Below are 227,309 nucleotides of genomic sequence, written 5' to 3' on the forward strand. Positions count from 1 at the left end.
TTGTTCATCTTCGCTCCTTGATGGCTTCGATGAACCAGAAATCCTCCATTGCTAAAAACCCTAAATCTGTCCGGTGGGCGCTGACGTCAGACAATATTCAAAAATCGCGCCAATCCGGTGGAATTATTCCTGCCCCGATTTCGATCGGGAGCCGCAATTCCACCAGGAGCGCAAAATGAAAGCTGCCATCTTCTTTCGCGACGGGTCGACGCAAAAAGCCCTGACCCTCTATATTGCCTACGCCCGCAAAGTCCGCGCATCCGGCCTGGCCCTGGTGGCGTCATGGTGAGCCTCGCCGTTCCTCAGGCGCTGGATGCCACCTTCACCGAGGCGCATTTCGGCGGAAACATCCTCGCCTCCCGCGACGAGCTGTCCGAAGAGACCGGGTTCGCCGACCTGGTCGAGGATCTGGGGGTCACGTCCCTGCGCTATCCCGGCGGCTCGCTGACCGAGAACTACTTCGACATCACCGACCCCGATGCGGAGATCGTGGTGAACGAGGGCGGCCAGGAATGCAGCTTCATCGCGCTGTCGGACTTCATGGCCTTCGCAGCTTCGGAGGGGCTGTCGGTGGTCATCGTGCTGCCCACGCGCGATTTCCTGTCCGAAGAGACCGATGCCAACGGCGACCGGTACGTCGACCTCGACGAAGAGGCGCTGCGCGGCTTCGTCAATGACGTGGTCAGCGGTGTCTATGGCGATGCCACGATCGACGCTTTCGAAATCGGCAACGAATACTGGGGCTCGGGCGAGATGTCGTCGGTCGAGTACGGGCGTCTGGCCGCCGAGATGACCCGCATCATCGACGACGAGCTGGCGCAGATGGCCGATGCGCATCCCGAGGCCGAGGAGATCGACCTGATCGTGCAGTCGGGCTACAATTACAACTATGCCTCGCTGACCGACGATTACGCGGAATATCCCACCGCCGAAGAGGTGGTCGCGGCGCTGCACGAAGATTACGGCACGTCCTTCGGCGACGAGATCATCGGCTCCTCGGGCTCGGTCAACTGGACGCTCGTCGCCAACGAGTTGATCCTCCAATCCTTCGAGACCGAAGAGGCGAAGGAGGCCGTCGACGGCGTGGTCACTCATCTCTATTCCAAGGGCAGCGTGAACCCGGCCAACCGCACTTTCCAGCTCGACATGGTGGATCAGACCTGGGGCGAGGAATTCGAGGATATCGACATCTACGTTACCGAGTGGAACCAGGCAGGCAATTCCGGCCATTACGACCGCGAGGAAGATTACGGGCTCTACCAGTCGCACGAGATGCTGAACACGCTCGAGGAGATGGTCTATATGGGCGTCGACCAGGCGCAGGTCTGGCCGTTGCTGCAGAACACCGCCAACGCGTTGTGCGAGGGCTTCACCTACGACGAATTGACCGCCCCGGGCGAGATGTTCTCGATGATGGCCGAGAGCCTTCCCGGCAAGGCCATTCTGGATTTCGACGAGACCAGCCGCGAGACCGAGGCCGAGGGCGAGAACGCCGATGTGCACGGATTCTACGGCGACGGCGAGGTGGTCTTCTTCATCGCCTCAATCGCCGATGAGACCGCCGTCGAGGAAATCGACCTGTCATCGATGTTCACGTCGATTTCCTCGGCCACGATCACTGTTCTGGGCGTCGCCGAGGAGCAATCGCCGGGCGACAACAGCTCCGACGCGGTGCTGACCGAGATCCCGCTCGAGGAGGTCTTTCAGGACGGTGTGCTGGTGGCCGAGCTCAAGCCCGGCGAGATCATGCACGTGGTCGTCGACGCCTTCGAGCCGACCGAGGACTTCGACGAGGTGATGCAAGAGGTGGATGCCGATCCGCAGAACGTGGTTCCCGCGCCCGAGCCCGCCGCGGATTTGCCCGAGCCCATGGTCGCCGATGCAGCGGATGACAGGAACACAATCACCGCCGACGATGTCGATGCGCTCATGGGCGCCGGCAGCGCCGTCACCCAGGCGGCCGACGATGACGCGGATCAGGACGACGACAGGGATCGGGACGAGGATGGAGACGGCGGCGGCGATGGCGGCGGCATGGGCGACATGGGCTTCGTGCTTCTGCTTCCGCTCCTGGCGCTCTTCGGATTGGGCTGAGACGGGATGCGACGAAACAAGGGCGGCCAGGGCCACCCTTGTTTTGAATTGATTGTTTCGAAATCAAAAGGGGGACGCCAATTGGCGCCCCCTTTTGATCCTATTTCATTTTTGTTTCAGGCGAAGAGGTGGCTGAGAGCGCATTGGATAATGGCGCTGATCGTCACCGCCATGCAAATGGTCACGAGCGTCGAGGACCCAAACTCATTATCGTCGGTCGCTTGGGTCTCGTTCTGTCTCTCGAATGCAAGGTCGCGTTCGAGTTTTGTCTGAACCTGAGAGAGGGAGCCGGACAGAGGATCGATGTCGTCGAATACGCTTTTGGCGGAGAACGAATGAAACCCTGGGCGGGACGGCAGGATGAAAGCGTTCTGCGAGATATGTTTCATGGGTCTGCCTTGCATTGCGGGTCCCCGGTAGAGGATCGATTGAGAGTGAAATGTTTGAGTGAAGATCCGAATGTGTCTCTTCATGAAAATGACATTAAATGACCGGGTATGTGGCGCGAAGCCGTGCGAACGGGATTGCGCGGGTCCGATAAGGGCATGAATTGCGCGCAATCGTATATATGCGCGTTGCGTCTGGCGCATGAGGCTCTCGAAGGGGCGGGGGATCGGGGCATGCGCGGCGCCGTGCCAGCGTTCCGGACGCGCTGGGCAGTTCGGAAGCCCGATTTGCGAGCGGTGCCGTCAAGCGTGAGGGGGAGAGACCCGCGACTTCATGCCGGACAAGACAGGTGAGCGCGAAGCTGCAGGCCCTTGCCGCTTGAAGAGGGCTGGCGGCGCCGCGTCGGTCCGGGCTGCATCTCGCGAGAGTCGCAAATTTTGTATCCCAAAGCGTGATGAAATTTTGTGCGACTGTCTATGGGGCTTTGCTGCGCATCCATCGTCGCCATGCGTGAGAATTTGCATTTAGAAGAAGAAAATATCGAATTTACAGGTGGATAGTCTCGAGGAATGGCCGCTGAGCGTGAGGCGTCTCCAGAATCTCAAGGCATGCAACCCCAGGGATTCTGCACGCTAAAAGGCGCAAATCCCTTGCGCGAATCGCAGATGATCTGAATTTTGGTATACATTGAGGGGCGTGAAGACGCGCCGGCTCAACCATCTGAGGAGGATGGCGCGGCGGAGAAGCAGGACGGTTCGGGGGCCCATGCGCCGCCTTTCCCGAATGCGGCTCGCGCTCCGGCCAGGCTCCGGAAACCCAGCAGGAGGGTAAGGTTCGAAATGTCTGTCATCTCTCGAATTCAGGCCGGTGTCGCGGCGCTCATGGTCACGGCGTCCCTCGCAGGCGCCGAAGAGGCCACGATTTCGGCGGTCTATTCGCTGCCGGCCACCAACGATCTCATGAAAAGCTATCTCGCATTCGTGGAGGACGTGAACGCCAACGGCGAGGGCGTCCTGCAGATCGACCTGCGCGGCGGTACGGAGATCATTCCCCGCAACGAGCAGATGAACGCGGTTTCGCGCGGGATCATCGACATGTATATGGGCCCGGCAGGCTATTATCAGCGCCAGATCCCCGAGTTGACGCCGCTCGATGCGGCCTCGGTGCCGGCGGACAAGCTGCGCGCGGCGGGTCTGCACGACGCCATCGACGCGGCCGCGCGCGAGCGGGCCGGCGTGGCGTTCCTCGGCGCGATGGGCACGGGCTACGCGTTCCAGTTCTACACCATCAACGAGCCCAAGGTCATGGAGGACGGCACCGTTGATCTTTCGGGGATGAAGATCCGCGGCGGGTCGAGCTACGACCCGATGTATTCCGCGCTCGATATCGCGCGGGTCGATATCCCGGCGGGCGATATCTACACGGCGCTCGAACGCGGGCTTGTCGAAGGCATCGGCTTCACCACCATCGGCGTCAGTTCGGGCGGGTGGCAGGAATTCCTGAAATACCGCATCTTCCCGACCTGGCGGCAGGGCAACACGATCCTCGCCATGAACGCCGCGAAGCTCGACGGGCTGACCGATGCGCAGCGTGACTACCTCATGGAGATGGTCATGAAGCACGAGATGCTGGCCTACGAGGCGGCCAAGGAGCTCGAGAAGAAAGACACCGAAGCGGTCCATGCCGCGGGCGTGCAGGACGTGGTGCTGGAAGGGGCGGGCGAGGCGCAGATCACCGGCGCGTTCCAGGATACCTTCTGGGAGACGTTGAAAGAGACGCTGGGCGAGGAGACCTCGAACGCGTTCCGCGCCATCGTCGACAAGGCCAACGCCAGCTGAACGCGGGCCGTGCCCCGGGAGAACTCCATGCAGACCTTCTGGTCCCTTTTCGACCGGGTGTTGAACCTCTTGGCCCTGATCGCGGCGGCGATCCTGCCCTTCGTCTTCGCCGCGATCATCTATGACGTGACCACCCGCACGCTGCGGGTGTTCCAGATCAACTGGGTGGTCGCGATCACCGAATACGCGCTGCTCTACGTGGCGGCGCTGGGCACGCCGTGGCTCCTGCGCGAAAAGGGCCATGTCTCGATGGAGGCGTTCCGCGCGGTGCTGCCCGAAGCCGTGAACCGCGTGATCGAGAAGATCGTGATCGTGCTTTGCACGGCGGCCTGCCTGGTGGTGGCCTGGGTCGCGGTGCCGGTGATGATCCAGAACATCGGCGTCACGGATATCCGGGCGAATTTCCTGACCCGCTGGCTGCTCTACGCGCCGATCGTGCTGTGTTTTGCACTCTGCGCCGTCCAGTTCGCACGGTTCCTGATCACCGGCACGTCGCTTTATCGCGGCATCGACGCCGATGCCGGGAACCTCTGAGCCATGGGCATGATGGAATGGTGGGAAGCGGCGATCGTCATGCTGGGCATGGTCATCACGCTCATGGCGATGTGCGTGCCGGTGGCCTTCGCGTTCCTGATCGCGAACCTCGTCGGCGCCTATATCTTCATGGGCGGCTGGATCGGGATCGAGCAGCTGGCGGCCAATACCGGCGAAGCGGTCTCGAGCTTCGTTCTGGTCACCGTGCCGATGTTTGTGCTGATGGGGAACCTGTTCTTCCATTCGGGTATCGCGCTCAAGATCATCGAGACGCTGGACAAGTCGCTGCGCAAGGCGCCGGGGCGGCTCAGCTATATCTCGGTGCTTTGCGGCACCATCTTCGCGGCGCTGTCGGGCTCCAACATGGCCAATACCGCGATGATGGGCAGCCTGCTCTTGCCGCAGATGGAAGCGCGCAAGTACCACCGGCACATGTCCATCGGGCCGATCATCGGCTCGGGCGGGCTCGCGCTTCTGATCCCGCCCTCTACGCTGGCGGTGCTGCTGGGCTCGATCGCGCAGATCAGCATCGCGGACCTGCTGCTGGCGGGCGTGGTGCCGGGCCTCGTTCTGGCGCTGCTCTACCTCGCCACGATCTGGGTTCAGCTGCGCCGGGGCGGGGACCGCGTGGCGCCCGCCTACGATGTCGAGACGGTGCCCACATCCGAGAAGATCCGGCTCGTCTGCATCTACATCCTGCCGATGTCGCTTGTCGTCTTCTCGGTGGTGGGGCTGATCCTGCTGGGCATCACCACGCCGTCCGAGGCAGCGGCCTTCGGGGTGCTGTCGGTGCTCTTCCTGTCGGCCTGTTACGGGCGGCTCAACGTGCCGATGATCGTCAAGTCGCTGGAAGGCACCTTGCGCGTCTCGGTCATGGTGTTCTTCATCATCATCGCGTCGAAGACCTTCTCGCAGGTGCTGGCCTTTTCGGGCGCCACGTCGGGCATGATCCGCTGGGCCACGGGGTTCGAGCTCGACGCGATCACCATGCTGCTGATCATGTTCGCGGTGCTTCTGGTGCTGGGCATGTTCGTCGACGCGATCTCGATGATGCTGCTGACCATCCCGATCTTCTTTCCCATCGCGCAGGCCATCGGCTTCGATCCGATCTGGTTCGCGCTGGTCATGCTGCTCGCCATCGAGATGAGCGGCACGACGCCGCCCTTCGGCCTCCTGCTCTTCGTGATGCAGGGCGTGGCACCGCGCGGCACCACCTATTGGACCATCGCCAAGGCGGCGGTGCCCTATCTGCTCTGCGATCTGATCCTGCTGGTGCTGCTGATCGCGGTGCCGTCGCTGGCGCTCTGGCTGCCCGAGATGAGGTTCTGAGCATGCAGGCGGCGGGATGGACCCGGATCGGCAAGGCGCAGACGCGGGACGGCGATGACCTACTGCTGCGGGGCGAAGGCCGCTTTGCGGGCGACGCGCGGGCCGAGGGTGCACTCTGGCTGCATGTCCTGCGCAGCGATCATGCCGCCGGTGAGATCCGCGCGCTGGACGTCGCCGCGGCGCGGGAGGCCCCGGGCGTGCATGCGGTCTATACCGGCGCGGATCAGGACGGCTTGCAGCCCTTCGCGCTGCGTTACGTGCCCGCGGGCTGCGAGGTGGCGCCGACGCCGTTCCTGCCGCTGGCCACGGATCGCGTGCGCTTCGCCGGGGAGCCGGTGGCGGCGATCGTCGCCGAGAGCCGGGACGCCGCCCTCGATGCCGCCGAGTTGATCCTGCTGGATATCGCCGACGCGCCCGCGGTGACCGATGCGCGCGCCGCTGCAGTGGACGGCGCGCCGCGGGTCTGGGCGGATCGCCCGAACCTCGTCTTCACGCAGGAGCTGGGCGACCGCGCGGCCTTCGAAGAGGCCTGCGCCTCGGCGGATCATGTGCTTACCGCGCGGCTCGAGATCAGCCGCGTCGCCGCCGTCGCGCTCGAGCCGCGCAATGCGCTTGCCACGCCGCTCGATGGCGGGCGGCTGCACCTGCGGACCGGCACGCAGGCGCCGCACCGCGTGAAGGGCGAGGTGGCACATGTGCTGGGCCTCGACCCTGGGCGGATCGTCGTCGAGGCGGAGCACACCGGCGGCAGTTTCGGCATGCGCAACGGCGCTTATCCCGAGGACGTGCTGGTGCTGATGGCGGCGGCGCGGCTCGGGCGCCCTGTGCGCTGGCAGGCGACGCGGTCCGACAGTTTCCTGTCGGACACTCAATCGCGCGAGATGTCGGTGGACGCGACGCTCGCCCTCGATGCCGACGGCCGCTTTCTGGCGCTCGGCGTCGACGGCTATGCGCCGGTCGGTGCGCAACTGGGGCAGATGGCGATGCATCCGATGAGCTCGAACATGCCGGGCATCGTCGGCGTCTACCGCACCCCGGTCCTGCACACGGTCATGCGCGGCGTCTTCGTCAACACGATGCACATGGCGCCCTATCGCGGGGCCGGGCGGCCAGAGGCCATCTACATCATGGAGCGGATGGTCGATCTGGCCGCCGCAGCGCTGGGCCTCGACCCGGCGGAGCTGCGCCGGCGCAACATGATCCCGGCGGCGGCCATGCCCTATGCCACGCCGCTCGGCTATGTCTATGACAGCGGGGATTTCGAGGCCGCTCTCGACACGGTGCTCACGGCGGGCGACTGGGCGGGCTTTGCGGATCGCCGGGCCGACAGCCAGGCGCGCGGCATGCTGCGCGGCATCGGCCTTGCGGCGGCCATCGAACCTGCGGGCGGCGGACCCAAAGGCGCGCAGCTGCCCGAGTTCGCGCGGATCGAACTCGACGCATCGGGCGCGAGGCTCGCCACCGGGTCGGGGGATGCGGGGCAGGGGCACGGAACCGTCTTTCGCCAGGTCCTGCATGATCTTCTGGGCTGGGACGGCGACGTGACCGTCGTCGCGGGCGATACCGATGCCGTCCCGAAGGGCGTCGGCACGTTCGGGTCGCGCACCATGGGGGCGGCCGGACACGCCATGGCGACGGCCGCGCGCGAGATCATCGCCAAGGCCACGGCCCAAGCGGCGCGGCATCTCGACGTGCCCGAAGGCGAGATCGCCTTCGCCGATGGCAGCTTCAAGGCCCGGGGCACCAACCGTGTCGTCACGCTTCATGAGCTGTGCACGGCGCAGGGCGCGCGTTTCGAGGCCGAGGCGTTCGTCGCCACCGATGCCGGCACCTTACCCAACGGCGCCCATCTCGCGGAGGTGGAGGTCGATCCCGAAACCGGCGCGGTGCAGGTCCTGTCCTACTGCGTCGCCGACGATGTGGGCACGGTCATCAACCCGCTTCTGGTCGAGGGGCAGGTGCATGGCGGCGTGGCGCAGGGCCTCGGTCAGGCGCTCTACGAGACGCTGACCTATGACGAAACGGGTGCGCTGCTGTCGGGCTCCTTTATGGATTACGCCCTGCCGCGCGCGGACGATCTGCCCTTCATCGCGGTGCATCACAGCCCGACGCCCACCCGGGCCAACGCGCTGGGCGCCAAGGGCGCGGGCGAAAGCGGCACGGTGGGTGCGCTGCCTGCCGTGATGAACGCGGTCTGCAATGCGCTCGCCTCGGCCGGTGCGGGGCCGATGGACATGCCCGCCACGCCTGCGCGGGTCTGGGCCGCGCTCAATCGAAAGGAGACGCCATGACATCCTGCGCAGTCATCGGGGCGGGGCCGGTGGGCACCACCATGGCGCTGGCGCTCATCCGCGCGGGCTTCGAGGTGAGCCTCTTCGAACGCGAGGCGAGCCTGCCCGCCGATCCCCGCGCCGCGACACTGCAGCCGCCAACGCTCGAGATGCTGAGCGCGCTCGGCACCGGCGCCGAGATCATCGCCAAGGGGCTTTCCGCGCCGGTCTTCCAGTTTCGCGACCGCGCCTCGGACGCGGTGCTGGCCGAATACGATTACGGACGGCTTGAGGGTGAGACGCCGTTCCCCTTCGCCGTGCAATGCGAGCAGTTCAAGGTCGCCGATACCAATGCCCGGGCCATCGAGGCCACGCGCCCCGGCACGCTGCGGCTCAAGACCGCCGTGACCGGGTTCGAGCAGGACGCGGACGGCGTGACCGTCCATGTCGAAACCCCCGAAAGCACCGCCGAGACGCTACGGGTCGATTACCTGATCGGCTGCGACGGTGGCCGCAGCCTGACGCGCAAGGCGCTCGGCATCGCCTTCGAGGGCTTCACCTACGAGGAACGCTTCCTCGTGCTGACCACGCCCCGGGACTTCTTCGAACGCGGCTTCCGGGTGCGCAACTACGTGCTCGACCCGGTGCAATGGTGCGCGCTTTTCAAGGTGCCGCATGAGGGCCCGCCGGGCCTCTGGCGGATCGTGTTTCCGGCGCCCAGCGTCAGCTCCGGCATCGACGCGGTGTCGGACGCCTATGTGCTGGCGCAGATCAGGGGGCTCGACGACACGCTGACGCTCGCCGATATCACCCACCGCAACATCTACGCGGTCAATCAGCGCGTCGCGGCGTCCTTCCGCAAGGGGCGCGTCTTCCTGGCGGGTGATGCGGCGCATGTGAACAATCCGCTGGGCGGGCTCGGCATGAATTCGGGCATCCACGACGCCGTGAACCTTGCCGGGAAACTGGTCGCGGCACAGGCGGACCCGTCCCGCGCCGAGGCGCTGTTCGATGCCTATGACGTGGAGCGCCGCGGCATCGCCGACCGCTATGTGCAGGCGCAGACCATCCAGAACAAGAAGCGCCTCGAGGCCAAGACCCCCGAGGAGCGGAAGGCGGCTGCGGACGAGCTGCGCGCCACCTGCGCCGATCCGGACCGTCATTTTGCCTGGGTGATGAACGCCTCGCTCATCGCCGGGCTGAATTCGCTGAAAGACCAGACAGGGAGCATTTCGTCATGAGCACCGGAACCGACGCGCTGGGCTATCGTCAGAAGATCGGGGTCGTGGTGCCCTCCACGAATACCATCGTGCAGCCCGAAACGGACGCCGTGCGCCTGCCGGGTGTGACCTATCACATCGGGCGGATCCCGATCAGCAACAAGAAGATCTCGACCGACAATTTCCTCGACCACGTCGCGGCGATGCGGGCGGGGATCGAGACGGCGACGGATCAGGTGATAAGTGCGGGCGTGGACCGGCTGATCATGGGTGTGGCGCTCGAGGCGTTCTGGGGCGGGCTTGAAGGTTCCGAGGATCTCAAGGCCAAGCTGGCCACCCATGCGGGCGTGCCGGTCATCCTGGGCTCGGACGCGGTGGCCGAGGGACTGCGCGCCTTCGGGGCGAAATCCATCGCGGTGCTGACGCCGCACATGCCCAAGGGCGACGAACAGGTGCGGAACTGGCTGGAGGAGGCCGGCTTCACGGTGCGCCGCCTGACCGGCCTGCAATGCGCGAGCCCGCGGGAGATCGCCGAAGTGCCCGAGGCGCGGATCCGCAGCGCGCTGCAGGACCTCGATGGCGACGACGTGGACGCGCTCGTTCAGGTCGGCACCAACCTTGCGGGTGCCGGGGTCTGCGCGGAGGCGGAGCGCTTGCTCGGTAAACCGGCGCTGTCGATCAATACCGTGAGCGCATGGTCGGCGGTCCGGTCGGCGGGGATCGCGGATCGCCTGCGCGGCCGTGGCCGCATCTTCGAGGAACATTGACGGGCAGGCGGCGGGGATCGCCTTGTCCCTAGCGCTTGCGAGGTCCGGCACGGCTTCGCGGTCTTGCCGCGGCGGGCGTTCTCTGCTCAGCATGCGGCGGTTCACGCGCCGCATGGCCGGGACCCGGCACTCGCCGCCATTCGAGCGCCGAACGCACGTAATAAAAGGGCCGGGCGCGCCCGCGACGAGGACGACCAATGACCGACACATCGCAGAGCTACGTCATCCCCTGTCCGCCGACCATCGCCCTGCCGGTCGCGGGATCGGAGGCGTGTTTTCCGGTGCGCCGGGTCTATTGCATCGGGCGCAATTACGCCGCCCACGCGATCGAGATGGGCCATGATCCGGATCGCGAGGAGCCCTTCTTCTTCCAGAAGAACCCGGACAATCTCGACCCGACGGGGCGCTTTCCTTATCCGCCGCAATCGCAGGACGTGCATCACGAGGCCGAGCTTGCCGTGATGCTGAAAGGCGGCGGGCGCGACATCGCCGTCGACGAGGCGCTGGATCATGTCTTCGGCTATGCCATTGCGCTCGACATGACGCGGCGGGACCTGCAGGGCGAGCAGAAGGCGCGCGGCCGCCCCTGGGAAATCGGCAAGGCGTTCGAGGCCTCTGCCCCGGTGGGGCCGGTGCATCCGGCCGCCGCGACCGGGCATCTCGATGCGGGGGCGATCACGCTGCATGTGAACGGCGTCCTGCGCCAGGAAGGCGATCTGAACCAGATGATCTGGAAGGTGCCCGAGCAGATCGCGTACCTCTCGCGCTATTACGAACTGGCGCCGGGCGACGTGATCCTGTCGGGCACGCCCGCCGGTGTGGGCCCGGTTGAGCGGGGCGATGTCATGACGGTCGCCATCGCGGGGCTGGGCGAGATGCGCGTCGAGGTGGTCTGACCGGCGCGCCTTCGGGCCGCGCTCAGGCCCGCCGCTTTGCCGCCTGCGCCGCGAGCGCCGCGTCAAGCGCCTCGGGCATCCATCCCTCCTCTACGGCGCGGGTCAGAAGCGCCGCTTGCGTCTCGGGGGCGAGCCCGCCCGCGGGCGGATCGCGGTCGAGATTGGTCGGGAAGGAATAGCCCTCTGCCGTGGCGGCGATGCTGGCGGCCAGCCCGGCGCGGCTCAACGTACCATCGCTCCAGCCGGTCTTGAGCGCGGGAAAGACCGCCCGGCACATGGCAGCGCGGTCCACGCTTTCCATCGCCCGCCCGAAGGCCGAGGAGACCTGCAACAGGTTCACCATGCGGTGCACGTCGGCGCTGCGATTGCTTCCGGCCGCATGAAATAGCGCCGGGTTGAAGAACAGCGCGTCGCCCTTCGAGAGCGGCAGCTGCACGTGATGCGCCTCGAAATGGGCGCGGAAATCGTCGCGCCGCCAAGCCGCATAGCCGGGTTTGTAGAGCTGCGAGAAGGGCAGAAGCTTCGTCGGCCCGCTCTCGACGGGCATGTCGCAATGGGCGATCCCGCCCTGCAGCGTCATCAGCGGCGACAGGTCGTGCACATGGGCGGGGTAGGTGGCGCAAACCTCGGCGGTCTGGAAGCCCAGGTGATAGTCGCGATGGGCCTGCTGCGCCGCGCCGCCGGGATGAACGAGGTTGATCTGCGCGGTCATCTGGTAAAAGGGGCCGAGCCAGGCCTCGCAGGCCGCATCGACGGCGGGGCTTGCGAAAAAGCGCAGGAAGGTCGCGGGCGCCGCGAGGCAGAGCTTCTGCAGGGAATTCCAGATCCGGTCGTTGCTGCCCGCGGCGGCGAAATGGTCGGCCCCGCCGCCTCTTGCGGCCTTCTCCTCGGCGATGATGCGGGTATAGATCCCGGTTGCGGTGTCGATTGCCGCTTGGTCGGTCAGGGCCGCTTTCAGCACGAAGACGCCCGCGCCCGAATGCAGGATCCGCGCCCATTCGGCCATCAGCGCGCGACGCGTCTCGGGTCTCTCCAGCATCGGCGCGCGGGCGACCATGTCGTAGACGGGGATGTTCTGCGCCACTTCCGCCGCGTGGGGCACCTCCGCCGGATCGACGCTGCGGGCCGTCAGCGCGGCGAAATCGGCCAGCGTGCAGCTGGCGGCGTCGTAATAGCCGCCGGGGCCTTGGGGGACGTCCTTCATGCCGGCCTCCTTGGTCCGATCGGCGGGCCCGCCGGCGCAGGGCGGGACTCAGCCCGCGTCGCGCCGGGCGATCCAGTCATGGTCGGGGTCGTTCTCGAAGCGCCATTTGCGCAGCGGGCCCGCCATCACGTTGAGGTAATACATCTCGTAGCCATAGGGCACGCCGCAGGGATGATGCCCGCGTGGGACGATCACCACGTCGCCATCGGACACCGCGATGGTCTCGTCGAGGCTGCGGTCGTCGGTATAGACCCGCTGGATGCCGAAGCCCTGGGCCGGGTTCAGCCGGTGGTAATAGGTCTCTTCGAGATAGGTCATGCGGGGAAAGTCGTCCTCGTCATGCCGGTGGCTCGGATAGGAGGACCAGTTGCCGTCGGGCGTGAACACCTCGGTCACCAGAAGCGAAGAGGCGACGTCGCGATCCTCCATGGCGATGTTGTTGATGTGGCGCGTGTTCTGCCCCTTGCCGCGCGGCGTGAGCGCGATCCCCTCCGGGCCGATCTTGCGCGGAGGGTAGGGGGCCGTGGCGGGAGCCGTGCAGACCGCGAGGACGCAATCGGTCGTGGCCTCGGCCTGCCAGTCGCTGTCGCCCGGCACGTAAAGGCAATGGGGCGGCGTTTTCTCGAAGACCGACAGGCGGTCGCCCATCTCGCCGAACTCTTCGCCCGCGGCGCGCAGATGGGCGCGGCCCTCCACCAACACGAGGATGGCCTCGCGCCCGCCGGTCTGTTCCGAGGCGCGGTCCCCCGGGGCGAGATGATAGAGGCCGAAGCCCACATATCCCCATCCCGCCCGCTCCGGCGTGATGTCATGGACATGCCCGTGCCGGCCCGTGGGCCTGAAGCGCAGCTTGCTCATACCGTCCCGCCGAGCGAGCCTTCGAGCTGGGCCAGTTCCTGACCGCCCGCCATGAGGTCCTGCAACTCGTCGGGCGTGATCTGCCCGCGCTGCGCGGTGCCGAGCGTCTTGCCGCGATTGAGAACGGTGAAGCGGTCGCCCACGGCCATGGCGTGGCGGACATTGTGGGTGATGAAGACCACCCCGATCCCGTCCTTGCGCACCCGGTCGATGGTCGCCAGCACGTTCGAGGTCTGCCGCACACCGAGCGCCGAGGTCGGCTCGTCGAGGATCAGCACCTTGGCGCCGAAATAGACCGCCCGCGCGATGGCCACGGTCTGACGCTCGCCGCCCGAAAGGGTGCCAACCGCCTGGTCCGGCGCGCGCAGGTTGATGCCCATCTTCTTCATCTGCTCCATGGTGATCGCGTTCGCGGTCTCCGTGTCGAAGCGCTTGAACGGGCCCGAGCCCTTGGTGGGCTCGCGCCCCATGAAGAAATTCCGCGTCACCGACATGAGCGGGATCATCGCGAGGTCCTGATAGACCGTGGCGATGCCCGCCTCCATCGAGTCGCGCGGGCTGTCGAAATGCATCTCGCGGCCTTCGAACATGATCGAGCCCTTGGTGGGCTTGTGCACCCCGGACATGGTCTTGATGAAGGTTGACTTGCCCGCGCCGTTGTCGCCCAGAAGGCAATGGCATTCGCCGGGCGAGACGTCGAAGGACACCCCGGCCAACGCGATCACGTTGCCGAAATGCTTCTCGATATTGTCCATGTGGATGATCGGGGCGTGTTCCGTGCGTGAGTTCATCTTACCGCTCCCCCGTGACGCGCTTGCGGATGAGGTTGTTGAACACGACCGCGATCAGCAGCATGCCGCCCAGGAAGACGAGATACCAATCCTGGTCGATATCGGTGTAGGTCAGCCCGATCAGCACCATGCCGAAGATGATCGCGCCGAAGAACGCGCCCAGGGCCGAACCGTAGCCGCCGGTCAGAAGGCAGCCGCCGATCACCGCCGCGATGATCGCCTCGAATTCCTTCTGGAAGCCGCGGCGGGCATCGGTGGACCCGGAATCGAGCACCGTGATGATGGCCACCATGGCCGCGCAGCAGGCAGTGATCATGAAGAGGCTCAGCTTCACCCGGCGCACCGGCACGCCCGAATTGGACGCCGCGTTGGCGTCGCCGCCCGAGGCGAAGATCCAGTTGCCGTAGGGCGTGCGAGTCAGCACGTAATTGGCGATCAGCGCGATCACCACGAACCAGAGGATCTCGACCGGGATGCCCTGCACCTTGGGCGTGCCGTTCTTGAACGTGTCGATCAGCCCGGCCTCGGCCAGCATGACGAAGAGCCCCGGGAAGGCCTCGCCCGAGAAGATCGGCGCGAGCCAGTCGCCCTCCACCGCCTCGCGCACGCCGCGCAGCTGGGTGGAGCCGTCGGTGGCCCATTTCAGACCCACCAGCGACAGGCCGCGCAGGATGAACAGGAAGGCCAGCGTGACGATGAAGGAGGGCAGGCCCGTGCGCAGCACGATCTGACCGTTGAGATTGCCCACGAGCGCCGCGAAGAGCAGCGTGAGCGGAATGGCGAAGAGAAGCGGGATGCCGAAGGTCACCACGCAGGCCCCGAAGAAGAGGCCCGCGAAGGCCACCATGGAGCCCAGCGACAGGTCAAACTCGCCGCCCACCATCAAGAGCGCCGCGCCGATGGCGAGGATGCCGAGCTGGGCCGCGGGCGACATGAAGTTCATGAAACCGGCAAGCGAGAACATCGCGGGATCGGCGGTGAACAGGAAAAAGACGGTGACGAGAATGACGCCCGCGATGGCGCCTAATTCCGGCCGTTTCATCAGGCGGGTGAACAGGGATTCCTGTTTGATCCGCTCGTCCGTCTGCGTGGTGGCTGTGCTGTCGGCGGCCATAATCCCCTCCCCTGGATCGGTGCCGATGCCGGGCGGGTGGGCCGCCCGGCACCCTGTTTGCTTAGCGGATGCCCTCGGCGGAGAGCTCCACCACCTGTGCGGCCTTGTCGGCGGTGATCAGGTTCGGACCCGACGGCACGTTGCCGCCCGGAATGAGGCCGTAATCGGCATGCAGCGCCAGGAAGACCACGGGCAGGTAGCCCTGCAGGTATTGCTGCTGGTCGATGGCGAAGGTCGCGTTCCCGTCCGCAACCGCTTGCAGGAAATTCGCCGACAGGTCGAAGGAGCCGACATTGACCTCGCCGGTGCGGCCAAGCGCTGCGACGGCGGCCACGGCGGGCTCCCCGGCCAGCGACGCGCCGAGCGCGATCACGGTGTCGACGTCGGGGTTCGAATCGAGCGACGCCTGCACCTTGGATTCGATTTCCGCCGGATCGTTGGTGGTGGGCAGGACCTCGACAGTGCCGCCGAAGCCTTCCGCGAAGCCCGCGCAGCGCTCATCGAGCGAGACGTTGCCGACCTCGTGGTTGATGCAGATGGCGCTGGTGCCGCCAAGCTCGGCCATCTTCTCGCCCGCCGCGCGGCCCGCGTCGAATTCTTCCTGGCCCACATGCAGAAGCGCGCCGAAGCTCTTGGCCGCGGCCCCGCCCGAATTCATCGAGATGACCGGGATGCCCGCGGCCACGGCGCGTTCGATCGAGGGGCCGAGCGCGTCGGCATCGGGCACCGAGACGACGATGCCGTCGGGCTCCTGGTTCACCGCGGCGTCGATCAGCTGGCTCATCGCCACCATGTCGAAGGTCTCGGGCGCGCGGTATTCCACGTTGGCCCCGGTATCGGCAGCCGCCTTCTCGACGCCGTTCTTGACGACCGACCAGAACGGGTCGCTGGCCTGGCCATGGCTGACGACGATGATGTCGGCGGCCAGCGCGGGCGTGGCGACAGCCAGAGACACCGCCGCAATGGCGGTTTTGACGAATGTATTCATGAGTCCTCCCAAAATAGACTTTGCAGTCCTGCAAGACCGTTCCCTCGGCCTTGCAAGGGATGAAAGCACAGGTCTAATATTATTGCAACCGGTTGCATTCCGTCGCGCGGCAGGTCTTCGGGCACACCGCGCCGGGCGGAAAAAGGAGTTTTGACGATGCCAGTGACCCTCAAGGACGTGGCCCTGCGCGCCGGCGTCTCGCGTTCGGCGGTCTCGCGGACCTTCACCGAGGGGGCCTCGGTCTCCGACAAGACCCGCGCCAAGGTCGAGCGGGCGGCGCGGGAGCTGGGCTATCACCCGAACGCGCTCGCCTCGTCGCTGACGACGGGGCGGACGAAGCTCATCGGGCTCATCTCGAACAACTTCCACAACCCGCTCTTCCTGCAGGTCTTCGACCTCTTCACCCGCAGCCTGCAGAACCGGGGCCTGCGCCCGCTCCTGGTGAACCTGACCGACACGACCGATCCCGATCAGTCGATCCGCCTGTTGCGGCAATATTCCGTCGACGGGGTGATCGTCGCCTCCTCGACCCTGTCGCCGGAATTCGCCCATGCCTTCCAGCAGGCCGGGCTGCCCGTCGTGCATTCCTTCGGACGCTTCGCGAGCGCGCCCAAGGTGCATGTGGTGGGCATCGACAACGTCGAATGCGGGCGGATGGCGGCGCGGACGCTGATCGCGCGCGGATACAAGCGGCTGGGATTTCTGGGCGGCCCGGCCACGGCCACCTCCACCATCGACCGCCGCAAGGGCTTCTGGGAGGTGATCGCCGAGACCGAGGGCGTCTCGGCCTCCGAAAGTTTCGCCAGCGCCTATTCCTTCGATGCCGGCCGCGCCGAGATGCTGAGCCTGATGCGCGCCCCGCTCTGCGAGGCCTATTTCTGCGGCGACGACGTGTTGTCCATCGGCGCGCTCAGTGCGTTGCGGGAAAACGGCATCGACGTGCCGGGCGACATTGGCATCATCGGGCTCAACGACATGGACATGGCCCGCTGGCAGCTCATCGACCTGACCACGATCCGCCAGCCCATCCGCGAGATCATCGACAGCTCGATCGAGCTGGTCGTGGCGATGCTCGACAATCCTCAGCGCCACCCCGAAGCACGGCTCTTCGCCTGCGAGGTGATCGAGCGCGGCACGCTCCGGCCGCGCCCGGAGTGATCAGCGGAACATCGGCGGGCGGGCATCGACCCAGGCCCCCTCGTGCCGCGCCGAGTCCACCGCTGCATGGACCGCCGCCATGGACCGCAAACCGTCCGCTGCCGAGGGCAAGCCGTCCCGCGCCTCGCCGCGGATGCGCGCGGCGAGGTCGACATAGATATTGGCCACGGCGAGCGGGAAGCCTTCGGGATGGGCAATCGCCACCCGGCAGAGCCGCGCGGCATCCGTGTGCAGCCCGGACTCGGCCTTTTCCATGATCTCCACACGGCCGCCGAGGCGCTGGTAATATGCCTGGTTCGGCTGCTCCGAGGCCCAGCGAAGCCCGCCGGTCTCGCCGAAGACCTGGATGTCGAGCCCGTGCATCCGCCCGAGCGCGATGGTCGAGGTCCAGAGCCGCCCGACGGTGCCCTTCTCGGTGCGGAAATTCACCATGGCATCGTCTTCGAGCACGCGTGCCGAGACGGTGGAGGCGAAATCCGCCGACAGGCTGCGCACCTCGTCGCCGAGGATGAAGCTTGCCAGGTGCAGTGCGTGGATGCCGCAATCGGCCATCTGCCCCGACACGCCGGCCTGCGCCGGGTCGTAGCGCCAGCGCACGCGCGGATTGGCGTCGTCGTCGCCCGCCGCGTGGTGCCCGTGACTGAAATTCGCCACGACGCAGCGCACCGCGCCGATCTCGCCCTTGGCGACCATGGCGCGCATCTGACGGACCATCGGATAGGCGCTGTAGCAGTAATTGACCGCGCAGATCCGCCCCGTGGATTCGGCCAGCCGGACGATCTCTTCGCCTTCCTCCACGGTCATGGTCATGGGCTTTTCGCAGAGCACATGAAAGCCTGCGTCTAGGAACGCCTTGGTGATCTCGAAATGCGTGGCATTGGGTGTGGCGACGGTCACGAGGTCGATCCGGTCGGGGCGATCCTTCTCGCCCGCCAGCATCTCCTGCCAGTTGCCGTAGGCCCGGTCGGGGGCGATGCCGAGGGATTGCGCATAGGCGCGGCCCTTCTCAGGATCGACGTCCAACGCCGCGGCTTCAAACGAGAAATTGCCATCGGCCTGCGCGCCGAGGCGATGCGCCGGGCCGATCTGGCTGCCTTCGCCGCCGCCGATCATGCCCCATCTCAATTTCGTCATGGCACGGGTCCTTTCTCAGTCGAAGCCGATGGAGCGCAGGTAAGCGGCGTTGATCTTCGCATCGCGCAGGGGATCGGTATCGGGCAGGGTCGGGTCGCAATCCTGCTCGACCGTGCACCAGCCCTCGAAGCCGTGCTCGAGGAGGATCTCACGCACGCGGGGGAAGTCGACGTCGCCATCGCCCAGATTGCAGAAGATGCCCTGGCCGCAGGCCTCGTAGAAGCCGGTGCCCTTGGCGATCACGTCCGCTTTAACATCGGGGTCGATATCCTTGAAATGCATATAGGAAATCCGTCCGATATGCCGCTCCATGAAGGCCACGGGGTCAAAGCCCGCATAGGAATGGTGGCCGGTGTCGAAACAGATCTTGAGGATGCTCTCGTCGACCTCGTCCAGAAGCCGCTCGAGCTCCGGCTCGAAATCCATGAAACCCGCCGCATGGGCATGGATGCCGACCGTCAGGCCGAACTCTTCCGTTCCCATCCGCGCCACCTGGGCGATGCGGTCGCGGAAGGCGGCCCATTCGGCGGGGTCCATCTGTAGGGCGGCCTCGGCCCGGCCCGCGGTCGGGGCGCGACGCGGCGAGATCGAATCGATCAGCACCAGATGCTCGGCCCCGTGCGCCTTGAGCGCGCGGCAGGTCCGCAACGCGGCGTCCCGCACATCGTCCCAGAGCGCGGGGTCGTGGAAGGCGCGGAACACGACGCCGCCAATCAGCGTCAGGTCATGCTCGGAAAGCGCATCGGCCAGGATCGCGGGATCCTCGGGCATGAAGCCCACCGGGCCCAGCTCGATCCCCTTGTACCCCGCCGCTGCGCAGTCGCTGAGCACGTCGCGCCATGCGGGGTTGCGCGGATCGTTCGCGAATTCGACGCCCCAGGAGCAGGGGGCATTGCCTATTCTGATGCTCATGGCTGAGCGTCCTTTCAGTGCGGTTGAGCGGATTGCCAGCGGCCCTCGGCCTGCGAGCGCCGGGCGGCCTCGGCCACGCGGGAGACGGCAAGGCCATCACGGAAGGCGGGCCACAGCGACCGGCCTTCGTGGATGGCCTGCAGGAAGTCGCGGGCCTCGATGATGATCTGGTCCTGATAGCCGGTGCCGTGGCCCGGCCCCTGGCAGAAGGGCAGGTAATCGGGATGCGCGGGGCCGGTCAGGATCTGGCGGAAACCGCGCGTGGCCTCGGGGCCGGACGCCTCGTAAAGCCAGAGCGAATTCTGGTCTTCCTGGTTGAAGCGGATCGCGCCCTTCGTGCCGTTGATCTCGTAGATGTAGCCCATCTTGCGGCCCGTTGCGACGCGGCTGAAGAACATGTGCCCCATCGCGCCGTTCTCGAACCGGCACATCATCTGCGCCTGGTCGTCGTTCCCGACCGGGTCGCCGCCGCGCGTCGGATGCACGGTCTCGATCTCGGCCATGACGGTGCGGATCGGACCGGCAAGCGCGAGGGCCGCGTTGATCATGTGCGGCGCGAGGTCGCCCAAAGCGCCGTTCGCGTCGCCCGTGGCGCGCCATGTCGCGGGCAGGGCCGGATCGGCGTAGAAATCCTCCACATGCTCGCCCCGGAACCAGGTGATCTCGCCGATGGTGCCCTCGGCGATGAGCCGTCGCGCGAATTGCGAGGCGGGCGTGCGGATGTAGTTGAAGCCGATCATGTTGACGATGCCCGCGCCGTCGACCGCCGCGACCATGGCCTCGCCGTCGGCGATGGAGGCCCCGAGCGGCTTTTCGCAGAAGACGGGCTTGCCTGCCGCGACGGCGGCGCGGGTGATCTCGAGATGGGTTTCGGGCGGCGAGGCGATGACGACCGCGTCCACGCGCGGATCCGCGACCAGCGCCTGCCAGCTATCGGCCGCGCGCGCGAAGCCGAAGGACTTGGCATAGCGCGCCGCCGAGGCGGGCGAAGAGGCCGCGACCATCTCGAGGCGGGGGCGCAGGGCGGTGTCGAACACGGCCCCCACGGCGGCATGGGCCACCGCATGGGCCTTGCCCATATAGCCGCCGCCGATGATCCCGATGCCAATCTCGGTCATGGCGCTCCTCCCTCGAAAAACGGTTTGCAACCGGTTGCAATACGCGTATCTATAAATCACTGATCCGGTCAAGCGCGATCGCGCATCGCGGGGCTGAAATCGGCATGTCAGGGAGGGACATCATGATCGGCGACACCATCCGCCTGACCACCGCTCAGGCGATCATTCGCTATCTGAACGCGCAATTCATCGAGATCGACGGTGCGCGCCAGCGCCTGTGCGGCGGCGGCTTCGGCATCTTCGGCCACGGCAACGTCACCTGTCTGGGTGAGGCGCTCTACGATCACCGCGACACGCTGCCCCTTTATCGCGGCCAGAACGAACAGAGCATGGGCTTCGCCGCCGCGGCTTACGCCAAGTACCACCTGCGCCGGCGCTTCATGTTCTGCACCGCCTCGGCGGGGCCGGGCACGGCGAACCTGCTGACCGCCTCGGCGCTCGCCCATGCCAACCGCCTGCCGATGCTGATGCTCTGCGGCGATACCTTCCTAACCCGGCTGCCCGACCCGGTGCTGCAGCAGCTCGAGCATTTCAACAACCCGACGCTCGGGGTGAACGACGCCTTCCGCGCCGTCACCCGCTACTGGGACCGGATCACCCATCCTGCGCAGGTCATCCAGTCGCTGCCCGCGGCCATCGCCACCATGCTGGACCCGGCCGATTGCGGCCCGGCCTTCCTCGGCCTGCCGCAGGACGTGCAGGGCTGGGCCTACGACTACCCGCTGTCCTTCTTCGAGGCGCGCACCCACCGGATCCGCCGCGTGACGCCCGATGCGGACGAGGTGGCCGATGCAGTGGCGGCGCTTAGGGCCGCCCAACGTCCGATCATCATCGCGGGCGGAGGGGTGCAATATTCCGGCGCGGTGGCCGAGCTCATGGCCTTCGCCGAGACGCACCAGATCCCGGTGATCGAAACCATCGCGGGGCGGGCGAACCTCACCGCCGAGCATCCGCTCAATATCGGCCCCGTGGGCGTCACCGGATCGGACAGCGCCAATGCCGTGGCCGAGGCCGCGGACGTGATCCTCTCGGTCGGCTGCCGCCTGCAGGATTTCACCACCGGCTCCTGGACGGCCTTCGCCAAGGAGGCGCGGATCGTGTCGCTCAACGCCGCGCGCCACGATGCGGGCAAGCATATGTCGCTGCCGGTCGTGGGCGATGCCAAGCTGGGACTGGCTGCGCTGGCCGAGGGCATGGCGGGCTACACCGCACCCGAGACATGGACCGGCTTCGCGCAGGATGAGCGGCGGAAATGGGATGCCTACGTCGCCGAGAACACCAAATCCGGCAACCGGCCCAATTCCTACGCCCAGGCCATCGGCGTCGTGAACGCGCTCTGCGATCCGCGCGACCGCGTCGTGGCGGCGGCGGGCGGCCTGCCCGCCGAGGTCACGGCGAATTGGCGCACGCGCGATATCGGCACGGTCGACGTGGAGTTCGGCTTTTCCTGCATGGGCTACGAGATCGCGGGTGGCTGGGGAGCGCGCATCGCGCAATCCGAGGTGGAACCCGACGCCGACACCATCGTCTTCTGCGGCGACGGCTCGTATCTCTTGATGAACTCCGACATCTATTCCTCTGTTCTGACGGGGAAAAAATTGATCGTCCTCGTGCTCGACAATGGCGGCTTCGCGGTCATCAACAAGCTGCAGAACAACACCGGGAACGAAAGCTTCAACAACCTCTTCGCCGATGCGCCGACGATCCCGCAGCCCTTCGCGGTGGATTTCGCCGCCCATGCCGCGGCGATGGGCGCGCATGCGGTCCATGTCGACAATCCCGAGCAGCTCGCCGAGGCGTTCAAGACCGCCAAGGCCGCCGACAAGACCAGCGTGATCGTGATGAATGTCGATGCCTATGAGGGCTGGACCGCGCAGGGCCACACGTGGTGGGAGGTCGGCACGCCGCATGTCTCGGAGCATGCCTCGGTCCGGGACAAACATGCGGAGATCGAGGCCGAGCGCGCCAAGCAGAGGCGGGGCGTCTGATGGCCGGGCTCTCGCCGGACGCTGTGCGCGCCGGGATCGAAAATCGCGCCTTCGTGATCCTGGGCCGGGCGGGCATGGACCTTTTCGCCCATCCGCCGGGGACCTCGTCCGAGGAGGCCGAGGAATTCCATTCGGGCCTCGGCGGGTCGTCCGCGAATATCGCCGCGGGGCTCTGTAAACTGGGCGCAAAAGCCGCGCTCGTGACGTCCGTCTCGGACGATGCGGTGGGACGCTTCTGCCTGAACCAGCTCAAACGTTACGGGGTCGAGACGCGCTACGTGAGCGCCGTGCGCGGCGAATTCCGCACCTCGCTCGCGATCTATGAAAGCCGCAACGAGGGCTTTCAGAACGTGATCTACCGCAACGGGGCCGCGGATTTCCAGATGACCGAGGCGGATATCGCCGCGCTCGATCTTACGCCCTTTGGCGCGATGGTCGCGACCGGCACCTGCCTTGCCGCCGAGCCGTCGCGCGCCGCGACCTTCGCGGGGTTCGCCCGCGCCGCGGCCGAAGGTCTGCCGGTCATCTTCGATATCGACTACCGCCCCTATAGCTGGCCGTCCCCGGAGGTTGCCGCCGAGGTGCTGAGCCGCGCGGGCGCCGCCTCGGACGTGATCATCGGCAACGACGAGGAATTCGACTTCATGGCGGGCGCGCCCGGGCAGGGCCTCGCCAAGGCCCGCGCGCTCGCCGCCGAAGGCGCCGCGATCGTGGTCTACAAGATGGGTGCGGGCGGCGCGATCACCTTCGCCGAGGGCGCGGAGATCCGCACCGGCATCTTCCCGGTCGAGGCGCTGAAACCCGTGGGCGCGGGCGACAGCTTCATGGCGGGGCTGCTCGCAAGCCTCGGCGAGGGGCGCGATCTGCGTGACGCGATCCTGCGCGGCTCGGCCTGCGCGGCCATCGTCGTCTCGAAACCCGGCTGCGCGCCCGCCATGCCCGACAGCGATCAACTCGCGGCGTTTCTCGCCGATCATCCCGGCCCGACGGAGGTCTGATCCCATGCATATCCCCCCCTTTGACAACCAGAACGCACCCATCGTCGATGTGGGCGACGCGCATGTGCCGCTCAATTACTTCAACATCGTCAAACTTAAGAAGGGCCAAAGCTTCGCCTATGACGTGCCGGGCTACGAGACCTGCATCGTGCCCGCGACGGGTCTCATCGCGGTCACCGTGGGCGGCTTCTCGGTCAGCGATCTGGGCGGGCGCGGCGTCGATGTCTGGGACGGCGAGCCCGAGGGCGTCTATGTGCCGACCGGGGCCGAGGCCGAGTTCACCTGTCTCTCCGACACCGCCGAGGTCTTCGTCGCGGGTGCCAGGTTCGACGAGGTGCTCGAACCCTTCGCCGTGCGCGCGGACGAGATCGACCTCGTGCAATACGGCTCGGACGACACCAAGACCCATCGCAAGATCAAGCACATCCTCGGCGCGAACCAGCACGACCGCGTGGGGCGGCTTCTGGTGTCCGAGCTTTATACAGTGGGGCAGGGCGGCTGGTCGGGCTTTCCGAGCCACAAGCACGACACCGACCGGCGCGAGAGCTCCGGCGGCGAGATGCTGGAGACCCGCCACGACGAGACCTACAATTTCCGCTTCCGCCCGAGTTATGGCTCGGGTCTGCAGATGCTGCAGCGCGCGGATAACGAGCCGGGCGATGCCTATCACATCGTCGACGGCTCCACGATGCTGATCGACAAGGGCTATCACCCCTGCTGCGTGCTGCCGGGCTACGAGATGTATTATTTCACCATCCTGGGCGGGCTCAGCCAGCGCAGCCTGAAGCAGTATTTCCAGCCCACCCATGCCGAACAGCTGCACACGATCCCGGGCATCATGGACATGGTGGCAAAGTTCAAATGACCGGCCCGATCTGAGCGCACGCCCCGCCCCGCCCCCCGGGCGGACGCTTCACTCCCATCCGCGGCCGGGGGCCGCAGAAACCCGAGACGACATGACACTCGCAACCCTCAAGGACGTTCTGCAACCGGCGATGACGGGCGGCTACGCGGTGGGCGGGCTCGTCTGCCTCGGCTGGGAGGATATGCGCGCCTATGCGCGCGCCGCCGAGGCCGAGGGCCTGCCGGTGATCCTGCAGGCCGGACCGTCCTGCCGCAAGCACACGCCGCTGCCGGTGTTGGGCGCGATGTTCCGCAAGCTGGCCGAGAGCGTTTCGGTCCCGGTCGTGGCCCATCTCGACCACGGCTACACCCTTGAAGAATGCCGCGAGGCGCTCGATGCGGGCTTCACCTCGCTGATGTATGACGGCTCGCGCCTGCCGCTGTCGCAGAACATCGACGAGACCGCGCGCATCGCCGAGATGGCGCATGCCGCGGGCATTTCCTGCGAGGGCGAGATCGGCTTTGTGGGCTATGCCGCGGGCGAGGGCAGCCAGGGCACCGACCCCGAGGAGGCCGCGCGCTTTGCCAGCGAGACGGGCGTCGATGCGATGGCGATCTCGGTCGGCAACGTGCATCTGCAGCAGAACCACGAGGGCGGTCTCGACGAGGACCGCATCCGCGCCATCGAGGCGGTGACCGATCTGCCCCTCGTTATCCATGGCGGCTCCGGCGTGCCGGTGGCGCAGCGCGCGGCACTCGCGCGGAGCTCCAAGATCGCCAAGTTCAACATCGGCACGGAGCTGCGCATGGCCTTCGGTACCGCGCTGCGCGCTGCGCTGGCCGCCGATCCGGAGCGGTTCGACCGCGTGCAGATCCTGTCCGAGATCGAAGCCCCGTTGCAACGGGCCGCGCAGACCGTCCTGCGGGCGCTGGCACCGGCACGCTGAACCGCAAGGCGCATTTTCGGGGCGGGGATGCTGGACAAGCCCGCGCCGCTGGCCTTTCCTGACAGGCGCGCGGGCGGGACGAGCCTGCCGCGGGTCGCATTACGGAGAGCAGGTCGATGTTCGCAACGCACAGCTTCAGGGCCGCGGTCGCCCATGCCGCCCCGGTCTATCTCGACCCCGCGGCCACGTCCCGAAAAGCCTGCGCGCTCATTGCCGAGGCGGCGCGGAACAGTGCGCGGTTGATCGCCTTTCCGGAAAGTTTCCTGCCGGGATTTCCGGTCTGGGCGGCCCTCTTCCGGCCCATCGAGACGCATGATCTCTTCGCCCGCTTCGCCGCCGCCTCGGTGCGCGCGAACGGGCCCGAGATCGCGGCGATCCGGCAGGCGGCGCGGGCGCATGGCATCCTCGTGTCGCTGGGGTTTTCCGAGGCGAACCCGGCCTCCATCGGCGGGCTCTGGAACAGCAACCTGCTGATCGACGAGACCGGCGCGGTGTTGGTCCATCATCGCAAGCTGGTGGCGACGTTCTTCGAAAAGCTCGTCTGGGCGCCGGGCGACGGGGCGGGTCTGCGCGTGGCCGAGACCTCGGTCGGTCGGGTCGGTGCGCTCATCTGCGGCGAGAATACCAATCCGCTCGCGCGCTTTGCGCTGATGGCGCAGGCCGAGCAGGTCCATATCAGCAGCTACCCGCCGGTCTGGCCCACCCGTCCGCCCGAGGATGGCGCGAATTACGACAATCGCGGCGCCAACATGATCCGCGCTGCGGCGCATTCCTTCGAGGCCAAGGTCTTCGGGCTGGTGGCGGCGGGGCTCCTTGATGCGGAGGCCAAGTCGATCATCGCGGACGGCGCGCCCGAAGTCGCGGCGATGCTCGAGGCCTGCCCGACCGCGCCCAGTTTCTTCGTCGATCCCACTGGCAAGCCCATCGGCGACGAGATGACCGAGGAAGGCATCGGCTATGCCGAGATCGACCTCGGCTTGGGGATCGAGCCGAAGCGCTTCCACGACGTCTCGGCCGGGTACAACCGCTTCGACGTATTCGACCTGCACGTGGACCGCACGCGGCACGTTCCGGTGACCTTCACCGAGATCGCAACCGATCCTGTGGAGCAGTCCTTGCCAGCGGGGGACGCGGAGGGCTGACGCCGCTCGAGCGCCGAAGGGCTCGGCGCCGATCCGTCAGGCCGGTTCCGGCACGCGACGCCAGGCGGCGGGGCCGGTCTTGTGGATCGAGTTCCCTTCTGTGTCGACCGCGACGGTCACGGGCATGTCCTCGACGCGCAGCTCGTAGATCGCTTCCATCCCGAGGTCCTGGAACGCGACGGGCCTGGCCTCCTTGATCGCCTTCGAGACGAGGTAGGCGGCACCACCCACGGCGATCAGGTAGGCCGCCTTGTGCTTCGCGATGGCCTCCAATGCGGCGGGGCCGCGTTCGGCCTTGCCGATCATCACCTTCAGCCCGGTCTCGCCGAGAATGCGGTCGGTGAACTTGTCCATCCGGGTGGAGGTCGTCGGCCCGGCAGGGCCGATCGCCTCGTCGCCCACGGCGTCCACGGGGCCCACGTAATAGATCGCGCGGCCCTTCAGATCGACGGGCAGGGGCTCGCCGCGATCCAGCATGTCGATCATCCGCTTATGCGCGGCGTCCCGCCCGGTATAGAGCGTGCCCGAGACCAGCAGCGTCTGGCCCGGCGTCAGCGATCCCACCACCTCGTCCGTCAGGTTGTCGAGGTCGATCCGCGTGGCATGGGCGCTGGCCTGATCGAGCAGGATCTCGGGCCAGTCGGACACATCGGGCGGCGTGAAGGTGGCCGGCCCCGAGCCGTCGAGCGTGAAATGCACATGCCGGGTGGCGGCGCAATTGGGGATCAGGCCGACGGGCAGCGAGGCCGCATGGGTCGGGAAGGACTTCACCTTCACGTCGAGCACCGTGGTCACGCCGCCGAGGCCCTGCGCGCCGATGCCGAGCGCGTTGACCCGCTCGTAGATCTCGACGCGCAGCTCCTCGGTCCTGTTCGCTGGGCCGCGGCGCAGCAGCTCGGCCATGTCTATGGGCTCGGAGAGGGCGGCCTTGGCGAGCGCCATGGACTTGTCGGCATTCCCGCCGACCCCGATGCCGAGGATGCCGGGCGGGCACCAGCCCGCGCCCAGCGTCTCCACCGTCTCCACGACCCAGTCCGCGACCGAGCCCGAGGGGTTCAGCGTGGTGAATTTCGACTTGTTCTCCGACCCGCCGCCCTTGGCCGCGACCTCGACCTCGATGGTGTCGCCGGGCACCATTTCCACGGTCAGCATGCAGGGCGTGTTGTCGCCGGAATTCTTGCGCGCGCCGAAGGGATCCACGACGACCGAGGCGCGCAGCGGGTTCTCGTCGCGCAGATAGCCCTGCCGCGTGCCCTCGTCGCAGATCTCCTGCAGGCCGCGCTTGAAATCGGTCTTCGCCTCGACGCCGTATTTCACATGGATGTTCGCGGCCCCGGTATCCTGACAGATCGGGCGCCGCCCGAGCGCGCACATCCGCGAATTGACGAGGATCTGCGCCATGGCCTGTTTCGCGCCGGGGTTTTCCTCGCGCTCCCAGGCGGCGGACATGGCGCGGACGAAGTCCTGCGGGTGGAAATACGAGATGTATTGCAGCGCTTCGGCGATGGAGGCGATGAGGTCGTCTTCGCGGATGACGGGCATGGCGGAGGGTTCCTGGCAGTGGATCACGTCTGTGCCGCCACCATCGCGATATTCGAGCGGCGCGACAACGGGGCTTTGTGGCATCTTCGGGGGTTTTTGGACGTCGCGGGGCCCCGCCTGCCGGGTGGGGCCGGATTGCGGGGTAACGGGCGGCGCATGTGATTTGCCCGGGACCATGCCGGCCAAGGGCAAGGCAGGCTGGTCCGACCGGCGGGCAGCAAGACAGAGGCCGCGCGGCGCGCTCAGGCGCTGAACATCACCGGCATCTCCGCCTCGCGCAGCAGGCCATGGGTCACCGCGCCGATCACGAAATCATAGGTGCGGGAATGGCCGTAAGCGCCGGTCACCACGAGGTCGGCGCCATGTTCGCGCGCATGCTCCATCAGGATCCGCGCGATGTCGGCGCCATGGCCGTGGCGATGCGCGGTTTCCGCCTTGAGCCCGTGCCGCGCCAGTGCTGTGGCGAGGTCGATGGCGTCATGGTCATGCAACGCGTCCCGGTTTCCGTCGACCCGCAGGATGCACACCTCGGCCCCGGGATCGGAGAGCGCGACCATGTCATGGGCCGCGCGGGCGGCCTCGCGGGTGTCGCTCCAGCCCAGAACGATGGAGCGGCCCACCGGCGGGCCGTCGAAATCGGGCGGCACGATCAGCACGGGCCGACCGCTTTCGCGGATCACGCGGGTCTGCGCATGGACCTGGTCGCCCCGGTCGATGGCCCGGTCCTCCTTCGGCATGATGACGAGATCGGCCGCATGGGCGCTTTCGATCATCCGGTCCGCGGCGGTGGTCGATTCGGCGCGCAGGCAGCGCCATTCGGCGGTGAAGGCGGCGCCTTCCGTATGGCGGCGAAACACCGCCTCGATCGCCTCGGCTTCCTCGTTCTGGCTGGCGTTGAAGGCGGCGAAGGTCGCGTCGGGCACATGCATGGCGATGCCGGGATAGACCAGCAGCGCCTCGATGGTGTGCAGACCGATCAGGTGCGCGCCATGCCGATCGGCCAGCGGGACCGCGCAGTTGAGGACCGCATCGGCGGTCTCATGGTTCATCAGGCAACAGAGCAGCGTTTTCATCACAGGCTCCTTCGCGGCTTCGGGCAGATGGCCCGCCGCACGATCACGGCTGCATTCCGCCGCACCGGATGACCCGGAGCGGCGCCGCTTTTCGGTCCATGCCCGCGGATCATCCGCGGTTGACCTTGATCTTCTGCACGAAGTTCCGCGCGCCGTCGGGCTTTGCGATCTTGAGCTTCAGAACGCCGTCCGTGAACGTCGCCTCGACCGCGCCGTCCTCGGGGGTGAAACCCAGCGGCATCTGCCGCCGGAACCGGCCGTAGCGCCGCTCGACCATGTGATAATCGGCGTCCTTCTGTTCGTGATCGCTGGATTTCTCGCCTTTCAGGGTCAGCACGTCGCCCGAGATCGAAATGTCGAGATTGTCCTCCTGCACGCCGGGCAGATCGGCGGTGATCTCCAGCGCGCCCTCGGTCTCCGCCACGTCGATGGCCGGGTAGGCGCCGGTGCCGATGGCGTCGAAGAAGCTGTCGGGCGACGCGAGGGGTTGCGTGCGGAAGCGCTCGAGAAGCTGGTTCATCTCGCGCTGCATCGCCTGGAAGAACGGCGCGGGCGCGAATGGTGCGACGCCGCGGGCCTTGGTCTCCGGGCCGGGGGCTTGGTCTGTGTCCATCTTGGTCTTCCTTTGTCTGCGGTGGGTCTGACGCGATGGAACCGTCTTAGCAAAAAGCCCGGCGCGCGCGTTGATCGCGATCAAGCAGCACGGCGATCGGGCAACGGAAAGCCGCCTTGAGCGCCACGAAAAAAGGCCCGGCGCTTGGTGGCCGGGCCTTGAGATTGCATGCGTGGTCGCGGGCGTCGCGGCGAAAGACCTAGTCGCAATCGCCGGTGGCAAGCGCCCTGAGCGCCGCCGGGCGCAGGAACACCACCCGGTGGATACCGTCGAGCGCGATCACCCGGCTCTTGCGCAACTGGCTCAGCACGCGGCTGACGGTCTCGGTCGTGAGCCCGAGGAAATCGGCGATATCGGCGCGACTCATCGGCAGGTCGACCCGGCGCTGACCGTCGCGATCCTGTCCCGTCCGTGCATCGAGCGCGATCAGAAAGGACGCGACCCGCTCTGCCGCGGATTTGCGCCCGAGCATCATGAAATGGTCCTGCATCGCGGCGATCTCGTGCAGCGCGGCCTCCATGAAGCGGGCGCGCAGGACCGGATCGCCGGTGGCGCAATCGATCTGCGTGATGCGGAAGGGTTGCAGCCGCACCAGCGACAGCGCTTCGCAATCGGTGTGGTGGCGGCCGTCGCAGGGAAAGCCCACGAGGTCGCCGGGCAGGCCGAAGGCGATGATCTGGCGCCGCCCGTCCTCCAGCAGGCGGTTGAGCGACACGACGCCCGCGACCACCTGGTAGATCCGCGTCACCGCGTCGCCTTCGCGGAAAAGATGCGCACCTGCGGCCAGCCGGGTTTCGGGCAGCGCGCAGGTCTCCGTCGGGAATTGGGCGAAATCGGCCATGTCCACGGCCTGGTTCGCATTTGTCACGTACATCGTCTCAGTCCCCCCAAAGGCTGCGAGAGGCAGACCTTTGCAAGCCGATGTCGCGGCGGTCCCCGGGGCGGTGTAACGGTTTGTATCAAAGTGTATCGCGCGGGGCTGGGACGGAGCGCTTGGCCGTCCGAAAGGGCGGTGCTGCATGCCCCGCGATCAATGCTGGCAGGGCCGCCCGCAAGGCGCTAGCCTGCGCCGCATGACAGCGCACACCATCCTTGTCGTGGACGACGATGCGGGGGTCCGCACGCTGCTTCGCGACGTCTTCGAAAGCGGCGGGTTTGCCGTCCTCGAGGCCGCCGACGGGGCCGCCGCGCTTGCCGCGCTGGAGCGCGGAGGCGTGCGCCTCGTGACGCTCGATCTGCAATTGGGATCGCGCGACGGGCTCGATGTGGCGAGCGAGATCCGCCAGCGCTCGGACGTGCCGATCGTGATGGTGACGGGACGCGATGACGTGGTCGACCGGGTGGTGGGGCTGGAGCTGGGCGCGGACGATTACATCACCAAGCCCTTCCATGTGCGCGAGGTCCTGGCCCGGGTGCGCAGCGTCCTGCGCCGTGCGGGCCAGCCCGAGGCGCCCGCCGATGCGGCATCGGGCACCATGCCCGGCCCGGTGGACGGCGCGGAGTCCGCCCCCGCCTTCGGCTTCGACGGGCTCAAGGCGATCCCGGACCGGTTCGAGCTGATCGACCGCGACGGCACGCGCTGCGACCTGACCAGCGGGGATTTCAAGCTGCTGTCGGCGTTCCTGCAGAATGCGGGCCGGGTGATGTCGCGCGACCGCCTGATGGACCTCATCGGCGGCGTGAGCTGGAGCCCCTATGACCGGACCGTCGACAACCAGGTCGCCCGGCTGCGCAAGAAGATCGAGCGCGATCCCGCCGATCCGCAGATCATCAAGACCGTGCGCGGCGTGGGTTACAGCTTCGCCGCCGAGGTGACGCGCCTTCAGCCCGATGCCGGGTCAAGCGCCGCCGCCAGCCGCCGCGCCAACGCGCCCTGATGATAGGGCTTGTGCAGGATCTCGAAGGCATCCGCGCCGGGCATCTGTTCCGAGACCACGTCGCTCGCATAGCCTGAAGTCAGGATCACCGGCATGTCGGGGAAGTCCGCGCGGATGCGCCGGGCCAGATCGAACCCCGAAAGCGTGCCCGGCATCACCACGTCCGACAGAACCGCGGACACCTTCAGACCGTCCTGCAGCATGCGCCAGGCGGCATCGCCGGTCTCGGCGATCTCGACCGCGTAACCGAGCGCGCCCAGCCGCTCCGCGGTGATGCGCCGGACATGCGGGCTGTCCTCGACCACGAGCACCCGCTCGCCCCGGCCCAGGGGCATCGACGGGTCCGCGTCGCCGCCGTGGCCCGGGCGGCTGGCCTCGGCGTCAGTGGGTAGCGCGGGCAGGTAAAGGCCGATCGCCGTGCCGTGCCCGGGCTCGCTGTAAAGCGTGATATGCCCGCCCGACTGCCGCACGAAGCCATGCACCATCGCGAGCCCGAGCCCGGTGCCGTGGCCCGGCGCCTTGGTGGTGAAGAAGGGCTCGAAGGCGCGGGCCTGCGCCTCTGCGGACATGCCGGTGCCGTCGTCGCTGACGAGGAGCCGCAGGTAATGGCCCGGCGCCACATGGGTCTCCTGCGCCATGTAGCTGTCGTCGATCTCGATCTCGTCGACCTGGAACAGGATGCGGCCGCCTTCGGGCATCGCGTCGCGGGCATTCACGGCGATGTTGACGATGGCGGATTCGAGCTGCACCGGGTCCACCTGCACATGCGGCAGGCCGGTGGGGCAGTCGACCCTGATCTCGTAGGTCTCGCCGAGGGTCTGGGACAGCAGGCGCGTGGTCTTCTGGCAGATGCGCCCGAGATCGACCGCTTCGGGCTTCAGGCTGCCCTTGCGCGCGAAGATCATCAGCTGGGCGGTCAGCCCCGCGCCGGTCTCCGCCGCTTCCATGGCCTGGGACAGGTAGCGCGCGGTGCGCGCATCCCCGGCGCTCGATTGCGCCAGTTCCAGATTGCCCATGATGACGGTCAGGATGTTGTTGAAGTCGTGGGTGATCCCGCCGGTCATCTGCCCCACCGCATCGAGCCGCATGCTGCGCGCGAGCGCGCTCTCGCTGGCGGCGCGGGCGGTCAGGTCGTGCAGGATCGCGACAAAGATCGGGTCGGGCCCCACCTTCGCCTCGCCTACCGACAGGTGCACCGGGAAGGTGCTGCCATCCTGCCGCTGCCCGGTCAGATCGCGCCCGATCCCGACGATGCGGGCGATGCCCGTTTCGCGATAGGCCGCCATGTAGCCTTCATGAGCGGAGGCCTGTTCCCGGGGCATGAGCATGGCCACGTTCCGCCCGACCAGCGCCTCGGGCGGGTAACCGAAGAGCGTATGGGTGGCGTGGTTGGCGCGCAGGATCCTGCCCTGCGCATCCGCGACGATGATCGCGTCGACCGCGGCATCCAGGATGGCGCTCAGGATTTCGCTGTCGGCGGCTTGGGGCAACGGGACCTCCGGTCGGGGATGCGCGCGGGCGCGGCGCGATTAGAGCCGAAGCTCAGGGCGGTGACAAATACTCCGTCAGATCGCTGAGGGTGACCACACCCACGAGGCGGCCTTCCTCCTGCGTGACGAGGAACTTGTGCTGCCCGGTTTCGGTGATGAGAGTGAAGACCTCCGCCAGCCGCATCGGCGCGCTGAGCACATGATCGGCGCGGGTCTCGACGAAGACATCGTTGGCCCGCGTGCTGGCCCAGTGCTCGCGGTCGATGGCCGCGACCATGCGGCGGTCGAGCCGGCCCAGCAGGACCCCGTCCTCGACCACCGGCAGCACCCCGCATCCGCGGCCGAGGATCACCCCGTCGATCACCCGCGCCAGCGTCATGTCGGGCGAGATGCAGACCGGATCGCGCGTCATAACGCCGCCCACGGTTGCGGCCCGCGGAGGCGGCGGAGGGGGCGGATGCGGAAACGCGCGCCAGCGGCGCATGAACGTGGACAGGGACATCGCGGCACCCGATGTGAAGGCCGTCATCCTAGCGCGCGGCGGCGCGCCCGGCTTGATCTTGCGCAAGCAAAACGGCGCGCGGGGCAGGGGACGGCCAGCCCGGCCCCTGCGCTTGATCGCGGTCAAGATGCCCGGCGGCGCGGTGTCGTAAGGCAGGTCGATGGTCCTGCCCGCGACATCCCTGCCGATCAGCCTTGTCGTCTTCGCCCTCGCGGCGGGCGTGGTCTGGATGACGGGCGCGCGCCTTGCCTATCTCGCCGATACCCTGTCCGAACGGCTGCGGCTGGCCTCGTCGCTGGTGGGTCTCCTGTTCCTGTCGCTCGCCACCTCGCTGCCGGAGGTGGCGACGACGCTGTCGGCGGCGGCGCGGCAGGACAGCGATCTGGTGCTGAACAACCTCTTCGGGGGCATCGCGCTGCAGACGGCCATCCTCGCGGCGGCGGATTTCCGGGTGGGCCGCGCGATCACCAGCTTTCCGCGCAAGGCCAACCACGCGCTCGAGGCGACGCTCGTGGTCCTGCTGCTGTCGCTGACGCTGATCTTCACGATCCTCGGCGACCGGGTGAGCGTTGCGGGGGCGGGGCTCGGCAGTGCGCTCGTGGCGCTGGCCTATCTCGGGGCCGTGGCGCTGTTGCGGCGCTATGACGACAAGTCGGACTGGGTGCCGGTGGACCTGCCCGATCCCGAACCGCTGCCGTTCCCGGCGCCGACCGGGCTGCATCTGGACAGCAACCGCGCGCTGGGCCTGCAGGTGGTGCTGGCCTGCGCGCTCATCCTCGTCTTCGGGCTGCTGCTGGTCGTCTTCGCCGCGCGGATCGCGGAGCAATCGGGGCTCGGCGCGAGCTTCATCGGGGTGACGCTGCTGGCTGCGGCCACCTCTCTGCCGGAGCTCACGACGAGCCTGACCGCCGTGCGGATCGGCGCCTACACGCTGGCCATCTCGAACATCTTCGGCAGTAACCTCATCATGGTCGTGCTGGTCTTTCCCGCCGATCTCATGGTCGGCGGCGCGCCGATCCTGAACCAGGCCTCGGCCACGGTGCGGCTGTCGCTGTGTTTCGGGATCCTCGTGACCGCGCTCTACATCGTGGGCATGATCGTGCGGCGGAAGCCCCGGATCGGAGCGGCGGGGCTCGATTCGATCCTCGTGCTTTTGGGCTTCGCGGGCAGTCTCTGGGCCTATTACCTCGTGCGCTGAGCGCGCAGATGCCATCCGGTCTTGACGAGTTCCGGCACCACCAGCAGCGGCAGCGCGAGCGCCAGGATCAACTGCCATTCCGCCCAGCCGATGGGCACGGTGTGCAGCAGTACCTGCAGCGGCGGCCAGTAGACGGCCAGCGCCTGCATCCCCATCGTCGCCGTCAGCGCAAGCAGGAGCAGCGGGTTCGACAGCCAGCCGATGCGCCAGCAGGGCGCGTGCAGCGAGCGGAAGGCGAAGACGCTGACCTTTTCGAAGACCACCATGCCGGTGAAGGCGGCGGTGCGGGCCAGCTCGACGCCGTGTTCCTGCAGCGAGAAGAACAGCCACAGGCTGGCCGAGCCGGAATAGAGCCCGAAGAGCGCGATCGTGCCGATCCCCGCCCAGCCGAGAATCGGGGCGTCGCGGCCGCGCGGCGGCTCTTCCATGTGGTCCGGTTCGGCCTTCTCGAGCCCGAGCGCCACAGCGGTCACCCCGTCGGTCACGAGGTTCATCCAGAGGATCTGCGTCGCCAGGAAGATCAGCGGCCCGCCAAGGGCGATATTGACCACCAGTGCCACGATCTCACCGGCATTGGAGGACAGGAGATAGCGCACGAACTTGCGGATATTGGCGAATTGCCGACGCCCTTCGCCGATGGCGGCGACGATGGTGGCGAAATTGTCGTCGAGCAGGACGAGATCGGCCGCCTCCCGCGCGACATCGGTGCCGCGGATGCCCATGGCGACGCCGATATCGGCCTGTTTCAGCGCGGGCGCGTCGTTCACCCCATCGCCGGTCATCGCGACGATCTGCGCGCGCGATTGCAGCGCCCGGACGATGCGCATCTTCTCGGCAGGGCGCGTGCGGGCGAAGAGGATGTCGTGTTCGAGCCTGCGGGCCAGCTCCGCATCGGACAGCGCCTCGAGGGCATCCCCGGTTAGCGTCTCGGCGGGGGCGAGCCCCACCTGGTCGGCGATGGCGCGCGCGGTGACCGGGCTGTCGCCCGTCACCATCAGGACCCGGATCGCCGCCGACCGGGCCTGCCCGATGGCGGCCTGCACCTCGGCCCGGGGCGGGTCGATCAGGCCCACGAGGCCCAAGAAGGTCATGCCGGCCTCCTCGGCGGCGATCTTGTCGGTTTCGCGGTCGGCGAGCGCGATCACCCGCAGGCCGCGTTCGGCCATGCCCTCATAGGCCGCGCGCATGGCCGCGCGGTCCGCATCGGTCATCTCGCGGGCCTCCGCGCCGTCGCGGACCCGGGTCGAGACCGCGCTCACCGCCTCCGGCGCGCCCTTCATCAGCAGCCGCAGCCCGCCCGCGTCGCGCACCACCACGCTCATGCGTTTGCGGTCGCTGTCGAAGGGGATCTCGGCAAGGATCGCGCCCTCGGGCGGGACCGGCTGCCAGCCCTTGTAGGCCAGCGTCACCAGCGCCGCTTCGGTGGGCGCGCCCGCCATGGTCCAGCCCGACGGGCCGCGGGTCAGCCGGGCATGGGTGCAGCCGATGGCCACCCGCAGGAGATCCGCCAGCACGGGGTCGTCGGTGACCCGAATGCGCGCGCCGTCGCGGGCGATATGACCGGTCGGATCGTAGCCGGTGCCCGTCACCGTGTAGCGCTGCGCGGGCGTCCAGATATCGGTCGCGGTCATCTTGTTCTCGGTCAGCGTGCCGGTCTTGTCGGTGCAGATCACCGAGGCCGCGCCCAGCGTCTCGATGGCCTGCAGACGGCGGGCGAGGGCGTGCTGGCGCACCATCGCCGCCGCCCCGAGCGCAAGCGTGATGGTGACCACCGCGGGCAGCCCCTCGGGCACGATGGCCACGGCCAGCGACAGGCCGGTCATCAGCATCTCGGTCATGTCGCGTCCGAGCGCGAGGCCCAGAAGAGCAATGCCCGAGGCGATGGCGAGGGCGGCGAGGCCCAGCTGCGTCGCAAGCCGCCCAAGATGCCGTTCGAGATGGGTCTTGTGCTGGGCCGTGCCGCCGGTCAGACCGGCGATCTGGCCGAATTCCGTGGCCGCGCCGGTCGCGGTGACCTCCGCCTCCGCACGGCCCGCCACGATAGCGGTGCCCGAGAACACCACCGACGACGGGGCGCCCTTGCTGACCGGCACCGATTCGCCCGTCAGCACGCTTTCGTCGACGCGCAGCGACACGCTTTCGTCGAGGGTCGCATCGGCGGGGACCGTATCGCCCGTCTCCAGAAGGATGAGATCGCCCGGCACCAGCTCGCGCGCCGGGATCACCTCTTCGCGCCCCTCGCGGATCACCGTCGCCTTGGGCGCCATGAGCGAGCGCAGCGCGGCGAGTGCCGTCTCTGCGCGCCATTCCTGCACGAAGCCGAGCGCTGCGTTCAGCACCACCACAAGCCCGATGGCGGCGGCGTCGATCCGTTCGCCCAACACCAGCGCGACCGCGGCGGCGATCACCAGAATCAGGATCAGGAAACTCGAGAATTGCCGCGCAAGGATCGTCCAGGGCCCCGCGACCGACGGGTCGGGCAGGGCGTTCCAGCCCGCCTTCGCCCGCCGCGCCGCCACCTCCGCGGCGCTCAGCCCCTGTCTGCCCGTCGCCTGCACCGCGCACTCCGATTCCGCCTGTTGCCGGGGCAGAGTAGCGGGGCGCGCCGGACATGCCCCATGATCGGGATCAATAAAACCCGCGCCGGCCTTCTCGAGACCGCGTGCGTCACTGGCGCGCGGTCCGCCGCCGATGGCGGATCATTTGATCCCGATCATATCGCCCGGGCGCGGCCTTGCTCAGGATGGCCCCGCATCAGGCTATCTGGAGGGCCCGCAAATGACCGACGCCGAGGACGATGTCGCCCAAACCCTCGGGATTTCCGGGACCGGTGCGCGCCGTCGGCGGTGGCGCATCGGTCTTGCGGCACTCGCGGTGATCCTGCTGGGGGGCCTCGGCGCCTTCGTCCTGACGCGCGGCGGTCCGGAGGTGGATTACCTGACTGCGCCGGTCGCGCGCGGGGATTTCGACGTGATCGTGTCGGCCACCGGGACGGTCGAGCCCACCAACCTCGTTGAGATCTCGAGCGAGCTTTCCGGCACGCTCGACAAAGTGCATGTGGATTACAACGACACCGTCGAGGTGGGCTCGGTGCTCGCGACGCTCGACACCACCAAGCTCGAGGCGCAGCTTGCGGTCAGCCGGGCGTCGCTCGATGCCGCGATCGCCCGGGTGGCGATGGCGCAGGCGACCCTGACCGAGGCGCGCGACGCCTTCGAGACCGCGCAGAGCCTTGAGGCGCGCGGCGTGACCTCGCACCAGACCTTCGTACGCGAGCAGGCGCGCTTCATCCGCGCGCAGAGCGAACTGCAATCGGCCCAGGCCGAGGTCGCGCTCGCCGAGGCCAATCTCGATCTGTACCAGGCGGAATACGACAAGGCCTGCATCTGTTCGCCGGTCGCGGGCACCGTGCTGAACCGGGCCGCCGATCCGGGCCAGATCGTGGCCTCGGCGCTCTCGGCGCCGATCCTCTTCACGGTCGCCGAGGACCTGCGCCAGATGGAGCTGCGCGTCGATGTGGACGAGGCCGATATCGGGCGTGTGCAGGTCGGTCAGCAGGCGGTCTTCACCGTCGATGCCTATGACGACCGTCGCTTTCCCGCCGAGATCGTGACAATCCGCTTCGCGCCCGAAACGGTGGACGGCGTGGTCACCTACAAGGCGGTGCTGACCATCGACAACGCCGATCTCGCGCTGCGCCCGGGCATGACCGCGACCGCCGACATCATCGTGGCCGAGGTGCGCGACGCGCTGACCGTGCCCGATGCCGCCCTGCGCTATGCCCCGCCCGACGCGGAGGCCGACGCGGCCCAATCGAAGAACCGCAGCGGGCTTCTGGGCATGCTGATCCCCGAGGCCGAGGATGGGCGGACGGGGCGTGCGGATGGCCGCACGGTCTGGGTGCTGGACGCGGACGGCCCCCGCGAAGTGCCGGTGACGCCGGGCCTGAGCGACGGACGGGTCACGCAGATCCTCGATGGCGCACTCTCGGCGGGGGACCGTGTGATCACGGATCGGCTCGATGGCTGAGCGGGCGGGACAGGCGCGGGCGCCGCTCATCGAGCTCGAGGGCATCACGCGCATCTACGGGCAGGGCGCGGCGGAGGTGCGCGCGCTCGACGGGATCGACCTGACGATCCGGGAGGGGGAATTCGTGGCGATCATGGGGCCCAGCGGTTCCGGCAAGTCCACGGCCCTGAACGTGATCGGGTGCCTCGACCGGCCCAGCGGCGGGCATTATCGCTTCTGCGGCACCGAGGTCGCGACGCTGACCCGCGACCAGCGCGCGCTTCTGAGGCGGCATTACCTCGGCTTCGTGTTCCAGGGCTACAACCTCCTGCCGCGGATGAGCGCGCTGCAGAACGTCGAATTGCCGCTGATCTACAAGGGTCTCAAGCGCGCCGAGCGCAATCGCGCCGCCATGGCCGCCCTGCGCCACATGGGACTCGGGGACCGGGCGCATCACGACCCATCGGAGCTGTCGGGCGGGCAGCAGCAGCGCGTGGCCATCGCCCGGGCGCTGGCGGGCCGCCCGCGCGTGATGCTGGCCGACGAGCCCACCGGCAACCTCGACACCAAGCGCTCGATCGAGATCATGGAGGTGCTGACCGCGCTCAACCGCGAGGAGGGACTGACCATCGTCATGGTCACCCATGAAGACGACATGGCGGCCTTCGCCGACCGCCTGATCTGGATGGTGGACGGCCGGATCGCGAGCGACGGCCCGATGGGCAAGGCGGCCTGAGATGCTGTGGGAAACCATCCGCCTCGCGCTTCAGGCCATCCTGCGCCACGCCACGCGCTCCTTCCTGACGGTGCTGGGCGTGGTGATCGGCGTGGGCGCCGTGATCGCCATGGTCACCGTCGGGCAGGGTTCGGCCGATCAGGTCACCGCGGATGTGGAGAAGCTGGGCGCGAACACGCTGATGGTGCTGCCGGGCGAGGACCCGCTGGGCGGCGGTCCGCCGGGCACCGCGCTGAAGATGTTCACCCTGCGCGACAACAACGCGCTCGAAGAGCAGCTGTCGGTCGTGCGCGTCTCCGCCCCGATCAGCCAGATGCGCGCCCGCGTCGTCTTCGGCAACGAGAACCGCCGCACCGACGTGGTGGGCACCGACAACCGCTATTTCGAGGCGGCGCAATGGGAATTCGCGCTGGGCCGGCCCTTCACCGCCGCCGAGCTGCAATCGGGCCGCCCGGTCTGCGTCATCGGCGAGACCGTGCGCGACACGCTGTTCGGCCGCGCCGACCCGATCGGGCAGAGCCTGCGCGCCAAGACGCTGTCCTGCGAGGTGGTGGGGCTTCTGCGGTCCAAGGGCGCGTCGACCTTCGGCACCGATCAGGACGATTTCGTCATCATGCCGCTGCGGACCTTCCAGCGCCGGATCGCGGGCAACAGCGATGTCTCGGTGCTGTTCGCGGCGATCCGCGAGGGCGTCGATACCGAGCGCGCGGCGCGCGAGATCGAGGCGCTGATGCGCCAGCGCCGCCGCATCGGCGCCGCCGAAGAGGACGATTTCGACGTGATCGACATGAAGCAGGTGGCCTCGATGCTGGCCGGCATCACCGACATCCTGACCGGCCTTCTGGCGGCGGTCGCCATGGTCAGCCTGCTGGTGGGCGGGATCGGGATCATGAACATCATGCTCGTCTCGGTCACCGAGCGCACGCGCGAGATCGGCATCCGCCTCGCGGTCGGCGCCGAGGCCCGGCAGGTGCTGATGCAGTTCCTCGTGGAGGCGGTGGTGCTGTCGCTCGTGGGCGGGCTGATCGGCGTGATCGCGGGGCTCGGCATGGGGTATCTGGGCGCGCGGGCGCTGTCCGTGCCCTTCGCGCCCGATCCGCTGATCGTGCTCGTGGCCTTTGCGTTTTCGGCCGGCGTGGGGGTGATCTTCGGCTATTTCCCGGCCCGCCGCGCGGCGCGGCTCGACCCGATCGAGGCGCTCAGGCATGAATGACAGGCTTCGGTACCGGCATCCGCTGCGGTGTCTTTGGGTCGCGCTGCTGCTGATGCTGCTGCCGCTGCTGGCCTCGGCTGCATCCGCCGCCGAGGCAGGCGCGTTCCAGCGGCTGCTCGACCGGCACGGGATCGACTACCAGGTGCCCGCGACCGGCAAGGCGATCCTCGTCAACATCCCCGCCTATGAGCTTGTCGCCTTCGAGGACGGCGCGCCGATCCTGCGCAGCCGCGTGATCGTCGGCACGCCCTGGACCCGGACGCCCCTGCGCGAGACCGAGACCAGCGTCGTGCGTTTCCGCCCCACCTGGCGGCCGACGCCGTCGATGGTGGCCAGCGGCGAATGCGCCGATTACGTGCGCCCGCCGGGCGAGGACAATCCGCTGGGCCTCGCGGCGGTGCGGCTGGAGCCGGGCTTCCTGGTCTATCTGCACGACACCAACCGGCGCGACCTCTTCGCGCAGGACGACCGCGCGCTGTCGCATGGCTGCGTGCGGGTGCAGGACTGGGACCGGCTGATCGCGTGGCTGCTGGACATGCCTCTGGCGGAGGTGCATCGCCACGCGAGCACCGGCGGAACCCATGATGTCGCCGTGCCGGGCGTGCCCGTCAGCCTGAACTACCTGCGCCGCTTTCCGGACGCCGAGGGGCGCATCCTCTGTCACCCGGATATCTACGGAAAGGATCCTGCGGGCTGCTGACGAAGGATGCGGGCCAGGGGCCGAGGTCGGGCGGTGCGCGCCGGGCAGGGTCGGTGCGAGACGGCGCCGATCTGAGACCGTGACGGCAGCACCGCGCGATCAGGATTTCGGTTTGCCGCGCGTCTTGCGCACGTAAAGCTCCATCCGATGATGCACGATCTCGTAGCCCATGGAGGCCGCGAGCGCGTCCTGCAGGGCCTCGATTTCCTCGGACTGGAACTCGACCACCTCGCCGCTGTCGACGTCGATCATGTGGTCGTGATGGTCGAGATCGGCATGTTCGAACCGGGCGGTGTCGCCCTCGAATTGCAGCCGCTGGATGACTCCGTGTTCCTCTAGCGCCGACAGCGTGCGGTAGACCGTCGACAGCGAGATGCCGGGCACCGCATCCGCCGCGCGGCGATGCAGCTCCACCGCGTCGGGATGGTCCTCGGACTGGGCGATGATATCGACCAGTGCGGCGCGCTGGCGGGTGATCCGGATGCCCGAATCCCGCAGCGCCTGGGTGAATTTTTCGGCCAATGCATCGCTGTCGCTCATAGGGTCTGAATGCACAAAGCGGCGGCAGGCATCAAGGGCTTTGTTGCGAATCGTTCGCAACTGACTTGACAGTTGCAAATCATTCCTAAATGCATAACGCAGACACCCGGCGCGGGATGGACCGCGCCGTCCAACAGACAGAGGAGACCCGCATGTTCCGCCGACCGACGCTTCCGGCCGTTTTCGTGACCGCGCTTGCCGCCAGCTGGGGCGCAGGCCCCGCCCTGGCCGAAGACAGGATGAAGGTCGTCACCACCTTCACGGTGCTGGCGGACATGGCCGCGAACGTGGCGGGGGATGCGGCCGACGTGGTGTCGGTCACCAAGCCCGGCGCGGAAATCCACGGCTACGAGCCCACGCCGCAGGACATCGTGCGCGCGCTCGATGCCGATCTGGTGCTGTGGAACGGTCTCAATCTCGAGCTGTGGTTCGAACAATTCCTGTCGAACCTGCGCGACGTGCCGTCGGTCACCCTGTCGGACGGGATCGATCCGATCTCCATCTCCAGCGGCTCCTACGAGGGGATGCCCAACCCGCATGCCTGGATGGGGCTCGACAACGCGCTGATCTATATCGACAACATCGCCGCGGCCTTCGCCGAGCAGGATCCCGACAACTCCGAGACCTATGCCGCCAATGCGGATGCCTACAAGGTCCAGTTGCGCGCGGCGATCGAGCCCCTGCGCGCGCGGATCGAAACCATTCCCGAAGACCAGCGTTGGCTTGTCACATGCGAGGGCGCGTTCAGCTACCTCGCGCGGGATTTCGGCATGAAGGAACTCTATCTCTGGCCCATGAACGCCGACCAGGTCGGCACGCCGCAACAGGTGCGCGCGGTGATCGATGGGGTGCGCGAGAACGATATTCCCGTGGTCTTCTGCGAAAGCACCGTCAGCACCGCGCCGGCCGAACAGGTGGCGCGGGAGACCGGCGCGGCATTCGGCGGCGTCCTCTATGTCGACAGCCTGAGCGTCCCGGACGGTCCGGTGCCGACCTATCTCGACCTGTTGCGCGTCACCGCGACCACTGTGGCCGACGGGCTTACGCAGGCCGCCACGAATTGAAACGTCGTTGAAATGAACCCGGAAGGACATGAGGCATCGAACGCGCCATGAAACATGAAACGCCCGATATCGACGCGGCAAGCATCGCGCTTCGCGTGCCGGAGCGTGACACCGGGCCGCGCGACACGACCCAGGGCGCGGCGGGGATTTCCGTGCGCGACGTGACCGTGACCTACCGCAACGGGCACACGGCGCTTTGGGATGCCACCTTTGACGTGCCGCGCGGCTCGATCACGGCGATCCTCGGGGTCAACGGCGCGGGCAAGTCCACGCTCTTCAAGGCGCTGATGGGCTTCGTGCCCGTGGCGCGCGGCGAGATCGCGCTGATGGGGCACCCGGTGGGCGATGCGCTGAAACGCAACCTCGTGGCCTACGTGCCGCAGGCCGAGGAGGTCGATTGGGACTTCCCGATCCTTGTCGAGGACGTGGTGATGATGGGCCGCTACGGCCATATGGGCTTTTTCCGCCGGGCGCGTGCGGCCGACCGCGCGGCGGTCGATGACGCGCTCGACCGGGTGGGCATGACCGAGTTCCGCCACCGCCAGATCGGCGAGCTGTCGGGCGGGCAGCGCAAGCGCGTCTTCCTCGCCCGGGCACTGGCACAGGAAGGGCGGGTGATCCTGCTCGACGAGCCCTTCACCGGGGTCGACGTGAAGACCGAGGAACGGATCATCGCGCTCTTGCGCGAATTGCGCGACGAGGGCCGGGTGATGCTGGTCTCCACGCACAATCTCGGCACGGTGCCGGAGTTCTGCGACCGCACCGTCCTCATCAAGGGCACGGTGCTCAATGCCGGGCCGACCGAGACGACCTTCACACGGCCCAAGCTCGAAGAGGCCTTCGGCGGCGTCCTGCGGCAGGTCACGCTGGGGCTCGGGGCCACCGAGTGATCCAGATGCTGCTGGAGCCCTTCACCTATGGCTACATGACCAACGCGATCTGGGTCTCGGCCCTGGTCGGCGGGGTCTGCGCCTTCCTGTCGGCCTACCTGATGCTGAAGGGCTGGTCGCTCATCGGCGACGCGCTGTCCCATTCGGTCGTGCCGGGCGTCGCGGGCGCCTACATGCTGGGACTGCCCTTCGCGCTGGGCGCGTTCATCTCGGGCGGGCTCGCGGCGGGGGCGATGCTGTTCCTCTCCGAGCGGTCCGGGCTGAAGCCCGATGTCATCATCGGCATGATCTTCACCTCGTTCTTCGGGCTCGGGCTGTTCATGGTCTCGGTGAGCCCGGTTTCCGTTTCGGTGCAGACCATCACCATGGGCAATATCCTCGCGATCACGCCCGAGGACACGCTGCAGCTTGCCATCATCGGCGTCGTGTCGCTGGCGATCCTGACGCTGAAATGGCGGGACCTGATGGTGACCTTCTTCGACGAGACCCATGCCCGCGCCATCGGCCTGCGCCCCGATCTGCTGAAGGGGCTGTTCTTCGTGCTGCTGTCGGCGAGCGTCGTGGCCGCGATGCAGACCGTGGGCGCGTTTCTGGTCATCGCCATGGTTGTGACGCCCGGGGCCACGGCCTACCTGCTTTGCGACCGGTTCGAGCGGCTGATCGTGACCTCGGTGGCGATCGGTGCGGGCACCAGCTTCGTCGGTGCTTACCTGAGCTATTTCCTCGACGGGGCGACGGGCGGCGTGATCGTCACGCTGCAGACGCTGATCTTCCTCGCCGCCTTCGTCTTCGCCCCGAAATACGGGCGGCTCGCCTCGCGCCGCCGGGCGGCCGAGGGCCTCTCGCGGGAGGGCACCGCATGAGCGCCGAAGCCCTTCTCCTGCCGTTCCAACTGCCCTTCATGCAGAACGCCTTCCTGATCTGCCTCGTAGTGTCGGTGCCCACGGCGCTTTTGTCGTGCTTTCTCGTGACCAAGGGCTGGGCGCTGATGGGCGACGCGGTTTCCCACGCGGTGCTGCCGGGGATCGTGCTGGCCTATGTCGCGGGCATTCCGCTGCTGATCGGGGCCTTCGCGGCGGGGATGACCTGCGCGGTGGCGACCGGATACCTTGCGGGCAACAGCCGGGTGAAGCAGGACACGGTGATGGGCGTCGTCTTCTCCGGCATGTTCGGGATCGGCATCGTCATGTATGTCTCCATCGAGACCAACGCGCATCTCGATCACATCCTCTTCGGCAACATGCTGGGAATCGAAGCGGACGAGCTTTGGACCGCGCTCGCCATCGCGGTCGTCGTCGCGGGCGGGCTGCTGCTGCGCTGGCGCGATCTCATGCTGCATGCCTTCGATCCGGCCCAGGCCCATGCGGCGGGTCTGCCGGTGGCTTGGCTGCATTACGGATTGCTGGCGGCGATTTCGCTGACCATCGTGGCGACGCTCTCGGCGGCGGGGCTGATCCTGTCGATCGGGCTTCTGATCGCGCCCGGGGCCATTGCCTTTCTCACCGTGCGGACGTTCCGCGCGATGCTCTGGGTGTCGGTCGCGGTCTGCATGGGGGCGATGAGCCTCGGGACCTATCTGAGCTTCTTTCTCGACAGCGCGCCTGCGCCGACCATCGTGCTGATCCTCTCGGCGCTTTTCGTGATGGCCTTTCTGCGTCGCCAGGTGACGACCCGCCGCGCCAGCCTGCGCGCGCGCGAGGCCGTGGCGGATTTGCCCGGCTGAACGCCTTTGCCCGCGCGCCGCTTGACTTTGCACGGGCAAGACGCCATGTGTCCCCCATCGCCGCGCTGCCGCGTGAGCTAGCCGCGCCCTTCCGTCATGACCGACGACCAGTGCGCACCCGGCGATACGACATCTCCAGTTCCCCATCACGCAGGGTTCCTGATGCGACGGCCAGAGCCGCGGGAAACGCCCGTGTCTTGTGAGGCCGCGCTTGACCCCACGTGCGCCGCAACCCTGCGGTCATGACCATGCACGGTCTGCCCCGGGAACCGGGATTCGGGCCTTGCGGCTTAAAGGATATCCTTTGTTCGATTTCGACATGCTCGGCCTCGCGCCGGCCCTCAACACCGCCCTTCAAAACAACAAACTGACGGAACCGACGCCGATCCAGAACAAGGCCATTCCGCTGGCGCTGGAAGGCCATGACATTCTGGGTCTCGCCCAGACCGGCACCGGCAAGACGCTGGCCTTCGGCCTGCCGCTGATCGACCACCTGCTGGCCGAGCCCGGCAAGCCCGAGCCGAAGCAGGCCAAGGCGCTGATCCTCGCGCCCACGCGCGAGCTGGTGAACCAGATCGCCGACAGCCTGCGCAGCCTCTCGCGCGAGACCCGCATCAAGGTCGCGACCGTGGTCGGCGGCCAGTCGATCAACCGCCAGATCTCCACCCTGTCGCGTGGCACCGACATCCTGGTCGCCACGCCCGGACGGCTGATCGACCTGATGGACCGCCGCGCGGTCGATCTCTCCTCGGTGCGCCATCTGGTCCTCGACGAGGCGGACCAGATGCTCGACATGGGCTTCATCCACGCGCTGCGGAAGATCGCGCCGAAGCTCGGCACGCCGCGCCAGACCATGCTGTTCTCGGCCACCATGCCGAAGCATATGGAGGAGCTTGCGGGCGCCTACCTGACCAACCCGCGCCGCGTGCAGGTCGCCCCTCCGGGCAAGGCCGCCGACAAGGTCACCCAATCGGTGCAATTCGTCGAGAAGGGCGCGAAGCCCGGACGCCTGCGGGACATCCTGTCGAATGACCGCGATGCCCTGACGCTCGTCTTCGCGCGCACCAAGCACGGCGCCGAGAAGCTGATGAAAGGCCTTGTGGCCGACGGCTTCAACGCCGCCTCGATCCACGGCAACAAGAGCCAGGGCCAACGCGACCGCGCCATCAAGGCGTTCCGCGACGGCACGATCAACATCCTCGTGGCGACCGACGTGGCCGCCCGCGGGATCGACATTCCGGGCGTGGCCTATGTCATCAACTACGAATTGCCGGACGTGCCGGACAATTACGTGCACCGGATCGGACGGACCGCGCGGGCGGGCCGCGAGGGCGAGGCGATCGCCTTCTGCTCGGCCGAAGAGGTGGAACTGCTCGAGCAGATCGAGAAGGTCATGAAGACCGAGATCCCCGTGGGTCACGGCACGCGGCCTGCGGCCATCCCGGGCGCCAAGCCCGGCGGTCGGCGCGGTGGCGGCGGCAATCGCGGCGGCGGCGGTGGCCGGGGTCGCGGCGGCAATATGCATGGCGCGGCCAAGGCGGCACCGGGCGGCGCACCGAAGAAGCATCGTCCGCGCCGGCGCAAGGCGGCATAAGGATCGCGAAGAGGCCTCGAACCAAGTTCGGGGCCTTTTCATTTGCAGTCTGACCTTAGGGACGTTGCGCGATCTGCCATGCGCCGAATGGTGTTGCGCCTGCCCGCGGGATGGCGCTGCAACCGTCGAACGGGCGCGCTTCATGCCAGCCGTATCCGCCTGCAGACCGAACGTCGCGCTTGCGTTGGCAAAGCGCCAGCCCGTCGCGCCGAAGGCGTACCGCCGCCACGAGATGCGCACCTTTGGTGCGCCGGAGCGGGCAGGCGCTGGGCGCGGCGGCTGCAAGCGGCCTTGATCCCGCGCCCGGGCATATCGACCATACGACGCTGCGGCCACCCAGCGACCGCCTGCCGCAGCCTTTCCGCTTGCCGGTCCCCGTGCGCGAACATACCATGAACAACATGGCAAAGCGCTCTCTCTCCGAAAAGCTCGCGATTCTGTCGGACGCGGCGAAATACGATGCCTCCTGCGCTTCCTCGGGCGGGGAGCGGCGGGATTCGCGCGACGGCAAGGGCCTCGGGTCCTCGGGCGGGGCGGGCATCTGCCACGCCTATGCGCCGGACGGGCGTTGCATCAGCCTGCTGAAGATCCTGATGACCAACTTCTGCATCTACGACTGCGCCTATTGCATCAACCGCGCCTCCTCGCGCGTCGAACGCGCGCGCTTCTCGGTCGAGGAAGTCGTGCATCTCACCATCGAATTCTACCGCCGCAACTACATCGAGGGGCTGTTCCTGTCCTCCGGCATCATCCGCTCGCCCGATGACACCATGGCCGACATGGTCCGCATCGCCCGCAAGCTGCGCGAGGAGGAGGGCTTTCGCGGCTATATCCACCTCAAGACGATCCCCTCCGCCAGCCAGGAGTTGATCGACGAGGCGGGCAAATGGGCCGACCGGCTGTCGATCAATATCGAGTTGCCGACCGAACAGAGCCTGAAGTCGCTCGCCCCCGAGAAGGACGCCCGCAACATCAAGCAATCCATGGCCGATGTGCGCTTGAAGCGCGAGGAAAGCCGGGCAGGCAAGAGCTGGCGTGGCAAGCGACCCGCGCGCTTCGCCCCGGCGGGCCAGTCGACGCAGGTGATCGTCGGGGCCGATCTGGCCGATGACCGCACCATCCTGACGCAAAGTTCGGACCTTTATGCCAGCTACGGGCTGTCCCGCATCTATTATTCCGCCTTCTCGCCCATCCCGGACCCCGCGAAGGCGCTGCCGATCAAGCCCGCGCCGCTGATGCGCGAACATCGCCTGTATCAGGCCGATTGGCTGCTGCGGTTTTATGACTTCCGGGTCGAGGAGATCGGGGGCGCGTCGGGCATGCTCGATCTCGACCTCGATCCCAAGACCGCCTGGGCGGTGGCGCATCGCGAGCATTTCCCCGTCGATATCAACCGCGCCCCGCGCGAGGCGCTGCTGCGCGTGCCGGGCTTCGGCACCAAAACGGTCAACCGGCTGCTGGCGGCGCGGCGGCGGGGGCTCGTGCGCTACGAGCATTTGGCCGCCATGGGGGCCATCGTGAAGCGCGCCAAGGCCTTCATCATCGCCCCCGGCTGGGCCCCGCGCGGGCTTCTGGAGGAAGAGCACCTGCGCGCGCGATTCGCCGCACCCGCCGAGCAACTTTCGCTCTTCTGATGCACGAGGTCGTCCTGCCCCGGATCGGCACGGTATCGGCCTGGCGGGCCGAGGCGCGCAAGCTCGCCCGCGCCGGCGTTCCACCCGAGGCAGTCCTGTGGCGGCGCGGCGGGGCCGCACCGGATCTCTTCGCTGGTGCGCCGCTGCAGGCCGAGGCGGCCCCGCGCGAGATCCGGGTATCGAAGGCCGCCATCGACGGGATTGAAAGCGCGCTGTACCACTCCGACCCCGAACGCTTCGCCCGCGCCTATCGCACCGTGCTGCGCCTCAGCGTGGGGCAGGCGGTCTGGGGCGACCGCAGCGATCCGGACATCGCGAAGCTCCTGGCCCAGGGCAAGGCCATCGGGCGCGACGTGCACAAGATGCACGCCTTCGTGCGTTTCCGCGAGGTGGCGGGTCAGGGCCCCCGCCGGGCCTTCGCGGCGTGGTTCGAGCCCGAGCATCCGTGCCTCGAACGCGGCGCGCCCTTTTTCGCCAAACGCTTCGGCGACATGGATTGGGTGATCGCGACGCCCGATCTGACCGCGCGCTTCGAGGAGGGCACACTGAGCTTTGAGGAGACGCGCGCGCCCGACCGCCCGCCCGAGGACGCGACCGAGGATCTCTGGCGCACCTATTACGCGTCGATCTTCAACCCCGCCCGGGTGATGGTGAAGGCGATGTGCGCCGAGATGCCCAAGAAATACTGGAAGAACCTGCCCGAGGCGGACCTGATCCCCGGCCTCATCGAAGGCGCGGAGGCGCGCGTGCGCGCCATGGCCGAGACGATGCCGGTGCTGGAGCCCGACCGCCGCGCGCGCGCGCTGTCCGACCACGCGGCCCAAGTACTGGCCAGGCCCGCCCCCGAGGGGCCGGTCGCCACGCTGGCCGAAGAGGTGCGGACCTGCACGCGCTGCGATCTCTGCCGTCATGCCACGCAGGCCGTGCCCGGGCAGGGGCCGCGCGATGCCTGCGTCATGATCGTCGGCGAACAGCCCGGCGATCAGGAAGATCTGCGCGGGCTGCCTTTCGTCGGACCGGCGGGGCAGGTCTTCGACCGGGCGGCGGCCGTGGCGGGCATGAACCGCAGCGCGGTCTTCGTCACTAACGCGGTGAAACACTTCAAATTCCAGGCGCGCGGCAAGCGGCGCATCCATCAGCGCCCCGATGCGGGCGAGGTCGAGGCCTGCCGCTGGTGGCTCGATCTCGAACGCGAACTCGTGCGACCGGGTCTCATCGTGGCCATGGGCGCCACCGCCGCCGAGGCGCTGACCGGCGACGGGCGCCACATGGCCCGGCGCCGGGGCCGGATCGAGACGCTGGAGGACGGCACGCCGGTGCTGATCGCCTGGCATCCCGCATATGTGCTGCGCCTGCCCGATGCCGATGCGCGCGCCCGCGCGGAAGCCGAGCTTGCCGCCGACCTGACCATCGCGCGCCAGATGGGCGAGGCGGGCCAGGCACCCGCGTCGCATGCGGCCGCCGCGGAAAAATCGCCCGAAATCGGGCACTTGCGTGAGCGGTAACGCTGCGCTGCAGAGACGAAAGTCCTTGCCCTCGCCGATGGGAAGCCTAGCCTCCGCGACAGGAGGACACAGGCGCCCGGGCGCGATGATCGGCGGATCGCAAGAAGCCTTCGCCGCTCAAGCCCTTGAAAGCGCATGCCTCTGGCAAAAGAAAAATACCCTAGGGAGGGCATCATGATTCAGAAAACAACGCGGCGCCACGCGCTTCGGACGCTTGCCGGTGCCGGTGCGGCGACGCTCGCGGCACCCCATATCGCATCGGCGGCGGCCCATGGCACCACCTGGAAGATCCAGACATCCTGGCCCGGCGGCGCGGGGCTGCAGATCTTCAAGGACTGGTGCGCCTCGATCGAGGAAAAGACCGGCGGCGAGCTGGCCTTCCAAGCCTTCGGCGCCAACGACGTCGTGGGCGACTTCCAGCTCTATGACGCGGTGAAGAACGGCGTTCTGGACGCGGTGAACCCCTTCACCATCTACGGTCAGGGCATCATTCCGGCAGCGACGTTCCTGACGTCCATCCCGCTCGGTCTGCGCAACCCGCACGAATTCGACGTGTTCTACTATGGCCTCGGCGGCCTCGACATCGCCCGCGAGCTTTACGCCGAGCAGGGCCTGATGTTCGTGGGTCCGGTCCATCACGGCCCGAACATCATCCACTCGAAGGTGCCGATCCGCTCCATCGACGATTTCGCCGGCCGCAAGATGCGCCTGCCGGGCGGCATGGTCGCGGAGATCTTCACCGAGATCGGGGCCGAAACCACGGTTCTTCCGGGCTCCGAGATCTTCCCGGCGCTCGAGAAGGGCACAATCGACGTGGCCGATTACGTGGGTCCCGCGGTGAACTACGCGCTCGGCTTCTCCCAGGTCACCGACTACATCGTCATGGGCCCTCCGGGCTTCATGTCGCTCTACCAGCCGGTCGACATCATGGACATCACCGTCGGCATGGATGCGTGGAACGCGCTGTCGCCGCAGATGCAGCAATTCGTCGAGATGGAGACGCATGTCTATTCCGACATGCACCATGCCGCGATCCAGGCCGCCGACCAGGAAGCCTGGGGCAAGTTCGAGGCCGACGGCACCGAGGTGACGCGTCTGACGCAGGACGACGTGGAGCTGATGACCGAAGTGGCTGTGCCGATCTGGTTCGACTATGCCAACCGCGACCCGAACGCGGCGCGGGTCTTCAAGATCCAGCTCGACTACATGATGTCGGGCTCGCTCGGCTATGTCGATCCGGCGCTGACGCAGGGTCTGACGCTCGATCTCTGAGGCGCGATCGCGACCTGAAACAGCCGCCCGGCACGCATCGTGCCGGGCGGTCTACATGTCAAAACACCAATAAAGGGGACAGGACATGCCCAGTTTGAGTTTCACGCTGCCGCATTGGCTCTATTGGGTGGGACTGATCGTCTTCCCGTTGATCGCCATGGCGCTCGCGAAGCGCCCGAAGGTGGTCCACAAGCAGTATTCCGTGGCGCTTGGCTACATGATCCTCGTGACCGGCGGCATGCTGGGTCTGCACCGGTTCTACGTGAAGAACATGCTGGGACTGATCTTCATCCCGGTCTTCCTCGTGATCCTCTACGCCAACGGCCAGCAGCAGACGGCGCGGACCGTCGTGTCGAACCTCGCCAACGAGGAGCGCGTCGCGCTGCGGGTGATCGAGCGCGAGGAGAGCCGGGTCTCGGAGGCGCGCGCCGATATCGCGGGGTTCCGCGCCGATCTGGCCGAGGCCGAGGAGGGGTCTTTCCAGCAGCGCGCCGCGGAACGCCGGCTGGAGCGCGCCGAGCGCACGATCGAGCAGGGTCAGGCCAGCCTCGACGAGGCCAATGCCGCGCTTGACGAACTGAACGAGCCGCTGGAGGCCGCGCGCGCCGAACGGGTGTTCTGGGACACGACGGTGGGGCGCAACGCGCTTTACCTGCTGCTCGTCATGATGGCCATCGACGCGCTGCTGATGCCTTGGCTGGTGCGCCGCGCCAATGCCAACCTGCCCGTCGAGGTCGAGACCGAGAACGACCGCAAGCTGCGCGAGGCGGGCATCGGCGTGATGGAGGAAGACTCGCGCTTCGTGAAGAACGGGCTCGACCGGGTCTGTCTCTTCGCCGGTGAATTCACTGCCTATTGGGCGGTGATCGCGGTCTTCGTCTACTATTTCGAGGTGATCTCGCGCTACGTCTTCGGCAGCCCGACGAACTGGGCGCATGAGGCGATGTACCTGATGTTCGGGATGCAATACCTCATCGCCGGCTCTTACGCGATGCTGACCGAGCAGCATGTGCGCGTCGATATCTTCTACGCGCCGCTGCCCAAGAAGAAGAAAGCCTGGGTCGATATCACGACCTCGGTGTTTTTCTTCATCTTCGCCTTCACGCTTCTGGCCACGAGCTGGATCTTCGCGATGGACGCGATCGCCGTGCCCTCCGGCAACGGTCTGATCAGCCAGTGGGCGCGCGGGGAAATCCCCACGGGCGAGATGCTGGCCAACTGGAACATGTCGCAATGGACGGACGGAAATATCCGCTGGGGCGAGATTTCCTTCAACGAATGGGAGGTGCCCTTGTGGCCCATGAAATGGGTGATGGTGATCGGAGCGCTGCTCCTCGTTCTGCAGGGGGTGTCGAAGCTGATGAAAGACATCCAGATCGCAATGCGCGGGGAGGCCTGATCCATGGGACTTGAGATCGGTATCGGGTGGCTCACCCTGATCATGTTCGGCACGCTGCTGGTGCTGCTGATGGCGGGCCTTCCGCTGGCCTTCGTCACCGGCGGCCTCGCCTGCGTGTTCCTCTTCATCCTGGGCGACGAACGCGCCCTCAACATCGTGCCGTCGCGCATCTTCCCGCTGATGACCAACTATCAGCTCTCGGCCATTCCACTCTTCATATTCATGGCCGCGATGCTCGAAAGGGCAGGGATCATCAACGATATGTTCGACGTGATCTACAAGGTCCTGGGCGGCGTGAAGGGCGGCTTGGCTGCAGCCACGATCCTCGCCTCCACGGTCCTTGCGGCCATGGTGGGCGTGATCGGGGCGGCGGTGGTGACCATGGGCATCATCGCGCTTCCGGCGATGCTCAACCGCGGCTACGATCCGAAGATCGCCATGGGGTCCATCATGGCCGGCGGCACGCTCGGCATCCTGATCCCGCCCTCGATCCTCGCCATCATCTACGCGGTGGTGGCCGAGCAATCGGTGGGCGAACTTTTCATCGGCGCGGTCATCCCCGGCCTGCTGTTGTCGGGCATGTATATTGTCTACGTGCTGCTGCGCAGCTTCATCAACCCGCAGGTCGGCCCGCCGATCCCGATGGAAGAGCGCATCTCGACCGCCGAGAAGATCAAGCTCTTGGGCAACATGTCGGCACCGATCATCCTGATCGCGCTGGTGCTCGGCGTCATCTTCTCGGGTGTGGCAACCCCGGTGGAAGCGGCGGGCATCGGCACGTTCGGGGCTTTCATCGTGGCGGCCATCCACCGCAAGCTCGACTGGCAGACGGTGCGCGAGGCGTCGCTGACGACGCTGAAGGCCTCGGCCATGGTGATCTGGATCATGTTCGGCGCGACGATCTTCGTGGGCCTCTACGTGCTCGAGGGCGGTCAGCAATTCGTGCAGGACAGCCTGGCCGCGACGGGTCTCGGCCCCTGGGGCATCCTGATCCTGATGCAGGTGCTGCTGGTGGTGCTGGGGATGTTCCTCGACTGGGTCGGCATCCTGCTGCTCTGCGTGCCGATCTTCGTGCCGATCATCAAGGCGCTCGGGGCCGCGGCCTTCGGCCTCGACGATCCCAACGATCTCGTGCTGTGGTTCGGCGTGCTCTACCTCGTGAACATGCAGATGAGCTTCCTGTCGCCGCCCTTCGGCTACGCGCTGTTCTACCTGCGGGGGGTGGCCCCGCCGGAGATCCCGATGACGGACATCTTCAAGGCCGCGCTGCCCTTCCTGGCCTTGCAGATCGTCGGTCTGGTGATCTGCATGCTGTTCCCGCAGGTGGTGATCTGGCTGCCGAACATCGTCTACGGGCCATGATGAGGTCCGGTGAGGACACGTAGGAAAGGGCGGTCTTCGGGCCGCCCTTTTTCTGGTTTGGGGAGCGGTGGGTTTTCACCCACCCTACGGGGTGGGACGTTGTGCCATGGGTTATGAGGTGAGAGACCCTCGGATCAGGCCCGAGGATGACGGTTTCCCGCATCCAGCCGACTGCAGTCCCTCCGAGCGCGGGACAAGGCTGCCTTGGCAGCCGCCGCGCTTCAGCGCCTGCCCGGCCTGGCGCACCACAGGTGCGCCAATGGGAGTGCCACGCCTTTGGCGTGGTGGGCTGGCGCTTTGTCGACGCCAGCGCTTGCGTTCTTATTGCGGAGGGCCGTGTCTAGCATAAAGCGCCTGCGTTCACACGTCGGAGCGTCAGCCCCCGGGCAGGCGCGTCGGCATGGCGCTGGTCGAGAAGTCCGCCCATTCATCACTCGAACACCGAAACCTTAGCGCGGAACACGGCTGCTTGCAGCCGCCATGCTCCAGCGCCTGCCCGGCCTGGCCCACCACGGGTGCGCCAGTCGGAGTGTCACGCCTTTGGCGTGGTGGGCTGGCGCTTCGGTGCCGTCCGCACCTGCGTTCGATCTGCGGAGAAACGTGGCGGGGAAAGAGCGTCTGCGTTCCCAAGTCGGAGCGCCAGCCCCCGGGCAGGCGCAGGACCGTGGTGCCTGTGGCCATGATCGCCCCTGCGTCGGTCGCGCGGCGCACCACACGCGCAGAGCAAAGACCGTCCCGGCAGCCGTCCCGCGTCGTCTGTCCCAACGTCCCAAGCCCCGGACCGATACTCCCGCACGAAAACCGCTGGTCTTTTCCCGGCCCCCGCTATACCCCGCGCGCAACTCTCGAGATATTGGATAGACGACATGGACCTGCGCAACGTCGCAATCATCGCTCACGTGGACCACGGCAAGACGACCCTCGTGGACGAGCTTCTCAAGCAATCCGGCGCCTTCCGCGAAAACCAGCAGGTGGCCGAGCGGGCGATGGACAGCAACGACCTCGAACGCGAACGCGGCATCACCATCCTCGCCAAGGCGACCTCGGTCGAGTGGAAGGATACCCGGATCAACATCGTCGACACGCCTGGTCACGCCGATTTCGGCGGCGAGGTGGAGCGGATCCTGTCGATGGTCGACGGTGTCGTCCTGCTGGTCGATGCCGCCGAAGGCCCGATGCCGCAGACGAAATTCGTGACCTCCAAGGCGCTGGCGCTCGGGCTGCGGCCCATCGTGGTGCTGAACAAGGTCGACAAGCCCGATGCCGAGCCCGACCGCGCGCTCGACGAGGTGTTCGACCTCTTCGCCAATCTCGGCGCCGATGACGACCAGCTCGACTTCCCGCATCTCTACGCGAGCGGACGCTCCGGCTGGGCCGATGCGGAGCTCGACGGGCCACGCAAGGACCTCAACGCGCTCTTCCAGCTGATCGTCAACCACGTGCCCCGCCCGCGCCAGCAGAAGCGCAAGGACGAGGATTTCCGCATGCTGGCAACGACGCTGGGGGCGGACCCCTTCGTGGGCCGCATCCTGACGGGCCGTGTCGAGAGCGGCAAGCTCAAGGTCGGCGCGACGGTGCAGGCGCTCTCCCGCGTCGGCCAGAAGATCGAGCAGTTCCGCGTCACCAAGATCCAGGCCTTCCGCGGCCTCGGCCAGCAGGACATCGAAGAGGCGATCGCGGGCGACATCGTTTCCATCGCCGGCATGTCGAAGGCCACCGTGTCCGACACGATCTGCGCGCTGGCAGTGGACGAGCCGCTCGATGCGCAGCCCATCGACCCGCCGACCATCACCGTGACCTTCGGCATCAACGACAGCCCGCTTGCGGGCCGCGACGGCAAGAAGGTGCAGTCGCGCGTGATCCGCGAACGGCTGTTCAAGGAAGCCGAGTCGAACGTCGCCATCAAGATCAAGGACACGCCGGGCGGCGAGGCCTTCGAGGTTTCGGGCCGGGGCGAATTGCAGATGGGCGTCCTGATCGAGAACATGCGCCGCGAAGGCTTCGAGCTGTCGATCTCGCGTCCGCAGGTCATCATGCGCGACGGCGAGAACGGCCTCGAGGAACCGGTCGAGGAAGCCACGATCGACGTCGATGACGACTATTCCGGCGCGGTGATCGAGAAGCTCACGGGCGCGCGCAAGGGCGAGCTGGTGGAGATGAAGCCCGCCGGTGTCGGCAAGACCCGGATCGTCGCGCATGTGCCGTCCCGCGGCCTCATCGGTTATCACGGCGAGTTCCTGACCGACACGCGCGGCACGGGCGTGCTGAACCGCGTGTTCCACGGCTGGACCCCGCACAAGGGCCCGATCCCGGGCCGCCGCGCGGGCGTTCTGATCTCTATGGAGAACGGCGAGGCGGTGGCCTATGCGCTGTGGAACCTCGAGGAGCGCGGCAAGATGTTCATCGGCGCGCAGGCCAAGGTCTACGAGGGCATGATCATCGGCGAGCACAGCCGCGAGAACGACCTCGAGGTGAACCCGCTCAAGGGCAAGAAGTTGACCAACGTCCGTGCCTCGGGCACGGATGACGCGGTGCGGCTGACCACGCCCGTGACGCTGAACCTCGAAGAGGCCATCGCCTATATCAACGACGACGAGCTCGTCGAGGTCACGCCGAGCGCGATCCGTCTGCGCAAGCGCTATCTCGACCCGCATGAGCGCAAGCGGATGTCGAAAACCGCCTGAGCCCCGGCAGCGTCGCGCCGGGGGCGGTCCGTCCGCCTTGCGCGACGCGCGTGCTAGCCGCTAGGCTCGGGCCATGCCCGGACCCGTGCGTTTTGCCATCCTGCCGTTGATCCTTTGTGCCGGTATCGCGCATGCGAACGGTGCTGCCTGCGAGAACGGTCTTGTCGCCGTCAAGGATGCCCCCGAAGCGCTGTCTGCGCGGATCTGCGCCGCCGCCGACCTGGCGATATCGCTTTTCGCGGAATGCGGGCTGTCGCTGGCCGCGCCGGTGGAGGTCTCGCTCAGGGACAGCATCGACCCGCCGTGTTTCGGCCTGTTTCATTGCGGCGAGAGACGCATCGAGCTTCTGACCCCCGAGGCCATGGCCGAAGGCCTGCGCGGCGAAAGCGTCTTCGCCCATGTGCCGCCCTTGCGGTTCTTCGACAGCGTCGTGGTGCATGAATTGGCCCACGCGCTCTACGATCAGGTGGACTGCCCGTTTGCCAGCTGCATGGCGACGGCGGAATACATGGCTTACGGCTATCAGATCGATAGCCTGACGCCGCAGGATCGGGCGCCGATTGCCGGGGCAGAGGGCGCGGACGAGCCGGTGCCCCGCGACATGATCAATCCGTTCATCGTGATGATGGCGCCCGACCGTTTCGCCACCGCCGCCTGGCATCATCTGCAACAGCGCGAGGATGTCTGCGCCTGGCGGCAGGGGATCATGTCAGGTGCGATCCTGTTCGATCACGAAAACCCCTGACGCAGTGGCGCGGGCGCCTTACCCCTCGGGCAATTCCACAAGGATCAGGTCGCGGTCCGATGCGTTGCGCGCATGGCTCAGCGCCTCCTGGTAGGCGTCCGAGCGGTAGCAGGCCTCCGCCGCCTCGAGCGAGGGGAAGCGCGCCACGACATGGCGTTCGCGGTCCTGGCCGTCCGCGGTTTTGTTGCCTTCCAGCACGACGTATTTGCCGCCGCGGGCCATGAATTCGCCGCCATGGGCGGCAATCGCGGGGCCCGCAAGCTTGGCGTATTCGCCATAGGCGTCGGCATCGGTCACGTGCACATGGGCGATCCAGAGTGCGGGCATCTCATTCTCCTCCGATGACGGCTTCCGCCGCCTTGATGGCCTGGTCTGCGTTCTCGGCCGAGGCGGCACCGCCCTGGGCCATGTCGGGTCGTCCGCCGCCGCCTTTGCCGCCAAGCGCCTCGACCGCCGCCTTCACCAGATCCACGGCGGACAGCGTCCCGGTCAGATCGTCGGTCACGCCCGCGGCCACGGCGGCCTTGCCGTCCGCGTCGGCCACCAGCAGGATCGCCCCCGATCCGATGCGCTGTTTGTGCGCGTCGATCAGCGGGCGCAGGTCCTTTCCGGAGACACCCGACAGCACCTGGCTGAGGAACTTCACACCACCCACGTCGCGCGGCTCCGCACCGCCGTCCTGTGAGCCACCGCCCCCCATGGCGATCTCGCGCTTGAGCTGGGCGACCTCGTTCTGCAATGCGCGCCGCTCATCGAGCAGGCTGCGCACCCGGCCCGGCAGGTCGGCGGGCGAGGTCTTCAATTCGCCCGCAAGGCGGCTGACCAACTGGTCCTGACCGCGCAGATATTCGAGCGCGGCCTCGCCGGTCAGCGCCTCGATCCGCCGCACGCCCGCCGAGGACGCGCTGTCGCCCAGCAGCGTGAAAAGCCCGATCTCGCCGGTGCGGCCCACATGCGTGCCACCGCAAAGCTCGATCGAATAGGTATCGCCGGCGGTGCCCTTCTGCGCCTCCGGATCGACGCCCATCGACACGACCCGCACCTCGTCGCCGTATTTCTCGCCGAAGAGCGCCTGTGCCCCCAGCGCGCGCGCATCGTCCGGCGTCATGATCCGCGTCTCCACCGGCGCGTTCTGGCGGATGTAGTCGTTCACCTCGCGCTCCACGGTCTCGATCTCGTCGCCGGTCAGCGCCTTGGCATGGCTGAAATCGAAGCGCAGCCGGTCGGGCGCGTTGAGCGAGCCACGCTGTGCCACGTGATCGCCGAGCGCGCGGCGCAGCGCCTCGTTCAGCAGGTGCGTTGCCGAATGGTTGGCGCGGATATTGGTGCGGCGGGCGTGATCGACCTCCAGCTTGGCGGCTTCGCCGGGGGCCAGCGTGCCCTCTGCGACCGTGCCGATATGGATGAAGACGCCGGCCACCTTGCGGGTGTCGGTGATCGTCGCGCGACCGTTCTCCGTCGCGATGGTGCCGGTATCGCCGACCTGGCCGCCGGCTTCGGCATAGAACGGCGTCTGGTTCAGCACGATCTGCACGGCTTCGCCCTTGGCGGCGGATTTCACCTCGGCGCCGTCCCGGACGAGCGCGAGGATCTGCCCCTCGGCGGTCTCGGTGTCGTAGCCGAGGAAATCCGTCGTGCCCTTGGCCTCGGCGATGTCGAACCAGATCTCCGCATCCGCCGCTTCGCCCGAACCGGACCAGGCGGCGCGCGCCTTGGCCTTCTGCTCGGCCATCGCGGCGTCGAAGCCCTCGGTATCCACCGTGCGCTTCTTCTCGCGCAGCGCGTCCTGCGTGAGATCGAGCGGGAAGCCGTAGGTGTCGTAGAGCTTGAAGGCCGCGGCGCCGGGCAGGGCCGCGCCCTCAGGCAGTTGCGCCAGTTCCTCGTCCAGAAGCTTGAGCCCGCGGTCGAGCGTCGACTGGAAGCGAATTTCCTCGAGCTTCAGTGTCTCCTCGATCAGCGCCTGCGCGCGGCCGAGCTCCGGATAGGCGCCGCCCATCTTCTGCAAGAGCGCCGGTACCAGACGGTGCATGACCGGGTCCTTCGCGCCCAGGAGATGCGCGTGCCGCATCGCGCGCCGCATGATCCGGCGCAGCACGTAGCCGCGCCCATCATTCGAGGGCATCACCCCGTCGGCAATCAGGAAGGAGGTGGAGCGCAGGTGGTCCGCGATCACCCGGTGATGCACGTTGCCGGGCCCGTCGGGCTCGGTCGAGGTGGCGTTGGCCGAGGCCTCGATCAGCGCGCGCATGAGGTCGGTGTCGTAATTGTCGTGTTTGCCCTGCAGAAGCGCGCCGATCCGCTCGAGCCCCATGCCGGTGTCGATCGACTGCATGTCGAGCTCGCGCATCGAGCCGTCCTCGAACTGCTCGTTCTGCATGAAGACGATGTTCCAGATCTCGATGAACCGGTCGCCATCTTCCTCGGGGCTGCCCGGCGGGCCGCCCCAGATGTGATCGCCGTGGTCGTAGAAGATCTCGGTGCAGGGGCCGCAGGGGCCGGTCGGGCCCATCTGCCAGAAATTGTCCGACGTGGCGATGCGGATGATGCGATCCTCCGGGATGCCCATCTTCTTCCAGATCTCGAAGGCCTCGTCGTCGGTGTGGTAGACCGTGGCCAGCAGGCGCTTGTGATCGATGCCGAATTCCCGGGTGATGAGCTCGTAGGCAAATGGGATCGCCTCGGCCTTGAAATAATCCCCGAAGGAGAAATTGCCGAGCATCTCGAAGAAGGTGTGGTGCCGCGCGGTGTAGCCCACATTGTCCAGATCGTTGTGCTTGCCGCCGGCGCGCACGCATTTCTGAGAGGTGGCCGCGCGGGTGTAGTCGCGATGCTCGACCCCGGTGAAGAGGTTCTTGAACTGCACCATGCCGGAATTGGTGAACATCAGCGTCGGATCGTTGCGCGGGACGAGCGGCGAGGAGGGCACGATCGTGTGTCCCTGCTTCTCGAAATAGGTCAGGAAGGTGGAGCGGATATCGTTCAGGCTGGGCATCGGGCGGGCATCCGTGATCCGGGGGTCAAAGGGTTGCGCCGAGATGTATCGCCGGGGGCGGCGGGTGTCCACAAGTGCCGGGTCCGATACGAAAACGCCCCGGACCGCGGGGCCCGGGGCGATGAAAGCCCGCAAGGGCTTGAAGAGCGGCGCGGCGGGGCGTCAGCCCTCCATCACCTCGCTGTCGTCTTCCTTGCCCAGATGGAATTCCAGCCCGTGGGCCGCACGGATCTTGTCCTCGATCTCCAGCGCCAGCGCGGTGTTCTCGCGCAGGAAGGTCTTGGCGTTCTCGCGCCCCTGGCCGATCCGTTCGTCGCCATAGGAATACCAGGCGCCGGATTTCTCCACGACCCCGGCCTTCACGCCGAGATCGACAAGCTCGCCCATCTTCGAGATGCCCTCGCCATACATGATGTCGAACTCGACCTGCTTGAAGGGCGGGGCCACCTTGTTCTTCACGACCTTCACGCGGGTCGCGTTGCCCACCACCTCGTCGCGGTCCTTGATCGCGCCGATCCGGCGGATATCGAGGCGCACGGAGGAGTAGAACTTGAGCGCGTTGCCGCCCGTCGTCGTCTCGGGGCTGCCGAACATGACGCCGATCTTCATCCGGATCTGGTTGATGAAGATCACCATGCAGTTCGAGCGGCTGATCGAGCCAGTCAGCTTCCGCATCGCCTGGGACATCAGGCGCGCCTGAACGCCCACGTTCGAATCGCCCATATCGCCTTCGAGTTCCGATTTGGGAGTCAGGGCGGCGACCGAATCGACCACCACCATGTTGACCGCGCCGGAGCGCACCAGCGTATCGGTGATCTCGAGCGCCTGTTCGCCGGTATCGGGCTGCGAGATCAACAGCTCGTCGAGATCGACGCCCAGCTTCTTGGCGTATTGCGGATCGAGCGCGTGCTCGGCGTCGACGAAGGCGCAGACGCCGCCCTTTTTCTGCTGCTCGGCCACGCAATGCAGCGTCAGCGTCGTCTTGCCCGAGGATTCGGGGCCGTAGATCTCGATGATCCGGCCCATCGGCAAGCCGCCGATCCCGAGCGCGATATCGAGCCCGAGAGAGCCCGTCGACGTCGCCTCGATGTCGCGCATCGCGTTGTCGCCGCCCATCTTCATGATGGAGCCCTTGCCGAATTGCCGCTCGATCTGCGCCAGCGCCGAATCGAGGGCCTTCTGCTTGTCTGCCGTCCGCTTGCTGTCCATGGAGAGTAGGTCTGCCATCTTGTGCCTTTCCGTCCTTATTCCACACCCGAAAGGGCGCGGCAATGACTGCGTCGTTCACCTCTTGTTCCGTTTTGTATGAGATCAAAGAGAGAACATTTCAAGAAAATTCGACAGACCTAGCTTTTTCCGCTTTTGGTTAACGGCTAGTTTACGGCGCAACGAAAAACGGCGAGCGGAGCGGGCGGATGTTGGTTTTCTGGAAAGCGCGGCTGGTGCTGCTGGCCGTGCCGAAAACCGGCACTTCGGCCTATGCCCGGGCGCTGGCGCCTCATGCGGGCATGGTCGTCAACGATCCGCCCGAGCTGAAACACGCGCCGGTCTATCGCTACAACCGATTCTTCCGCCCGATGTTCGAAAAGATGGGCGCCGAGCAGATGGATGTCATGGCGGTCATCCGCGAGCCGATCTCGTGGCTGGGATCGTGGTATCGCTACCGCCAGCGGCCCTTTCTCGACGGCAAGCGCGTGTCGACCAAGGACATCTCCTTCGATGCCTTCGTCGATGCCTATTGCCGGGGAGAGCGGCCGCCCTTCGCCAATATCGGCGATCAGTCGAAATTCGTCGAGCCGCGCCCCAACGGCACCGAGGTCACGCATCTCTTCCGCTACGAGGATCAGGGCCGCATCGTCGCATTCCTCGAAGACCGGCTCGGCGTGACGATCGACCTTCCGCGCGCGAACGTGTCGCCGCGTCGCGACCTCACGCTCAGCCCCGAGATCGAGGCGAAGCTGCGCCGCAAATGCGCCGCCGAGTTCGCCCTCTGGGACCGCATCGGCGACGCCTGACCGCGCGCGGCTATTGCGCCGCCATGGGCGCGGGTTTGCGTGCCAGCGCGACATGGGCATCGTATTGCGACAGGAAGACCTGCCCGTTCAGATGGTCGATGAAATGCGTGCCCTTGAGGCGGTCCATCACCGGGCCCTTCACCTCCGACAAGTGCAGGCCGATGCCAAGCTCTGTCAGCCGCGTATTGATTTCCTCCAGCGTCTCGAGCGCGGAGTAATCGACGGCGTTCACCGCCGAGAACATCAGCACGACGTTCTTCAGATGCGTATCCTCGGCGACGCGCGCCATCACCATGTCCTCGAGAAAGCGCGCATTGACGAAATAGAGGTTCTCGTCGACCCGCAGCGTCACCAGCGACGGGCAGCATTCCACCCGGTGGCGCAGGATGTTGCGGAAATGCTGGGTGCCGGGCAGGAGGCCCACCTCGGCCACATGCGGCTTCGTCGTCTTGTAGAGATGCAGGAACAGCGACAGGATCACGCCCGAGGCGACGCCGATCTCCACTCCGAAGGTCAGCGTCAGCACGATGGTGGCGGCGACGGCGGCGAAATCCTGGCGCGAATAGGTCCAGGTCTTCTTCAGGATCGTGAGGTCCACCAGCGACAGCACCGCGACGATGATAGTGGCCGCCAGAGTGGTCTTGGGCAGGAAATAGACCAGCGGCGTCAGCGCCACGGCGGCGATGGCGAGGCCCGCCGCGGTGAAGGCCCCCGCCGCGGGCGTGGCGGCGCCCGCGTCGAAATTCACCACCGACCGGGCAAAGCCGCCGGTGACCGGGTAGCCGCCGGTGAAGGCCGCGCCCAGATTGGCGGCACCGAGGCCGATCAGTTCCTGGTCCGGATCGATCCGCTGCCGCTTCTTCGCCGCGAGCGTCTGCGCGACCGAGATCGATTCGACGAAGCCGATCACCGAGATCAGGATCGCGGGCACCAGCAGCGCGCCGATGAGGTCCGGCGACAGGCCGGGCAGGGTCAGGGGCGGCAGGCTTTGCGGCACGTCGCCCACGATGGCCACGCCGCGCGCCTCCAGCGACAGCCCCCAGGTCACCAGCGTCGTCGCGAAGACGGCGGCCACCGGCCCGGCCTTGGTCAGGATATCGGCCAGCATCGGCTTCAGCCCCAGCGCCAGAAGGCGCGGTTTCAGCCCCTTGCGCACCCAGAACAGGAAGCCGGTCGCGGTGATGCCGATGAGCAGCGTGGCAAGGCTGGTCTGGTTCAGATGGGTCGCCAGCGACCAGATCATCTCGGGCAGGGTATGGCCATGCGCCTCGATGCCGAGGATATGTTTCAGCTGGCTCGTGGCGATCAGGATGCCGCTTGCGGTGATGAAGCCCGCGATGACCGGATGGCTCAGGAAATTGGCGATGAAACCCAGCCGGAAGATGCCGAGGATCAAGAGGAACCCGCCCGACAGGAACGCGAGCGTCAGCGCCGCCACGGCATAGCCCGCGGTGCCCTGTTCGGCGACCTGGCCCACCGCCGACGCCGTCAGCAGCGACACCACCGCCACGGGGCCCACGGCCAGCGCGTTCGAGGTGCCGAACACGGCGTAAAGCAGGATCGGCACGATCGAGGCGTAGATGCCCGCTTCGGGTGGCAACCCCGCCAGAAGCGCATAGGCCAGCGATTGCGGGATCAGCATGATCGTCACGATCACCGCCGCCACGCTGTCATTGGTCAGCGCCGCCTTGTCGTAGCGCCGCCCCCAATCGAGGATCGGCAGGTATTGGCGCAGCCGCTGGATCATCTCGGGCCTCGGTTCGGTCGGAAAAAGAAAGACGGGTCGGCGGGAGGAGAGGCCGACCCGTCAGAAGAGCCGGCGCGCAGGGATCGCGCCGGCGGAGCAGGACGGTGATCGGAGCTCAGAGCCCGTTCACCGGAACCTTCAGCATCGGCCGCCCGTCGCGGTCCTTGGGCACCTCGCCGGCGCGCATGTTCACCTGCAGCGAGGGAATGATGAGCTTGGGCATGTCGAGGGTCGCGTCGCGCTCGGTGCGGAACTTCACGAATTCCTCCTTGGTCTTGCCGCCGCCCACATGGATGTTGTGGGCCTTTTCCTCGGCCACGGTCGTCTCCCAACGGATATCGCGCCCGTTGGGACCGTAATCGTGGCACATGAAAAGCCGCGTGTCGTCGGGCAGGGCCAGCACCTTCTGGATCGAGTCGTACAGCGTCTCGGCATCGCCGCCGGGGAAATCCGCCCGCGCCGAGCCGCCATCGGGCATGAACAGCGTGTCGCCCACGAAGGCCGCATCGCCGATCACATGGGTCATGCAGGCGGGCGTGTGGCCCGGCGTGTAGATCGCACGCGCTTCCATGGTGCCGATCATGTAGGTGTCGCCATCCTCGAACAGCGCATCGAATTGCGACCCGTCGCGCTGGAACTCGGTGCCTTCGTTGAAGATCTTGCCGAACGTGTCCTGGACCACGAGGATCTTCGATCCGATGCCGATCTTCCCGCCGAGCTTGTCCTGGATATAGGGCGCGGCGGAGAGATGATCGGCATGGACATGGGTCTCGATGATCCATTGCAGATCGCAGCCCAGCTCGCGCACCCGCGCGATCAGCGCGTCGGCATGTTCATAGGTGATCCGGCCCGCCGCGTAGTCGATATCCATCACCGAATCGATGATGGCGCAGGCATTGGAGGCGGGGTCGCGCACGATGTAGCTGATCGTGTTGGTGGCTTCGTCGAAAAAGCCCTCGACCTCCGGGTGGAGGGTGGTTGGATCCGTCATGTCGGCTCTCCGTGGTCTCGGGGATCACTTGCGCGGGCAGGTGGACATGCCCAGCATCGTGTAAAGCGGGCAGGACCTCATCGCGGCGGTGCCCAGCATCACGAGGCCCACGAGCGCCGCGATCCATTTCAGCAGCCCGGCCTCGAAGGCCGGCACGCCTGACAGGAAAGCGAGATACAGCAGAACAAGACCGAGAATCCCGCGTGCGATCCGGTCGATGGTCCCGACATTGGTGGTCATGGCTAATCTCCGTTGCGTGTGAGGGGCAGGGGTCGGGAATGGCCTCTGCCGGGGTACTGGATAACTTTGTATTCGTTTTTATGAATATGTCAATAGAAAGCGGGCGCCGCCGTGTCGATATCCGGGTGGCCGACCTTTGGGTCGGCTCGCGATTTTGCATGACACGTTGCGACGCATTGGCTAACCTGCCGTGCCATGACCGATCAGCCGCGCTTCGAGCCATCCGGCAGGCCCCCTGCAGAGGACGCCATCCTTTCCTCGGGGCCGCCACGGGCCACCGCCTTCATCGTCACGATCTACGGCGATGCGGTGGCGCCGCGCGGCGGGGTCTTGTCCATGCGCAGCCTGATCGAGGTGGGTGCGGTGCACGGGCTCAGCGAAAGCCTCGTGCGGACCGCCGTGTCGCGGCTGGTGGCGGCGGGGCGTCTGGTGGGCGAAAGGGTCGGTCGAACCTCGTTCTACCGGCTGACGGAGGCCGCCGAGACCGAGTTCGCCGCCGCCGCGCGCGTTCTCTATGACCCGCCCGCCCCGGCCTCCGGATGGCTACTGGCGATGACCGACGCGCTGCCCGGCGAGGGCTGGGCGCAGATCGCCACGGGGCTCTGCGTGGCACCGGATCGCAGCGATATCGCGCGCCCTGACGCGCTGACCTTCGCGTCGGAGGTGATCGCGGGGGCCGCCCAGATGCCCGATTTCGCCGCGGCGCATTGGCCGCTCGGCGCGGTGGCCGAGGCCTACCGGGACTTCCTCGATCGCTTCGCGCCGCTTGCCGCCGATCCGGCCATGCTCGGGGCTGTGCCGCCCGAGGCCGCGCTCGCCCTGCGTCTGCGGCTGGTTCATGCCTTCCGCGCGGCAGCGCTCGCGGATCCGCGCCTTCCCGCACCGGCCTTGCCCGGGGACTGGCCCGGCGGCCCGGCGCGGGCGGCCTTCGTGACCGCCTATCTGGCGCTGGCGGACGCCGCCGATGCGGAGATCGCGCGCCGCTTCGAGGATGCAAGGGGCCCGCTTCCGCAAGAGACCGCGCGGACGCAGGCGAGGCTTCAGCGGCTTCGGCGTGAAAGCATCACGCATTGATAACGATCTTGAATTTGACCGTGACGCTTTAAACGGGTATACCTTCGCCACTCACATCCTTCCCCTGGAGGTCGCATGTACGCGCAGATGGTCAAATCCGAAGCATCCAACGGCGAAATGACGCCCGAGGAGCGCGCCTTTCAGGCCCGGATCGACGCGGGCGAGAAGATCGAGCCCAAGGAATGGATGCCCGAAGGCTACCGCAAGACGCTGATCCGCCAGATCGGCCAGCACGCGCATTCCGAGATCGTCGGCCAGCTGCCCGAAGGCAACTGGATCACCCGCGCGCCCACGCTGCAGCGCAAGCAGATCCTGCTGGCAAAGGTGCAGGACGAGGCGGGGCACGGCCTCTACCTCTATTCCGCTGCTGAGACGCTGGGTGTCAGCCGGGATGCGCTGACCGAGAAGCTGCTGTCGGGACAGATGAAATATTCGTCCATCTTCAATTACCCGACGCTGACCTGGGCCGATATGGGCGCGGTCGGCTGGCTCGTGGATGGCGCGGCGATCATGAACCAGGTGCCGCTGCAGCGCACGTCCTTCGGGCCCTATTCCCGCGCGATGATCCGCATCTGCAAGGAGGAAAGCTTCCACCAGCGGCAGGGCTACGCGATCATGATGAAGATGGCGCGCGGCACGCCCGAACAGCGCGAGATGGCACAGGACGCGCTCAACCGCTTCTGGTTCCCGTCGCTCATGATGTTCGGCCCGTCCGACAAGGATTCGGTGCATTCCGCGCAGTCGATGGCCTGGAAGATCAAGATGAACACCAATGACGAGCTGCGGCAAAAATTCGTCGACGAGACCGTGCCGCAGGCGGAATATCTGGGTCTGACCGTTCCGGATGAGACGATCCGCTGGAACGAGGAACGGGGCCATTACGACTTCGCCGAGCCCGACTGGGACGAGTTCTTCGAGGTGCTGAAGGGCAACGGCCCCTGCAACCGCGAACGGATCGAGGCGCGGCAGAAGGCCTGGGATTACGGGGCCTGGTTCCGCGACGGTCTGACCGCCTATGCCGAGAAATCCGCCGCCCGCCGCGCCGCCGCGCAGACCGCCGCAGAATAGGAAGCGCGAGAGATGACCAAATCCCAGACCTCGAGGGAATGGCCCCTGTGGGAAATCTTCATCCGTGGCAATCACGGGCTGAACCACCGCCATGTGGGATCGCTGCACGCGCCCGACGCCGAGATGGCGATCCGCAATGCGCGTGACGTCTACACCCGCCGCAAGGAGGGCGTGTCGATCTGGGTGGTACGTTCCAACGACATCACCGCTTCGAGCCCCTCCGAGAAGGGGCCGATGTTCGACCCGGCGGAAAGCAAGGCCTATCGGCACCCGACCTTCTACGACATTCCCGACGATGTGGGGCATATGTGATGGCCGAGGTGGTGGCGCTTGACACCCGTGATCCGCTTTTCGGCGATGACGGCGCGGCGGCCTTCGAGTGGCTGTGCCGTCTGGGCGATGCGACGCTGATCCTCGGGCACCGCTTGTCCGAATGGTGCGGCAAGGGCCCGGCGCTGGAGGAGGATATCGCGCTTGCGAATGTCTCGCTCGACCTGATCGGTCATACCGAGATGTGGCTGGCACTCGCGGGCGAGGTCGAGGAGAAGGGCCGCTCCGCCGACCACCTCGCCTATTTGCGCGACGCGATGAAGTTTCGCAATCCGCTGCTCGTGGAACTGCCCAATCGCGACATGGCCCTCACCACGATGCGGCAATTCCTGTTCGATGCGTGGCATTTCGAGATGCTGAGCGCGCTGGTGGACAGCCGCAGCCCGCGCGTGGCGGAGATCGCCGCGAAAGCGTTGAAGGAAGTCTCGTATCACATTGAAAGGTCGCAGGATTTGGTGATCCGCCTCGGCGATGGCACCGAGGAAAGCCGCGCCCGCATGCAGGACGCGCTGGAACGGCTCTGGCCCTATACCGGGGAGCTTTTCGCCGCGGATGCGGTGGATGCGGCCATCGCCGCGGCCGGGATCGGGCCCGCTGCGGATAGCTTGAAAGCGCCTTGGGAGGCACTTGTGACGGAGACGCTGGCCGAGGCGACGCTGACCCGGCCCGAGACGAAACAGGACGCGCAGACAGGCGGCAAGACGGGCCGTCACACGGAACATCTGGGTTTTCTTCTGGCCGAGATGCAGTTTTTGCAGCGCACCTATCCCGGGGCGGAATGGTGAGCACCGTTCTGCCCGATATCGCCACGGTGCGCGGCTGGCTCGACGAGGTGCCGGACCCGGAAATCCCGGTGATTTCCGTCACCGATCTGGGCATCGTGCGCGCTATCGACTGGCACGGCGACACGCTCGTGGTGGCGGTCACGCCGACCTATTCGGGCTGTCCTGCCGCCCGCGTCATCGAGTTGGAGATCGAGACGCATCTGCGCGGCAAGGGAGTGGAGAAGCTGCGCATCGACCGCCGTCTGTCGCCCGCCTGGACCACGGACTGGATCACCCCCGAAGCGCGCGAGAAGCTGAAACGATACGGCATCGCCCCGCCCATCGACGGCACGGCCAGCGACGGGCGCCTGCGTTCCCGCGCGGCGCGGATGGCCGGCGGCAACATGGCCGTCGAATGCCCCCGCTGCGGATCGCACGACACCGAGGAAGTCAGCCGCTTCGGCTCCACCCCCTGCAAGGCGGCGTGGCGCTGCACGGCATGTCTCGAGCTCTTCGATTACTTCAAGTGCATCTGAGAAGGTCCTGATATGGCACAGTTTCACCCTCTTGAAGTCACCGATGTCCGGAAGACGACACGGGACGCGGTGGTGGTCACGCTGCGGCCCAGGACCGGCGCGGCGGCGGCCTTCGATTTCACCCAAGGGCAGTACCTGACCTTCCGCCGCGACTTCGACGGCGAGGAGTTGCGCCGCTCCTATTCGATCTGCGCGGGGCTCGATGACGGGGTTCTGCGGGTGGGCATCAAGAAGGTCCCGGGCGGGGCCTTTTCGACCTGGGCCAATGACAACCTCAAGCCGGGCGACGTGCTGGAGGCGATGCCCCCGGCGGGCCGCTTCTTCACCCCGCTCGATCCCGAGGCGGGCAAGCATTACCTCGGGTTCGCCGGCGGCTCGGGGATCACCCCGGTCCTGTCCATCGTCAAGACCGTTCTCGCCCGCGAGCCCAAGGCGCAGTTCACGCTGGTCTATGCCAACCGGCAGACCGCCTCGATCATGTTCCGCGAGGAGCTGGAGGATCTGAAGAACACCTATCTCGGGCGCTTTTCGGTCATTCACGTTCTGGAAAACGAAGGCCAGGAGATCGACCTCTTCTCGGGCCGGATCGACGCCGAGAAGATGGAGGCGCTGTTTCGCCACTGGATCGACGCGGAGGCCGTCGACACGGCGTTCATCTGCGGGCCGGAACCGATGATGCTGACCATCGCGGAGAGCCTGCGGGCGCATGGTCTCACCGATGACCAGATCAAGTTCGAGCTGTTCGCCGCCAGCCCGCCGCGCCGCAACGCGCTGGTCCTGACGGATGCATCCGCGGCCGTCGAGGGCTGCGCGGTGGAGGTCACGCTCGACGGGGTGACGCGCAGCTTCACCATGCCGATGGACGGCACGCCGGTCCTCGATGCCGCACTCGCGCAGGATATCGAGGCGCCCTGGTCCTGCCGGGCGGGCGTCTGTTCGACCTGCCGCGCGAAGGTGACCGAGGGCGAGGTCGAGATGCGCACGAACCATGCGCTCGAAGACGATGAGGTGCGCGCGGGCTACGTTCTGTCCTGCCAATGCGTGCCGCTTTCGGCCAAGGTTTCGCTGACCTACGACGCCTGAGGCGCGGGGCGGCCCGGGGAGGATTGATGTTCGACGAAAAGGCGACGCCGCGGCGTCTGGAAAGTTATGTCGCGGGCGCGTGGCGCCGGAGCGAGGGCGCGCTGAGGCCGCTTCATCACGCGGCCACGGGGCAGGTCGTGGCCGAGATCGGGGCTGAGGGGCTCGATATGGCGGCCGCACTCGCCTGGGGCCGGGACGTGGGCGGGCCCGCGCTGCGCCGTCATACGCTGCACGAGCGCGCGCTGATGCTGAAGAAGATCGGCCTCGCGCTCATGGAGGGCAAAGAGGCCTTCTATACCGAGAATTTCTGGACCGGCGCCACGCGCCGCGACGGCTGGCCCGACATCGATGGCGGCATCGGCACGATGCTGACCTTCGCCTCCCGCGCGCGGCGCGAGTTTCCGAACGCGCATGTCATCCCCGAAGGACCCGTGGAGGCGCTGTCGGGCGATAACACCTTCTCCGCCCAGCATATTCTGACCCCGCGCCGGGGCGTCGCAATCCATATCAACGCGTTCAACTTCCCGGTCTGGGGCATGCTCGAAAAGATCGCGCCAAGCCTGATCGCGGGCATGCCCTGTCTGGTGAAGCCGGGCTCGCAGACCGCCTATCTGACCGAAAGGGTGGTGCGCGCGATCCTCGACATGGGCGTGCTGCCGGACGGCGCGCTGCAGCTCGTCTGCGGCTCCGTGGGCGATCTGCTTGATCACGTGGAGGGGCAGGACGTGGTGACCTTCACCGGCTCCGCCGCGACGGGGCGCAAGCTGAAGGCGCATCCGGCGATCGTCGAGAACGCGGTGCCCTTCACCATGGAGGCCGACAGCCTGAACGCCGCGATCCTGGGGCCCGATGCGGGACCGGACAGCCCGGAATTCGATCTCTTCATCCGCGAGGTTGTGCGCGAGATGAGCGGCAAGGCGGGCCAGAAATGCACGGCCATCCGCCGGGTGATCGTGCCGCGCGCCGTGGAGGATGCGGTCGCCGCGGCCCTGTCGGCGCGGCTGTCGGCGCTGACCATCGGTTTGCCCGAGGACGACGCGACGCGGATGGGCGCGCTGGCCTCGCTCGAGGACCGCGCGACGGTGCGCGACCGGATCGCCGCCTTGCAGGCCGAGACCGAGATCGTCGCGGGCGATCCCGACGAGGTGACGCTGGCGTCGGGCGATGCGGAGCGGGGCGCCTTCATGGCCCCGGTCCTGCTGCGCGCATCCGATCCCATGGGCGGCCACGCGATCCACGAGGTGGAGGCCTTCGGCCCGGTCGCGACCCTGATGAGTTACGGCGATGCGGAGGAGGCGGTGGCGCTGGCGGCCCGCGGCAAGGGCTCGCTCGTCTCCTCGCTTTTCACCAACGATGCCGCGATCGCCGCCGAGGTGGTTGGCGGCCTCGCGCCCTATCACGGCCGCGTGCTGATCGGCAGCCGGACCTCTGCCAAGTCCTCGACGGGCCACGGATCGCCGCTGGCGCCGCTGGTCCATGGCGGCCCGGGCCGCGCGGGCGGGGGCGAAGAGATGGGCGGCATGCGCGGCGTGAAGCACTTCATGATGCGCAGCGCGGTTCAGGGCGAGCCGGGGCTTCTGACCGCGGTCACGGGCGAATGGAGCGCGGGCGCGCCCGCGCGCGAAGACGTGCATCCCTTCCGCAAGTCCCTGAAAGAGCTGGCGCTCGGTGACCGGATCACCGCGGGCCCGCGCGAGGTCACAGAGGCGGATGTGGCGCATTTCGCCGCCTTCACCGGCGACACCTTCTACGCGCATATGGACAGCGACGCGGCCCGCGCGAACCCCTTCTTCGACGACCGGGTGGCGCATGGCTACCTGATCCTGTCCTTCGCGGCGGGCCTCTTCGTCGATCCCGATCCCGGGCCGGTTCTGGCCAATTACGGGGTCGACAACCTGCGCTTCCGGACGCCCGTCTATTTCGGCGACGCGCTGAGCGTGCAGCTGACCTGCAAGGCGATCAATCCGCGCGCGGAGGCCGATCACGGCGAGGTGCGCTGGGACGCGGTCGTCACCAATCAGACGGGCGCGGTGGTGGCCGAATACGACGTGCTGACCATGGTCGCGAAAAGCTAGGGCGGGGCCGCATTCCGACGCGGAATGCGGGGCGAAATCCGGCGCGGATTTCGATTGCGGCGGCGTTTGCGGCGCCACATCCGCCCTCCGCGCGCGCCCGGATTGCGCGTCGCGATCGGGCCCGCAATCGGCGCCCGATTGCGTTACCCGAGCCGGGACACCCCGCCCAGCATCAGCTCCGTGGCCAGCCGGGCGTAATCGCGGCGGCTGAGCGGTCCGTCGTCGCGAAACCACAGATAGGCCCAGTTGAGCATGCCGAGCAGCGACATGGTCACGGCGGGCAGGGGCGGCGCGTCGCCGTCCCCGAGACCCGGCGCGATCTGGGACAGGACCGCCGAGAACCGTCCGACGATCCGCCGTTCGATCGCGCGCAGGGCAGCGCGCTGATCCGCCGACAGGGCGGGGCCCGCATTGATCTGCACCTTGTGCTGATCGTCGGCGCCGCGATAGGCCTCGAGCATGGTCGCGACCAGCGTCTCGAGCCGCGCATCGGGCGGCGCCTCCGCATCGGTCGCCGCGGCAAGCGCGGCATCCAGCGCCGCGAGGTGATCGTGGATGATCGCGAAGATCAGCGCCGATTTCGACGGATAATAATGATAGAGCAGGGACTTGGAGACACCGGCCTCGCGCGCGATCTCGGCCATGGAGGCCTTCTCCATGCCCTGCGCGGCGAAGACCCGCGCGGCAACCAGCAGCAGCCCATGGCGCTTTTCCTCGAAATCCTGCGCGCGGGGGCGGGCCATGACTCAGACGCCGCGATTGTCGACGACGCGCCTGGCCTTGCCTTCCGAGCGCGCGACGCCGCCCGGGGTCGCGACGCGGATCTCCGCCGTCACGCCGATGACCGACTTGATATGCTGCGCAAGCTCGCGTGCGGAGGTGGCGCGGCCCGTCTCGTCGGCGGCCTGCGGCAGCGCCTCGGCATGCACGACCATCGCGTCCATGCGCCCCGCGCGCACGAGCTCGATCTGGAAATGCGGCGCGAGGCCCCGGCATTTGAAGAGCTGTTCCTCGATCTGGGTCGGGAAGATGTTCACGCCGCGCAGGATGATCATGTCGTCCGAGCGGCCGGTGACCTTTTCCATCCGCCGCATGCTGCGCGCCGTGCCGGGCAGAAGCCGGGTCAGGTCGCGGGTGCGGTAGCGCACCATCGGCAGGCCTTCCTTGGTCAGCGTGGTGAAGACCAGCTCGCCCATCTCGCCATCGGGCAGCACCGCGCCGGTCTCGGGGTCGATCACCTCGGGGTAGAAGTGATCCTCCCAGATATGCAGCCCGTCCTTGGTCTCGACGCACTCATTGGCGACACCCGGCCCGATGATCTCCGACAGGCCGTAGATATCGACCGCGTGCATGTCGAAGGCCTCCTCGATCTCGCGGCGCATGGCGTCGGTCCAGGGCTCGGCGCCGAAGATGCCCACATCGAGCGAGGTGTCGCGCGGGTCGATGCCCGCGGCGCGGAACGCATCGAGAATGGACAGCAGATAGGAGGGCGTGACCATGATGATCTGCGGTTTGAAATCCTGGATCAGCATGACCTGCCGTTCGGTCATGCCGCCCGAGACCGGGACCACCGTGCAGCCCAGCTTCTCCGCCCCGTAATGCGCCCCGAGCCCGCCGGTAAAAAGCCCGTAGCCATAGGCGATATGGGCCACGTCCCCCGCCTTGCCGCCCGAGGCCCGGATCGAGCGGGCGACCACGTCCGCCCAGACCTCGAGGTCGTTGCGGGTATAGCCCACGACGGTCGGCTTTCCGGTGGTGCCCGAGGAAGCGTGCAGCCGCGCGATCCGGTCCCGCGGCACGGCCAGCATGCCGAAGGGATAGGTGTCGCGCAGGTCCTGCTTGGTGGTGAAGGGGAATTTCGCGAGATCGGCGAGGCTGCGGAAATCGTCGGGATGCACGCCCGCCGCGTCGAACTTCGCCCGGTAGAAGGGCGCGTTGTCATAGGCGTGCCGCAAGGAGCGGTCGAGCCGCGCGATCTGCAGCGCTTCGATCTCGTCGCGGCTGGCGATCTCGATCGGATCGAGGCTGTCGCGGGGCGGGGTCAGGTCCTTCATGTCGTTCCTCCCTTGGAAACCTCGCGCGGCAGGAGCGGCTTGCCGAGGCTGCGCGACTGGCCGCGGAACTCCGCGATCACGGTGCCGTCCGCATTGGTGACGCGCACATCGTAGAGCCCGGAGCGCCCGGGCCGGGCAACCTCGCGGGCGGTCGCAGTGAGCCGCTCGCCGAGACGGCCCGGCGCGAGATAGGTGATCTGGTTCGATTGCGCGACAGTGACGTTGTCATAGCCGTTGCAGGCAAAGGCGAAGGCGCTGTCCGCGAGGGTGAAGATGAAGCCGCCATGGGCGATGCCGTGCCCGTTCACCATCGCCTGGGTGATCTCCATCGAGAGCGTGGCACAGCCCGGTGCGACGGCGTCGATGCGCATGCCGAGCCCGCGGCTGGCATGATCCTCGGCCCACATGGCCGCCGCGCAGGCCTCGGCCAGCGCCTGGGGCTCCGTGTCGGTCATGGCTTGTCCTCCCTCGGTTGCGGGAGAGTAATTAAACCGTCCGGTCGGTCAATGAATTTTTGGCGGGCGCGTTTCGGGGCGGCGGATCGCGGCCGGGGGCCGCGCTGGAGGCGCTGCCTCCAGACCTCCGGAGGTATTTCCGGTCCGATCGTGATGGGGGCCTGCGCCTTCGTGCGATCCGTGCGGGATCGGGGACGCGGCGGCTACATCTCCAGCGCCAGCTCGCGGCAGCCAGTCGCCAGAAGCGACGCCACATGTGGTGCGAAGGAGCGCCAGACATCCATGCGGAAGGAATGCGCCTCGTCCCGCCACAGCACCACGCCCTGTCCGTCGAACACCGTCCGGCGGCCCTGGCCCACACCGATGCCGTCGAGGTCGCGGGGCAGGCTGAGGGAGAGCAGGTCGCAGGCCCCGGGCCCGTCGATGGCGAAGGTCACTTCGCGGTCTGAAAGTTCCACGAGGCTGTGCGGCGCCGCATCATAGGCTGCCGCGCAATCCGCGGCGATGCCGGCCGCGTCGCCTTCGAGCGCGGTGAGCACCCATTCGTCGGGGCCGAGACGCAGCGCCTCGCGGCTTCGGGCATGCGCGCGATGGCCGATGGTCTCGGGCAGCGGCAGGTCCAGAACCCGCGCCAGCGTCGCCCGCGACGCGGGTTTGCAGCGCAGGGAAAACCGCGCGACCGGCGCGATCAGCGTCACGCGCGCAGCGGCGCTTTCGGCAAGGAGGCCGGGCGCGAAATCGGGAGAAAGGGCGAGTTCGGTCATGGTATCCTCCGCCGTCACAGCTTCAGCCGGGTGTTGTCGGGATCGTAGAATACGGTGCCCGTTACCTTGGCCGCGATAATGCGGTCGGGCATTGGGATATGGACGATCTCGCCCATCAGGTCGTGCCCGCCCGCCAGCAGCGCGAGGGCGATGGGGCGGCCCATGGCGACGCTGTCATAGGACGAGGTCACATGGCCCACCATGGTCATCGGCACCGCCTCTTTCGGATCGCGCACGATCTGCGCGCCTTCCTCGAGCTTGCTGTGATCCTCGGTCAGCAGGCCCACCAGCTGCTTGCGCCCGGGTGCCACGAGGTCGGGCCGGGCCAGACCGCGCTTGCCGACGAAATCGGGCTTGGCCTTGCCCACCGCCCAGCCGATCCCCGCATCATAGGGCGTGACCGTGCCGTCGGTGTCCTGGCCCACGATGATATAGCCCTTCTCGGCGCGCAGGACGTGCATCGTCTCGGTGCCGTAGGGGCAGATGTCGTATTGCGCGCCGGCGTCCATCAGCGTCTCCCAGAGGGCGCGGCCATGGCGGGCGGGCACGTTGACCTCGAAGCCCAACTCGCCGGTGAAGCTGATCCGGAAGAGCCGCGCGGGCAGGCCCGCGATCGTGCATTCGGCGACGGACATGTGCGGGAAGGCCTCGTCCGAAAGGTCGAGCCCTTCGGTCAGCGGCTCCAGCAGCTTGCGCGCATTGGGGCCGTTGAGCGCGATGGTCGCCCATTGCTCGGTCGTGGAGGTCAGCCAGACCTGCAGGTCGCCCCATTCGGTCTGGAGGTAATCCTCCATCATGTTCAGAACCCGCGCCGCCCCGCCGGTCGTCGTCGTGACGTGGAAGCGGTCCTGCGACATCCGGCCTATGACGCCGTCGTCGCGGATGAAGCCGTCATCGCCCAAGAGCAGGCCGTAGCGCGCGCGGCCCGGCGCGAGCTTGGTCCAGGGGTTGGTATACATGCGATTCATGAACTCGACCGCATCCGGTCCCACCACCTCGATCTTGCCGAGGGTGGAGGCGTCGAAGATGCCGAGGCTTTCCCGCGTGGCGCGGCATTCGCGGGCGACGGCCTGATCCATGTCCTCGCCGTTTTGCGGGAAGTACCAGGCGCGGCGCCAGAGGCTGACGGGCTCGTAGACCGCGCCGTTTTTCTCGGCCCAGCCGTCGATGGGGGTCTTGCGGGTGACCTCGAAATGGCCGCCCTTGTGGTAGCCCGCGAAGGCCCCGAAAGTCGTGGGCGTGTAGGGCGGGCGGAACGTGGTCAGGCCCACCTGCGGCTGCGGTTTGCCCAATGCATCAGCTGCGATGTTCAATCCGTTGATATTGGACATCTTTCCCTGATCTGTCGCCATGCCGTTCGTGGTGTAGCGCTTGACATGCTCGATGGAGCGCATGCCCTCGCGCACCGCAAGGCGCAGGTCCTTGGCGGTCACGTCGTTCTGGTAATCGACGAAGGCCCGCGCGCTGGAGGGGCTGCGATCCGTGGGCAATTCGATCTGCGTGACACCGGTGCCGGTGCGGTCATGGGTGACGCCGAGCGTGGGCGTCGCGCCGCTTTTGCCGAGCGCCTCGGCTGCCGCCGCGCCCATGGCAAAGCCGTCATTGAGCGCGGCCTCGATGCCCCAGAGCCCACGGCCCGCGCCCGCGATCTGGCAGGCCTCGGTCTTCACGTCGGGCAGGAAGGCGGTCAGGTCGTCGTTCCAGGCGAGCTTGCCCATCGTGTGGGAAAAGAGGTGTAAGGACGGCGTCCAACCCCCTGACATCAGGACACAATCGCAGAAGATGCGACGGCCGAACGCGGCCTTCCCATCCCTCATTCGGTTGATGCGGATCGACTTCACGCGCAGACGGCCATCGGTGCCGGAGACCGAGTGGTTCAGATGCATCTCGATGCCGCGCGCCGCGGCGGCCTCGACCAGGTCGGCGCGCAGATCGGCGCGGGTGTCGACGATGGCGGCGATCTCGCAGCCCTCGTCATGCAGGTCGAAGGACGCATACCAGGCGCTGTCATGGCTTGTGGCGACCACTGCGCGCTTGCCGACAAGCACCCCGTAGCGGTGCAGATAGGTCTGTGCCGCGCCCGCCAGCATCACGCCGGGCCGGTCGTTGCCGTCGAAGACGAGCGGTTTCTCGAGCGCCCCCTGCGCCAGGATCACCTGGCCCGCGCGTACCCGCCACATCCGCTCTCGCGGCATGTCCGGGTCGGGCGCGTCGAGATGGTCGGTCAGCTTTTCACAGAGCGCGACCATGTTCTGATGGTAATAGCCGATGGCCGTGGTCCGCGTCATGACCCGCACGCCGAGTGCCTTGAGTTCCGCCAGCTGCGCTTCGAGCCAGTCCCAGGCGGGCGCGCCGTCGATCACCGCCTGCGGCTCGCTCAGAAGCGTGCCGCCGGCCTCGGCGTTCTCGTCGACGAGGGTCACGCGCAGACCGGTCCGCGCCGCCGAAAGTGCCGCCGCGATGCCCGCAGGACCCGTGCCCACGACCAGCACGTCGGTGTGATGGTAGCGGGACGCGTAATGGTCGGGATCGCGTTCCGTGGGCGATCTGCCCAAGCCTGCCGCCTCGCGGATGAAGGGCTCGTAGACCTTGTCCCAGAAGGACTTCGGCCACATGAAGGTCTTGTAGTAGAACCCTGCGCTGAACAGCATATAGGCCGCATCGTTCACCGCGCCGAGATCGAATTTCAGCGACGGATAGGTGTTCTGGCTGTTGGTCTTCAGGCCCGGATAGATCTCCTGCACCGTGGCGCGGGTGTTGGGCTCGTAGCGGCCCGTGCCGCGCTTGGTGCCGATGAGCGCGTTGGGCTCTTCGGAGCCCGCCGAGACCGGGCCGCGCGGCCGGTGATACTTGAACGACCGGCCCATCAGGTGAACGCCGTTCGCGAGCAGGGCCGAGGCCACGGTATCGCCGCGGCGGCCCTCATAGGTCTTGCCGTCGAAGGTGAAGCTGACCGGTGCGCGGTGGTCGATCCGGCCCTTGCCGTAGACGCGGTAGGGGTTCATGCGCTGCGCTCCGTATCGTCGAGGACGGGACGCGGTTCGCCCGCCTTGTAGGTGGTCAGGAACTTGTCCGAGACGGTGTGGCGCAGCGCGTTGAAGAAACGCCCGCAGCCATGGACATGCTGCCAGCGTTCCGCATGCACGCCTTTGACGTTGTCACGGATAAAAAGGAAATCGCGCCATTCCTCGTCGGTCTGCGACGACGGATCCGCGGCGCGCACCACATGGGCCTGCCCGGCATAGGCGAATTCCAGCTCCGGCAGGGTTTCGTCGCAATAAGGGCAATGAATCAAGAGCATATCGGGCTTCCTTAATGTGCGACCGCGGCCGCGGCGGCCTCGTCGATGAGGCGACCGGTGGTGAACCGCTCCAGCGTGAAGGGCGCGTTGATGCGGTGTGGCTCGTCCTTGGCGACGGTCCAGGCCAGCGTGTGCGCGGCGCCCGGCGTGGCCTTGAACCCGCCCGTTCCCCAGCCGCAATTGACGTACAATCCCTGCACCGGCGTCTTGCCGAGGATGGCCGAACGGTCGGGCGTCACATCGACGATCCCGCCCCATTTCCTGAGCATCCGCATGCGGTTGAAGATCGGGAAAACCTCGCAGATCGCCGCGACCGTGTGCTCGATCAAGGGCAGGCCGCCGCGCTGGGAATAGCTGGTATACTGGTCCGTGCCGGAGCCGATCACCAGCTCACCCTTGTCGGACTGGCTGATATAGGCGTGCACGGTGTTCGACATCACTACGCAGGGGAAGATGGGCTTCACCGGCTCGGACACCAGCGCCTGCAGCGGGTAGCTTTCGAGCGGCATGCGCACGCCCGCACTGTCCATCAGGACGCTGGTGTGGCCAGCCGCGGAGACCGCGACCTTCTTGGCGCGGATGAAGCCGCGCGCGGTCTCCACGCCCTCGACCGCGCCGTCGGCACCCCGCCGGATCGCCGTCACCGGGCAGTTCTGAATGATGTCGACGCCGCGTGCGGCCGCGCCGCGCGCATAGCCCCAGGCCACCGCGTCGTGCCGTGCGGTGCCCGCGCGCTTTTGCAGGGCCGCGCCCATCACCGGATAGCGCGCATCGGGCCGGATGTTGAGCGGCGGGCAGTAGTCCTTGGCCTGCTCGGGCGTGAGCCAGCGGTTGTCGACGCCGTTCAGGCGGTTGGCGTGGATATGCCGCTTGAAGCTTTGGACGTCATGAACGTTATGGGCCAGCATCATCACGCCGCGCTGCGAGAACATGACGTTGTAATTGAGCTCCTGGCTCAGCCCCTCCCACAGATCGAGCGCGTGATCGTAAAGCCGCGCGCTTTCGTCATAAAGGTAGTTCGAGCGGATGATCGTGGTGTTCCGGCCGGTATTGCCGCCGCCGAGCCAGCCCTTGTCGATCACCGCGACATTGGTGATGCCGTGCTCCTTCGCGAGGTAATAGGCGGCCCCCAGACCGTGGCCACCCGCGCCGACGATGATGACGTCGTATTCATCCTTGGGCTGGCTGTCGGGCCATTGCTCCGTCCAGTTCTTGTTGCCGGAGACGGCGTTCTTCAGAAGCGACAGGGCGGAGAATCGGGTCATGGGCGGGGCCTCGCGCGACGGGGTGATCCTCTCCGCTCTAGACGAGGCGCGCAGGCGGGGACTGGAGAAATGCGACGCATCGGTTGTAGCATCGCGACATGCAGACCACCGATTCCAAGCTTCGCCCCCCATCGCGCCCACCGACGCGCCGCCTGCGCGTGGGGTTCCTGCTGGCCGACCGCTTCACGCTGTCGGCTTTCGCCAATTTCGTCGACGTGTTGCGGCTGGCGGCGGACGATGCAGATCGCTCGCGGCCGATTCTGTGCGACTGGGCGGTGTTGTCGCAGGACATGGCGCCGGTGCGCTCCTCCTGCGCGGTCAAGGTGCAGCCCGACATGCGCCTGCGCGCGGCGCCGCGCTTCGACTATATCGCGGTCGTGGGCGGGCTGATGGGCGAGGGCCGCGCGCTCGACCCCAAGGCTGTCGATTTCCTGCGCGCGCAGGCCGCGGCGGGCGTGCCGCTGATCGGGCTTTGCACCGGCGTGTTCATCCTGCACGAGGCCGGGCTCCTCGATGGTTACCGCGCCTGCGTGAACTGGTTCCATTACGATGAATTCGTTGCACGATTCGCTGGCGCGCAGCCCGTCTCGGACCAGATCTTCGTCGTCGATCGCGACCGGCTGACCTGTTCGGGCGGGCAAAGCACCGCGCATCTGGCCGCGCATCTGGTGGAGCGCCATGTGGGCCATTCGGCGGCGACGAAAAGCCTCTCGATCATGATCATCGACGAGGCCAAGAGCGGCGAGCGCCCGCAGCCGGGCCTGCCATCGCGCCGGGAGGCCTCCGACCCGGTGGTGCGGCGCGCGCTCCTCAGGATGCAACAGCATCTCGAGACGCCGGAGACCGTCCCGGAGATCGCCGCCGCGCTCGAGATCGGGCGGCGCAGTCTCGAACGGCGTTTCCGGCAGGATCTGGGTGTCTCGCCGTCCCGTGCGGGCCTCGAGATGCGGCTCGATCACGCCCGCGGCCTGTTGCGCCGCACCGGTGCCAGCGTGACCGATATCGCGCTCGCCTCGGGATTCTGCGACGCGCCCCACCTGATTCGCGCCTTCAAGGCGGAATGGGGCGCGACGCCCGCTGAATTTCGTTCCAAATCAATCGACTGACCTCACCCTGTCCGGGAAATCTTGGGTCGAGGATTCAGGTCTTCACCGATTCTTAAGGTCGCGTGCGGATAGTTCCGGCAGTCGCCTTGGACGGACTTCGGCCGCGTCCGGGCAGTGGTCGGTCGCGCATGCTTCGGCTGTGCGGCGGTAATTTGATTTGGGAACGTCTGAGCATGAATGGAACTGCCTTCACCTCCGCGCTGAGCGCCGTCAATCTGCCCGCCGGGGCCACCAACGGGGCCGAGGCGCCGCTCCACATCCTGGTGCTCGACGATCTGGAAGCCGATCGCGCGCGCCTGCGGCGGTTGTGCCGCAAGGCCGGCCTCGAATTTGTCCTGCACGAGGTCAGCGATCTCGCGGGGATGCGGGACCTGCTTGATCGGCAGGAAATCGACATCGCCTTTCTCGACTACCACCTCGAAATGCATACCGGGCTCGATGCGCTGAAGCTGCTGATCGGCCACGAGGATCAGGTCAACGCGATCCCGATCATGATCACCTCGGTCGACCGGCACGACATCGCGGTTGAGGCCATGCGCAAGGGCTGCGCGGATTACCTCACGAAAGAGGAATTGAGCGTCGATGCCCTGCGCAAATCGGTGACCTCGGCCTTCGAGCGGCGCCTGCTGATCGCCGCGCTGGGCGAGGCGCAATCGTCCCGGTCCGAGATGCATCTGTCGATCCTGCGCTTCGCGCGGACCTGCGGGCCGCAGATCCGCGAGGTTCTCGGATCGACTCTGATGCAGGTGCGGGCCCTGAAGCGCGCCCAGGCGACCGATGCGCAGGTCCGCGAAACGCTGATGGTGCTCGAGCAATCTTGCGGGGACATCTTCGCCTTCCTCGACGACGTGCAAAGCCTGATGGACGATCAGACGCGGCGGCGCGCCGAACAGGTGCTCGCGGCTCCGGTCGTCCACGACACTTGACGTCGATGATCGCGGCCTCCGCCCTGCCGCGCCCGGGGCTCCGGTTTTCTCTGCGCGGAAAGATCGTCGCGCTCGTGGTGGGATTGGTGCTCGTCTCCACGGTGATGATGTCGCTGAATTCCTACAACAAGGCGCGCGACCGCGAGCTTCTGATCGCGCTTCAGGGCATCGACGCGGTCGCCGCGTCGGGCGCCAGAAGCCTCGAGCGGGTGCTCGACCAGATGGTCAGCGATGCCCGCATCCTGGCCGATCTCGCCCCGGTGCCGTACCTGATTGCGCCGGCCGGGGCGGGGGATGCCGTAACGGACCGCCAAGGGATCACCGCTGATCTCTGGCGGTCGCGCCTCTCGGAGGTCTTCGTCAACGTGATCGAGAAACGGCCTCATTACACGCATGTGCGCTTGATCGGGCGTAGGGATGCGTGGCGCGTCGTCGCCCGCGTCAACCAGACCGAACGCGGTGCGGCGATCGTTGCGGCGCAGACGCTGCAATCGACGGGGCGCGCACCCTATATCGCGTTGTTGCGTGAAGAGACGAGGACCAACGGGTTCTTCGCGCGCGTCACGGACCAAATCGAGTCCGGCTTCGTGACCTCCGGCCCGACCCTGCGCTACGTCCAGCCGGTGACCGACGCGGCGGGTCGCCTCATGGGCGCGATCGTGATCAACGCCGATTATGCCGCCGTTCTGCGCGCCGCGAACCTGCCGCTGCAGCCCGGCACGCGCGTGACCGTCGTGAATGGTTCCGGAGACACCATGATCCTCACCCCCGAAACCCCGCACCCGCGCCTGCTTCGTGCAAACCGCGCTGCGGCGCCGCAGCAAGGACCGGCTTCGGCGGGTCATGCCTCCGTGGGCGACGAGCGCCGGATCGCCGGCACACCCGACGGCATCGTCCTCTCCAAGATCATTCGCGCTCCGGAGGACGAGCGCCGCTTCGCCTTGCGCGCTGAGACCGAAACATCGACCGCCACGCTCCTGCAAAGAGCGCAGAGCCAATTGCGCCACAACCTTCTGACCTCGGCGCTCATGGTGGCCAGCAGCGGGCTCATCGCGCTTGTCGCCGGTATGCGCCTGACGGATCCGCTCGTCTCCCTGCACCGGCGGATCGCGTCGGGCCAGACCGCGCCGGAAGCCACCGCGCGCTTCTATCAGAACCGCGACGAGATCGGCGATCTGGCGCGCGCATTCTCCTCCCTTTTTGAAGAGCTGATGCGCAAGACCCGGCACGCCATGGCCATCTTCGAAAACGCGGCCATCGCCATCGTGGTGATCGATCGGCACGGCAGGCTGGCGGATGTGAACCCCGCGGCCTGCGCGCTCTTCGGTCGACCGGCGGAGCGCATGGTCGGCTTGCCCTTGGTGGTGGTCCTGCCCGGCGCGGCGACGCATCCGGTCCTCTCGGGGCAGGGAAGAGAGCTGCCCGACGGTCCGATAGAGATGACCGGGATTGGACCTGGTGGTGCATCCGTAACGCTCGAGGTGACACTGCGGTGCGCCGATGGAGCGTCCGACGGCCAGTCGATTGCCATTCTGCGGGATGTCACCGAAATCCGCCGCGGCCAGGAAGAGGTCGCGCGGCTTCTGCTGAGGCTGCGTCAATCGAGCCAGGAACTGGATCAGTTCGCCTATGTCGCCTCGCACGATCTCAAGGCGCCGTTGCGGGTGATCGACAACGCATCGCGCTGGCTCGGCGAGGACCTCGAGCCGTACCTGACCGACGATACCCGCGAAAGCCTCGATCTTCTGCGCAGCCGCGTGCACCGGATGGAACGATTGCTCGACGATCTGCTGGCGCATTCCAGGGTCGGCCGCACCAGCATCGATACCGAGCTCGTCCGGGGCGACAAACTCATCGACGATGTCATTGCGCTGCTCGACGACAATAGCGGCATCCGGCTCGAGGTGGGCCCGGGATTCGACGCGATCGAAGTGCCGCGCATGCCGCTGACGACCGTGCTCACCAACCTTCTCAACAATGCCATCCGCCATCACGACCGGCCGCAGGGCTGCGCCAGGATCGAGGTTCGGTCGGTGGCTGATGGCAAGGAGTTCATCGTGTCCGATGACGGCCCCGGGATCGCACCGGACTATCACGACAAGATCTTCCAGATCTTCCAGACCCTGAAGCCGCGCGATCAGATGGAATCGAGCGGGATCGGACTCGCCATCGTGAAGAAATACGTCGATCTGTCCGGCGGCCGGATCACCGTGACCTCCGACGGCCCGCGCGGCACGACATTCCGTGTGTTCTGGCCGAACGCCGCATCGCTATCACGCGATGCGGAAAGGCTGGCATCGTGATGCGGGACAGGCACGGTTTGCTCAACATCATCCTGGTCGAGGATGATGACGGCGATGCCAAGGCGATCCGGCGGGCGCTCACGAAGGCGGGCATCGCCAATCCGGTGCGCCGGGTCACCGACGGGGTGGAGGCCCTGGCGCTGCTGCGGGGCGCGCAGGGTGCCGTGCCGGAGACCTTCATCATCCTGCTGGATTTGAACATGCCGCGGATGAACGGCATCGAGTTCATGGCCGAATTGCGCAGCGATCCCGCGCTGCGGCGGGCGGTCATCTTCGTCATGACCACCTCGCGCGACGATCGCGACCGCGCGGACGCCTATGATCGGCACGTCGCGGGCTACATCCTGAAAAGCAATGTGGGCGAGGACTTCCTCGATCTCGTCGGCACGCTCGATCGCTACTGGCATCTGGTGGAACTGCCCCGGATCGCGCCCCTGGAAGGAGCCTGAGGTGGGCGATTATGCCATCCTGATCGTCGACGACGACGATGGTGATCGCAAGATGATCACGCGTCTCCTCTCGAGGACCGGCCTTGGCTTGGTGATCGAGGAGGCGCGTTCGACCGAAGAGCTGAGCAGTATCGAGACCGAGCATCTCGACGCGGTCTTCCTCGACTATTTGCTGCCGGGCGCCTCCGGTCTCAACGTGCTGAGCAAGGTACGGTCGCGCTGGCCGCAGGCGGCGGTTTTCATGATCACCGGGCAGGGCGACGAGGATCTTGCGAAAAGCGCGATCCAGCTTGGGGCGGCGGATTACATCTCGAAGGCGTCGATCAACGGCGCGGCGCTGGAACGGATGCTGAAGACCGGGGTCGGTGCCGCGCGGATGCAATGGAAACTCGACGAACAGCGCCGCGACCTCGCGACCTTCTCCGAGGTGCTGGTGCACGATTTCAAGGCTCCGATCCGCGCGGTCAATTACCTTGTCGAGCAGATCGCCGAGGATATCGAGGCCGGGCAGATGGAGGATGTCCAGGAAAGCCTGCGGCTTCTGCAGAAATCCTCGCGTCACATGCTGGAGACGATCAAGAGCCTGTCCGACCATATCCGCTTCGACCGCGAGGAAGTCTTCACCGACATCGCCGGCAGCGACCTGATCGACCAGGCGCTGAACGCGCTGTCCCAGGACCTCGCCGAAGCGGGCGCGGTGATCGATCTCGATCAGGTCGACGCCACGTCCCGGATCTATTGTCGCGCACCGCAGATCGCCCAGGTGCTGCAGAACCTCATCGCGAACGCCACCAAGTTCTCTCGCGACGGGCCGCCGGAGATTTCCCTGCGCCTCGAAAGCGGTCCGAACGGGCATCTCTTCGAAGTGTCCGATCGCGGGATCGGCATTGCGAAGGACCAGACCGAACGCATCTTCGAACCGTTCAAGCGCGCGCCGGGGACCACCGGGATCGCCGGGACCGGGCTTGGCCTCGCCACCTGCAAGAAGGTCGTGCTGCGCCATGGCGGCCGGATCTGGTGCCGTTCCGAACCCGGCAAGGGCACGCAGATCGCGTTCGAATTGCCCTACGGCCCTGGCTGCGCGGCGGAGGACCGCTCGCGCGTCGGCTGACCTTTGTCAGCGCCGCCGCGGCGGCGTATCGCCGCCCCGGGCCTTTGCCCGCGCCGAGCCGCGCCGCTTTCCCATGGGCTGGGACGGATCCGCCGCGCCGGCGCGCGCGGTTCCGGCCGGTTTGGCGGCCTTGGACTTTGCGAATTTCGACTTCGCCGGGCCATGCGCCGACTTGGCGTCCTTGCGCGGCGCGCGCTGGTCCTCATGCGACGTTCGCGCGCCTTTGGAGGCCGGAGCCCGCCCGGCGCCCGGCTTCGCATCGGCCTTTTGCGATGCGGCACTTTCGGATGCTCCGCGCGCAGAAGACGGGGCCTTGGCATCTTTTCGCGAGGCGCGTGCGTCATCGTGCGAAGACGTATGCGCGCCTTTCGGGGAAGAGGTCCGCCCGGCATAAGGCTTGGGTTTTGCCCCGGGCGAGGTCGCGCCGCCCGATGCGTCCCGCGGCGCGGACGGCGCCTTGGCGCGCGGAGCGGCCGGTTTGGCGTACTCGCCGGCATCGCCCGCCGCACGGCGCGGTGCCGGGCGCTTTTCGGATGCGCGCGGCGCCTCGGCAGGGGCGGATTTGGCCGGCTTGGGCCTGCCAGGACGGGCGCTATCGGTGCGGGCCTCCTTGGCACCCGGGGCCTCCGTCCGGCGCGGACGCGCGGGCGCGGCCGGAGCACCGGACGCGGCCGCTTCGGCGGCATTCTCCATGCGGCTCGCGCGCACGTCGTTTTCCAGCACGCCGTCCGGGCCGAGCGCGGCCAGCAGGCCGGGCATCGCCGCTTCGGCGATTTCCACGCTCGTTTCCGTCTCGCCGACGCGGATCTTGCCGATCTGCTCCTTCTGCAGACCACCCGCACGGCACAGAAGCGGCAGAAGCCAGCGCGGCTCGGCCTTCTGGGCGCGTCCCACGGACAGGCGCAGCCAGGCCGACGGCCCGAACGGCGCCTTGTCCGCCGCTGGTGCGCGGGCGGGACGCGTGTTCAACTCCTCGGGCGCGGAAAGGCCTGCCCGGTAGAGCCGGAGGCACGCTACCGCAATCTGTTCGGGCGTGAAGGTCTCGCGCAGCCGTGTCGCGAACGCGGCCTCGTCCTCGGTCGCGGCCCCTGTCCAGAGCGGGTCCTCGAGGAGCCGGGCCTCGTCGCGCGCCTGGATGTCCTCGAGCGTGGGTGCGGCGATCCAATCGGCCGAGATCTTGGCCCATTTCAGCAGCCGGGCGGCCTTGTTGGCCGCGCGGTCCGGCACGATCAGCGCCGAGATGCCCTTGCGCCCCGCGCGCCCCGTCCGTCCGGAGCGATGCAGCAGCGCCTCGGTGTTCTGCGGCAGGTCCGCATGCACGACCAGTTCGAGATTGGGCAGGTCGATGCCGCGTGCGGCCACGTCGGTGGCCACGCAGACCTTTGCCCGCCCGTCGCGCAGCGCCTGCAGCGCGTGGCTGCGCTCGTCCTGGCTCAACTCACCCGAAATGCTGACCACGGACACGCCGCGATTGGCCAGCCGCGCGGTCAGCCGCGCCACCGCCGCCCGGGTATTGGCGAAGACGATCGCGGTCTGGGCATCGTGAAAGCGCAGCAGGTTCAGGATCGCGGCCTCGGCGTCGTGCTGGGCCACCTGGATCGCCTGGTAGGCGATATCGGCATGCTGGCTGCCCTTGGATTGCGTGCTGACGCGAACCGCATCGTGCTGGTAGCGCTTGGCCAGTTCGGCGATGGCGGGCGGCACCGTGGCCGAGAACATCAGCGTGCGCTTGCTCGCCGGCGTTTCGGCGAGCATGTATTCGAGGTCCTCGCGGAAGCCGAGATCGAGCATCTCGTCGGCCTCGTCGAGCACGATCGCGCGGATGTCGCCCAGTTCCAGCGCGCCGCGCATGATGTGATCGCGCAGCCGGCCCGGCGTGCCCACGACCATATGCGCGCCGCGTTCCAGCGTGCGACGCTCCTGCCGGGCATCCATGCCGCCGATGCAGGTGGCGACCTGCGCGCCGGTCTTGGCATAGAGCCATTCGAGTTCCCGCGCGACCTGCATCGCGAGTTCCCGCGTCGGCGCGACGATCAGCGCGAGGGGGGCGGCGGGCGGTCCGAAGGCGGACGCCTCCGCCAGAAGCGTGGACGCGATGGCAAGGCCGAAGCCGACCGTCTTGCCCGACCCGGTCTGCGCCGAGACGAGGAGATCGGCCGCGGCGAGTTCCGGCGCGGTCACCGCCTCCTGCACATCGGTCAGGGTGGTGTAGCCGCGCTCGCTCAGCGCTTCTGAAAGGGTCGGGATCATTGCGGAAGGTCCATCGTCTGGCGCGGCACGCAGGAGGGCAGGGCACGCGGAAAGATGACCGCATATCCGCTCCGGGCCGAACTGTCCATGCATGGGGCCATGTGCGGCGTGCATGGGCGCCATGCCCGGGTGCACGGATCGGCCGCCCGGACAGGCCGCGGAATTTTCATGACGCCTAAAATTTACCGTTTGATAAAAAAATTTTCCGTGCAAAGCTCGGCCTCAAGGATGCAAACGGAGAGAATGCATGACCGACACGCTGACCCCCGGGATCGTCGCAGGCCGCCTGAGCGCGAAGGAGATCGCGGCGAATTTCGCCGATCTGCACGCCCCGCTCGATCCGCACGAGGCCGCCGTGGCCGCGGATCGCTGCTATTTCTGCTACGACGCGCCCTGCGTCACCGCCTGCCCGACCGATATCGACATCCCGCTCTTCATTCGTCAGATCGCGACCGGTCAGGCCGAGGCGGCGGGGCACACGATCTTCGAGCAGAACATTCTCGGCGGCATGTGCGCACGGGTCTGCCCGACCGAGGATCTCTGCGAAGGCGCCTGCGTGCGGGAAATGGCCGAGGGCAAACCGGTCGAGATCGGCCGTTTGCAGCGCTACGCGACCGACGCGGTGATGGCGCGCCAGGACCATCCGTTTTCCCGCGCGGCTGCGACCGGCAAGCGGATCGCGGTGGTCGGGGCGGGCCCGGCGGGGCTCTCCTGCGCGCATGGGCTTGCCCGGCGCGGTCACGACGTCGTCGTCTACGAGGCGAAGGCCAAGCCCGGCGGGCTCAACGAATTCGGCATCGCCGCCTACAAGAGCACCGATGACTTCGCCCAGGCCGAGGTCGCCTGGCTGATGCAGATCGGCGGGATCGAGATGCGCCATGGCTGCGCGCTGGGGCGCGACGTCGCGCTGGCCGAGCTCGAGGCGGACTATGACGCGGTCTTCCTGGGGATTGGGCTCGGCGACGTGAACGCGCTCGACGTGGCCGGCGCCACGCGAGAGGGCGTTGGGGACGCGGTGGGCTTCATCGCCGATCTGCGCCAGGCCGCCGACCTGACCGCCTTGCCCGTGGGGCGCAATGTCGTGGTGATCGGCGGCGGCATGACCGCCATCGACGCCGCTGTGCAATCGAAGCTCCTCGGCGCCGAGACCGTGACCGTCGCCTATCGCCGCGGGCAGGACCGGATGGGCGCATCGCGCTACGAACAGGACCTCGCGACCTCGAAAGGAGTGCGGATCCTGTGCAATGTCTCGCCCGTGGCCATCCACGGCAATGGCGCGGCGGTGGAGATCGAGCTGGAATATACCCGGGAGGCCGGCACGGACCTGACCGGCACCGGCGAGACGATCCGGCTGCCCGCAGACCAGGTGTTCCGCGCCATCGGCCAGACGCTTGCTCCGCCGGACGGGATCGCGCGCGCCGGGACCAAGCTCAGCGTGTCGGGGCCCGGGCGGACCACGCGCGACAAGGTCTGGGCAGGCGGGGATTGCACGCCGGGCGACGACCTGACGGTCGTCGCCGTGGCCGAGGGCCGCGACGCCGCTGCCGATATTCATGCCGTCCTCATGGGCGATGCGGGCTGAGCCCGGGAAGGAGACACCTGTCATGGCCGATCTGACGACCAATTTCGTGGGCATCGAAAGCCCCAACCCCTTCTGGCTGGCCTCCGCGCCGCCGACCGACAAGGAATACAACGTGCGCCGTGCCTTCGAGGCGGGCTGGGGCGGGGTCGTCTGGAAGACGCTCGGCTCCGAGGGCCCGCCCGTCGTCAACGTGAACGGGCCGCGCTACGGGGTGGTCTACGGCGCCGATCGCCGCGTGCTCGGGCTCAACAATATCGAGCTGATCACCGATCGCCCGCTCGAGGTGAACCTCGAGGAAATGGCGCGGGTGAAGGCCGATTTTCCCGACCGGGCGCTGATCGCCTCGATCATGGTGCCCTGCGAGGAAGCCGCCTGGAAGGCGATCCTGCCGCGCGTGGCGGAAACCGGGGCCGACGGGATCGAGCTGAATTTCGGCTGCCCGCACGGCATGAGCGAGCGCGGCATGGGCTCTGCCGTGGGGCAGGTACCGGAATACATCGAAATGGTCACGCGCTGGTGCAAGACCTATTACGACAAGCCGGTGATCGTGAAGCTGACGCCCAACATCACCGATATCCGCAAGCCCGCGGCGGCGGCGCGCAATGGCGGGGCGGACGCGGTGTCCCTGATCAACACGATCAACTCGATCACGTCCGTCGATCTCGACCGGATGTGCCCTGAGCCCACGATCGACGGCAAGGGCAGCCATGGCGGCTATTGCGGCCCGGCGGTCAAGCCCATCGCGCTGTCCATGGTGTCGGAAATCGCCCGCGCCGAGGCCACGCGCGGTTTGCCGATCTCGGGCATCGGCGGCGTGACGACCTGGCGCGACGCGGCCGAGTACATGGCGCTCGGCTGCGGCAACGTCCAGGTCTGCACGGCGGCCATGACCTACGGGTTTCGCATCGTCGAGGAGATGAAGCGCGGCCTCTCCGCCTGGATGGACGAGAAAGGCTACGCCCGGACGTCGGACTTCGTGGGCATGGCCGTGCCCAACGTGACCGACTGGCAGTACCTGAACCTCAATTACGTCACCAAGGCCCGCATCGATCCCGAGGCCTGCATCCAGTGCGGTCGCTGCTACGCGGCCTGCGAAGACACGTCCCACCAGGCGATCGCGATGAAGCCCGGGCGGGTCTTCGAGGTGATCGACGCGGAATGCGTCGCCTGCAATCTCTGCGTCGACGTCTGCCCGGTCGAGAATTGCATCTCCATGGTCGAACTTGCGCCCGGGGAAACGGACCCGCGCACCGGCAAAGTAGTGGAAGAGGCTTATGCCAACTGGACGCAGCATCCGAACAATCCGATGGCGGTGAAGGCGGCCGAGTAGGTGCAGGCGGTTGTGCGCGGGTTGATCCGGCCAGGTCATGCGGAGGCATCTGTCCTTCGCATGATCGTTCTAAGCTGATGGCAGCAGATTGCGATTTCCCGGTCGAAGATTGAGATTATTAATTAATAATCTCAACACGATCTTAATTAAGATCGTGTAAGATTGCGTCAGACCAAGACGGTCAAGTGCCCGGAATTGCAGATGACAATCAACTGCCCGCCGCATTCCACCAAGTGAAATCCGCGCATGCGCACCTCGCGCTTGAAGGCTTCCCGACCGATCATCCGATCGACGTCCCGGACCGAACGCCGCACGACGCCTCCTTTCGCAACGGCCTGGGCCCCGAACAATTGAGCCAGCCATTGCTCCCGGGTCGGAGGAGCTGTGACACGGTGCATCTGCATGCACCGACGTTACCGTGCGCAGGGTTAAGGCAAAGTTAAGCAGGCCGGGGTGTCAGCAGGCTGCGGAACATCTTTTCCACATGCGTCCGGGCGCGTTCCCACCCGGCGGAGGAATGCCCGACGAGCACGCCGACCTGCGCTTCAAAATCGGCGTAGTGCTGGGTCACCGCCCAAATGGTGAACAACAGATGCTCCGGATCGACGGCGGCGATCTCGCCTTGATCGATCCATTGCCGGATCAGCGCGCATTTTGCGTCGAACAGAGGCTTCAGCCCGGCCTCCAGATGCGGACCCATCCGCGGCGCGCCCTGCAGGATTTCATTGGCGAAGAGCCGGCTTTCGCGCGGCATGCGGCGGCTCATCTCCAGCTTGGTCAGCACGTAGGACATGATCGCCTCGAGCGGCTCATCCGCATCGTCCAGGGCCTCGAGCGGGGCCAGCCATTCCTGCATCAGCGTGTTCAGCAGCGCCACGTGAATGGCTTCCTTGCTGTCGAAATAATACAGCATGTTGGGCTTCGACATGGCCGCACAATCGGCGATTTCATCGAGCGTCGCTCCGCGGAACCCTTGCGCCGAGAACACCTCGAGCGCGGCTTCCAGAATGCGCTGGCGGTTGCGCTGTTGGATGCGGCTCAGCGGCTTTTCCGCGCCATGAGGGTCTTGCGGCGGGACAGCTGTGGCCATGAACGGGATCCTGGTGATGCGTGAGTGGTCAGAGACTGGGCAGAGGCAGGTCAGTAAGTGCCCGGCACGACGTTCCGGGAAGAAGAGACGGGCGCCGCCGCTTGACAGGGGGGCAGACGGTTGCAATCGTGACTTGACCAAATGGTAAAAAACCAGACGGGGTGCGGTCAAGCGCTCCGCGGCAGATCGACAGGGGCAGGATATGGCGGCACCGGGCGAAAATCTCAGGATCAACGGTGACAGGCTGTGGGACAGCCTGATGGAGATGGCCAAGATCGGCCCCGGCGTCGCAGGGGGCAACAACCGCCAGACGCTGACCGATGCCGATGCCGAAGGCCGCGCGCTGTTCCAGTCCTGGTGCGAAGCGGCCGGTTGCACGATGGGGCTCGACCAGATGGGCAACATGTTCGCGCGGCGCGAGGGCACCGAATCCGAGGCGCTGCCGGTCTATGTGGGCAGCCATCTCGACACGCAGCCCACGGGCGGCAAATACGACGGTGTACTGGGGGTCCTCGGCGGGCTCGAGATCCTGCGCACGCTGAACGATCTGGGCATCAAGACCAAGCACCCGATCGTGGTCACCAATTTCACCAACGAAGAGGGCACGCGCTTCGCACCGGCCATGCTGTCCTCCGGCGTCTTTGCGGGCATTCACGATCAGGATTGGGCTTACGCGCGCACCGACGCCGCGGGCAAGACCTTCGGCGGTGAGCTGGAACGCATCGGTTGGAAGGGCGACGAAGAGGTGGGTGCGCGCAAGATGCACGCCTTCTTCGAACTGCATATCGAACAGGGCCCGATCCTCGAGGCCGAGGAAAAGGATATCGGCGTCGTGACGCATGGGCAGGGGCTCAGCTGGACCCAGATCACCGTGACCGGCAAGGACGCGCATACCGGTTCCACCCCGATGCCGATGCGCAAGAACGCAGGCCTCGGCATGGCGCGCATCCTGGAGAAGGTCGAAGAAATCGCCTGGTCGCACGCACCTCACGCGGTGGGGGCCGCGGGCCATATCGACGTCTATCCCAATTCGCGCAACGTGATCCCGGGCAAGGTCGTCTTCACCGTCGATTTCCGCTCGCCCGAGCTTGCGGTGATCGAGGACATGGAGACGCGTCTGCGCATCGAGGCCCAGAAGATCGCCGACGACATGGGGCTCGAGATCGAATTCGAGAAAGTGGGTGGATTCGATCCCGTGACCTTCGATGCTGGCTGCGTCACGGCGGTGCGCGCTGCTGCCGAGCGGCTGGGCTATTCGCATCGCGACATCATCTCGGGCGCGGGTCACGATGCCTGCTGGATCAACCAGGTCGCGCCCACGGCGATGATCATGTGCCCCTGCGTGGACGGTCTTAGCCATAACGAGGCCGAGGAGATTTCCAAGGACTGGGCGGCAGCGGGCGCGGATGTGCTGATGCATGCGGTGGTGGAGACGGCGGAGATCGTGGAGTGAAACTGGATGAGTTCGTGAAGCAGACGCTCATTGATATCACAAAGGGCGTTGCAGACGCTCAGGAAGATGCGCTGCTCTACATCGCGCCTGGATACGTCAATGGAGACAGGCAAGATGCTCAACAAACGGTATCTTTCGAGGTGGCGGTTACGGTGAATTCTGAAGGCGGGGGTGGAATTTCAGTGTTTTCTCTAGGCGAGCTGAAGGGAAAGCACGCCCAGGAAACTGCAAACCGTATCTCTTTCGAAGTGCCAGTCTATTTTACCGCTCCGACGATAAAAAATCGTCGACACCCTAAAAATGAAGGGCCGCTTGATCCAATCGACGACTTGCTCCCCATAGCCGAAAAGGAATCGAAATAGTGTCCAAGGTTATCAAGAACGGCACAATCGTCACCGCCGACCGCACCTGGAAAGCGGACGTCCTGATCGAGGGCGAAACCATTTCCCGTATCGGCGAGGACCTCAAGGGCGACGAATATATCGACGCCGAAGGGGCCTATGTGATCCCTGGCGGCATCGACCCGCACACGCATCTGGAGATGCCCTTCATGGGCACCACTGCCGCCGAGACCTTCGAGACCGGAACCTGGGCCGCAGCCTGCGGCGGCACCACGATGCTTGTCGATTTCTGCCTGCCCGGCGCGGATGGCTCGATCAAGAATGCGATCCAGGAATGGCACCGCAAATCCGCGCCGCAGATCTGTTCCGATATCGGCTATCACATGGCGATCACCGGCTGGAACGAGACGATCTTCAACGAGATGAAGGACGCCGTCGATATGGGCGTCAATTCCTTCAAGCATTTCATGGCCTACAAGGGCGCGCTGATGATCGAGGATGACGAGATGTTCGCCTCGTTCAAGCGCTGCAAGGAACTGGGCGCGCTGCCCATGGTGCATGCGGAGAACGGCGATATCGTCGCCGATCTGCAGCAGGAAATGCTCGAGAAGGGCATCACCGGGCCCGAGGGGCACGCCTATTCGCGCCCGCCGGAGGTCGAGGGCGAGGCCGCCAACCGCGCCATCATGATCGCCGATGCGGCGGGCGTGCCGCTTTATATCGTGCATGTCTCCTGCGAGCAGGCGCACGAAGCGATCCGCCGCGCGCGCCAGAAGGGCATGCGCGTCTACGGCGAGCCGCTGGCGCAGTTCCTGACGCTCGATGAGAGCGAGTATTTCAACAAGGATTGGGACCACGCCGCGCGCCGCGTGATGTCGCCGCCCTTCCGCTCGAAAGAGCATCAGGACGGGCTCTGGGCGGGGCTTCAGGCGGGCAGCCTGCAGGTGGTGGCGACCGACCACGCCGCCTTCTCGTCCGAGCAGAAGCGCATGGGCGTGGGGGATTTCACCAAGATCCCCAACGGCTCCAATGGGGTCGAGGAACGCATGGGTGTCCTTTGGACCGCGGGGGTCGAGACGGGCCGGCTGACCATGAACGAGTTCGTCGCCGTGACCTCCTCCAACGTGGCGAAGATCCTCAACATCTACCCCAAGAAGGGCGCGCTCGTGGAGGGGGCGGACGCGGACATCGTCGTCTGGGATCCGTCCATCACCAAGACGATCAGCGCCTCGAACCACCATTCGATCCTCGATTACAACGTGTTCGAGGGCTTCGAGGTCAAAGCCCAGCCGCGCTACACGCTCTCGCGCGGCGAGGTGATCTGGGCCTGGGGCCAGAACAGCCAGCCGCAGCCCGGACGGGGCCGCTTCGTGCCGCGCCCGGCCTTCCCCTCGGCCCATACGGCGCTGTCGAAATGGAAGGCGCTCACCGCGCCCAAGATGATCCAGCGCGATCCGATGAACATTCCGGCCGGGATTTGAGGCGGCGCTTTGCGGGTGGATATAAGCGAGAGCGCAATCGCAGCGCGCTATGCAGAATGCGGAAACAGCTTGGGCTGGCGGTTGCTGGCTGGCCCCAAAAAAGCAATGTCAGGTGAAAAGATCGCCTTCATTGGCCTGAATCCGGGTGGCAGCCGTGATGAACCGGGCCACGCCAGGTATTCTGTGGAGAACGGGAGTGCTTACGAGATCGAGAGTTGGGCGGGGTATTGTCCAGGCCAAGCGCCGCTTCAAAAACAGGTCTTGGCACTCTTTCGGAAATTGGACGCGTCCCCGAGAGACGTTTTGTCTGGCAACCTCGTCCCCTTTCGCTCGAAATCTTGGGCAAGCCTCAAGAACAAGCGCGCGGCCTTGGCCTATGGAGAAGCACTGTGGACAAGCATCCTTGCTCAGGCCAAGCCACGCCTGGTGATCACAATGGGGGCCGTGGTGAATCGTAGAATCTGCCGGGTTCTTGGGGGCAAACCTGATATGCGCGCTTCCCTCGGATGGGGCACCGTCAAAGGTTTCAGAAACATTTTCGATGGCGGAATCCATATTGGACTTCCGCACCTTTCGCGCTTTGCGATCATCGACAGACCGGCATCGGAACAAGGCTTGTCCGATCTCTTCGGGAAAGACTGGATGCAGTGACAATAATCTCCGCGAAAGACCTCAATCTCACTTTCCAGACCAATGACGGTCCGGTTCATGCGCTGAAGGACGTGAACCTCGATGTCTCGAAGGGCGAATTCGTGTCCTTCATCGGGCCTTCGGGCTGCGGCAAGACCACCTTTCTGCGCTGCGTGGCGGGGCTGGAGACGCCGACGGGCGGCACGCTTACCGTCGATGGCATGACGCCCGACGAGGCCCGCCGCGCGCGGGCCTATGGCTACGTGTTCCAGGCGGCGGGGCTTTATCCCTGGCGCACCATCGGCGGGAATATCCGGCTGCCGCTTGAGATCATGGGCTATTCGGCGGCCGAAAAGGACCGGCGGGTGAAGGAGACGCTGGAGCTCGTGGACCTGGCCGGGTTCGAGCAGAAATATCCCTGGCAGCTCTCGGGCGGCATGCAGCAGCGCGCCTCGATCGCCCGCGCGCTCAGCTTCGACGCGGATATCCTCTTGATGGACGAGCCCTTCGGCGCGCTCGACGAGATCGTGCGCGACCGGCTCAACGAGGAGCTTCTGCGCCTCTGGGCGCGGACGGAAAAGACCATGCTCTTCGTCACCCATTCGATCCCCGAGGCGGTTTATCTCTCGACCAAGATCGTGGTGATGTCGCCGCGTCCGGGCCGGATCTCGGACGTGATCGACAGTCCGCTGCCGAAAGAACGCCCGCTCGATATCCGCGACAGCCGCGAGTTCATCGAGATCGCCCACCGCGTCCGCGAAGGGCTGCGCGCGGGCATGGAGGCGGCATGACGCCCGTGACCGTCGAAACCGCTGAGCCGGACGATGCGGCAGGCTGTGCGGCCATCGTCAACGATTGGATCGACAGGACCGACTGGATGCCCCGGATCCATACGAGAGCCGCGGTGGTGGACTATTACCGCAGGCATGTCCTGCCGAAACGGCTGGCGAAAGTGGCGCGCCGTGGCACCTTTGGGACGGTTTCGGGATTTCTCGCGCTCGAGGAAGAGGCAGGGCTCATCACGGATCTCTATTGCGCGCAGCCGGGCCGAGGCATCGGACGGCGTCTGCTGGAAGCCGCCCGAACGCAGGCAGACGCGCTGCGCCTCTGGACCTTCGTTGCGAATGAGGGCGCGCGGCGCTTCTATGCCCGCGAGGGGTTCAAGGAAGTCCGCCGGACCGATGGAGACAATGACGAGCGCCTGCCGGACGTTCTGCTGACCTGGGAGCGCGCGGCATGAGCGACACCGCGCCCATCGCGGGGCAGGGGGCGGGGGTCGGCCGGTCGGGCCGCGTGGCGCTCTTCTCGCGCGCGCTGGCGGGCGGGCTTGCCCCGGTGCTGACCGTCGTGGCGGCGCTCATTGCCTTTTGGTATCTTGCCTGCATTCCCATGAACGCCGCGCAATCGGTCCTCGACGCGTCGCGTGCGGGCGCCGTGGTCAGCCCGGAAAGCCCCGCCGAGCGCCGACAGATGGGTGGGCTCGCGCTGGCCCTGGGCAATCCCGGCATCGCGTTCGAGGGGGCCTACAGCCAGGAGCGCGCGCGGCTGCCCGCGCCGCACCAGGTCGCGGCAGAGCTTTGGAATTCCACCGCGCGAATCGCGCCCACATCCCCGCGCAGCCTGATCTACCATGCCTGGGTGACGCTGTCGGCCACGGGCCTCGGGTTTCTGATCGGCACGGGCCTCGGCATCCTGCTGGCCGTGGGGATCGTGCATTCCCGCGTCATGGACATGTCGGTGATGCCCTGGGCCATCGTCAGCCAGACCATCCCGATCATCGCCATCGCGCCGATGATCATCGTCGTGCTCTATTCCATCGGCATCCAGGGGCTGGTGCCCAAGGCGGTGATCTCGGCATATCTCTCGTTCTTCCCGGTGATCGTCGGCATGGTGAAGGGGTTGCGTTCGCCCGATGCGATGCAACTCGATCTCCTGGCGACCTACGGGGCCAGCAAGCCCGAGACGTTCTGGAAGCTGCGCTTGCCCGCCTCGACGCCCTATCTCTTCGCCTCGCTCAAGATCGGCTTCGCCGCGGCGCTCATCGGCGCGATCGTGGGCGAGTTGCCCACCGGGGCGACCGCTGGGCTGGGCGCGCGGCTGCTGGCGGGCAGCTATTACGGGCAAACCGTGCAGATCTGGTCGGCGCTCTTTGCGGCTGCGATCCTCGCGGCGCTTTGCGTGGGCCTCATCGGCATGATCGAACGCGCGCTGCTCGGCCGGATGGGCATGCGGCGATGAGGGCGTTTGCGTATTTGCAAAGAGGCAAGACAGGGGGCGCGGCATGGGCCTGATCGCGATGGCGCTGGCCCTTTGGGCGGCGGGATGGATGCTGAACGTGCGGCTGGCCACGGGCCCCGTCGCGCAGACCCGCGCGGCGCAGCTTGCCGTGCCGATCATCTTCGGCCTGACGCTTCTGGGCATATGGGAGCTGGTGGTGCGGGGCCTCGACGTGCCGGGCGTGATCCTGCCCGCGCCCACCGCGATCGCCGCGACCTTCGCGGCGCAAATCGACCTGCTCTGGCAGGATTTCGTGCAGACCTTCGTCAAGGGCGCGCTGTCGGGCTTCGCCATGGGCTGTGCGGCGGCCTTCGCGGTGGCGATCCTCGCGGACCGGACGGAGTTCCTGCGCCGGGGCATCCTGCCCGTGGGCAATTTCATGGCCGCGCTGCCCATCGTCGGCACCGCGCCCATCCTCGTGATGTGGTTCGGCTTCGACTGGCAGTCGAAGGCGGCGGTGGTCGTGGTGATGGTCTTCTTCCCGATGCTGGTGAACACGGTGGCGGGGCTGCAGGATACTGCAGCCATGCAGCGCGACCTCATGCGCACCTACGGGGCCAGCTACCTGCAGACATTGATCAAGCTGCGCCTGCCCGCCGCGATGCCCTTCATCTTCAACGGCTTGAAGATTTCCACCACGCTGGCGCTGATCGGCGCCATCGTTGCGGAATTCTTCGGCTCCCCGATCATGGGGGTCGGATTTCGCATCTCGACCTCGGTGGGGCAGCTTGCGCTCGACATGGTCTGGGCGGAGATTGTCGTGGCGGCGCTGGCCGGCACGCTGTTCTACGGCGCGGTCGCCGCCCTCGAAAAACGGGTCACGTTCTGGCACCCGTCGCATCGACGCTGAGACGTCGGGCGAGAAGCCGGGACCCACATGGAGGTACTACATGAAGAAGACACTTATCGGTGCGGCTGCGGCCCTGGGGATGATGGCGCCTGCCGTCCAGGCCCAGGATCTGGACGAAGTCACCTTGCAGCTGAAATGGGTCACCCAGGCCCAGTTCGCGGGCTATTACGTGGCCGAGGCCAAGGGGTATTACGAGGAAGAAGGTCTCGACGTCGAGATCAAGCCGGGCGGGCCGGACATCGCGCCCGAGCAGGTGATCGCGGGCGGCGGGGCCGACGTGATGGTGACCTGGATGGCCGCGGGCCTTGCCGCGCGGGAACGCGGCGTGCCGCTCGTGAACATCGCACAGCCCTTCGCCACGGGCGGGCTGCAGCTGACCTGCCTCAAGTCCACCGGCGTCGAGAGCCCGGACGATTTCCCGGGCCGCACGCTGGGCGTCTGGTTCTTCGGCAACGAATATCCGTTCTACGCCTGGATGGCGCAGCTCGGCATCGAGACAGACGGCGCGGACGAGAACGGCGTCACGGTGCTGAAGCAGGCCTTCAACGTCGATCCGCTCCTGCAGGGGCAGGCCGATTGCATCTCGACCATGACCTATAACGAATACGGCCAGGTGTTGGATGCCGGCTATGCGCCGGAAGAGCTGGCCAATTTCAACTATCTCGAACAGGGCGTCGGCATGCTCGAGGACGGGCTCTACGTGCTCGAGGAAGACCTCGCCGATCCTGCCTTCGAGGACAAGATGGTGCGCTTCGTGCGGGCCTCGATGAAGGGCTGGAAATACGCCGAGGAGAACCCCGAGGAGGCCGCGCAGATCGTCGTCGACAACGACATGACCGGGGCGCAGACGCTCGATCACCAGACCTACATGATGGGCGAGGTGGCCAAGCTGACCGCGGGCTCCAACGGCGCTCTCGATCCGGCGGATTACGAACAGACCGTTGCGACGCTGCTGTCTGACATCTCCGAGGACAACCCGGCGATCACCCAGGAGCCCGAGGGCGCCTGGACGCACCAGATCACGGATCAGGCACTGAACTGATCCCGTCCATCCGGGCAAAGACTGCATGGCCGCCGCGCGGGACGTCCCGCGCGGCGGTCTTTCGTGTCTGCCCCCCCGCATCCATCGGCATGTTACAGCCCCCTCGCGCGGCTTTGTTGCCCGGGGCCTTGCCATTGCGGCGCTGCTCGCCTCTCGTCGGGCTGAGCAATCCGGAGGCCCCATGTCCGACACCCGCACCGCCGATATCCTCGCGCGTCGCCTGCACGATGCCGGGTGCCGCCACGCCTTCGGCATGCCCGGCGGCGAGGTTCTGACGCTGCTCGATGCGCTGCATCAGGCGGGCATTGCCTTCCATCTCGTGAAGCATGAAAACGCCGGCGGGTTCATGGCCGAGGGTGTGCATCACGTCGACGGCGCGCCCGCGCTTCTGGTGGCCACGGTCGGACCCGGCGCGCTCAACGCGGTGAACGTGGTGGAGAACGCGCGGCAGGACCGCGTGCCGATGATCGTCGTCACCGGCGCCATCGATGCCGATACGGCGGCGCGTTACACGCACCAGGTGCTGGACCAGCGCGCGGTCTTCGGCACGGTGTGCAAGGCGAGTTTCACGATGGTCCCCGGCGCCGCCGAGGTGATCGTCGACAAGGCGCTGGCGATCGCCACGGACGGGCGCCCGGGTCCGGTGCATATCGACCTGCCCATCGCCGTGGCCGATGCGCCCGCGAAAGCCGCACCCGCCCTGCGCCGCCGCGCCGCCATGCCGCTGGCCCCCGCGCCGGGTGCGGATCTGGACGCGGCACGCCGGGCTTTGGCCGAGGCCAAGCGCCCGCTGATCGTCGCCGGGGTCGATGCGGTCAATGAGGGCGCCGCCGATGCGATCCGGGCTGCGGCCGAGACGCTCAACGCGCCGGTCATCACCGCCTACAAGGGCAAGGGGCTCATCGACGAGGATCATCCGCTGGCCCTTGGCGGGGCGGGGTTGTCGCCCAAGGCCGATACGCATCTTCTGCCGCTTGTGCGCGAGGCGGATGTGGTGCTGCTGGCGGGGTACGATCCCATCGAGATGCGGCCCGGCTGGCAGGATGCCTTCGATCCCGACGGCCAGATCGTGATCGACATCGCCGCCGCACCCAACACCCATTACATGCATCAGGGCAGCGTGAACGTGCTGGGCCATGTGGGCCCGAGCCTCGCCGCCCTGACCGGGGGCGCGCCGACCGCGACCGGCTGGGGAAGCCGTATCGCCGAGGTGCAGGCGGCACTGGCGGAGGCCTTCGCGCCCGAACCCGACTGGGGCCCCGGCGTCGTGATCGACACCTGCCGCCGCGTTCTGCCGCGCGACACCCGCGCCACCGCCGACAGCGGCGCGCATCGCATCCTTCTGTCGCAGATGTGGCGCTGTCACGCCCCGCGCGGGCTGGTGCAATCCTCGGGCCTTTGCACGATGGGTTGCGCCGTGCCGCTGGCCATCGGGCTGAAACTCGCCGCCCCCGAAGCGCCGGTCGTCAGCTTCTCGGGCGATGCGGGCTTCCTCATGGTCGCGGGCGAACTGGCCACCGCGGCGGAAATGGGCGTGGCCCCGATCTTCGTCGTCTTCGTCGACCGGTCGCTTGCGCTCATCGAACTCAAGCAGCGCCAGCGGCAGCTTGCCAATACTGGCGTCGATTTCGGCGGCACGGATTTCGCGGGCCTTGCGCGCGCGATGGGCGGGCAGGGTGCGCACGTGTCGGACCGCGCCGGGCTGGAGGCTGTGCTGACCGACGCGCTTGCGGCGCGGACCTTCACCGTGATAGCCGCCGAGATCGACCGGAGGGCCTATGACGGACGCCTCTGACCGCCCGGGCGCGCTTGACGGGCTGATCGTCTGCGACCTCACGCGCATCCTTGCCGGGCCCACGGCCACGCAGCTGATGGGCGATCTGGGCGCCACGATCCTGAAGATCGAGAACCCCGGCACGGGCGGCGACGACACCCGCGCCTGGGGGCCGCCCTATGCGGAGACCCGGGACGGGCAGAGCGACCTCTCGGCCTATTTCATGGCCGCCAACCGCAACAAGCATTCCATCGCCGCGGATATCGCGTCCGAGGCGGGCGCGGCGCTGGTGCGCGAGATCGCCATGCAGGCGGACGTGGTGATCGAGAATTTCAAACCCGGCGGTCTGGCGAAATACGGCCTCGATGCCGATACGCTCTGCGCCGCGCGGCCCGATCTGGTCTATTGCTCGATCTCGGGTTTCGGGCAGACCGGGCCGAACCGCCATCTGGCGGGCTACGATCTGATGGCGCAGGGATATGGGGGCATCATGTCGCTGACCGGTGCCCCGGACGGCCCGCCGATGAAGGTCGGAGTGGGCATCGCCGACGTGATGTGCGGCATGTACGCGACGGTCGGCATCCTCGCGGCGCTGCGCCACCGTGACCGCACGGGGCAGGGCCAGCATATCGATCTGGCGCTGGTCGATGCGCAGATGGCCTGGCTCATCAACGAGGGCACGAATTTCCTCACCTCCGGCACGGTGCCCGAACGGCGCGGCAACGCGCATCCCAACATCGCGCCCTACGACGTCTTCGCCTGCGCCGATGGGCATGTGATCCTCGCGGTGGGCAATGACGGTCAATTCGCCCGCTTCGCCGGAGCGTTGGGCCGGCCCGACCTCGCGGGGGATCCGCGCTTCGCAACGAATCCCGCCCGGCTGAAGAACCGCGCGGATCTCACGACAATTATTACAGAAATCCTCGCGCCGCTGGCACAATGCGACATCCTTGAGCGCCTCGCCGGCGAAACCGTGCCGGCGGGACCGATCCATAACGTCGCGGAAGCGCTCACGTCCGATCAGGCGCGGGCACGCGGTGCGGTGGTGGAAATGGCGCATCCGGAATGCATCAAGGAATCGGTGCAACTGCTTGGAAATCCGTTGAAGTTTTCCCAGACACCGGTGCAGTATCGCACGCCCCCGCCGCGCATGGGACAGGACAGCGCCGCCGCGCTCGATCTCCTGCGTTCGGCCATCCTTCGCCGAAACCGCGGCTGATCTCCGCTCAAGGCGATTTCACAAATCCGCGTCTTGCCAGCTATGTGACCTGCTCGAGGGGGCGCCCGGCAATAGGGTGACGCCAGAGATGAACAGCGATGCGGGACAATCGATGACACTGGACACATGCAACGCCGAAACCGATTTCGACGATCCCGCGGCGATGCCTGCATGGAACGCGATGATCCGTGCCTTCCTGGCCCATGGCCAGAGCGCGCCCGATCACCTGGCGGAGGTGCTGCGCCTGTCGCCGGGATCGGTGCTGGCGCAATCGGCCAAGGGGCTGTTCTGCCTGATGCTGGGACGGCGCGAGATGGTGGCCGCGGCGCAGGACGTGTCGCGGCAGGTCGCCGTCCTGCTCGAAGAGGGCGCGGCGCCCGAACGCGCCCGCGCCTATGCCAGTGCCCTGTCCGCGTGGCTCGAAGGGCATCCTTCGGGCGCGGTTTTCCATCTCGACCGGGTGCTCGCCCGCAACCCCGCCGACACGCTGACGCTGAAGATCGTGCATGGCATCCGCTTCATCCTCGGCGATGCGCCGGGCATGCGGCTCTCGGTCGAAAGTGCGCTGGCCGCCCATGGCGAGGATCATCCGCTGCGGGGCTTCGCGCTTGGCTGCCATGCCTTCGCGCTGGAGGAAACGGGCGCCTACGCGGCGGCCGAACGGGCCGGGCGCGCCGGGCTCGCGCTTGCGCCGGACGACGCCTGGGGGCTGCACGCGGTGGCCCATGTCCACGACATGACGCACCGGCCCGATCAAGGCATCGCGCTTATCGAGGAGAACCGGCGCGCCTGGGATCACTGCAACAATTTCCGCTACCATGTCTGGTGGCACAAGGCGCTGCTGCATCTCGACCGGGGCGAGGTCGACCGGGTGCTGGCGCTTTACGACGACCGGATCCGCGCCGACAAGACCGACGATTACCGCGACATCTCGAACGCGACCTCGCTGCTGATGCGGCTCGAGCTCGAGGGCGTGGCCTGTGGCGGACGCTGGGCGGAACTTGCGGATCTGGCCGAGGCGCGGCTGTCGGATGCCTGTCTCGTCTTCGCCGATCTGCATTACATGCTGGCCCTGTCCGGAGACGGCCGGCCCGATGCCGCGCGGCGGCTCGCGGCGCGGGTTGCCAAGAGCGGCGCGGGCACGCCGGAGACCGCGCGCATCGCGGCGCATCCCGGCGAATTGGCCGCCCGCGGCCTCGCGGCCTTCGGAGAGGGGCAATATGCGCCCGCCTTCGCCGATCTGCGGGCTGCGCGCCACCACATGCGCGGCATCGGCGGCAGCCACGCGCAACGCGACGTGTTCGAACGGATCACGGTCGATGCGGGCGTTCGCGCGGGCGCCCTCGATGCAGCGGCGGCGATCCTGTCCGAGCGCACAGCGCTGCGCGCGGGCCGCCCGGATCGCTTCGCCGAGAGCCGCGGCGCCGCCATCGCCGAGGCCCGCCGCAACGCCGCCCTTTACGCTGCGCAATAAACCGGTCAGGACCTCCGCATTCCAATGAGCCTTGCAGACCCGACATTGACCGCCCGAAGCCAACCCGCGAAGGATCACAGCGTGGCCGCCTCTGCCGCGATCCGCGATCCGCGGCTCGATTTCTTCCGCGGCATCGCGATGTTCATCATCCTGATCGCCCATGTGCCCGGCAACTGGCTGGCGCTGTGGATCCCGGCGCGGTTCGGCTTTTCGGACGCGACCGAGATCTTCGTGTTCTGCTCCGGCATGGCGTCGGCCATCGCCTTCGGCAAGGTCTTCGCGCAGCGCGGCTGGGGGCTCGGTGCCGCCCGCGTGGCGTTCCGCTGCTGGCAGGTCTACTGGGCCCATATCGGCCTGTTTCTCGCCATCGCGATGACCATGGCCGCGCTCAACGCCTCGGGCGCCTTCGAACGCGATTACGTGGGACAGCTGAACCTCTATCCGTTCTTCAACAACCCCGAGCAGAACCTCATCGGGCTGATGACGCTGACCTACGTGCCGAATTACTTCGACATCCTGCCGATGTATCTCGTGATCCTCGCCATGATGCCCGCCTTCGTGGCGCTGGTCTGGGTGCATCGGGGCCTTGCGGCGCTGGTGGTGATCACGATCTGGGCCTTCGCGCAGGCCGACATCCTGTATTTCCCGGCCGAGCCCTGGTCGGCGCGGGAATGGTTCTTCAACCCGTTCGGCTGGCAGCTGATCTTCTTCACCGGTTTTGCGCTGATGTCGGGCTGGCTGCCCGCGCCGCCCGTCGACCGGCGGCTGGTCGTGCTGGCGCTGGTGATCGTGCTCGGCACCGTGCCTTTCGCGCATTTCCGCCTTATCGGGGCCTGGGATTACGCGCAGCTCTGGCGGGCGCAGTACGACCTCCTGATCGCCAAGACCGATTTCGGGCTGCTGCGCTACGTGCATTTCCTGGCCCTCGCCTATCTCGCCTGGGTGGCGGTCGGTGCGCGCGGCGCGCGGCTGATTCCCTCCGAGACCGGCGGCGCGCTTGCGGCGCTCTGGCGGCGGAGTCTCGCCGTCATCATGAAGGTGGGTCAGCAATCTCTCGCCGTTTTCATCACCTCGATGTACCTCGCGCGGCTCATGGGGGCGGTTCTCGACGTCACCGGCCGGAACCACTTGTCGATGCTGCTGGTTAACCTCTTAGGCGCGCTGGTCCTGGTGGCCGTGGCCTACGGGGCGGGGTGGTTCAAATCCCAGCCCTGGCGCAAGGCGAAGGGATAATCCGCAATGCTGCGACGCGAACTCATTCAGGGGCTTCTGGCGTTGGCGGCCTGGCCGGCCACCCGCGCGGCTGCCGCGACGGGCGACGCGCCCGAGCCGGGCTTGCAGCTGGGCGAGGGCACGCCTTTCGCGCCGGCGGATGTGGGCGCGCTGGCCCGCCGTATGGCGTCCGAGCCCTATCAGCCGCCGACCCGCATCCCCGAGGCATGGACCGAGATCAGCTACGATCAGTACCGCAAGATCTGGTTCGATGCGCGCAATGCCCTCTGGGAGGGCGAGGCGGACACGCCCGTTCGGGTCGATGTTTTCGCGCCGGGCCTCTACTTTCCGACGCCGATCCGCCTTGACGTGGTGGAGAGCGGAGAGGCGCGGCCGGTTCTTTTCGACATGGGCGTTTTCGACAAGACCGACCAGTTTCCCGATCTGCCCGTCGACGACACGCTGGGCTATTCCGGCTTCCGCCTGCGCGCCGAGCTTGAGCGGCAGGACATCTACACCGAATTCGCCGTCTTTCAGGGCGCCAGCTATTTCCGGGGCATCGGCACCGGGCAGACTTACGGGCTTTCGGCGCGCGGGATCGCGATCGACACCGCCGCTCCGGGGGGTGAGGAATTTCCCGAGTTCCGCCATTTCTGGCTGGAGCGGCCCGCGACCGGGTCGGACCGGATCGTGGTGCACGCGCTGCTCGACGGCCCGTCGGTGACCGGCGCCTACCGGTTCGAGATCGTGCCCGGCGACACGCTGGAGATCGGCGTCGAGGCCGAGGTCTTCGCCCGCCAGCGGATCACGCATATGGGTGTCGCGCCCTTGACCTCGATGTTCCAGTTCGACGAGACCAACCGCGACCGCTTCTCGGATTTCCGCTCGGCCATCCACGATTCCGACGGGCTGCTGATCGAGAATGGCGGCGGCGAGACGATCTGGCGCCCGCTCGCCAACCCCCGCAACCTGCAGATCAGCGGCTTTCTCGACGAGAACCCCAAGGGTTTCGGCCTGATGCAGCGCGCTCGTGATTTCGAGGATTTCGGCGATCTGCAGGCGCTTTATCATCGCCGCCCGTCGCTCTGGATCGCGCCGCGCGAGGGCTGGGGCGCGGGCGAGGTGACGTTGGTGGAAATTCCCACCGATGACGAGATCTACGACAACATCGTCGCCTATTGGCGCCCCGCCCTGCCGCTGGAGCCGGGCCAGTCGCGCACCTTTTCCTATGACATGACCTGGGGCGCGCGGACGGAATACGGCACCGGGCTTGCGGTCGCCAACACGCGTGCGGGCGCGGATCGGGGCGGCGGCATCCGCTTTGCCATCGACTTCGCCCCCGATGCGGGAATGACCCCGGCGCGGGAGCAGATCACGCCGCTCGTGCGCGCCTCGGAAGGAACGATCATCGCGCCCATCATCGAGGACAATCCGCAGACCGGCGGGCTGCGGCTCGGTTTCACGCTCGATCCGGGCGATGCGACGCTGGTCGAGATGCGGGCGCAGCTGCGCGCCGAGGACGGGCCCCTGTCGGAAGTCTGGCTTTACAGGTGGACGCGATGACCCGGCCGCTCGATCCGATGATGCCGCCGCGCGCGCCGCTCGATCTGGCGCCGCAGCGTTTCGATCGCGCGGGCGCGCAGGACCATGCGCTGCCGCGGGGCCGCCGACGCGACCTCGCCTGGCGCATCGGCGCGTTCGGCCCGGCAGTGGCGATCACGCTGTCGCTGATCGTGGGGCTAGTGCGCTGGTTCGATGCGGGCGGGTTCACCTGGGGTGAGGGGCTGGCGACGCTTCTCATCGGGTTCACCTTCATCTGGGTGTCGCTGTCGGTCACCGGCGTGGTGCTGGCGGTGATCCGGCTCTGGCTCGGACGGCGGCGCGAGGCGCGCGGGCGCGGCCCGGCGCAGCGCATCGCGCTTGTCGTGCCGATCTATAACGAGACGCCCTCGGACGTGATGGGCAATGTCGCGGCGATGCGGCGCGAGCTGGAATGCGGGCCGCGGCGCGACACCTATGCCTTCTTCATCCTCTCGGACACGCAATCGCCGGAGATCGCCGCCGAGGAATGGCGCGCGGTCCAGCATCTGCGCGGCGAGGCGGACCGCAGGATCGACGTCCATTACCGCCGGCGCAACGCCAATACCGACCGCAAGGTGGGCAATATCAACGGCTGGATCGCGGAATACGGCGCGGCCTGGGACGCGATGATCGTGCTCGATGCCGACAGTTTGATGACCGGTGCGGGCATCCGCCGTCTCGCCGATGCGCTGGCGCGCGATCCCGATGCAGGGCTCATCCAGTCCTTCCCGGTGCTGATCTCCGCCGAGACGCTGTTCGGGCGGATGCAGCAATTCGCGACCTCGGTCTATGGCTGGCTCGCCGCCGAGGGCCTGTCGCTCTGGTCCCAGAAAGAGGGCAATTACTGGGGGCATAACGCGATCATCCGCATCCGCGCCTTCGCCCAGAGCGCGCAGCTGCCGCACCTGACCGGACGGCGCGGCCAGTCCGAGCTGATCCTGAGCCACGATTTCGTCGAGGCCGGCATGCTGCGCCGCGCGGGCTGGGCGGTGCGCTTTCTGCCGCAGGCCGGCGGCTCGTTCGAGGAAACGCCCGCATCGCTGGTGGATTACGTGCTGCGCGACCGGCGCTGGTGCCGGGGCAACCTGCAGCATCTGCGGCTTCTGGCGGCGCGCGGTTTCCACCCGATCACGCGCTTTCACCTGCTGCAGGGCGCGTTCGCCTATCTTTTGTCGCCCGCGTGGTTCGCGCTTCTGGTGCTGTGGTCGGCCTTCCTGCCGATGAGCGCGGGCGAGACCAGCTATTTCAGCCCCGCCAACCCGTTCTACCCGGTCTGGCCCAGCGTCAGCCGCATCGACGGGGTGTGGTTCCTCGCCTTCATCTACACCATGCTTCTCTTGCCGAAGATCGTGGCAGCGGCACTTCTCGCGGCCTCTCCGGGGGTGATCCGGCTTTACGGCGGGATCGGGCGCTTCGCGTTGACGACCCTGTTCGAGATCGCGCTGGCGGTGCTCTACGCCCCGATCCTGATGGTGCAGCAAAGCATCGCCGTGCTCGCCGCCTGCCTGGGCCGCCCGGTGCGCTGGGATGGGCAGGCCCGTAGCGGGCATCACTATGCATGGGGCACGCTCCTGCGTTTCCACGCCGCGGAGGTGCTGCTGGGCCTCGGCATGATCGCGGGCATGATGACGGGTGCCCTGTCGCTCTGGCTGGCCCCCGTCGCGCTGAGCCTCGCCCTCGCGCCTGCGCTGTCGCGGCTGTCGTCGCTGCGCGTCTCGGGGCTGCGCTGGCGGCCCCTGCGGCTCGACACGCCCCTGTCGCTGCGCGAGCCGCGCGTGCAGGTCCGCGCCCGGGCCGAGCGCGCCCGGCTGCGCGCCGCGCTCGATGCGCCCGCCTCGCCACCCATGGCCGCGGAGTGACGGCGCTTCGGAGGGCAGCGCTGGCCCGGGTGAAGGGGCGCGCCCTGTCGCGCCTCGCCGGTCCTCTGGCCGCCTGTCTCGCGTCCTTTCCGCTGATGGCCCAAGCGGGCTGCGCCGAGGCCCCAGAGCCGTGCACGCTGCCGGAGGGCGGCAGCTATCACATCGAATTGCCGTCCGCGCCCCGCGCCGACGGGGCCGCGCTCATGTTCCTGCACGGATGGGGATCGAGCGGACAGGGCACGCTGTCCATGCGCGGCGTTGTGGAGACGGCGCTCGCGCGGGGTTACGCTGTGATCGCGCCCGACGGCATCCCGCGGCAGGGCCGTAACGGCCGGACATGGGCGTTCCATCCCGACCGCACCGGCCCGCGGGACGAGGTCGCGTTCCTGGCTGCCGTCCGCGACGACGCGGCCCGGCGGTTCGACCTTTCGGCCGGGGCGATGCTGCTGTCGGGCTTTTCCATCGGCGGATCGATGGCCAGCTATCTGGCCTGCGCCGAGCCTGAAGAATTCGCCGCCTATGCGCCCGTGGCGGGCAGTTTCTGGCGACCGCATCCCACGGACTGCGACGGCCCGGTGCGGCTGTTTCACACTCATGGATGGCGCGATCAAGTCGTCCCGCTCGAGGGGCGGCTGTTGCGCGGGCCCGCGCCCGACGCCCCGGGGGCGGTGGCGCAGGGCGACGTCTGGTATGCGATGGATGTCTGGCGCCGCGCCAATGGCTGCGCGCTGAAAGCCGACCGGTTCGCCGCCGATGCGACCTATATGCGCCGCGGCTGGGACAGCTGCCGCGCGGGCGCGAGCCTTGAATTCGCGCTGTTCGATGGCGGGCACGCGGTGCCCGAAGGCTGGACGGGCATGGTGCTCGATTGGTTCGAGGGGCTCGATCTGCCGCGCCGGGCTGACGCGGCTGGCGGGGATTGAGGTCTTTGGGGCCTTCAGCCTCGTCTTGATTATGTCTTCGCACCGATTGCCCGGACCGGGAGGGCCGCGTCGCCTGTTTTCACGTCAATACGCGTGCAGTCCCGCAGCCAAACCGCCTTGCGGACGCTTGTGATCCGCCCGTTTCTCGACGAGAACGTGGCGCATATCCATCGCGCCGCGATGATGGATCCGCACGGGAGCGCCACGCGGGAAGCGCGCAGGACGCGAGCACTCCGGATACGCAAAGCGGCCTGAACGCCGGGGAGACGACGTGCAAAGAGAACGACGCTACAGGCTTCGGTTCACGCCGCTGGCAGGCCGGCGGGGCACGCCATGAGCGCGGCTTCCTGGATCGCGGTCGATTGGGGGCTGTCCAATCTGCGGGCTTGGGTGATCGGCGCGGACGGCGACATCCTGGACAAGCGCGTCTCGGGGCAGGGCGTGAACACGCTGGCCCGCGACGCATTCGAGGCGGCGCTTCTCGATCTCATCGGCGATGCGCTGCCCGAGACGGGCCGGATGACCATCCTTGTCTGCGGCAATGCCGGCGCCCGGGAAGGCTGGGCCGAGGCGCCCTATCGCGCCGTGCCGTCCGCCCCCCCGGGCGTCGCGCAGGCGACCCGCGCGCTGACCCTCGATCCGCGCCTCGACATCCGCATCCTGCCGGGTCTCAAGCAGATGAAGCCGCCCGATGTGATGCGCGGCGAGGAGACGCAGATCGCCGGTGTCTTCGCGGCCCGGCCCAATTTCGACGGGGTGATCTGCCTGCCCGGGACGCATACGAAATGGGCGCAGGTCTCGGCCCGGGAGGTGGTGTCCTTCCGCACCTTCATGACCGGCGAGATCTTTGCACTGCTCGAAAAACGCTCGGTGCTGCGCCACGTGGTCGGCGATGGCTGGGACGATGCGGCCTTTGCCGAGGCGGTGGGCGAGGGCATGTCGCGGCCGGCACCGCTGGCGTCCAATCTCTTTTCGCTGCGGGCCGAGGCGCTGCTGGCGGGTCTCGCGCCCGATGCCGCGCGGGCGCGGCTGTCGGGGCTGCTGATCGGGATGGAGCTTGCGGGCGCGCGGGCCTACTGGCTGGGCCAGCCGGTGCTGATCGTGGGCGAGGTCGGCATCGCGCAGGCCTACCGCACCGCGCTCGCGGCACAGGGCGCGATGGTCGAGACGATCGACGCGGAAGCGGTCACGCTGGGCGGGCTCGTCGCCGCGCGGGCGGGGATGAAGGACGCCGCGCCATGAGCCGCGAGATCATCGCCATCCTGCGCGGCATCACTTTCGACGAGGCCGTCCCGGTCACCGAAGCGCTGATCGCCGCCGGGATCACCCGGATCGAGGTGCCGCTCAACTCGCCCGATGCCTGGGCCAGCATCGCGGCGATGATCGCGGTTGCCGGGAACGAGGCCATTATCGGGGCGGGCACCGTGCTCGATCCCGGCGATGTGCTGCGGCTGGCGCGGATGGGCGCTGGGATGATTGTGTCGCCCGATTGCAACCCGCGCGTCATCGTGGCGACCAAGAAGGCGGGCCTGCTGTCCTTTCCCGGCGTCTTCACCGCGACCGAAGCCTTCACGGCCCTTCGGAACGGCGCGGACGGGCTGAAACTGTTTCCTGCCTTCAAGCTGGGCCCGGACGGGATGCGCGCGCTGTCGGCGGTGCTGCCCGCCGGAACGGAATGCTATGCGGTGGGCGGCGTGGGATCCGCGGATTTCGCCGAATGGCGTGCGGCGGGCGTCACCGGCTTCGGCATCGGCACGGCGCTTTACCAGCCGGGCATTTCCCCGCGCGACGTTGCCGCGCGCGCCGCCGATCTGGTTGCGGCATGGGACGCGCTGAGCTGACGGAGCCAAACACGGGCACCGGCTGATCCCCTGACCAAGCGGCCGCGGGCAATTAGGACCAGCCCGCCCCACAGCCGCGCCCGACCTGACCCCTTGCGCCCGCCCGTCCGGCTGTCACAGTGCGCCCGACCAGACAGACCGAGGAGCGCCCGATGAGAGAGACCGACCGAGCCGTGATCGTGACAGGTGCCGCGCAGGGGCTGGGGCTTGCCTGCGCGGAACGCTTTCTGGCCGAGGGCGACCGCGTCTTCATGGTGGACGTGAAGGAAGAGGCGCTGCTCGCCGCCGCGAAGCGCCTGGGCGCGCGGGCCGTGGCGCATGTGGCGGATCTCTCGACGCTCGGGGCCGAAGGCGCAGCGGGCATCGTCGCGGCCTGCGTCGATGCCTTCGGGCGGGTCGACGTGCTCATCAACAACGCGGGCATCATCGTGCAGGCCGATTTCCTCGATTTTCCCGAGGACGGCTTCGATCAGACCATTGCGGTCAACCTCAAGGCGCCGTTCCTCATGGGGCAGGCCGCCGGGCGGCAGATGAAGGCGCAGGGCGAGGGCGGCGCGATCATCAACATGTCCTCGGTGAATGCGGAACTCGCGATCCCGAACACCGTCGCCTATGCCTGTTCCAAGGGCGGGATGAAGCAGCTGACCGCGGTCATGGCCATCGGCCTCATCCCTCACGGCATCCGCGTCAACGCCATCGGGCCGGGCACGATCATGACCGACATGGTGCGCCAATCGGTGATGCAGTCCGATGCGGCACGCCGGACGATCCTGTCGCGCACGCCCGCGGGACGCTGCGGCGAACCGTCCGAGATCGCCTCGGTCGCGGCCTTCCTCGCGGGGCCCGACGCGTCCTACATGGTCGGCCAGACGATCTATCCCGATGGCGGGCGCATGGTCCTGAACTACACGGTTCCCGTGCCCGATTGACTGCCGCCCCTTGCAAGCGGCGCCCGCATGCCGTTCCCTGATCGGGCATAGATGACGGAGGGCAGAATGGCGGTCACACGGGTCGATCTGAATTCGGATATGGGCGAAGGCTTCGGCGCCTATCAATCGGGCGATGACGAGGCGATCCTCGGCATCGTGTCCTCGGCGAACGTGGCCTGCGGTTTCCATGCGGGCGATCCGGAGATCATGGCCCGCGTCTTCGCCATGGCGAAAGAGCGCGGCGTGGCCATCGGCGCGCATCCGGGCTTTCCCGACCTCTGGGGCTTCGGGCGGCGCAATATCCCGTTCTCCACCGGCGAGATCGAACGGCTTGTCGCCTACCAGGTCGGCGCGGCGCAGGCGATGGCCGCCTATGCGGGCTACAAGATCACCTATGTCAAACCGCATGGTGCGCTGGGCAATCTAGGCTCGCAGAACCGCGAGGTGGGCGAGGCGGTGACGCGCGCGATCAAGGCGGTCGATCCGACGCTCGTGTCGCTCTCCATCGCGCTCGGTCACCAGGAGCGGGCGGCGCGCGAGGTGGGGCTGACGGTGGCGTCGGAGATCTTCGCCGATCGCGCCTACGAGGAAGACGGCACGCTGGTGAACCGCAAGAAGCCGGGTGCCGTGATCCATGATCCCGATGCCGCCGCGGCGCGGGTGGCGCAGATGGTGGCCGAGGGCGCGATCGAGACGATCTCGGGCAAGAAGCTGGAAACGCCCATCGATTCCATCTGCGTGCATTCCGACACGCCCGATGCCGTGGCACTCGCCCAGCGGGTGAAGGACGGGCTCGAAGCCGCTGGAATCGCTGTCAAACCCTTTGCCTGACCACGTCGTTATCGTCGGTGGGGCCGCCATGGGCAGCTTCACCGCGCTGGCCCTTCGGGACGAAGGCTTCCGCGGTCCCATCACCGTGATCGAGCGCGATCCGAGCTATGCGCGCTCCTCGACCGCGCTGTCCGCGGCCTCGATCCGCACGCAATTCGACACGCCCCTGCTGGTCGAGATGTCGCTGCACGGCGCGGCGTTCCTGCGGGCCCATGCGCGGGACATGGCCTTTCGCGAAGGCGGTTACCTCGTCCTGTCCGACCCGGCCGGGGCCGAGGCGCGTGCGGGTCTCGTGGCGATGCAGAACGCCGCTGGGGCCGAGGTCGCGCTGCTGGACCGGGCCGGGCTCGCGGCGCGCTTTCCTTTCCTGAACACCGATGATCTGGCCTGCGGCGCCTTCGGCCTGCGGAACGAAGGCTGGTTCGATCCCTGGGCGCTTCTGTCTCATGCGCGCGCGGGCGCGCGGAAGGCGGGCGTCGCTTACCTGACCGGGGAGGTCGCCGAGATACGCGCCTCGGGCGCCGCGGTCACCGCGGCGGTGCTGACTGATGGTCAGGAGGTCCCCTGCGATTGGTGCGTGATCGCGGCGGGCGCGTTCTCCGCACCGCTGGTTGCGCCGCTCGGTGTCGACCTGCCGGTCGTGCCGAAGAAACGCACGGCTTTCGCCTTTGGCGCGCCGCTTCCGGGCGACGGTTTTCCGATGATCTTCGATACGTCCGGGCTGTGGGTGCGGCCCGAGGGCGCGGGCTTCATTGGCGGCATCCAGCCCCCGGCCGAGCGGGATCTGCACGACCCGGACGACCTGGAACCCGATCACGATCTGCTGCTCGATGCGTTCTGGCCGCCGCTCGCGCATCGCATTCCGGCGATGGAGGAACTGCGCGTCACGCGCGCCTGGGCCGGGCATTACGAGATGTGCACGCTGGATCAGAACGCGGTGATCGGGCCGCATGATCGGTTCGGCAACCTCTTGTTCTGCTGCGGATTTTCCGGCCACGGCATCCAGCATGCGCCGGCAGCCGGACGCGGCGTGGCGGAGTGGATCGCCCATGGTGCCTACCGGACGCTGGACCTTAGCCCGCTCGGTTGGCGCCGCGTGGCGGCGGGGGAGCCTTTGCTGGAAGGGATGATTTACTGAGTGCCGCGCATATGCGCCCGCAAAATGTCTCTACCCCTTTATGGCAAAGGACCCCGGCGGCGGCGTCAATCGGCAACGCGGGTGGGCGGCGCCGTGCGGTTCGTGCTCAGCGCATCGGGCCAGCCGATCCAGCGCTCCACCGCGTAGAGCGTCAGGCAGGCTGCGATGATTGCCAGCAGGAACTTGACCTGTTTCTCGCTCTTGGGCTTTTGCGCCCATAACCGCATCCGCATGAGCATCCGCATGGTCCGCTCACTCCGTGAACCGCACCTTGCCGATATGCGGCAGGTTGCGGTCGCGCTGGGCGTAATCGATGCCGTAGCCCACGACGAATTCGTCCGGGATCTCGAACCCCGTCCAGTCCGCGCGGACATCGACCTCGCGGCGGGACGGCTTGTCCAGCAGCGCGATGGTGCGCAGCTTGTGCGGATTGCGGCTGTTCAGGAGCCGGATGACGTGGCTGAGCGTGTAGCCCGTATCGACGATGTCTTCCACGACCAGCACGTCGCGCCCCTCGATGCCGGTGCGCAAGTCCTTGAGAATGCGCACTTCCCGGCTCGATTCCATGCCGTCGCCGTAAGAGGAGACCTCGAGGAAGTCGACCTCGACGGGCAGGCGCAATTCCCGCACCAGATCGGCGATGAACACGAAGGAACCGCGCAACAGGCCTACGACGACCAGCTTTTCGGTGCCGTGGAACTCCGTCTCGATGAGACGCGCGAGGGCCTCGATCCGGGCGGCGATCGACTTTGCCGAAATCATCTGGTCGATGACATAGGCAGGCTGAGCGGCTGGCTGAGACATCCCGTTCCCTTGATTTTCCCGGGCCTCTATACGACATCTGGGCGCAGTGTCACCACCGGACCGGAGCCCCATGACCACCCATTCCGAGACCAAGCATCTGCCCTACACGGCGGATCAGATGTATGCCCTCGTTGCCGATGTGGGGAAATATCCCGAGTTCCTGCCCTGGTGTGCCGCCGCGCGGGTGCGTTCGACAACCGACAAGGGCGAACGCACCGAAATGCTCGCCGATCTGGTCATCTCCTTCAAGGTGTTCCGCGAACGCTTCGGCAGCCGGGTGACGCTCTGGCCCGAGAAGGGGCAGATCGACACCGAATATCTCGACGGGCCGTTCCGCTACATGGAAAGCCGGTGGAATTTCAAGGATGTGGATGGCGGTTGCGAGGTCTCCTTCTTCGTGGATTTCGAGTTCAAGAACCGCATCCTGCAGGGGGCTGCGGGCATGTTTTTCTATGAGGCGATGCAGCGGATCGTCCGCGCCTTCGAACGCCGCGCGGCGTCCTTGTACGCCTGAGACATTAACCAGCCGTTACGAAATCCGGGCAAATGCCCGCTTTTTGCCACCTTGGCATCGGAGATCTCGCCGTGCATCACGTCGAAGGAGCCTCCCATGCCGCCCCGCCGATCCGATGGCCCATCGTCGTCCCGGACGGGCGGCGCGCCGTCGCCTCAACGAGATTACAAGGCCGTGGCGTGCCTACCCGGACCGGCAAGCGATCCGGGTGAAACGGACAAGGACGCGGGCGGAACCCGTTCCCCACGCGCATTGGAGGCGGCCCGCAACGGCTACGTGATGGGACAGATCGCATCCGCGCCGCCGGAGGAGCACGAGGTCACGGCGTCGTCCTGATCCTCGAAGCGGGGCGTGCCTGCACCGGGCGCGCGGCGCTCACGCACGTAGCGCGGCGAGAAGCAGCCCGAGCGCATGATCGCGGGTGCCCGCGCGCACCGCGCCGCGCCCGATCGCCCCGAACTCGACCGTCTCGCTCCGCGTGCCGCGGTGATCCGCCAGCGCGAAACAGACGCGGCCCTCGGGTTTGTGTTCGGACCCGCCGGGGCCCGCGATGCCGGTAACCGCCACGGCGAAATCGGCCCCCGCCGCTTGGCGCGCCCCGTCCGCCATCTCGCGCGCGACCTCCTCGGAGACCGCGCCACGGGCCGCGAGCGTCGCCTCGGACACGCCCAGCATCTCGGTCTTGGCCACGTTCGAATAGGTCACGAAGCCGCGTTCGAAGATCGCCGAGGACCCGGCGATGTCGGTGATCGCGGCGGAAATCATGCCGCCCGTGCAGCTTTCGGCGGCGGTGACCGTCACGCCGCGCGCGATCGCCGCCTCGAGCAGGTCTTCGGCCAGCCGGCTCACAGGAAGACCACATGCCAGAGCACGCCGAGCGCGAAGGTCGCCAGCGCCGCGAAGACGCCCGCGATCAGGTCGTCCAGCATGACGCCCCAGGCCGTGCCCATGCGGTCCGCCCGGCCCACGAGCCAGGGCTTCCAGATGTCGAACAGCCGGAAGAAGACGAAGCCCGCGACCCAGCCGGGCCAGAGCGCAAGGATGTCGCTTCCAGTGAAGTGCGCGCCGTAAGCCACTGTCAACAAGGCAATCCATTGGCCCGCCACCTCGTCGATGACGATCTCCGACGGGTCATGCTCGGCCTGTCCGCGGGTTTCGGCGGCGATGGCCCAGGTACCGATGGCGATAACCAGCGCGATGCCGACCAGCGCGCCGTAGAACCCCGCCAGCGTGTAGAGGCCCCAGAACAGCGGCAGCGCGGCCAGCGACCCCCAGGTGCCCGGGGCCGGGCGCAGATAGCCCACGCCGAGAACGGTCGCGATCATGCGGGTCATCGGGCCACCAGCGCCGCGGTGGCGATGGCCGCGATGCCTTCTTCGCGCCCGGTGAAACCCAGCCGCTCCGATGTGGTCGCCTTGACCGAGATGCGGCCGGGTTCGAGCCCCATGATCTGCGCCATGTTGGTAACCATGTTCGACGATTGCGGGGTGATCTTGGGTTTTTCGCAGATGATCGTCACATCCACGTTCGAAATTGAAAAGCCGCGGCTTTTGGCCAGTTCGACCGCATGCCGCAGGAAGATGTCGCTGGCGGCCCCCTTCCATTGCGGGTCCGAGGGCGGGAAATGCCGCCCGATATCGCCCTCGGCCAGCGCGCCGTAGATCGCATCGGTGACCGCATGCATGGCCACATCTGCGTCCGAATGGCCGTCGAGCCGCTGGTCATGCGGCACGTCCACACCGCAGAGCGTCACGTGATCGCCGGGCACGAAGCGGTGCACGTCGAAGCCGTTGCCAAGCCTAATGTCCATTCTGCCTCTCGAGGATGGCGGCCGCGCGGGCGAAATCCGCGGGGCCGGTGATTTTCAGATTGTCTTCGGAGCCGTCCACGATGGCAACGGAAAGGCCCGCCGCCAAGGCCACTGCCACGTCGTCGGCGGCCTCGGGCGGGGCGTGGCGATGCGCGTCGCGGATGGCATTGTAGTGGAAGCCCTGCGGCGTCTGCGCGCGGAACAGCCCGTCGCGCGGCACAAGCCCGGTCACCCGGCCATCGCGGCCCGCCCAGAGCGCATCGGTGACCGGCAGGGCCGGTGCCGCGCCGGGGGAATCCTGCAGGGCCATCAATACGTTGTCGATCGTTGTTGAGGTCACGCAGGGCCGCGCGACGTCGTGGATCAGCACCCGGTCCGGGGCGTCGTCTGCCAGCGCCTCCAGCCCCGCGCGGACCGAGGCTGCGCGGCTCGCGCCGCCGACGACCACGCGGATATCGGACGAATCGGCCAGCGCCGCCGCGCGGTCGCGATCATCGGCATGAACGACGAGGATGCGCAGCTCGGCGCCCGCGAACCGCTCGAGCGTCCAGGCGGCGACGGGGCGGCCAGCAATGGGCTGCCATTGCTTGGGCAGAGCGCCGCCCGCCCGGGTGCCCCGACCGGCGGCAACGATGATCGCGGCGTAGCGCAAAGTCCGGTCCTTTCGCCTGACCGCCTATCCTTAGGGGAGCCGCCGGGAGGGCGCAATCTCCGGCCAAATGCCTAAAAATTGTGCGATGGCTCGGGGCGGTGGCGGCGCAAGCCCCGTTGAGCGTTGATTGATTGCGGTCTGCGGAGTAGCTGAGTGCAATTGCACAGCAAATAGGCGTTTTCGAGTGAAGCTCGGCTGCACGGTCATTTCCAATCGGGTCTTCCTCGCCCCGCTGGCGGGAATCACGGACCTGCCGTTCCGAAATCTCGTCTCGCGCTTCGGGGCGGGCCTCGTGGTCAGCGAAATGGTCGCGAGCCAGGAGCTTGTGCAGGGCAAGTGGGCCACGCGCGATAAGGCTGAGTTGGGTTTCGGGATCGATAACACCTCCGTGCAGCTGGCGGGCCGCGATCCGCACTGGATGGGCGAGGCGGCGCGCCTGGTGGAAGCCTCGGGCGCCCGGGTCATCGACATCAACATGGGCTGCCCCGCCAAGAAGGTGACGGGCGGCTATTCCGGCTCGGCGCTGATGCGCGACCCCGATCACGCATTGCGGCTGATCGAGGCGGTAGCGCAGGCCGTTTCCGTCCCGGTGACGCTGAAGACGCGGCTCGGCTGGGACGACGATTGCCTGAACGCGCCGGAGCTTGCGCGGCGCGCGGAGGGGGCGGGCGTGCAGATGGTGGTCATCCACGGGCGCACGCGCTGCCAGTTCTACAAGGGCCGCGCCGATTGGGATGCGATCCGGGCCGTGACCGACGCAGTGGAGATCCCGGTCATCGCTAATGGCGATATCGTCGATATTGGCAGCGCCGTGCAGGCGCTCTCGCGGTCGGGTGCGGCGGGCGTGATGGTGGGCCGCGGGGCGCAGGGCGCGCCCTGGAAGCTCGCGGAAATCGCCGCCGGGCTGGGATACGGGCCGGCGCCGGACATTCCCGTGGGGCAGGCATTTCTGGACATGGCTTCAGAGCATTACGAGGCGATGCTCGGCTTCTACGGAGCCAATCTCGGCCTGCGGGTCGCGCGCAAGCACCTGGGCTGGTACATGGACGGCGCCGGAACGCCCGCGGCGCTGCGGCGCGAGGTGCTGACCGCCAGGACACCGGCGGAGGTTCTGCGCCTGCTGCCCGCCGCGCTGGTCGGGGCGGAGGTCCGGGCCGCATGAACACCGCGCTTGCCCTGTCGCTCTGGTCCTCGCTGCCGATTCCGGCGCTGCTGATCGATGCATCTGACAACATCGCCGACATGAATCCCGCCGCCGAGGGTTTCATGAACAATTCGGCCAAGTGGATCACCGGGCAGCCGATCTGGGACCGGCTCGCCGTGGACGCGCCGATCGAGGACAGCTTCGCCCGGGCGCGCAAGAACGGCACCCCGCTTTTCGTGAACGACGTCGATGTCGGCACCGGATCGCGCCCGCCTCGGACCTGCTCGCTGCATATCTCGCCGCTGCAGGGCCAGATGGACTGGATGATCGTGCTGATCTCGCCGCGCGAACTGGCCGGGCGGATGACGCAGAACAACTCGGTGAAGGCTGCGGCGAAATCCGCCATCGGCATGGCCGAAATGCTGGCGCACGAGATCAAGAACCCGCTCGCGGGCATCGCGGGCGCGGCGCAACTTCTGTCCATGGGGCTCAGCAAGGACGACCTGGAATTGACCGACCTGATCGTCAGCGAGACCCGGCGCATCGTGAAGCTGCTCGAGCAGGTGGAGCAGTTCGGCAACCTCTCCGCGCCGGAGCGCAAGCCGGTGAACATCCACGACGTTCTGGACCGCGCGCGCCGGTCCGCGCTCCTGGGCTTCGGGGCGCACATGACCATGATCGAGGATTACGACCCCTCGCTGCCGCTGGCCCATGGCGATCCGGACCAGCTTCTGCAGGTGGTTCTGAACCTCCTGAAGAACGCCTCGGAAGCCGCCGACCAGAAGGAGGGGGGCCGGATCCGCCTGCACACCTTCTACGAGCACAGCTTCAAGCTGCGGCGCGCGGATGGCTCGGGTCAGACGCTGCCCCTGCAGATCGAGATCATCGATGACGGGCCGGGCCTGCCCGAAGAGATCCGCAGCGACGTCTTCGAGCCCTTCGTTTCGGGCCGCGAGAACGGCACCGGGCTCGGGCTCGCGCTCGTCTCGAAGATCATTTCCGACCATGACGGCTGGATTTCCGTCGACAGCGTGCCGGGGCGGACGATGTTCCGCATCTCGCTGCCGCTGGCCCCCAAGGACGCGAAGGAGAAAGAGTGATGGATGGCACGGTACTTGTTGCAGACGACGACCGCACGATCCGCACGGTCCTGACCCAGGCGCTGACGCGGGCGGGCTGCAAGGTCCACGCGACCTCGTCGCTGACCACGCTGATGCGCTGGGTCGGCGAGGGCAAGGGTGACGTGGTGATCTCGGACGTGGTCATGCCGGATGGCAACGGCCTGGAAATGCTGCCGAAAATTCAGCAGGATCGGCCCGATCTGCCGGTGATCGTGATCTCGGCGCAGAATACGATCATGACCGCGATCCAGGCCGCCGAGGCCGAGGCCTACGATTACCTGCCCAAACCCTTCGATCTGCCGGACCTGATGAAAAGAACGGCGCGGGCGCTGGAGAACCGCAACCGCACGCCGCGCCGGGACGAGCCGGTCGAGCATGCCGATGGCCCGGACGAGCTGCCGCTCGTGGGCAAGACACCGGCGATGCAGGCGCTCTACCGGCTGGTCGCCAAGGTGATGAACACCGATCTGCCGGTCCTCATCTCGGGCGAATCCGGCACCGGCAAGAGCCTGATCGCCCGGGCCATCCACGACTTCTCGGACCGCCGGACGCTGCCTTTCGTGATGGTCACGGGGTCCGAGCTTTCCGATCTCGAAGGCCCCGCGCGGGTGCTGGCGCGCGTCAAGGGCGGCACGCTCCTGATCGAGGAGGTCGGCGATATCGACGAAGAGGTGCAGGCCCGCATTGTGCGCATGATGGACGTGCCGGGCGAGCATGTGCCGCGCTTCATGGCCACCTCGCAGGGCGAATTGTCGGCCGAGATGGAAGAGGGCAGGGTGCGCCGCGATCTCTATTACCGCCTGTCGGGCGCGACGATCCAGGTGCCGTCGCTGCGCGAGCGCGTGGACGATATCGCGCTCCTGACAGAGCATTTCCTGACGCGGATCGACCGGGAGGGCGGCTCGGCCCGCTGGCTGTCCAAGGAGGCGGCGGAGCTCTTCCGCGCCTATTCCTGGCCCGGCAACGTGCGCCAGCTGGAAAACGCGCTGCGGCGTCTGTCGCTGACCGCCCGGACCGAGGAAATTTCCCGCTCCGAGGTCGAGGCGGTTCTCGGCAATCAGCCCGAGACGGGCCCGATCCTGCGCGGCGGCGACACCGAAAAGCTCGGCACCTCGGTCGCCCGGCATCTGCGCCGCTATTTCGACCTGCACGGCAACATGCTGCCGCCACCGGGCCTTTACAGCCGCATTCTGCGCGAAGTGGAGGCGCCGCTGATCGAGATCGCCCTCGATGCGACCGGCGGAAACCAGGCCAAATGCGCGGATTTGCTGGGAATCAACCGCAATACCCTTCGGAAAAAGATCACCGACCTCGATATCCGCGTGACACGCCGACGCAAATTGATGTAAAACCGCAACATAACCGTGGCCCCGTTGCCCAGTGCAGCGGTGAGACCACAACATATGGCGGTTGGTCGCATCACGCGATCGCAGATTACGAGGGGCGGCTGTGGCCACTCGGGCACGGACTTGGTCCTGGGCGCGCATCGCGCAGCTCAGGCGCATGCGGCGCTTGCGGAACGCCGCGACCCTGGGGCTGGTGCTTCTGGGGCCCGTGCTGGCATTCGCGACCTATCTCGTTCTGGGGCCTCTGCAGGGGGCCGAGCGGACCGATCTCAGCCTCCGGCTCGTGCTGCTGGCCGATCTGGTCTACGTGCTGTTGCTGGCGGCGCTGGTATTGTCGCGCGTGGCGGGCCTGGTCGCCGCGCGACGGGCGAAATCCGCGGGATCGCGGCTGCACCTGCGGCTGACCGGGGTCTTCGCGCTGATGGCGCTGCTGCCGACGATCACTGTGGCGGTCTTCGCCGTCCTGACCATCAATATCGGCCTCGAGACGTGGTTCTCGACCCGCGTGCAGAACGTGGTGGGCGCTTCCCTCTCGGCCGCCGAGGCCTACGAGGAGGAGCATCGTGCCGACCTGATCGAGGACGCGACCGCGCTCGGGCGGTTTCTCGATGCAACCCGCCGCGCGCAGCCTTTCATGAATGACGGGGAGCTGCGCCAGCTTCTGGGCAGCGGGCAGGCGCAGATCCAGCGCGGCCTGCGCGAGGCCTACGTGATCGACAGCGACCGCGAGATCCGCGCGCGTGGCGAACGCTCCTATCTTTTCGATTACGAACGCCCCTCCACCGGGCAGATGGCCCGCGCCCGCGCCGAGGGTGTCGCGGTGATCGAGGATTGGGACAACAACGAGTTCCGCGCCCTCGTGCCGCTTTCGGCCTTCGTGGACCGCTATCTTTATGTCAGCCGCGAGGTGGATGGCGGCATCCTCAACCTTCTCGACGACACGCAGGAGACCGCGCGCTTCTACCAGCAGCAGGAAACCGAGCGGGGCCGGCGGCTTTTCGACTTCGCGCTGCTCTATCTGGGCTTTGCCGTGCTGCTGATCCTCGCCGCCGTCTGGCTCGGGCTGTGGTTCGCCGAACGGCTCTCGCGGCCCGTGGGTCGGCTGGCGGGTGCGGCGCAGCGCGTCGGCGCGGGCGATCTGGACGTGCAGGTCAAGGAGGATGTGGGCGACGACGAAATCGCCATGCTGGGGCGGTATTTCAACCAGATGACCCGGCAGCTGAAGGGCCAGCGCGAACGCCTTCTGGAAAACACCCGTCAGATCGAACGGCGGCAGCGACTCTTCGATTCCGTGCTGAGCTCGGTCACCTCCGGGGTCGCCGGGCTCGATGCCGAGGGCCGGGTGACCTTCGTCAACCGCTCCGCAGAGCGGCTTCTGGGCATCGGTGCCACGCGCGCCGATCACCCCATCCACGTCGTGGTGCCGGAATTCGGCCCGCTTTTCGACCGGCTGATCGAGACCGGCGCGGAGGTGGCGCAGGAAGAGGTCAAGGTCAGCCGCGACGGGCGGCTCGAGAACCTGCTCGTGCGGATGTCGACGCGGCGGCGCGAGGATGGCGGGCTCGAGGGCTACGTGGTGGCCTTCGACGACGTGACCGATCTGGTCTCGGCCCAGCGGATGGCAGCCTGGGGTGACGTGGCCCGCCGCATCGCGCACGAGATCAAGAACCCGCTCACGCCCATTCAGCTCTCGGCCGAGCGGATCAAGCGCAAGTTCGGCCGCGCGTTGCCCGAGGAGGATGCCGAGAAGCTGGAGCAGATGACCGGCGTGATCATCCGCCAGACCGGCGACCTGCGCCGGATCGTCGACGAGTTTTCCAAGTTCGCCCGGATGCCCGAGCCCGAGCGCAAGCCCGAGGACCTGGCCGAGATCCTGCGCGGCGTGATCCTGCTTCAGGAGGCGGGCCAGCCCGAAGTGCGCTTCACCGCCGACCTGCCGGAGGGCCCGGTCGCGGCCGAGCTCGACGCCACGATGATCAGCCAGGCGCTGACCAACCTGGTCAAGAACGCGGGCGAGGCGACCCTGAGTGTCGTCGAGGCGGGGCGCGCGCCGGACGGCTACATCCCCGAGATCCGCGTCGCGCTGCGGCTGGCGGAAGATTCCCGCGCCGAGATCACCATTGCCGATAACGGCATCGGCCTGCCCGAGGACCGCGCCCGGCTTTTCGAGCCCTACGTGACCACCCGCGACAAGGGCACCGGCCTCGGCCTGCCCATCGTCAAGAAGATCATCGAGGAGCATGGCGGCACGCTGGCCCTCGAGGATGCGCCGTGCTTCGGCGACACCCCGCATTACGGCGCGCTGGCGGTGATCCGTCTGCCCGCCATGCCGGCTCCGGAGGGACAGCCCCCGGATGCGCGCGCCACCGAAACGGTTTGAGAAGGAGAGGATTGAGACATGAGCGACATTCTGATCGTCGACGATGAACGCGATATCCGCGAACTGATCGGGGACATCCTCGAGGACGAGGGGTTCACCATCCGGCTCGCGGGCAATTCGAACGAGGCCATGGCCGAGATCAACAGCGAGCCGCCGGCGCTCATCATCCTCGATATCTGGCTGAAAGACAGCAAGATGGACGGGATCGACATCCTCAAGACCGTCAAGCGCGACAATCCCGACATCCCCGTGGTCATCATCTCGGGCCACGGCAATATCGAGATCGCGGTCGCCGCGATCCGGCAGGGCGCCTATGATTTCATCGAGAAACCCTTCAACATCGACCAGCTTCTGGTGGTGATCCGCCGCGCGATGGAGACCTCGCGCCTGCGCCGCGAGAACCACAAGCTCAAGCGCCGCGAGGCCGACGTGGCCGAGATGATCGGCGACAGCCCGGTCTACCGCAACCTCGTGAGCCAGCTCGACAAGGTGACGAAGTCGAACGGGCGCGTCATGCTGACCGGCCCCGCGGGCTGCGGCAAGGAAGTGGCGGCGCGCTACATCCACGCCAATTCCGGCCGCGCGCAGGGCCCCTTCGTGACGGTGAATTGCGCGGGCGTCACGCCCGAAAGCATGGAGGAGGTGCTCTTCGGCCGCGAAACCGCGGATCGCGGCGTGGAGCCCGGCCTTCTCGAACAGGCCCATGGCGGCATCGTCTATTTCGACGAGGTGGCCGACATGCCGCTCGGCACCCAGTCGAAGATCCTGCGCGTGCTGGTCGACCAGCAATTCACCCGGGTGGGCGGGCAGGACAAGGTGCGCGTCGATCTGCGGGTGATCTCGTCGACCAACCGCGACCTCGCCGCCGAGATCGAGGCGGGCCGCTTCCGGCAGGAACTCTTCCACCGTCTGAACGTGGTGCCGATCGCGGTGCCCTCGCTCGAGGATCGGCGCGAGGACATCGCGATGCTGGCCGAGCATTTCATCGCCCTCTGCCACAAGGGCCAGGGCCTGCCCCGGCGCGCCCTTTCGGAGGATGCCATCGCGCTCTTGCAGACCATGGTCTGGCCCGGCAACGTCCGCCAGCTGAAGAACCTGATCGAGCGGGTGCTGATCCTCGGCGACAGCACTGACCCGATCGAGGCGGGCGAGCTGCCGCAGGAAACCGCACGCGGCGGCGACGGCGAAGGCCGCGTGGTGCTCTCGGGCACGCTCGCCACGATGCCGCTGCGCGAGGCGCGCGAGGCGTTCGAACGGGAATACCTGCTGACCCAGATCAACCGCTTCGGCGGCAATATCTCGCGGACGGCGAATTTCGTCGGCATGGAGCGCTCGGCACTGCACCGCAAGCTGAAATCGCTGGGTGTCGTGACCTCGGCCAAGGGCGGCGCGCGCATCGCCCATGTGGACGAGGAGGAGGCCGAGCCCGAACGCCAATCGGCCTGATCGGCAAGGTGCGCCCGGTCTCGACCGGCGGCATCCGGCCGCCTTTAGACGGCCTTCCACACCGCGCGGCCGGGCCGCATCAATAAACCGGAACCGCAAACCGGCCTCTCAATCACATCTCGGCGCAGGGACCGGCGCGGCGCCTTTGCGGGCTCGGACCCCGAAAGCGCCGCAAGCGCCGGCGCCGCATCTGCGCGCAGCTCCCCTTGCGCTTCACCTTTCCGAAAAACCGCCGGGAGTGAATTGCCCGGGGTACCCGGGCAAGAGAGGGCAGCGCCCTCTTGACCGCCGGTCCGCCCCGAAGGGGCGGGGCCGGCCAGACCTGCGCGTGCCCCGAGGGGGCACGCCCGACCGGATCACGCGCCCGAGACACGGTCGCGGACGGGGGGGCAACGGGCCAGATTGACGCCCCGGCTAGCCCGTGTCAGACCGAAGTACCGGGCAGAGACGCAGGGGCGTTCATGAAAATCATCATCTGCGGTGCGGGGCAGGTCGGCTGGCAGATCGCGCGGCACCTCTCGGGCGAACGCAACGACGTCACCGTGGTCGACAGCAATGCTGATCTTGTGCGCCGCGCGACCGAAGCGCTCGACGTCCAGGGCATCGCGGGCTTTGCCTCCTATCCGGATGTGCTGCAGCGCGCCGGCGCCTCCGATGCGGAGATGATCATCGCCGCCACCCATTCCGACGAGGTCAACATGGTCACCTGCCAGGTGGCCCATTCGATCTTCTCGATCCCGCGCAAGATCGCGCGGCTGCGCGCGCAAAGCTATCTCGACGCGATCTATTCCGATCTCTACCGCCGCGACCACCTGCCCATCGACGTGGTGATTTCGCCCGAGCGCGAGGTGGCCGATGCCGCCCTGCAGCGGCTTGAGGCTCCCGCGGCCTTCGACACCGAGACGTTTCTCGACGGCGGGGCGCAACTCCTCGGGCTGACCATCGACGCCGATTGCGCGGTGGTGAACACGCCCCTGCGTCAGCTCACCGACCTCTTCTCGACCCTGCGCGCGGTCGTGGTCGGGGTGCGCCGCGAAGGCACGCTCTTCGCGCCCGAGCCGCGCGACCAGGTCTTCATCGGCGACAGCGTCTACGTGATGATCCATGCCGATGACATGGCCCGCACGCTGGAAATCTTCGGCAAACCCAACCGCAAGCAGGAACGCGTCGTGCTGATCGGCGGCGGCAATGTCGGCCTGATGGTGGCCCGTGCCCTCGAGGAGCGCGAGGACCGCATCCGCGCCAAAGTGATCGAGAAGAACCGCAAATGCGCCGAACGCGCCGCCGAGGAGCTGGAAAAGACCATCGTCCTGCATGGCGACGGGCTCGATACCGCGCTTCTGTCGGAGGCCAATATCGGCCGGGCCGATGCGGTGCTCTGCGTGACCGACGACGACAAGACCAACTTGCTGGCCGCGGTGCGCGCCAAGTCGCAGGGCTGCCCAATGGCGATCGCGCTGATCAACGACCCCACGCTGGCGCCGCTGATGGAGCCTCTGGGCATCGACGCCTATATCAACCCGCGCGCCACCACCGTCTCCTCGATCCTGCGCCATATCCGCCATGGCCGCGTGCGCGCGGTCTATTCCATCGGCGATGCGGAGGCCGAGGTGATCGAGGCCGAGGTGCTGTCGACCTCGCCGATCGCGGGGCAGAAGATCCGCGATATCGACTTCCCCGAAGGCGTGCTGGTGGGCGCGCTGCGCAAGGCCGGCCGCGTGGTCAAGATTTCCGGCGCCACCCGGGTCGAGGAAGGCGACCAGATCGTGCTTTTCGTCCTGACCAAGGACGTGGCCGCGGTCGAGACGCTCCTGCAGGTCTCCATCGACTTCTTCTGACCGATGGACCGGCTCCTCTCCATTCCCCTCTTGCTGCTGTTCGCGGGGGCGGCGTCGATCGCGATGATGGGCCCGGCGATCCTCGCCCTTTACGTCGAGGACTTCCACGACGCCCGCAGCTTTCTGCATTCGTCTCTTCTGGGCTTTCTCGTCACCTCGCTGCTGGTCATCACGCGGACCGGGCTGCCCAACAACCGCAACGACCTGCGCCAGCTTTTCGCGCTGCTTCTGGCCTTCATCCTGCTGCCTGCGATGCTGGCGGTGCCGTTCCACCAGGCGGTGCGCAACACGAGCTTTCTCAACGCCTATGTGGAGATGGTCTCGGCGCTGACCACGACCGGGGCGACCTTGTTCGACCCCGCGCGGCTGTCGCTGGCCGAACATCTCTGGCGGGCGCAGGTGGGCTGGATGGGGGGACTTCTGATGTGGATCGCCGCGGCGGCGATCCTCGCGCCGCTGACGCTGGGCGGATTCGAGGTTACCGCCGTGTCGGAGCCGGGCCAGGGCACCGCGCCCGGTGCCGCGCATCGCGACAAGGCCGATCCACGCCAGCGGCTGGCGCGCGCGGTGCATGCGCTGGTGCCCACGTATATCGGCCTGACGCTCGCGCTCTGGCTTCTGCTGATGGTCACCGGCGACACGCCTTTCGTGGCGATCTGCCACGCGATGTCGACCATGGCCACCTCGGGCATATCGCCCATCGGCGGGCTCGAACAGGCGCCCTCGGGCTTCTGGGGCGAAGCGGTGGTGTTCTGCTTTCTGTTCTTCGCGCTCTCGCGCCTGACCTTCTCGAACGACACCTCCGCCGCGCGGCGTCAGGGGCTTCTGAACGATCCGGAGTTTCGGATCGGCATCTCCATCGTTGCCGCCGTGCCGCTGATCCTCTTCGCGCGGCACTGGCTTGCCTCCTTCGACATCGGCACCGAGGAAAACGTGGTCCTAGCGCTGCGGGCCTTCTGGGGCGCGGCCTTCACCACGCTTTCCTTCCTCACCACGACGGGCTTCGAAAGCGCCGACTGGGCGCAGGCGCAGGGCTGGTCGGGGCTGAACACGCCGGGGCTGATCCTCATGGGCCTCGCCATCATCGGTGGCGGGGTGGCGACGACCGCGGGCGGGGTGAAGCTCTTGCGGGTCTTCATCCTCTATCTCAACGGCAAGCGCGAGCTAGAGCGGCTGATCCATCCCAACTCGGTCGGGCGGTCGGGCCTTCTCAGCCGCCGCACGCGGCGCGAGGGCGCTTTCATCGCCTGGGTTTTCTTCATGATCTTCGCGCTGACCATCGCGGTGATGGTGCTGGCCTTCTCGGTCCAGGGCATCGCCTTCGAAGGCGCCTTCGTGATGACCATCGCGGGGTTGACCAATACCGGCCCGCTGGTGGCGCTGGCCACCGAGATGCCGCTGCCGCTGGCGCAATATGCGCCTTCGGTGAAGGTGACGCTGGCGGCGGCGATGATCCTCGGGCGGCTGGAAGTGCTGGCGATCGTGGTCATGCTGTCGCCGGAACTGTGGCGCGATTGACGGCAGCGGACCGCCGCGGCTGGGGAAATTCCCGATTTGCTCTGGAAAGTCGGAAGTCGGCAGACCATACTCCCCTCTGGCGAGGGGCACCGCGTTGCGCGGTGCGAAGAAGAATAAAAGGCTTTTCAATGGCTTCCGATAGACAGAATCTCCAGGATGCATTTCTTAACCATGTTCGGAAAACCAAGGTCCCGGTGACCGTTTTCCTCATCAACGGCGTCAAATTGCAGGGCGTCATCACCTGGTTCGACAACTTCTGTGTGCTCCTGCGGCGCGACGGGCAGTCGCAGCTGGTCTACAAGCATGCAATCAGCACGATCATGCCGGCCCAGCCGATCAACCTTTATGATGGTGACGGCGAGGGATCTTGAACGAACACGATCCGCACGTCACCCGCGCCTGGGTTCTGCACCCCGACATCAAGAGCGACCGCGACCGACGCGATGCCGAGATCGGCCTCGCCGAAGCGGTTGCACTTGCCGTGGCGCTGCCGAATCTCGAAGTCGTCGGCCAGACCATCGTGCCGCTGCCGAAACCGCATCCCGGCGAGCTTTTCGGCTCGGGCAAGATCGCCGAGCTGAAAGAGCTGTTTCACGAGCACGAGGTCGAGCTGGTGCTCGTCGACGGGCCCGTGACGCCGGTGCAGCAGCGCAATCTGGAGCGCGCCTGGAAGGTGAAGCTTCTGGACCGGACGGGCCTGATCCTCGAGATCTTCTCGGACCGCGCGGCCACCCGCGAGGGCGTGCTGCAGGTCGAGATGGCGCATCTGAGCTACCAGCGCACGCGGCTGGTGCGGGCCTGGACCCACCTCGAACGGCAGCGCGGCGGGCTGGGCTTCGTGGGTGGCCCCGGCGAGACGCAGATCGAGGCCGACCGGCGGGCCATCGACGAACAGCTCGTGCGCCTGCGCCGGCAGCTCGACAAGGTCGTGCGGACCCGCAGCCTGCACCGCGCGGCGCGCGCCAAGGTGCCTTATCCGATCGTGGCGCTGGTGGGCTATACCAACGCGGGCAAGTCGACCCTGTTCAACCGGATGACCGGGGCCGAGGTGATGGCCAAGGACATGCTTTTCGCGACGCTCGACCCGACCATGCGCGCGGTGAAGCTGGCCTCCGGGCCCGAGGTCATCCTGTCGGATACGGTGGGCTTCATCTCGAACCTGCCGACGGAGCTTGTCGCGGCGTTCCGCGCCACGCTCGAAGAGGTCACCGCCGCCGATCTCATCGTGCATGTGCGCGACATCGCCCATCCCAATTCCGAAGAGCAGGCGAACGACGTGCGCGCCATCATCGCCTCGCTCGGCGTGCTCGAGACGACGCCCCAGATCGAGGTCTGGAACAAGCTCGACCAGCTCGATCCCGAGGCCAAGGAGGGGTTCAGCGCCCGGGCCGCCCGCGAAGACGGGATCTACGCGCTGTCGGCCTGGACCGGGGAAGGGATGGACGCGCTGCTCGAGGGTATCGCCCAGCGGCTCGAGGGCGAGACGCGGGAGGATCACCTGCGGCTTGGCTTCGACGAGGGCCGCAAGCGTGCCTGGCTCTTCGAGCGGGGCCTCGTGGAAGACGAGGTTCAGGACGAAGACGGCTACGCGCTGAACGTGCGCTGGACGGCCCGGGAGGCTGCGCAGTTCGAGAAGCTGTAAGACAGGGTGACGGGCGCGCAGCCAGCGGCCCCATGCGACCCCGATCGGTGCGCGGCACCGCCCTTTTGAGTATTGCACCAGTGACCGGTTGCCGGATCCCGCTTGGTGCAGGGTCCGGCATTGGCTAGCGGCGCACGAGGTCGCGACCGGGCATCTCTCCGATCAGGTTGCATTGCGGAGAGTTGCACTGACAATTGTTCGGAGTGTCGGTGATCGCGCCGTTGATCAGGTCGATCATCGCCATCCGGTCGCCGCTTTCGACCGCCGCTGTCAGGCGCAGGTTCCAAAGCTGCGTCCGACCGGCGACCAGGGCGCGTCTTGCCTCGCTCGCCGTCTTCATCTGCTGCTGGGTCAGCATGCTGTCGCCCCTAGCGGCGGATCGCGCCGCCGGGATTGACGATGGTGCCGAGACCCTCCTGCAGCGCACCGCACTGGACGTTGCATCCGCAATTGTTGATGTCGTCCTCCACCGAGGCGCCGATGCGCTCCATCACCGCCTTGGCGTCGCCGGTTTCGGCCGCCGCCTGGAGCCGCAGGTTCCAAAGCTGGGTCTGCGCCGTCAGCTTGGCCTGCTTGGCCTCGGTCACGGCCTTGAGCTGTTCTTTCGTGAAAGCCATTGTTCCGCTCCTTACCGCCGGGTGATGCCGGGATTGACGAGCCCGCCGAGATCGGGGTCCTGCAGCGCGCCGCACTGAACGTTGCAGCCGCAATTGTCGATCTTGTCCTCGACGGGGCTCTTCAGGTGATCGAGCACGGAGGAGATGTCACCGGCCTCCACCAGCGCCTCCAGCCGCGTGTTCCACAGCGTCATCTGCGCGTCGACGATCTGTTTTCGCGCCGCCATGGCTTCGGTCGCCATCTTCTTGGTATCCATAACACATTCCTTTCAAATCAATTTCGGTTGGGTCGGGCGGCTCATCCGCCCCGGGATCCCCGAACGTCATGCCGGGGATGGCTGGCGCGCCTCCTGTAATTGGTGCGCGGCAACTGTGACCATGCGTTCGTAATCCGCAGGGGTGAACGGGCAGGGCGGCTCGCCCTGGTCCATCGCGGCCAGCGGGCAGGCCCGGCTCTGGCAGGCCGCCGAGAAGGAGCAGGTCCCGCATTTGCCCGATGGGGAATGGGGCTCGGTCCAGGCGCGCCACTTGGCGCGGTCGATCTCGAGCGTGCCGTCGGGATAAAGCCGGCCCACCTTGTTGCGGTCGTCCTCGAACGCCACGGTGCATTTGTAGATCGTCCCGTCCGAGCCCACGACCATGGACGAGGCCTTGCCCGCATAGCAGGCGGCCCCGTGGGGCTTCAGCGCATCGAGCGCCGAGGTCGCCGGGAAGCCGTGGCAGGCGGCCTGGTCGATGAGGCCAAGCCGCGCGGCGGAGGCGCTTTGTTCCTCGACCACGGCCATTTCGCGATCGTTGGGTCCGCCCCAGCGTCCGACCGCGTGGAAATCGAGGAAGAAGCGCGGATCGTCCGAAAGGTGTGGCGCCGCCTCCTTCAGGAAATCGTCAATGGTGCGGATGGTCAGGGGATTGAAATTCACCCGCACGGCGACGCTGAAATCGCGGCTCTGCGCGGTCATGCCGATCAGGTTCTTGAAGATCCGCCGATAGGTGGGCTGGCCGCCGCGCAACCGGCGCACGGTGTCATGCGCCTCTTCCGAGCCGTCGATGGTGATCTGGAAATGCTGCACCCCGGCATCGAGAAGACGTCCGACGGTGGCCTCGTCAAGGAAATATCCATTGGTGGTGATGGCAGCGCGGTAGCGAATGCCTGCATTTTCGCAAAGCGACTGGAACGCGGCGGAGAGCTCGTAGATCACGTCGCGCGCAAGGCACGGCTCGCCCCCGAACCAGCCCACGTTCAGAAGGCGGATATCGGGCATCTGGCGGGCGATGTAGGCCTTGAGGCCCGCGACGATGTCGGGGGACATCTTGCCGCGCGCGAAACTCTCATAGCAGTAGGTGCAGCGGAAATTGCAATCCTCATGCGGCAGGATGATGAGATGCGTGCCGAAGTCGCGCTCGCGTCGGAGCAGGTCCTCGGCGCGCTTTTCCTCGCGCAGCGCCTCGTCCACCACGAAACCCTGACGATACAATTCCTGCGCGAAGGCGTCGCGCGCGGTGAGCACCGGCTGGATATCGCGGTTCTTGGCCCTGAGCGGCGCGAGCCAGGGCGCCATGCGCCGCGCGATTTCGGGCGGCACGACCATCAGCGCGCCCATGAACGAATTGTGCAGGTATCCCCCGCCATCTGTGTGATCGGGAATGAATCGGCAATAGCGGGACGCCCGCCAAACGGGATCCGAATGGGTCATGAAAATGCTCCGGGATGGAAAAATGTGAACGATACGGAATCGACCAATGACGCGATTATACCACGAATCGGGCGTCGTTCGTATGCGGGAATACCTGACTGAAAAGGGGCCGCCGCCGGTAGGACCTATTCCGCGGCGGGCACCAGTTCGGTGATCCCCACCGCCGCAGCGCGCGCCAGATCGGGGTCGAGGGACATCGGGATGTATTCCCCCCGGCGCCAGAGCTGTCCGAGGTCGTCGTAATGGCGCGACAGAAAATGCCCCGACTGACCCGTCGAGGTGATGAAGACCGACGAGTCCGGATCGGCGAAGTCGTAGACCCCGCGATAGCCCGCGCCATGCACGTTCAGGAACGGGTTCGGCCCGCGTCCGCGCGTGGCGCCGCGCTGCAGCGTGAAATCGCCGCCGCTGGTGGATTGGCGGATATTCACGAAGGCCTGCAGCACCGGCACCTCGCCCAGCACCTCGTGGTCGTGGGTGGCCTCGTGCGCATCGCCCCAGCGCAGCGAGGCAAGCGTGGTGTTGTAGGTCTCCTCGATCCAGATCAGCGCGTCGTCGAGGGCGAGCCGGGCGAGATCCGAGCAGCTTTCCTCGACCGCCGAGCGGGCCACGTCGCACCAGGCCGCGGCGCCATCGACATCGCGGTAGACCCGTTCCAGAAAGAGCGGCTCGATCCGGGTGAACTCATCGGCGAGCGGGCCCAGATCGTCACGAATGAGCCGGTCCTGCAGGAAGCGCAGCCAGGCCGCGTAGATCAGCGGCTCCGGCAGATGCTCGCTCATCTCGCCGTTCCATTCGGCCAGCAGGTCAAGCGCATCGCGCCGGCGGCGTTCCGGCGTGCCCTCGGGGGCCGCCTCGCCGGTGAACCACAGGTCGGCACCGATCAGGGGCAGCAGCGTGCGCGCGGCCTCGGACACGGTGTCGAGCTGGAACTCGATGAAGCTGTCGCGGGTATGGACCTCGCGGCCCTGCATCAGCGTGCGCCAGCGCTGCACCCGCTGGCTGTCGCCCCATTCGTAGCTGACATGGAGCGGGAAGGGCCGGTCGAGCACCTTGTTGTTGGTGTTGCCGACGATCCCGCCCAGCGGATCGGCGAAGCGCGGATTGGCGCTGTAGGGCAGGCTGCCCTGCCAGCGATTTGCCGCGATCCAGCCGGGCGCGGGCATTCGGCCCTGGCTTTGATGGGCATCGTCGCGGGCGGGCATGGCGCCGATGAGCTGCATCGCGACCTCGGTGCCGTCGGTCAGCGTCAGCATCTGCGAGGGCGCGACATAGGCCTCGCTTTGGGCGATCGCGTCGTCGATGGTCTCGGCGTACATCAGGCCCACCGCCGCGGTCAGCGAGGTGTCGGCGGGCGACAGCGCGGTCCAGGACAACGCCATCACGTGTCCGGGCGGCGTGATCGCGCCCAGGTCGAACTGCGTGCCGGGCAGGACCGGGCCGTTCTCGGTCCAGCGCAGGGTGACGGTGACGGGGGTGGCATCCTTGATGTTGATGATCGAGCGCCGGGTCTCGAAGCGCCGCCAGCCCTCGGGGCCCTGGTACTGGTCGGGATTGTCCGGGTTGAGCTTTTCGAGAAACAGGTCTTGATCGTCGAGATAGGACGAGGTCAGCCCCCATCCCAGCGCCTCCGACCGGCCCACCATGATCGCCGGAATGCCCGGAATCGTGCCGCCGATCACCCCGCCCGACGAGAGCTGCATGCGGGCGAGGTACCAGATCGCGGGCGCGGTAAAGCCCAGATGCGGATCGTTGGCCAGAAGCGCGCCCCCCGAGGCCGAGCGCGTGGGATCGGCCGCCCAGGCGTTCGACGCACCGGCAAGGCCATGCTCCGGCACCGGCCAGAACCCGCCCTTGGGGGCGGCGGCGATGCGGGTCTGGCCGGTGGCTCCGGGCGCGAGGCTGGAATATTCCGGCAGCACGGCCGTGCCGGTGCCGGGCACGTCGGGCAGGATGTCGGCCAGCCGATCGGCATCGTCGAGCGCGAGAGAGGTTCGCGCGCGCAGCACCTCGTTCGACAGGTGGCCCGAGAGCTGCAGTGCCATCAGTTTGACGATGGCCAGCGAATCCGCCGGTTGCCAGGGCGCGAGCTCCGCCCCGAAGAGGAAGAACTCGGGCGCGCCGCGGCCGAGGCTTTCGCGGTTGATCTCGTCGATGCGCGCGTTCACGCCATCCGCATAGGCCCGAAGCGCGGCCTTCGTGCGGTCGTCCTGCGCCGCGACGCTCCGCCGGGCCAGCGTGTAGAGATCGAGCCTGCGCAACAGGTTGTCGGTCTCGACCGTGCGCGTGCCGAAGACCTCGGAGAGGCGGCCCTGAACGGTGCGGCGCATCAGCGTCATCTGCCACAGCCGGTCCTGCGCATGCACGTAACCGAGCCCGAAAAAGGCGTCCCGGTCGGTCGCGGCCATGATATGCGGCACGTTGGAGTTGTCGCGCACGATCTCCAGGGCCTGGTCGAGCCCCGTCACCGCCGCCCGCACGTCGTAATCCGGTAGCGACCGCGCGCCCAGGTAATAGACCAGCATGACGGCCAGCGCGCCCAGGATCAGCGCCACGCCCACAAGGCGCACAAGCCAGCGAAAGATGATCCGCATATCGCCCTCTCTCCGCGCGCCCGAACTGGCGCCGCTCTCACCGGGCACTAAACCCTATGCCGGAGCTTGCCAAGTCGCTGCCCGGGGGCGACAAAGCCCCTGAAACATACGGACAAGAGGGAGACAGGCCATGGCGAAATGCGCATTTTTGGGGCTCGGCGTGATGGGATACCCGATGGCGGGGCATCTGCAGGCCAAGGGGCACAACGTGACCGTCTACAACCGCACCTTCGCCAAGGCCGAAGCCTGGGCGTCGGAGCATGGCGGCGCGGCCCAGCAAACCCCGCGCGCGGCGGCCGAGGGCATGGATTTCGTCATGTCCTGCGTCGGCAATGACGACGATCTGCGCTCGGTCTGCCTCGGCGAGGACGGTGCGTTCGCGGGCATGAAGGACGGCGCGATCTTCGTCGATCACACCACCGTTTCGGCGGAGGTGACGGCGGAGCTTTACGCCGCCGCGAAGGAAAAGGGCATCGCCTTCGTGGATGCGCCGATCTCGGGCGGGCAGGCGGGGGCCGAGAATGGCGCGCTGTCGGTGATGTGCGGCGGCGACGCGGAGGCCTATGCCAAGGCCGAGCCGGTGATCGACGCCTATGCGAAACTCTGCCGCCGCATCGGGGAAAGCGGCGCGGGCCAGATGACCAAGATGTGCAACCAGATCGCCATTGCGGGCCTCGTCCAGGGCCTCTCGGAGGCGCTGCATTTCGCCGAGAAGGCGGGGCTCGACGGCCGCGCGGTGGTCGAGGTGATCAGCCAGGGCGCGGCAGGCTCCTGGCAGATGCAGAACCGCTACGAGACCATGCTCGACGACCATTTCGACCACGGCTTCGCGGTGGACTGGATGCGCAAGGATCTGGGCATCTGCCTCAAGACCGGCGACGAGGTCGGTGCGTCGCTGCCGGTCACCGCTCTGGTCGACCAGTTCTACAAGGACGTGCAGAAGATGGGCGGCGGGCGCTGGGACACGTCGAGCCTCATCAAGCGGCTGCGCGCGCCGGGTTGAGGCCCGGTTGCGCCATGCAGGAATATATCCTTGAAATCATATACCACAAAACGTATATTGTGAGCGTGGATGGCGGGGCGGCCCTGCGCCATGCGTAAGGTCGCCCCGTTGCCCGCCTACCACGATGCGGTGCTCGACGAGTTCCGCGCGTTGTCGCGGCCCTGCGTGGCCGGGGCGGAATTCCTGCTCGAGGAGTTGGAAAGCGCCGATCCCGACCCCGACGAGCGCTGCGGCCTGCTGGAGGATCGCTATGAGATCTACACGCTCGCCATCCCGGGCTGTCGCGGCACCGCTCTCGCGCTGGCGCTCGATACCGCGCGGCGGCCGCCCTGGCCGTGCCTTCTGCTGGGGCTCATGTCGCGCCGCGGCGATCTCTGCGAGGCCGCCCGCCGCCGCGCCACGCAACACCTGTCCCTGATCGACCCAAGCTGGGAGCCCGCCCATGGCAAAGACTAGTTTCCGATCCCACCTGAACGCCGCCCGGCCAGATATCGCCGAGGCCAAGCGCGGCCACGAGATGAAGCGCAAGCTGGCGCTCGCCCTGCGCGCCCTGCGCAAGGAGAAGGGGCTGACGCAGAAGGATATCGAGGCGCGGTCGGATCTGACCCAGCCGATGATCTCGCGGCTCGAACAGCCCACCGGCGCGCTGCCCAACTGGGATACCGTGACCCGCTATGTCGAGGCCTGCGGCGGGCACATGCTCATCAGCTTCTCGGGCGCCAAGGTAGACGAGGAGGCGTTTCTCGACGCCCAGCCGCCACGGGCCGAAACCGTCGCGGCCATCGCCGTTTAATGGCGCCGGCCGAGCTGCATTGGTGGCTGAACCTCGCCGCGGCTTCGGGTATCGCCGTGCTGGCCGTGCCGGCCTGGTCGCTCAATTCCCGCAAGAAGAAACTGCAGGCGGTGCAGGATGCGCTGCCGCAGACGCCCGAGACGTTCCGCGACAGCGTGAAGGGTATTCTCGGCGACAAATGGCGCCGCGACGTGGCCGCCTGGCGCCGGATCGACGAGGTCTGCCTGGCGCTGGGATACCTTCTGCTTCTGGGCAGCGCGGTCCTGCGGCTCTTCGTGCCCATCCCCTGATATGGCGCTTCCGGGCGCAGGGGGCGCGATATCCGGCCGTGCCCGCGTCCGCCGGATGCATGCCCAACGCCTGCCGCGCATTTGCCTTCCGCGCTTTTGCCCATTGTCTTTTGACACTTTTCCCGCGTAATGTGACCGTGTTGGCGAGCAGCGTCTCGCCCCCGAATTCGCTGAACGGACAGGATTTCCGGGCCTTACCGGTCCCGCCCGTCCCGACAGACCGATGCGGCCGCAAGGCCATCTCACTCCGCCCGTGCCGCAACCGATGTGGTGCCGGGTTATCAAATCGGCGCCAGGTCCGGACATGTTCCGGCGCGCGCCAGGGACCAAATGCGATGATCCACGCGACAGAGACGAGGCAGGATATGCGCGGCACAGACGTGTCCGCATGCCGCCCGCGCTTGTTGCGTGCATCGCTCAGACAAGACACAGGCTCATCACCTCTCCGCACCGACAGGGGCGGGGGGTCGAGGCCGTGCAAACGGACAATATGGCAAAGAAGATGCTCATCGACGCCACCCACGCGGAAGAGACCCGCGTCGTGGTGGTCGACGGAAACAAGGTCGAGGAATTCGACTTCGAATCGGAAAACAAGCGGCAGCTCGCGGGCAATATCTACCTCGCAAAGGTAACGCGCGTCGAACCCTCGCTGCAGGCGGCCTTCGTCGATTACGGCGGCAACCGCCACGGCTTCCTGGCCTTCTCGGAAATCCACCCCGATTATTACCAGATCCCCGTCGCCGACCGTCAGGCGCTGATGGAGGAAGAAGAGGCCCAGGCGCGCGCCGAGGCCGAGGACGAACAGCCCAAGAGCAAGTCGCGCCGGCGTTCCCGGTCGCGCAAGCCCGAGGCCGAGAAGACCGTCTCGGACGATGCCGTGGCAACGAAGTCCGCCGACGGCCCCGCCGGCATGGAGACCATCGATCTCAGCGAGGACGAGGGCAGCGAAACGGACGATCCCGCCGAAGGGCTGTCGCCGATGGAGACCGTGGCCGAAACCCCGGTCGAGGAGCCTGAGGGCGATAGCGCCGAGCCCGGCGACGACGACGAGGACGCCCCCAAGGCGGCCGCGGACGAGGCCGGCGAGGACGATCACGGCGATGCCGCGGCGCGCGACGAGTCGATCGAATCCGTCGCCGACGACGACACCGAGGAAGATATCCGCCCGGCCCGCAAGCCGCGGGCCCGCCGCTACAAGATCCAGGAAGTCATCAAGGTCCGCCAGATCCTGCTGGTGCAGGTCGTCAAGGAAGAGCGCGGCAACAAGGGTGCTGCGCTCACCACCTACCTGTCGCTCGCCGGTCGGTATTGCGTGCTGATGCCCAACACCGCCCGTGGCGGCGGCATCAGCCGCAAGATCACCAACGCGGCCGACCGTTCCAAGCTCAAGGAGATCGCGAACTCGATCGAAGTTCCGAAAGGCGCGGGGCTCATCATCCGCACCGCGGGCGCCAAGCGCACCAAGACCGAGATCAAGCGCGATTACGAATACCTCCAGCGCCTGTGGGAGCAGATCCGCGAGCTGACGCTCAAGTCGATCGCGCCGGCGAAGATCTACGAAGAGGGCGACTTGATCAAACGGTCGATCCGCGATCTCTATAATCGCGACATCGACGAGGTCTTCGTGGAGGGCGAGCGCGGCTACCGCATCGCCAAGGACTTCATGAAGATGATCATGCCGTCCCACGCCAAGAACGTGAAACTCTACAACGACCAGATGCCGCTCTTCGCGCGCTACCAGGTCGAAAGCTACCTCAGCTCGATGTTCAACCCGACGGTGCAGCTCAAATCGGGCGGTTACATCGTGATCGGCGTGACCGAGGCGCTGGTGGCCATCGACGTGAACTCGGGCAGAGCGACCAAGGAAGGCTCGATCGAGGAGACCGCGCTCAAGACCAACCTCGAGGCCGCCGAGGAAGTGGCCCGCCAGCTGCGCCTGCGCGACCTTGCGGGGCTCATCGTGATCGACTTCATCGACATGGACGAGCGCAAGAACAACGCCGCGGTCGAGAAGAAGATCAAGGACAAGCTGAAGACCGACCGCGCGCGCATCCAGGTGGGCCGCATCTCGGGCTTCGGCCTGATGGAGATGTCGCGCCAGCGTCTGCGCCCCGGCATGATCGAGGCGACGACGGCCCCGTGCCCCTCCTGTCACGGCACCGGCCTGATCCGCTCGGACGACAACATGGCGCTGCAGATCCTGCGCCAGATCGAGGAAGAGGGCACGCGCCGCCGCTCGAAGGAGGTCTGCGTGAAGGCCCCGGTGGGCATCGCCAACTTCCTGATGAACCAGAAGCGCGAGCATATCGCTCAGATCGAGGCACGCTACGGCATGGCGGTGCAGATCGAGGGCGATCCGTCGCTGGTCTCGCCCGATTTCTCCATGGAGAAGTTCAAGACCGCGTCGCGCACCGTGCCCGAGGCGCTGGCCCCGGTCGTGTCGGTCGACACCTCGATCATGGATGCGATCGACGCGGACGAAGCGGCTGCCGCTGCGGCAGAGCCCGATCCGTCCGAGGCGCCGCCGGCACCGGGCGACGAGGCCGACGCGCCTTCGACCCCGTCTTCGCATTCCGGTTCTGCCGCCTCTTCCGACGAGGGCGACCAGAAGCCCAAGAAGCGCCGCCGCCGCCGTCGCCGCAGCAAGAAGAACGGCAATGGCGAGGGCTATGAGGCCCAGGGCGACGCGTCCTCCGAGAATGGCGACGCGGAGCAGTCCGAGACCTTAGCCGACGCGCCCTCCGAGGTCGCGGCGTCCGACGCAGAGCCCGCCGAGGAGACGCAGGAGAAGCCGAAGCGGACCCGCACGCGCAGCAAGAAGAAGACTGCGCCCGTCGAGGAAACCGCCGAAGCCGACGCCTCCGACGCGGCCCCGTCCGAGCCCGTTGCGGATGATCCGGCCGAAGACGCGCCGAAGCCCAAGGCCAAGCGCAAGCCTTCGACCCGCCGGAAGAAGACCGAGCCCGCCCTGGCCGAGGAGGCGGCGGACGACACCGCCCAAACCATGTCTGAGCCTGCGCCCGAGCCGCAACCCGCGCCGGTCGATGCGAAGATCGAGGAAACCCCCGCCGCCCCCGAACCGGCGGCGGTCGAGACCGGCACGGCGCCTGAGGCGCGTCCCGCTCCCGAGGAAGCCGCGGTCGAGACCACACCGGTCCCCGACCCGCAGCCCGCCCCCGAGGAGGCCGCGCCCGCGGCCGAGGAGGTGCGCCCCCTCGAGCCCGCGGAAGGCGATGTCGACGCGGCGGAGGATGCGTCCAAGCCGAAGAAACGCGGCTGGTGGAACCTCGGACGCTAAGACACAGAGGCCCCGGGATTTTCACGAAAGTCCCGGGGCACAATTCTCCAAGAAATCGTGCCGCCCGAGTTCAGCGTTTTTCGATGAGCCAGTGCATCTCCGCGCCCTCGGCGCGACTTTCCACCAGGTGGTGACCGCTTTCCCGGCAGTAATGCGGCATGTCGACCACGGCCGCGGGATCGTCCGTCGTCACCGCGATCCGCTCACCCGCATCGAGCGCGGAGAGCCGCTTGCGGGTCTTGAGAACGGGCAGGGGGCAGAGCAGCCCCCGAGCATCGAGCACATGTGTCATGACGCGAGAGCTAGGCACTCGCCGCGCCGGTGTCCAGCGCGATATTTCAGCCATACCACGGGCATGTGACGCGGCAAGGCGTGACGCCGCGCAGCCGATGGCCTAGGTCTGGATCATGTTTGGAATCGAGATCATCGATGCAGGGTTGCTGCCCGCCATGATCGTGGCGCTGATCGCCGGCGGGCTGTCCTTTCTAAGCCCCTGCGTGCTGCCCATCGTGCCGCCTTACCTGGCTTATATGTCCGGCGTCAGTGTCGCCGAGATGCAGGGCGGCGGCTCGGCGCGGGCGCGCGCCGGGATGGCCGCGCTCTTTTTCGTGTTGGGCCTGTCGACGGTGTTCATCCTGCTGGGGTTCACCGCGTCGTGGCTGGGCTCGCTGTTCCTGCAGAACCAGCTGCTGCTGGCGCGGATTTCCGGCGTGGTGGTGATCGTCTTCGGGCTGCATTTCCTCGGCGTGTTCCGCATTCCCTTCCTCGACCGCGAGGCGCGGATCGATGCGGGTGACAGCGGCGGGTCGGCTTTCGGCGCTTACGTGCTGGGCCTGGCCTTCGCCTTCGGCTGGACGCCCTGCATCGGCCCGCAGCTGGGCGCGATCCTGTCGCTCGCCGCCTCCGAGGCCAATGCCAGCCGCGGCGCGCTCTTGCTGGCGGTCTATGCCGCGGGGCTCGGCATTCCGTTCCTGCTGGCCGCGATCTTCCTGACCCGGGCGATGGGCCTGATGAACCGCATCAAGCGGCATATGGCGCTGATCGAGAAGGTGATGGGCGGGCTTCTGGTGGCGGTGGGCCTCGCGCTGGTGACCGGCGCCTTCACGGCCTTCTCCTTCTGGCTGCTGGAGACCTTCCCGGCGCTGGCCGCGCTCGGCTGACCCGCCCGGCACGACAATCGCGCCCATTTCGCCAAATTGTGCGCAAATCGCCTTAAACGCGCCGCGAAGGCGCGCTAGCCTTGCCGCGCGAGTTGGAGGACGGGCCATGGCGACGCGCCAGAGCGGGAACGGGGCAGAGGTGACGCGGCGGCGGGTGTTCTACATCCCGGGCTACGATCCGATCCATCCGCGCCGCTACCGCGAGCTCTACCGCAAGGAGGGTGCCGCGCAGGCGGCGATTTCGGGCTACGAGCTGACACTCCGCCCGAAGACCACCAAGGGCCCTTACGGCTGGCACGTGGACAGCGTGATCGACAATCAGGTCTCCAGTGCCGATATCGAGGTGCTGGTCTGGTCCGACATCGTGCGCGACTCCATGTCGACCTCGATCCCGGCGACCTATCTGAGCCTTGTCCGGACCGCGTGGGTCTATATCGCCTCGGGCGCCCTGCGGCGGCTGATGCTGCTTCGTAAGGGGCCGGTGATCGCGGCGCTTTATCCGATCGGGATGCTGCTTCTGCAGGCGCTGATCGCGCTGCTGGCGTTCTGGGCGCTCTATGCCGGGGCGCAGCTTGTCGGCCCGTTGCCGGACCTCCTCGCCCGTATCCTCGGCGGCGCTGCGGGCGTGGCGGCGGGCATCGCGATCCTGCGCTGGTTCAAGGCGCGGGACGGCAAGATCTTCGCCTATTACCTGATGCATGATTACGCCTATTCGGCGCGCCGCAAGGGCGCCAACCCGCCCGAGCTCGAGGCGCGGATGACCGCCTTCGCCGACCGGATCGCCGAGGCGCTGACCGGGGAATTCGACGAGGTGCTGGTCGTTGGGCATTCCTCGGGGGCGCATCTGGGCGTGTCGATCCTCGCTGACCTCATCCGTGCAAAGCGCGTGCCCGCAAACGGTCCGCGCCTTGCGTTTCTGTCGCTGGGCCAGGTGGTGCCCATGGTGTCCTTCCTGCCCAGGGCGGACCGGTTGCGCGCCGATCTGCATTACCTGTCGGCAAGCGACGCGCTGACCTGGGTCGATGTCACCGCACCCGGCGATGGCTGCGCCTTCGCGCTCTGCGATCCGGTCGCGGTCTCGGGGGTTGCCCCCCCGGACAAGCGCTGGCCGCTCGTCTTTTCGGCGCAATTCACTCGCTCGCTCAGCCCGGAGCGCTGGAAGGAGCTGCGCTGGCGGTTCTTCCGGCTGCATTTCCAGTATCTCTGCGCCTTCGATGCGCCGCTCGATTACGATTATTTCCAGATCACCGCGGGACCGGTGAGCCTGGCCGCGCGCTACGCGGACCGTCCGGCCTCGGCGAGCCGGATCGACATTCCGGTGTCGAAATTCACCTCCATGGCGGCATGAGACCGCCGAAACCCCGGTCACGTCCGGACCGTGTCTCGCTTCGGCATTATGCGCGGCTTTTCCGCGAAGACATCCTGTCGGCGCAGCCCGCACGGCTCTACCGGGCCTGGATGGCGGAGTTCCGCACGCCCTTCTTCCGATCCTATCTGATGAACCAGCCCGAGCTCGTAAAGACCGTGCTGAAGGACCGGCCCGGCGATTTTCCGAAATCCGACCGCGTGGGCGAGGGGCTGCGCCCGCTTCTGGGCGAGAGCGTGTTCCTGACCAACGGGGCCACCTGGGAACGCCAGCGGCGCATCATCGATCCGGCCTTTGAAGGGGGACGGCTGCGCGACACATGGGCGCCGATGTGGGAGGCCGGGCAACGCATCGTCGCGCGCCTGTCGGAGCGCACCGGCACTCCGGTCGAGATCGAGGCCGAGGCGAGCCATGCCGCGGCCGACGTCATCTTCCGCACGCTCTTCTCGATTCCCATCGAGGACGAGATCGCGCAGGCCGTCTTCCGCGAATTCCGGACCTACCAGCGCAGCCAGCCGATCCTGAACATCGCGGCCTTCGTGCCGCTGCCGCGCTGGCTGCCGCGGTTCTTCCGCTCCGACACGAAACGGGCGGCGGCGCGCATCCGCGGGCTGATCCGGCAATTGACCGAGGCGCGCATGGCGGCGATCCGCGCGGGCACCGCGCCCGACGATCTGGCCACCAAGATCATGACCACCCGCGACCCCGAAACCGGCGAGACCTTCAGCACCGACGAGATGGTCGACCAGGTGGCGATCTTCTTCCTGGCGGGGCACGAGACCTCGGCCTCGGCCTTGGCCTGGGCGCTTTACCTGCTGGCCATTCATCCCGACTGGCAGGCGCGCGTGGCTGAGGAGGCCGAGGGCATCGAAGGTGCGTTCTCGGACATGAGCCGCCTCCGGATCAGCCGCGACGTGTTCCGCGAAACCCTGCGGCTCTACCCGCCGGTGCCGATGATGGTGCGCGAGAATACCTGTCCCGAACGCTTTCGCGACCGCGACATCCGGCGCGGATCGCAGCTCGTGCTGAGCCCCTGGCATCTGCACCGGCACGAACGGCTCTGGGAGGCGCCGGACGATTTCGACCCGGCCCGCTGGGCCACCGAGAACGGCAAGACCTGTGCGCGCGACGCCTACATTCCGTTCTCGGCGGGCGCGCGCGTCTGTCCGGGGGCGGGATTCGCCATGGTCGAGGGCCCGCTTCTGATGGCTTTGATCGTGCGGGCCTTCCGGATTGCCGCCGCACCCGGTGCGGCGCCCGATCCGGTGGCGCATCTGACCGTGCGGGCGCGGGACGGAATTCACCTCGTGCTGACGCCGCGCGGGCCACACGAAGCGTGAAATCAAAGGTTTAGCGCTAAACTTAGCGCTAACCGCGCGCTGCGCTCCCTATCCTTCGCGCCCGGTATGTCGTATTTCTGGGGCGATTTGGCCCAGAAAGGACGACGCGCATGGCTCCGAACCCAGAAATCTTCGCCGCCCAGAAGGCCCGCATGAGCACGGGGCAGGGTTTCATCGCCGCGCTGGATCAATCGGGCGGCTCGACACCCAAGGCGCTGCGCCTCTACGGGGTCGACGAGGACGCCTATGACGGCGAGGACGCCATGTTCGCGGAAATCCACGAGATGCGGTCGCGAATCATCACCGCGGCGCCGTTCTCGTCCGACAAGGTGCTGGGCGCGATCCTGTTCGAGAAGACCATGCGCGGCGTGGTCGATGGCAAGCCCACCGCCGAGACGCTGTGGAGCGGCCTCGGGATCGTGCCGTTCCTGAAGATCGACAAGGGGCTCGAAGACAAGGCCGACGGCGTGCAGCTGATGAAGCCGATGCCCGGGCTCGATGCGTTGCTGCAGGAGGCGGCGGGGCTGATGATTTTCGGCACCAAGGAACGCTCGGTCATCCACGAGGCCAATGCCGACGGGATCGAGGCCATCGTCGCGCAGCAATTCGAGGTGGCCCGGCAGGTGCTGGCCGCCGGTCTCGTGCCGATCCTCGAGCCCGAGATCGACATCCATTCGCCCACCAAGGAAGCCGCCGAGGACATGCTGCTGGCCGCAATCCTGCGCCATCTGGACACGCTGGAGGAGGGCCAGGAGATCATGCTGAAACTGACCATCCCGACGAAGCCCGGCCTTTACGACCCGGCGGCGGATCACCCGCGCGTGCTGCGCGTCGTGGCGCTCTCGGGCGGCTATTCCACCGACGAGGCCTGCGCGCGGCTGGCCGAGAGCCCGAAGATGATCGCGAGCTTCAGCCGGGCGCTGACGGAGGGGCTTTCGAAGCAGCAAACCGAGGCGGAATTCACCGCGGCGCTCGGCTCCAATATCGACAAGATATACAAGGCCTCCGCGGCCTGACCTGACCGCCTGATCCGAAGGAGCGGATGCCTGCAGCCTCCGCGCCTCTCATGTCAAAAGCGCCCCCGAAGACGGGGGCGCTTTTTCCTGTGGGCGATGGGTGGCGCGCGGGGCGCGCCGATCCGCGCTGCGCAGCGCTGCGGAGGGATCAGGGGGATCAGGGACGCGCAGCATCGGGGATGCCGCGTCCCTGCGCCGGATCAGTTCTGCAGCGACCAGAGATAGGCCAGAAGGTCCTTGCGGTCGCCCTCGTTCTTGACGCCGGGATAGCTCATCGAGGTGCCGCTTGCATATTCGCGCGGGTTGGTCAGCCAGGCGTCGAGCTCCTCGGGGGTCCATTGCTGACCCTGCAGCTCCTGCAGCGCGCTGCTGTAGCGGAAGCCGTTGATGGAGGCGATATCGCGGCCGACGATGTCCACGAGATGCGGGCCGACGCGGTTCTGTTCCTGATCGACCACGTGGCAGGCCCGGCACTGGTTCCAGATGCGGGTGCCGGCCTCGGCATCGCCGTCGAGATAGGCCATCTGCGCCTCGGGCCAGGCCGCATCGCCATCCGCCGACGCGGTTTCCTCGGCGGCGGCCTCTTCGGCGGGAGCTTCCGCGGTCTCGGTTGTCTCTTCCGTGGCCTCGGTTTCGGTCGCCTCGGCACTTTCCTCGGCCGGGGCGGCCTCTTCGGCAGGGGCTTCCGCGGTCTCGGTCGTCTCTTCGGTGGCCTCGGTCTCGGATGCCTCGGCGGTTTCCTCGGCAGGCGCGGCCTCTTCAGCGGGGCCTTCCGCGGTTTCGGTCGTCTCTTCGGTTGCCTCCGTCTCTGTCGCCTCGGCACTTTCCTCGGCCGGGGCGGCCTCTTCGGCGGGGGCTTCCGCGGTTTCGGTTGTCTCTTCGGTCGCCTCGGTTTCGGTCGCCTCGGCGGTTTCCTCTGCCGGGGCTGCCTCCTCGGCGGGGGCTTCCGCGGTCTCGGTCGTCTCCTCGGTGGCCTCGGTTTCGGACGCCTCGGCGGTTTCCTCTGCCGGGGCTGCCTCTTCCGCAGGCGCTTCCGCAGTCTCGGTCATCTCCTCAGCGGGCGCTTCCTCGGCGGGGGCCTCCGCGGTCTCGGTCTCTTCCTCCGGCGCGCTCATTTCCGTGGGCGCCTGGGCGGTCTGCGGGTCGGGCACGACCAGGGCGTGCCAGGCCGACAGCAGGACGAGGCCGCCGCCGAAGACGACGAGGCCGCCCAGGATGGCTTGATCGAAAGGATCCTTGTTCTTGAACATGGGGCAATCTCCTAAATGCGCTGGAATATGACATGGAGCGATGCGCGGCGGGGGAAAGGCAAAACTGCGTCCTTTTGACCCTCCGCGCGGCACCGAACGGCAAAGCCCCGCCGAACGGGCCTGATGGCTGCGGCGGCACGATCGACGCGCCGCCGCGCCTGGGTCAGTGGCCGGCCTTGGCCAGCGCCTGGTCGAGATCGGCAATCAGGTCCTCGGCATCCTCGATCCCGATGGAGATCCGCACGACATTCGGCGCCGCACCCGCCGCGACCTGCTGCTCTTCGGTCAGCTGGCGGTGGGTGGTGGAGGCCGAATGGATCACGAGGCTGCGGGTATCGCCGAGATTGGCGACGTGGCTGAAAAGCTCGAGGCTGTCCACGAAGGTCTTGCAGGCCTCGTAGCCGCCCTTCAGCGTCACCGTGAAGAGCCCGCCTGCGCCCTTGGGGCAGATCCGCGGCACCCGGTCGAAATAGGGCGAGGAGGGCAGGCCGGCATAGGTCACGGCCTCGACGGCGTCGTGGTTTTCAAGCCATCCCGCCACGGTCTCGGCGTTCTCCACGTGCTTTTTCATGCGCAGGGACAATGTTTCGATCCCCATCAGCGTATAATGCGCCGCCTGCGGATTGAGCGTCATGCCGAGATCGCGCAGACCGACGGCGATGCCGTGGAAGGTGAAGGCGAGATGCCCGAAGGTCTCGTGGAACTTGAGGCCGTGATAGGCGGGCTCGGGTTCGCTGAGCGAGGGGAACTTGCCCGAGGCGGACCAGTCGAACTTGCCGGAATCGATCACCACCCCGCCGGTCACGGTGCCGTTGCCCGTGAGGAACTTGGTCATGGAATGCACGACCAGCGTCGCCCCATGCTCGATGGGCCGGCAGAGATACGGCGTGGCCGAGGTGTTGTCGACGATGAGCGGCAGGCCCGCCGCATCCGCGACCTTGGCCGCCGCGTCGAGATCGGTGATGTAGCCGCCCGGATTCGCGATCGACTCGCAGAAGATTGCGCGGGTGTCGTCGTCGATGGCCGCCGCGACCGCGTCCATGTCGTCGAAATCGACGAATTTCGCGGACCAGCCGAAGCGCTTGATGGTCTGGCTGAACTGGGTGACCGAGCCGCCGTAGAGACGCGTCGAGACGACGATGTTGCGCCCGGGCCCCATCAGCGGGAAGAGCGCCATGATCTGCGCTGCGTGGCCCGAGGAGCAGCAGACCGCCCCCACGCCGCCTTCGAGCATCGCCATCTTTTCCTGCAGAACCGCTACGGTGGGGTTCGTGAGGCGGGAATAGATGAAGCCCACCTCCTGCAGGTTGAAGAGCGCCGCCGCGTGATCGGCGTCGCGGAAGACATAGGCGGTGGTCTGGTAGATCGGCGTCTGGCGCGCGCCGGTGGCCGGGTCGGGCCGGGCGCCCGCGTGGATCAGCAGCGTGTCGAAGCCGTATTGCGGTTGGTCGGTCATGTCTGGGTCTCCCTGTTCCCTGTCACGCGGCACGCTAGGAGATCGGGACGAGGGAGAAAAGGTCTGCCGCTCGTCCGGCCGGGCCATTTCTGGCCGTTCATGCTATAATGCGCAGGTGCCGAGGCAGGTCACGTCGCGGGAAACCGGTCCATGAAGGAGGGGGTCCCCATGATCATGCGTGTCTTTCAGGTCCGGACGCGGCCCGGACAGGAATCGGCGTTCGCGACATTCTTTCACGACACCGCCATCCCGCTGATGAAATCCACCGATGGCATCGTCGAGGTGCTGCCCGGCGCGGCCCGTGCCGAGAGCCCGCGCGAATTTTGCTTAGTCATGGTCTGGCGCGATCTCGCGGCGCTGCAGGCCTTCGTGGGCGAGGATATCGACAGCCCGCATGTGGACGCGGCCGAGGCGGAGCTGGTCGAGCGCCGGGTGATCCGACATTACGATCTGATTACGGGCTGAGCGTTCAGCGCATCCAGAAGCCGTTGCGCTTGATCTTGTTGCGGATCGCCTGTTCCTTGCGGGGCAGGTCGTCCTGATCGAAGAGCGCGCGGACCTTGGCCCCGCGCCCCTGGTAGACCATGCGCTTGATCGGCTCGTATTCCTTCAGCACCTTCTTGACGCGGTTGGGCGCGGTGATGGCTTCCAGCGTGTCGATCACGCCCTGATCCTCGCGCGCATAGAGCATGGGCAGCATGCGGTAGTGGCAGGTCGTCCGGCCATCGAGCCATCCCGGCTCGAGCGCGTCGCGCCCGCCGCCGAGCCCGTGGATGACGAGCGGCAGGGCCACCTGGTCGAGCCAGGGATCGAGGCTCTGGCAGACAAGCTCCGGCGGCGCGTCGTCCCGGATCGTGAGCGCGTAGTCGAGGAAGCGCTCGGCGAAGGGCCGGGCGGCCTTGTAGTAGAAAAAGCCCGCGTTGAAATAGAGATAGCGCTGCCAGTATTCGTCGGGCTGCGTGAGGTCGAGCGAGGTCTCGAAATCGAGCCCGAACCGGTCGTAGAGGCTTTTCCAGGTGGCAGCGTAGCCCGGGCCGTAAAGCTCGATCTCGGGCCAGGTGCCCTCGCGCTTCAGCGATGCGGTGGGGCGGGCGTAATCGATGGGCGCCGCCGACAGATCGCCGGTGATCAGCGTGTCGGTGTCGAAGAAGAGAAACGGCTCTGCCTCGGGCAGCGCGAAGAGTGCCTCGATCTTGTTGCCGTAAGGATAGGCATGACCGAAATGGCGGCTCTCGAAGGGCAGGAAGGTCGCACCCTGATCCTCCAGAAGCGCGCGCAGCTCGGGCGACTGGATGCGCGGATCGTGATGCCAGAGAGCGCCCGGCTGCGGTTCGGCGATGAAGAGGTTGAACCGGTCGCCGGTGGTGTGCGCATTGAGCGACAGCGCGAAGAGTGCGGCCTCGTAACCGAGCCGCCCCTCTTGTCCGACGATCAGAAGATTGACCCGCTTGGGCGGGGCTTTCCTGCGTGCCATGCCGACTGCTCTTGCCTTTTGCGGCGGAGGTTAACCGTGATGGCGCGGGCGGCAAAGAGCCGGTTTTGCAAATCGCCGCCCGCTGTGGCCGATCAGAACGTGATGGGGGTCAGGACCTCGGGCTCGATGACGTCCACGCCGGGCAGGGCCTCCTTCAGCGCGTCCGCCGATTGTTCCAGCAGCGGGAAGGTCTTGTAGTGGCAGGGAATGACCGTCTTGAAATCGAAGAAGGTCTTGGCGGCATAGGCGGCACGTTTCATGTCCATGGTGAAATGCCCGCCCGCGCAGAGAATGCCGGTCTGTGGCGCGTGCAGATCGTTGAAGACCTTCATGTCGGCCATCACGTCCGTGTCGCCCGAGACATAGACGGTGTGCCCCTCGGCCGCGATCATGTAGCCGCATTCGCTGCCCACGGCGACCGGGCCCTCGGCGGTCTTGAAGGTTGAGGAATGGGTGGCATGGACCATCGTGACCTTGACGCCCGCCAGATCGACCGTGCCGCCCTTGTTGAACCCGAGAGTCTCGAGGCCCTGATCGCCGAGATAGGTGGCGAGATCGGCGATGGCGACCACGGGCGCGCCGGTCTCGCGGGCGATCTCCATGACCTCGTCGGCATGGTCGAAATGCGCGTGGGTCAGCAGGATATGGGTGGCGCCCGCCAGGGCGTCGCTGCGGCGGTCGTCGGGAAAGACCGGGTTCCCGGCCAGCCACGGGTCCAGAAGGATGACCGCGTCGGCGGCCTCGATGCGGAAGGAGGCATGTCCGAGAAAGGTGATCTTCATGTGTCTGTCTCCGGTCGGTTCCTGTGATCCGGGTGGAGGATAGCATGTTCCGCGGCAGGGGCGAGGCCTGCCGCGCCACGCGTGGCGCGGGGGCATGCGGGCCGGTCCGGGGCATCGAACCCCGGCCCGTCCCGACGAGAGGCCAGCCTCTCGCGCTCTCCGGCGGTTTTCCGGAAAGATGAAGGAAGGGGCTTGGCGCCTTGCCGGGCAGAGGGCGGCGCGGGCCCGGGCTGCGGGGGCCGCGGGGCGGGAAAACAAGTCGCCCCGTGCCTCCCCGCGCGGCGGTGCCGCGGCCGCGGGCGGATTTGACCCGGCGGGCGGCTTGCGGGGCGCGGGCGCGGGCGATAAACGCGGGGCAACGTTTCGCACCGCAGGAAAGAGGTCGTCGCCCATGTCGATCGACGAAAAGACCGCAGCACACGTGGCCAAGCTCGCCCGGATCCGGGTGGATGACGCGCGGCTTCCCGAATTGGCGCAGGAATTCAACACCATCCTCGGCTTCATCGAGCAGCTTTCCGAGGTCGATGTGGAGGGCGTGGAGCCCATGGTCTCGGTCGAGCCCATGCGGCTCAAGCGCCGCGCGGACTTGGTGACCGACGGCAACCAGCAGGCCAAGGTCCTGTCGAACGCGCCCGATGCGCGCGAGGGCTTTTTTGCGGTTCCGAAGGTGGTGGAATAATGTCCGAACTGACCAAGATGACGATCGCCGCCGCCCGCGATGCGCTGGGCAAGGGCGAGGTGACGAGCCTCGAGCTGACCGAGGCCTGCCTCACGGCCATCGACGGCGCCGATGCGCTCGGTGCCTTCGTGCATAAGACGCCCGATCTCGCGCGCGAGATGGCCGCTGCCGCCGATGCGCGCATCAAGGCGGGCGAGGCGGACAAGCTCACCGGCATCCCGCTCGGGATCAAGGACCTGTTCTGCACCAAGGGCGTGCCGTCACAGGCGGCAAGCCGCATCCTCGAGGGTTTCAGGCCGGAATACGAATCGACCGTCAGCCAGAAGCTCTTCGACGCGGGCGCGGTCATGCTGGGCAAGCTCAACATGGACGAGTTCGCCATGGGCTCGTCGAACGAGACCTCGGTCTACGGCAATGCGGTCAACCCCTGGCGGGTGAACGGCCAGGACCTGACGCCCGGCGGCTCCTCGGGGGGCTCCGCCGCGGCCGTCGCGGCCGATCTCTGCCTTGGCGCCACCGGCACCGATACCGGCGGCTCAATCCGCCAGCCCGCGGCCTTCACCGGCATCACCGGGCTGAAGCCCACCTATGGGCGGTGTTCGCGCTGGGGCATCGTCGCCTTCGCCTCCTCGCTCGATCAGGCGGGGCCGATGGCCAAGGATGTGCGCGATTGCGCCATCATGCTCGAGGCGATGTGCGGGCACGATCCGAAGGATTCCACCTCCGCCGATCTCGAGGTGCCGGATTTCGAGGCGATGCTGACGGGCGACATCCGCGGCAAGACCATCGGAATCCCCCGCGAATACCGCATGGACGGCATGCCCGCCGAGATCGAGGCGCTCTGGGCCGAGGGCCGCAAGATGCTTCAGGATGCGGGCGCGAAGATCGTCGACATCTCGCTGCCGCACACGAAATACGCGCTGCCCACCTATTACGTGATCGCCCCCGCCGAGGCGTCGTCGAACCTCGCGCGGTATGACGGTGTGCGTTTCGGCCACCGGGCGAAGCTGAGCCAGGGCGACGGCATCACCGAGATGTACGAAAAGACCCGCGCCGAAGGCTTCGGCCCCGAGGTGCAGCGCCGGGTGATGATCGGCACCTACGTGCTGTCGGCGGGCTTCTATGACGCCTATTACAACCGCGCCCGCAAGGTCCGAACGCTGATCAAGCGCGACTTCGAGGACGCCTTCGCGCAAGGCGTCGACGCGATCCTGACGCCCGCGACGCCCTCGGCGGCCTTTCCGCTGGGCCAGTCGGATGATGCGGACCCCGTTGCGATGTATCTCAACGATGTGTTCACGGTGACCGTGAACCTTGCCGGACTTCCGGGTATAGCTGTGCCTGCGGGCCAGGACGGGCAGGGCCTGCCCCTGGGTCTGCAACTGATCGGACGGCCTTGGGAAGAGGGTGATCTGCTGAATACCGCCTATGCGCTGGAGCGCGCGGCCGGGTTCGTGGGCAAACCCGAGAAATGGTGGTAACGCCCGGCCAGCCCGGTTTGGAGAGACACCGCTTATGCGACGCCTGACGCCGACGACCCTGACGATCCTCACCTGCCTCGGCCTCGCGGCCTGCAGCCCGTCGGTTCCCGACAGCGGCGCGGGCGTGGGGTTCGACAATTACGACAATTACGATCCGAACCGCCGCGCGGCGGTCGATGCGCAGTTGCAGGGCCGCACCAATGTCCAGCCCCCGGCGGGCGGTTTCGGCACCAGCGGGAGTGCTGCCGGCACGGGCACAGGCGGCGGCGGCGACGTGGCCGAGATGGCCGCCCGCGCGCTCGGCACGGAGACGAATTCCGGCGCGACGCCGATCCAGGCCTCTCCTTCCAATCCCGCGCCGCAGGTCGTGTCGAACAATGTCGGCATCTCCGGCGAGCAGGATTTCGACGCGGTCTCGGGCGAGCGCTCCATCGAGCAGGACGCGGCGCTGATCGCGCAGAACCGCGCGCAATACCAGGTGATCCAGCCCGGCGCCGTGCCCCAGCGGCAGGGCAACGAGGGGCCAAACATCGTGGCCTATGCGCTGCAGACCACCAACGCGGTGGGCCAGCCGCTTTATCGCCGCAGCACCTTCGCCTCGAAGGAGAAGGAAGCGCGCAACTGCCGGGCCTATGCCTCGGACGACCTCGCGCAGGAGGCGTTCCTCGCCGCCGGCGGCCCCGAGAAGGACCGCGAGGGGCTCGATGCCGATGGCGACGGTTTCGCCTGCCGGTGGAACCCGTCGGTTTTCCGCTCGGTGCGCGGCTGATCGTCGAAGAGCACGCATCGCCCAATTGCGGGCCGCGGCGTGATGGCGCCCGCCCCGATCACGTCGTGCTGCATTACACCGCGATGCAGAGTGCCGAGGCCGCGCTCAAGCGGCTGTGCCTGCCCGAGGCGGAGGTCTCCGCGCATTACCTGATCGCCGAGGATGGCCGCATCTGGCAGATGGTCGACGAGGCCGCGCGCGCCTGGCATGCCGGTGCCGGGTGCTGGCGCGGCATCGCCGACATGAATTCCCGCTCCATCGGCATCGAGCTGGCCAATACCGGCGCGCAGCCCTTCCCGGAGCCGCAGGTTGCCGCGCTCGAGGCGCTTCTGCCTGGTATCATGGCACGCTGGGACATCGCGCCCGAGGCGGTGATCGGCCATTCGGACATGGCGGTGGGGCGCAAGATCGACCCGGGCCGCCGCTTCGACTGGCGGCGACTGGCGCGGCGGGGTCTCGCGATCTGGCCCGACCCGTGCGAGCCCGGCGATTTCCACGAGGACGCGGCACGCTTCGGCTATCATTGGGAGGCGGGCCAGGACGACGCGCTGCTCGCCGCGTTCCGCGCGCGGTTCCGGCCCGGTGCGGATGGGGCGCTGTGCGATGCGGATCGCGCGGTGATGGCCGCGCTCGCCGCGCAATGGCCCGGACCCGGGGCCTGATCGCGGGACACCGCCGCCAAGCCGCGCAGGGGCCGCGGCGGAGGTCGACAAGCCGTCTGCGCCGGGGCCACGCCGCCTGCGTCGGAACGCCGCCCGGCGTGCCAAAGACCGAAATCGCCCTATTTCCTTCGCCAACGAAGGGATCCCTTTAACGGCACAGAGCAACGCTATGAAAACGTGGTTCTTCTACGGTGTGGGCCTGTCCACCGTCCTGATCGGCACCGGCGCGGCGGCGCATGTGAACTGGTTCGTCCAGACCGATGCGGAGCCGCTGGCCAATGTCGCGGTCACCGACCCGATCTTCCTCGCCTGGTGCGTGCTGGCGGCCGGGATGGTCGCGTTTTCGGTCTGGCTGGACGGAAAGCTGCCGACCCCGCGCATCGTGCAATCGAAGCTGCGGCACGATTTCATGGAAATCCTGCGCGTCTTCACCGGCATGAGTTTCCTGCTGACGGCCTATGACGGTGCTCTGGTCGCGCCGCACAAGCTGGCGGAAGGCGGTCTGGGCCTGACGCTTTTGATCCTGCAGGCGGTCATCGGGATCCTGCTGATCGCCAATCGCTGGATCAAGGTCACGGCGGTCCTGATGCTTGTGCTGCATGCCGGGGTGACGTGGAAATTCGGGTTCCTGCCCGCGCTCGAATACGCGATCGTTGTGGGCATCGCCTTCTTCCTGCTGTTCAATTCCTTCGAGAGCGAGGTCTGGCGCGACCTGCTCAAGCCCTATTCCGTCGATGTGCTGCGTATCTGGACCGGCATTTCGCTCGTGGCACTGGCCGTGGGCGAGAAACTCGCGCCGAGCGCGATGGGGCAGGTCTTCGTGGCGCAGTACCAATGGAACTTCATGGAGGCGCTCGGCATCACGATCTTCGACGACCGGCTCTTCGTGCTGTCCGCGGGCATGGTGGAAGCGGTGCTCGGGATCGTGCTCATACTCGGGACGACCGTGCGCCTGGCCGTGCTGGCCTTGTCGATCATGATGGCGATCTCGAACATCGTTTTCATCCTGCAGGGCAACAACGAGGCCGCGCTTGTCGAGTTCATCGGGCACATGCCGATTATCGGGGTCGCCCTACTGCTGCTCTTGCTGGGCTACGGACAACGCCTGAGGATCACCGATCTGCCGCCTGTGCGGAGCCTTTTGGGCGGGGTGGAGGAGCCGGTGCCCGTGCGGCCGCAATGACCGGAGCGCCCGTGCCGTCGGCATGAGGTGCGACGTCAGCTCGGGCGGTTCAGGGCGCCTTCGTGGTTCCTATTGTGCATGTCCGGGCTTGCCTCCTCCGCCACCAAAGCGCTTGAAACCCCCGAGCGGAAGATCATCTCGCATCCCATGTCATCGCTGCCCCCCGAAAACGTTCAGGACTATCCGCGTCCGCCCGCCCTCGCGCCGGTGGCCGCCACTCTGCGCGTCATGCTCGCCGGGCAGACCATCGCCCAGACCTCCCGCGCGCTGCGGGTGCTCGAGACGCATCACGCGCCGACCTATTACATCCCTCCCGAAGATATCTCGGCCCGCCTGATCCCGGTCCGTGGCACGACCTTTTGCGAATGGAAGGGGCAGGCGGTCTATTTCGACGTAGAGGCCGGGGGCGTCTCCGCGCCGCGCGCCGCCTGGTCCTACCCGACCCCGAAGGCGCGTTTCGCGGATCTCGCCGGGTACATCTCCTTCTATGCCGGCGCGATGGAGGCCTGTTTCGTGGGTAAAACCCGCGTGCTGCCGCAGCCGGGCGATTTCTACGGCGGTTGGGTCACCCCGAACCTTCAGGGGCGCATCAAGGGTGCCGCGGGGACCGAGCATTGGTGACATCGGTGCCGCGGATCGCCGTCATCGGCGCCGGCATGGCCGGTCTGAGCTGCGCGCGCAGCCTCGCGGATCGGGGTTTGTCGGTCGTGGTCTTCGACAAGGGGCGCGGGATCGGCGGCCGCATGGCCACCCGGCGCGCAGAGCCGGGCTTCCAGTTCGATCACGGCGCGCAATACCTCCGCGCGCGGGGTGAGGCCTTCGCCACGCTGCTGTCCGAGGCCGAAGCCGCGGGCGCCGTGGCACGCTGGCCGTTGCCCGGCCGCGATGCGGCCTATGTCGGCCTGCCGGGGATGACGGGTCTGCCGAAGTATCTCGGACGCGGGATCGAGATCCGTCAGGGCGTGCAGGTGGACAGGGTCGTCCCTGTGGGCGACGGCTGGAAGCTGGTCTGGAATGGGGGCGATGCCCCATTCGACCGCGTCGTCATCACGGCGCCCGCGCCGCAGATCGCGGCGCTTCTGCCCGAGGGCCACGCCTTTGCCGAGGTACTGACCGGGGTCGAGATGGCGCCCTGCCTGACGCTCATGGCCGGGCTGCCGCAAGGGGCCGAGATGCCTTTCACGCATCGCCGCGCACCCGAAGAGGATATCTCCTGGATCGCCTGCGACCAGACCAAGCCGGGGCGGCCCGGCGCCGTCTGCCTTGTGGCGCAGGCCGGTCTGGATTGGAGCTTGCGGCACCTGGAGCTGGACCGCGACGAGATCGCCGCCGCGATGCTGCCTGCGGTCTCCGCCGCGCTGGGGCGCGATCTGGCGCGCGATGCGGCCTATGTCTCGGCCCATCGCTGGCGCTACGCTTTCGTCGCGGTGCCGCTCGGCGCGCCTTTCCTCGCCGATAACGCGCAGGGTCTTTTCGCGGGGGGCGATTGGTGTCTGGGCGCCAAGGCCGAAGATGCCTGGACCAGCGGTCGGGCGGTCGCCGAGGCGGTCCTGCGCGGGCTCTGAAAGCGGCGGGCCTGTCGCGGCCCGGTCAGGCCTGGAACAGCGGCGTCGAGGCCGCGACGGCCCATGCCAGGATCACCCCCGCGCCAAGGCCCGCCCCGACCGGACCGGTCCGTGCGGAGACCCAGCGCGCCATCGTGCCGTAGACCAGCCAGAAGAGCACCAGCACCGGCAGCACCGTGAATGCCAGACCAAGCTGCGCCGGGCCCAGCGTCATCGCCAGAAGAAGCGCCAGCAGGAACGGCACGCGCAGACCGATCCGCGCGAGCAGGCCGCGCCCGGCGACAAGCGCGCGGTCGGCCAGCGCGAAAAGCAGCGTCGCGGGCAGCAGCGCGAGCATGAGCGGCAGCCGCGGCCCCGTGGGCAGGAACGCCGCCCCGTAGCGGTCGAGTGCGATGGCGAATACCCCGAGCCCCCAGGCGATCAGCAGCGCCGCCCCGGCAAGGTCCGGTCCCGTGAGCCGCATGCGCGGCCGCAGGATGGCCAGAACGGTCGCGCCCCAGAGGCCGAAGGCGAGCCCCAGCGCGCCGAAGCCCGCCAGCCCGAACAGCGGCAGGCCGGTCACGGCGACACCCCCCGTCACCAGCGCCGCCGAGGCGGCGGCCATCGCCCTCCGGCGCAGATCGGGGCGGGCGGGCGCGTCGGTGGCAGGAAGACGCGCGGCGAGGGGCCGGAACAGCACGACAATCGAGACGAGCAGCGCCGCGATCCACGGGCCGGTGAGGGCCGGGGCCACCCGGCCGCCGAGCCAGCCCGCGATTTCCGTCAGGGTCAGGGGCGCCCAGAGCACGCCCACATGCCCGACCCATGGCGCGCTGACCGCCCGGCGGATGACGCCGTTCCCGGTCACGGTCTCACCTTCCCCGGCGGGCCGGATCTGGGCCACGACGTCCAGCGCGACATCGCGCAGGCGGCCTTCGGTGGCGCCCGACACGATGAGAAGCCGCTCCGGATGGCTAGCGCTCACCGCCTCGGAATACATCGAGATCGCCACCACCGCCTCTGTCGCGGGAAGCCGTGCCGCGGCCCGCACGATCACGTCGGTGGCCATGGAATGTCCGACCAGCGCGACGCGGGTCAGACCCGTCCGTGCCTGCGCCGCCGACACCACCGCCAGCGTCTGCCGAACGAGGTCCTCGGTCGTCCCGGTCACCGTCTCGACCGCCGGCGACAGCGGTGTCTCGTGGCGTCCATGGCCGTAATAATCGAAGGCAACGACGGTATGCCCCGCCCGCGCGAGGGTCAGCGAGATCGCCTCCATCATCTGGCGCGACCCAGCAAAGCCATGCGAGACGATGACCAGCAGGCCGGTATCCGCCTCGCCGGTATAGATCGTTGCGGGTGTCTCTTGGAACAGGACCTCTTCGATCCCGACCGCGCCGCGGGCCCGTTCGAGGAGGACGACCGACCACAGGGCGACCGCAAGGGCAATGATCGGGATCAGGACGGATGGGCGCAGGACTGGCATGGACGCTTATGTGGCGTTCGCCTGCGCGGAGGCTATATCTTTTTCGACCCCCGGGGCCGCGACTTGCGCAACGCCCCGGGGGCAGGAGATCGGCCCCGTGAGACGGCGGCAGCCTGCGGATGATCCCGGCCCCGCGAACGAAGGAGACGGCTTGATGCGAGACCAGCGAAGCACCGCCATCGCGCCCTGCGACGCGACCACGCCCGACCTGCCGGTCGGCAGATGATCGCGGCCGGGTATTTCCTTCTTCTCAGCGCGGCGCTGCACGTTCTGGGCAGCGTCCTGTCGGGCTTCAGTCCGGTCGGGCTGTTCCTGCTGTTCCCCGCCGTGCTCTATACGGGGTTCTTCTTCGGCCTGCGCGCCGCGCTCGTCTGGGTGGCCTGGCTTGCGCTCGTCTGCATGCTGGGCGGCATGGCAGGCACGGCGCTGGAGCTTGCCAAAGCCTCGACGGTTCCGGATTGGATCCTGGTCGGTGTGCTGATCGCCGATCTCGGCGCGGCGGTGATGCTGGTCCGGGCGCTCTGGCCGGCGCGGGCCGGCTGAGCCAGGGCCGGGCCGGGCGGACTGCGCCCCCTGTCCCCGCGACGCTATTCCACCTCGTAGGGCAGGATCCCCCGGTGATCGGGCGCGATGGCGAGCGGGCGCTCCAGCGGCGGTACCGAGCGCTGATGGCATTCGCGGCGCTCGCAGATGCGGCAGGAGATGCCGATCGGCTCGAAGGCCTCGGCGCGGGTCACGTCCAGCCCGTCCGCATAGACCAGCGCGCCCGCATGGGTCACTTCGCAGCCCAACGCGATGGCATAGCGGCGCACGGGCGCATCGAAATGCCCGCCGGGCTTCGAGACGTCCCGCGCGAGGCTGATATACCGCACCCCGTCGGGCGTTTCGGCCAGTTGCCGCAGGAAGCGGCCCGGCGTCTCGAAGGCGCGGTGCACGTTCCATAACGGGCAGGCGCCGCCGAACCGGGCGAATTGCAGCCGTGTGGCGGAATGGCGCTTGGTGATGGTGCCGGCCTGATCGACGCGCACGAAGAAGAAGGGGATGCCCTTGGCGCCCGGCCGCTGCAGGGTCGACAGCCGGTGCGCCACCTGTTCGATCGAGGCATGGAACCGCGCCGAGAGCAGTTCGAGGTCGTGCCGCACCTCCTGCGCCGCTGCGAGGAATGCCCGATAGGGCATGAGGGCAGCGCCGGCGAAGTAATTGGCCAGACCGATCTTGGCGATGGCGCGCGCGCTGTCGGACTGGAAGCGTGCAAGATCGAGCGTCGCCTCCAGAAGCTTGTCGTGCTGGATCAGCGCGAGTTGCAGCAGCAGCTGGAAGGTCTGCGTCTCGGGCGGCACCAGCGCCGAGATATTGAGCCGCCTGAGCGCGGGATCGTAATGCCGGAGCGTGGTGTCGCGTAGAAAGCGCGTCTCGATGCCGAGGCCCGCGAAATGCTGGACCAGCGCGCGGCGCGGATCCTCGCCCTTTTGCAGCAGTTTCGAGGCGTTCTCGCCCGCGCGGTCCACCGGATCGATGTAATTGTCGCAATAATGAAAGAAGTCGCGCACCTCTTCCCAGGGTGAGGGCGCGAGCTGCGCGCCCTCGCGCCCCAGCGCCTCGTCGAGCGAGGCCAGCCGCTCATGGGTCTGGCGGTAGGCGCGGTGCAGTTCCAGGAAGGCCCGGGCGAGCGACGGGGCGTTCGATGCGGTCAGCCGCAGATCGGCCAAGGGGGCGGTGTCGGTGAAGACCGGATCGGCCAGCGCCTCGCGCATGTCGGTGATCAGCCGCTCCGCATCGCCCTGGCCCAGCTCGGTCACGTCGAAGCCGAATTCCTGCGCCAGCGCCAGCATCACCGTCGAGGAGACCGGGCGATTGTTGTTCTCCATCTGGTTGAGATAGGGCAGGGAGACCCCCAGCTTGGCGGCGAAATCCTTCTGGGTCAGGTTCAGCCGCTGGCGCAATTCGCGCAGCTTCGCCCCGGCATAAAGTTTCTGTTGAGCCATGTCGCGCCGCCTTTGCAAAAGTGCTGACGCAAGTTTGCAAAAAGATCAGGCCCGGTCCAGCCGGTTCAGCTGCCGTTCGCGGCGGATCACCACGACGATCGACACGACGCCGAGGATCGCGGTGCTCATCTGCAGCCACAGAAGCGGCCAGGGCCCGGTGCCGGGCTGCAGCAAGAGCCCCGCCAGCGCCGACATCGCCGCGCCAAGCCCGATCATGATCGCCCCCGCAAGGCCCGAAGCCGTGCCCGCCAGATGCGGCCGGACGGACAGGGCGCCCGCCGTGGCATTGGGGATCGTCATGCCGTTGCCGATGCCGACGAAACACATGAAGCCGAAGAAGGACGCGGCCGAGCCCTGGCCCAGGGCGAAGATGAGCATCGACGCGCCGATGCCCGCCCCGTTGATCAGCGCGCCGATCAGCACCATCCGGTTGACGCCCACATCCTGGCTGAACCGCCCCGAGAGGTAATTGCCCATGAAATATCCCACCGCCGGGATGCCGAAATAGATGCCGAGCTGCGCGGGTGTCAGCCCGAAGACTTCCGAGCCCACGAAGGGCGCGCCGCCGAGATAGGAAAAGAACGCCCCCGACGACATGCCCGCCGCCAGCGCGTAGCCCCAGAAGCGCGGCGAGCGGAAGAGTTCGGGATATTCCCGGAATTGCTGGATCAGCGTCAGCCCCGAGGGCCGCGCGGTCTCGCCGAGGTCGCGCCAGGCCAGCCAGAACAGCGCCAGCCCGAGGATCAGCAGAAGCCAGAAATTGGCCTGCCAGCCGAAGACCTCGTCGAGCACGCCGCCGATGGCCGGGCCGATCATCGGCACCACCGCCATGCCCATGGTGACATAGCCGATCATCGAGGCCGCCTGGTTCTGCGGGACCATGTCGCGCACCACGGCCCGGCTCAGCACCATCGCGGTGACGATGGCCGCCTGCATCATCCGGAAGCCCAGAAAGACCCAGATATCGGTGGCCAGCACGCAGCCGAGCGTGGCAAGGCAGAAGACCGCGATGCCGCCCAGGATCACCGGGCGCCGTCCCATCTTGTCCGAGATCGGCCCCACGAGGACCTGCAGCACCGCGTTCACCGCCAGGTAGACCGCCACCGACAGCTGGATCAGCCGGTATTCGGTGTCGAAAAATGCGGTCATCTTCGGCAGGCTCGGTAGGAAGATGTTCATGGCCAGCGCCGAGATTCCCGCAAGCAGGATCAGGGTGGCGATATGCGGTGGGCTCGTCCGGTCGAGAAAGCGGACGCTGTTGCGGTGGTCCATGGCAAGCGATCTAGGCAAGCGCGGCGGCAAAGTCCATTGGCGCGACATCGGCCCGGGGCCCGTTCCCGCGCGCGTGCTTCGCAATATTGCAATTAGCGATCCGCACGTTTTCCATTATTTGCAAATTTGCGGTATTTTTCTTGTCGCCTGCACCGGCTTTTGGCAAAGCGGAGGGGACCGGACCAGGGAGCGGGCGATGAAAGACATTCTTCAGGTACTCGAGAACCGGCGCGCCGAGGCGCGTCTCGGCGGCGGCGAAAAGCGCGTCGATGCCCAGCACGCCAAGGGCAAGCTGACCGCGCGCGAACGGATCGACCTGCTGCTCGACGAGGATTCTTTCGAGGAATTCGACATGTTCGTCGCTCATCGCTGCACCGATTTCGGCATGGAGAAGAACCGCCCCTACAGCGACGGCGTCGTCACCGGCTGGGGCACGATCAATGGCCGCATGGTCTACGTGTTCAGCCAGGATTTCACCGTGCTCGGCGGTTCGGTCTCGGCGACCCACGCGCAGAAGATCTGCAAGATCATGGACATGGCGATGCAGAACGGCGCGCCGGTGATCGGCCTGAACGATTCGGGCGGCGCGCGCATCCAGGAAGGCGTCGACAGCCTCGCGGGTTACGGCGAGGTCTTCCAGCGCAACATCATGGCCTCGGGCGTGGTCCCGCAGATCTCGGTCATCATGGGCCCTTGTGCGGGCGGGGCGGTCTATTCGCCGGCGATGACCGACTTCATCTTCATGGTGAAGGACAGCTCCTACATGTTCGTCACGGGGCCGGACGTGGTGAAGACCGTCACCAACGAGGTCGTCTCCGCCGAAGAACTGGGCGGTGCCACGACCCATACCCGCAAGTCCTCGGTCGCCGATTGCGCCTTCGAGAACGATGTCGAGGCGCTGGCCGAAGTGCGCCGCCTAGTGGATTTCCTGCCGCTCAACAACCGCGAGAAGCCGCCCGTGCGGCCCTTCTTCGACGAGCCCGGCCGCGTCGAGGCCTCGCTCGATACGCTGGTGCCGGAAAACGCCAACACGCCCTATGACATGAAAGAGCTGATCCACAAGGTCGCCGACGAGGGCGATTTCTACGAGATCCAGGCGGAATTCGCGAAGAACATCATCACCGGCTTCATCCGCCTCGAAGGGCAGACAGTGGGCGTGGTGGCGAACCAGCCGATGGTGCTCGCGGGATGCCTCGACATCGACAGCGCGCGCAAGGCGGCGCGCTTCGTGCGCTTCTGCGACGCCTTCGAGATCCCGATCCTGACCTTCATCGACGTGCCGGGCTTCCTGCCGGGGACCGGCCAGGAAGTGGGCGGCGTCATCAAGCACGGCGCGAAGCTGCTCTTCGCCTATGGCGAAGCCACGGTGCCGAAGGTGACGGTCATCACCCGCAAGGCCTATGGCGGCGCCTATGTGGTGATGTCCTCCAAGCATCTGCGCGGCGATTTCAACTATGCCTGGCCCACCGCCGAGATCGCGGTGATGGGCGCCAAGGGCGCGACCGAGATCATCCATCGCGCCGATCTTGGCGATGCCGAGAAGATCGCGGCCCATACCGCCAGCTACGAGGACCGCTTCGCCAATCCCTTCGTCGCCGCCGAACGGGGCTTCATCGACGAGGTGATCCAGCCGCATTCGACCCGGCGCCGGGTGAGCAGGGCCTTCGCGGCGCTGCGCGGCAAGAAGCGCCAGAACCCGTGGAAGAAGCACGACAACATCCCGCTCTGAGGTGATTCGCTGCGTCCCGGGCAGATATGCGGATTTCTGCGCAGATTCGAGCGGATTGAGGAATAAATGACCACTTTACCGACCATATGGCTAAAAATCGGGCTTGATGTGTCGCTGCGCATTGGTCACTCTCCGACCAACCGCTTAAGGGCTGAGCATCACGCGAATGATGTGCGCCCGGCCCGGGTTGCGCAAAGCGCGCCCGGTGCGACAAGCGCACAAGACGCGGGTTCGTCCCGCCTTTCGGCAGCCCCGGCGGGAGGAGCCCGGAAACGGGGCCAGGGCTGCCACCCCCTTTCACCGATCATGTCGCCGCGCGGGATGCCCGGCATGGCCCGTCTCGCGGCCGGTCTCGCCTTGCTGCTGCCCGGCGCGGCTGCCGCGCTCGAGGAGCCGATCCCCCTGCCATCGGGGCTCGTCGCGGATTTCCAGGAATTGCGCATCGAGACGCGCGAGGGGCAGGGCGCCCTGGCGCGCTTCCGCTTCGTTGCCCAGAACCTCGGCGAGACGGCGCCCGACCTGGACGTGCTCTCGGCGGATATGGACTTTCTGTGCGACCAGGTCGCGCTGCCCTCGATCCCGGTGGAATATCCCGATCCCGGCCAGATCGTCATCTCGATCGGCGCCGCGCCGACCGAGTTCGGCGTCTCCCGCCCCGACATCCTGCAGGTCTTCGAATCCTATCGAATCGAAGAGGATCGCTGCATGTGGGAGGCCTTTTGATGCGCCCACAAGATATTGTTTTTCCATACGGTCTTGCCCCGGTCTTTGCGTCTTTCCGACCACAAGTGGCGGGCCTTCGCCGGTCGAGATGTATTTGCCCGAACAATTCGGCTATGCTCGCCCGCGGTTGCCTCCAAGGAACCGATACCAAGACCAATCACGGGCCGATGGCTGAGGCAGCGTTTCGCCCGTACCACGGAAACAGGAGACAGAAATGTCCAAGAGCATCAAGCTTCTCGCTCTCTTCGGCTTCGTCACCACGCTGGCCGCTTGCGGTCAGCAGTCGACCGAAGAAGAGTTCATCATTGTCGAGCCGGAGCCGATTTCGGTCGAGCCCGTCTACACCGGCAAGTACAAGTAAGAACGACCGGGGGCGGGCCTTCGGGGCCGCCCCCTTCGCGCCGCGCATTGCGACATGGCTCTCCGCAGCGACGGGGGCGCGCCCATGATCAAGCATCGCGGCTTTCCCGGCCGGCTGCCGGGCACCGATTTCCAGTTCACCCTGCGCCGCGCCAACCCCAAGGGGGCGACGCCGATCATCCGGCGCGATCGCTTCGCCGATCGCCGGGCGCCCGACAAGCGGGCGGATCTGTGGTTCATGGCGGCGCTGTGGGACCATTTCGGCACCGAACCCTTCGAACGCGGCAACCTCGATGCGGGGCGTCTGTCCTGGCTGTTCGGGCGTGAAGTGCTGGCCTTCGACGACCCGTTCGATCCCACCGATTACGAGGCGCGGCTCATTATCGACGAGCGCGCCGCCCGTGCGTCCTTTCCCGACGCCATCGACGGGGATCTTTGGGCATGAATATGCCGATGATCGCACACTTTAAGCGGGAAAAGGCCGATTTCCGCTCAGGCGATTTTTCGCGCTTTTCCGCGAGGATTTCGCGTGCCAACGTTTGGATGTCCCCAAAGGGGTCGCACCCGGTGAGGCGGTCTTGCACGCTTTCATCTCACCGTTACCCTTCCCCTACCGGGCGGTTCAGTCCATCCCCGAACTGGCCGCCCGGTCTTTTCCCTCACACCGCCGGAGCAATCCGAGATTTTGCGCTGGAAACCGCCGAAACGAATGCATCTTGCGTTTTTCGGTGGAACTCCGCTCATGTCGCGGATGTTATCCCGGTACAGCAAAAACAAGTATCTCCGAGGGAGCACAACTCATGCGACATCTTGCGAAAATCTCCGCCGTTCTGGCGCTGTTCGGCCTTGCGGCCTGCGGCGACACGCTGGGCGAACAGGCCCTCATCGGCGGCGCCGTGGGCGCGGGCACCGCGGCTGCGGTCGACGGCGACGTCACGACCGGTGCGGTCGTGGGGGCGGCAGGCAACGTCGCCTATTGCCGGACCTATCCGGAACGCTGCTGATCGCATCGGGCGCGCCCTAGCGCCCGCACCATCGCATCATGCAATCGAGGCCACGCGGGCATTGCGCCCGGGTGGCCTTTTTCGTGGGACAGAGCCTGCGGGGCGCGGCCCCGTCCGGATAGCTGAAAAGGGACAGCCATGTTCAAGAAGATCCTGATCGCCAACCGCGGCGAAATCGCCTGCCGCGTCATCAAGACCGCGCGCGCCATGGGCATCAAGACCGTGGCCGTCTACTCGGACGCCGACAAGAACGCGCTGCATGTGGAGATGGCCGACGAGGCCGTGCATATCGGCCCGCCGCAGGCGAACCAGTCCTATATCGTGATCGACAAGATCATGGACGCCATCCGCCAGACCGGGGCCGAGGCGGTGCATCCGGGCTACGGCTTCCTGTCCGAGAACCCGAAATTCGCCGAGGCGCTCGAGAAGGAAGGCGTGGCCTTCATCGGCCCGCCCAAGAAGGCCATCGAGGCGATGGGCGACAAGATCACCTCGAAGAAGATCGCCCAGGAGGCGGGCGTGTCGACCGTGCCCGGCTATATGGGCCTGATCGAGGACGCCGAAGAGGCGGTGAAGATCTCCAATGACATCGGCTACCCGGTGATGATCAAGGCCTCCGCGGGCGGCGGCGGCAAGGGCATGCGCATCGCCTGGAACGACGACGAGGCGCGCGAGGGCTTCCAATCCTCCAAGAACGAGGCGGCCAGCTCCTTCGGCGACGACCGTATCTTCATCGAGAAGTTCGTGACCCAGCCGCGCCATATCGAGATCCAGGTCCTGGCCGACAGCCATGGCAATTGTCTCTATCTCAACGAACGCGAATGCTCGATCCAGCGCCGCAACCAGAAGGTCGTCGAAGAGGCGCCGTCGCCGTTTCTCGACGAGGCGACGCGCAAGGCCATGGGCGAACAATCCTGCGCGCTCGCGCAAGCGGTGGGCTACACCTCTGCCGGCACGGTCGAGTTCATCGTCGACGGCGACAAGAACTTCTACTTCCTCGAGATGAACACCCGCCTGCAGGTGGAACACCCGGTGACCGAGCTGATCACCGGCATCGACCTCGTGGAGCAGATGATCCGCGTGGCCAATGGCGAGGAACTGGCGCTCAAGCAATCCGATATCGGCATCAACGGCTGGGCCATCGAGAACCGGCTTTACGCCGAAGACCCCTATCGCGGCTTCCTGCCCTCGATCGGGCGGCTGACGCGCTACCGTCCGCCCACCGAAGGCCCGATGGGCGACGGCATCGTGCGCAACGATACCGGCGTTTTCGAGGGCGGCGAGATCTCGATGTATTACGACCCGATGATCGCCAAGCTCTGCACCTGGGGCAAGGATCGCGCCACCGCGATCGAGACCATGCGCAACGCGCTAGACAGTTTCGAGGTGGAGGGCATCGGGCACAACCTGCCCTTCGTGGCCGCGGTGATGGATCATCCGAAGTTCATCTCGGGCGACATGACGACGGCTTTCATCGAAGAGGAATATCCCGGCGGCTTCGACGGCGTGACCCTGGGCGAAGAGGGACAGCGCCGCGTCGCGGCCGCCGCCGCGGCGATGAACCGGGTGGCTGAAATTCGCCGCGCGCGCATCTCGGGTACCCTCGACAACCACGAGCGTCACGTCGGAGACAACTGGAATGTCGCCCTGCAAGACGCTGATTTCGATGTGACAATCGCGGCCGACCACGATGGCGCGACGGTGCGCTTCGCCGATGGGGCCGAGCACCGGATCACCGGCGACTGGACCCCCGGCGATCAGCTCGCCTGGATGCAGGTGGACGGCGCGCCGCTGGTGATGAAGGTCGGCAAGATCTCGGGCGGTTTCCGGATCCGCACGCGCGGGGCGGACATGAAGGTGCATGTGCGCACGCCGCGTCAGGCCGAACTCGCGCGCCTGATGCCGGTCAAGGAGGCGCCGGACACCTCGAAGATGCTGCTCTGCCCGATGCCGGGTCTTCTGGTGAAGGTGAACGTGGCCGAAGGCGACGAGGTGCAGGAAGGCCAGGCGCTCTGTACGGTCGAGGCGATGAAGATGGAGAACATCCTGCGCGCCGAGCGCCGGGGCGTGGTCTCCAAGGTCAATGCGGGTCCGGGCGACAGCCTGGCCGTGGACGACGTGATCCTGGAGTTCGAGTGATCCGATGACGTGGGCGGGCGCGACATATGGCGGGGCAGGGACGGCGCGATGCGCGCCGGCCCGCTACCGCGTCGTGCCCTGCTGGTCGCGGATTTCCTGCTGGCGCGCCGGCAGCTTGTCGATCGACCGCGACAACTCGCGCACATCCCACGGGAAGGGCTTGCGCAGCACGCGGGTGCCGTCCTTGGCGATCAGCACCAGCATGAAGCCCCGCGGGCGCAATTCGCGCCGGATCGCACCGTCGGCGGCGGGATCGGTATCGGTCAGCACGATCACGTCCCGCCCCTCCAGCGCGTCCATGCGGTCGGTGATGAACTGCATCTGCTGGACATACCGGGGATCGGCGGCGTTATCGGCGAACACGACCAGCGGCCGCTTGAGCCAGCGGAATTCCTCGAGGCTGCGACCCTCGGCGCTCTGGATCAGGCCGGGTTCGTCTTCGGTCGCGGCGCCATCGGCGGCAAGGACCGACGTGGCGGAGAAGGCGGGCAGCGCGGCGACGAGCGCCAACGTGGTCAATAATCTTTTCATGTTTGCAGATATATGCGGGATCGGCCGCATTTCTAATGCTCGTTCGACCGCGAACATCAAAATATCGGCAATTAATCAGGGGATAACGTCTCAGGCCCTAGAATATCGCCCGAAAGCAGCGGCAAGGACGGGCGCGGACCATGGACATCATCCTGCATCTCGGGGCGCATCGCAGCGCCTCGACCAGCTTCCAGCGCTACATGCGCAGCGTCGGCGCGGAGCTGAACAGGCAAGGCACGGGCTTCTGGGGGCCGGGCCGGACGCGCAAGGGCCTGTTCCACCGCATCGACAGCCGCGATGCCCGCGACCGGGACCGGGGCCGCGTCCAGCTGGCGCTTGCCGGGGCGGCGCAGCGCGGCGCGGCGAGGCTGGTGATCTCGGACGAGAACATGATCGGCACGATGCGCCGCAACATCGCGCGCGCCGACCTCTATCCCGATATCGGCGAACGGCTGGCGCGGTTCCGCGCGGCCTTCGGCCCGGTGAAACGGGCGCATCTGCAGATCCGCGCGCTCGATCTCTACTGGGCCTCGGCGCTGGCCTTCTGCCTGCCGCGCGGCATGCCGCTGCCCCGGACCGAGGGGCTGCAGGCCATGGTGCAAAGCGCGCGGGGCTGGCGTGGCGTGATCGAGGACATGGCCGCGGCTTTGCCCGAGACCGAGATCACCGTGACGCCTTTCGAACGGTTCGCGGGCCAGCCAGACCGGCTGCTCGCGGCGATGACCGGGCTGGCACAGGTGCCCCGCGACGGGCTCAGGCCCTGGGTGAACCGCGCGCCGGATCTCGCCACGCTCAGGTGCGTGCTGACCGACCGGGGGGAACCTGCCATGGCGCTCGGCTTCGGAGAGGGACGCTGGATGCCCTTCCTGCCCGATCAGGCCGCCGCCCTGCGCGAGACCTATCAGGACGATATCTACTGGCTGCGCGCCGGGGCCATGGGCCTTGCGCGCTACGAGGACGCGCCCGAGGGGGCCGAACCGGCGAAGACCGGGCTGCCCGCGGCGCAAGCAAGAGGACCGACCGATGAAACCGACCACCGACGATTGGCGGGCGCTGGCTGAGAAGGAACTGAAGGGCCGCAGCCTCGACAGCCTGACCTGGCACACGCTCGAAGGCATCGACATCAAGCCGCTCTATACCGAAGAGGATGTGAAGGACCTGCCGCATCTGGGCTCCGTCCCGGGGCTGGAGCCGTTCACCCGCGGCGTGAAGGCCACGATGTATGCGGGCCGGCCCTGGACCATCCGGCAATATGCGGGCTTCTCGACGGCGGAGGAGAGCAACCGCTTCTACCGCCGCGCGCTCGATGCAGGGCAGCAGGGCGTCTCGGTGGCCTTCGATCTGGCCACCCATCGCGGATATGACAGCGACCATCCGCGCGTGGTCGGCGATGTGGGCAAGGCCGGTGTCGCGATCGATTCGGTCGAGGACATGAAGGTGCTCTTCGACGGCATCCCGCTTGATCAGGTCTCGGTCTCGATGACGATGAACGGCGCGGTGATCCCGGTCCTGGCGAGCTTCATCGTCACCGGCGAAGAGCAGGGCCATGATCGCGCGCTCCTGTCGGGCACGATCCAGAACGACATCCTGAAGGAGTTCATGGTCCGCAACACCTACATCTACCCGCCCGAGCCTTCGATGCGGATCATCGCGGATATCATCGAATACACCTCGGCGGAAATGCCGAAATTCAACTCGATCTCGATTTCCGGCTACCACATGCAGGAGGCCGGGGCGAACCTCGTGCAGGAGCTCGCCTTCACGCTTGCCGACGGCAAGGAATACGTGAAGGCCGCGGTTGATCGCGGCATGGATATCGATAAGTTCGCGGGCCGGCTGTCGTTCTTCTTCGCCATCGGCAAGAACTTTTTCATGGAGGCCGCGAAACTGCGCGCGGCGCGCATGCTCTGGCACCGGATCATGACCGATCTCGGCGCGAAGAACCCCCGCTCGAAGATGCTGCGCACTCATTGCCAGACGAGCGGTGTCAGCCTCGCCGAACAGGACCCCTACAACAACGTCATCCGCACCGCCTACGAGGCGATGTCGGCGGTCCTCGGCGGCACGCAATCGCTGCACACCAACGCGCTCGACGAGGCGATGGCCCTGCCCACCGATTTCTCCGCCCGCATCGCGCGGAACACGCAGCTCATCCTGCAGGAAGAGACTGGCGTGACCAATGTGGTCGATCCGCTCGCGGGCTCCTATTACGTGGAGAAGCTGACCCACGATCTGGCCGAGGCCGCCTGGGCCATGATCGAGGAGGTGGATGAGATGGGCGGCATGACCAAGGCCGTCGAGTCGGGCATGCCCAAGCTCCGGATCGAGGAGGCCGCGGCGCAGCGCCAGGCCAAGATCGACCGCGGCGAGGACGTGATCGTCGGCGTGAACAAGTACCGGCTGGCCAAGGAAGACGATCTCGACATTCTCGATATCGACAATGCCAAGGTCCGCGACAGCCAGGTCGCGGCCCTCGAACGCATCCGCGCCAGCCGCGACCAGGCCGCCTGCGATGCGGCGCTGGCGGAACTGGAACGCCGCGCGAAAGAGGGCGGCAATCTTCTCGAGGCAGCGGTTGAGGCAGCGCGCGCGCGCGCCAGCGTGGGAGAGATCTCGATGGCCATGGAAAAGGTATTCGGGCGCCACCGCGCCGAGGTGAAGACGCTGGCGGGTGTCTACGGCGCGGCCTATGAGGGCGACGAAGGCTTCGCCGCGATCCAGAAATCGGTGGAGGATTTCGCCGAGCAAGAGGGCCGGCGCCCGCGCATGCTGGTCGTGAAAATGGGCCAGGACGGGCATGACCGCGGGGCCAAGGTGATCGCCACGGCCTTCGCCGATATCGGCTTCGACGTGGATGTGGGACCCTTGTTCCAGACCCCCGAAGAGGCTGCGCAGGACGCCATCGACAACGATGTGCACGTCATCGGCATCTCGTCGCAGGCGGCGGGCCACAAGACGCTGGCACCGCAGCTGATCGAGGCGCTGAAGGCCGAAGGCGCGGACGAGATCCTGGTGATCTGCGGCGGCGTCATCCCGCAGCAGGATTACGACTTCCTGAAGAAGGCGGGGGTGAAGGCGATCTTCGGGCCGGGCACGAACATCCCCGAGGCCGCGCAGGACATCCTTAAGCTCATCCGCGCAGCGCGCGCCTGAGCGCCCTTGCCGGCCGTCGGGCAAATGGCGGCCGGTCGCCGGAAGAACGTTTTTTCGGAAAGGTGAAGCACAGGGCGCGGCACGCTCTTTCCGTAGCCGGTCCCGGGCGGCCGGCGCCGGGTCCGAGGTCCGGCAAACAAGTCGCACTTGACCGGCGCCGCGATCATCCGGTCGGTCCACCCCGCGCCGCCGCGTCTATCGGTTTCAAGGCCGCCTCTGGGCGGCGCGGGGCTTCACCTTTCACAGGGCTCGGGTCGCCACCCTGCCATGCGGCCTCAGGCTTGCACGCAATGGTTTACGATCCATAAAGAATGGCGCGCCGAAGCCCCGATCGGGGATGCGCGGCCCCTGGCTTCATCTTTCCGAAACGTCGCCCGGGAGTGGATTGGCCGCTTGCGGCCAAGAGAGGGCAGCGCCCTCTGGCCTGCCCGATGAAGCCCCGCTTCATCGGGCCAGACATGGGCGGGCGCTATGCGCCCGCGCCGCCGGATCAGGGAATGATGCGGGTGTATTTCGAGCCTTCGAGCGTCGCGCCAAGCCGCAGGCCCGCCTGGCCGAACACCACCGCGATGACCGGTGCGGTCGAGGTCAGCGTCTCCGCGGCCAGCGTCTCGCCGCCTTCGGGGATCGCGTATTCCACGTTGGCGCCCGCCGACCAGCCCGGCGAACGGCGGAAATTCATCAGCGATTCCTGGGTCATGAAGAACAGCACATGGGCGTATTGCTGCGCGCCGATCTGCAATCCCCCCGAGGCCTTGGCGACCGAATAGTAATCCACCGTCACGCCGCCCACGCGCAGCGCCCCGCGTCCGAAGGCGCCGCCGAAGCCGAGCCCGGCCTCGGTCACCAGCGGCATCACCAGGATGCCCGAGGACTTGTCGCGCAGCTGGGTCGTGCCGGGATAGGTCCGGTAGAGGGTGGCCAGCGTCGAATCCACGCGCGCGTCGATGACGGCGGCATTGTTCGTGCCCACGCCGTTGTTGCAGGCGGCTGTCAGCCCCGTGGCGCCAAGCGCCAGGGTGAAGCCGCGTCGGGTCAGTTGTGTCATTGTACCGCTCTTTGTTTTGTGCCTGATCTCGTGCCTGATATGTCGGGCGCTGCCCGCAGCCGGTCTGCCGCCGGTTGATGCGCAAACTACCGCCCATGGGCGGAAATGTCACCCGATATTGGGCGCTTTCGGCGTGAAACCGCTATCCGTTGAGGAGTTTCGCGGCTGCCGGCGCGAAATAGGTCAGGATGCCGTCGCAGCCCGCGCGGCGGAAGGCCATCAGGCTTTCCATCATCACCCGCTCTCCGTCGAGCCAGCCGCGTTCCGCGGCGCCGCTCAGCATCGCGTATTCGCCCGACACCTGGTAGGCGAAGGTGGGCGCGCCGAAGGCTTCCTTCACGCGCGCGCAGATGTCGAGATAGGCCATGCCGGGCTTGACCATCACCATGTCCGCCCCTTCCGACAGATCGCGCGCGACGAGCCGCAGCGCCTCGTCGCCATTGGCCGGGTTCATCTGGTAGGTGGTCTTGTCGCCCTTGAGCGCGCCCGAGGCGCCCACCGCGTCGCGGAAGGGCCCGTAAAAGGCCGAGGCGTATTTCGCCGCATAGGACAGGATGCAGACGGTATCGAAGCCCTCGGCCTCGAGTGCGGCGCGCATCGCGCCGATCCGTCCGTCCATCATGTCCGAGGGCCCGATGATGTCGGCCCCCGCGCGCGCCTGGCTCAGCGTCTGTTTCACCAGCGCCTCGACGGTGCGGTCGTTGACGATCACCCCGTCCTCGACGAAGCCGTCATGGCCGTCGATATTGTAGGGGTCGAGCGCCACGTCGGTCATCACCGCGATGTCCGGCACCGCCTCCTTGATCGCGCGGGTGGCCCGGTTCGACAGGTTCTCGGGGTTCCAGGCCTCGGCGCAATCGGCGGTCTTGAGCGCCGGATCGGTATAGGGAAAGAGGCAGATCGCCGGAATGCCCAGGGAATGGGCCTCGCGGGCGGCGGCGACCACGCGGTCCACCGACAGCCGGTTCACCCCCGGCATCGAGGCGATGGGCTCCGCCACGTCCTCGCCGTCGCGCACGAAGACCGGCCAGATGAAATCCGACGGCGCGAGCGTGGTTTCGGCCACCAGCGCGCGCAGGGCGGGCGACTTGCGGGTGCGGCGGAACCGGGTGGCGGGGAAGGGGGCGTGGAGGGGCTGCATGGGCGGGCTTTCGGTCTGGAACTCTGCCCGCTCTTGATGTCCGCTCGGGGCGGCCAAGTCCAGCCCCGCGCCGGACCTGCGCCGCGGCCACACTCATCGCGGCCCTGCGCCCGCTCCCTCTGGGCAAGCCCCGCATCGGGCGCTAGACAAGGCCGGAACATCCATGGGTCGGAGCCTGCTTTGGACTGGCATCTCAAAGTCTTCGAAGTCATCGACATGCGATCCTTCTCGAACCTGTGGTTCTGGATCGCGCTGGCGGTGATGTGGTCCTCGGCCAGTCACTGGGTGCTGGGCGTGCCCTTCGACATGGTCAGCCGCGCCGCCAAGAACGGCGGCCAGGCCGAGATCGACCTCGAGGATCTGGTGCGCATCAACGCCAACCGCATCCTGTTCATCGCCGCCGAGGCGGGGCTCTGGCTGACCGGGCTCGGCGCGTTTGTGCTGTCCATGCTCGCCATTTCGGGCTTCGGCTTCGGCGTGGAGCTTGCCCAGGCGCTGTTTCTGCTGGGCATGCCCATGTCCCTGGTGGCGCTTCTGAGCACGCGCACCGCCGGCCTGATCCGCGAAGGCGCGCTGAAGGGGCCCGACCTGCGCCGCCGCCTTTCGCGCCACCGGGTCGCGGTGCAGGCCATCGGCATGGTGTCGATCTTCATCACGGCGCTGTGGGGCATGTACCGGAACATGTCGGTCGGTCCTTTCGGCGGCTGAGCGTCGGTGACTTGACGCAGACCGCGGGCCGGGCCATTTGCCCACCCCATGGCAGGTGACACACAGATCAAGATGGGCGGCGCGCCGGAAGGCTTCGACGCCACGCTGGTGCTTCGCGAGGTGGCGAAGGCCGAAGGCCCGGTCATTTTCGTGGCGCGCGACGATAAGCGGCTCACGCGCATGGCCGAGGCGCTGGCCTTCTTCGCCCCGGACATGCCCGTCCTCTCGTTTCCGGCCTGGGATTGCCTGCCTTACGACCGGGTCTCGCCCAATGCCGATATCTCCGCCGCGCGCATGGCGACGCTGGCGGGGCTCGTCCATGACATGCCCCGGCGGTTCGTCCTGCTGACGACGCTGAACGCTGCGACCCAGCGCCTGCCCGCGCGCGAGGTGCTGCGCGAGGCCGCCTTTACCGCCACGGTCGGCAGCCGCATCGACGAGGAGGCGCTGCGCACCTTCCTCGTTCGCATGGGCTTCAGCCAGGCCCCCACGGTGATGGAGCCCGGCGATTACGCCATCCGTGGCGGCATCATCGACGTCTATCCGCCGGGCGAGGGCGGGCCGGTCCGGCTCGATCTCTTCGGCGACGTGCTGGACGGGGCGCGGCGCTTCGATCCCGCGACCCAGCGCACCACCGACAAGCTTTCGGCGGTGGAATTCGCGCCGGTCTCCGAGGTCATCCTCGACGAGGCCGCGATCACCCGCTTCCGGCAGAATTACCGCATCGAGTTCGGCGCCGCGGGCACCGACGATCCGCTCTACGAGGCGGTGAGCGCCGGCCGCAAGCACCAGGGCATCGAGCATTGGCTGCCGTTCTTCCACGAGCGGCTGGAGACCCTGTTCGACTACCTGCCGGGCGCACCGGTGCTGCTCGACGATCAGAGCACGCCCGCGCGGATCGCGCGCTGGGACCAGATCGCCGATCAATACGAGACCCGCCGCCTCGCCCTGCAGGAAAAGAAACGGCTGGATTCGGTCTACAAACCCGCGCCGCCGGGCCTGCTCTATCTCGACGAGGCGGCCTGGGACGCCGCGGTCGCGGGCCGCCGGCAGGTGCAGTTCTCGCCTCTGCCGCAGGCCTCGGGGCCCAACACGGCGGATGCCGGCGGCCGGCTCGGGCGCAATTTCTCGCCCGAGCGGCAGCAGGAAAGCATCAGTCTTTTCGGCAGCTTGGCGGGACATGTTAAGAAAAAGCTCGAAGATGGACCGGTGGTCATCGCGTCCTATTCGGAAGGCGCGCGGGAACGGCTGACGGGCCTCATCGAGGATGAGGGTCTCGGCGAGGTCATCGAGATCGAGAACGGCACCCGCATCGGCAAGCGCGGGCTTTACGTTGCCGTCTGGGCGCTGGAGCACGGCTTCGAAGGCCCCTTCGGCGAGGGCCGCGCGACCTTCATCTCCGAACAGGACGTGCTGGGCGACCGGCTGATCCGCGCCCCAAAGAAACGCCGCCGGGCGGAGAATTTCCTGACCGAGGTGCAATCGCTCAGTCCCGGCGATCTCGTGGTGCATGTGGACCACGGCATCGGGCGCTTCCAGGGGATGGAGGTGATCGAGGTCACCAACGCCGCCCATGAATGCCTGACGCTGGAATATGCCGAGGGCGCGCGGCTTTACCTTCCGGTCGAGAACATCGAGCTTCTGTCGCGCTACGGCCACGAGGAGGGGCTGCTCGACAAGCTGGGCGGCGGCGCGTGGCAGGCCAAGAAGGCCAAGCTGAAAGAGCGCATCAAGGAGATGGCCGACCGGCTGATCCGCATCGCCGCCGAACGTGCGCTGCGCAAAGCGCCGGTGCTGGACCCGCCGCAGGGTGCTTGGGACGCCTTCCTTGCCCGCTTTCCGTACCAGGAGACCGACGACCAGCAGCGCGCCATCGAGGACGTGATCGCCGACATGACCAGCGGCCAGCCCATGGACCGGCTGATCTGCGGCGATGTGGGCTTCGGCAAGACCGAAGTGGCCCTGCGCGCGGCCTTCATCGCCGCCATGTCGGGCGTGCAGGTCGCGGTGATCGCGCCGACCACGCTGCTCGCGCGGCAGCATTACAAGAACTTCGCCGAACGCTTCCGCGGCTTTCCGCTGGAGGTGCGGCCCCTGTCGCGCTTCGTCAGCCAGAAGGACGCCAATACCACGCGCGAGGGCCTGCAGAAGGGCACCGTGGACATCGTCGTGGGCACCCATGCGCTTCTGTCGAAATCAGTGAAGTTCCAGAATCTCGGCCTCGTGATCGTGGACGAGGAGCAGCATTTCGGCGTCGCCCACAAGGAACGGCTGAAGGCGCTGCGTTCGGACGTGCACGTGCTGACGCTGACCGCGACGCCCATTCCGCGCACGCTGCAACTCTCGCTTTCGGGCGTGCGGGACCTGTCGATCATCGGCACGCCGCCCGTCGATCGCCTCGCCATTCGCACCTATGTCAGCGAGTTCGACGCGGTGACGCTGCGCGAGGCGCTGCTGCGCGAGCATTATCGCGGCGGGCAGAGCTTCTATGTCTGCCCGCGCATCGCCGACCTGCCCGAGATCGAGGAGTTTCTGCGCGAGCAGCTGCCGGAGCTGTCCTACGTCGTGGCCCATGGCCAGATGGCCGCCGGTGAGCTCGATGACCGGATGAACGCCTTCTACGACGGCAAGTACGACGTGCTTCTGGCCACCACCATCGTCGAATCGGGCCTCGATATCCCCACCGCGAACACGATGGTCGTGCACCGCGCCGACATGTTCGGGCTGGCGCAGCTGTATCAGATCCGGGGCCGCGTGGGCCGCGCCAAGACGCGCGCCTATGCCTATCTGACGACAAAACCGCGCGCCAAGCTGACCGCCACGGCGGAAAAGCGTCTGCGGGTCCTGTCCTCGCTCGACACGCTGGGGGCGGGCTTCACGCTGGCGAGCCAGGACCTCGATATCCGTGGCGCCGGCAACCTTCTGGGCGAAGAGCAATCGGGCCAGATGCGCGATGTGGGCTACGAGTTGTACCAGTCGATGCTGGAAGAAGCGATTGCCAAGATCCGCTCGGGCGAGACCGAGGGCCTCCAGGATTTCGACGAACAATGGTCGCCGCAGATCAATCTCGGCGTGACGGTGATGATCCCCGAGGATTACGTGCCCGACCTCGACGTGCGGCTCGGGCTCTATCGCCGCCTGTCCTCGCTGACCACCAAGGTGGAGCTCGAGGGCTTCGCCGCGGAGCTGATCGACCGCTTCGGCAAGCTGCCGAAGGAGGTGAACACGCTGCTGCTCATCGTGCGCATCAAGGCCATGTGCAAGCGCGCGGGCATCTCCAAGCTCGATGGCGGGCCGAAAGGGGCCACGATCCAGTTCCATAACGACAAGTTCGCGGCACCCGAAGGGCTGATGGATTTCCTCAACGCCCAGAAGGGCTTGGCCAAGGTCAAGGACAACAAGATCGTGGTGCGCCGCGACTGGAAGGCCGACCGCGACAAGATCCAGGGTGCCTTCGCCATCGCCCGCGATCTCGCCGAAAAGGTGCGCGACGCGAAGAAGGCGCGCAAGACCAAGGCGGAAAAGGCCCGGGCCTGAGCCTGCGCGGAGGCCCGCACCCCCCGACTTAGGTCGCATATCTCCGGCCCGGCCCCGTTTGCGAGATTCCCTAACGTCAACGTAGGGAGGAACGTCGATGCTCGATACAACTGCAAGCGATCAGACCCAAGCGGTCCTGGACGATTTGAACGCGGCACTCGCCAATGGCGATGCCAAGGCCGTGGCGGCGCTGTTCACCGATGACAGCTTCTGGCGCGATCTGGTCGCGGTCACCTGGAACCTGAAGACGGTCGAAGGCCCGGGCGGGGTCGAGGACATGCTGAACCACCAGCTGGCCTCCTCCGGATTGTCGGATTTCAGGGTCCAGGAGGGCGAAATCCCCGCCGAGGACGGTGGCGTCATCACCGCCTGGATTCATTTCGAAACCGGCACGGGACGCGGCGAAGGCCTGATGCGGATCCGCGACGGCAAGATCTGGACGCTGCTGACCGCGCTTTACGAGCTGAAGGGCTTCGAGGAGCCCAAGGGCGCCGGCCGCCCGCTCGGGGCCAAGCACGGGGCCGACCCGACCGAGAAGACCTGGCGCGAGAAGCGCGAGGAGGAGATGCAGACGCTGGGCTACGACACCCAGCCCTATACGCTGATCATCGGCGGCGGGCAGGGCGGCATCGCGCTCGGCGCGCGGCTGCGGCAACTGGGCGTGCCGACGATCATCATCGAGAAGAACGACCGCCCCGGCGACAGCTGGCGCAACCGCTACAAGTCGCTCTGCCTGCACGACCCGGTGTGGTACGACCATCTGCCCTATATCAAGTTCCCCGAGAACTGGCCGGTCTTCGCCCCGAAGGACAAGATCGGCGACTGGCTCGAGATGTATACCCGGGTGATGGAGCTGAATTACTGGGCCAGGACCGAGGCCAAGTCGGCGTCTTACGATGCGGCCAAGGGCGAATGGACCGTGGTGGTGGACCGCGACGGCGAGGAGGTCACGCTGCACCCCAAGCAGCTGGTTCTCGCGACCGGCATGTCGGGCAAGATGAACAAGCCGTCCTTCCCCGGCGAGGACAGGTTCAAGGGCGAGATCCAGCATTCCTCGGAACATCCCGGCCCCGATGCCTACAAGGGCAAGAAATGCGTCGTGGTGGGGTCGAACAATTCCGCCCATGATATCTGCGCCGCCCTCTGGGAAGCGGGCGCCGACGTGACCATGGTCCAGCGCTCGACCACCCATATCGTGCGCTCGGACACGCTCATGGATATCGGCCTCGGCGCGCTTTATTCCGAGGAGGCGGTCGCGGGCGGCGTGACCACCGAGAAGGCGGACATGATCTTCGCCTCGCTGCCCTACCGCATCCTGCACGAGTTCCAGATCCCGCTCTACGAACAGATGAAGGAGCGCGACAAGGAGTTCTACGAAGGGCTCGAGAAGGCGGGTTTCCGGCTCGATTGGGGGGCGGACGGCTCGGGGCTCTTCATGAAATACCTGCGGCGGGGCTCGGGCTATTACATCGACGTGGGCGCGAGCCAGCTCATCATCGACGGCAAGATCAAGCTCGCCCATGGGCAGGTGAAGGAATTCTCCGAGACCGGCGTGGTGCTGGAGGACGGCACCGAACTGCCCGCCGATCTTGTGGTGCTCGCCACGGGCTACGGCTCGATGAACGGCTGGGCGGCGGACCTGATCTCCCGGGAGGTTGCGGACAAGGTCGGCAAATGCTGGGGGCTCGGTTCGGACACGCCCAAGGATCCCGGACCCTGGGAGGGCGAGCAGCGCAACATGTGGAAGCCCACGCAGCAGGAGGCGCTGTGGTTCCATGGCGGCAACCTGCACCAGTCGCGGCATTACTCGCTTTACCTGGCGCTGCAGCTGAAGGCGCGGATGGAGGGGCTGGAGACGCCCGTCTACGCGCTGCAGGAAGTCCACCACAAAGGGTAAGCCCGGAAGGGGTTTCGCCGCGCCTCGCGCGCGGCGACCGGCGGGGGGCTGTCGCCCCCCGTTTTTTGCGCGCCTGCCGGGGCGGGTGTGCGGGCGGCGCGGACGGCAAGGCGTATTTGGAAAGAGGCAAGAGCAGGCAGGCGGGGTGCAGGGCCTGAGCCGCGAGGCGGCCTCGAGGTCTCGAGCCCGGGGCGGAGAAGGCGGGTGCCCGGATCAGGGGCGTGGCGCGGCGGGTCAGGGAGATTTTGCGTATTTGGAAAGAGGCAAGCGCAGGGGGGGGGGCTGTCCGGTCGGGCCGGGATGGAGTTCCGGCTTCGGAAGCCTTGGGCGGAGAAGGATGTCGCCCGGATTGGAGGGCGCGGCGCGGCGGCGCGGAGGGACTTCACGTATTTGGGAAGAGGCAAGCGCAAGAGAGGGGCGCTGCCGTGCGCCGCGATGCGGCGGCGGGGCCTGCGGGAGCCGTGGGCAATGAAGGCCGGCGCCCGGTGGATGCAGTGGGCGCGGCGGCGGGGGGGAGTTTACGTATTTGGAAAGAGGCAAGCGCAAGAGAGCGGGCGCTGCCGTGGGCCGCGTTGCGGCGGCGGGGCCTGCCGGAGCCGTGGCCGGTGAAGGCCGGCGCCCGGTGGGTGGAATGGGCGCGGCGGCGCGGGGGCGCCGCGGCATGGGGCGCGGCGCGGGCTTTTGTTGCGCGGGAGTGCGGCAGGCGCGCGCGGGGACCGGGCCCCCGCGCGTTGTCCCGTCAGGCGCGGCGGCGGCGGCGGCCTCCGGCGCGGCCGCCTTCGAGGGCGGCGCCGGGCACGCGGTTGAACTTGATCCATTCCGCGCCCGAGGGATCGTTGTCGGTCAGGAAGTTGGCGGCCCGGATGGCCTCCATCTCCTTGCCCGGGCGCGGCTTGGTGGAGCCGAGGCCGAAGAGCTGGCAGAAGGTCTCGTCATCCATGTCCGCGGGCAGGGCGATGCCCGCCGCCTCGACCTCGGCGCGCTTCTCGGCGATCTTGGCGGGGCCCACGGGCAGGGCGACGGGGTTCATGATGGCGCTCGTCATGCCGCTGGCCATGGCCATGGGCAGGAAGGCGTTGTTGATGCCGTGGCGGTTGGGCAGGCCGAAGGAGATGTTCGACGCCCCGCAGGTCGTGTTCACGCCCAGCTCCTCGCGCAGGCGGCGGACCAGGGTGAAGACCTGCAGGCCCGCCGTGCCCATCGCACCCACCGGCATGACCAGCGGATCGACCACGATGTCATGGGCCGGGATGCCGTAATCGGCGGCGCGCTCGACGATCTTCCTGGCCACGTTGAACCGCACTTCGGGGTCTTCGGAAATGCCGGTATCGTCGTTCGAGATCGCCACCACGGGCACATTGTACTTCTTGATGAGCGGCAGGATCTGCTCGAGCCGTTCTTCCTCGCCGGTCACCGAATTGACCAGCGGGCGGCCATGGGCCACTTCGAGGCCTGCCTCGAGTGCGGCCGGCACCGAGCTGTCGATGCAAAGCGGCACGTCGACGAGGCCCTGTACGAGTTCCAGCACCTGGCGCATCAGCGGCGGTTCGGTCTCGTTGGGATTGGGGTTCGAATTGTAGACCACGCCCGCATTGACATCGAGCACGGTGGCCCCGGCCTCGACCTGGGCCACGGCGTCCTTCTCGACGGTGGAGAAATCGCCCGCTTCGAGCTCGGCGGCGAGTTTCTTGCGGCCCGTCGGGTTGATCCGCTCGCCGATCACGCAGAAGGGCTGGTCGAAGCCGATGATCGCCGTCTTCGTCTTGCTCTCGAGGATGGTGCGGGTCATGTGGGATATGCTCCTGTTTCGTCTGTGAGGCGCGCGAGCGCAGGCTCGAGCGCGGGATCGGTGAAATCTTCGAGCGTCAGATGGGCGCCCGCCTGCCGCAACGCGTGATCGTCGAGGCTGGAGCGGATGCCGATCGTGTAGGCGCCCGAGCCGCGGGCGGCGCGCGCGCCCGACGGGCTGTCCTCGAAGGCGAGGGCGCGGTCGGGCGTCACGCCGAGACGGCGCATCGCCTCCTGGTAGGGCAGGGGGTCGGGCTTGGCACGGGCGCATTCGCCGCCGATGACGAGTTCCTGCGCGTGGTCCGAAAGCCCGAGCGCGCTCAGCATCGCATGGGCGTTGTCGCGCGGCGCGTTGGTCACGATGGCGATGCTCCAGCCCGCCGCTGTCGCGCGCGTCATGAGCGCCGCCGCGCCGGGCATAATCGGCGCCTCGATGCGGGCGAGCCGGTCGCGGAACCGCGCCTCCTTCTCGTCGGACAGCGCATGCGGGTCCTCGTCGGGAAACGCCTCGGAGAAGATCGCGACGTTCTCGCGGCCATGGATGTGGCGGTAGTAATCCGCGGCCTCGAAGGGCCTGCCGCGCTCGCGATAAAGATCGCCGAAGACCTCGACATGGATCGGATCGGAATGGATCAGCGTCCCGTCGAGGTCGAAAAGCAAAGCGGCAGGCATGCAGTCTCCGATCAGCGGCTGGCGCGGTGCGGCGCGGCGCCCAGGTGACCCGCCGCCCAATCCGCGCTCGCCTTGATGCCGCCCAGCGGGAAGACATGCGCGCCCGCGATCAGGCTGCCCGGGTGGGCGGTCTTGTGCCGGGCGAGATCGGCGGCCACGTCGTCGGGCGTGTAGGGCAGGACGAGCTTGGTGACATCCATCGCGCGCTTCTGCAGCACCCGCAGGGACGGGCCGACACCGCAGGTGATGGCGAACTTGATCAGCGTCTGCAGCTTGGCAGGCCCGGCAAGCCCCACATGCACCGGCAGGTGCACGCCGTTGGCCCGAAGCCGCTCGGTCCAGTCGATGATCGGCTGCGCCTCGAAGGCGAACTGGGTGGCCATGGCCATCGCCGCATCGGTACGCTCGGAGAAGGCCTGTTTCCAGCGCGCGGCGTCCATGACGGCCTCTTCGCCGCCCGAGATGTCGATGTCGCGATTGCCTTCGGGATGGCCCGCCACGTGCAGATGGGTGAAGCCCGCGCGGTCGAAAAGGCCGGTTTCCAGCAATTGCATGGAGCTGTCGAATGCGCCCCGGGGCTCGGACACGCCGCCTGCGAGGATCAGGCCCTGGGTGATGCCCGCCGCGTCCTGGTAGCGGGCGATCCAGTCCGCCAGCATGGCCTTGTCGGCGATGATGCGGGCGGGAAAATGCGGCATGACCGCGAAGCCGTCCCGGGCGAGGCGGCGTGCGGTGGCGACCATCTCCTCGATCGGGGTGCCGTCGATATGAGCGATGTAGATGCGCGTGCCGGGCGCGAAGAGCGCGGTGAAATCCTCGATCTTCTCGGCGGTGCGGGGCATGACCTCGACCGAATGTCCCGCGAGGAACGCGCCGATATCCCCGTGGGCCGGGGCGGGTCTGGTCTTGGTGCGGAAGGGAAGCAGGGCCATTAAAAACTCCGTCGCGCGCCCGAACGATCTACGCCCGGCCATGATTGTCGATCAGCGCCTTCAGCCGGGCCTGATCATAATCCGCCTCGATGCGCCGCGCCTCGGACGCGGCCACTTCGGCGGGGGTGCCATCCACGGAATAGGGATCGGCCTTGCGCCATTCGGCGAGATAGGCATCGGTCTCGGCCGCGCCCGATTTCATCGCGGCGCGGTCGATGGCCTGCTCGAACCGCTCGGGCAGCTGCACCTTGTCGGCACGCCGGCCCTTGCCCACGATCACCTGGGCGGGGATATCGCGCCAATAGACGATGGTGACCTCGGGCATGTGCGGCTCATCCTTTTCCGTAACGCTTCCCTAACGCGAGAGCTGTGCATCGCGGCGTCGATTTTCGACCCTCGATGTCTCCTGCGCGACGTCCTTCATAAATAGAGCCTGCGCGCGGAGATCACCACAGCGGGGGAGTGGAAAACCCCTCACCTCGATGCTGAAGGCGGCTCATGTTGCGGGCGCCGCGGCCCCCGGCATCTCGACGCATGCCAGATGGGCGATCCGCTGCAGGTCGCGCGCATAGCGGTCGCGGAGAACCTGCGCGTCTTCGGGGGCGAATTCGGCGATCGACGGCCCGCTCTTGTCGTCGGCATAATCCGCGATCAGCCGCCGCGTGGCGCCGACACCGAGCTTGCGGCCCTCGGCGAAGATCGCCTGCATGGCGCGGCAGGCGGCGTCGGTGGGGCTCACGTTGACCTGGTCCGCGATGTCCCGAAGCGGCAGGCCGCGCGTTTCGGGGATGAGGTGGTGCAGCATCTCGGAATGGCGCGGCCGGTCTTCCTGGCGCAGCACCACGAGCGCCTCGGGCTCCAGCGCGCGCAGGATGTCGCCCGCCAGGTCGAACCAGCCGCGCCGGGCCTTGAGGGCCATGGGCACGTAGTTTTCGAACGGGTCGATCAGGCGGAACTCGCACCGCTTGCGGTAGGCCGATTTGAGAAAGCTGTCGTAGGACCGGATCACCAGCAGCACCCGACGCACGGGATGCGTCATCTCTAAGCGCATGAAGCGCAGCCGGTCATAGGCCGCGCCATAGGGACGGTCGGAGAAGAGCCCCTGGAAGCCCGAGGGGATGTTCTCCTCCGAGATGATCGTGCGCGGCGCGTTGTTGATGCGGTGCTTGCCGATCTCGTCGAGCAGGAATTCGCGCCGCTCCTCCAGATCGTTCCGGCGGAAATGCCGCGGGTCGGGCAGGCGCAGCTTGAGGCTCGACAGCGTGGCGGAATCGCGGTTCGCGACAGCGAGGTTGAACCCCGCCTCTTCGAGGACCGCCTGATTGAGCGCGAGGAATTCCTGGAACGACGACGTGCCGGTGCGATGCACCCCGAGATGCATGTAAAGCCCGCGCCCGGCAGGGTTTTCCGGGCTGTCCGCAGGGGCCGTGTCGGGCTGGATATCGGGGTCGGCATCGCGCATGGCGGCATGATCGCCAAGCGCCGCGCGGCCCACAAGGCCCCGCCCGCCGCGCGCTGCGATTTTCGACATGGATGCGGCTGCAGCGTGACATGCCCATTGCCGGATCGCTCGCGAATGCCTATCCTCTCTCTCAAGTTGAAATCGAGAGAAGGCGCGAAGTCATGGCGCCTGAGCGTCCCGGCGGTGCGGGCGCTTTCCCGAAACCGGTTGAGAGCCTCGCGCCCGAAACCCCGGATCCGGCAGAGCTGTATGCTGCGCTGGATCTGGGTACAAACAGTTGTCGCATGCTGATTGCCCAACCCAAGGGCAGCCAGTTTCACGTGGTCGACAGCTTCTCCAAATCCGTCCAGCTGGGCCTCGGGCTCGAACGGACGGGCCGTCTGTCGCGCAGCTCCATGGGCCGCACGATCGCGGCCTTGCGCGTGTGCCAGCAGAAGATCAAGCGCCACAAGGTCAAGCACATGCGCCTCGTTGCGACCGAGGCCTGCCGCCGAGCGGCCAATGCGCGCGATTTCCTGCGCCGCGTACGCCGCGAGACCGGCTTGCCGCTCGAGATCATCCAGACAGAAGAGGAGGCGCGGCTGGCGGTCATCTCCTGCGCGCCGCTCGTCTCCACCCGCACGGAGCAGCTTCTGGTCGTCGATATCGGCGGCGGCTCCACGGAGCTGGTCTGGATCGACCTGTCCTCGGTGCCGCATCGGGAGCGGCCGCGCGCGATCATGCGGCTGCATGCGGGCTTTCACACCCAGGACAGCCCGTTCCCCGCGGCGAAGGTGGTCGACTGGATCTCGGTGCCGCTGGGCGTGGCCACGCTGCGCGACCAGTTCTCGGACGTGGCGGACGATGCCGCGCGCTACGCGCTGATGTCCTGGTATTTCGAGGAAAACCTCGCCGAGTTCGCCCCCTACAAGGACGAGCAGACGCGCGAGGGTTTCCAGATCGTCGGCACCTCGGGCACCGTCACCACGGTCGCCGCCTCGCATCTGGGGCTGCGCCGCTACGACCGGACCAAGGTGGACGGGCTGCGCATGACCTCGGACCAGATCGAGACGGTGATCCAGAACTACCTCGCCATGGGGCCCGACGGGCGGCGGCGCGATCCGCGTATTGGGCAGGACCGGCAGGCGCTCATCATGTCGGGCGCTGCAATCCTGCAGGCGCTCCTGCGCTGCTGGCCCACGGACCGGCTGTCGGTCGCGGATCGCGGCCTGCGCGAGGGGTTGCTTTACGCCCAGATGTCGGCGCATGGGGTGCTGGAAGACGCGCCTTACTGAGCGCGGACGGGGGACTGGCGATGGCGAAGAAAGTCGAAGACCGCAAAAGCTCGGGCCGGGGACAGCGCGACCTCAAAGTCAAGGTGAAGTCCGCGCGCGGGCGCAAGCTGTCCTCGACGCGCTGGCTGCAGCGCCAGCTCAACGACCCTTACGTCAAGCGCGCCAATGCCGAAGGCTATCGCGGGCGCGCCGCCTTCAAGATCCTCGAACTGGACGACAAGTACCGCTTCCTCGTACCGGGGGCGCGCGTCGTCGATCTGGGCTGTGCCCCGGGCGGCTGGTGCCAGGTCGCGGTGAAGCGCGTCAACGCGCTGGGCGAAAAGGCGGGCAAGTCGCAGGGCCGCGTTCTGGGCATCGACCTGCAGGAGGTCGACCCGATCCCCGGCGCCGAGATCCACGTTCTGGATTTCCTCGAGGACGAGGCCGACGACCGCGTCAAGGAATGGCTCGGCGGCAAGGCCGACGTGGTGATGTCGGACATGGCGGCGTCTTCCTCGGGACACAAGCAGACCGACCATCTGCGCATCATCACGCTTTGCGAAGCGGCGGCGCAACTGGCCTTCGACGTGCTGGAAGAGGGCGGCACCTTCGTCGCCAAGGTTCTGGCGGGCGGGGCCGAGGGATCGCTGCAGGCGCTTCTGAAGCAGCGCTTCACCAAGGTCGCCAACGTCAAGCCGCCGGCCTCGCGCAGCGATTCGTCGGAGAAATTCGTCGTCGCGATGGGCTATCGCCCGGAAAGCCGGGATGCGGTGGCAGAGGCGGACGCGGACGACCCGCTGGCAGGCTAGGGCGCAGGGGTCACGCGGTCTTGCCGGGCTCCGGTCGTCTGAGGCTGGCCCGGGCGTCTTCCCGCAGCCGGTGAAGCGCGTCGGGCGTCAGCGGCCGGTCGCCGTCGCGATCCGCAAGCCCCGTCTGCCGCCAAGCCTGCCGCTGGATCGCGAACAGGATCTGCAATTGCCGGGCGCGCAGGCCGCGATCGCTGGGCGTGAAATGGCGCATCGGGCTCTCCTTAGAGTACCCGGGATTAATGCGTGGTTAATGCGGCCAAATCGGGGTGCGCCTGGGGAAAGGTCGGGGAATCAGCGGGTCAATTCCCGGTCGAGCGCGGCCATCACCAGCGCCACCGCCGGTGCGGGATCGACCGCCGCGCGGTCCAGTGCAAAGCGCAGATACAGCCCGTCGACCAGCGCCGCGAGCCGTTGCGCGGTTGTCTCGGCCTCGTCGCCGATCAGGGGCCGCAGCCCGTGCACGAGGTTCGAATGCAGTCGGCGGTGATAGAGCGTCAGCAGGCGCTGCGCCTCGGTCGAGGTCTGCGCCAGCACGTAGAAATTGAGCCACGATGCGATGGCGCCGTCCTCGAACTGCGCCTCGGCGAAGTTCTGGCGCAGGATCGCCTCGAGCCGCGCGCGCGGCGTGTCGCAGCCCTTGAGCGCGCGGCGGATCTGCGTGCCGTAATCGCGCAGGATGGAGCGCATCGCCGCCAGGAACAGCCGCTCCTTGTCGCCGAAATAATGGAAGGCGAGGCCCGGCGAGACGCCCGCGCGCTTGGCGATCTGACCCACCGTGACATTGAGCGTGCCTTTCGCGCCGATCTCGCGCAGGGTGGCTGCGATCAGTTGGCGGCGGCGGTCGGCTTCCTTGGTCATCGCGTCTGTATCGCCTCTTTCCCAAGACTTCGGTTGCATTCTCAGCTTAAGCCGTGATTAATTGACGGGTCAATCAACAATCCGCGGCCCGGCGCCGATCCCGGCCCGCCGCCCCAGCAACCAACAGGAGCGACCCAATGCTCGACTGGCTGACCGCATACAAGATCCCCGTCGGCGACACCGCCGAGGCGATCTTCGACTGGATCCGGCAGAACCTCGGCTTTCTGCTCGATGCGCTGTCCTGGACAATGGAAAACCTGATCGACGGCATCCTGTGGGTGCTGGAGACGCCGCATCCCTTAATCATCATCGCGGCATTCGTCGCGATCACGTGGCTGCTGCAGCGCAACTGGAAGACCTGCGCCTTCGTCGCGCTCGGTTTTCTTTTCGTGCTCAACCAGGATTACTGGGGCGAGACGCTCGAAAGCCTGACGCTGATCCTGTCGGCCTGCGTTGTGTGCATGGGGGTCGGCGTGCCCATCGGCATCGCCGCTGCGCACCGTCCGAAGCTTTATACCGCGCTGCGCCCGGTGCTCGACCTGATGCAGACGCTGCCCACCTTCGTCTACCTGATCCCGGCCATCGTCTTTTTCGGCATCGGCATGGTGCCGGGCCTCATCGCCACGGTGATCTTCGTGGTGCCCGCGCCGATCCGGCTGACATATCTGGGCATTTCCTCCACCCCCACGGCGCTGAAAGAGGCTGCGACCGCCTTCGGCGCGACGCCCAGCCAGCTTCTGTGGAAGGTCGAAATGCCGTCGGCCTTCCCGCAGATCATGGCGGGTCTCAACCAGACCATCATGCTGTCGCTGTCGATGGTGGTGATCGCGGCCCTCGTGGGCGCGGACGGCCTCGGCGTGCCGGTGGTGCGCGCGCTCAATCAGGTGAACACGTCGCTCGGCTTTGAATCGGGCTTCGTCATCGTCGTCGTCGCCATCATGCTCGACCGAATTCTCAACATGGGAGACCGCAAATGACCCATGCCGTTGAAATCGACAACGTCTCCATCGTCTTCGGAGACGAACCCGAAACCGCCCTGCCGCTGATGGATCGCGGCATGGCCCGCCCCGACATCCAGAAGGAGACGGGGCAGGTGCTGGGCGTGCACAATTGCTCCATCGACGTGGAGGAGGGCGAGATCCTCGTGCTCATGGGCCTCTCGGGCTCGGGCAAGTCCACGCTGCTGCGCGCCGTGAACGGGCTGAACCCGGTGGTGCGCGGGGTGGTGCGCGTCAATGACGGCGGCGCGATGGTCGGCGTGTCCGACGCCTCCAAGGACGAGTTGCGCCGCATCCGGCTCAACCGTATCGCCATGGTGTTCCAGCAATTCGGCCTCCTGCCGTGGCGCACGGTGCGCGAGAACGTCGCCCTGGGCCTCGAGCTTGGCGGCATGTCGAAGGCCGAGCGCGACGAGAAAGCCGACGACCAGCTGGGCCTTGTGGGCCTCGACGGCTGGGGCGACCGCAAGGTGGGCGATCTTTCGGGCGGCATGCAGCAGCGCGTGGGCCTCGCCCGCGCCTTCGCCACCGAAGCGCCGATCCTGTTGATGGACGAGCCCTTCTCGGCGCTCGACCCGCTTATCCGCAACAAGCTGCAGGACGACCTTCTGGAGCTGCAGCAGAAGCTCAAGCGCACGATCATCTTCGTTTCCCACGACCTCGACGAGGCCTTCAAGATCGGCAACCGCATCGCCATCATGGAAGGCGGACGGATCGTGCAATGCGGCCGCCCGCAGGAGATTTATTCAAACCCCGCAAACGATTACGTGGCGGAGTTCGTGGCCCACATGAACCCCCTGGGCGTGCTGACCGCGCGCGACGTGATGGAGCCCGCGGACGGCACCCCGGCCAAGACCGTGCCCGCCGAGATGCGCGTCGCCGACGTGATGCGGCATTGCGCCGATGCCGACGGGCCGGTCGGCGTGGAGCGGAACGGCAAGCTCATCGGGCAGGTGAGTGAGACCGGATTGCTGCGCCGCCTGCTTGATCCGCGCGGGCAGGGCTGACGGGCGCGGGGCCGCCCGCTAAGGTGGCCCCGAAGCGACCCGCAAAGAGGCCCGAGCAGACATGCAGACCATTGCCGCCGCCGTGACCATGGTCCGGGACGATGCGTTCTTTCTGGACAAATGGCTGCGCTATTACGGCGAGATGCTGGGCCGCGAGAACTGCTACGTCATCAATCACGGGCGCGGCGAGATCGTGGCCGAGATGGCCCGCGGCTGCAACGTGATCGGCCTGCCGGGCGATCCCCATCCCGCCTTCGAGCGCAAGCGCTGGCGGCTTCTCAATGCCATGGTGACGGGGCTTCTAGGCTATTATGCCCACGTGATCGTGGGCGACGTGGACGAGCTGGTCGTGGTCGATCCCGAAACCGGGCATGACCTTCTGTCCTGGCTCAAGGCCAAGAAGCGGCCGCGCGTCTACACGCCGGTCGGGCTCGACGTGGTCCACCGCATCGACCGCGAGCAGGCGGAGATCGGCAGCCATGTGCTCGGACCGCGGCGCCATGTGAAGCTGCTGCCGCATCATTCAAAGCCCTGCATTCTGGGCAAGCCCGCGCAGCTGTCGCGCGGCGGGCATTTCGCCAAGGCCGAGAAGCTGAACACGCCCGACGCGCTTTACCTGCTGCACCTGAAGTTCTGCGATTTCGGCCAATACGTGGAGGCGATGAACCGCCGCAACGCGGTGATCGCCGAGATCGGCGTCGGCGTGCGCGACACCTCCATCGGGCGGCACTGGTTCGCCGAGGCGCGCGGCGAGGACCGTGCGGTCTTCGAGAGCTTTGCCGATATGGAAGAGCGCGAGGGCTTCGATCTGGGCTGGCTGCGCGCCGAGATGCAGGCCAGCTGGCAGCCGCGCGGCGAGACCGGGTTCTGGCAATTCGGCCGGCCGGATTACGGGCTGCAATATCAGCTGCCGGAGCGTTTCTTCGGGCTGGTCTGAGCCACCCCTTCCTTCACCGACGGACCGATGCGTGGCCCGTCACGACGGGTGCGGCCGCGCGGCCGGAGCTAATACAGAGATGTCCCGGACAAAGGCCAACAGGGCCGCCGCGGTTTCGTCGGGCGACTGATCGGGGAAGAAATGCCCGCCGGTCACCGAGGCCGCGCGCATGTCCGCAAGCCGCGGCGCCCAGGTCGCGGGCACGTCCATCGCCCGCGCCATCGCGCCGTCCGCGCCGAAAAGGACTAGCGCCGGGCAGCCCACCTGCCGGTCCAGATCGGCACGGTCATGGACGATGTCCACGTCGATCGCCGCACGGTAATCGTCGCACATGGCGCGGATCGCCGCCGGATCACGCCACGCGCGGCGGTACTCGGCCAGCAGGGTTTCGTCGAAATCCGAGAGGGACGCCTTGCCGAAACCCAGTAGGCAACGCTCGAAATAGGCGCTGGGCTCGTGGCCGATCATGGTTTCCGGGAAGGGCGCGGGCTGGGCCAGGAAGAACCAGTGGTAATAGGCCCGCGCGACCTCGTGGGTGAGGGTCGACAGAAGGTGCTCGGTCGGGACGATATCCATCAATGTCAGGCTGGCCACGGCGTCCGGCGCGTCAAGCGCCATCCGGTGCGCGACCCGCGCCCCCCGGTCGTGGCCCGCAAGGTGAAACCGCGCGAAGCCAAGGGCGGACATCAGCGCGCGCATCTCGCCCGCCATGGCCCGGAAGGACATCGCCTCGACGCCTTCGGGCTTCCAGCTGTCGCCATAGCCGCGCAGGTCCGCGGCGATCACCGTGTGACTGGCTGCGAGATCGGGCATCAGCGGGCGCCACATCGCGCGCATCTGCGGAAAGCCGTGCAGCATCAGAAGCGGCGGGCCGTCGCCTGCGCGGTCATAAGCGACCGTGCGGCCGTCGATGTCGATGAAATCGGTCAAGACAGGCTCCTTTCGGGGCGGGAGCCTCGGGTCTCATGCGCCGCGGCGCAAGCTCATTTCATGGCTTTGGAGGCGAAACGCACATCCGATACATCGATGCCGGTGATGTCCTGCGCGCCGTTGCTCACCACGGAGGCCAGAAGCTGGCTGGTGCCCGTCAGGACCGACACGCCGTCCTGCAAAGCCGCGGCGGGCGCTTGCGTCAGCAGGATCGCCCCGCAAGCGCCGGCCAGAACGCTGCCCGAGGCGCCGCGGAAATCGCGGCCCTTGAAGAGGAAACGCACGAGATGGAAACCCAGCGCCACGCCCGAGACCACCACCAGCCCGGTCAGCGCGTAGAGCACGTAATCGTGAAGCTCCGTCGAAAGCGATCCCTGCGCGAGGCTCGCCTCGAGGTAATCGCGGTTCTCGGCCACGGAAATCACGAAGAAAATCCAGACGAAGGCGATGAAGGTCCACAGCATGGGCCGCTCGTTGCGGTTGCGGATCACCGACTTGCTGTAACCGTGACGCGCAAAATGTCCGTCGACCCGTTTGAGCCGATCCCGGAAATCCTGCTGCCCCAATTTGCGAACGGTTCTCTTCATGCCGTAAGCTAGCCCACCGAATGTGACCAAAAATGGAAGGATCTCCGGCAGATCGGTGAATTAGTTAACGCAATTTAAGATTTTTGGGCAAGAAGCGGCTGACGTTGGGTCAATCGGCCGGCTTGGCCCACCGCATGCGGGGCGGCGGGCCGGTATTTCCAGGGAACGGGCCTAGACCGTCTTCATCGCATCCAGAATGCGCGCCCAGCTGCGCGCACCCTTGTGGAAGCTCGCCACGTCATACTTTTCGTTCGGGGAATGGATCGCGTCGTCGTCCTTGGCGAAACCGATCAGCATCGCCTCCATTCCGAGGATGGTCTTGAACAGCCCCGCGATGGGGATCGAGCCCCCCATCCCCGCGAACACGGCCTCTGTGTGCCATTCGTCCGACAGCGCCTGTCGCGCGGTCTCGAATTCGGGCCGCGAGGTATCCATGACCGAGGCGGGCGCGCCGTCGCCCGCTTTCTCCCAGACGATCTCCGCATCGGCGGACAGGCGCGCTTCCACATGGGCACGCAGGCAGGCTCGGATATGGGCGGGGTCCTGATCGCCGACGAGGCGGCAGGTGATCTTGCAATGGGCCTCGGCGGGGATGACGGTCTTGGTGCCGGCGCCCTGGTAGCCGCCCCAGAGCCCGTTGATCTCGAGCGTGGGCCGGGCCCAGATCTGCTCCACCGCGGTGAAGCCGTCCTCGCCGTGGGGCTGGCTCATGCCGATCCGGCCCAGGAATGCGCCTTCGTCGAAACCGGCCTCCGCCCATTGGCGACGCAGCTCTTCGTCAAGATCGGGCACACCGTCATAGAAGCCCTCCACCGCGACGCGGCCCGTCTCGTCGTGGAAGCTCGCGATGATCTTCGAGATTTCCCGCAACGGGTTGAGCGCCGGGCCGCCATAAAGGCCCGAATGCAGGTCCATCTTCGGACCTTTCAGGGTGAACTCGTCCTTCACCATGCCGCGCAGTTGCGTGGCGATCGACGGAAGGCCGGGTGCGGCCATGGAGGTGTCGCAGATCAGCGCGAGGTCGGCTGTCAACTCGTCGGCATGTTCGCGCATGAACGGCACCAGCGAGGGCGAGCCCGATTCCTCCTCGCCCTCGAGGAAGATGGTGATCTTGCAGGGCAGGGTGCCCGCCTCGGCCATGTAGGCGCGGCACGCCTCGATGAAGGTCATGAGCTGGCCCTTGTCGTCCGAGGCGCCGCGCGCGCGGATCACCTTTCCATCGGGCGTCTCCTCGATGGCGGGATCGAAGGGGTCGCGGTGCCACAGCTCCAGCGGATCGACGGGCTGCACATCATAATGCCCGTAGAACAGCAGGTGCGGGCCCGGCCCGTCGTGCTGCGCGACCACCATCGGATGGCCCGGCGTGTCCCGCTTCTCGGCCGCGAACCCGATGGCGGCGAGATCCGCGACCAGCCAGTCGGCGGCCTTCGCGCAATCCGCCTTGTAGGCGGGATCGGTCGAGATCGATTGGATTTTAAGTAGATCGAACAGCCGGTCGAGGGCGGCGTCGAGATCGGTATCGATGCGGGACAATACGGCGTCGAGTGACATGCGCGGGGCTCCATCCATGATTTGCGCGGACGGTATCATGCGCGCCTCCGCTGTCCAGCGATCCCGGGGCGGCGCGTCGCGGGATGAAGGTCCGGATGTCCCGACTTGGCATATCGTCGCGGGCTGGCGAAACTGGGGCGCATATGCTTGGCCCCGCGGGCGCGAAGGACTAAGTGCGGCAGCGAACAGACGCAGGCGGCGCGCGCGGCGGGACAAGACCAAAGTGCGTGCTGCGGAAACCCGGTCGGGCAGCCATGCTTGATCGAAATCAAGGAAGCCTTATCGCTTCGGTGGCTTACAGGTTGCCAGGCCGGTATGAACCGGATAGGTATTCCAAAAGTTGAATATGGACCGGAAACGCGGCCACACTGAGAAGATGGAGGGAACCACCGTGGATTACACGGCGCAACTGACGCAAGCGATCGACCGCCTTCACGAAGAAGGCCGGTATCGCACCTTCATCGACATCGAACGGCGGCAGGGCAATTTCCCGCACGCGACTTGGACCAGGCCCGACGGTAAAGAGGTTCCGATCACCGTCTGGTGCGGCAACGATTATCTCGGCATGGGTCAGCACCCGGCGGTTCTGGCCGCGATGCACGAGGCGCTGGACGCCACCGGCGCGGGCTCGGGCGGGACGCGCAACATCTCGGGCACGACGGTCTACCACAAGCGGCTCGAGGCGGAGCTCGCCGATCTGCACGGCAAGGAAGCGGCGCTTCTGTTCACATCGGCCTATATCGCCAATGACGCGACGCTCTCGACGCTGCCGAAGCTCTTTCCGGGGCTCATCATCTATTCCGACGCGCTGAACCACGCCTCGATGATCGAGGGTGTGCGCCGCAATGGCGGGTCGAAGCGCATCTTCCGGCACAACGACGTGGCCCATCTGCGCGAATTGCTGGAGGCGGACGATCCCGCGGCCCCGAAACTCATCGCCTTTGAATCGATCTATTCGATGGACGGCGATTTCGGCCCGATCGAGGCGATCTGCGATCTCGCGGACGAATTCAACGCGCTGACCTATATCGACGAGGTGCACGCGGTGGGCATGTACGGCCCGCGCGGAGCAGGGGTGGCCGAGCGCGACCGCCTGATGCACCGGCTCGACATCATCAACGGCACGCTGGCCAAGGCCTATGGCGTGATGGGCGGCTATATCGCGGCCTCGGCGAAGATGTGCGACGCGATCCGTTCCTACGCGCCGGGCTTCATCTTCACCACGTCGCTGCCGCCCGCCGTGGCGGCCGGGGCCGCGGCCTCGGTGGCGCATCTCAAACGCGACCAGGCGCGGCGCGACCTGCACCAGACGCAGGCGCGGATCCTCAAGACGCGGCTCAAGGGCATGGGCCTGCCGATCATCGACCATGGCAGCCATATCGTGCCGGTCATCGTCGGCGATCCGGTGCATACGAAGAAGCTGTCGGACATGCTGCTCGAGGGCTACGGCATCTACGTGCAGCCGATCAACTTCCCCACCGTGCCCCGCGGGACGGAGCGTCTGCGCTTCACCCCGTCGCCGGTCCACGGCCCCGACGAGATGGACAAGCTGGTGCGCGCAATGGATGAGTTGTGGTCGCATTGTGCGCTAAATCGCGCCGAGTTAAGCGCGTAGTCGCTTAATTACTTCGATTCCCGTTGCGATGTGGTACTGTTCCCGTAATTAACGAGCGGCACGAATCGAATGTGCCGCCCCCGGGGGCAGACGAAGGGGCGCGTGTAATGGGAACAGTAGGGCAGACGCCATGATCGGGCGCAAATCCCGCGAGCCGGAAGAAGATGCCGTCGTCGGACCCCAGGGGTACGACGATTACGAGGTGCGCCTTGGTGACGTCATGCGCGGCGAACGTGCGACGATGGGCAAATCCCTGCTCGATGTAGAGCGCGAGATCCGCATCAAGGCGAACTACATCGCCGCCATCGAAAACTGCGATCCCACCGCCTTCGACACGCCCGGCTTCATCGCCGGCTACGTGCGTTCCTATTCGCGTTATCTCAATCTCGACCCGGACGAAGCCTTCGCGCAGTTCTGCGCCGAATCGGGATTCGCCACGGCGCATGGCATGTCCGAAGCCGCCTCCATCGTGAAGCGCAAGGACCCGGTCATCGCATCGCCCGCGCGCGATCCCTTCGCCGAGCCGCGGATTTCCTTCGCGCCCGCGGGCGACGGTTTCTTCGCCCGGATGGAGCCTGCGGCCATCGGCTCCTCGCTCGTGCTGCTCGCGCTTGTGGCGGGCATCGGCTACGGCGGCTATTCGGTGCTGCAGGAAGTGCAGCGCGTGCGCCTCGCGCCGGTCGACCAGACGCCCGTGGTGCTGACCGATCTCGATCCCGTGGATGTTGCCACCGCGGCACCCTCGGAAGGCACCGATGCCGGGGCCGGGCCGTTCTCGCCGCCGAGCCCCGAGGCGCTCGACCGCCTGTACCGTCCCGAAGCGCTCGACGTTCCTGTGCTGATCGCACGCGATGCGCCGATCTCCACGCTCGATCCCGCAAGCGTCGGCGCCTTCGCCGATGCCGGATCGCGCCGTCTGCCGGACCGTCCGGGCACCGAGGCGCCGCGCGACTTCGACGGCTTCGCGGGCACCGCGATGGCCGACGCGGCCACCGACGGCATCGACGGCGCGCTGGCCCAGGCCCTCGGGCAGCCCGCGCCGAACACGCCGCAGGTCCTCGAGGCCGCCGGTCCGGGTGTGACCATGATCGCCGTGCGTCCCGCCTGGGTGCGCGTGCGCGCCGCTGACGGATCGGTCATCTTCGAGGCGATCATGAATGCGGGCGACACCTACGAGGTGCCCCGCACCGAAGAGCCGCCGAGCCTGCGCATCGGCGAGTCGGGCGCGGTCTATTTCGCCATGAACGGCCAGACCTACGGGCCGGTCGGGCCGCGCGGCTCCGTGACCTCGAACCTCGCGCTGTCGGTCGACAACCTGACCCAGACCTACAGCGTCGCCGAGGTGCAGCAGGATGCTGACCTCGCGCGGGTCGTGGCGGAGCTGAACGTGACCTCGGACGCCGCCGCTACCGAGTGACGCCCTTTCGCAGCCGATGCTTGCAAGCGCCCCCCGCCGCGAATAGCTAAGGGGAAACGGCGCGCATCTGTCCCGCGCCCAGACGAAAGGAGCAGGCGATGAGCCTCAACCACGTCCGCCCCTGGCGCAACATCTACCGCCGCAAGAGCCGCCAGATCATGGTGGGGTCCGTGCCCGTGGGGGGCGATGCGCCGATCACGGTGCAGACGATGACCAACACCGCGACCACCGATGCGCGGGCGACCATCGCGCAGATCGTCGCCGCCGCCGAAGCCGGTGCCGACATCGTACGCGTTTCGGTCCCCGACGAGGCCTCGGCCAAGGCGCTGAAGGAAATCGTGCGCGAAAGCCCGGTGCCGATCGTCGCCGACATCCATTTCCACTACAAACGCGGCATCGAGGCCGCCGAGGCGGGCGCCGCCTGCCTGCGCATCAATCCCGGCAATATCGGCAGCCAGGACCGTGTGCGCGAGGTCATCCGCGCCGCGCGCGACCACAATTGCTCGATCCGGATCGGGGTGAATGCGGGCTCCCTCGAAAAGCACCTGCTCGAGAAATACGGCGAGCCGTGCCCCGACGCCATGGTCGAGAGCGGTCTCGACCACATCAAGATCCTGCAGGACAACGATTTTCACGAGTTCAAGATCTCCTGCAAGGCCTCGGACGTGTTCATGGCCGCCGCCGCCTACCAGCAACTGGCCGAACAGACCGACGCGCCCATCCATCTCGGCATCACCGAGGCGGGCGGCCTGACCTCGGGCACGATCAAGTCCGCCATCGGCCTCGGCAACCTTCTGTGGATGGGGATCGGCGACACGATCCGCGTCTCGCTCTCGGCCGACCCGGTCGAGGAGGTGAAGGTCGGCTACGAGATCCTGAAAAGCCTGGGCCTGCGCCATCGCGGCGTGAACATCATCTCGTGTCCCTCCTGCGCGCGGCAGGGTTTCGACGTCATCAAGACCGTGGAGACGCTGGAAGACCGGCTTGCCCATATCAAGACGCCGATGAGCCTGTCGATCATCGGCTGCGTGGTGAACGGGCCGGGCGAGGCGCTGATGACCGATGTGGGCTTCACCGGCGGCGGGGCAGGGTCGGGCATGGTCTACCTGGCGGGCAAGGCCAGCCACAAGATGTCCAACGACCAGATGGTCGAACACATCGTTGAAGAGGTCGAGAAACGCGCCGCCGAGATCGAGGCGGGCGAGGCGGAGCGCCCGACCGAAGCCGCGGAATAAGCGCCGCCGGGCTGCCGCGTCAGGCGCGCTCCGCGCCTCCGTCGAGAAGGCTGTCGATCAGGACGCTCAGCAATTCGCCGCGATTGCGGGTGCCGGATTTCCGGTAGATGGCGTTCAGATGCGCCTTCACCGTGCCCTCGGCGCAATCCCGGACGCGGGCGATCTCGGCGATATCCAAGCCCTTGACGAGGAAGGTCGCCACGTCGTTCTCGGCGGGCGACAGCTTCCAGCTTTCGAAATGAGCGTCGATCACCTCGTGCACGGCGGCATGGGCGATCTTGAGGTTCTGTTCCAGATGCGCCTTGCGCCGCAACAGGCTCATCAGGAAGCGCGCCTCGATGACGATGGCGCCCAGAAGGCTGAGCGTGGCCACCGCCTCGATGCCGAGGTGATAGGGCCAGCTGCCCAGCGCCGGATTCGCCCGGAAATCCGCGACCACGTCGCCGATGAAGAAGGCGGCACAGACCAGCTGCACCGCCATCAGCAGGGCGAGGCCCGCCGGGATTCTGGTATCGGTTTCAATGCGCAATGCCATGTCGCCAAAACTCTAGCGCGGCGGGATTTCCTTGTAACCCCGTACCATCGCACGCGGCAGGTTCACGCCCGTGCGGTGGCTCTCGTAAAGCACCGCCGCGATATGCAGCACGACCGACACTTCCGCCCAGGCCACCGCGACCTCGTGCAGCTCTTCGGGCCATTCCTGCCCCCAGAACATGTCCGTCGTCATGAGGTGGCCCGACAGGCCGATCGCCAGCAGCGCGGCAAGCAGGTTGTAGATCATCAGCGCGCCCAGCGGCGTGTGGCCCAGATGCACGCGTTTGCGGCCCGTGGCGATGTCCGTCAGCTGCCCGACGGCGCCCGACAGGCTGGGCGGGAAGCTTGCGAAACGGGCATATCCGGGACCGACGAAGCCCCAGAGGATGCGCAGCAGCACCAGCCCCATGACGGTGTACCCGACCCATTCGTGCAGCGCGCTGTCATCGTCGATCACCAGCGCATTGGCCCCGAAGGTCAGCACCAGCGACCAGTGGAAAAGGCGGACCACGGGGCCCCAGACCTTGACGCGTTCCATGTTCTCTCTCCGGCTGTGTGGGATGGCGGGGCGGCAGGACGCCGCCCGCGCAGGCATATCGGGCTCAATCGTCCCGTTCGGTCCGCACGACCTCGAACGCCGCGTTCAGAAAGACCTCCAATTTAGCCCCGTCCTTGCGGGCATAGGCCTCGTAGAGCCCGTCTTCGATCTTGGTCTTGCCGACCTCGTAGCCCTGTTCCGTCAGGGTCTGGCGAATGCGGGCCTTGCTCTCGTCGGTCAGATCGACGGTGTCGCTGGCATGGGCCGCGCCGGAGAGCGTGCCGACGAGCAGCATGGATATCAGGAGTGTCTTCAGCATGGGATGGTTCCTTGGCTTGGGTGATCTCAGACGGATGGCGCTGGGGCCATCGCCGGGATCACTTGGCCCGGGAACGGTCGGTTTTGGAATTGAACCGGAGTTGCAGAACATGCGCGCCTGCCCCGGGGCGGGGCGCGCTATAACTGCGGTTTAGGGGGGCGGGGCGCGTGCCCGTCCCTCAGTCGGCGAGCTTGGTGACGTGCACGCTCTGCCGCAGAAGGGTCGCGGGGCCGTAGCTGGTCAGAAACGCCACGTCCGTCGCGTCGCGGCCCACGCAGATTCGCGCGATCTCGTCCGGGGCGCACATGCCGGTCGGGTCAATGATGTGCCAGCGCCCCTCGAGCCAGACCTCCGCCACCAGGTGGAAATCCTGCGGGCTCACGCCGAGCCCGTAGCAACTGGCGACCCGCGCCGGGATCGTGCCCGCGCGCGCCAGCGTGACCAGCATATGCGCGAAATCACGGCAGACGCCCTGGCGCGTGACGAAGGTCTCCAGCGCCGAGGTCTCGGGCCCCGATGTCCCCGGCACGTAGGAGAAGTTGCGCCGCACGAATTTCTCGAGCTCCACCGCCAGCGCCCCGCCGGTCAGCCCGGGAAAGGCCGTGGCGATGTAGGACAGGAACTTGTCGGACGGGCAGAACCGCGACGGCAGCAGGTACTTGACCACGTCCCGCGGCAGGTCGGCGGGGCTGTCGGCCGACAGCGCGCCGATATCGTGCACCTCGCGCTGGATCCGCACCTCGGTGGTGTAGTCGAGCGTCAGCGCATCGGCTTCGTGGAACCACAGGCGCAGGCCGATCTCGTCCTCCGCGGTCGTGACCTGGGTCTCCGCGCCATGGGCGTTGAGATGTTCGTTGCGCACCGCCTGGTCGGGCAGGGCGGCGGCGTTGATCTGCACCAGGCAATCGGTGGGCGCCGCCAGGGCGTAATCGAGCGTGGCGTCGATCTTGAGGATCATGAAAGCTCCGGGAAGGCGTCTGGCTGAAGGGCGATGCCGGGGCGCGGTTAACGGTCGAGGTACCGGGTCAACACGAAGGCGGGCACATGGCCGCGCACCATCATCTCCGGCAGCACGTAGGACGGCAGGGCATCCAGCGTCAAGCGTTCCATGAGGGCACGGCCCCGGGCGCTGTCGGCATCGATGACGCGGGCGGTCTCGCCGCGCTCGGCCAGCAGCGCCGCAAGCTCGGTTTCGGCCCGGGCGCATTCGGCGCAATCCGCGCCGGTGAAGAGGGCCAGCGCGACCGTGTCGCGGCCTGTGCCGTCTGGCGCGCCGGGCTGCGCGCCGATGAGGGGCCAACCGGGCCCGAAAAGGTGCGGTGCCGCCGCCGCGATGCGGGCAAGGTCGGTGTCGCGGGCATCGCGGTAGATATCCGCGCCCGACGGGGCCGTGGGGCGCAGCGCGCGTTCGAGGATTTCGGGATTGGCGGTCAGCACTGCGCGCAGCTCCTCCGCCAGGGCCGCGCGTGCGACCTCCGTGTCGAAAAGCGTGTCGGAAAGCGGCGCGCCGAAGACGGGTGCGGCGGCCGGAAGGGCCGCCGCGAGCAGGCAGGCGATGGTCCGTCTCACCCGTCGCTGCGTTCCGCCGAGACGATATCGCGCATCTCGTCGAGCGTGACGTAGCCGCGCACCAGCGCATCGCCCATCACGAAGGTCGGGGTGCCGCGGATCTGCAGCGTTTCGGCCAGCGCGCGGGTCTCGGCGATCTGGCGGGTGACGCTGTCGGAATTCATCTCGGCGAGGATCGCGTCGCCGTCCAGCAGGAATTCCTCCGCGATGCGCCGCAGCACGGGCTCGGTGGGCTCGCCCGACAGCGCCATCAGCGTGTCGTGCACCTGCTTGTAGGCCTCGTCGCCCGCGACCCGCTGGGTGGCGATGGCGAAACGCGACATGGTCATCGAGGCCTCGCCGAGGATCGGGAATTCCTTGATGACGAAGCGGATATTGCCGTCGCTTGCCACGAGTTCCTCGACCTCGGGCGCGGCCCGGCGGCAATAGCCGCAGCGGTAATCCATGAACTCGACCACCGTGATGTCGCCCTCGGGATTGCCGCCGACCCAGGAGACCCCGTCATTCTTGATCGCCGCGGCATTGGCGGTCACGGCCTGTTCGGCGGCGGCCTCGGCTTCGGCGGCCTGGCGCGCCTCGAGCGCGTTCACGGCCTCGATGATGACCTGCGGGTTCTCCATCAGGTAATCGCGCAGCTCGGCGCGGAAGGCGTCGCGCTCGGCATCGCTCATGTCGGTGATGTCGAAGCCCTGCGCGTAGGCGCCGGTGGCTCCGGCGGTGACCAGCGCCAGGGCGGTCAGTGCGGATTTGAACATGAAAACTCCCTGTTTCCTTATTGTGTGTCGGTGTCTCGGTCCGTCGTCTGGTCTGTCGGTGTCGCCCGGGTGCGGCGGCGTCCGATCCGGGGCAGGGCGCCGCTTACCGTCGCTCACCGCCGCAAGGCCGCCTGCGCGGTGATGGCCACGTCCTCGGCCCGGCGCCACGCGCTCGATCCGCGCGGCAGCAGCGCCATTGCCCGGTCGGCATGCAGCTTGGCATCTTTCAGCCGTCCCTGTAGCGCGTATCGCTCCGCGGTGGCAACCGAGGCCAGCCCGGTCTGCCCGCTCTGCGCATAGGCCACGGCGAGGTCGCGCAGCAGACGCGGGTCCTGGCCGTCGCGCGCCCGCGCCCGATCGAGCGCCTCGAGTGCGGCGCGCGGCTCCCCCGCTGCCAGCAGCGCCCGGCCGAGCCCGCCCAAGATCAGCGCGTTCCCGCCGGCGAACCGCACGGCCTGCCGGTAGGTCGCGACCGCCGCCGGGGCCTGGCGGCTCTCCAGCAGGATCTGCCCTTTCAGGTCCAGCAGGAACGGGTCGTTGGGCCGCAGTCGCAGCGCGCCGTCCATCGCCGCCAGCGCCTTTTTCAGATCGGCGCGCTTGTGATGGGCCACGGCTTCGCGCATCAGCCGGATATCGGCGCTGGCGCTGTCGCCCGCGCGGCGCAGGGTCCAGGCGGGATTGCGCTGGAAGGCCGAGAGCTTGCCCTTGGCACGCTGGAACCAGTATTCCGCCGCGGGATTTCCGGGCCCGTCCGATCCATAGGCCGCCGCCGCCCCCTTGAGCGCGCGCAGCCGGTCGCGGCTCATCGGATGGGAGAGCATGTAGGGGTCCTGCCGCGCGACCGACAGCGCCTCCTGGCCGCGGAAGATCTCCATCACCTCCACCGCGCCCTGCGGATCGATGCCCGCGCGCACCATGTAGCGCACCGCACTCTGATCCGCCGCGGCCTCCTCGGCGCGGGTATGGGCGAGGAAGTTGCGCATCACCGAGGATTGCGTGCCCGCGGCGATGCCGAAGCCCGCTTCGGCGTTCTGGGTCGCCGCGACGCCCGCGAGGATCATCCCGAGCCCGGCCGCGGTGCGGGCGTTGCGCATATTGGCCACCCGGCGCGAGATATGGCCGTTGGCGATATGCGCCGCCTCATGGGCGAGAACCGCCTGCAGGGCGCGCGCGCTGTCGAGCTTCAGGATCATGCCGGAATGAATGAGCACGTGGGCGTAGTCGCCGACAAAGGCATTGAGGCTCGGATCGTCGACCACGAGCACCCGCACATTGCCGGGCGAGAGCCCCGCCGCGGTGAAGATCGGCTTGGCCAGCTCGCCCAGGGCGTACTCGATATCGGCATCCCGCAGGACGGTCAGCGCGCGCAGGGGCGTCGCGGCCATCACCGCGAGGCACAGGGCCATCAGCCCGAGCCGGACCCAGAGCATCCCACGCATTGACGCCTGCCTCTCCTGCCTGCATGTCTGGCGCGAACCATAAAGAGGCGGATATGCGGAACTCAAGGCGGGGTGCGGTCGATCCCTTCATTGTGATGGACGTGATGGAGGCCGCCCGCGCGGCGGAGGATGCGGGCCGCCGCATCATCCACATGGAAGTGGGCCAGCCCGGAACGCCCGCACCCGACGCCGCGCGCCGCGCGCTGGCCAGCGCGATGCAGGACGATGCGCTGGGCTACACGGTGGCGCTGGGCCTGCCCGCGCTCCGCGCCCGGATCGCGCAGCTCTACGGCACGTGGTACGGCGTCGATCTCGATCCCGCGCGGGTTGTCGTCACGCCGGGCTCCTCGGGCGCCTTCATCCTCGCCTTCACCGCGCTTTTCGACGCGGGCGAAACGGTGGCCCTCGGGCGTCCGGGCTACCCGTCCTACCGCCAGATCCTGCGGGCGCTCGATCTCAATGCGCTCGAGGTCGAAAGCTCGGACGCGAACCGCCTGCAGCCCACGCCCGCCGATCTCGCCCCCCATGACTGGCAGGGGCTGATGGTGGCCTCGCCGGCCAATCCCACCGGCACGATGCTGGGCCGCGACGCGCTCTCGGATCTCATCGCCTGCGCGCAGGAGCGTGGGGCGGCCTTCATCTCGGACGAGATCTATCACGGCATCGAATACGAGGCGAAGGCAGTCTCGGCGCTCGAGATCTCGGACGATGTCTGCGTCATCAATTCCTTTTCCAAGTATTTCTCCATGACCGGCTGGCGCGTGGGCTGGATGGTCGTGCCCGAGGCGCAACTCCGGCAGGTGGAGCGGCTGGCGCAGAACCTCTTCATCTGCGCCCCCCACGCCGCCCAGGTGGCCGCCCTCGCCGCGATGGACGCGACCGAGGAGCTCGAGGCCAACATGGCGGTCTATGCCAGAAACCGCGCGCTGATGCTGGAAGGGCTGCCGAAGGCGGGTTTCGACCGGATCGCGCCGCCCGACGGGGCCTTCTACGTCTATGCGGATGTCTCGGACCTGACCAAGGACAGCCGCGCGCTGGCCGCCGACATCCTCGAGAAGGCCGGTGTCGCGGTCACGCCGGGGCTCGATTTCGACCCCGAACGGGGGGCCACGACGCTGCGCTTCTCCTATGCCCGCGCGACCGCGGATATCGAGGAGGGCCTCGCCCGGCTGCAGGCCTACATGGCCGCGCGGCGGGATATGTGACAGCCCGTTAAGGATTGTGACACCGCATTAACCACGATACCCCGCCGGGGATCGCGACGCGAACTCTGTATCGCAAGGGCGCTCGGCGGTCAGCGCCTCCCGCATCACCGGATCGCACCGGATCGCACCGGATCCCGATCACGATCGGACCAAAAATACCTCTCGGGGGGTCTGGGGGGCAGACAGCCCCCCAGCCTCCGGGCTAGGATCACGCAAACACCATAAGCGAGGCGGTATGAGCAGACCCATCGCATTTCTGACGGCACTGACCCTCTGGGCCGGGGCATTCCTGCAGCCGCTTCAGGCCCAGGAGCTGGGCGGCCTTGCGCGGCTCGACGCCGAGGCCAGCGCGATCACCGATGCGCGCTGGGGCGACGGCACGCGGATCGAGCTGGCGCTCAGCCAGGGCGTGCCCTGGCGCGTCTTCACCCTGACGGATCCCGATCGTCTCGTCCTCGATTTCCGCGAGGTCGACTGGGGCACGGCCGAGGCTGCCGCTCTCGACCGGTCCGAGGCGGTCACCGAGCTGCGCATGGGCGTCTACCGCGCGGGCTGGTCGCGCCTCGTCGCCGTGCTCGCGGCGCCGCTTGCGGTGCAGGAGGCGGGGCTGCGCATCGCCCAAGATACCGGCGCCGCGCGGCTCACGGTGACGCTCGCCCCGACCGATGCCGGCAGCTTCGCGGCCAGCGCCGGCGCGCCGCGCGATCCGCGCTGGGACCTGCCGCCGCCGGCCCCCGTCACGGCGCTGGCGCGCGGCGGGCAGGACGGGCGGCCGCTGCACGTGGTGCTCGATCCCGGCCATGGCGGCATCGATCCCGGGGCCGAACACGGCGATGCCAACGAGGCGACGCTGATGCTGACCTTCGCGCGCGAATTGAAGGAGGTTCTGCTGCGGACGGGCGGTTTCGACGTGACGCTGACCCGCGACGCGGATGTCTTCGTCTCGCTGGAGGGCCGGGTCGCGGCGGCCCATGCGGCGGGCGCGGATCTGTTCATCTCGCTCCATGCGGATGCGCTGGCCGAGGGGATCGCGCGCGGCGCCACGGTCTACACCCTGTCCGAGGATGCCTCGGACGCCGCATCCGCTGCGCTGGCGGAACGCCACAGCCGCGACGATATCCTCGCGGGGCTCGACCTCAAGCGCACCGATGACCGGGTCGCGGGCGTGCTCATGGACCTCGCCCGGCTCGATACCAGCCCGCGCAGCGCCGCGCTCGCTCGCGCGCTCGTCGCGGGAATCGACAATGCCAATGGCGACATCCACAAACGGCCCCTGCGCAGCGCGGGCTTTTCCGTGCTGAAAAGCGCCGACATTCCCTCGGTCCTGATCGAGGTGGGCTACCTTTCCACGCCTGAGGATCTCGCCAAGCTGCGTGATCCGGCCTGGCGCGCGGGCATGGCGGCGGGCATCCGCGACGGGCTTCTCGACTGGGCGGTGGAGGATGCGGCGCTAGCGGGGCTCCGGCGCCAGTAACGGCGCGTCATGTCCGGCGGAGAGGCGCTGATGTCGCACCGTTCCGTGTTTTGACCCGGGCGCCGATCCACTATACTGCCCCACCAATCTGCTTGTGTTCGAGGCGAATGCCATGACCCGTTTCATCCTGTCCTTCTTCGGCGCGATCTTTTCGCTGCTGACGCTGGGCATTGCCGCCATCGCGATCTCGATCGGCGCGATCTTCTGGATCTACGGTCGCGATCTGCCGAGCCACGAGAGCCTGGCGCAATACACTCCGCCGACGATCAGCCGGATCTATTCCACCGAGGGCCGGATCATCGACGAGTTCGCGCAGGAACGGCGCCTCTTCACCCCCGCCAACGAGATCCCCGATCTGGTCAAGCAGGCCTTCATCTCGGCAGAGGACAAGAATTTCTACGTCCACGAAGGCTACGACCCGCGCGGCATCGCGGCGGCCATCGTCGACGCGGTCCGTTCGCGGGGCCAGGACGTGCGCGGCGCCTCGACGATCACCCAGCAGGTGATGAAGAACTTCCTTCTGGGCGGCGACCGGCGCGCGGAACGCAAAATCAAGGAGATCATCCTCGCCACCCGGCTCGAGAACACGCTGTCGAAAGACAAGATCCTCGAACTGTACCTGAACGAGATCTTCCTCGGGCAGAATTCCTACGGCGTGACCGCCGCGGCGCAGACCTATTTCAACAAGACCCTGTCGCAGCTCGCCCCGCACGAGGTCGCGTTCCTCGCCTCCATGCCCAAGGCGCCCTCGGATTATCATCCCGTCCGCAATGCCGACCGGCTTCTCGCGCGGCGCAATTTCGTGCTGAAGGAGATGTACGAGAACGGCTACATCACCGAGGCCGCCTATCAGAGCGAGCGCGACATGCCGCTGCGCTCCGTGCAGAACGGCGATTTCACCCCGTTCCAGGATCAGCTGCCGCCGCGCGACTATTTCACCGACGAGATCCGCCGCCAGCTCAGCCGCGATTTTGGCGAGGGCGAGTTCTTCTCGGGCGGCTTCTCGGTGCGCGCGACGCTCGATCCCGAGATGCAGCGGGAGGCGGCCCGGTCGCTGCGGATCGCGCTCGAACAATATGACCGCTCCATCGGCATCTGGCGCGGCACCGGCAAGACGCTGCCCGAAGAGGCGCTGGCCGCGTGGGACGAGGCGCTGCGCGGCGAGAGCGTCGCGCGCGATATCGACCTCGAAAGCCAATGGTACCCGGCGGTGGTCCTCGACGTGGCCGAAAACACGCTGACCCTCGGCATCGAAGGGCATGGCGAAGGCACCGTCCCGCGCGAGGATATCCGCTGGCTGCGCGGCGATTTCTTCGACAATTTCACCCGCGGCGACATCGTGCATGTGCGCCGCATGATGGCCGATGGCAGCGACGAGTTCATCCGCTGGTCGCTGCGCCAGGTGCCCGAGGTCGAGGGCGGCTTCATGGCCATGGACGTCAATTCGGGGCGCGTTCTGGCGATGCAGGGCGGATTTTCCTACCAGCATTCGGTGTTCAACCGCGCCACCCAGGCCAACCGCCAGCCGGGTTCGAGCTTCAAGCCCTTCGTCTATGCGGCCGCGCTCGATTCAGGCTACAGCCCGGCGACGATCGTCGTGGACGCGCCCATCGAGATCAACACGCCCCAGGGCGTCTGGCGGCCCAAGAACGCCTCGAACCAGTTCTACGGGCCCACGCCGCTGCGCACCGGGATCGAACGGTCGCGGAACCTGATGACCGTGCGTCTGGCGCAGGAAATCGGCATGGACACCGTGGCCCGCTACGCCGAGCGCTTCGGCGTCTACGAGGACATGCAGCGGGTGCTGGCCAATGCGCTCGGCTCGGAGGAGACCACGCTCTTCAAGATGGTCGCGGCCTACGCGATGTTCGCCAATGGCGGCGAACGGGTGGAGCCGACGCTCGTGGACCGCGTGCAGGACCGCTACGGCCGCACCGTCTACAACCACGAGAAGGAGCGCGACAACGAACGCGTCTGCGTCAATTGCTCCGATCCGAACCTGCCGCCGGGCGAGGCGCCGCGCATCGCCAACAACCGCGAACGGGTCATGGACCCGGTCACTGCCTACCAGCTGACCTCGATGATGCGCGGCGTGGTGGAGCGCGGCACGGCGTCGGGCACGGTCAATCTCAGCGTGCCCACGGCGGGCAAGACCGGCACCACCAACGACGCAAAGGATGTCTGGTTCGTGGGCTTCACCTCGAACATCGTCGCGGGCTGCTATATCGGCCACGACCAGCCGCGGTCGCTGGGCAGCGGCGCCTCGGGTGGCGGCATGTGCGGCCCGGTCTTCCAGCGCTTCATGCAGAAGGCCGTGGCGAAATATGGCGGCGGGGAATTCACCGTTCCGGACGATTGCATGTTCATCAAGATCGACCGCGGCACCGGCGCGCGCCTGGGTGACGGGGCATCGGGGGCCAATGTCGTGGCGGAGTGTTTCCGCGAAGGGCTCGAGCCGCTCTTCGGCATCCAGTTCGACGGTGGCTGGGCGATGGGCTCGGGCTTCGATGTCATCACGCCCACGGGTCCGGCGCGCGAGGTCACGACCTCCAGCGGCAAGAAGGCCGTGGTCGGCCCCAAGGCGAGCTTCGGAACGCTGTCCTCGGGCGGTCTTTACTGAATCTGGATCGACCCGGGCTTCGCCCGGGCCGATCCGCGCGCCCGCGCGCCCCTGCGGGGCGCGCGGGCGCGTCGCATCCCGGAAACGAGAAGCATTAAAGAGCCGAGGCGCGGTAGAGCAGCGGCGGCATTGCGTTTCTTCGGAAAGGTGAAGGGGAATGGCCGGCGCCTTGCGATGTCCGACGCGCTCTTGCAGAACGCGATACTGTCGATGCGGCCCACCCCGGACCTGCGATCCGCAGCCCGGCGCCGCCGGCTTCTTGTGAGGCCTCCGGACATGCGATATCAGGCAGGTCCATCCAATCTGAGACGCGGGAGCCCCCATGCGTGCTGAAGCCGAAAACAATGTCGCGCGGATCGAGAAGTCCCTGGCCCTGCTGCGCCAGCGTCTGGACTGGGACACGGTCGAGCACCGGCTCGAGGAGTTCAATGCCCGCGTCGAGGACCCCAATCTCTGGAACGATCCCGAGGCGGCGCAAAAGCTGATGCGCGACCGTCAGCTTCTGGTCGATGCGATGGAGACCTATCGCACCATCTCGCAGGAGAAGAGCGACCAGGTCGAGCTGATAGAGATGGGAGAGGCCGAGGGCGACGACGAGATCGTGTCGGAAGCCGAGACCGCGCTCCGTGCGCTGGCCGAGAAGGCCGCGACGAAGGAGCTGGAGGCGCTGCTCGACGGCGAGGCGGACAGCAACGATACCTTCCTCGAGATCAATTCCGGCGCGGGCGGCACCGAAAGCTGCGACTGGGCCGCGATGCTTGCGCGGATGTATGTCCGCTGGGCCGAGAAGAAGGGCTACGATGTCGAGCTGCAATCGGAATCCCCGGGTGAAGAGGCGGGCATCAAGTCGGCCTCCTACAAGATCTCCGGGCACAACGCCTATGGCTGGCTGAAATCGGAATCGGGCGTACATCGGCTCGTGCGCATCTCGCCCTATGACAGCGCGGCGCGGCGGCACACCTCGTTCTGCTCGGTCTGGGTCTACCCGGTCGTCGACGACAATATCGAGATCGAGGTGAACCCCGCGGATATCCGCGTCGACACCTACCGGTCCTCGGGCGCGGGCGGCCAGCACGTCAACACCACCGACTCGGCCGTGCGGATCACCCACGCGCCGACCGGCATCGTCGTGACCTCGTCGGAGAAGTCCCAGCACCAGAACCGCGACATCGCGATGAAGGCGCTGAAATCGCGGCTCTACCAGATGGAGCTGGACAAGCGGCATGCCGAGATCAACGCCCAGCACGAAGCCAAGGGCGAGGCGGGCTGGGGCAACCAGATCCGCTCCTACGTGCTGCAGCCCTACCAGATGGTGAAGGACCTGCGCACCGGCGTGGAGACCTCGGACACGCAAGGGGTGCTCGACGGCGATCTCGATCCGTTCATGGCGGCGACGCTGGCGCTCAAGGTCTCGGGCAAGAGCCGGTCGGACGCGCAGGCGGGCTGAGCGCCGGATATCAACGGCGTTTCGGCGGTTGGCCAAGGCGGGGCGCATGACCGCGTCCATGCTGAGGATGCGCGACAGTCGGGCGACGCTGCCCGGCGCGGCGCATCTCAGCCGACGCTTTGCCCGATCTTCAATTGCTGGCGGTGGAAGGGCGGCAGGTCGCGCGCCTCGCAGAGCCCCGATTTCCTTGCGGCCCGGATTGCCGGGCCGATCGAGGGGCCGAGATATTCATAGACCTGCCGGGCGAACCGCGCGCCGGTCTGCGTCTCCGAAACCGTCCGCGCGGTGTATCCGACCCAGAAATTGTTCTCGAAGGTGGGCACCCGGCTCAGAAAGTTGAAGCTGGTGGTCTGACCGCCCCGGCGGCTAATCAGGATCGCCACGCCGTTGAATTGCGGGATCACGAGACCGCGGAATTCCCGCATGCGCCGGTCGAGCGGAAGGCCCTGCCGCCGCATCGCCTCGCGCGCTTCGAGGCCGCGCAGGAAGGCTTGGCCGGATCTGCGGTAGATGATCACGAGGCTGATGAGAAAGCGCTTGTCGTCGACGAAGCTCGGGCGGCTGAACCGGTAGAAGCCGGATGGGAAATCCGCCTCGGGCGGCGCGAGCACGTTTTCCCCCCCGAGGAAATCCTGCAATTCCGTGGCGGAGGTCAAACCGTGGCGCCCGCGTTCGATATCCTCGACCGGATCGAGCAGAATACGCGCGTCCACGTTGAAGAATTCGCAGATCCGGTAAAGGATATCGGGACGCGGAAAGCTTTCGCCGGACAGATAGCGATTGTACTGCGTCCGATTAATTCCGATCTCGCGGCACAGGGCCGAGATCGACGGGGCGCGGCGGCTCAGGTGACGCAAGTTAGCGCCAAAGCGGGCCCGCAGGTCCGACGGGTTGGACTTTTCGACCGTCGCCATGGATTAATCCTTGGGATCAAAGAGTTGTTTCGGGTTCTGCCCAAACAAGGCGACTGGCACAAAAGCCGTTATGGCGCGCTTAAGCTACAGCTTTGACGCGAATGCGCAACAGGTGAAACCGTAATTGGCACAAATACCCCCGCATTTTATCAGCTTAGGACGTAGGCGCTGCAGCCTTTTTTTCTGAGACTGGCTTTACGGGGAAAAAGGAAATCAGAAAATGATGAAACGTGACGTGTACGGTGTTGTGCTTTGGGCCAATGCGACGAAGGGTACAGCGGTGATCTGGTGCGAAGATCAAGGCGACCTGGCCTTCGTAACGCCCGGCGAGGACTCCACGTTCACGGGGGCAGAGATCGACGCCGGAGACCTGATCCTGTGCTCGGTGGATACCGAGGACGACGTGTATCGCCGCGCCTGCAACCTTCGGCGGGTCGAGAAGGGATCGCACAGGCCGCTGCCGCGCATGCTCGTGCGCCAGGGCCCGTCCGGGACGACCAATGTCTACCAGATGCAGCGCCCGCAGACCGACCAGGCGGAGACGCAGGTCACCAACGTGGCCTGATCGCCGCCCGGACGATCAATTCCTGACGATCACTCGGTGCCGCGTGCCAGGGCTGCAACCCCGGTGCGCGCCACTTCCTGCAGGCCGAGCGGCCGCATCAGATCCGCGAAGGCATCGACTTTCTCGGGTGTGCCGGTGATCTGGAAGACGAAGCTCTCCAGCGTCGAGTCGACGACCTGCGCGCGGAAGATATCCGCGAGCCGCAGCGCCTCGACCCGCTTGTCGCCGCTGCCCGACACCTTCAGAAGCGCCAGTTCCCGTTCGACGGACCGGCCCTCGACGGTGAGGTCGTGGACCTCGTGCACGGGCACGATGCGGCCGAGCTGCGCCTTGATCTGCTCGATCACTTGCGGCGTGCCGGTGGTGACGATGGTGATGCGCGACTGGTGCCCCTCGTGGTCGATCTCGGCCACGGTAAGGCTGTCGATGTTGTATCCGCGCCCGGAAAACAGCCCGATCACGCGGGCCAGCACGCCCGGTTCGTTATCGACGATCACCGCCAGCGTGTGGGTCTCCAGGTGCTCCGAGAAGGTCGGGCGGAGGTTGTAGGCCGAATGCTTGGTCGAGCCTTTCTTGATCTTCAGAGCGGACATAATGGTCTTCCTTCAGGATGGCGCGGCGGGCGCGCCGGTCGTTTCGACGGCGGAATGGGGCAGGGGATGCGTCGCCGCATCCCCCGGTGCTCACACCATCACCGCGCCCTTTGCGCCGATCGCGTCCTTGGTGGACGCCTCACCCAAGAGCATCTTGTTGTGCGGCTCACCCGAGGGGATCATCGGGAAGCAGTTCTCGTGCTTCTCGACGAGGCAGTCGAACACCACCGGTCCGTCATGCTCGATCATCTCCATGATCGCATCATCGAGATCCGCCGGATCCTTGCAGATGATGCCCTTGCAGCCGAAGGCTTCGGCCAGCTTGACGAAATCGGGCAGCGCCTCGGACCAGCTGTGGGAATAGCGCTCGCCATGCAGCAGCTCCTGCCACTGGCGCACCATGCCGAGGCGTTCGTTGTTCAGGATGAACTGCTTCACGGGCAGGCGGAACTGCACCGCGGTGCCCAGCTCCTGCATGTTCATCAGCCAGGATGCCTCGCCCGCGACGTTGATGACCAGCGCGTCGGGATGGCCCATCTGCACGCCGATGGAGGCCGGGAAGCCGTAGCCCATCGTGCCGAGGCCGCCAGAGGTCATCCAGCGGTTCGGATCCTCGAAGCCCAGATATTGCGCGGCCCACATCTGGTGCTGGCCGACCTCGGTGCAGATATAGCGGTCGCGATCCTTGGTCAGCGCCTCGAGCCGCGCCATGGCGTGCTGCGGACGGATGGTCTTGCCCGACGGCTTGTATTTCAGGCAGTCGACCTTCTTCCATTCCTCGATCTCCGCCCACCAGCGCTGCAGGCCCTCGCGGTTGACCTTGCGCCCGCGCGCCTTCCAGACCTTCAGCACGTCCTCGAGGACGTGGCCCACATCGCCGATGATCGGGAAATCCGTCCGCACGACCTTGTTGATCGAGGACGGATCGATATCGATATGCGCCTTGCGCGAATTCGGCGAGAAGGCATCGAGCCGGCCGGTGATCCGGTCGTCGAAGCGCGCGCCCACATTGATCATCAGATCGCAGCCATGCATGGCGAGGTTGGCCTCGTAGAGCCCGTGCATCCCCAGCATGCCGAGCCAGCCGCGACCCGAGGCGGGATAGGCGCCGAGCCCCATCAGCGTCGAGGTGATCGGGAAGCCGGTCGCGTCCACCAGCTCGCGCAGCAGCTGGCTGGCCGCCGGGCCCGAATTGATCACGCCGCCGCCGGTATAGAAGACCGGACGCTTGGCCGTCTCGATCGCCTCGACGAGCTTGGTGATCATTTCCATGTCGCCCTTGACCTGCGGCTGGTAGCGTTGGGTCTTGGCGGCATTGCGCGGCTGGTAATCGGCGGAGGCGAACTGCACATCCTTCGGAATGTCGACCAGCACCGGGCCGGGACGGCCGGCGGTGGCGACATGGAAGGCCTCGTGGATCGTGGCCGACAGCTTCTCGGTCTCCTTGACCAGCCAGTTATGCTTAGTGCAGGGCCGGGTGATGCCGACGGTGTCCGCTTCCTGGAAGGCGTCCGAGCCGATCATGAAGGTCGGCACCTGGCCGGTGAGAACGACGATCGGGATCGAATCCATCAGCGCATCGGTCAGGCCCGTCACCGCGTTGGTGGCGCCGGGACCCGAAGTCACGAGGCAGACGCCCGGCTTGCCGGTGGCCCGGGCATAACCTTCGGCGGCATGAACCGCGCCCTGCTCGTGCCGGACCAGGATGTGCCGGATGTCGTTCTGCTGGAAGATTTCGTCATAGATCGGCAGCACGGCGCCGCCGGGATAGCCGAATACCGTGTCCACACCCTGATCCCTCAGGGCCTGAACCACCATTTTCGCTCCGGTCATCGCCTTGCTCATCGAGTCTCTCCGTCTGAGGCGTTCGTTCGTGTCGCGCGCATGAAAAAGCCCCCGGATTTTGTCCGAGGGCGCATGGGGGTCCTGTAGGGTGTCCGTTACCGGCCCATGCGCCTTGTCCTGACGATGTGTACGAGGAAAGGGATCATGCCCTGCGGCTCCTTACGCGTGCGCATCACCTGTATGCGGCTCAAAACGGGGCGTCAACCGCCAATTGGCGAAAAAAGTTTCAAGGGCCCTGCGGCAAATTTGGCGTTTATTGCGTCAAAACGTCCTTCGGCGGGGAATTTGCAAAATTAGCTTCCCTGATTGCGCGGAATTTGCCGGCGTCGCGCATGTCGCCGCCGCCGGGCCCCGCGACCGGGTCCGAACGGCGTGCCGGCGTTTCGCGCCCTCGGCTTCCGTCGTTACGGGACTCCGCAAGGCCGCGGATGCCGGGCGCGCCCGCAGCTCCTTCACCTTTCCAAAAAATCGCTCTTCCGGCGGCACGGCCAGGGCACGCGCCGCCCGGGGGACGGATTACCGTCTGCGCCGCCGCCGTCCGCCCTCGCGGTCGCCACCGGCACCGAAGGCCACCTTGGGCAGGGTCGCCACCGCCTGCAGCTCCGGGAAGGGATCGGTCTTGTGCGGGATCGCGTTGGCGGCGACGAAATGCTCCTGGAAGCGAGGCTCGATGGCCGTCTCGACCTTGGTGATCTCGCGCACCGTCCGCTCGATCTCCGCGCGGGCGGCGATATTGCAAAGCGCGATCCGCGCGCCGGTGCCCGCGGCATTGCCCGCCGAGGTCACCTTGTCGAGCGGCACGTCCGGGATCATGCCCAGCACCATCGCGTGTTTGGGCGAGATATGCGCGCCGAACGCGCCCGCCAGCACCACGCGGTCCACCTTGTCGACCCCGCGTTCGTCCATCAAGAGCCGCGCGCCGGCGTAAAGCGCCGATTTCGCAAGCTGGATCGCCCGGATATCGCCTTGGGTCACGGTGATGCGCGGCCCGCCCGTCGCGCTGCCGTCCCAGACCAGGTATTCATGCGTGCGCCCGTCGGCGATCATGCGCGGGCTACCGGTCTGCTCGGCCGAGCCCATCAGCCCGCTTTCGTCCATCAGGCCAGCGAGGCGCAGCTCGGCCACCGCCTCGATGATGCCCGAGCCGCAGATGCCGGTGATGCCACCGGCGCCCACGGCCTCCGCAAAGCCGGGCTCGTCCGACCAGAGGTCGCTGCCGATCACGCGGAAGCGCGGTTCCTTCGTCTCGGGGTCGATGCGGATCGCCTCGATGGCCCCCGGTGCCGCGCGCTGCCCCGAGGAGATCTGCGCGCCCTCGAAGGCGGGTCCGGTGGGCGAGGAGCAGGCCAGAACGCGGCTCCTGTCGCCCAGCAGGATCTCGGCATTTGTGCCCACATCGACCACCAGCACGAGGTCCTCGGACCGGCCCGGCGCCTCCGACAGGGCCACCGCCGCCGCGTCCGCGCCCACATGGCCCGCGATGCAGGGCAGCACGTAGACCCGCGCCGCGGCGGGCAGGGCCGCAAGGTCCAACTCCCGCGCGGTCAGGTTCATCGCGTCCGAACTTGCCAGCGCGAAGGGCGCCTGGCCCAGCTCCACCGGGTCGATCCCCAGCAGCAGATGGTGCATCACCGGGTTGCAGACGAAGACCGCCTCGAGGATCAGCGCGGGGTCGATCCCGGCCTCGGCGGCGATCTCGACGATCAGCGTGTCGATGGCCTCGCGCACGGCGCGGGTCATCTCGGCATCGCCGCCGGGATTCATCATCGCGTAGGAGACGCGGCTCATCAGATCTTCGCCGAAGCGGATCTGCGGGTTCATCACACCCGCCGAGGCCACCACCGCGCCGGTATCGAGATCGGTCAGATGCGCCGCGATGGTGGTGGAGCCGAGATCTATGGCCAGCCCGTAAAGACCCGCCTCGTGCAGGCCCGGAAACAAAGCGAGAAGCCGCGGCGGCCCGCCGGTGTGATCGCGGTGCACTGCCGCCGTGACCTGCCACTTGCCGCGCCGCAGCACCTTTTGCAGGCCCGCCAGCACGGGCAGATCGGCCCGGAGACCGGTGATGCCCCATTCCCGCTCCAGCGCGGCGGCGAGACGCTCGAAATCGCCCGTGGGCACGTGCATGTCCGGCTCGGCCACCTCGACAAAATGCAGCCGGGTGGCGGGGTCCATGGCGATGGCGCGGGTGCTCGCGGCCTTGCGCACGACCTGGCGGTGCACCTGGCTTTCCGCGGGCACGTCGATGACCACGTCGCCTTCGATTTTCGCCTGGCAGCCGAGGCGCCGCCCGGGCTTCAGGCCGCGTTTCTCGTCATAGCGCGCCTCGACCGCGTTCCAGGCCGACAGGGCATCCGGCTGCGAGGTCAGACCGTGCTTTGAGAACTCCCCGAAGGAGGGCGTGATCTGGCACTTGGAACAGATGCCGCGCCCGCCGCAGACCGAATCGAGATCGACGCCCAATTGCCGCGCGGCCTGCAGGACCGGCGTGCCGGCCGGGAAATGGCCGCGCTTGCCCGATGGGGTGAAGACGACGAGGGGATCGCGAGTCATGGGGGCTCCTTGCTGAACTTGCGCGCACATTAGAAGTTTTGCGGGCAAGGAAAAGGCAGGAGGCGACGTGTCGCGGTCACTCCCCGTCGAGCCAGCGCAGAATCTCGCCGCGATTGCCGTCGAGGTCGGGGGCGGGGCTGCGCGCGGTGCGATCCTCGGCGCCCGACATCTTGATCGGGTTGCCGGGCGCGACATAGGCCTTGCGCCCGTTCCGGTCGAGCACGTCCACCACCATGTTCCGCGCGAGGATCTGCGGGTCCTTCATGGCCTCGTCGACGCCCTGGACGGGCGCGCAGGGGATGCCCGCCGCGGTCAGCCGGGCCAGCCAATGCGCGCGGGTCTTCTCCAGCGTGATGGCCTCGATCAGGCGGCGCAGCAGGCGCGCATTCTCCACTCGGTCGGCATTGCTGGCAAAACGCGGATCGTCGCTCAGCGGCAGGTCGAGCGCGGTGCAGAGCTTCTCGAAGAGCCGGTCGTTGCCTGCCGCCAGCACGATGCGGCCATCGGACGTGGCCACCGCCTCCGAGGGGGCGATCTCGGCGCTTCTGGTGCCGCGCGGCTCGGGTGAGCGGCCGCCGGTCGCGCTTTGCGCGACGCCGCGCGATTGCAGGGCCAGCTGCGCATCGAGCATGGCCACATCGACGCGGCGGCCCTGGCCGTTGCGCTCCCGGTCGTAGAGCGCGGCGAGAATTCCCTGCGCGAGGTACATCGCCGCCGCGATATCGCCGATCGGCGCCCCGAGCCGCACCGGCAGCCCGCCGCGTTCGCCGGTCTCGGCCATGACGCCGCCGCGGGCCTCGGCGATCATGTCATAGGCCGGGCGGCGGGCATCGGGGCCGGTCTGCCCGTAGCCCGACAGCGAGCCGTAGATCAGCCGCGGATGACGCGTGCGCAACGTCTCCCAGCCGAGGCCGAACTTGTCCATCACGCCGGGGCGGAAGGCCTCGACGAGAATATCGGCGCGGGCGAGGAGCCGGGCCGCGATCTCTTGGCCGTCCCCGGATTTGAGGTCGAGCGCGATGGATGCCTTGGAATGGTTGAGCGCGGCGAAATGCGCGCTCTTGCCCGATTTGAACGGGGGAAGGGCGCGGCCGTCATCACCGGTCCCGGGGCGCTCGATCTTGATGATCCGGGCACCGAGATCGGCAAGGATTCGCGTCGCGAAGGGACCCGCGACCATGTGGCTCAGGTCGAGTACGATCAGTCCGGCAAGCGGCTGTGACATTATGAGGGGCTCGTCTGCTCAGGTCGTGCTGTCGCCGTTGAACGCGGGCCGGCGCGGGGATGCAAGGGCTTTCCGTCGTCCCGGGCCGGGTTCGGCGGCATGATGCCCGGTCTTCGCCGGATATTCGGGCGCGGGCGGGTCAGCCCGCGGCGCGGCGGGCGTGAAAGACGAAGCCCAGGAGGTTCATCAGGATCTGCGCGGCAAGGATCGCGGTCGATCCCGAGGGGTCGTAATCGGGCGCCACCTCGACGAGGTCGATCCCCACCACCTCATGGGCCTGCGCGACCTCCTGCAGAAGCTCAAGCACCTCGTAATAGAGAAAGCCGCCATGGGACGGCGTGCCGGTCCCGGGCGCGATGGAGGGGCAAAAGGCGTCGATATCGAGGGTGATGTAGACCCGCGCGCCGGGCGGGATGCGCGCCGCCGTGGCGCGCGCGCCCAGGCGGCGGACCTGCCGCACCGACAGGATATCTGCGCCCATCGCGCGGGCATCGTCATAGCCGTCCTTGGCGGTAGAGCTGACATTGCGGATGCCGAGCTGCGTCAGGCCGGAGACGAAGGGCCGCTCGGCGGCGCGGCGCATCGGGTTGCCGTGGCCGTGCCGCACGCCGTGGCGCTCGTCGACGAAATCGAGATGCGCGTCGATCTGCAGGATATGGATGTCGCCCGCATCGTCGAAGGCCCGGATGGCGGGGATGTTGACCGAATGATCGCCGCCGATCACCACCGGAAGCGCGGCCGCGCGCAGGGCGGCGCGCACGCCCGCCTCGATATTGGCGTGGCTCTGCACCGTGTCGGTGTGGATGATGTCCGCATCGCCCATATCGACGATCTGCACGTCGGGGCCGAGATAGGTGACGTCGTCCTCGTGGTCGTAAGCGCCCGCATGACCGAAGGAAAACAGCGTCGAGGCCTCGCGCACCGCCCGCGGGCCGAAGCGGGCGCCCGCGCGGTATTGCGTGCCCGCATCGAACGGCGCGCCGAGGATGGCGGCATCGGCATCGAGCCGCGACCAGTCGGGCTCGAAGGGCTTCTTGGCGAAGGTGCAGATGCCGGTGAAGGGCAGGTTCAGCCGCCCGGTGTCGTATCCATGTCCCATGCCGCGCAGTCTCGGTCCCTGTGCGACAACTGGCAAGCCTCGATCCGGCGGAATGCGCGCCATGCGCGCATGCAGGTCATGTCCGCGGGCGGGCCCGCGGACGGCGACAGGGGGCCAGCCCCCTCTTGGCCTGCGGCCAATTCATCCCCGGGCGACATCCGCGAAAGGTGAAGCATATGGGGCGCGCCATCATGGCCGGGCCTGCGCCCGGCCCTGCGGCAGGATCCCCCGGAGCCGAACAAGCCGCCCCGTACCGCCGGTGCACGGGACCGATCGGGGTGCCGCCGTTTTGCCGTCCTCGGCTCCCGCGAGAGCCGCCCGTCCGGAACTCCGCCGGTCCGGGCGCGGCCCCTGATGCTTCACCTTTCCCGAAAAACGCTCTTTTGGCGGCCGCGCAACATGAGCGGACGAGACACGGCGTCGCGCGCCGGAGAAATCCCGCCTGCGGTCTTTCCAATCCCCGCGCCCCGTGTAATAGGGAAGCGCCAAACGAGGCTCCCCACGGAAAGGTCCGATCATGGAGATTCGCGAGGCATTCACCTTCGACGACGTCCTTCTTCTGCCCGGCGCGAGCGAGGTCCTGCCCTCGACCGCCGATACCCGCACGCGGGTTACCAAGTCGATCGCGCTCAACATTCCGCTGCTGTCCTCGGCCATGGACACCGTGACCGAAGCGCGCATGGCGATCACCATGGCGCAGGCGGGCGGCATGGGTGTCATTCACAAGAACCTCAGCGTCGAGGAACAGGCCCGCGAGGTGCGCCGCGTCAAGCGCTTCGAATCGGGCATCGTTTACAACCCCGTCACGCTGACCGCGAACCAGACGCTGGCCGATGCCCGCGCGCTGACCGAGCGTTACGGCTTCACCGGCTTTCCGGTGATCGACGAGCAGCACCGCGTGGTGGGCATCGTCACCAACCGCGACATGCGCTTCGCCGGCCGGGACGACACGCCGGTCCATGCGATGATGACCTCCGAGAACCTCGCCATCCTGCACGAGCCCGCCGATCGCGACGAGGCCATCAGCAAGATGAAGGAGCGCCGCATCGAGAAGCTTCTGGTGACCGATGCGGCCGGAAAGCTGACCGGGCTCCTGACGCTCAAGGATACCGAGCAGGCCGTGGTGAACCCGACCGCCTGCAAGGACGCGCTCGGACGGCTGCGCGTGGCCGCGGCCACCTCCGTGGGCGATGCGGGCTTCGAGCGCACCGAGGCGCTGCTCGATGCGGGGGTCGATATCGTGGTGATCGACACGGCACATGGCCATTCGGCCGGGGTGATCGAGGCGGTGCGGCGCGCCAAGCGGCTGTCGAACGAGCTGCAGGTCATCGCCGGCAACGTCGCCACCGCCGAGGCGACCCGCGCGCTGATCGACGCGGGCGCGGACGCGGTCAAGGTCGGGATCGGGCCGGGCTCCATCTGCACCACCCGCATGGTTGCGGGCGTCGGCGTGCCGCAGCTGACCGCCGTCATGGATTGCGCGGAAGCCGCGGGCGACGTGCCGGTGATCGCCGATGGCGGCATCAAGTTCTCGGGCGATTTCGCCAAGGCAATCGCCGCGGGCGCGTCCTGCGCCATGGTCGGCTCGATGATCGCGGGCACCGACGAGAGCCCGGGCGAGGTCATCCTCTACCAGGGCCGGTCCTACAAGGCCTATCGCGGCATGGGCTCGCTCGGCGCCATGGCGCGCGGTTCGGCGGACCGGTATTTCCAGAAGGATGCGGCCTCCGACAAGCTGGTGCCGGAAGGCATCGAGGGGCAGGTGCCCTACAAGGGCTCCGCGGGGGCGGTGATCCACCAGCTCGTGGGCGGTCTGCGCGCCGCGATGGGCTATACCGGCAACGCCACCGTGGCCGACATGCGCACCGGCTGCCGGTTCGTCCGCATCACCAATGCGGGCCTGCGCGAAAGCCACGTGCACGATGTGGCGATCACGCGGGAATCGCCGAATTATCGCATCGGCTGATCGGTCTTTGTCTCGGGAACTGCGCCGCTCGGGATGGGCGGCGCGGATGTTCCCGCGGCGGTTGGCCCGTTGGCCGGGCAGGCCGGTGCGGCTGGGATCGTACCGCGGAGGCGCCGGAAGCGCCGCTCCGCTCAGCGCCCGATTGTCGCGAGCGACTCGCGCAGCCGCAATTCGGGCCGAACGCGGGTAAGCTGCGGTTCCGCCTCGGGCGCCGACAGCCGGTCGAGCAGGCAATCCGCGCTCCGCATCCCGATCTCGGACAGGTTCATCGCCACGGTCGTCAGCGGCGGATCGATCATGTCGACGAGCGGGATGTCGTTGTAGCCGGTGATCGAGATGTCGTCCGGGACGCGCAGCCCGCGCGCGCGGCAGGCTTGGATGGCGCCGATGGCGACCAGATCGTTGACCGCCATGATGACCTGTGGCGGGTCCGGGCGACGCTCGAGCAGCGTGGATGCCGCCCGGCGGCCCGCTTCCACATCCATCCGCTCGACGGTGAACAGTCGCTCCTCCGGCACCTCTAGCCCATGCGCGGCAAGGCCCGCCCGGAGGCCAGAAAGGCGATCCCGCGCCGTCGACAGGTCTTGCGGCGCGGCGATGACCGCGATGTCGCGATGCCCGTGCGCCACCACCGCGTCGACGAGTTCGCGCATCCCGGAGGCGCAATCGTTGACCACCGCGCTGCATTCGAGATGCTCGGTGCTGCGCAGGACCGAGACCAGCGGCACGCCAAGCTCCTGCGCGCGCTGGACCACCGGGTCCTGCAGGCGCGTCGTGCCCAGGATGACGCCATCAACCATCCGGTTGGCCATCTGTTCGAACATCTCGGCTTCGGCATGCGGGTCGTACCCGGTATTGCCGACGACCGTCATGAATCCCCGTTCGAGCAGACGCTGTTCGATCCCGCGCAGGATGGGCGGATAGACCGGATCCTCGATGTCATGCACGATGACGCCGATGGTCTGGGTGGAGCCGGTCCGCAGGCTCGCGGCCACCGCGTCGGGACGGTAGCCCAGCGTCTTGGCCATCTCGCGCACCCGCTCCGCCACGCTTTCGGAGATGCGTCCGCGCGGATCGGCGCGCAGGACCCGCGACACGGTCGAGGGGTGCACGCCCGCGGCGGAGGCGATATCGGCGATCTTGACCCGCCGCGCCTTGCGCCCGGGAGCGGGCGCGACGGTGCCGTTTCTCTCGTCCGATCCTGTCACGTCCTGCAGCTCCGGTTTGCTGGCGGCGTTCGGACAGCGCAGAGGTCAGCCGAACCAGCGGTCGATATATACGAGGTCCGGCCAGGCTGTCAGCAGGGCCAGCACGAAAACCATCATCAGGGCAAAGGGTGCCGCGCCGAGGAAGACATCGCCCAGCGTGATGCGGTCATCCTCGAGACAGCCCTTGATGACGAAACAGGCCATCCCCAGCGGCGGCGTCAGCAGCCCGACCTCGACGGCGATCACCGTGATGATGCCGAACCAGATGGGATCGGCGCCGAAGCTGTTCATCACCGGCAGGAACAGCGGCACCATGATGAGGATGATGGACACGCTGTCGATGATCGTGCCGAGAAACAGGATCACGAGAATGTAGATCAGGATCACCATCAGGAAGTCGTCGGTCGCCGTCTGCACCAGCGCGCCGATCTCCACCGGCACCCCGGCCAGACCCAGCGAGCGGGTATACATGGTGGCGGCAATCACCAGGAAACACACCGCGGCGGTCAGATGCCCGGTTTCCTTCAGCACGCCCCAGAAATCCGCGAGCGAAAGCTTGCGCCGCGCGACCGCGAGGATGAGCGCGGCCAGCGTGCCGACGGCACCGGCTTCGGTGGGCGTGAAGACCCCGCCGTATATCCCGCCCAGAACGATGGTGATGAGCCCGATGAGCGGCAGCGATTTTGCGAGGATCTCGCCCATGCTGCGGTCGGGCGGGCTCAGGTCCTGCGGCAGCGGGCCGGTGCCGACGCTGGTGCCGTCGGGTGTCGCGAAGCGCCCGGTCTGGTCGAAGACGAAACTCGGGATCAGGTAGGCCATCGCCACGATGCCGAGGCAATAGACGCCCGAGAGCAGGATGCCCGGGCCGATGCCCGCAAAGAACATCAGGCCGATAGATTGCTCCGTGAGGATGGCGAAGATGATGAGCAGGATCGACGGCGGGATCAGCATGCCCAGCACCGACGAGCCGGCCACGGTGCCCACCGCGAAGCGCGGCGAATAGCCGAGCCTTAGCATCTCGGGCACGGCGACGCGCGTGAAGACGGCGGCCGATGCGATGGAGACGCCGGTCACGGCGGCGAAGACCGCGTTGGAGCCCACGGTCGCAAGGCCCAGCCCGCCGCGGATCCGCCGCAGGAAGAAATCGCCCACGTCATAGGCGTCGCGGCCCACGTCGGACGCGCTCATGATCAGGCCCATCATCACGAAAAGCGGGATCACCGCGAAGGTCTGGTCGGCAACGCCGTCCGCGGCGGCGAGCGTCAGGAGCTTGGCCGCAAGCACGGGATCGCCGTTCTGAATCCAGACCGAGGCGAAGGAGACGAGGCTCAGCGCCACCGCCACATGCATGCCCGCATAGATCAGCGCGACGATCACGCCGACCGAGATCAGGCCGAGTTCCAGTCCGGTCATCGGATCATCCCCTCAGGTCTTGAAGACGGCGCCAGGCCAGGACGAGAAATTGCAGCCCGGCGGCGACGGCGCCCAGCAGCATGATGGTCTCGAGCGGCCAGGTGGGCGCGGTGAAGATGCCCACGTTGCCCTTGAAGTAACCCCGTTCCCAGGCGTCGATCACCCGCGGGATCTGCCCCCAGGCAATCAGCGCGAAGACGACCACACCGGCGCAGTTGAAGATCAGCCGCAAGGCATTGACGATGCGCGTCTTGCCGCGATTGGCCAGCGCGCCCAACAGCGCGTCCGAGCGGGTCAGCCGCTTGCCGCCCACCGCATGGGCGATGGTCAGGTAGACCACGGCGACCACGCCCATCTCGGTCATCTCCAGCGTTCCAGCCAGCGGCGTATTGGCCAGCCAGCGGCCGAACACGTCGATGTTCACGATCACCACCATGCCCAGCACGATCAGCGCGCCCGCCGTGTTCATGGCCGTCGAGATAGGCGTCAGGATCGGCGTCGGCTCGGGCATCGGGGCGGACCCGGGTGCGAGCGTGCGGGGGCTTGCGCCCCCGCGTTCCGGCTCGGGCGGGCTCACTGGTCCCACTGACGCGCGATGGGCTGGTCGGCATCGCGCATCGCCTGCATGTAATCCGTCAGGATTTCGCGGGCCGGCACGCCGCGCGCCTCGAGGCTTTCGGCCCATTCCTGCGCCAGATTTGGCAGGGTCATGGCCCATTCGGTGCGCTCTTCGGGGTCGATTTCCACGACGTTGCCGCCGGCTTCGACGAAGGTGTCGCGCGCCTGTGCGCCAAGCTCGGCAGCGAATTCGCCCAGATCGACGCCGAATTGTTGCGCCGCGGCGATCATCGCCTCCTTGACCTCGTCCGGGTAGCTCTCCCACGCGCGTTCATTGACGTTGATGACGTAGGAATTCACCCCGCCAAGGTTGGCGTTGAAGTAATTGTCGCAGACCTCGTAGAACTTCAGCGAGACGACCGCTTCACCCCAGACCAGCATCGCGTCGGCCACGCCCGTCTCGACCAGCTGGTAGAAATTGCCCAGCGTTCCGGTGACGCCGGTGGCGCCCGCAGGCTCGATCCAGCGCAGGTTCGGGCCCGCGCCTGCGACCTTCAGCCCGTCGATGTCGGACACCGACTGGATCGGCTTCGACGAACACAGAACGTAATTGTCGGGAATGCCGCTGACCGACAGGGACACCTGATCGAGGCTCTCCCAGGTCTCGTTGAAGGCGGGGTATTTCTCCACGAGCCCGTCGACGACCTCATGGATCAAGACAAGATCGGTGGTGGTGAAGGGGGTGACGTAGCCGATCTGGTAGACCGGCAGCTTGTCGGCATGGAAGGCCGTCGGGATGACCCCCATATCGGCGAGGCCCGTCTGGATCGCCTCGAGTTCGCCCGAAGGCTTGGCCAGCGTGCCGGAGAACGCCTCCTGCCAGTCGATGCTGTAATTGCCCGTCTCGGCGAGGCGCGCATCGACGCCCGGCATGAAGCTTTGCTGCAGCAGTTTCACCACCGCGACCGAGGGCGAGAAGCCCGACACGATGGTCACGTCGATCTCTTCGGTGGCCTGCGCGGGCACCGCCACGGCGAAGGCGGCAGAGGCCAGCAGGCCCGTCCAAACGGCAGATGTCTTGGTCATGATCTTCCTCCCTTGAATGTGCGCCGGAAATTCGGCGCGGCGAATTCTCCTCCTCACACTGCGACCGGCTCCGCTCTGTTCAGTCGCAGCGTATGCTCAATCTCATTCTTCTGGGCGAGCGTGGCTTCGACGAAGCAGGCCCGCTTGGCACCGTCGATCAGCGCGCGGACCGCCTCTTCGGACGCGTCGCTGTCGAGCGCGATATCGACCTCGAAACCAACGGGACGGGCGGCATAGGGCATGTCCGGATCGGACAATGCTTCCCAATGCGCGCGGCAAGTCACCGCGAGGTCCCGGACCTCGATCTTCTTCTTCTTCGCGAAGACCCGGATCTGGGTCATCAGGCAGCCCACGAGGCCGGTCAGAAAGAACTCGAGCGGCGTCGGCGCGGTGTCCTCACCGCCCTGGAAATGGCCTTCGTCCGTGGCCAGCATGCGGCTCACCTTGAAGGGTTTGTGCGCGGTGTTGGTGACCTCGTTGCGCAGCTTGCCCACGCAGACGCCTTCGGATTCAAAGACGACGTCAAATACCTTTTCGGCGGACATGCTGGCGTTCCTCCCTGGCCAAAACTGCACACAATCAGTTGCGCAAACGTTTGTTCATCTTGGGTGTGGGGGCCGCTTCCGGTCAAACGCAAAGATCTCCAGAATGGATATAGCCGTGCCGACGCAGGGCGGGATGCATGGAAAGAGGGTGCGAAAACCGGTGCTTGAGCGCCGGGGTCGGGGCAGTTGCAAGACCGGAAGATGACCGGATTTCGCCCCCGCAGCCGGCCTGGCGTGACGCGCCGGCCTCACCGCGCGGGTGGTTCGCGCCGGGACGGGCGGCCTTTCCTCCGAGGCGCCGCGCGCGTAGAGATGCGCCCTGACCGGCCGCAAGGGCTGCACGCCGATGAAGGGGAGCCAAGCATGACCCGTGAAAGCCGACAGGACGCCCGCCGGGACGACCCCGGGCACGCGCACGTGGTCACGCGCACGGACGCAACCCGGCGCATCGGCCGCGCGCTATGACCCCGGCCGCGCGCTATCAGGTCGCCGCCGAGATCCTCGATCAGGTCGCAGCGGGCGCATCCGCCGAACAGGCGCTGACGCGCTGGGCGCGCGCCTCGCGCTATGCGGGCTCCAAGGACCGCGCGGCGATCCGGGACCATGTCTTCGACGCGTTGCGCATGTGGCGCTCCGCGGCGGCGGCCGGTGGCGGCGAAACCGGTCGGGCGCGCATCCTCGGGCTTCTGCGCCTGCAGGGCGTCGACCCGGCGGAGGTCTTTACCGGCACGGGCTATGCACCCCCGACGCTCACACCGG

At 67.2% G+C, this 227,309-nt stretch carries 205 protein-coding genes (1 of these 205 running past the window's edge); 122 read left to right on the plus strand and 83 right to left on the minus strand.

Translation table 11 applies throughout. The features are described from left to right. The first annotated feature begins 282 nt into the window (after window positions 1-282). On the plus strand, window positions 283-2,094 hold the full coding sequence (locus tag BW990_RS07000) for a hypothetical protein (RefSeq protein ID WP_076446427.1): 1,812 nt from the start codon (window positions 283-285) through the stop codon (window positions 2,092-2,094). A gap of 116 nt (window positions 2,095-2,210) precedes the next feature. Here BW990_RS07000 and BW990_RS07005 read toward each other — a convergent pair whose 3' ends face one another. Beyond that, window positions 2,211-2,483, minus strand: a complete 273-nt coding sequence (locus BW990_RS07005; protein ID WP_076446429.1) for a hypothetical protein — start codon at window positions 2,481-2,483, stop codon at window positions 2,211-2,213. 837 nt (window positions 2,484-3,320) lie between these two features. Here BW990_RS07005 and BW990_RS07010 point away from each other — a divergent pair. From BW990_RS07010 to BW990_RS07040, 7 genes are all read left to right on the plus strand, one after another. After that, window positions 3,321-4,319 carry a type 2 periplasmic-binding domain-containing protein gene (locus tag BW990_RS07010; RefSeq protein ID WP_076446431.1) on the plus strand — a complete coding sequence of 333 codons (999 nt, stop codon included), beginning with the start codon at window positions 3,321-3,323 and terminating at the stop codon, window positions 4,317-4,319. 27 nt (window positions 4,320-4,346) lie between these two features. Continuing rightward, window positions 4,347-4,853 (plus strand): TRAP transporter small permease, encoded by a 507-nt coding sequence (locus BW990_RS07015; protein WP_076446433.1) that lies wholly within the window; start codon window positions 4,347-4,349, stop codon window positions 4,851-4,853. Between the two features lie 12 nt (window positions 4,854-4,865). Then, entirely contained in the window at window positions 4,866-6,182 is a 1,317-nt protein-coding gene (locus BW990_RS07020; RefSeq protein ID WP_076447091.1) for a TRAP transporter large permease, read from the plus strand. A 2-nt stretch (window positions 6,183-6,184) separates the two neighbouring features. Beyond that, complete coding sequence (locus tag BW990_RS07025; RefSeq protein WP_076446435.1) at window positions 6,185-8,473, plus strand: xanthine dehydrogenase family protein molybdopterin-binding subunit; 2,289 nt, start codon at window positions 6,185-6,187, stop codon at window positions 8,471-8,473. Continuing rightward, entirely contained in the window at window positions 8,470-9,693 is a 1,224-nt protein-coding gene (locus BW990_RS07030; RefSeq protein ID WP_076446437.1) for an FAD-dependent oxidoreductase, read from the plus strand. Before BW990_RS07025 ends, BW990_RS07030 begins: the two co-directional genes overlap by 4 nt. Continuing rightward, window positions 9,690-10,439, plus strand: coding sequence for a maleate cis-trans isomerase family protein (locus tag BW990_RS07035; protein ID WP_076446439.1), 750 nt, complete (start codon window positions 9,690-9,692; stop codon window positions 10,437-10,439). Before BW990_RS07030 ends, BW990_RS07035 begins: the two co-directional genes overlap by 4 nt. A gap of 197 nt (window positions 10,440-10,636) precedes the next feature. Next, a complete protein-coding gene (locus BW990_RS07040; protein WP_076446441.1) occupies window positions 10,637-11,335 on the plus strand; it encodes a fumarylacetoacetate hydrolase family protein in 699 nt (232 codons plus the stop codon). A gap of 22 nt (window positions 11,336-11,357) precedes the next feature. Here BW990_RS07040 and BW990_RS07045 read toward each other — a convergent pair whose 3' ends face one another. The 5 genes from BW990_RS07045 to BW990_RS07065 all read right to left on the minus strand — a co-directional run bounded on the left by BW990_RS07045 (window position 11,358) and on the right by BW990_RS07065 (window position 16,290). Next, entirely contained in the window at window positions 11,358-12,539 is a 1,182-nt protein-coding gene (locus tag BW990_RS07045; protein ID WP_076446443.1) for a phytanoyl-CoA dioxygenase family protein, read from the minus strand. 48 nt (window positions 12,540-12,587) lie between these two features. Continuing rightward, window positions 12,588-13,397 (minus strand): 5-deoxy-glucuronate isomerase, encoded by an 810-nt coding sequence (iolB, locus tag BW990_RS07050; RefSeq protein WP_076446445.1) that lies wholly within the window; start codon window positions 13,395-13,397, stop codon window positions 12,588-12,590. After that, window positions 13,394-14,188: an ATP-binding cassette domain-containing protein gene (locus tag BW990_RS07055; RefSeq protein ID WP_076446446.1), complete on the minus strand. Its 795-nt coding sequence runs from the start codon at window positions 14,186-14,188 to the stop codon at window positions 13,394-13,396. Before BW990_RS07055 ends, iolB begins: the two co-directional genes overlap by 4 nt. 1 nt (window position 14,189) lies before the next feature. Then, a complete protein-coding gene (locus tag BW990_RS07060; RefSeq protein ID WP_076446448.1) occupies window positions 14,190-15,302 on the minus strand; it encodes an ABC transporter permease in 1,113 nt (370 codons plus the stop codon). Window positions 15,303-15,363: 61 nt separating this feature from the next. After that, window positions 15,364-16,290, minus strand: coding sequence for a sugar ABC transporter substrate-binding protein (locus BW990_RS07065; protein WP_076446450.1), 927 nt, complete (start codon window positions 16,288-16,290; stop codon window positions 15,364-15,366). A gap of 156 nt (window positions 16,291-16,446) precedes the next feature. Here BW990_RS07065 and BW990_RS07070 point away from each other — a divergent pair, with 156 nt between their 5' ends. Then, window positions 16,447-17,448, plus strand: a complete 1,002-nt coding sequence (locus BW990_RS07070) for a LacI family DNA-binding transcriptional regulator (RefSeq protein ID WP_076446452.1) — start codon at window positions 16,447-16,449, stop codon at window positions 17,446-17,448. Here the strand turns inward: BW990_RS07070 and BW990_RS07075 are convergent, their stop codons facing one another. From BW990_RS07075 to BW990_RS07085, 3 genes are read right to left on the minus strand one after another with little or no spacing between them, the layout of a single operon-like run. After that, window positions 17,449-18,582 (minus strand): Gfo/Idh/MocA family protein, encoded by a 1,134-nt coding sequence (locus BW990_RS07075; protein ID WP_076446454.1) that lies wholly within the window; start codon window positions 18,580-18,582, stop codon window positions 17,449-17,451. 15 nt (window positions 18,583-18,597) lie between these two features. Further along, window positions 18,598-19,494, minus strand: a complete 897-nt coding sequence (locus BW990_RS07080; RefSeq protein ID WP_076446456.1) for a TIM barrel protein — start codon at window positions 19,492-19,494, stop codon at window positions 18,598-18,600. 14 nt (window positions 19,495-19,508) lie between these two features. Beyond that, window positions 19,509-20,612: a Gfo/Idh/MocA family protein gene (locus tag BW990_RS07085; RefSeq protein ID WP_083950503.1), complete on the minus strand. Its 1,104-nt coding sequence runs from the start codon at window positions 20,610-20,612 to the stop codon at window positions 19,509-19,511. A 122-nt stretch (window positions 20,613-20,734) separates the two neighbouring features. Here BW990_RS07085 and iolD point away from each other — a divergent pair, with 122 nt between their 5' ends. The 5 genes from iolD to BW990_RS07110 all read left to right on the plus strand — a co-directional run bounded on the left by iolD (window position 20,735) and on the right by BW990_RS07110 (window position 26,530). After that, a complete protein-coding gene (gene iolD, locus BW990_RS07090; RefSeq protein WP_076446460.1) occupies window positions 20,735-22,600 on the plus strand; it encodes a 3D-(3,5/4)-trihydroxycyclohexane-1,2-dione acylhydrolase (decyclizing) in 1,866 nt (621 codons plus the stop codon). Beyond that, entirely contained in the window at window positions 22,600-23,598 is a 999-nt protein-coding gene (gene iolC, locus BW990_RS07095) for a 5-dehydro-2-deoxygluconokinase (protein WP_076446462.1), read from the plus strand. The genes iolD and iolC overlap by 1 nt, the downstream gene beginning before the upstream one ends. A 4-nt stretch (window positions 23,599-23,602) precedes the next feature. After that, window positions 23,603-24,463: a 5-deoxy-glucuronate isomerase gene (locus BW990_RS07100; protein WP_076446464.1), complete on the plus strand. Its 861-nt coding sequence runs from the start codon at window positions 23,603-23,605 to the stop codon at window positions 24,461-24,463. Window positions 24,464-24,554: 91 nt separating this feature from the next. Next, window positions 24,555-25,388: a class II fructose-bisphosphate aldolase gene (locus BW990_RS07105; RefSeq protein WP_076446467.1), complete on the plus strand. Its 834-nt coding sequence runs from the start codon at window positions 24,555-24,557 to the stop codon at window positions 25,386-25,388. A 116-nt stretch (window positions 25,389-25,504) separates the two neighbouring features. Continuing rightward, the gene (locus tag BW990_RS07110) at window positions 25,505-26,530 is read left to right on the plus strand and encodes a carbon-nitrogen hydrolase family protein (RefSeq protein WP_076446469.1); all 1,026 of its coding nucleotides are present in this window, start codon (window positions 25,505-25,507) and stop codon (window positions 26,528-26,530) included. 36 nt (window positions 26,531-26,566) lie between these two features. Here the strand turns inward: BW990_RS07110 and BW990_RS07115 are convergent, their stop codons facing one another. The 4 genes from BW990_RS07115 to BW990_RS07130 form a co-directional block, all read right to left on the minus strand. Beyond that, window positions 26,567-28,156, minus strand: coding sequence for a fumarate hydratase (locus tag BW990_RS07115; protein WP_268794329.1), 1,590 nt, complete (start codon window positions 28,154-28,156; stop codon window positions 26,567-26,569). 158 nt (window positions 28,157-28,314) lie between these two features. After that, window positions 28,315-29,145, minus strand: coding sequence for a universal stress protein (locus BW990_RS07120; protein WP_076446475.1), 831 nt, complete (start codon window positions 29,143-29,145; stop codon window positions 28,315-28,317). Window positions 29,146-29,254: 109 nt separating this feature from the next. After that, entirely contained in the window at window positions 29,255-29,758 is a 504-nt protein-coding gene (locus BW990_RS07125; RefSeq protein WP_076446477.1) for an Hsp20/alpha crystallin family protein, read from the minus strand. Between the two features lie 199 nt (window positions 29,759-29,957). Continuing rightward, complete coding sequence (locus BW990_RS07130) at window positions 29,958-30,632, minus strand: helix-turn-helix domain-containing protein (protein ID WP_076446479.1); 675 nt, start codon at window positions 30,630-30,632, stop codon at window positions 29,958-29,960. A gap of 199 nt (window positions 30,633-30,831) precedes the next feature. On the opposite strand from BW990_RS07130, the gene BW990_RS07135 reads away from it, so the two are divergent. Further along, window positions 30,832-31,635 (plus strand): response regulator, encoded by an 804-nt coding sequence (locus BW990_RS07135; protein ID WP_076446481.1) that lies wholly within the window; start codon window positions 30,832-30,834, stop codon window positions 31,633-31,635. Here BW990_RS07135 and BW990_RS07140 read toward each other — a convergent pair. Continuing rightward, window positions 31,581-33,125 carry a PAS domain S-box protein gene (locus tag BW990_RS07140; RefSeq protein WP_076446483.1) on the minus strand — a complete coding sequence of 515 codons (1,545 nt, stop codon included), beginning with the start codon at window positions 33,123-33,125 and terminating at the stop codon, window positions 31,581-31,583. The two genes, BW990_RS07135 and BW990_RS07140, sit on opposite strands and share 55 nt — an antisense overlap. Before the next feature lie 52 nt (window positions 33,126-33,177). Next, a complete protein-coding gene (locus BW990_RS07145) occupies window positions 33,178-33,654 on the minus strand; it encodes a CBS domain-containing protein (RefSeq protein WP_083950504.1) in 477 nt (158 codons plus the stop codon). A gap of 133 nt (window positions 33,655-33,787) precedes the next feature. Here BW990_RS07145 and BW990_RS07150 point away from each other — a divergent pair, with 133 nt between their 5' ends. Then, window positions 33,788-34,825: a sodium:calcium antiporter gene (locus BW990_RS07150; protein WP_076446487.1), complete on the plus strand. Its 1,038-nt coding sequence runs from the start codon at window positions 33,788-33,790 to the stop codon at window positions 34,823-34,825. Here BW990_RS07150 and BW990_RS07155 read toward each other — a convergent pair. Further along, window positions 34,810-37,383: a cation-translocating P-type ATPase gene (locus BW990_RS07155; protein ID WP_076446489.1), complete on the minus strand. Its 2,574-nt coding sequence runs from the start codon at window positions 37,381-37,383 to the stop codon at window positions 34,810-34,812. The genes BW990_RS07150 and BW990_RS07155 overlap by 16 nt on opposite strands. A gap of 220 nt (window positions 37,384-37,603) precedes the next feature. On the opposite strand from BW990_RS07155, the gene BW990_RS07160 reads away from it, so the two are divergent. The 4 genes from BW990_RS07160 to BW990_RS07175 are packed head-to-tail and all read left to right on the plus strand — an operon-like array spanning window position 37,604 to window position 41,482. Then, entirely contained in the window at window positions 37,604-38,854 is a 1,251-nt protein-coding gene (locus tag BW990_RS07160; protein ID WP_076446491.1) for an efflux RND transporter periplasmic adaptor subunit, read from the plus strand. After that, on the plus strand, window positions 38,847-39,569 hold the full coding sequence (locus BW990_RS07165; protein WP_076446493.1) for an ABC transporter ATP-binding protein: 723 nt from the start codon (window positions 38,847-38,849) through the stop codon (window positions 39,567-39,569). The genes BW990_RS07160 and BW990_RS07165 overlap by 8 nt, the downstream gene beginning before the upstream one ends. Before the next feature lies 1 nt (window position 39,570). Then, on the plus strand, window positions 39,571-40,782 hold the full coding sequence (locus tag BW990_RS07170; RefSeq protein ID WP_076446495.1) for an ABC transporter permease: 1,212 nt from the start codon (window positions 39,571-39,573) through the stop codon (window positions 40,780-40,782). Next, complete coding sequence (locus BW990_RS07175) at window positions 40,775-41,482, plus strand: L,D-transpeptidase family protein (protein WP_076446497.1); 708 nt, start codon at window positions 40,775-40,777, stop codon at window positions 41,480-41,482. The genes BW990_RS07170 and BW990_RS07175 overlap by 8 nt, the downstream gene beginning before the upstream one ends. A gap of 99 nt (window positions 41,483-41,581) precedes the next feature. Here the strand turns inward: BW990_RS07175 and BW990_RS07180 are convergent, their stop codons facing one another. Then, entirely contained in the window at window positions 41,582-42,022 is a 441-nt protein-coding gene (locus tag BW990_RS07180; RefSeq protein ID WP_076446500.1) for a Fur family transcriptional regulator, read from the minus strand. A 152-nt stretch (window positions 42,023-42,174) separates the two neighbouring features. Here BW990_RS07180 and BW990_RS07185 point away from each other — a divergent pair, with 152 nt between their 5' ends. From BW990_RS07185 to BW990_RS07240, 12 genes are all read left to right on the plus strand, one after another. Continuing rightward, a complete protein-coding gene (locus BW990_RS07185) occupies window positions 42,175-43,086 on the plus strand; it encodes a metal ABC transporter substrate-binding protein (protein WP_076446502.1) in 912 nt (303 codons plus the stop codon). Window positions 43,087-43,133: 47 nt separating this feature from the next. After that, window positions 43,134-43,976: a manganese/iron ABC transporter ATP-binding protein gene (locus BW990_RS07190; RefSeq protein WP_083950506.1), complete on the plus strand. Its 843-nt coding sequence runs from the start codon at window positions 43,134-43,136 to the stop codon at window positions 43,974-43,976. Beyond that, window positions 43,976-44,839, plus strand: coding sequence for a metal ABC transporter permease (locus BW990_RS07195; protein WP_143526121.1), 864 nt, complete (start codon window positions 43,976-43,978; stop codon window positions 44,837-44,839). The genes BW990_RS07190 and BW990_RS07195 overlap by 1 nt, the downstream gene beginning before the upstream one ends. After that, window positions 44,836-45,699 (plus strand): metal ABC transporter permease, encoded by an 864-nt coding sequence (locus tag BW990_RS07200; RefSeq protein WP_076447094.1) that lies wholly within the window; start codon window positions 44,836-44,838, stop codon window positions 45,697-45,699. Before BW990_RS07195 ends, BW990_RS07200 begins: the two co-directional genes overlap by 4 nt. Window positions 45,700-46,003: 304 nt before the next feature. Next, on the plus strand, window positions 46,004-47,293 hold the full coding sequence (locus BW990_RS07205) for a DEAD/DEAH box helicase (protein ID WP_076446506.1): 1,290 nt from the start codon (window positions 46,004-46,006) through the stop codon (window positions 47,291-47,293). 401 nt (window positions 47,294-47,694) lie between these two features. After that, on the plus strand, window positions 47,695-48,927 hold the full coding sequence (locus tag BW990_RS07210; RefSeq protein ID WP_076447097.1) for a putative DNA modification/repair radical SAM protein: 1,233 nt from the start codon (window positions 47,695-47,697) through the stop codon (window positions 48,925-48,927). Beyond that, complete coding sequence (locus BW990_RS07215) at window positions 48,927-50,432, plus strand: UdgX family uracil-DNA binding protein (protein ID WP_076446508.1); 1,506 nt, start codon at window positions 48,927-48,929, stop codon at window positions 50,430-50,432. Before BW990_RS07210 ends, BW990_RS07215 begins: the two co-directional genes overlap by 1 nt. Window positions 50,433-50,606: 174 nt before the next feature. After that, window positions 50,607-51,704, plus strand: a complete 1,098-nt coding sequence (gene dctP, locus BW990_RS07220) for a TRAP transporter substrate-binding protein DctP (protein WP_200798031.1) — start codon at window positions 50,607-50,609, stop codon at window positions 51,702-51,704. Between the two features lie 85 nt (window positions 51,705-51,789). After that, window positions 51,790-53,103: a TRAP transporter small permease subunit gene (locus BW990_RS07225; RefSeq protein ID WP_076446510.1), complete on the plus strand. Its 1,314-nt coding sequence runs from the start codon at window positions 51,790-51,792 to the stop codon at window positions 53,101-53,103. A 3-nt stretch (window positions 53,104-53,106) separates the two neighbouring features. Further along, window positions 53,107-54,465, plus strand: a complete 1,359-nt coding sequence (locus tag BW990_RS07230) for a TRAP transporter large permease (RefSeq protein WP_076446513.1) — start codon at window positions 53,107-53,109, stop codon at window positions 54,463-54,465. Window positions 54,466-55,331: 866 nt separating this feature from the next. Next, a complete protein-coding gene (gene typA / locus BW990_RS07235) occupies window positions 55,332-57,149 on the plus strand; it encodes a translational GTPase TypA (RefSeq protein ID WP_076446515.1) in 1,818 nt (605 codons plus the stop codon). A 73-nt stretch (window positions 57,150-57,222) separates the two neighbouring features. Further along, entirely contained in the window at window positions 57,223-57,894 is a 672-nt protein-coding gene (locus BW990_RS07240; RefSeq protein ID WP_076446518.1) for a DUF6639 family protein, read from the plus strand. Window positions 57,895-57,912: 18 nt separating this feature from the next. On the opposite strand, the gene BW990_RS07245 is transcribed toward BW990_RS07240, so the two are convergent. The 3 genes from BW990_RS07245 to recA form a co-directional block, all read right to left on the minus strand. Then, window positions 57,913-58,221: a DUF1330 domain-containing protein gene (locus BW990_RS07245; protein WP_076446520.1), complete on the minus strand. Its 309-nt coding sequence runs from the start codon at window positions 58,219-58,221 to the stop codon at window positions 57,913-57,915. A gap of 1 nt (window position 58,222) precedes the next feature. Then, the gene (gene alaS / locus BW990_RS07250; RefSeq protein WP_076446522.1) at window positions 58,223-60,886 is read right to left on the minus strand and encodes an alanine--tRNA ligase; all 2,664 of its coding nucleotides are present in this window, start codon (window positions 60,884-60,886) and stop codon (window positions 58,223-58,225) included. A gap of 162 nt (window positions 60,887-61,048) precedes the next feature. Further along, a complete protein-coding gene (gene recA / locus BW990_RS07255) occupies window positions 61,049-62,113 on the minus strand; it encodes a recombinase RecA (protein WP_076446524.1) in 1,065 nt (354 codons plus the stop codon). A 188-nt stretch (window positions 62,114-62,301) separates the two neighbouring features. Between recA and BW990_RS07260 the strand changes: the two genes are divergently transcribed. After that, window positions 62,302-62,901, plus strand: a complete 600-nt coding sequence (locus BW990_RS07260) for a gamma-glutamyl kinase (protein WP_076446526.1) — start codon at window positions 62,302-62,304, stop codon at window positions 62,899-62,901. A 10-nt stretch (window positions 62,902-62,911) separates the two neighbouring features. Here BW990_RS07260 and BW990_RS07265 read toward each other — a convergent pair whose 3' ends face one another. The 3 genes from BW990_RS07265 to BW990_RS07275 form a co-directional block, all read right to left on the minus strand. Further along, window positions 62,912-64,648: a SulP family inorganic anion transporter gene (locus BW990_RS07265; RefSeq protein WP_076446528.1), complete on the minus strand. Its 1,737-nt coding sequence runs from the start codon at window positions 64,646-64,648 to the stop codon at window positions 62,912-62,914. A 115-nt stretch (window positions 64,649-64,763) separates the two neighbouring features. Beyond that, window positions 64,764-65,639 (minus strand): MBL fold metallo-hydrolase, encoded by an 876-nt coding sequence (locus tag BW990_RS07270; protein WP_076446530.1) that lies wholly within the window; start codon window positions 65,637-65,639, stop codon window positions 64,764-64,766. A 24-nt stretch (window positions 65,640-65,663) separates the two neighbouring features. Continuing rightward, entirely contained in the window at window positions 65,664-65,879 is a 216-nt protein-coding gene (locus tag BW990_RS07275) for a YgaP family membrane protein (protein ID WP_076446532.1), read from the minus strand. A gap of 195 nt (window positions 65,880-66,074) precedes the next feature. Here BW990_RS07275 and BW990_RS07280 point away from each other — a divergent pair, with 195 nt between their 5' ends. The 7 genes from BW990_RS07280 to paaZ all read left to right on the plus strand — a co-directional run bounded on the left by BW990_RS07280 (window position 66,075) and on the right by paaZ (window position 72,809). Further along, window positions 66,075-66,953: a PaaX family transcriptional regulator C-terminal domain-containing protein gene (locus BW990_RS07280; protein ID WP_076446534.1), complete on the plus strand. Its 879-nt coding sequence runs from the start codon at window positions 66,075-66,077 to the stop codon at window positions 66,951-66,953. A gap of 75 nt (window positions 66,954-67,028) precedes the next feature. Then, a complete protein-coding gene (gene paaA / locus BW990_RS07285) occupies window positions 67,029-68,021 on the plus strand; it encodes a 1,2-phenylacetyl-CoA epoxidase subunit PaaA (RefSeq protein ID WP_076446536.1) in 993 nt (330 codons plus the stop codon). A 12-nt stretch (window positions 68,022-68,033) separates the two neighbouring features. Beyond that, window positions 68,034-68,333 (plus strand): 1,2-phenylacetyl-CoA epoxidase subunit PaaB, encoded by a 300-nt coding sequence (paaB, locus tag BW990_RS07290; protein WP_076446538.1) that lies wholly within the window; start codon window positions 68,034-68,036, stop codon window positions 68,331-68,333. Beyond that, window positions 68,333-69,136: a 1,2-phenylacetyl-CoA epoxidase subunit PaaC gene (gene paaC, locus BW990_RS07295; protein ID WP_076446540.1), complete on the plus strand. Its 804-nt coding sequence runs from the start codon at window positions 68,333-68,335 to the stop codon at window positions 69,134-69,136. Before paaB ends, paaC begins: the two co-directional genes overlap by 1 nt. Next, complete coding sequence (gene paaD, locus BW990_RS07300) at window positions 69,130-69,651, plus strand: 1,2-phenylacetyl-CoA epoxidase subunit PaaD (protein ID WP_076446542.1); 522 nt, start codon at window positions 69,130-69,132, stop codon at window positions 69,649-69,651. Before paaC ends, paaD begins: the two co-directional genes overlap by 7 nt. Before the next feature lie 12 nt (window positions 69,652-69,663). After that, entirely contained in the window at window positions 69,664-70,734 is a 1,071-nt protein-coding gene (gene paaE, locus BW990_RS07305; protein WP_076446544.1) for a 1,2-phenylacetyl-CoA epoxidase subunit PaaE, read from the plus strand. A 26-nt stretch (window positions 70,735-70,760) separates the two neighbouring features. After that, a complete protein-coding gene (gene paaZ, locus BW990_RS07310; RefSeq protein ID WP_076446545.1) occupies window positions 70,761-72,809 on the plus strand; it encodes a phenylacetic acid degradation bifunctional protein PaaZ in 2,049 nt (682 codons plus the stop codon). Between the two features lie 143 nt (window positions 72,810-72,952). Here paaZ and BW990_RS07315 read toward each other — a convergent pair whose 3' ends face one another. From BW990_RS07315 to BW990_RS07345, 7 genes are all read right to left on the minus strand, one after another. Next, window positions 72,953-73,552, minus strand: a complete 600-nt coding sequence (locus tag BW990_RS07315) for a TetR/AcrR family transcriptional regulator (RefSeq protein WP_076446547.1) — start codon at window positions 73,550-73,552, stop codon at window positions 72,953-72,955. A gap of 3 nt (window positions 73,553-73,555) precedes the next feature. After that, entirely contained in the window at window positions 73,556-74,863 is a 1,308-nt protein-coding gene (paaK, locus tag BW990_RS07320) for a phenylacetate--CoA ligase PaaK (RefSeq protein ID WP_076446549.1), read from the minus strand. Beyond that, entirely contained in the window at window positions 74,860-75,318 is a 459-nt protein-coding gene (paaI, locus tag BW990_RS07325; protein WP_076446551.1) for a hydroxyphenylacetyl-CoA thioesterase PaaI, read from the minus strand. Before paaI ends, paaK begins: the two co-directional genes overlap by 4 nt. 203 nt (window positions 75,319-75,521) lie before the next feature. Further along, complete coding sequence (locus BW990_RS07330) at window positions 75,522-76,082, minus strand: sarcosine oxidase subunit gamma (RefSeq protein WP_076446553.1); 561 nt, start codon at window positions 76,080-76,082, stop codon at window positions 75,522-75,524. Window positions 76,083-76,096: 14 nt separating this feature from the next. Then, window positions 76,097-79,087: a sarcosine oxidase subunit alpha gene (locus BW990_RS07335; RefSeq protein ID WP_076446555.1), complete on the minus strand. Its 2,991-nt coding sequence runs from the start codon at window positions 79,085-79,087 to the stop codon at window positions 76,097-76,099. Beyond that, window positions 79,084-79,383: a sarcosine oxidase subunit delta gene (locus BW990_RS07340; protein ID WP_076446557.1), complete on the minus strand. Its 300-nt coding sequence runs from the start codon at window positions 79,381-79,383 to the stop codon at window positions 79,084-79,086. The genes BW990_RS07335 and BW990_RS07340 overlap by 4 nt, the downstream gene beginning before the upstream one ends. Window positions 79,384-79,394: 11 nt before the next feature. Next, window positions 79,395-80,648 (minus strand): sarcosine oxidase subunit beta family protein, encoded by a 1,254-nt coding sequence (locus BW990_RS07345; protein WP_076446559.1) that lies wholly within the window; start codon window positions 80,646-80,648, stop codon window positions 79,395-79,397. 98 nt (window positions 80,649-80,746) lie between these two features. Here BW990_RS07345 and BW990_RS07350 point away from each other — a divergent pair, with 98 nt between their 5' ends. The 5 genes from BW990_RS07350 to BW990_RS07370 all read left to right on the plus strand — a co-directional run bounded on the left by BW990_RS07350 (window position 80,747) and on the right by BW990_RS07370 (window position 86,543). Next, window positions 80,747-81,754, plus strand: a complete 1,008-nt coding sequence (locus BW990_RS07350) for a GlxA family transcriptional regulator (RefSeq protein ID WP_076446561.1) — start codon at window positions 80,747-80,749, stop codon at window positions 81,752-81,754. A 173-nt stretch (window positions 81,755-81,927) separates the two neighbouring features. Next, the gene (locus BW990_RS07355; protein ID WP_083950523.1) at window positions 81,928-82,680 is read left to right on the plus strand and encodes a response regulator; all 753 of its coding nucleotides are present in this window, start codon (window positions 81,928-81,930) and stop codon (window positions 82,678-82,680) included. Between the two features lie 5 nt (window positions 82,681-82,685). Beyond that, window positions 82,686-84,983 carry a sensor histidine kinase gene (locus BW990_RS07360; RefSeq protein WP_076446563.1) on the plus strand — a complete coding sequence of 766 codons (2,298 nt, stop codon included), beginning with the start codon at window positions 82,686-82,688 and terminating at the stop codon, window positions 84,981-84,983. Beyond that, window positions 84,983-85,432 (plus strand): response regulator, encoded by a 450-nt coding sequence (locus BW990_RS07365; protein WP_076446565.1) that lies wholly within the window; start codon window positions 84,983-84,985, stop codon window positions 85,430-85,432. The genes BW990_RS07360 and BW990_RS07365 overlap by 1 nt, the downstream gene beginning before the upstream one ends. Window position 85,433: 1 nt before the next feature. Further along, window positions 85,434-86,543 carry a sensor histidine kinase gene (locus tag BW990_RS07370; protein ID WP_076446567.1) on the plus strand — a complete coding sequence of 370 codons (1,110 nt, stop codon included), beginning with the start codon at window positions 85,434-85,436 and terminating at the stop codon, window positions 86,541-86,543. A gap of 6 nt (window positions 86,544-86,549) precedes the next feature. Here the strand turns inward: BW990_RS07370 and BW990_RS07375 are convergent, their stop codons facing one another. Then, window positions 86,550-88,793: a DEAD/DEAH box helicase gene (locus BW990_RS07375; protein ID WP_076446569.1), complete on the minus strand. Its 2,244-nt coding sequence runs from the start codon at window positions 88,791-88,793 to the stop codon at window positions 86,550-86,552. 247 nt (window positions 88,794-89,040) lie between these two features. Here BW990_RS07375 and BW990_RS07380 point away from each other — a divergent pair, with 247 nt between their 5' ends. Together BW990_RS07380 and preA are read left to right on the plus strand one after the other, a co-directional pair. Beyond that, window positions 89,041-90,375, plus strand: a complete 1,335-nt coding sequence (locus BW990_RS07380; RefSeq protein WP_076446571.1) for an NAD(P)-dependent oxidoreductase — start codon at window positions 89,041-89,043, stop codon at window positions 90,373-90,375. Between the two features lie 22 nt (window positions 90,376-90,397). Then, entirely contained in the window at window positions 90,398-91,705 is a 1,308-nt protein-coding gene (gene preA / locus BW990_RS07385; protein ID WP_076446573.1) for an NAD-dependent dihydropyrimidine dehydrogenase subunit PreA, read from the plus strand. A 167-nt stretch (window positions 91,706-91,872) separates the two neighbouring features. Here the strand turns inward: preA and BW990_RS22205 are convergent, their stop codons facing one another. Continuing rightward, the gene (locus BW990_RS22205) at window positions 91,873-92,019 is read right to left on the minus strand and encodes a hypothetical protein (protein ID WP_234990185.1); all 147 of its coding nucleotides are present in this window, start codon (window positions 92,017-92,019) and stop codon (window positions 91,873-91,875) included. A gap of 125 nt (window positions 92,020-92,144) precedes the next feature. After that, window positions 92,145-92,795: a TetR family transcriptional regulator C-terminal domain-containing protein gene (locus BW990_RS07395; RefSeq protein ID WP_076446575.1), complete on the minus strand. Its 651-nt coding sequence runs from the start codon at window positions 92,793-92,795 to the stop codon at window positions 92,145-92,147. Window positions 92,796-92,997: 202 nt separating this feature from the next. Here BW990_RS07395 and BW990_RS07400 point away from each other — a divergent pair, with 202 nt between their 5' ends. From BW990_RS07400 to BW990_RS07490, 21 genes are all read left to right on the plus strand, one after another. After that, entirely contained in the window at window positions 92,998-94,248 is a 1,251-nt protein-coding gene (locus BW990_RS07400) for a Zn-dependent hydrolase (RefSeq protein WP_076446577.1), read from the plus strand. Beyond that, window positions 94,245-94,610: a hypothetical protein gene (locus tag BW990_RS21265; protein WP_143526110.1), complete on the plus strand. Its 366-nt coding sequence runs from the start codon at window positions 94,245-94,247 to the stop codon at window positions 94,608-94,610. The genes BW990_RS07400 and BW990_RS21265 overlap by 4 nt, the downstream gene beginning before the upstream one ends. After that, window positions 94,610-96,070 (plus strand): dihydropyrimidinase, encoded by a 1,461-nt coding sequence (hydA, locus tag BW990_RS07405; protein ID WP_076446579.1) that lies wholly within the window; start codon window positions 94,610-94,612, stop codon window positions 96,068-96,070. Before BW990_RS21265 ends, hydA begins: the two co-directional genes overlap by 1 nt. Window positions 96,071-96,085: 15 nt before the next feature. Beyond that, a complete protein-coding gene (locus BW990_RS22210; protein WP_143526111.1) occupies window positions 96,086-96,721 on the plus strand; it encodes a hypothetical protein in 636 nt (211 codons plus the stop codon). Continuing rightward, complete coding sequence (locus tag BW990_RS07410) at window positions 96,709-97,491, plus strand: ABC transporter ATP-binding protein (RefSeq protein WP_076447109.1); 783 nt, start codon at window positions 96,709-96,711, stop codon at window positions 97,489-97,491. Before BW990_RS22210 ends, BW990_RS07410 begins: the two co-directional genes overlap by 13 nt. Then, complete coding sequence (locus BW990_RS07415) at window positions 97,488-97,940, plus strand: GNAT family N-acetyltransferase (RefSeq protein ID WP_076446581.1); 453 nt, start codon at window positions 97,488-97,490, stop codon at window positions 97,938-97,940. Before BW990_RS07410 ends, BW990_RS07415 begins: the two co-directional genes overlap by 4 nt. After that, a complete protein-coding gene (locus BW990_RS07420; RefSeq protein ID WP_083950509.1) occupies window positions 97,937-98,938 on the plus strand; it encodes an ABC transporter permease in 1,002 nt (333 codons plus the stop codon). The genes BW990_RS07415 and BW990_RS07420 overlap by 4 nt, the downstream gene beginning before the upstream one ends. A 43-nt stretch (window positions 98,939-98,981) precedes the next feature. Next, window positions 98,982-99,827 (plus strand): ABC transporter permease, encoded by an 846-nt coding sequence (locus BW990_RS07425; protein ID WP_076446583.1) that lies wholly within the window; start codon window positions 98,982-98,984, stop codon window positions 99,825-99,827. A gap of 40 nt (window positions 99,828-99,867) precedes the next feature. After that, on the plus strand, window positions 99,868-100,869 hold the full coding sequence (locus BW990_RS07430) for an ABC transporter substrate-binding protein (protein WP_076446588.1): 1,002 nt from the start codon (window positions 99,868-99,870) through the stop codon (window positions 100,867-100,869). Window positions 100,870-101,050: 181 nt separating this feature from the next. After that, window positions 101,051-102,664: a thiamine pyrophosphate-binding protein gene (locus BW990_RS07435; protein WP_076446590.1), complete on the plus strand. Its 1,614-nt coding sequence runs from the start codon at window positions 101,051-101,053 to the stop codon at window positions 102,662-102,664. Continuing rightward, window positions 102,648-103,862 carry a CaiB/BaiF CoA transferase family protein gene (locus BW990_RS07440; RefSeq protein ID WP_076446592.1) on the plus strand — a complete coding sequence of 405 codons (1,215 nt, stop codon included), beginning with the start codon at window positions 102,648-102,650 and terminating at the stop codon, window positions 103,860-103,862. Before BW990_RS07435 ends, BW990_RS07440 begins: the two co-directional genes overlap by 17 nt. Window positions 103,863-103,974: 112 nt before the next feature. Then, window positions 103,975-105,336, plus strand: a complete 1,362-nt coding sequence (locus BW990_RS07445) for a tetratricopeptide repeat protein (protein ID WP_076447113.1) — start codon at window positions 103,975-103,977, stop codon at window positions 105,334-105,336. 24 nt (window positions 105,337-105,360) lie between these two features. Then, window positions 105,361-106,569: an OpgC family protein gene (locus BW990_RS07450; protein ID WP_076446594.1), complete on the plus strand. Its 1,209-nt coding sequence runs from the start codon at window positions 105,361-105,363 to the stop codon at window positions 106,567-106,569. Between the two features lie 6 nt (window positions 106,570-106,575). Further along, window positions 106,576-108,111, plus strand: coding sequence for an OpgD/OpgG family glucan biosynthesis protein (locus BW990_RS07455; protein ID WP_076446596.1), 1,536 nt, complete (start codon window positions 106,576-106,578; stop codon window positions 108,109-108,111). Further along, window positions 108,108-109,988: a glucans biosynthesis glucosyltransferase MdoH gene (mdoH, locus tag BW990_RS07460; RefSeq protein WP_076447115.1), complete on the plus strand. Its 1,881-nt coding sequence runs from the start codon at window positions 108,108-108,110 to the stop codon at window positions 109,986-109,988. Before BW990_RS07455 ends, mdoH begins: the two co-directional genes overlap by 4 nt. Then, window positions 109,985-110,911, plus strand: coding sequence for a CE1 family esterase (locus tag BW990_RS07465; protein WP_234990186.1), 927 nt, complete (start codon window positions 109,985-109,987; stop codon window positions 110,909-110,911). The genes mdoH and BW990_RS07465 overlap by 4 nt, the downstream gene beginning before the upstream one ends. A gap of 333 nt (window positions 110,912-111,244) precedes the next feature. Further along, window positions 111,245-112,153: a 2-dehydro-3-deoxygalactonokinase gene (locus BW990_RS07470; protein ID WP_076446598.1), complete on the plus strand. Its 909-nt coding sequence runs from the start codon at window positions 111,245-111,247 to the stop codon at window positions 112,151-112,153. Next, entirely contained in the window at window positions 112,150-112,752 is a 603-nt protein-coding gene (locus BW990_RS07475) for a 2-dehydro-3-deoxy-6-phosphogalactonate aldolase (RefSeq protein ID WP_076446600.1), read from the plus strand. The genes BW990_RS07470 and BW990_RS07475 overlap by 4 nt, the downstream gene beginning before the upstream one ends. Window positions 112,753-112,904: 152 nt before the next feature. After that, the gene (locus BW990_RS07480) at window positions 112,905-113,681 is read left to right on the plus strand and encodes an SDR family NAD(P)-dependent oxidoreductase (protein ID WP_076446602.1); all 777 of its coding nucleotides are present in this window, start codon (window positions 112,905-112,907) and stop codon (window positions 113,679-113,681) included. A gap of 66 nt (window positions 113,682-113,747) precedes the next feature. Continuing rightward, entirely contained in the window at window positions 113,748-114,512 is a 765-nt protein-coding gene (locus tag BW990_RS07485) for a LamB/YcsF family protein (RefSeq protein WP_076446604.1), read from the plus strand. Next, on the plus strand, window positions 114,505-115,650 hold the full coding sequence (locus BW990_RS07490; protein ID WP_143526114.1) for an NAD(P)/FAD-dependent oxidoreductase: 1,146 nt from the start codon (window positions 114,505-114,507) through the stop codon (window positions 115,648-115,650). The genes BW990_RS07485 and BW990_RS07490 overlap by 8 nt, the downstream gene beginning before the upstream one ends. Before the next feature lie 65 nt (window positions 115,651-115,715). On the opposite strand, the gene BW990_RS07495 is transcribed toward BW990_RS07490, so the two are convergent. Together BW990_RS07495 and hpt are read right to left on the minus strand one after the other, a co-directional pair. After that, a complete protein-coding gene (locus tag BW990_RS07495; RefSeq protein WP_076446609.1) occupies window positions 115,716-115,895 on the minus strand; it encodes a hypothetical protein in 180 nt (59 codons plus the stop codon). 7 nt (window positions 115,896-115,902) lie between these two features. Continuing rightward, window positions 115,903-116,454: a hypoxanthine phosphoribosyltransferase gene (gene hpt, locus BW990_RS07500; protein WP_076446611.1), complete on the minus strand. Its 552-nt coding sequence runs from the start codon at window positions 116,452-116,454 to the stop codon at window positions 115,903-115,905. A gap of 70 nt (window positions 116,455-116,524) precedes the next feature. Here hpt and BW990_RS07505 point away from each other — a divergent pair, with 70 nt between their 5' ends. Next, window positions 116,525-116,968, plus strand: coding sequence for a type II toxin-antitoxin system RatA family toxin (locus BW990_RS07505; protein ID WP_076446613.1), 444 nt, complete (start codon window positions 116,525-116,527; stop codon window positions 116,966-116,968). Window positions 116,969-117,343: 375 nt separating this feature from the next. Here BW990_RS07505 and BW990_RS20970 read toward each other — a convergent pair whose 3' ends face one another. The 4 genes from BW990_RS20970 to ispD are packed head-to-tail and all read right to left on the minus strand — an operon-like array spanning window position 117,344 to window position 119,430. Next, window positions 117,344-117,817, minus strand: coding sequence for a CinA family protein (locus tag BW990_RS20970; protein ID WP_234990187.1), 474 nt, complete (start codon window positions 117,815-117,817; stop codon window positions 117,344-117,346). After that, a complete protein-coding gene (locus tag BW990_RS22215; RefSeq protein ID WP_076446615.1) occupies window positions 117,814-118,302 on the minus strand; it encodes a phosphatidylglycerophosphatase A family protein in 489 nt (162 codons plus the stop codon). Before BW990_RS22215 ends, BW990_RS20970 begins: the two co-directional genes overlap by 4 nt. Beyond that, entirely contained in the window at window positions 118,299-118,778 is a 480-nt protein-coding gene (gene ispF / locus BW990_RS22065; protein WP_076446617.1) for a 2-C-methyl-D-erythritol 2,4-cyclodiphosphate synthase, read from the minus strand. Before ispF ends, BW990_RS22215 begins: the two co-directional genes overlap by 4 nt. Further along, the gene (ispD, locus tag BW990_RS22070; protein ID WP_076446619.1) at window positions 118,768-119,430 is read right to left on the minus strand and encodes a 2-C-methyl-D-erythritol 4-phosphate cytidylyltransferase; all 663 of its coding nucleotides are present in this window, start codon (window positions 119,428-119,430) and stop codon (window positions 118,768-118,770) included. Before ispD ends, ispF begins: the two co-directional genes overlap by 11 nt. 184 nt (window positions 119,431-119,614) lie before the next feature. On the opposite strand from ispD, the gene dusB reads away from it, so the two are divergent. From dusB to hflX, 9 genes are all read left to right on the plus strand, one after another. Then, window positions 119,615-120,592 carry a tRNA dihydrouridine synthase DusB gene (dusB, locus tag BW990_RS07530; protein WP_076446621.1) on the plus strand — a complete coding sequence of 326 codons (978 nt, stop codon included), beginning with the start codon at window positions 119,615-119,617 and terminating at the stop codon, window positions 120,590-120,592. Continuing rightward, entirely contained in the window at window positions 120,589-121,674 is a 1,086-nt protein-coding gene (locus tag BW990_RS07535; protein WP_076446623.1) for a two-component system sensor histidine kinase NtrB, read from the plus strand. The genes dusB and BW990_RS07535 overlap by 4 nt, the downstream gene beginning before the upstream one ends. Beyond that, window positions 121,674-123,044, plus strand: a complete 1,371-nt coding sequence (locus BW990_RS07540) for a response regulator (RefSeq protein ID WP_076446624.1) — start codon at window positions 121,674-121,676, stop codon at window positions 123,042-123,044. Before BW990_RS07535 ends, BW990_RS07540 begins: the two co-directional genes overlap by 1 nt. Before the next feature lie 154 nt (window positions 123,045-123,198). Beyond that, window positions 123,199-125,421, plus strand: a complete 2,223-nt coding sequence (locus tag BW990_RS07545; protein WP_076446626.1) for a sensor histidine kinase NtrY-like — start codon at window positions 123,199-123,201, stop codon at window positions 125,419-125,421. Between the two features lie 18 nt (window positions 125,422-125,439). After that, a complete protein-coding gene (gene ntrX, locus BW990_RS07550; RefSeq protein WP_076446628.1) occupies window positions 125,440-126,867 on the plus strand; it encodes a nitrogen assimilation response regulator NtrX in 1,428 nt (475 codons plus the stop codon). A 461-nt stretch (window positions 126,868-127,328) separates the two neighbouring features. Next, window positions 127,329-128,705: a Trk system potassium transporter TrkA gene (gene trkA / locus BW990_RS07555; protein ID WP_076446630.1), complete on the plus strand. Its 1,377-nt coding sequence runs from the start codon at window positions 127,329-127,331 to the stop codon at window positions 128,703-128,705. A gap of 3 nt (window positions 128,706-128,708) precedes the next feature. After that, on the plus strand, window positions 128,709-130,223 hold the full coding sequence (locus BW990_RS07560; protein WP_076446632.1) for a potassium transporter TrkG: 1,515 nt from the start codon (window positions 128,709-128,711) through the stop codon (window positions 130,221-130,223). Between the two features lie 128 nt (window positions 130,224-130,351). Continuing rightward, window positions 130,352-130,594 carry an RNA chaperone Hfq gene (gene hfq / locus BW990_RS07565; protein ID WP_076446634.1) on the plus strand — a complete coding sequence of 81 codons (243 nt, stop codon included), beginning with the start codon at window positions 130,352-130,354 and terminating at the stop codon, window positions 130,592-130,594. Continuing rightward, window positions 130,591-131,865 carry a GTPase HflX gene (hflX, locus tag BW990_RS07570; protein ID WP_076446636.1) on the plus strand — a complete coding sequence of 425 codons (1,275 nt, stop codon included), beginning with the start codon at window positions 130,591-130,593 and terminating at the stop codon, window positions 131,863-131,865. Before hfq ends, hflX begins: the two co-directional genes overlap by 4 nt. 124 nt (window positions 131,866-131,989) lie before the next feature. On the opposite strand, the gene BW990_RS07575 is transcribed toward hflX, so the two are convergent. From BW990_RS07575 to BW990_RS07595, 5 genes are all read right to left on the minus strand, one after another. Beyond that, on the minus strand, window positions 131,990-132,223 hold the full coding sequence (locus BW990_RS07575) for a hypothetical protein (RefSeq protein WP_076446638.1): 234 nt from the start codon (window positions 132,221-132,223) through the stop codon (window positions 131,990-131,992). Window positions 132,224-132,233: 10 nt separating this feature from the next. Then, window positions 132,234-132,482, minus strand: a complete 249-nt coding sequence (locus BW990_RS07580; RefSeq protein ID WP_076446640.1) for a hypothetical protein — start codon at window positions 132,480-132,482, stop codon at window positions 132,234-132,236. Between the two features lie 11 nt (window positions 132,483-132,493). Beyond that, window positions 132,494-132,739 (minus strand): hypothetical protein, encoded by a 246-nt coding sequence (locus tag BW990_RS07585; RefSeq protein WP_076446643.1) that lies wholly within the window; start codon window positions 132,737-132,739, stop codon window positions 132,494-132,496. Between the two features lie 66 nt (window positions 132,740-132,805). After that, window positions 132,806-134,176 (minus strand): radical SAM/SPASM domain-containing protein, encoded by a 1,371-nt coding sequence (locus BW990_RS07590; protein ID WP_076446645.1) that lies wholly within the window; start codon window positions 134,174-134,176, stop codon window positions 132,806-132,808. A 125-nt stretch (window positions 134,177-134,301) separates the two neighbouring features. Next, entirely contained in the window at window positions 134,302-136,770 is a 2,469-nt protein-coding gene (locus tag BW990_RS07595; protein WP_076446647.1) for a penicillin acylase family protein, read from the minus strand. Between the two features lie 130 nt (window positions 136,771-136,900). Here BW990_RS07595 and BW990_RS07600 point away from each other — a divergent pair, with 130 nt between their 5' ends. The 5 genes from BW990_RS07600 to BW990_RS07620 all read left to right on the plus strand — a co-directional run bounded on the left by BW990_RS07600 (window position 136,901) and on the right by BW990_RS07620 (window position 142,154). After that, window positions 136,901-137,773: an NAD(P)-dependent oxidoreductase gene (locus tag BW990_RS07600; RefSeq protein WP_076446649.1), complete on the plus strand. Its 873-nt coding sequence runs from the start codon at window positions 136,901-136,903 to the stop codon at window positions 137,771-137,773. Between the two features lie 90 nt (window positions 137,774-137,863). After that, window positions 137,864-138,229, plus strand: a complete 366-nt coding sequence (locus BW990_RS07605; protein ID WP_143526115.1) for a hypothetical protein — start codon at window positions 137,864-137,866, stop codon at window positions 138,227-138,229. Continuing rightward, the gene (locus tag BW990_RS07610; protein WP_083950511.1) at window positions 138,216-138,566 is read left to right on the plus strand and encodes a helix-turn-helix domain-containing protein; all 351 of its coding nucleotides are present in this window, start codon (window positions 138,216-138,218) and stop codon (window positions 138,564-138,566) included. The genes BW990_RS07605 and BW990_RS07610 overlap by 14 nt, the downstream gene beginning before the upstream one ends. Next, window positions 138,566-138,856, plus strand: a complete 291-nt coding sequence (locus tag BW990_RS07615; protein WP_076446655.1) for a hypothetical protein — start codon at window positions 138,566-138,568, stop codon at window positions 138,854-138,856. The genes BW990_RS07610 and BW990_RS07615 overlap by 1 nt, the downstream gene beginning before the upstream one ends. 490 nt (window positions 138,857-139,346) lie before the next feature. Further along, a complete protein-coding gene (locus BW990_RS07620; RefSeq protein ID WP_076446657.1) occupies window positions 139,347-142,154 on the plus strand; it encodes an Rne/Rng family ribonuclease in 2,808 nt (935 codons plus the stop codon). A gap of 70 nt (window positions 142,155-142,224) precedes the next feature. On the opposite strand, the gene BW990_RS07625 is transcribed toward BW990_RS07620, so the two are convergent. After that, window positions 142,225-142,446 (minus strand): sulfurtransferase TusA family protein, encoded by a 222-nt coding sequence (locus tag BW990_RS07625; protein ID WP_076446659.1) that lies wholly within the window; start codon window positions 142,444-142,446, stop codon window positions 142,225-142,227. A gap of 115 nt (window positions 142,447-142,561) precedes the next feature. Here BW990_RS07625 and BW990_RS07630 point away from each other — a divergent pair, with 115 nt between their 5' ends. The 4 genes from BW990_RS07630 (at window position 142,562) to BW990_RS07645 (ending at window position 147,036) form a co-directional block, all read left to right on the plus strand. Next, the gene (locus BW990_RS07630) at window positions 142,562-143,314 is read left to right on the plus strand and encodes a cytochrome c biogenesis CcdA family protein (protein WP_076446661.1); all 753 of its coding nucleotides are present in this window, start codon (window positions 142,562-142,564) and stop codon (window positions 143,312-143,314) included. Window positions 143,315-143,420: 106 nt separating this feature from the next. After that, window positions 143,421-144,662 carry a hypothetical protein gene (locus tag BW990_RS07635; RefSeq protein WP_076446663.1) on the plus strand — a complete coding sequence of 414 codons (1,242 nt, stop codon included), beginning with the start codon at window positions 143,421-143,423 and terminating at the stop codon, window positions 144,660-144,662. Then, window positions 144,659-146,020, plus strand: a complete 1,362-nt coding sequence (locus BW990_RS07640) for a cytochrome P450 (protein ID WP_076446665.1) — start codon at window positions 144,659-144,661, stop codon at window positions 146,018-146,020. Before BW990_RS07635 ends, BW990_RS07640 begins: the two co-directional genes overlap by 4 nt. A gap of 110 nt (window positions 146,021-146,130) precedes the next feature. Then, on the plus strand, window positions 146,131-147,036 hold the full coding sequence (locus tag BW990_RS07645; protein ID WP_076446667.1) for a fructose bisphosphate aldolase: 906 nt from the start codon (window positions 146,131-146,133) through the stop codon (window positions 147,034-147,036). A 200-nt stretch (window positions 147,037-147,236) separates the two neighbouring features. Here the strand turns inward: BW990_RS07645 and BW990_RS07650 are convergent, their stop codons facing one another. After that, window positions 147,237-148,286 carry a c-type cytochrome gene (locus BW990_RS07650; protein WP_076446669.1) on the minus strand — a complete coding sequence of 350 codons (1,050 nt, stop codon included), beginning with the start codon at window positions 148,284-148,286 and terminating at the stop codon, window positions 147,237-147,239. A 163-nt stretch (window positions 148,287-148,449) separates the two neighbouring features. Next, window positions 148,450-149,742, minus strand: coding sequence for an O-acetylhomoserine aminocarboxypropyltransferase/cysteine synthase family protein (locus tag BW990_RS07655; protein ID WP_076446671.1), 1,293 nt, complete (start codon window positions 149,740-149,742; stop codon window positions 148,450-148,452). 168 nt (window positions 149,743-149,910) lie between these two features. On the opposite strand from BW990_RS07655, the gene BW990_RS07660 reads away from it, so the two are divergent. After that, window positions 149,911-150,207, plus strand: coding sequence for an antibiotic biosynthesis monooxygenase family protein (locus BW990_RS07660; protein ID WP_076446673.1), 297 nt, complete (start codon window positions 149,911-149,913; stop codon window positions 150,205-150,207). Between the two features lie 4 nt (window positions 150,208-150,211). On the opposite strand, the gene BW990_RS07665 is transcribed toward BW990_RS07660, so the two are convergent. After that, the gene (locus tag BW990_RS07665) at window positions 150,212-151,216 is read right to left on the minus strand and encodes a hypothetical protein (RefSeq protein ID WP_076446675.1); all 1,005 of its coding nucleotides are present in this window, start codon (window positions 151,214-151,216) and stop codon (window positions 150,212-150,214) included. 92 nt (window positions 151,217-151,308) lie between these two features. Continuing rightward, complete coding sequence (locus BW990_RS07670; protein ID WP_076446677.1) at window positions 151,309-151,998, minus strand: metal-dependent hydrolase; 690 nt, start codon at window positions 151,996-151,998, stop codon at window positions 151,309-151,311. Between the two features lie 391 nt (window positions 151,999-152,389). Here BW990_RS07670 and gatC point away from each other — a divergent pair, with 391 nt between their 5' ends. The 7 genes from gatC (at window position 152,390) to BW990_RS07705 (ending at window position 158,337) form a co-directional block, all read left to right on the plus strand. Continuing rightward, entirely contained in the window at window positions 152,390-152,677 is a 288-nt protein-coding gene (gene gatC / locus BW990_RS07675; protein ID WP_076446679.1) for an Asp-tRNA(Asn)/Glu-tRNA(Gln) amidotransferase subunit GatC, read from the plus strand. Continuing rightward, entirely contained in the window at window positions 152,677-154,158 is a 1,482-nt protein-coding gene (gene gatA, locus BW990_RS07680) for an Asp-tRNA(Asn)/Glu-tRNA(Gln) amidotransferase subunit GatA (RefSeq protein ID WP_076446681.1), read from the plus strand. The genes gatC and gatA overlap by 1 nt, the downstream gene beginning before the upstream one ends. Window positions 154,159-154,192: 34 nt before the next feature. Continuing rightward, complete coding sequence (locus tag BW990_RS07685) at window positions 154,193-154,927, plus strand: hypothetical protein (RefSeq protein ID WP_076446683.1); 735 nt, start codon at window positions 154,193-154,195, stop codon at window positions 154,925-154,927. Then, the gene (locus BW990_RS07690; RefSeq protein WP_143526116.1) at window positions 154,891-155,589 is read left to right on the plus strand and encodes an N-acetylmuramoyl-L-alanine amidase; all 699 of its coding nucleotides are present in this window, start codon (window positions 154,891-154,893) and stop codon (window positions 155,587-155,589) included. Before BW990_RS07685 ends, BW990_RS07690 begins: the two co-directional genes overlap by 37 nt. Window positions 155,590-155,758: 169 nt before the next feature. Next, entirely contained in the window at window positions 155,759-156,772 is a 1,014-nt protein-coding gene (locus BW990_RS07695) for a hypothetical protein (protein ID WP_076446685.1), read from the plus strand. 147 nt (window positions 156,773-156,919) lie between these two features. Further along, window positions 156,920-157,393: a DUF427 domain-containing protein gene (locus BW990_RS07700; protein ID WP_076447122.1), complete on the plus strand. Its 474-nt coding sequence runs from the start codon at window positions 156,920-156,922 to the stop codon at window positions 157,391-157,393. After that, a complete protein-coding gene (locus tag BW990_RS07705; RefSeq protein ID WP_076447121.1) occupies window positions 157,390-158,337 on the plus strand; it encodes an NAD(P)/FAD-dependent oxidoreductase in 948 nt (315 codons plus the stop codon). Before BW990_RS07700 ends, BW990_RS07705 begins: the two co-directional genes overlap by 4 nt. Window positions 158,338-158,362: 25 nt before the next feature. On the opposite strand, the gene BW990_RS07710 is transcribed toward BW990_RS07705, so the two are convergent. Further along, window positions 158,363-159,802: an alpha/beta fold hydrolase gene (locus tag BW990_RS07710; protein WP_076446688.1), complete on the minus strand. Its 1,440-nt coding sequence runs from the start codon at window positions 159,800-159,802 to the stop codon at window positions 158,363-158,365. A gap of 222 nt (window positions 159,803-160,024) precedes the next feature. Here BW990_RS07710 and BW990_RS07720 point away from each other — a divergent pair, with 222 nt between their 5' ends. Then, a complete protein-coding gene (locus BW990_RS07720) occupies window positions 160,025-160,345 on the plus strand; it encodes a hypothetical protein (RefSeq protein WP_076446695.1) in 321 nt (106 codons plus the stop codon). A 44-nt stretch (window positions 160,346-160,389) separates the two neighbouring features. On the opposite strand, the gene BW990_RS07725 is transcribed toward BW990_RS07720, so the two are convergent. Both BW990_RS07725 and BW990_RS07730 read right to left on the minus strand, forming a co-directional pair. Then, window positions 160,390-161,787, minus strand: coding sequence for a helix-turn-helix domain-containing protein (locus tag BW990_RS07725; protein WP_076446697.1), 1,398 nt, complete (start codon window positions 161,785-161,787; stop codon window positions 160,390-160,392). A gap of 45 nt (window positions 161,788-161,832) precedes the next feature. Further along, window positions 161,833-163,059: a multidrug effflux MFS transporter gene (locus BW990_RS07730; RefSeq protein WP_076446699.1), complete on the minus strand. Its 1,227-nt coding sequence runs from the start codon at window positions 163,057-163,059 to the stop codon at window positions 161,833-161,835. A 196-nt stretch (window positions 163,060-163,255) separates the two neighbouring features. Between BW990_RS07730 and BW990_RS07735 the strand changes: the two genes are divergently transcribed. The 6 genes from BW990_RS07735 (at window position 163,256) to BW990_RS07755 (ending at window position 169,014) form a co-directional block, all read left to right on the plus strand. After that, complete coding sequence (locus BW990_RS07735) at window positions 163,256-164,788, plus strand: acyl-CoA carboxylase subunit beta (protein ID WP_076446701.1); 1,533 nt, start codon at window positions 163,256-163,258, stop codon at window positions 164,786-164,788. Window positions 164,789-165,118: 330 nt separating this feature from the next. After that, complete coding sequence (locus BW990_RS07740; RefSeq protein ID WP_076446703.1) at window positions 165,119-165,511, plus strand: DUF6497 family protein; 393 nt, start codon at window positions 165,119-165,121, stop codon at window positions 165,509-165,511. Window positions 165,512-165,725: 214 nt separating this feature from the next. Next, window positions 165,726-165,872, plus strand: coding sequence for a hypothetical protein (locus BW990_RS22075; RefSeq protein WP_200798033.1), 147 nt, complete (start codon window positions 165,726-165,728; stop codon window positions 165,870-165,872). 84 nt (window positions 165,873-165,956) lie between these two features. Continuing rightward, window positions 165,957-166,316 (plus strand): hypothetical protein, encoded by a 360-nt coding sequence (locus tag BW990_RS07745; RefSeq protein WP_076446705.1) that lies wholly within the window; start codon window positions 165,957-165,959, stop codon window positions 166,314-166,316. A gap of 355 nt (window positions 166,317-166,671) precedes the next feature. Next, window positions 166,672-166,875, plus strand: coding sequence for a hypothetical protein (locus BW990_RS07750; RefSeq protein ID WP_076446707.1), 204 nt, complete (start codon window positions 166,672-166,674; stop codon window positions 166,873-166,875). Between the two features lie 138 nt (window positions 166,876-167,013). Then, entirely contained in the window at window positions 167,014-169,014 is a 2,001-nt protein-coding gene (locus BW990_RS07755; protein WP_076446709.1) for an acetyl-CoA carboxylase biotin carboxylase subunit, read from the plus strand. A gap of 63 nt (window positions 169,015-169,077) precedes the next feature. Here BW990_RS07755 and BW990_RS07760 read toward each other — a convergent pair whose 3' ends face one another. Next, window positions 169,078-169,545 carry a DUF4174 domain-containing protein gene (locus tag BW990_RS07760; RefSeq protein ID WP_076446711.1) on the minus strand — a complete coding sequence of 156 codons (468 nt, stop codon included), beginning with the start codon at window positions 169,543-169,545 and terminating at the stop codon, window positions 169,078-169,080. Between the two features lie 140 nt (window positions 169,546-169,685). On the opposite strand from BW990_RS07760, the gene BW990_RS07765 reads away from it, so the two are divergent. Both BW990_RS07765 and scpA read left to right on the plus strand, forming a co-directional pair. Next, the gene (locus BW990_RS07765; protein ID WP_076446713.1) at window positions 169,686-170,606 is read left to right on the plus strand and encodes a hypothetical protein; all 921 of its coding nucleotides are present in this window, start codon (window positions 169,686-169,688) and stop codon (window positions 170,604-170,606) included. Next, a complete protein-coding gene (gene scpA, locus BW990_RS07770) occupies window positions 170,569-172,698 on the plus strand; it encodes a methylmalonyl-CoA mutase (protein WP_076446715.1) in 2,130 nt (709 codons plus the stop codon). Before BW990_RS07765 ends, scpA begins: the two co-directional genes overlap by 38 nt. A gap of 490 nt (window positions 172,699-173,188) precedes the next feature. Here the strand turns inward: scpA and BW990_RS07775 are convergent, their stop codons facing one another. Together BW990_RS07775 and hemB are read right to left on the minus strand one after the other, a co-directional pair. Continuing rightward, window positions 173,189-173,746, minus strand: coding sequence for a lipid-binding SYLF domain-containing protein (locus tag BW990_RS07775; protein WP_076446717.1), 558 nt, complete (start codon window positions 173,744-173,746; stop codon window positions 173,189-173,191). A 142-nt stretch (window positions 173,747-173,888) separates the two neighbouring features. Continuing rightward, entirely contained in the window at window positions 173,889-174,887 is a 999-nt protein-coding gene (gene hemB, locus BW990_RS07780; protein WP_076446719.1) for a porphobilinogen synthase, read from the minus strand. Between the two features lie 180 nt (window positions 174,888-175,067). Between hemB and BW990_RS07785 the strand changes: the two genes are divergently transcribed. From BW990_RS07785 to BW990_RS07795, 3 genes are all read left to right on the plus strand, one after another. Continuing rightward, complete coding sequence (locus tag BW990_RS07785; protein WP_076446721.1) at window positions 175,068-175,595, plus strand: component of SufBCD complex; 528 nt, start codon at window positions 175,068-175,070, stop codon at window positions 175,593-175,595. A 48-nt stretch (window positions 175,596-175,643) separates the two neighbouring features. After that, window positions 175,644-179,132 (plus strand): transcription-repair coupling factor, encoded by a 3,489-nt coding sequence (gene mfd / locus BW990_RS07790; protein ID WP_076446723.1) that lies wholly within the window; start codon window positions 175,644-175,646, stop codon window positions 179,130-179,132. Between the two features lie 97 nt (window positions 179,133-179,229). Next, window positions 179,230-181,029, plus strand: coding sequence for an NAD(P)/FAD-dependent oxidoreductase (locus BW990_RS07795; protein WP_076446724.1), 1,800 nt, complete (start codon window positions 179,230-179,232; stop codon window positions 181,027-181,029). Window positions 181,030-181,768: 739 nt separating this feature from the next. On the opposite strand, the gene BW990_RS07800 is transcribed toward BW990_RS07795, so the two are convergent. The 5 genes from BW990_RS07800 to BW990_RS07820 all read right to left on the minus strand — a co-directional run bounded on the left by BW990_RS07800 (window position 181,769) and on the right by BW990_RS07820 (window position 185,952). Beyond that, window positions 181,769-182,818, minus strand: a complete 1,050-nt coding sequence (locus tag BW990_RS07800; protein ID WP_076446726.1) for a methyltetrahydrofolate cobalamin methyltransferase — start codon at window positions 182,816-182,818, stop codon at window positions 181,769-181,771. After that, window positions 182,815-183,489: an HAD family hydrolase gene (locus tag BW990_RS07805; RefSeq protein ID WP_076447123.1), complete on the minus strand. Its 675-nt coding sequence runs from the start codon at window positions 183,487-183,489 to the stop codon at window positions 182,815-182,817. The genes BW990_RS07800 and BW990_RS07805 overlap by 4 nt, the downstream gene beginning before the upstream one ends. An 11-nt stretch (window positions 183,490-183,500) precedes the next feature. Beyond that, window positions 183,501-184,421 (minus strand): methylenetetrahydrofolate reductase, encoded by a 921-nt coding sequence (locus BW990_RS07810; protein WP_076446728.1) that lies wholly within the window; start codon window positions 184,419-184,421, stop codon window positions 183,501-183,503. Between the two features lie 28 nt (window positions 184,422-184,449). After that, on the minus strand, window positions 184,450-184,746 hold the full coding sequence (locus BW990_RS07815; protein WP_076446730.1) for a virulence factor: 297 nt from the start codon (window positions 184,744-184,746) through the stop codon (window positions 184,450-184,452). 171 nt (window positions 184,747-184,917) lie between these two features. Further along, complete coding sequence (locus BW990_RS07820) at window positions 184,918-185,952, minus strand: hypothetical protein (protein ID WP_076446733.1); 1,035 nt, start codon at window positions 185,950-185,952, stop codon at window positions 184,918-184,920. Window positions 185,953-186,044: 92 nt separating this feature from the next. On the opposite strand from BW990_RS07820, the gene BW990_RS07825 reads away from it, so the two are divergent. Both BW990_RS07825 and BW990_RS07830 read left to right on the plus strand, forming a co-directional pair. Further along, the gene (locus BW990_RS07825; RefSeq protein ID WP_076446735.1) at window positions 186,045-187,157 is read left to right on the plus strand and encodes a Ppx/GppA phosphatase family protein; all 1,113 of its coding nucleotides are present in this window, start codon (window positions 186,045-186,047) and stop codon (window positions 187,155-187,157) included. Between the two features lie 20 nt (window positions 187,158-187,177). Further along, window positions 187,178-187,945: an RlmE family RNA methyltransferase gene (locus BW990_RS07830; protein WP_076446737.1), complete on the plus strand. Its 768-nt coding sequence runs from the start codon at window positions 187,178-187,180 to the stop codon at window positions 187,943-187,945. Between the two features lie 10 nt (window positions 187,946-187,955). Here BW990_RS07830 and BW990_RS07835 read toward each other — a convergent pair whose 3' ends face one another. Together BW990_RS07835 and betI are read right to left on the minus strand one after the other, a co-directional pair. After that, on the minus strand, window positions 187,956-188,156 hold the full coding sequence (locus tag BW990_RS07835) for a hypothetical protein (RefSeq protein ID WP_076446739.1): 201 nt from the start codon (window positions 188,154-188,156) through the stop codon (window positions 187,956-187,958). An 80-nt stretch (window positions 188,157-188,236) separates the two neighbouring features. Continuing rightward, window positions 188,237-188,803 carry a choline-binding transcriptional repressor BetI gene (gene betI / locus BW990_RS07840; protein ID WP_076446741.1) on the minus strand — a complete coding sequence of 189 codons (567 nt, stop codon included), beginning with the start codon at window positions 188,801-188,803 and terminating at the stop codon, window positions 188,237-188,239. Between the two features lie 137 nt (window positions 188,804-188,940). On the opposite strand from betI, the gene choW reads away from it, so the two are divergent. The 3 genes from choW to BW990_RS07855 all read left to right on the plus strand — a co-directional run bounded on the left by choW (window position 188,941) and on the right by BW990_RS07855 (window position 191,745). Continuing rightward, window positions 188,941-189,780: a choline ABC transporter permease subunit gene (gene choW / locus BW990_RS07845; RefSeq protein ID WP_076446743.1), complete on the plus strand. Its 840-nt coding sequence runs from the start codon at window positions 188,941-188,943 to the stop codon at window positions 189,778-189,780. Continuing rightward, window positions 189,777-190,808, plus strand: coding sequence for a choline ABC transporter ATP-binding protein (gene choV, locus BW990_RS07850; protein ID WP_076446745.1), 1,032 nt, complete (start codon window positions 189,777-189,779; stop codon window positions 190,806-190,808). Before choW ends, choV begins: the two co-directional genes overlap by 4 nt. A 61-nt stretch (window positions 190,809-190,869) precedes the next feature. Further along, window positions 190,870-191,745, plus strand: coding sequence for a glycosyltransferase family 2 protein (locus BW990_RS07855; RefSeq protein ID WP_076446747.1), 876 nt, complete (start codon window positions 190,870-190,872; stop codon window positions 191,743-191,745). Window positions 191,746-191,784: 39 nt separating this feature from the next. Here BW990_RS07855 and BW990_RS07860 read toward each other — a convergent pair whose 3' ends face one another. The 3 genes from BW990_RS07860 to BW990_RS07870 form a co-directional block, all read right to left on the minus strand. Then, window positions 191,785-192,603: an alpha/beta fold hydrolase gene (locus BW990_RS07860; RefSeq protein ID WP_083950525.1), complete on the minus strand. Its 819-nt coding sequence runs from the start codon at window positions 192,601-192,603 to the stop codon at window positions 191,785-191,787. 125 nt (window positions 192,604-192,728) lie between these two features. Next, window positions 192,729-193,262 carry a hypothetical protein gene (locus BW990_RS07865; RefSeq protein ID WP_076446751.1) on the minus strand — a complete coding sequence of 178 codons (534 nt, stop codon included), beginning with the start codon at window positions 193,260-193,262 and terminating at the stop codon, window positions 192,729-192,731. A 171-nt stretch (window positions 193,263-193,433) separates the two neighbouring features. Then, the gene (locus BW990_RS07870) at window positions 193,434-194,813 is read right to left on the minus strand and encodes a dipeptidase (RefSeq protein WP_076446752.1); all 1,380 of its coding nucleotides are present in this window, start codon (window positions 194,811-194,813) and stop codon (window positions 193,434-193,436) included. Between the two features lie 391 nt (window positions 194,814-195,204). On the opposite strand from BW990_RS07870, the gene hemA reads away from it, so the two are divergent. The 3 genes from hemA to ispG all read left to right on the plus strand — a co-directional run bounded on the left by hemA (window position 195,205) and on the right by ispG (window position 199,080). Continuing rightward, window positions 195,205-196,428 carry a 5-aminolevulinate synthase gene (gene hemA / locus BW990_RS07875; RefSeq protein WP_076447124.1) on the plus strand — a complete coding sequence of 408 codons (1,224 nt, stop codon included), beginning with the start codon at window positions 195,205-195,207 and terminating at the stop codon, window positions 196,426-196,428. A 130-nt stretch (window positions 196,429-196,558) separates the two neighbouring features. Beyond that, window positions 196,559-197,845, plus strand: a complete 1,287-nt coding sequence (locus BW990_RS07880; protein ID WP_076446754.1) for a helix-turn-helix domain-containing protein — start codon at window positions 196,559-196,561, stop codon at window positions 197,843-197,845. Window positions 197,846-197,943: 98 nt separating this feature from the next. After that, window positions 197,944-199,080 (plus strand): flavodoxin-dependent (E)-4-hydroxy-3-methylbut-2-enyl-diphosphate synthase, encoded by a 1,137-nt coding sequence (gene ispG / locus BW990_RS07885; protein WP_076446756.1) that lies wholly within the window; start codon window positions 197,944-197,946, stop codon window positions 199,078-199,080. Between the two features lie 19 nt (window positions 199,081-199,099). Here the strand turns inward: ispG and BW990_RS07890 are convergent, their stop codons facing one another. The 7 genes from BW990_RS07890 to BW990_RS07920 all read right to left on the minus strand — a co-directional run bounded on the left by BW990_RS07890 (window position 199,100) and on the right by BW990_RS07920 (window position 204,234). Further along, window positions 199,100-199,615, minus strand: coding sequence for a helix-turn-helix transcriptional regulator (locus BW990_RS07890; RefSeq protein WP_076446758.1), 516 nt, complete (start codon window positions 199,613-199,615; stop codon window positions 199,100-199,102). 12 nt (window positions 199,616-199,627) lie between these two features. Beyond that, window positions 199,628-200,152: a cytochrome b/b6 domain-containing protein gene (locus BW990_RS07895; protein ID WP_076446760.1), complete on the minus strand. Its 525-nt coding sequence runs from the start codon at window positions 200,150-200,152 to the stop codon at window positions 199,628-199,630. A 64-nt stretch (window positions 200,153-200,216) separates the two neighbouring features. Continuing rightward, a complete protein-coding gene (locus tag BW990_RS07900; RefSeq protein ID WP_076446762.1) occupies window positions 200,217-200,471 on the minus strand; it encodes a PepSY domain-containing protein in 255 nt (84 codons plus the stop codon). 178 nt (window positions 200,472-200,649) lie between these two features. Further along, complete coding sequence (locus tag BW990_RS07905) at window positions 200,650-201,429, minus strand: transglutaminase-like domain-containing protein (RefSeq protein WP_076446765.1); 780 nt, start codon at window positions 201,427-201,429, stop codon at window positions 200,650-200,652. Between the two features lie 47 nt (window positions 201,430-201,476). Beyond that, the gene (locus tag BW990_RS07910; RefSeq protein ID WP_083950514.1) at window positions 201,477-202,040 is read right to left on the minus strand and encodes a hypothetical protein; all 564 of its coding nucleotides are present in this window, start codon (window positions 202,038-202,040) and stop codon (window positions 201,477-201,479) included. Beyond that, window positions 202,037-202,795 carry a DsbA family protein gene (locus tag BW990_RS07915; protein WP_076446768.1) on the minus strand — a complete coding sequence of 253 codons (759 nt, stop codon included), beginning with the start codon at window positions 202,793-202,795 and terminating at the stop codon, window positions 202,037-202,039. Before BW990_RS07915 ends, BW990_RS07910 begins: the two co-directional genes overlap by 4 nt. A gap of 113 nt (window positions 202,796-202,908) precedes the next feature. Further along, on the minus strand, window positions 202,909-204,234 hold the full coding sequence (locus tag BW990_RS07920; protein WP_076446770.1) for a M48 family metalloprotease: 1,326 nt from the start codon (window positions 204,232-204,234) through the stop codon (window positions 202,909-202,911). A 53-nt stretch (window positions 204,235-204,287) separates the two neighbouring features. On the opposite strand from BW990_RS07920, the gene BW990_RS07925 reads away from it, so the two are divergent. The 4 genes from BW990_RS07925 (at window position 204,288) to prfB (ending at window position 210,980) form a co-directional block, all read left to right on the plus strand. Then, the gene (locus tag BW990_RS07925; protein ID WP_076446773.1) at window positions 204,288-205,439 is read left to right on the plus strand and encodes a pyridoxal phosphate-dependent aminotransferase; all 1,152 of its coding nucleotides are present in this window, start codon (window positions 204,288-204,290) and stop codon (window positions 205,437-205,439) included. A 235-nt stretch (window positions 205,440-205,674) separates the two neighbouring features. After that, entirely contained in the window at window positions 205,675-206,913 is a 1,239-nt protein-coding gene (locus BW990_RS07930) for an N-acetylmuramoyl-L-alanine amidase (protein ID WP_076446774.1), read from the plus strand. A 112-nt stretch (window positions 206,914-207,025) separates the two neighbouring features. Continuing rightward, window positions 207,026-209,533, plus strand: a complete 2,508-nt coding sequence (locus tag BW990_RS07935; RefSeq protein ID WP_076446776.1) for a penicillin-binding protein 1A — start codon at window positions 207,026-207,028, stop codon at window positions 209,531-209,533. 322 nt (window positions 209,534-209,855) lie between these two features. Then, complete coding sequence (prfB, locus tag BW990_RS07940; protein WP_076446779.1) at window positions 209,856-210,980, plus strand: peptide chain release factor 2; 1,125 nt, start codon at window positions 209,856-209,858, stop codon at window positions 210,978-210,980. 107 nt (window positions 210,981-211,087) lie between these two features. On the opposite strand, the gene BW990_RS07945 is transcribed toward prfB, so the two are convergent. Further along, a complete protein-coding gene (locus BW990_RS07945; protein WP_076446782.1) occupies window positions 211,088-211,894 on the minus strand; it encodes a helix-turn-helix domain-containing protein in 807 nt (268 codons plus the stop codon). Between the two features lie 220 nt (window positions 211,895-212,114). On the opposite strand from BW990_RS07945, the gene BW990_RS07950 reads away from it, so the two are divergent. After that, the gene (locus BW990_RS07950; protein ID WP_076446785.1) at window positions 212,115-212,459 is read left to right on the plus strand and encodes a hypothetical protein; all 345 of its coding nucleotides are present in this window, start codon (window positions 212,115-212,117) and stop codon (window positions 212,457-212,459) included. A 29-nt stretch (window positions 212,460-212,488) separates the two neighbouring features. On the opposite strand, the gene ilvN is transcribed toward BW990_RS07950, so the two are convergent. From ilvN to speB, 5 genes are all read right to left on the minus strand, one after another. Then, complete coding sequence (gene ilvN, locus BW990_RS07955; protein WP_076446788.1) at window positions 212,489-213,052, minus strand: acetolactate synthase small subunit; 564 nt, start codon at window positions 213,050-213,052, stop codon at window positions 212,489-212,491. Window positions 213,053-213,142: 90 nt separating this feature from the next. Then, complete coding sequence (locus BW990_RS07960; RefSeq protein ID WP_076446791.1) at window positions 213,143-214,897, minus strand: acetolactate synthase 3 large subunit; 1,755 nt, start codon at window positions 214,895-214,897, stop codon at window positions 213,143-213,145. A gap of 516 nt (window positions 214,898-215,413) precedes the next feature. Then, the gene (locus tag BW990_RS07965; RefSeq protein WP_076446793.1) at window positions 215,414-217,450 is read right to left on the minus strand and encodes an ASKHA domain-containing protein; all 2,037 of its coding nucleotides are present in this window, start codon (window positions 217,448-217,450) and stop codon (window positions 215,414-215,416) included. Between the two features lie 76 nt (window positions 217,451-217,526). Then, on the minus strand, window positions 217,527-218,675 hold the full coding sequence (locus tag BW990_RS07970) for a CaiB/BaiF CoA transferase family protein (protein ID WP_076446796.1): 1,149 nt from the start codon (window positions 218,673-218,675) through the stop codon (window positions 217,527-217,529). 139 nt (window positions 218,676-218,814) lie between these two features. Next, window positions 218,815-219,774 (minus strand): agmatinase, encoded by a 960-nt coding sequence (speB, locus tag BW990_RS07975; protein ID WP_076446799.1) that lies wholly within the window; start codon window positions 219,772-219,774, stop codon window positions 218,815-218,817. Window positions 219,775-220,291: 517 nt separating this feature from the next. On the opposite strand from speB, the gene guaB reads away from it, so the two are divergent. After that, entirely contained in the window at window positions 220,292-221,740 is a 1,449-nt protein-coding gene (guaB, locus tag BW990_RS07980; RefSeq protein ID WP_076446802.1) for an IMP dehydrogenase, read from the plus strand. Window positions 221,741-221,871: 131 nt separating this feature from the next. Here guaB and BW990_RS07985 read toward each other — a convergent pair whose 3' ends face one another. The 5 genes from BW990_RS07985 to BW990_RS08005 all read right to left on the minus strand — a co-directional run bounded on the left by BW990_RS07985 (window position 221,872) and on the right by BW990_RS08005 (window position 226,550). After that, a complete protein-coding gene (locus BW990_RS07985) occupies window positions 221,872-222,948 on the minus strand; it encodes a LacI family DNA-binding transcriptional regulator (protein ID WP_083950516.1) in 1,077 nt (358 codons plus the stop codon). Between the two features lie 45 nt (window positions 222,949-222,993). Next, a complete protein-coding gene (locus tag BW990_RS07990; RefSeq protein ID WP_076446805.1) occupies window positions 222,994-224,361 on the minus strand; it encodes a TRAP transporter large permease in 1,368 nt (455 codons plus the stop codon). A 4-nt stretch (window positions 224,362-224,365) separates the two neighbouring features. Beyond that, a complete protein-coding gene (locus BW990_RS07995) occupies window positions 224,366-224,872 on the minus strand; it encodes a TRAP transporter small permease subunit (protein WP_076446809.1) in 507 nt (168 codons plus the stop codon). A gap of 62 nt (window positions 224,873-224,934) precedes the next feature. Further along, window positions 224,935-226,005 (minus strand): C4-dicarboxylate TRAP transporter substrate-binding protein, encoded by a 1,071-nt coding sequence (locus BW990_RS08000; protein ID WP_076446810.1) that lies wholly within the window; start codon window positions 226,003-226,005, stop codon window positions 224,935-224,937. A gap of 53 nt (window positions 226,006-226,058) precedes the next feature. After that, entirely contained in the window at window positions 226,059-226,550 is a 492-nt protein-coding gene (locus tag BW990_RS08005; protein ID WP_076446811.1) for an OsmC family protein, read from the minus strand. Between the two features lie 461 nt (window positions 226,551-227,011). On the opposite strand from BW990_RS08005, the gene BW990_RS08010 reads away from it, so the two are divergent. Next, on the plus strand, window positions 227,012-227,309 hold the 5' portion of the coding sequence (locus BW990_RS08010; RefSeq protein ID WP_076446812.1) for an RsmB/NOP family class I SAM-dependent RNA methyltransferase. It continues 851 nt past the right edge of the window; the window shows 298 of its 1,149 coding nt (coding positions 1-298); it begins with the start codon at window positions 227,012-227,014; its stop codon lies beyond the right edge, outside the window.

The sequence above is a fragment of the Roseivivax lentus genome (assembly GCF_900156805.1).
Taxonomy (GTDB): domain Bacteria; phylum Pseudomonadota; class Alphaproteobacteria; order Rhodobacterales; family Rhodobacteraceae; genus Roseivivax; species Roseivivax lentus.

Bases quoted from the DNA above. Each gene is read 5' to 3' on its own strand.
- BW990_RS07000 (WP_076446427.1), top strand. From the start codon at position 283: ATGGTGAGCCTCGCCGTTCCTCAGGCGCTGGATGCCACCTTCACCGAG.
- BW990_RS07005 (WP_076446429.1), bottom strand. From the start codon at position 2,483: ATGAAACATATCTCGCAGAACGCTTTCATCCTGCCGTCCCGCCCAGGG.
- BW990_RS07010 (WP_076446431.1), top strand. From the start codon at position 3,321: ATGTCTGTCATCTCTCGAATTCAGGCCGGTGTCGCGGCGCTCATGGTC.
- BW990_RS07015 (WP_076446433.1), top strand. From the start codon at position 4,347: ATGCAGACCTTCTGGTCCCTTTTCGACCGGGTGTTGAACCTCTTGGCC.
- BW990_RS07020 (WP_076447091.1), top strand. From the start codon at position 4,866: ATGGAATGGTGGGAAGCGGCGATCGTCATGCTGGGCATGGTCATCACG.
- BW990_RS07025 (WP_076446435.1), top strand. From the start codon at position 6,185: ATGCAGGCGGCGGGATGGACCCGGATCGGCAAGGCGCAGACGCGGGAC.
- BW990_RS07030 (WP_076446437.1), top strand. From the start codon at position 8,470: ATGACATCCTGCGCAGTCATCGGGGCGGGGCCGGTGGGCACCACCATG.
- BW990_RS07035 (WP_076446439.1), top strand. From the start codon at position 9,690: ATGAGCACCGGAACCGACGCGCTGGGCTATCGTCAGAAGATCGGGGTC.
- BW990_RS07040 (WP_076446441.1), top strand. From the start codon at position 10,637: ATGACCGACACATCGCAGAGCTACGTCATCCCCTGTCCGCCGACCATC.
- BW990_RS07045 (WP_076446443.1), bottom strand. From the start codon at position 12,539: ATGAAGGACGTCCCCCAAGGCCCCGGCGGCTATTACGACGCCGCCAGC.
- iolB (WP_076446445.1), bottom strand. From the start codon at position 13,397: ATGAGCAAGCTGCGCTTCAGGCCCACGGGCCGGCACGGGCATGTCCAT.
- BW990_RS07055 (WP_076446446.1), bottom strand. From the start codon at position 14,188: ATGAACTCACGCACGGAACACGCCCCGATCATCCACATGGACAATATC.
- BW990_RS07060 (WP_076446448.1), bottom strand. From the start codon at position 15,302: ATGGCCGCCGACAGCACAGCCACCACGCAGACGGACGAGCGGATCAAA.
- BW990_RS07065 (WP_076446450.1), bottom strand. From the start codon at position 16,290: ATGAATACATTCGTCAAAACCGCCATTGCGGCGGTGTCTCTGGCTGTC.
- BW990_RS07070 (WP_076446452.1), top strand. From the start codon at position 16,447: ATGCCAGTGACCCTCAAGGACGTGGCCCTGCGCGCCGGCGTCTCGCGT.
- BW990_RS07075 (WP_076446454.1), bottom strand. From the start codon at position 18,582: ATGACGAAATTGAGATGGGGCATGATCGGCGGCGGCGAAGGCAGCCAG.
- BW990_RS07080 (WP_076446456.1), bottom strand. From the start codon at position 19,494: ATGAGCATCAGAATAGGCAATGCCCCCTGCTCCTGGGGCGTCGAATTC.
- BW990_RS07085 (WP_083950503.1), bottom strand. From the start codon at position 20,612: ATGACCGAGATTGGCATCGGGATCATCGGCGGCGGCTATATGGGCAAG.
- iolD (WP_076446460.1), top strand. From the start codon at position 20,735: ATGATCGGCGACACCATCCGCCTGACCACCGCTCAGGCGATCATTCGC.
- iolC (WP_076446462.1), top strand. From the start codon at position 22,600: ATGGCCGGGCTCTCGCCGGACGCTGTGCGCGCCGGGATCGAAAATCGC.
- BW990_RS07100 (WP_076446464.1), top strand. From the start codon at position 23,603: ATGCATATCCCCCCCTTTGACAACCAGAACGCACCCATCGTCGATGTG.
- BW990_RS07105 (WP_076446467.1), top strand. From the start codon at position 24,555: ATGACACTCGCAACCCTCAAGGACGTTCTGCAACCGGCGATGACGGGC.
- BW990_RS07110 (WP_076446469.1), top strand. From the start codon at position 25,505: ATGTTCGCAACGCACAGCTTCAGGGCCGCGGTCGCCCATGCCGCCCCG.
- BW990_RS07115 (WP_268794329.1), bottom strand. From the start codon at position 28,156: ATGCCACAAAGCCCCGTTGTCGCGCCGCTCGAATATCGCGATGGTGGC.
- BW990_RS07120 (WP_076446475.1), bottom strand. From the start codon at position 29,145: ATGAAAACGCTGCTCTGTTGCCTGATGAACCATGAGACCGCCGATGCG.
- BW990_RS07125 (WP_076446477.1), bottom strand. From the start codon at position 29,758: ATGGACACAGACCAAGCCCCCGGCCCGGAGACCAAGGCCCGCGGCGTC.
- BW990_RS07130 (WP_076446479.1), bottom strand. From the start codon at position 30,632: ATGTACGTGACAAATGCGAACCAGGCCGTGGACATGGCCGATTTCGCC.
- BW990_RS07135 (WP_076446481.1), top strand. From the start codon at position 30,832: ATGACAGCGCACACCATCCTTGTCGTGGACGACGATGCGGGGGTCCGC.
- BW990_RS07145 (WP_083950504.1), bottom strand. From the start codon at position 33,654: ATGACGGCCTTCACATCGGGTGCCGCGATGTCCCTGTCCACGTTCATG.
- BW990_RS07150 (WP_076446487.1), top strand. From the start codon at position 33,788: ATGGTCCTGCCCGCGACATCCCTGCCGATCAGCCTTGTCGTCTTCGCC.
- BW990_RS07160 (WP_076446491.1), top strand. From the start codon at position 37,604: ATGACCGACGCCGAGGACGATGTCGCCCAAACCCTCGGGATTTCCGGG.
- BW990_RS07165 (WP_076446493.1), top strand. From the start codon at position 38,847: ATGGCTGAGCGGGCGGGACAGGCGCGGGCGCCGCTCATCGAGCTCGAG.
- BW990_RS07170 (WP_076446495.1), top strand. From the start codon at position 39,571: ATGCTGTGGGAAACCATCCGCCTCGCGCTTCAGGCCATCCTGCGCCAC.
- BW990_RS07175 (WP_076446497.1), top strand. From the start codon at position 40,775: ATGAATGACAGGCTTCGGTACCGGCATCCGCTGCGGTGTCTTTGGGTC.
- BW990_RS07180 (WP_076446500.1), bottom strand. From the start codon at position 42,022: ATGAGCGACAGCGATGCATTGGCCGAAAAATTCACCCAGGCGCTGCGG.
- BW990_RS07185 (WP_076446502.1), top strand. From the start codon at position 42,175: ATGTTCCGCCGACCGACGCTTCCGGCCGTTTTCGTGACCGCGCTTGCC.
- BW990_RS07190 (WP_083950506.1), top strand. From the start codon at position 43,134: ATGAAACATGAAACGCCCGATATCGACGCGGCAAGCATCGCGCTTCGC.
- BW990_RS07200 (WP_076447094.1), top strand. From the start codon at position 44,836: ATGAGCGCCGAAGCCCTTCTCCTGCCGTTCCAACTGCCCTTCATGCAG.
- BW990_RS07210 (WP_076447097.1), top strand. From the start codon at position 47,695: ATGGCAAAGCGCTCTCTCTCCGAAAAGCTCGCGATTCTGTCGGACGCG.
- BW990_RS07215 (WP_076446508.1), top strand. From the start codon at position 48,927: ATGCACGAGGTCGTCCTGCCCCGGATCGGCACGGTATCGGCCTGGCGG.
- dctP (WP_200798031.1), top strand. From the start codon at position 50,607: ATGATTCAGAAAACAACGCGGCGCCACGCGCTTCGGACGCTTGCCGGT.
- BW990_RS07225 (WP_076446510.1), top strand. From the start codon at position 51,790: ATGCCCAGTTTGAGTTTCACGCTGCCGCATTGGCTCTATTGGGTGGGA.
- BW990_RS07230 (WP_076446513.1), top strand. From the start codon at position 53,107: ATGGGACTTGAGATCGGTATCGGGTGGCTCACCCTGATCATGTTCGGC.
- typA (WP_076446515.1), top strand. From the start codon at position 55,332: ATGGACCTGCGCAACGTCGCAATCATCGCTCACGTGGACCACGGCAAG.
- BW990_RS07240 (WP_076446518.1), top strand. From the start codon at position 57,223: ATGCCCGGACCCGTGCGTTTTGCCATCCTGCCGTTGATCCTTTGTGCC.
- BW990_RS07245 (WP_076446520.1), bottom strand. From the start codon at position 58,221: ATGCCCGCACTCTGGATCGCCCATGTGCACGTGACCGATGCCGACGCC.
- alaS (WP_076446522.1), bottom strand. From the start codon at position 60,886: ATGCCCAGCCTGAACGATATCCGCTCCACCTTCCTGACCTATTTCGAG.
- recA (WP_076446524.1), bottom strand. From the start codon at position 62,113: ATGGCAGACCTACTCTCCATGGACAGCAAGCGGACGGCAGACAAGCAG.
- BW990_RS07260 (WP_076446526.1), top strand. From the start codon at position 62,302: ATGTTGGTTTTCTGGAAAGCGCGGCTGGTGCTGCTGGCCGTGCCGAAA.
- BW990_RS07265 (WP_076446528.1), bottom strand. From the start codon at position 64,648: ATGATCCAGCGGCTGCGCCAATACCTGCCGATCCTCGATTGGGGGCGG.
- BW990_RS07270 (WP_076446530.1), bottom strand. From the start codon at position 65,639: ATGACGGATCCAACCACCCTCCACCCGGAGGTCGAGGGCTTTTTCGAC.
- BW990_RS07275 (WP_076446532.1), bottom strand. From the start codon at position 65,879: ATGACCACCAATGTCGGGACCATCGACCGGATCGCACGCGGGATTCTC.
- BW990_RS07280 (WP_076446534.1), top strand. From the start codon at position 66,075: ATGACCGATCAGCCGCGCTTCGAGCCATCCGGCAGGCCCCCTGCAGAG.
- paaA (WP_076446536.1), top strand. From the start codon at position 67,029: ATGTACGCGCAGATGGTCAAATCCGAAGCATCCAACGGCGAAATGACG.
- paaB (WP_076446538.1), top strand. From the start codon at position 68,034: ATGACCAAATCCCAGACCTCGAGGGAATGGCCCCTGTGGGAAATCTTC.
- paaC (WP_076446540.1), top strand. From the start codon at position 68,333: ATGGCCGAGGTGGTGGCGCTTGACACCCGTGATCCGCTTTTCGGCGAT.
- paaD (WP_076446542.1), top strand. From the start codon at position 69,130: ATGGTGAGCACCGTTCTGCCCGATATCGCCACGGTGCGCGGCTGGCTC.
- paaE (WP_076446544.1), top strand. From the start codon at position 69,664: ATGGCACAGTTTCACCCTCTTGAAGTCACCGATGTCCGGAAGACGACA.
- paaZ (WP_076446545.1), top strand. From the start codon at position 70,761: ATGTTCGACGAAAAGGCGACGCCGCGGCGTCTGGAAAGTTATGTCGCG.
- BW990_RS07315 (WP_076446547.1), bottom strand. From the start codon at position 73,552: ATGGCCCGCCCCCGCGCGCAGGATTTCGAGGAAAAGCGCCATGGGCTG.
- paaK (WP_076446549.1), bottom strand. From the start codon at position 74,863: ATGAAGGACCTGACCCCGCCCCGCGACAGCCTCGATCCGATCGAGATC.
- paaI (WP_076446551.1), bottom strand. From the start codon at position 75,318: ATGACCGACACGGAGCCCCAGGCGCTGGCCGAGGCCTGCGCGGCGGCC.
- BW990_RS07330 (WP_076446553.1), bottom strand. From the start codon at position 76,082: ATGACCGAACTCGCCCTTTCTCCCGATTTCGCGCCCGGCCTCCTTGCC.
- BW990_RS07335 (WP_076446555.1), bottom strand. From the start codon at position 79,087: ATGAACCCCTACCGCGTCTACGGCAAGGGCCGGATCGACCACCGCGCA.
- BW990_RS07340 (WP_076446557.1), bottom strand. From the start codon at position 79,383: ATGCTCTTGATTCATTGCCCTTATTGCGACGAAACCCTGCCGGAGCTG.
- BW990_RS07345 (WP_076446559.1), bottom strand. From the start codon at position 80,648: ATGACCCGATTCTCCGCCCTGTCGCTTCTGAAGAACGCCGTCTCCGGC.
- BW990_RS07350 (WP_076446561.1), top strand. From the start codon at position 80,747: ATGCAGACCACCGATTCCAAGCTTCGCCCCCCATCGCGCCCACCGACG.
- BW990_RS07355 (WP_083950523.1), top strand. From the start codon at position 81,928: ATGAATGGAACTGCCTTCACCTCCGCGCTGAGCGCCGTCAATCTGCCC.
- BW990_RS07360 (WP_076446563.1), top strand. From the start codon at position 82,686: ATGATCGCGGCCTCCGCCCTGCCGCGCCCGGGGCTCCGGTTTTCTCTG.
- BW990_RS07365 (WP_076446565.1), top strand. From the start codon at position 84,983: ATGCGGGACAGGCACGGTTTGCTCAACATCATCCTGGTCGAGGATGAT.
- BW990_RS07375 (WP_076446569.1), bottom strand. From the start codon at position 88,793: ATGATCCCGACCCTTTCAGAAGCGCTGAGCGAGCGCGGCTACACCACC.
- BW990_RS07380 (WP_076446571.1), top strand. From the start codon at position 89,041: ATGACCGACACGCTGACCCCCGGGATCGTCGCAGGCCGCCTGAGCGCG.
- preA (WP_076446573.1), top strand. From the start codon at position 90,398: ATGGCCGATCTGACGACCAATTTCGTGGGCATCGAAAGCCCCAACCCC.
- BW990_RS07395 (WP_076446575.1), bottom strand. From the start codon at position 92,795: ATGGCCACAGCTGTCCCGCCGCAAGACCCTCATGGCGCGGAAAAGCCG.
- BW990_RS07400 (WP_076446577.1), top strand. From the start codon at position 92,998: ATGGCGGCACCGGGCGAAAATCTCAGGATCAACGGTGACAGGCTGTGG.
- BW990_RS07415 (WP_076446581.1), top strand. From the start codon at position 97,488: ATGACGCCCGTGACCGTCGAAACCGCTGAGCCGGACGATGCGGCAGGC.
- BW990_RS07420 (WP_083950509.1), top strand. From the start codon at position 97,937: ATGAGCGACACCGCGCCCATCGCGGGGCAGGGGGCGGGGGTCGGCCGG.
- BW990_RS07425 (WP_076446583.1), top strand. From the start codon at position 98,982: ATGGGCCTGATCGCGATGGCGCTGGCCCTTTGGGCGGCGGGATGGATG.
- BW990_RS07430 (WP_076446588.1), top strand. From the start codon at position 99,868: ATGAAGAAGACACTTATCGGTGCGGCTGCGGCCCTGGGGATGATGGCG.
- BW990_RS07435 (WP_076446590.1), top strand. From the start codon at position 101,051: ATGTCCGACACCCGCACCGCCGATATCCTCGCGCGTCGCCTGCACGAT.
- BW990_RS07440 (WP_076446592.1), top strand. From the start codon at position 102,648: ATGACGGACGCCTCTGACCGCCCGGGCGCGCTTGACGGGCTGATCGTC.
- BW990_RS07445 (WP_076447113.1), top strand. From the start codon at position 103,975: ATGACACTGGACACATGCAACGCCGAAACCGATTTCGACGATCCCGCG.
- BW990_RS07450 (WP_076446594.1), top strand. From the start codon at position 105,361: ATGAGCCTTGCAGACCCGACATTGACCGCCCGAAGCCAACCCGCGAAG.
- BW990_RS07455 (WP_076446596.1), top strand. From the start codon at position 106,576: ATGCTGCGACGCGAACTCATTCAGGGGCTTCTGGCGTTGGCGGCCTGG.
- mdoH (WP_076447115.1), top strand. From the start codon at position 108,108: ATGACCCGGCCGCTCGATCCGATGATGCCGCCGCGCGCGCCGCTCGAT.
- BW990_RS07470 (WP_076446598.1), top strand. From the start codon at position 111,245: ATGAGCGCGGCTTCCTGGATCGCGGTCGATTGGGGGCTGTCCAATCTG.
- BW990_RS07475 (WP_076446600.1), top strand. From the start codon at position 112,150: ATGAGCCGCGAGATCATCGCCATCCTGCGCGGCATCACTTTCGACGAG.
- BW990_RS07480 (WP_076446602.1), top strand. From the start codon at position 112,905: ATGAGAGAGACCGACCGAGCCGTGATCGTGACAGGTGCCGCGCAGGGG.
- BW990_RS07485 (WP_076446604.1), top strand. From the start codon at position 113,748: ATGGCGGTCACACGGGTCGATCTGAATTCGGATATGGGCGAAGGCTTC.
- BW990_RS07495 (WP_076446609.1), bottom strand. From the start codon at position 115,895: ATGCGGATGCTCATGCGGATGCGGTTATGGGCGCAAAAGCCCAAGAGC.
- hpt (WP_076446611.1), bottom strand. From the start codon at position 116,454: ATGTCTCAGCCAGCCGCTCAGCCTGCCTATGTCATCGACCAGATGATT.
- BW990_RS07505 (WP_076446613.1), top strand. From the start codon at position 116,525: ATGACCACCCATTCCGAGACCAAGCATCTGCCCTACACGGCGGATCAG.
- BW990_RS22215 (WP_076446615.1), bottom strand. From the start codon at position 118,302: ATGACCCGCATGATCGCGACCGTTCTCGGCGTGGGCTATCTGCGCCCG.
- ispF (WP_076446617.1), bottom strand. From the start codon at position 118,778: ATGGACATTAGGCTTGGCAACGGCTTCGACGTGCACCGCTTCGTGCCC.
- BW990_RS07535 (WP_076446623.1), top strand. From the start codon at position 120,589: ATGAACACCGCGCTTGCCCTGTCGCTCTGGTCCTCGCTGCCGATTCCG.
- BW990_RS07540 (WP_076446624.1), top strand. From the start codon at position 121,674: ATGGATGGCACGGTACTTGTTGCAGACGACGACCGCACGATCCGCACG.
- BW990_RS07545 (WP_076446626.1), top strand. From the start codon at position 123,199: ATGCGGCGCTTGCGGAACGCCGCGACCCTGGGGCTGGTGCTTCTGGGG.
- ntrX (WP_076446628.1), top strand. From the start codon at position 125,440: ATGAGCGACATTCTGATCGTCGACGATGAACGCGATATCCGCGAACTG.
- trkA (WP_076446630.1), top strand. From the start codon at position 127,329: ATGAAAATCATCATCTGCGGTGCGGGGCAGGTCGGCTGGCAGATCGCG.
- BW990_RS07560 (WP_076446632.1), top strand. From the start codon at position 128,709: ATGGACCGGCTCCTCTCCATTCCCCTCTTGCTGCTGTTCGCGGGGGCG.
- hfq (WP_076446634.1), top strand. From the start codon at position 130,352: ATGGCTTCCGATAGACAGAATCTCCAGGATGCATTTCTTAACCATGTT.
- BW990_RS07575 (WP_076446638.1), bottom strand. From the start codon at position 132,223: ATGCTGACCCAGCAGCAGATGAAGACGGCGAGCGAGGCAAGACGCGCC.
- BW990_RS07580 (WP_076446640.1), bottom strand. From the start codon at position 132,482: ATGGCTTTCACGAAAGAACAGCTCAAGGCCGTGACCGAGGCCAAGCAG.
- BW990_RS07585 (WP_076446643.1), bottom strand. From the start codon at position 132,739: ATGGATACCAAGAAGATGGCGACCGAAGCCATGGCGGCGCGAAAACAG.
- BW990_RS07590 (WP_076446645.1), bottom strand. From the start codon at position 134,176: ATGACCCATTCGGATCCCGTTTGGCGGGCGTCCCGCTATTGCCGATTC.
- BW990_RS07595 (WP_076446647.1), bottom strand. From the start codon at position 136,770: ATGCGGATCATCTTTCGCTGGCTTGTGCGCCTTGTGGGCGTGGCGCTG.
- BW990_RS07600 (WP_076446649.1), top strand. From the start codon at position 136,901: ATGGCGAAATGCGCATTTTTGGGGCTCGGCGTGATGGGATACCCGATG.
- BW990_RS07605 (WP_143526115.1), top strand. From the start codon at position 137,864: ATGCGTAAGGTCGCCCCGTTGCCCGCCTACCACGATGCGGTGCTCGAC.
- BW990_RS07610 (WP_083950511.1), top strand. From the start codon at position 138,216: ATGGCAAAGACTAGTTTCCGATCCCACCTGAACGCCGCCCGGCCAGAT.
- BW990_RS07615 (WP_076446655.1), top strand. From the start codon at position 138,566: ATGGCGCCGGCCGAGCTGCATTGGTGGCTGAACCTCGCCGCGGCTTCG.
- BW990_RS07620 (WP_076446657.1), top strand. From the start codon at position 139,347: ATGGCAAAGAAGATGCTCATCGACGCCACCCACGCGGAAGAGACCCGC.
- BW990_RS07625 (WP_076446659.1), bottom strand. From the start codon at position 142,446: ATGACACATGTGCTCGATGCTCGGGGGCTGCTCTGCCCCCTGCCCGTT.
- BW990_RS07630 (WP_076446661.1), top strand. From the start codon at position 142,562: ATGTTTGGAATCGAGATCATCGATGCAGGGTTGCTGCCCGCCATGATC.
- BW990_RS07635 (WP_076446663.1), top strand. From the start codon at position 143,421: ATGGCGACGCGCCAGAGCGGGAACGGGGCAGAGGTGACGCGGCGGCGG.
- BW990_RS07640 (WP_076446665.1), top strand. From the start codon at position 144,659: ATGAGACCGCCGAAACCCCGGTCACGTCCGGACCGTGTCTCGCTTCGG.
- BW990_RS07645 (WP_076446667.1), top strand. From the start codon at position 146,131: ATGGCTCCGAACCCAGAAATCTTCGCCGCCCAGAAGGCCCGCATGAGC.
- BW990_RS07650 (WP_076446669.1), bottom strand. From the start codon at position 148,286: ATGTTCAAGAACAAGGATCCTTTCGATCAAGCCATCCTGGGCGGCCTC.
- BW990_RS07655 (WP_076446671.1), bottom strand. From the start codon at position 149,742: ATGACCGACCAACCGCAATACGGCTTCGACACGCTGCTGATCCACGCG.
- BW990_RS07660 (WP_076446673.1), top strand. From the start codon at position 149,911: ATGATCATGCGTGTCTTTCAGGTCCGGACGCGGCCCGGACAGGAATCG.
- BW990_RS07665 (WP_076446675.1), bottom strand. From the start codon at position 151,216: ATGGCACGCAGGAAAGCCCCGCCCAAGCGGGTCAATCTTCTGATCGTC.
- BW990_RS07670 (WP_076446677.1), bottom strand. From the start codon at position 151,998: ATGAAGATCACCTTTCTCGGACATGCCTCCTTCCGCATCGAGGCCGCC.
- gatC (WP_076446679.1), top strand. From the start codon at position 152,390: ATGTCGATCGACGAAAAGACCGCAGCACACGTGGCCAAGCTCGCCCGG.
- gatA (WP_076446681.1), top strand. From the start codon at position 152,677: ATGTCCGAACTGACCAAGATGACGATCGCCGCCGCCCGCGATGCGCTG.
- BW990_RS07685 (WP_076446683.1), top strand. From the start codon at position 154,193: ATGCGACGCCTGACGCCGACGACCCTGACGATCCTCACCTGCCTCGGC.
- BW990_RS07695 (WP_076446685.1), top strand. From the start codon at position 155,759: ATGAAAACGTGGTTCTTCTACGGTGTGGGCCTGTCCACCGTCCTGATC.
- BW990_RS07700 (WP_076447122.1), top strand. From the start codon at position 156,920: ATGTCATCGCTGCCCCCCGAAAACGTTCAGGACTATCCGCGTCCGCCC.
- BW990_RS07710 (WP_076446688.1), bottom strand. From the start codon at position 159,802: ATGCCAGTCCTGCGCCCATCCGTCCTGATCCCGATCATTGCCCTTGCG.
- BW990_RS07720 (WP_076446695.1), top strand. From the start codon at position 160,025: ATGATCGCGGCCGGGTATTTCCTTCTTCTCAGCGCGGCGCTGCACGTT.
- BW990_RS07725 (WP_076446697.1), bottom strand. From the start codon at position 161,787: ATGGCTCAACAGAAACTTTATGCCGGGGCGAAGCTGCGCGAATTGCGC.
- BW990_RS07730 (WP_076446699.1), bottom strand. From the start codon at position 163,059: ATGGACCACCGCAACAGCGTCCGCTTTCTCGACCGGACGAGCCCACCG.
- BW990_RS07735 (WP_076446701.1), top strand. From the start codon at position 163,256: ATGAAAGACATTCTTCAGGTACTCGAGAACCGGCGCGCCGAGGCGCGT.
- BW990_RS07740 (WP_076446703.1), top strand. From the start codon at position 165,119: ATGGCCCGTCTCGCGGCCGGTCTCGCCTTGCTGCTGCCCGGCGCGGCT.
- BW990_RS22075 (WP_200798033.1), top strand. From the start codon at position 165,726: ATGTCCAAGAGCATCAAGCTTCTCGCTCTCTTCGGCTTCGTCACCACG.
- BW990_RS07745 (WP_076446705.1), top strand. From the start codon at position 165,957: ATGATCAAGCATCGCGGCTTTCCCGGCCGGCTGCCGGGCACCGATTTC.
- BW990_RS07750 (WP_076446707.1), top strand. From the start codon at position 166,672: ATGCGACATCTTGCGAAAATCTCCGCCGTTCTGGCGCTGTTCGGCCTT.
- BW990_RS07755 (WP_076446709.1), top strand. From the start codon at position 167,014: ATGTTCAAGAAGATCCTGATCGCCAACCGCGGCGAAATCGCCTGCCGC.
- BW990_RS07760 (WP_076446711.1), bottom strand. From the start codon at position 169,545: ATGAAAAGATTATTGACCACGTTGGCGCTCGTCGCCGCGCTGCCCGCC.
- BW990_RS07765 (WP_076446713.1), top strand. From the start codon at position 169,686: ATGGACATCATCCTGCATCTCGGGGCGCATCGCAGCGCCTCGACCAGC.
- scpA (WP_076446715.1), top strand. From the start codon at position 170,569: ATGAAACCGACCACCGACGATTGGCGGGCGCTGGCTGAGAAGGAACTG.
- BW990_RS07775 (WP_076446717.1), bottom strand. From the start codon at position 173,746: ATGACACAACTGACCCGACGCGGCTTCACCCTGGCGCTTGGCGCCACG.
- hemB (WP_076446719.1), bottom strand. From the start codon at position 174,887: ATGCAGCCCCTCCACGCCCCCTTCCCCGCCACCCGGTTCCGCCGCACC.
- mfd (WP_076446723.1), top strand. From the start codon at position 175,644: ATGGCAGGTGACACACAGATCAAGATGGGCGGCGCGCCGGAAGGCTTC.
- BW990_RS07795 (WP_076446724.1), top strand. From the start codon at position 179,230: ATGCTCGATACAACTGCAAGCGATCAGACCCAAGCGGTCCTGGACGAT.
- BW990_RS07800 (WP_076446726.1), bottom strand. From the start codon at position 182,818: ATGACCCGCACCATCCTCGAGAGCAAGACGAAGACGGCGATCATCGGC.
- BW990_RS07805 (WP_076447123.1), bottom strand. From the start codon at position 183,489: ATGCCTGCCGCTTTGCTTTTCGACCTCGACGGGACGCTGATCCATTCC.
- BW990_RS07810 (WP_076446728.1), bottom strand. From the start codon at position 184,421: ATGGCCCTGCTTCCCTTCCGCACCAAGACCAGACCCGCCCCGGCCCAC.
- BW990_RS07815 (WP_076446730.1), bottom strand. From the start codon at position 184,746: ATGCCCGAGGTCACCATCGTCTATTGGCGCGATATCCCCGCCCAGGTG.
- BW990_RS07820 (WP_076446733.1), bottom strand. From the start codon at position 185,952: ATGTCGAAAATCGCAGCGCGCGGCGGGCGGGGCCTTGTGGGCCGCGCG.
- BW990_RS07825 (WP_076446735.1), top strand. From the start codon at position 186,045: ATGGCGCCTGAGCGTCCCGGCGGTGCGGGCGCTTTCCCGAAACCGGTT.
- BW990_RS07830 (WP_076446737.1), top strand. From the start codon at position 187,178: ATGGCGAAGAAAGTCGAAGACCGCAAAAGCTCGGGCCGGGGACAGCGC.
- BW990_RS07835 (WP_076446739.1), bottom strand. From the start codon at position 188,156: ATGCGCCATTTCACGCCCAGCGATCGCGGCCTGCGCGCCCGGCAATTG.
- betI (WP_076446741.1), bottom strand. From the start codon at position 188,803: ATGACCAAGGAAGCCGACCGCCGCCGCCAACTGATCGCAGCCACCCTG.
- choW (WP_076446743.1), top strand. From the start codon at position 188,941: ATGCTCGACTGGCTGACCGCATACAAGATCCCCGTCGGCGACACCGCC.
- choV (WP_076446745.1), top strand. From the start codon at position 189,777: ATGACCCATGCCGTTGAAATCGACAACGTCTCCATCGTCTTCGGAGAC.
- BW990_RS07855 (WP_076446747.1), top strand. From the start codon at position 190,870: ATGCAGACCATTGCCGCCGCCGTGACCATGGTCCGGGACGATGCGTTC.
- BW990_RS07860 (WP_083950525.1), bottom strand. From the start codon at position 192,603: ATGCTGCACGGCTTTCCGCAGATGCGCGCGATGTGGCGCCCGCTGATG.
- BW990_RS07865 (WP_076446751.1), bottom strand. From the start codon at position 193,262: ATGAAGAGAACCGTTCGCAAATTGGGGCAGCAGGATTTCCGGGATCGG.
- BW990_RS07870 (WP_076446752.1), bottom strand. From the start codon at position 194,813: ATGTCACTCGACGCCGTATTGTCCCGCATCGATACCGATCTCGACGCC.
- BW990_RS07880 (WP_076446754.1), top strand. From the start codon at position 196,559: ATGATCGGGCGCAAATCCCGCGAGCCGGAAGAAGATGCCGTCGTCGGA.
- ispG (WP_076446756.1), top strand. From the start codon at position 197,944: ATGAGCCTCAACCACGTCCGCCCCTGGCGCAACATCTACCGCCGCAAG.
- BW990_RS07890 (WP_076446758.1), bottom strand. From the start codon at position 199,615: ATGGCATTGCGCATTGAAACCGATACCAGAATCCCGGCGGGCCTCGCC.
- BW990_RS07895 (WP_076446760.1), bottom strand. From the start codon at position 200,152: ATGGAACGCGTCAAGGTCTGGGGCCCCGTGGTCCGCCTTTTCCACTGG.
- BW990_RS07900 (WP_076446762.1), bottom strand. From the start codon at position 200,471: ATGCTGAAGACACTCCTGATATCCATGCTGCTCGTCGGCACGCTCTCC.
- BW990_RS07905 (WP_076446765.1), bottom strand. From the start codon at position 201,429: ATGATCCTCAAGATCGACGCCACGCTCGATTACGCCCTGGCGGCGCCC.
- BW990_RS07915 (WP_076446768.1), bottom strand. From the start codon at position 202,795: ATGTTCAAATCCGCACTGACCGCCCTGGCGCTGGTCACCGCCGGAGCC.
- BW990_RS07920 (WP_076446770.1), bottom strand. From the start codon at position 204,234: ATGCGTGGGATGCTCTGGGTCCGGCTCGGGCTGATGGCCCTGTGCCTC.
- BW990_RS07925 (WP_076446773.1), top strand. From the start codon at position 204,288: ATGCGGAACTCAAGGCGGGGTGCGGTCGATCCCTTCATTGTGATGGAC.
- BW990_RS07930 (WP_076446774.1), top strand. From the start codon at position 205,675: ATGAGCAGACCCATCGCATTTCTGACGGCACTGACCCTCTGGGCCGGG.
- BW990_RS07935 (WP_076446776.1), top strand. From the start codon at position 207,026: ATGACCCGTTTCATCCTGTCCTTCTTCGGCGCGATCTTTTCGCTGCTG.
- prfB (WP_076446779.1), top strand. From the start codon at position 209,856: ATGCGTGCTGAAGCCGAAAACAATGTCGCGCGGATCGAGAAGTCCCTG.
- BW990_RS07945 (WP_076446782.1), bottom strand. From the start codon at position 211,894: ATGGCGACGGTCGAAAAGTCCAACCCGTCGGACCTGCGGGCCCGCTTT.
- BW990_RS07950 (WP_076446785.1), top strand. From the start codon at position 212,115: ATGATGAAACGTGACGTGTACGGTGTTGTGCTTTGGGCCAATGCGACG.
- ilvN (WP_076446788.1), bottom strand. From the start codon at position 213,052: ATGTCCGCTCTGAAGATCAAGAAAGGCTCGACCAAGCATTCGGCCTAC.
- BW990_RS07960 (WP_076446791.1), bottom strand. From the start codon at position 214,897: ATGAGCAAGGCGATGACCGGAGCGAAAATGGTGGTTCAGGCCCTGAGG.
- BW990_RS07965 (WP_076446793.1), bottom strand. From the start codon at position 217,450: ATGACTCGCGATCCCCTCGTCGTCTTCACCCCATCGGGCAAGCGCGGC.
- BW990_RS07970 (WP_076446796.1), bottom strand. From the start codon at position 218,675: ATGTCACAGCCGCTTGCCGGACTGATCGTACTCGACCTGAGCCACATG.
- speB (WP_076446799.1), bottom strand. From the start codon at position 219,774: ATGGGACATGGATACGACACCGGGCGGCTGAACCTGCCCTTCACCGGC.
- guaB (WP_076446802.1), top strand. From the start codon at position 220,292: ATGGAGATTCGCGAGGCATTCACCTTCGACGACGTCCTTCTTCTGCCC.
- BW990_RS07990 (WP_076446805.1), bottom strand. From the start codon at position 224,361: ATGACCGGACTGGAACTCGGCCTGATCTCGGTCGGCGTGATCGTCGCG.
- BW990_RS07995 (WP_076446809.1), bottom strand. From the start codon at position 224,872: ATGCCCGAGCCGACGCCGATCCTGACGCCTATCTCGACGGCCATGAAC.
- BW990_RS08000 (WP_076446810.1), bottom strand. From the start codon at position 226,005: ATGACCAAGACATCTGCCGTTTGGACGGGCCTGCTGGCCTCTGCCGCC.
- BW990_RS08005 (WP_076446811.1), bottom strand. From the start codon at position 226,550: ATGTCCGCCGAAAAGGTATTTGACGTCGTCTTTGAATCCGAAGGCGTC.